Origin of the sequence: Pseudoalteromonas luteoviolacea (assembly GCF_001750165.1) — a bacterium.
In the GTDB taxonomy this organism is placed as follows: Bacteria; Pseudomonadota; Gammaproteobacteria; order Enterobacterales; family Alteromonadaceae; genus Pseudoalteromonas; species Pseudoalteromonas luteoviolacea_G.
Genome location: NZ_CP015411.1, coordinates 4,493,077 through 4,710,000, shown reverse-complemented (window position 1 = coordinate 4,710,000; position 216,924 = coordinate 4,493,077). Strand labels below are relative to the sequence as shown.

Annotated in this window: 130 protein-coding genes, 1 tRNA gene and 8 rRNA genes (2 of these 139 cut by a window edge); 89 read left to right on the top strand and 50 right to left on the bottom strand. The window is 44.7% G+C overall.

The genetic code is table 11. The features are described 5' to 3' along the window. A 23S ribosomal RNA gene (locus S4054249_RS20020) occupies nt 1-889 on the top strand (it extends 1,993 nt beyond the left edge of the window). A gap of 180 nt (nt 890-1,069) precedes the next feature. Then, nucleotides 1,070-1,184: ribosomal RNA gene (gene rrf, locus S4054249_RS20015) — 5S ribosomal RNA — on the top strand. Between the two features lie 322 nt (nt 1,185-1,506). Here rrf (S4054249_RS20015) and S4054249_RS20010 read toward each other — a convergent pair. Next, entirely contained in the window at nt 1,507-2,160 is a 654-nt protein-coding gene (locus S4054249_RS20010; RefSeq protein WP_046354558.1) for an XRE family transcriptional regulator, read from the bottom strand. Between the two features lie 246 nt (nt 2,161-2,406). Between S4054249_RS20010 and S4054249_RS20005 the strand changes: the two genes are divergently transcribed. The 3 genes from S4054249_RS20005 to S4054249_RS19995 all read left to right on the top strand — a co-directional run bounded on the left by S4054249_RS20005 (nt 2,407) and on the right by S4054249_RS19995 (nt 6,223). Then, nucleotides 2,407-3,345, top strand: a complete 939-nt coding sequence (locus S4054249_RS20005) for a class I SAM-dependent methyltransferase (protein ID WP_046354559.1) — start codon at nt 2,407-2,409, stop codon at nt 3,343-3,345. A gap of 132 nt (nt 3,346-3,477) precedes the next feature. Continuing rightward, nucleotides 3,478-4,224: a substrate-binding periplasmic protein gene (locus S4054249_RS20000; RefSeq protein ID WP_046354628.1), complete on the top strand. Its 747-nt coding sequence runs from the start codon at nt 3,478-3,480 to the stop codon at nt 4,222-4,224. 379 nt (nt 4,225-4,603) lie between these two features. Beyond that, nucleotides 4,604-6,223, top strand: a complete 1,620-nt coding sequence (locus S4054249_RS19995; RefSeq protein WP_063881494.1) for a glycosyl hydrolase family 18 protein — start codon at nt 4,604-4,606, stop codon at nt 6,221-6,223. Between the two features lie 76 nt (nt 6,224-6,299). Here S4054249_RS19995 and S4054249_RS19990 read toward each other — a convergent pair whose 3' ends face one another. Further along, nucleotides 6,300-7,616, bottom strand: coding sequence for a trypsin-like serine protease (locus S4054249_RS19990; RefSeq protein ID WP_052960848.1), 1,317 nt, complete (start codon nt 7,614-7,616; stop codon nt 6,300-6,302). Between the two features lie 398 nt (nt 7,617-8,014). On the opposite strand from S4054249_RS19990, the gene S4054249_RS19985 reads away from it, so the two are divergent. Together S4054249_RS19985 and S4054249_RS19980 are read left to right on the top strand one after the other, a co-directional pair. Then, nucleotides 8,015-8,980: a GlxA family transcriptional regulator gene (locus S4054249_RS19985; RefSeq protein WP_052960849.1), complete on the top strand. Its 966-nt coding sequence runs from the start codon at nt 8,015-8,017 to the stop codon at nt 8,978-8,980. Further along, nucleotides 8,977-9,948 carry a DJ-1/PfpI family protein gene (locus tag S4054249_RS19980; RefSeq protein ID WP_080928275.1) on the top strand — a complete coding sequence of 324 codons (972 nt, stop codon included), beginning with the start codon at nt 8,977-8,979 and terminating at the stop codon, nt 9,946-9,948. Before S4054249_RS19985 ends, S4054249_RS19980 begins: the two co-directional genes overlap by 4 nt. Here S4054249_RS19980 and S4054249_RS19975 read toward each other — a convergent pair. Both S4054249_RS19975 and S4054249_RS19970 read right to left on the bottom strand, forming a co-directional pair. Next, the gene (locus S4054249_RS19975) at nt 9,945-12,308 is read right to left on the bottom strand and encodes a family 20 glycosylhydrolase (RefSeq protein ID WP_046354560.1); all 2,364 of its coding nucleotides are present in this window, start codon (nt 12,306-12,308) and stop codon (nt 9,945-9,947) included. The genes S4054249_RS19980 and S4054249_RS19975 overlap by 4 nt on opposite strands. Before the next feature lie 96 nt (nt 12,309-12,404). Next, on the bottom strand, nt 12,405-13,211 hold the full coding sequence (locus S4054249_RS19970) for an AraC family transcriptional regulator (protein WP_046354633.1): 807 nt from the start codon (nt 13,209-13,211) through the stop codon (nt 12,405-12,407). A 74-nt stretch (nt 13,212-13,285) separates the two neighbouring features. Here S4054249_RS19970 and S4054249_RS19965 point away from each other — a divergent pair, with 74 nt between their 5' ends. Further along, a complete protein-coding gene (locus S4054249_RS19965) occupies nt 13,286-14,476 on the top strand; it encodes an MFS transporter (protein WP_046354561.1) in 1,191 nt (396 codons plus the stop codon). Nucleotides 14,477-14,544: 68 nt separating this feature from the next. Here the strand turns inward: S4054249_RS19965 and S4054249_RS19960 are convergent, their stop codons facing one another. Beyond that, the gene (locus tag S4054249_RS19960; protein ID WP_046354562.1) at nt 14,545-16,605 is read right to left on the bottom strand and encodes a glycoside hydrolase family 97 protein; all 2,061 of its coding nucleotides are present in this window, start codon (nt 16,603-16,605) and stop codon (nt 14,545-14,547) included. A 161-nt stretch (nt 16,606-16,766) separates the two neighbouring features. On the opposite strand from S4054249_RS19960, the gene S4054249_RS19955 reads away from it, so the two are divergent. Further along, nucleotides 16,767-17,459: a methylamine utilization protein gene (locus tag S4054249_RS19955; RefSeq protein WP_145925059.1), complete on the top strand. Its 693-nt coding sequence runs from the start codon at nt 16,767-16,769 to the stop codon at nt 17,457-17,459. Further along, nucleotides 17,452-18,711, top strand: a complete 1,260-nt coding sequence (locus S4054249_RS19950) for a hypothetical protein (RefSeq protein ID WP_230851888.1) — start codon at nt 17,452-17,454, stop codon at nt 18,709-18,711. The genes S4054249_RS19955 and S4054249_RS19950 overlap by 8 nt, the downstream gene beginning before the upstream one ends. Before the next feature lie 34 nt (nt 18,712-18,745). Here the strand turns inward: S4054249_RS19950 and sthA are convergent, their stop codons facing one another. After that, a complete protein-coding gene (sthA, locus tag S4054249_RS19945) occupies nt 18,746-20,083 on the bottom strand; it encodes a Si-specific NAD(P)(+) transhydrogenase (protein ID WP_230851925.1) in 1,338 nt (445 codons plus the stop codon). Nucleotides 20,084-20,227: 144 nt separating this feature from the next. Then, nucleotides 20,228-21,361 (bottom strand): acyl-CoA desaturase, encoded by a 1,134-nt coding sequence (locus S4054249_RS19940; RefSeq protein WP_046354564.1) that lies wholly within the window; start codon nt 21,359-21,361, stop codon nt 20,228-20,230. 111 nt (nt 21,362-21,472) lie between these two features. Here S4054249_RS19940 and fabR point away from each other — a divergent pair, with 111 nt between their 5' ends. Then, entirely contained in the window at nt 21,473-22,084 is a 612-nt protein-coding gene (gene fabR, locus S4054249_RS19935; RefSeq protein ID WP_046354565.1) for an HTH-type transcriptional repressor FabR, read from the top strand. A 28-nt stretch (nt 22,085-22,112) separates the two neighbouring features. Here the strand turns inward: fabR and S4054249_RS19930 are convergent, their stop codons facing one another. The 6 genes from S4054249_RS19930 to S4054249_RS19905 form a co-directional block, all read right to left on the bottom strand. Then, nucleotides 22,113-23,180: a hypothetical protein gene (locus S4054249_RS19930; protein ID WP_046354566.1), complete on the bottom strand. Its 1,068-nt coding sequence runs from the start codon at nt 23,178-23,180 to the stop codon at nt 22,113-22,115. A gap of 53 nt (nt 23,181-23,233) precedes the next feature. Then, nucleotides 23,234-24,712, bottom strand: a complete 1,479-nt coding sequence (locus tag S4054249_RS19925) for a hypothetical protein (RefSeq protein ID WP_052960852.1) — start codon at nt 24,710-24,712, stop codon at nt 23,234-23,236. Between the two features lie 11 nt (nt 24,713-24,723). Further along, complete coding sequence (locus S4054249_RS19920) at nt 24,724-25,593, bottom strand: GEVED domain-containing protein (RefSeq protein WP_046354567.1); 870 nt, start codon at nt 25,591-25,593, stop codon at nt 24,724-24,726. 10 nt (nt 25,594-25,603) lie between these two features. Next, on the bottom strand, nt 25,604-26,845 hold the full coding sequence (locus S4054249_RS19915) for a hypothetical protein (RefSeq protein WP_052960853.1): 1,242 nt from the start codon (nt 26,843-26,845) through the stop codon (nt 25,604-25,606). Between the two features lie 49 nt (nt 26,846-26,894). Next, nucleotides 26,895-28,835: a Hint domain-containing protein gene (locus S4054249_RS19910; protein WP_046354568.1), complete on the bottom strand. Its 1,941-nt coding sequence runs from the start codon at nt 28,833-28,835 to the stop codon at nt 26,895-26,897. 121 nt (nt 28,836-28,956) lie between these two features. Beyond that, the gene (locus S4054249_RS19905; protein ID WP_046354569.1) at nt 28,957-32,265 is read right to left on the bottom strand and encodes a GEVED domain-containing protein; all 3,309 of its coding nucleotides are present in this window, start codon (nt 32,263-32,265) and stop codon (nt 28,957-28,959) included. 417 nt (nt 32,266-32,682) lie between these two features. Here S4054249_RS19905 and S4054249_RS19900 point away from each other — a divergent pair, with 417 nt between their 5' ends. The 6 genes from S4054249_RS19900 to S4054249_RS19875 all read left to right on the top strand — a co-directional run bounded on the left by S4054249_RS19900 (nt 32,683) and on the right by S4054249_RS19875 (nt 39,102). Further along, nucleotides 32,683-33,360: a PKD domain-containing protein gene (locus S4054249_RS19900; RefSeq protein WP_046354570.1), complete on the top strand. Its 678-nt coding sequence runs from the start codon at nt 32,683-32,685 to the stop codon at nt 33,358-33,360. A gap of 399 nt (nt 33,361-33,759) precedes the next feature. Continuing rightward, a complete protein-coding gene (gene leuA / locus S4054249_RS19895) occupies nt 33,760-35,307 on the top strand; it encodes a 2-isopropylmalate synthase (RefSeq protein ID WP_046354571.1) in 1,548 nt (515 codons plus the stop codon). Next, complete coding sequence (gene leuB / locus S4054249_RS19890) at nt 35,304-36,380, top strand: 3-isopropylmalate dehydrogenase (protein ID WP_046354572.1); 1,077 nt, start codon at nt 35,304-35,306, stop codon at nt 36,378-36,380. Before leuA ends, leuB begins: the two co-directional genes overlap by 4 nt. A 29-nt stretch (nt 36,381-36,409) precedes the next feature. Next, nucleotides 36,410-37,813, top strand: a complete 1,404-nt coding sequence (gene leuC / locus S4054249_RS19885; RefSeq protein ID WP_046354573.1) for a 3-isopropylmalate dehydratase large subunit — start codon at nt 36,410-36,412, stop codon at nt 37,811-37,813. After that, on the top strand, nt 37,810-38,409 hold the full coding sequence (leuD, locus tag S4054249_RS19880; protein WP_046354574.1) for a 3-isopropylmalate dehydratase small subunit: 600 nt from the start codon (nt 37,810-37,812) through the stop codon (nt 38,407-38,409). The genes leuC and leuD overlap by 4 nt, the downstream gene beginning before the upstream one ends. A 90-nt stretch (nt 38,410-38,499) precedes the next feature. Beyond that, nucleotides 38,500-39,102, top strand: a complete 603-nt coding sequence (locus S4054249_RS19875; RefSeq protein ID WP_046354575.1) for a hypothetical protein — start codon at nt 38,500-38,502, stop codon at nt 39,100-39,102. 21 nt (nt 39,103-39,123) lie between these two features. On the opposite strand, the gene S4054249_RS19870 is transcribed toward S4054249_RS19875, so the two are convergent. Continuing rightward, nucleotides 39,124-39,534 (bottom strand): hypothetical protein, encoded by a 411-nt coding sequence (locus S4054249_RS19870; protein WP_046354576.1) that lies wholly within the window; start codon nt 39,532-39,534, stop codon nt 39,124-39,126. Nucleotides 39,535-39,593: 59 nt separating this feature from the next. Here S4054249_RS19870 and S4054249_RS19865 point away from each other — a divergent pair, with 59 nt between their 5' ends. Next, on the top strand, nt 39,594-40,052 hold the full coding sequence (locus tag S4054249_RS19865; protein WP_046354577.1) for a TerB family tellurite resistance protein: 459 nt from the start codon (nt 39,594-39,596) through the stop codon (nt 40,050-40,052). Here the strand turns inward: S4054249_RS19865 and S4054249_RS19860 are convergent. Next, complete coding sequence (locus S4054249_RS19860; RefSeq protein ID WP_046354578.1) at nt 40,049-40,579, bottom strand: RNA polymerase sigma factor; 531 nt, start codon at nt 40,577-40,579, stop codon at nt 40,049-40,051. The two genes, S4054249_RS19865 and S4054249_RS19860, sit on opposite strands and share 4 nt — an antisense overlap. A 277-nt stretch (nt 40,580-40,856) precedes the next feature. Here S4054249_RS19860 and S4054249_RS19855 point away from each other — a divergent pair, with 277 nt between their 5' ends. From S4054249_RS19855 to S4054249_RS19800, 12 genes are all read left to right on the top strand, one after another. After that, nucleotides 40,857-43,289, top strand: a complete 2,433-nt coding sequence (locus S4054249_RS19855) for a penicillin acylase family protein (RefSeq protein ID WP_046354579.1) — start codon at nt 40,857-40,859, stop codon at nt 43,287-43,289. 56 nt (nt 43,290-43,345) lie between these two features. Beyond that, nucleotides 43,346-43,549 (top strand): MbtH family protein, encoded by a 204-nt coding sequence (locus tag S4054249_RS19850; RefSeq protein WP_046354580.1) that lies wholly within the window; start codon nt 43,346-43,348, stop codon nt 43,547-43,549. A gap of 218 nt (nt 43,550-43,767) precedes the next feature. Further along, on the top strand, nt 43,768-49,017 hold the full coding sequence (locus tag S4054249_RS19845) for a non-ribosomal peptide synthetase (protein ID WP_046354581.1): 5,250 nt from the start codon (nt 43,768-43,770) through the stop codon (nt 49,015-49,017). A 2-nt stretch (nt 49,018-49,019) separates the two neighbouring features. Continuing rightward, nucleotides 49,020-53,387, top strand: coding sequence for a type I polyketide synthase (locus S4054249_RS19840; RefSeq protein WP_063881495.1), 4,368 nt, complete (start codon nt 49,020-49,022; stop codon nt 53,385-53,387). 336 nt (nt 53,388-53,723) lie between these two features. Beyond that, the gene (locus S4054249_RS19835; RefSeq protein ID WP_046354583.1) at nt 53,724-65,888 is read left to right on the top strand and encodes an amino acid adenylation domain-containing protein; all 12,165 of its coding nucleotides are present in this window, start codon (nt 53,724-53,726) and stop codon (nt 65,886-65,888) included. Between the two features lie 288 nt (nt 65,889-66,176). Beyond that, the gene (locus S4054249_RS19830) at nt 66,177-69,344 is read left to right on the top strand and encodes a non-ribosomal peptide synthetase (protein ID WP_052960854.1); all 3,168 of its coding nucleotides are present in this window, start codon (nt 66,177-66,179) and stop codon (nt 69,342-69,344) included. Nucleotides 69,345-69,411: 67 nt separating this feature from the next. Then, nucleotides 69,412-74,991 (top strand): non-ribosomal peptide synthetase, encoded by a 5,580-nt coding sequence (locus S4054249_RS19825; protein ID WP_046354584.1) that lies wholly within the window; start codon nt 69,412-69,414, stop codon nt 74,989-74,991. Then, nucleotides 74,988-78,800: a non-ribosomal peptide synthetase gene (locus S4054249_RS19820; RefSeq protein ID WP_046354585.1), complete on the top strand. Its 3,813-nt coding sequence runs from the start codon at nt 74,988-74,990 to the stop codon at nt 78,798-78,800. The genes S4054249_RS19825 and S4054249_RS19820 overlap by 4 nt, the downstream gene beginning before the upstream one ends. Nucleotides 78,801-78,981: 181 nt before the next feature. Next, the gene (locus S4054249_RS19815; RefSeq protein WP_046354586.1) at nt 78,982-80,514 is read left to right on the top strand and encodes a PepSY-associated TM helix domain-containing protein; all 1,533 of its coding nucleotides are present in this window, start codon (nt 78,982-78,984) and stop codon (nt 80,512-80,514) included. After that, a complete protein-coding gene (locus S4054249_RS27015; RefSeq protein WP_046354587.1) occupies nt 80,498-80,806 on the top strand; it encodes a hypothetical protein in 309 nt (102 codons plus the stop codon). Before S4054249_RS19815 ends, S4054249_RS27015 begins: the two co-directional genes overlap by 17 nt. After that, on the top strand, nt 80,806-81,078 hold the full coding sequence (locus tag S4054249_RS27010) for a hypothetical protein (protein ID WP_046354588.1): 273 nt from the start codon (nt 80,806-80,808) through the stop codon (nt 81,076-81,078). The genes S4054249_RS27015 and S4054249_RS27010 overlap by 1 nt, the downstream gene beginning before the upstream one ends. Nucleotides 81,079-81,281: 203 nt before the next feature. Beyond that, the gene (locus tag S4054249_RS19800) at nt 81,282-83,369 is read left to right on the top strand and encodes a TonB-dependent siderophore receptor (RefSeq protein ID WP_046354589.1); all 2,088 of its coding nucleotides are present in this window, start codon (nt 81,282-81,284) and stop codon (nt 83,367-83,369) included. A 179-nt stretch (nt 83,370-83,548) separates the two neighbouring features. Here the strand turns inward: S4054249_RS19800 and dhbA are convergent, their stop codons facing one another. Genes dhbA through S4054249_RS19775 form a run of 5 tightly spaced genes read right to left on the bottom strand, consistent with a single transcriptional unit; the run spans nt 83,549 to nt 89,322 of the window. Further along, entirely contained in the window at nt 83,549-84,313 is a 765-nt protein-coding gene (dhbA, locus tag S4054249_RS19795; RefSeq protein WP_046354590.1) for a 2,3-dihydro-2,3-dihydroxybenzoate dehydrogenase, read from the bottom strand. Further along, a complete protein-coding gene (locus S4054249_RS19790; RefSeq protein WP_046354591.1) occupies nt 84,314-85,636 on the bottom strand; it encodes a condensation domain-containing protein in 1,323 nt (440 codons plus the stop codon). Further along, nucleotides 85,636-86,502, bottom strand: coding sequence for an isochorismatase family protein (locus tag S4054249_RS19785; protein WP_046354592.1), 867 nt, complete (start codon nt 86,500-86,502; stop codon nt 85,636-85,638). The genes S4054249_RS19790 and S4054249_RS19785 overlap by 1 nt, the downstream gene beginning before the upstream one ends. A gap of 11 nt (nt 86,503-86,513) precedes the next feature. Then, nucleotides 86,514-88,112, bottom strand: a complete 1,599-nt coding sequence (locus S4054249_RS19780) for a (2,3-dihydroxybenzoyl)adenylate synthase (RefSeq protein ID WP_046354593.1) — start codon at nt 88,110-88,112, stop codon at nt 86,514-86,516. Nucleotides 88,113-88,116: 4 nt separating this feature from the next. Further along, nucleotides 88,117-89,322 carry an isochorismate synthase gene (locus S4054249_RS19775; protein ID WP_046354594.1) on the bottom strand — a complete coding sequence of 402 codons (1,206 nt, stop codon included), beginning with the start codon at nt 89,320-89,322 and terminating at the stop codon, nt 88,117-88,119. Between the two features lie 360 nt (nt 89,323-89,682). Between S4054249_RS19775 and S4054249_RS19770 the strand changes: the two genes are divergently transcribed. Continuing rightward, a complete protein-coding gene (locus S4054249_RS19770) occupies nt 89,683-91,269 on the top strand; it encodes a cyclic peptide export ABC transporter (RefSeq protein WP_230851887.1) in 1,587 nt (528 codons plus the stop codon). Nucleotides 91,270-91,326: 57 nt separating this feature from the next. Here the strand turns inward: S4054249_RS19770 and S4054249_RS19765 are convergent, their stop codons facing one another. The 5 genes from S4054249_RS19765 to S4054249_RS19745 form a co-directional block, all read right to left on the bottom strand. After that, nucleotides 91,327-92,016: a 4'-phosphopantetheinyl transferase family protein gene (locus S4054249_RS19765; protein ID WP_046354596.1), complete on the bottom strand. Its 690-nt coding sequence runs from the start codon at nt 92,014-92,016 to the stop codon at nt 91,327-91,329. A gap of 71 nt (nt 92,017-92,087) precedes the next feature. Then, nucleotides 92,088-92,489, bottom strand: coding sequence for a hypothetical protein (locus S4054249_RS19760; protein WP_046354597.1), 402 nt, complete (start codon nt 92,487-92,489; stop codon nt 92,088-92,090). Then, entirely contained in the window at nt 92,489-94,120 is a 1,632-nt protein-coding gene (locus S4054249_RS19755; RefSeq protein ID WP_046354598.1) for a S41 family peptidase, read from the bottom strand. The genes S4054249_RS19760 and S4054249_RS19755 overlap by 1 nt, the downstream gene beginning before the upstream one ends. Nucleotides 94,121-94,310: 190 nt before the next feature. After that, nucleotides 94,311-94,943, bottom strand: a complete 633-nt coding sequence (locus tag S4054249_RS19750) for an endonuclease (protein ID WP_046354599.1) — start codon at nt 94,941-94,943, stop codon at nt 94,311-94,313. Between the two features lie 65 nt (nt 94,944-95,008). After that, a complete protein-coding gene (locus tag S4054249_RS19745) occupies nt 95,009-95,716 on the bottom strand; it encodes a hypothetical protein (protein WP_046354600.1) in 708 nt (235 codons plus the stop codon). Nucleotides 95,717-95,896: 180 nt separating this feature from the next. Between S4054249_RS19745 and S4054249_RS19740 the strand changes: the two genes are divergently transcribed. Next, entirely contained in the window at nt 95,897-96,277 is a 381-nt protein-coding gene (locus S4054249_RS19740) for a hypothetical protein (protein WP_046354639.1), read from the top strand. A gap of 431 nt (nt 96,278-96,708) precedes the next feature. Then, nucleotides 96,709-97,887 (top strand): DUF3103 family protein, encoded by a 1,179-nt coding sequence (locus tag S4054249_RS19735; protein ID WP_046354601.1) that lies wholly within the window; start codon nt 96,709-96,711, stop codon nt 97,885-97,887. Nucleotides 97,888-98,037: 150 nt separating this feature from the next. Here the strand turns inward: S4054249_RS19735 and S4054249_RS19730 are convergent, their stop codons facing one another. Next, on the bottom strand, nt 98,038-99,669 hold the full coding sequence (locus S4054249_RS19730) for an endonuclease (protein ID WP_046354602.1): 1,632 nt from the start codon (nt 99,667-99,669) through the stop codon (nt 98,038-98,040). A 269-nt stretch (nt 99,670-99,938) separates the two neighbouring features. On the opposite strand from S4054249_RS19730, the gene S4054249_RS19725 reads away from it, so the two are divergent. The 4 genes from S4054249_RS19725 to S4054249_RS19710 all read left to right on the top strand — a co-directional run bounded on the left by S4054249_RS19725 (nt 99,939) and on the right by S4054249_RS19710 (nt 104,997). After that, on the top strand, nt 99,939-101,759 hold the full coding sequence (locus tag S4054249_RS19725) for an assimilatory sulfite reductase (NADPH) flavoprotein subunit (RefSeq protein WP_046354603.1): 1,821 nt from the start codon (nt 99,939-99,941) through the stop codon (nt 101,757-101,759). 51 nt (nt 101,760-101,810) lie between these two features. Further along, nucleotides 101,811-103,535: an assimilatory sulfite reductase (NADPH) hemoprotein subunit gene (cysI, locus tag S4054249_RS19720; RefSeq protein WP_046354604.1), complete on the top strand. Its 1,725-nt coding sequence runs from the start codon at nt 101,811-101,813 to the stop codon at nt 103,533-103,535. Nucleotides 103,536-103,573: 38 nt separating this feature from the next. Continuing rightward, on the top strand, nt 103,574-104,314 hold the full coding sequence (locus tag S4054249_RS19715; protein ID WP_046354605.1) for a phosphoadenylyl-sulfate reductase: 741 nt from the start codon (nt 103,574-103,576) through the stop codon (nt 104,312-104,314). Nucleotides 104,315-104,487: 173 nt separating this feature from the next. Beyond that, on the top strand, nt 104,488-104,997 hold the full coding sequence (locus tag S4054249_RS19710; protein ID WP_046354606.1) for a DUF4124 domain-containing protein: 510 nt from the start codon (nt 104,488-104,490) through the stop codon (nt 104,995-104,997). Between the two features lie 43 nt (nt 104,998-105,040). Here S4054249_RS19710 and S4054249_RS19705 read toward each other — a convergent pair whose 3' ends face one another. The 3 genes from S4054249_RS19705 to S4054249_RS19695 are packed head-to-tail and all read right to left on the bottom strand — an operon-like array spanning nt 105,041 to nt 107,015. Next, on the bottom strand, nt 105,041-106,141 hold the full coding sequence (locus tag S4054249_RS19705; protein ID WP_046354607.1) for an NAD(P)/FAD-dependent oxidoreductase: 1,101 nt from the start codon (nt 106,139-106,141) through the stop codon (nt 105,041-105,043). Between the two features lie 6 nt (nt 106,142-106,147). Continuing rightward, entirely contained in the window at nt 106,148-106,609 is a 462-nt protein-coding gene (locus S4054249_RS19700) for a PaaI family thioesterase (RefSeq protein ID WP_046354608.1), read from the bottom strand. A gap of 16 nt (nt 106,610-106,625) precedes the next feature. Then, complete coding sequence (locus tag S4054249_RS19695) at nt 106,626-107,015, bottom strand: RNA-binding S4 domain-containing protein (protein ID WP_046354609.1); 390 nt, start codon at nt 107,013-107,015, stop codon at nt 106,626-106,628. Nucleotides 107,016-107,178: 163 nt separating this feature from the next. Between S4054249_RS19695 and S4054249_RS19690 the strand changes: the two genes are divergently transcribed. Next, entirely contained in the window at nt 107,179-107,451 is a 273-nt protein-coding gene (locus tag S4054249_RS19690) for a hypothetical protein (RefSeq protein WP_046354610.1), read from the top strand. A gap of 84 nt (nt 107,452-107,535) precedes the next feature. Here the strand turns inward: S4054249_RS19690 and S4054249_RS19685 are convergent, their stop codons facing one another. After that, nucleotides 107,536-108,519: an extracellular solute-binding protein gene (locus S4054249_RS19685; protein ID WP_046354611.1), complete on the bottom strand. Its 984-nt coding sequence runs from the start codon at nt 108,517-108,519 to the stop codon at nt 107,536-107,538. A 144-nt stretch (nt 108,520-108,663) separates the two neighbouring features. On the opposite strand from S4054249_RS19685, the gene S4054249_RS19680 reads away from it, so the two are divergent. Together S4054249_RS19680 and S4054249_RS19675 are read left to right on the top strand one after the other, a co-directional pair. Beyond that, nucleotides 108,664-111,294, top strand: a complete 2,631-nt coding sequence (locus S4054249_RS19680; RefSeq protein ID WP_046354640.1) for a putative bifunctional diguanylate cyclase/phosphodiesterase — start codon at nt 108,664-108,666, stop codon at nt 111,292-111,294. An 86-nt stretch (nt 111,295-111,380) separates the two neighbouring features. Next, nucleotides 111,381-112,202 (top strand): arylamine N-acetyltransferase family protein, encoded by an 822-nt coding sequence (locus S4054249_RS19675; RefSeq protein ID WP_052960855.1) that lies wholly within the window; start codon nt 111,381-111,383, stop codon nt 112,200-112,202. Between the two features lie 25 nt (nt 112,203-112,227). Here S4054249_RS19675 and S4054249_RS19670 read toward each other — a convergent pair whose 3' ends face one another. Further along, the gene (locus tag S4054249_RS19670) at nt 112,228-112,890 is read right to left on the bottom strand and encodes a DUF2959 domain-containing protein (RefSeq protein WP_046354612.1); all 663 of its coding nucleotides are present in this window, start codon (nt 112,888-112,890) and stop codon (nt 112,228-112,230) included. 87 nt (nt 112,891-112,977) lie between these two features. On the opposite strand from S4054249_RS19670, the gene S4054249_RS19665 reads away from it, so the two are divergent. Genes S4054249_RS19665 through dtd form a run of 3 tightly spaced genes read left to right on the top strand, consistent with a single transcriptional unit; the run spans nt 112,978 to nt 115,249 of the window. Beyond that, nucleotides 112,978-113,850, top strand: coding sequence for a virulence factor BrkB family protein (locus tag S4054249_RS19665; RefSeq protein ID WP_046354613.1), 873 nt, complete (start codon nt 112,978-112,980; stop codon nt 113,848-113,850). Nucleotides 113,851-113,859: 9 nt separating this feature from the next. After that, nucleotides 113,860-114,810, top strand: coding sequence for an alpha/beta fold hydrolase (locus S4054249_RS19660; RefSeq protein WP_046354614.1), 951 nt, complete (start codon nt 113,860-113,862; stop codon nt 114,808-114,810). 1 nt (nt 114,811) lies between these two features. Further along, on the top strand, nt 114,812-115,249 hold the full coding sequence (gene dtd / locus S4054249_RS19655) for a D-aminoacyl-tRNA deacylase (RefSeq protein WP_046354615.1): 438 nt from the start codon (nt 114,812-114,814) through the stop codon (nt 115,247-115,249). Here the strand turns inward: dtd and S4054249_RS19650 are convergent. Further along, nucleotides 115,246-116,028, bottom strand: coding sequence for a spermidine synthase (locus S4054249_RS19650; RefSeq protein ID WP_235611260.1), 783 nt, complete (start codon nt 116,026-116,028; stop codon nt 115,246-115,248). The genes dtd and S4054249_RS19650 overlap by 4 nt on opposite strands. 76 nt (nt 116,029-116,104) lie before the next feature. On the opposite strand from S4054249_RS19650, the gene S4054249_RS19645 reads away from it, so the two are divergent. Next, a complete protein-coding gene (locus S4054249_RS19645) occupies nt 116,105-116,998 on the top strand; it encodes a bifunctional GNAT family N-acetyltransferase/hotdog fold thioesterase (RefSeq protein WP_046354617.1) in 894 nt (297 codons plus the stop codon). 46 nt (nt 116,999-117,044) lie between these two features. Here S4054249_RS19645 and S4054249_RS19640 read toward each other — a convergent pair whose 3' ends face one another. From S4054249_RS19640 to cysG, 7 genes are all read right to left on the bottom strand, one after another. Continuing rightward, complete coding sequence (locus tag S4054249_RS19640; protein ID WP_046354618.1) at nt 117,045-118,055, bottom strand: phospholipase A; 1,011 nt, start codon at nt 118,053-118,055, stop codon at nt 117,045-117,047. A 176-nt stretch (nt 118,056-118,231) separates the two neighbouring features. Next, nucleotides 118,232-119,002, bottom strand: a complete 771-nt coding sequence (gene cysQ / locus S4054249_RS19635; protein ID WP_046354619.1) for a 3'(2'),5'-bisphosphate nucleotidase CysQ — start codon at nt 119,000-119,002, stop codon at nt 118,232-118,234. 12 nt (nt 119,003-119,014) lie between these two features. Then, nucleotides 119,015-119,611: an adenylyl-sulfate kinase gene (gene cysC, locus S4054249_RS19630; RefSeq protein WP_046354620.1), complete on the bottom strand. Its 597-nt coding sequence runs from the start codon at nt 119,609-119,611 to the stop codon at nt 119,015-119,017. Nucleotides 119,612-119,622: 11 nt separating this feature from the next. Next, complete coding sequence (locus tag S4054249_RS19625; RefSeq protein ID WP_046354642.1) at nt 119,623-121,317, bottom strand: SLC13 family permease; 1,695 nt, start codon at nt 121,315-121,317, stop codon at nt 119,623-119,625. A gap of 64 nt (nt 121,318-121,381) precedes the next feature. Then, nucleotides 121,382-122,797, bottom strand: coding sequence for a sulfate adenylyltransferase subunit CysN (cysN, locus tag S4054249_RS19620; RefSeq protein ID WP_046354621.1), 1,416 nt, complete (start codon nt 122,795-122,797; stop codon nt 121,382-121,384). Further along, entirely contained in the window at nt 122,798-123,697 is a 900-nt protein-coding gene (cysD, locus tag S4054249_RS19615) for a sulfate adenylyltransferase subunit CysD (protein WP_039611464.1), read from the bottom strand. Between the two features lie 35 nt (nt 123,698-123,732). Continuing rightward, entirely contained in the window at nt 123,733-125,154 is a 1,422-nt protein-coding gene (gene cysG, locus S4054249_RS19610; protein WP_046354643.1) for a siroheme synthase CysG, read from the bottom strand. Between the two features lie 390 nt (nt 125,155-125,544). Here cysG and deoC point away from each other — a divergent pair, with 390 nt between their 5' ends. From deoC to rrf (S4054249_RS19525), 17 genes are all read left to right on the top strand, one after another. After that, entirely contained in the window at nt 125,545-126,303 is a 759-nt protein-coding gene (deoC, locus tag S4054249_RS19605; RefSeq protein WP_230851884.1) for a deoxyribose-phosphate aldolase, read from the top strand. A gap of 307 nt (nt 126,304-126,610) precedes the next feature. Next, nucleotides 126,611-126,687 (top strand) — tRNA-Trp (locus S4054249_RS19600). Nucleotides 126,688-126,814: 127 nt separating this feature from the next. After that, the gene (gene secE / locus S4054249_RS19595; protein WP_046354622.1) at nt 126,815-127,192 is read left to right on the top strand and encodes a preprotein translocase subunit SecE; all 378 of its coding nucleotides are present in this window, start codon (nt 126,815-126,817) and stop codon (nt 127,190-127,192) included. 4 nt (nt 127,193-127,196) lie between these two features. Beyond that, the gene (gene nusG, locus S4054249_RS19590) at nt 127,197-127,754 is read left to right on the top strand and encodes a transcription termination/antitermination protein NusG (RefSeq protein ID WP_023400588.1); all 558 of its coding nucleotides are present in this window, start codon (nt 127,197-127,199) and stop codon (nt 127,752-127,754) included. A gap of 185 nt (nt 127,755-127,939) precedes the next feature. Beyond that, nucleotides 127,940-128,368: a 50S ribosomal protein L11 gene (rplK, locus tag S4054249_RS19585; RefSeq protein ID WP_010387320.1), complete on the top strand. Its 429-nt coding sequence runs from the start codon at nt 127,940-127,942 to the stop codon at nt 128,366-128,368. A 6-nt stretch (nt 128,369-128,374) separates the two neighbouring features. Then, nucleotides 128,375-129,079 (top strand): 50S ribosomal protein L1, encoded by a 705-nt coding sequence (gene rplA, locus S4054249_RS19580; protein ID WP_023400587.1) that lies wholly within the window; start codon nt 128,375-128,377, stop codon nt 129,077-129,079. A gap of 337 nt (nt 129,080-129,416) precedes the next feature. Beyond that, a complete protein-coding gene (gene rplJ, locus S4054249_RS19575; protein ID WP_023400586.1) occupies nt 129,417-129,911 on the top strand; it encodes a 50S ribosomal protein L10 in 495 nt (164 codons plus the stop codon). 71 nt (nt 129,912-129,982) lie between these two features. Next, on the top strand, nt 129,983-130,345 hold the full coding sequence (gene rplL / locus S4054249_RS19570) for a 50S ribosomal protein L7/L12 (protein WP_023400585.1): 363 nt from the start codon (nt 129,983-129,985) through the stop codon (nt 130,343-130,345). A 264-nt stretch (nt 130,346-130,609) separates the two neighbouring features. Then, the gene (gene rpoB / locus S4054249_RS19565; RefSeq protein ID WP_046354623.1) at nt 130,610-134,635 is read left to right on the top strand and encodes a DNA-directed RNA polymerase subunit beta; all 4,026 of its coding nucleotides are present in this window, start codon (nt 130,610-130,612) and stop codon (nt 134,633-134,635) included. Nucleotides 134,636-134,739: 104 nt separating this feature from the next. Further along, nucleotides 134,740-138,921: a DNA-directed RNA polymerase subunit beta' gene (rpoC, locus tag S4054249_RS19560; RefSeq protein ID WP_046354624.1), complete on the top strand. Its 4,182-nt coding sequence runs from the start codon at nt 134,740-134,742 to the stop codon at nt 138,919-138,921. Between the two features lie 429 nt (nt 138,922-139,350). After that, nucleotides 139,351-139,725: a 30S ribosomal protein S12 gene (gene rpsL, locus S4054249_RS19555; RefSeq protein WP_069949149.1), complete on the top strand. Its 375-nt coding sequence runs from the start codon at nt 139,351-139,353 to the stop codon at nt 139,723-139,725. 102 nt (nt 139,726-139,827) lie between these two features. After that, on the top strand, nt 139,828-140,298 hold the full coding sequence (gene rpsG, locus S4054249_RS19550) for a 30S ribosomal protein S7 (RefSeq protein WP_046354625.1): 471 nt from the start codon (nt 139,828-139,830) through the stop codon (nt 140,296-140,298). 27 nt (nt 140,299-140,325) lie between these two features. Beyond that, complete coding sequence (gene fusA, locus S4054249_RS19545; RefSeq protein WP_046354626.1) at nt 140,326-142,440, top strand: elongation factor G; 2,115 nt, start codon at nt 140,326-140,328, stop codon at nt 142,438-142,440. 57 nt (nt 142,441-142,497) lie between these two features. Next, complete coding sequence (gene tuf / locus S4054249_RS19540) at nt 142,498-143,682, top strand: elongation factor Tu (RefSeq protein ID WP_069949079.1); 1,185 nt, start codon at nt 142,498-142,500, stop codon at nt 143,680-143,682. Nucleotides 143,683-145,378: 1,696 nt separating this feature from the next. Beyond that, nucleotides 145,379-146,911, top strand: a 16S ribosomal RNA gene (locus tag S4054249_RS19535). A 395-nt stretch (nt 146,912-147,306) separates the two neighbouring features. Beyond that, nucleotides 147,307-150,189: ribosomal RNA gene (locus S4054249_RS19530) — 23S ribosomal RNA — on the top strand. A 117-nt stretch (nt 150,190-150,306) separates the two neighbouring features. Next, nucleotides 150,307-150,421: ribosomal RNA gene (rrf, locus tag S4054249_RS19525) — 5S ribosomal RNA — on the top strand. Together the 16S, 23S and 5S rRNA genes form the textbook arrangement of a ribosomal RNA operon. 183 nt (nt 150,422-150,604) lie before the next feature. Here rrf (S4054249_RS19525) and S4054249_RS27175 read toward each other — a convergent pair. The 3 genes from S4054249_RS27175 to S4054249_RS19520 all read right to left on the bottom strand — a co-directional run bounded on the left by S4054249_RS27175 (nt 150,605) and on the right by S4054249_RS19520 (nt 151,964). Beyond that, on the bottom strand, nt 150,605-150,727 hold the full coding sequence (locus S4054249_RS27175; protein WP_256370534.1) for a hypothetical protein: 123 nt from the start codon (nt 150,725-150,727) through the stop codon (nt 150,605-150,607). Nucleotides 150,728-151,219: 492 nt separating this feature from the next. Then, nucleotides 151,220-151,483 carry a GyrI-like domain-containing protein gene (locus S4054249_RS27325; RefSeq protein ID WP_430522135.1) on the bottom strand — a complete coding sequence of 88 codons (264 nt, stop codon included), beginning with the start codon at nt 151,481-151,483 and terminating at the stop codon, nt 151,220-151,222. 79 nt (nt 151,484-151,562) lie between these two features. After that, nucleotides 151,563-151,964, bottom strand: a complete 402-nt coding sequence (locus S4054249_RS19520) for an AraC family transcriptional regulator (protein WP_145925057.1) — start codon at nt 151,962-151,964, stop codon at nt 151,563-151,565. Between the two features lie 1,225 nt (nt 151,965-153,189). On the opposite strand from S4054249_RS19520, the gene S4054249_RS19515 reads away from it, so the two are divergent. From S4054249_RS19515 to S4054249_RS19475, 10 genes are all read left to right on the top strand, one after another. Then, a 16S ribosomal RNA gene (locus S4054249_RS19515) occupies nt 153,190-154,724 on the top strand. A 395-nt stretch (nt 154,725-155,119) separates the two neighbouring features. Further along, nucleotides 155,120-158,001 (top strand): 23S ribosomal RNA (locus tag S4054249_RS19510). Between the two features lie 179 nt (nt 158,002-158,180). Then, nucleotides 158,181-158,295: ribosomal RNA gene (gene rrf, locus S4054249_RS19505) — 5S ribosomal RNA — on the top strand. Nucleotides 158,296-158,663: 368 nt separating this feature from the next. Next, on the top strand, nt 158,664-159,677 hold the full coding sequence (locus S4054249_RS19500; protein ID WP_069949078.1) for an IS110 family transposase: 1,014 nt from the start codon (nt 158,664-158,666) through the stop codon (nt 159,675-159,677). Between the two features lie 749 nt (nt 159,678-160,426). After that, the gene (locus S4054249_RS26660; RefSeq protein WP_155401391.1) at nt 160,427-160,588 is read left to right on the top strand and encodes a hypothetical protein; all 162 of its coding nucleotides are present in this window, start codon (nt 160,427-160,429) and stop codon (nt 160,586-160,588) included. Nucleotides 160,589-161,087: 499 nt separating this feature from the next. Further along, complete coding sequence (gene lexA, locus S4054249_RS19495; RefSeq protein WP_046356938.1) at nt 161,088-161,699, top strand: transcriptional repressor LexA; 612 nt, start codon at nt 161,088-161,090, stop codon at nt 161,697-161,699. A gap of 331 nt (nt 161,700-162,030) precedes the next feature. After that, the gene (locus S4054249_RS19490; RefSeq protein WP_046356952.1) at nt 162,031-162,729 is read left to right on the top strand and encodes a DUF3313 family protein; all 699 of its coding nucleotides are present in this window, start codon (nt 162,031-162,033) and stop codon (nt 162,727-162,729) included. Nucleotides 162,730-162,745: 16 nt separating this feature from the next. Next, entirely contained in the window at nt 162,746-163,819 is a 1,074-nt protein-coding gene (locus S4054249_RS19485) for an efflux RND transporter periplasmic adaptor subunit (protein WP_052961029.1), read from the top strand. Next, nucleotides 163,816-166,875 (top strand): efflux RND transporter permease subunit, encoded by a 3,060-nt coding sequence (locus tag S4054249_RS19480; RefSeq protein WP_046356939.1) that lies wholly within the window; start codon nt 163,816-163,818, stop codon nt 166,873-166,875. The genes S4054249_RS19485 and S4054249_RS19480 overlap by 4 nt, the downstream gene beginning before the upstream one ends. A gap of 127 nt (nt 166,876-167,002) precedes the next feature. After that, entirely contained in the window at nt 167,003-167,500 is a 498-nt protein-coding gene (locus tag S4054249_RS19475; RefSeq protein ID WP_052961030.1) for a DUF3016 domain-containing protein, read from the top strand. A 27-nt stretch (nt 167,501-167,527) separates the two neighbouring features. Here the strand turns inward: S4054249_RS19475 and S4054249_RS19470 are convergent, their stop codons facing one another. Further along, nucleotides 167,528-167,821: a hypothetical protein gene (locus S4054249_RS19470; RefSeq protein WP_046356941.1), complete on the bottom strand. Its 294-nt coding sequence runs from the start codon at nt 167,819-167,821 to the stop codon at nt 167,528-167,530. Nucleotides 167,822-167,893: 72 nt separating this feature from the next. On the opposite strand from S4054249_RS19470, the gene S4054249_RS19465 reads away from it, so the two are divergent. Continuing rightward, nucleotides 167,894-168,103, top strand: coding sequence for a hypothetical protein (locus tag S4054249_RS19465; RefSeq protein WP_046356942.1), 210 nt, complete (start codon nt 167,894-167,896; stop codon nt 168,101-168,103). 20 nt (nt 168,104-168,123) lie between these two features. Here the strand turns inward: S4054249_RS19465 and epmB are convergent, their stop codons facing one another. After that, entirely contained in the window at nt 168,124-169,137 is a 1,014-nt protein-coding gene (epmB, locus tag S4054249_RS19460; RefSeq protein WP_046356943.1) for an EF-P beta-lysylation protein EpmB, read from the bottom strand. 41 nt (nt 169,138-169,178) lie between these two features. Here epmB and efp point away from each other — a divergent pair, with 41 nt between their 5' ends. Continuing rightward, nucleotides 169,179-169,745 (top strand): elongation factor P, encoded by a 567-nt coding sequence (efp, locus tag S4054249_RS19455; protein WP_039608093.1) that lies wholly within the window; start codon nt 169,179-169,181, stop codon nt 169,743-169,745. Nucleotides 169,746-169,831: 86 nt separating this feature from the next. Then, on the top strand, nt 169,832-170,806 hold the full coding sequence (gene epmA / locus S4054249_RS19450; RefSeq protein WP_046356944.1) for an elongation factor P--(R)-beta-lysine ligase: 975 nt from the start codon (nt 169,832-169,834) through the stop codon (nt 170,804-170,806). A gap of 45 nt (nt 170,807-170,851) precedes the next feature. On the opposite strand, the gene S4054249_RS19445 is transcribed toward epmA, so the two are convergent. The 3 genes from S4054249_RS19445 to S4054249_RS19435 all read right to left on the bottom strand — a co-directional run bounded on the left by S4054249_RS19445 (nt 170,852) and on the right by S4054249_RS19435 (nt 173,820). Then, on the bottom strand, nt 170,852-172,057 hold the full coding sequence (locus tag S4054249_RS19445) for a methyl-accepting chemotaxis protein (protein ID WP_046356945.1): 1,206 nt from the start codon (nt 172,055-172,057) through the stop codon (nt 170,852-170,854). Between the two features lie 189 nt (nt 172,058-172,246). Then, the gene (locus tag S4054249_RS19440) at nt 172,247-172,960 is read right to left on the bottom strand and encodes a glycerophosphodiester phosphodiesterase (protein ID WP_046356946.1); all 714 of its coding nucleotides are present in this window, start codon (nt 172,958-172,960) and stop codon (nt 172,247-172,249) included. Beyond that, on the bottom strand, nt 172,960-173,820 hold the full coding sequence (locus S4054249_RS19435; RefSeq protein WP_046356947.1) for a DMT family transporter: 861 nt from the start codon (nt 173,818-173,820) through the stop codon (nt 172,960-172,962). Before S4054249_RS19435 ends, S4054249_RS19440 begins: the two co-directional genes overlap by 1 nt. A gap of 123 nt (nt 173,821-173,943) precedes the next feature. Here S4054249_RS19435 and S4054249_RS19430 point away from each other — a divergent pair, with 123 nt between their 5' ends. From S4054249_RS19430 to rlmB, 7 genes are all read left to right on the top strand, one after another. Next, complete coding sequence (locus tag S4054249_RS19430) at nt 173,944-175,053, top strand: sensor histidine kinase (protein ID WP_046356948.1); 1,110 nt, start codon at nt 173,944-173,946, stop codon at nt 175,051-175,053. A 9-nt stretch (nt 175,054-175,062) separates the two neighbouring features. Beyond that, nucleotides 175,063-175,662, top strand: coding sequence for a response regulator transcription factor (locus tag S4054249_RS19425; RefSeq protein ID WP_046356949.1), 600 nt, complete (start codon nt 175,063-175,065; stop codon nt 175,660-175,662). Between the two features lie 99 nt (nt 175,663-175,761). Beyond that, a complete protein-coding gene (locus S4054249_RS19420) occupies nt 175,762-177,921 on the top strand; it encodes an ATP-binding protein (protein WP_046356950.1) in 2,160 nt (719 codons plus the stop codon). A gap of 186 nt (nt 177,922-178,107) precedes the next feature. Next, entirely contained in the window at nt 178,108-200,706 is a 22,599-nt protein-coding gene (locus S4054249_RS26360) for an SdrD B-like domain-containing protein (protein ID WP_145925056.1), read from the top strand. After that, nucleotides 200,699-204,775, top strand: a complete 4,077-nt coding sequence (locus S4054249_RS19410) for an OmpA family protein (protein WP_046355854.1) — start codon at nt 200,699-200,701, stop codon at nt 204,773-204,775. Before S4054249_RS26360 ends, S4054249_RS19410 begins: the two co-directional genes overlap by 8 nt. A gap of 159 nt (nt 204,776-204,934) precedes the next feature. Then, nucleotides 204,935-207,427: a ribonuclease R gene (gene rnr, locus S4054249_RS19405; protein ID WP_046355853.1), complete on the top strand. Its 2,493-nt coding sequence runs from the start codon at nt 204,935-204,937 to the stop codon at nt 207,425-207,427. Nucleotides 207,428-207,429: 2 nt separating this feature from the next. Then, entirely contained in the window at nt 207,430-208,167 is a 738-nt protein-coding gene (rlmB, locus tag S4054249_RS19400; protein ID WP_046355852.1) for a 23S rRNA (guanosine(2251)-2'-O)-methyltransferase RlmB, read from the top strand. Between the two features lie 16 nt (nt 208,168-208,183). Here rlmB and yjjG read toward each other — a convergent pair whose 3' ends face one another. The 3 genes from yjjG to S4054249_RS19385 all read right to left on the bottom strand — a co-directional run bounded on the left by yjjG (nt 208,184) and on the right by S4054249_RS19385 (nt 210,350). Beyond that, nucleotides 208,184-208,858, bottom strand: a complete 675-nt coding sequence (gene yjjG, locus S4054249_RS19395) for a pyrimidine 5'-nucleotidase (protein ID WP_046355851.1) — start codon at nt 208,856-208,858, stop codon at nt 208,184-208,186. Beyond that, the gene (yjjX, locus tag S4054249_RS19390; protein WP_046355850.1) at nt 208,855-209,388 is read right to left on the bottom strand and encodes an inosine/xanthosine triphosphatase; all 534 of its coding nucleotides are present in this window, start codon (nt 209,386-209,388) and stop codon (nt 208,855-208,857) included. Before yjjX ends, yjjG begins: the two co-directional genes overlap by 4 nt. A gap of 62 nt (nt 209,389-209,450) precedes the next feature. Then, nucleotides 209,451-210,350, bottom strand: a complete 900-nt coding sequence (locus tag S4054249_RS19385) for a phosphoribulokinase (RefSeq protein WP_046355849.1) — start codon at nt 210,348-210,350, stop codon at nt 209,451-209,453. Nucleotides 210,351-210,637: 287 nt separating this feature from the next. Here S4054249_RS19385 and S4054249_RS19380 point away from each other — a divergent pair, with 287 nt between their 5' ends. The 8 genes from S4054249_RS19380 to S4054249_RS19345 form a co-directional block, all read left to right on the top strand. Beyond that, nucleotides 210,638-211,501, top strand: a complete 864-nt coding sequence (locus S4054249_RS19380; protein ID WP_046355848.1) for a hypothetical protein — start codon at nt 210,638-210,640, stop codon at nt 211,499-211,501. A 65-nt stretch (nt 211,502-211,566) separates the two neighbouring features. After that, nucleotides 211,567-212,583, top strand: a complete 1,017-nt coding sequence (galE, locus tag S4054249_RS19375; protein WP_046355847.1) for a UDP-glucose 4-epimerase GalE — start codon at nt 211,567-211,569, stop codon at nt 212,581-212,583. A gap of 381 nt (nt 212,584-212,964) precedes the next feature. Further along, nucleotides 212,965-213,105, top strand: coding sequence for a hypothetical protein (locus S4054249_RS26655; RefSeq protein WP_155401375.1), 141 nt, complete (start codon nt 212,965-212,967; stop codon nt 213,103-213,105). Nucleotides 213,106-213,986: 881 nt separating this feature from the next. After that, nucleotides 213,987-215,000 (top strand): tRNA dihydrouridine(20/20a) synthase DusA, encoded by a 1,014-nt coding sequence (gene dusA / locus S4054249_RS19365; protein ID WP_046355845.1) that lies wholly within the window; start codon nt 213,987-213,989, stop codon nt 214,998-215,000. A gap of 172 nt (nt 215,001-215,172) precedes the next feature. Then, nucleotides 215,173-215,841 (top strand): PspA/IM30 family protein, encoded by a 669-nt coding sequence (locus tag S4054249_RS19360; protein WP_046355844.1) that lies wholly within the window; start codon nt 215,173-215,175, stop codon nt 215,839-215,841. Between the two features lie 9 nt (nt 215,842-215,850). Further along, on the top strand, nt 215,851-216,057 hold the full coding sequence (locus S4054249_RS19355) for a PspC domain-containing protein (RefSeq protein ID WP_046355843.1): 207 nt from the start codon (nt 215,851-215,853) through the stop codon (nt 216,055-216,057). Between the two features lie 2 nt (nt 216,058-216,059). Further along, nucleotides 216,060-216,383, top strand: coding sequence for a hypothetical protein (locus S4054249_RS19350; RefSeq protein ID WP_046355842.1), 324 nt, complete (start codon nt 216,060-216,062; stop codon nt 216,381-216,383). A gap of 107 nt (nt 216,384-216,490) precedes the next feature. Then, nucleotides 216,491-216,924, top strand: the 5' portion of a protein-coding gene (locus S4054249_RS19345; RefSeq protein WP_046355841.1) for a copper chaperone PCu(A)C. It continues 85 nt past the right edge of the window; 434 of the gene's 519 nt are visible here — the first part of the coding sequence; its start codon is at nt 216,491-216,493; the stop codon falls past the right edge of the window.

Sequence of the window (216,924 nt, the reverse complement as noted above, 5' to 3'; positions counted from 1 at the left end):
TTGAAATCGCAGTGAAGATGCTGTGTACCCGCGGCTAGACGGAAAGACCCCGTGAACCTTTACTACAGCTTGGCACTGAACATTGACCCTACATGTGTAGGATAGGTGGGAGGCTTTGAAGCACAGTCGCTAGATTGTGTGGAGCCGACCTTGAAATACCACCCTTGTAGTGTTGATGTTCTAACTTAGGTCCCTAATCGGGATTGAGGACAGTGCCTGGTGGGTAGTTTGACTGGGGCGGTCTCCTCCCAAAGAGTAACGGAGGAGCACGAAGGTTGGCTAAGTACGGTCGGACATCGTACGGTTAGTGTAATGGTAGAAGCCAGCTTAACTGCGAGACAGACACGTCGAGCAGGTACGAAAGTAGGTCATAGTGATCCGGTGGTTCTGAATGGAAGGGCCATCGCTCAACGGATAAAAGGTACTCCGGGGATAACAGGCTGATACCGCCCAAGAGTTCATATCGACGGCGGTGTTTGGCACCTCGATGTCGGCTCATCACATCCTGGGGCTGAAGTCGGTCCCAAGGGTATGGCTGTTCGCCATTTAAAGTGGTACGCGAGCTGGGTTTAGAACGTCGTGAGACAGTTCGGTCCCTATCTGCCGTGGGCGTTTGAGAATTGAGAGGGGCTGCTCCTAGTACGAGAGGACCGGAGTGGACGAACCGCTGGTGTTCGGGTTGTTATGCCAATAGCATTGCCCGGTAGCTACGTTCGGAATCGATAACCGCTGAAAGCATCTAAGCGGGAAGCGAGCCTCGAGATGAGTTCTCACTTTAACTTAGAGTTAACTGAAGGGCCGTTGAAGACTACAACGTTGATAGGCGAGATGTGGAAGTGCTGTGAGGCATTGAGCTAACTCGTACTAATTACCCGTGAGGCTTAACCATACAACGCCAAAGTGGTTTTAAGCTTGTTAGAAGTTAAGAATAGAAAGTAGACGATAAGAATTTAATTACGCTTCCAGATTTTAGCATTGTGAATAGATAAACTCTTATGAGGCATCAATTCACCTTGCGCAAATGAAATGACAAAAAGACGTCATTAGCCATTTGCACGACAAGAATTTGCTTGGTAACCATAGCATTTTGGAACCACCTGACTCCATGCCGAACTCAGTAGTGAAACGAAATAGCGCCGATGATAGTGTGGGGTTTCCCATGTGAAAGTAGGACATTGCCAAGCGCCAAATAAAAGAAACCCGTTGCAGAAATGCGACGGGTTTTTTTGCGTTTAAGTTCCTTAGCAGCGGTTAAACTCGCTTATTTCACCTTGCGCAAAAAGAGCGTACTCACTGCGTTCGCTGTCGCTAACCTTTTGCACGATAATCACCTTGCGCAAAAAGAGCGTACTCACTGCGTTCGTTGTCGCTAACCTTTTGCAAGATAATCACCTTGCGTCTCTTTGATGTAGAGTATTTGTTTGATAAGAAATGTCGGAGAGTAGGATAGAAGAGGTGGCTGATATAATGCCACCACAATGTCCCGTTTGATGTTTTACGAAGGGGCTACAAACTACGCCCACACCAGACTATACGTCCAGCAACGCCGTGATGCTCTGCATTTTGGGAGTTTATTTGCCAGCTTGGATAATCTGGGTTATCACTGATCACTGCAATATGATCTGATTTTTGTTGAAGTCTTTTAGCCATTAATCCATCTTGAGTTTGAATAATATAAACCCCTGCTTTACTTGGTTGCTGTTGGCTTAAATCAACCAATACCATGTCACCATGTTCTAGGGTAGGTAACATACTATCACCACGCACTGAAACAAAAGCCAAGCGGTCACTGTGAACACCTAGCTGTGATTGCAGCCAGCGCTTATTTAGTGCAAATTGTTCGGTAATATCTTCTTGACCATTAATAGCACCAAATCCCGCACTGGCTTCAACGTCCAATTTAGGCACGACGAGTAAATCTTCTTGGCTGTGCTGTGTTGGCGCATCCGCTGCCTGTACACCTGTTAATAACCAGTTTAAATCAACAGAAAATAGGCTATATAGGTGCTCAAGATAGGCCATTGAAGGGCGGCCAAGGCCTTGGCAAATACGATAAATATGTGATGGTGATTTACCTGTCAATTCGGCAAACTGACGTTTATTACCGCCAGCAAATTGTTCAACTAGGGTCACAAAACGGCGAGAAAATGCGGTACTCATGAACTTACTCTCACTAGCAAAATGGTCAAAAGCTTAAGGGTACTCGCGTGGTAGAGTTGTGTACAGGGTATTTATTCTAAGTGGTTTTTTATTGTTCAATATTTAAATTGGTTAGTGATATTACCTTTGCTGTACATCACAATCATGACGTTGAAACTTTTAATTCTGCTAATGAACTAAATCATTTTGGCATTCGTATTAATTTAAGTAAAATTGCGTTCAAATTTAAATTTTAGCGATTATTGTATGCAATTTGATTTTTCACCTCTACAGCAGGTGTTTTCACAATTAACTGAGCTTCCCGATGAGGCTGCACGTCTTTTCCATGGCCGAGGCCGATGCTACCCATCGCTTGAGCAATTGACTATTGATTGGTTGTCAGGGCAAATCATGTGTACAGTTTTCAAAGAGCAAGATGATGATTGGATGGAGGCACTTCGCCAGTGTTTACGCTCCTTTATAAGTCGCGGTGTGGAACAGAACAAGCTCACATGTGTCTTTATTCAACACAGGTATCGGCAAGATAATTCAGTAGAGGTCTTGTTTGGTGCGCTTGAAGAGCAAGTTGTCATTACTGAGAATGACTTAAAGTTTGAATTGTCACTTGGTAAAAAGCAAAACACAGGTTTGTTTTTGGATATGCGTAACGGCCGTAGCTGGGTGAAAGAGCATAGCGAAGACAAAAAAGTGCTTAATCTATTCGCATATACTTGCGGCTTTTCTGTCGCAGCAGTGGCTGGCGGTGCCAAGCAAGTGGTTAATTTGGATATGGCCAAAGCGGCTCTAAAACAAGGGAAACGTAATCATCAGCTCAATGAGCATACATTAGAAAATATTTCTTTCTTAGGACATGACCTTTTTAAATCTTGGGGTAAATTGCGTAAATTTGGTCCTTATGACTTAGTGATCATTGACCCTCCTACCTTCCAAAAAGGCAGTTTTGCACTGACTAAGGATTATCAGCGTATTCTACGAAAACTACCAGAATTACTTTGTCCTGAGGCAACTGTACTTGCCTGTGTGAATGATCCCTCGGTTCAAAGTCAATTTCTGATTGATGAAATGCATAGGGAAGCGCCATCAATGCTGTTTATTGAGCGTCTTGAAAATCCGTCTGTATTTGAAGATATTGATCCACAAGGTGGATTAAAGTGCTTAGTTTTTCGTAACGAATATGGCGTTTGATAATTGGTGTATTGTTTCAGCGAGAAAGGCCTCATTTAGCAGCTACACTTATATAATGGTTGCGTAATTAGTTAGGCGTTTGTGCGAATATATTGCTTGGTAAGTCTTGTTGCACTGATAGCTAGCTGGCACGTGTCAGCAGCTCAGCACTCTACTGATCATCTCAGCCCTGTGTGTGACACTAAAGCCAAAGTTGGTGTGGTTGCTGGCTGGCCTCCATTGACTAGCGTGAGCGATGAAGGCGTTGCACTGGGGCTTGATATAGATATTGCAAAAATCGTGTTTGAGCGTGTAGGTATTTGTATTGAGTTTGTACGTTTGCCCTCAGCAGCTCGCAGTTTTGCTCAGTTGACCAAAGGGGTTGTCGATGTTGTACTGATGGTGAGTTATACCTTCAAACGCAAGCAGTGGGGACATTTTACGCTGCCGTATCGCATGGAAAGAATGCGGTTATTTTCTTTAAAGCCACCTGAATTAGTTTACTCGCTAATGGCTTTATTGAGCTCTGAAGCCACAATTGGTTTGAGTATTGGTTCCTATTATGGTGAAGAGATTAAATCTTTGGCCAATCAAGATCGGTTTGGAAATCAATTCATCGGTATTTCAACGATTCAAAGACGCATCGAGTTGCTTGCCAAACAGCGTGTTGATTTTATTATTGAAGATGAAATTACAGGTAATTACCTTAGTCACAAGTGGAGTGAAAAGCCCATTCATGTTTGGGATTATCCGGTCCACGATAACGAAGTGCATTTTTTATTACGCAAGGAAAAGTTCACACCGTCAGAGCGGTTAAAAATAGACCTGGCAATTGTTGAATTACAGCAGCAGATCACTGCTTTGGTTTCCCGCTATCGTCAACTTGGTCAGGCAAAGTAAGGGGGAAGGTATTGGTTGGATAGCTAGGTCAGCTTTGTTTTGGCCATGAAGTGTTAAGGACTTATGCTCAGACAGCAAATATCTGAGTATCGTCAGTGACATTTATACATTTCGCTTGTGCTTTAATAGACAAGTACGACGCTTCACATTTTTATAGTTATTAATTTCCGATATATAGCTTGGCGTGTTTTCACAGCGCGAAGCTTGGATCCCGGTGTGACACATTTGCAAATATTATAATCTTTCAAGTTGAGAGTCGCGATATGGTCTGGGTGATTTTTATACAGTTTGTTACTCTGGAAGCGGGCGGGTTTATTATTGGATAACAGCCAGCCAGAGCTCGCCGTCATACGCTGGCTAACAACATGGAAATAAAGGTATGAAAACACTCAATTTAGCAGTCATGGCTGCACTTGGCCTTATCAGTGTGCCAACGATGGCATTGGACTGCAGTCAATTAAGCAATTGGCAGGCAACGAAAGTGTACACAGGCGGTATGGAAGTACAACACCAAGCAGCTAAATATACGGCCAAGTGGTGGACACAAAATCAAGATCCCGCGTTGTATTCAGAGCCACAAAACGTATGGCGTAAGGAGGGGATCTGCGATCCTGTTGGAGCTCCATTGCCTATCGTGAAGCTTGACACACCATTGGATCAAAGTCGCCATATTATTGCGTCTCCAGTTGTAATAAAAGCGACAGCTAGTCACCCAAAGAATGTACCAATCAAACATGTGGATTTCAAAGTCGATGATGTGGTGATTGCGACGGATAACACAGCACCCTATGAAGTAACATGGACAGCGACAGGCTTGGGCGAGCATGTGATCCAAGCTGAAGTTGTTGATAATGAAAATGGGCGGGCCAGCTCTGGTAAGCGTAATATTACGGTTGTGGCGGACGATGTTATTGTTCCTCCAAGTGGTTTTAAGATTGTCGGTTACTTTCCTAGCTGGCAAGGTCAAGTTGCCGACATTCAATTTGATAAGCTGACGCATATAAATTACTCGTTCTTGCTCCCAAATGCCGATGGGTCATTACAGCCACTTGAAAACCTAGCAAAGATGAAGCAATTAGTGAGTGCTGCACAAGCATCAGGCGTAAAGGTTGGAATTGCTGTTGGCGGTTGGAATGGGGGCGATGACAGTGCATTTGAGACTTTTGCCGCCAGTGCAGAAGGCCGTGCTACGTTTATTCGCAATTTAATGGCCTTTGTCGAGTTGCATCAGTTAGATGGCGTTGATATGGATTGGGAATATCCAGATCCTGGCAGTTCAGCTAATAATTATGCGCTGTTAATGAAAGAGCTCAGTGTTGAGCTCAAAGCAAAAGGGAAGTTTTTAACAGCCGCAGTGGTTGCGCTAGGTTACACCGGAGGCGGTGTTTTGGAGTCGGTATTCCAAGATGTTGATTTCTTAAACTTGATGGCCTACGACGCAAATAATGCAGATCATTCGAGTTTTCAATATGCATTAGATTCTATTGCATATTGGCAAGGTCGTGGACTCAGTAAAGAGAAAACTGTGTTGGGTGTGCCTTTTTATTCTCGTCCGACATGGCAAGCTTATCACACGTTGGTCGCACAGGATGCTGCGAATGCGTGTCGAGATACTGACGGCACCGCATATTATAACGGTATTCCAACAATACGTACGAAAACTCAGTTAGCGCTTGATAGCGCTGGGGGCATTATGAACTGGGAGTTATCCCATGATACAAATGGGCCCGCGTCATTACTGACGGCTAAATGGGAAGTGGCACAGGGAATGGCGCCAAGCTATCAATGTGATGGCAGTGGTGGTCCTGATAAGCCAACACAGTGTGTGGATATTCAAGTCGATCCAAATCAGTATGTTGTACATCCCAACTTTCCAAATGGCGACCATGCGGCTGCTGGACAGCGTATTCGTCATCAAAACAGCGTTTATGAAGCGAATTGGTGGACGCGATCAGTACCGGGGAGTGATGGCAGCTGGCAGTTCATCTGTCAATTCTAGTGGTAACTTGAGAAGGTAGTACGAAAAAAGCCGTGCACCCAGACGCACGGCTTTGATTGTCATGATAAATCTGTGCTTATTTTACGCAAGTAGGATCGTTGCCGATTAACTTCCAAGCACCATAAAGGCCTGATTCACTTGGGATATCGCCGCGAGTCCAATATCTCGCTTCATACTCAGAGCCACGGTAAGTGACACGATCTGGTCTGACATACACGGTATTTGCGTCCCACGTGCCATTACACACGTTAGAACCATCTGTTGCAGTAGCAAAAACACGTGCGACGTATGTGGTTGTGCTGCCGTCCACTTTAAAAGTTAATGTTGTTTGTGCAAGGCCAGGTGTTGCAGCGCTAAACTCGACACTTACCTTACAGTTTTGGTTTTGTGTCAGTGTGCTTGCAGAGCACGTATCTACCGTAGTCACCAAGTTGCTCGTGACACCTAATGCAGCGACATTCAGTTGATTAAAGGTAAATGTTGGGCTGCCAGTATTAGTGATGGTAAAGGTATGTCTTACTGTATCGCCAACCACGAAATCAGCTAGTGTCGTTTGCTCTTGATAGCCAACCTGTACCGGAACTGTCCCATTTTTGATTGACTCGATCCATTGGTCGTATACTGAAACGTCTGCGTAAACACCATAATTGTCAGGACGAGCACATCCTACACCCCAGCTTACTATACCAAGTTGAACGGTCTGGCCACCTGATTGAATCACAATCGGGCCACCACTGTCGCCATTACATGAGTCTTTTTGGCCTTGAGGGTAACCTGCGCAGAATTCCGTGGCGCCAACATTGCTGTAGTGGCCTCCAGTTTGACGACAAACAGCGTCAGAAACCAATGGTACGTTGACTTCATATAAATTAGTTGGACGTGTACCACCTTCTTGCAAGCGGCCAAGGCCTGCTACGGTGAGTAAGTCACCTTCACGTGCGTAGTAATCAATAGAAGATTGTGCAAGTGTCACGCTAGCGCCCTGAGTTGGGACTCGAGTCAGCTTTAACACAGCAATGTCATTGTGCAGTGTCGAGTTATTATAATTAGGATGCATATGCACTTGCTCAACCGCAATTCGATCACCATCGCTGCCGCCAAGAATAAAGCCCGCGACTTTAACATTTAACTCGCTTGCCGTTCTGTTACGCACACAGTGTGCGGCAGTTAGCACATAACCGTCACCAATATAACTACCACCACAAAAAGCGGTTGTGCCATTTGAGCGTAAAATTTGAGTATAAAATGGCCACTCTGCGGTGTCTGCGGGCATACCTCCTACAATGTTGGGCTGAATATCATCAAATGCGAAAGCGGGTAAACTGGCCACAATACCTACTGCCAATAGTGTGTGTCGCATTGCATTTTTAAATGAGTGTGTTGTTCCTTTCATGTTGTACCTATGTTGTTCACTTGTTAGACGAAATTAAGATACAACTAAATGTTGCAAAATGTATAAAAAATGTGATTGAAATGATTTCAATGGGTAACGTGTTATTTTTTGCAACTGCATGTTTTTAAATGATTTAAATTTCAATTTTCGTAAAGTTTTAAAATTCCATGTAAATATTAGTTTACTTTTTGAACACGTTTTGACGTGTAAGATGACACTCAAATTGAAGGTTTTGTTAAAGAGCTTGCGGATAGTAGCTGACACTATTAGCAAGAATGAAGACCACATCGTTATGGTGTGAGACTTTGTCGCTTTCGGTAAGTATGTCCTTTTTAGATAAGTTATAGTCATTACTGACATTTCTTGCTGCGATATGCTTATTTCCTAGGAGGTGCCTTATGTCACAAACCGTGGGTTTTTTTATTTATGATGAATTTCAAACTGTTGATTTAGCGGGTCCACTAGATGCATTTGCCACCGTAAATGATCTACTGTCCAAAGAAGCATATAAGTTAGTTACGATAGCGGATGAAATGCTGCCAATTCGTGCTGAAAGTGGTTTGAAGACATTGGCCGATGACACCCTCATAAATTGCCAGGCGCTTGATGTGTTGGTGATTATTGGCGGGCGAGGGTGTCATCGTGTCATCAATAATCAAGCCGCAATGGCACAACTACGTCGGCTGGCACAAAGTGCTAAACGCGTTGTGAGTATCTGTACTGGTGCATTTATTGTCGCAGCGCTGTGGCCTGAACGCGTACTCACATTGGCAACCCATTGGGACTTTTCACAGCGGCTTGCGGCGCAATTTCCATGTGTGCAAGTGGTGTCCGATAAGCTATTTGTACAAAGCGATGAAGTATATTCTTCGGGGGGGCTTACAGCGGGTATTGATCTTGCTCTGAGTCTCATTGCAAAAGATCATGGTGCAGCAATGGCACAACGCGTTGCACAATATATGGTGATGTATGTCAGGCGCAGTGGCGATCAACGTCAGTACTCTAGTCTGCTGAGCGCCCAACAAACGTTATCACAGCGCTTTCAAAGTGCCATAGACTTTGTACAAGACAATATCGATAAACCTTTATCAGTCGAAATATTAGCTGATCAAGTTGCGTTGAGCCCTCGACATTTCCAGCGGGTTTTTACAGAGAAAATGGGTATAGCCCCCATGCGCTTTGTACAAAATTTAAGGTTGGAAAAAGCCAAGGGGTTATTGTGTACATCTGAGCACTCGATAGCCCATATAAGCGTGTTGACAGGTTTTGGTTCACCTCCGTTATTAACTCGAAAATTCACCCAAGCGTATGGCGTGACGCCAACACAATATCGCGAAAATTTTACTGCAGAGGTTAACGAATGAAAAGAACAATCCTAGCATGGTTGATGTGTTTGTATTGTATGAAAGGGTATACCCACTCTACTGATGAAGATGCCTTTCATGTCGGTGTCTTGTTATTTGAAGGTGCTCAGGCCATTGATTTTGTGGGGCCTATAGAAGTGTTCGGTCAAGCAGGGTTCCGATTGACGACAGTGAGCAAGACGGGGAATGAAATCACCACAGCAATGGGGTTGAAGGTGACGCCAGCACAAAGTTTTGCAAATAACACTGTGTTTGACGCGGTGCTTATTCCTGGCGGTAATATCAATGGCGCTTTTATCAATGATGAACAAGTGCAAAATTGGATTAAAGCGCAAAGCCGCGAGGCGCATTATGTGATGTCTGTGTGTAATGGCGCGTTTATTTTGGCCAATACTGGGCTGCTGAATGGTCTTTACGCGACAACCATTGAAAAAGCGTTCGACAGTTTTGCACAGCAGTATCCTTTGGTAAAGTTGGCAAAAGATAAAAAGCTAACTGATAACGGTAAAATACTCACAACGGCTGGTTTATCCTCGGGTATTGACGGCGCACTTTCCTTGGTTGCAAAAGTGAATGGTATGCGATCTGCGCGTACTGTGGCGGCAAAAATTGAGTATGATTGGACGCCTAATGGAGGTTACATTCGCGGAAAAATGGCTGACCGCATACTGCCTGAGTTTAATGACTTACCTGAAAGCATTAGTTTAGCGTCTCGCACTTTCCACTATGGTGATGAGCAAAACTGGTATAACGGCTACACATTTGAGTTAAAAAATACCGAGTCTTCCGCGTTATTCTCATGGCTTAACCAGCAAATGACTAATGCAGGATGGCAAGCAGCCAGTACGGAAAATACACGTGCTTGGTCAAAACAGGTAGGCGAAGCACAGTGGTTACTGCATATGAGTGTAAAACATCAAACAGGATCCTTGTACACCGCACAATTGACGCTCAATCGCCAAATTTAGTTTATCGAAGGCGTCGTGCCTTGTTGCATCAAGCAACTATCTAATATGGCTTCGGTTAAATGATTCACCGCTAAAATGAGCTCGCCGTAACGGTGAGTGTGTTGCCAAATCTCAGCACGCAGTGCATTGATATCAGCACTGCGTGATTGGTTTTGGCAGTACTTTAACACTTGCAGACCAAGTTGAATGCTTTTTTGGTGTTGTGTCAGCATAGGCTGCAGTGCTGTCAAAGTACTTGATTGCGCAAATGTGGTCTTGAGTTTGGGGATATCCGCTAACCAACTTTGATACGCATTTTGCAGTGTTAAATAACGCGCTGGCGTGTCGTTTGTTTGCAAGTGCAGGTGCCACTGACGCAAATACAGGCTCTCTGCGGGGAGAAAATCAACTAAGGCAGCTAAGGGGGCTAGCTGGTGGTAGAGGTTTTGCTGATATTTGACATGATGGCGGGTGTAATACTGAGCTTGCTCGACCAGTTGGCTAAAGCGTTTAAGTGCGTCAACATCGCCTTGAACACTCAGCGCTGCCAGTCCCTGCTGGTGTTGAGCTTGATGTTTGAGGCCAATACGTTGAGCAGCAAACTGATCCAGTGTTTTTAAGCGCTGATACATCTGTTGCTCATCTTGTAAGCTTTGCGGTGACCAGAGTCGCTCTGCGATTGCATAGAGTCTTGGCCAAATTCTGAGATCAAGATTATAGGGCATAACCAGTTCAGTCCATATGGTTGCCTCACCACCGAGTACGCGCTTAGTTGCCTCTGCTTTGGGGTGGGTTGCAAATTGCGAAGGCTCTAGTTTAGGCACGATCGCAAGTGCGCTGATGTGATGTTCGTAAGGCGTATTGCCAATTAATATTTGACTTTGTTCAGGTTGGCTTTTAACAAAGCTAAGGCGTACCGGACCCATCCAAGTGTCAATGTCAAAACGTGTGACATTGGCGAGTGTTTCCAGTTGCTCTATTGCGATTAATTTACGGCCATTGATGGCCACATAGCCAATTTGGTTGTTATTCGTCGCTAACGCAAAGTGACCTGTGACTGGCGAGCCCTTGAGCCGAGAGATAGTAAATTGCCATGCCTGCCATTGTGTATCGTGACCTAGGTCCTGTTGTGTGATGGGTTGCTGTGGCATTGGATCATTGCGGTAGTGATAGCTGGTGTACTGAGGTTGGTCGATGTAAAAACCCGCAGACAGGACGCCTTTATGTCCCGCATTGGTTAATTGAGTTAGGGAATCAAACCCGCGCCAAGATTGGATCACCACGGCATTGTTAAGTGCTGGTTGAAAGATCTCATCCCAGCCCATCAGTATTTTGTTGTGGGCGCTCAGCAGTGATTGTACTTTGAGGTTGAAATGGTTGTGTAATGCAACGGCTGAATGGAGTCTTTGTGCCTGCATATACGCCAAAACAGTTTCGCTTTCTAGCCAATGATCGGGTTTGACTTCATCACCACCGATATGCACGTAGGGATCAGGAAAGATAGCAGCAAGTTCCTCGATGATATGTTTAATGAAGATATCAGTATTGGGATCACTGGGATCAAGTAAGGGTTTGAATACGCCCCAACCGCGCTCCATTTTATAGGGACCTGGGTTGGCCATGAGTTCGGGGTAAGCCACTGCCAGTGCAGAGGCGTGGCCGGGCAGATCAATTTCAGGGATCACGCGGATCCCACGGACGCTGGCATAGGCAACTATCTCGGTCATTTCGGCTTGGGTGTAGTACTGATTATTGGAGGCAAGTTGTTGTAGTTTAGGGTAATTAACACTAGCAAAGCGCCAGCCTTGATCATCGGTGAGGTGCCAATGCAAAACATTGAGTTTGGCAGATACCATGCCATTAATCTGGCGCTTAATATCATCGAGCGGGATAAAATGTCGGGCACTGTCGATCATTAATCCTCGCCATGCAAATCGAGGTGTATCATCAATGATCATCGCGGGGATCTGGCTTGGAAACTGATAGGCTAATTGCCTGAGTGTTTGCAACGCATAGTTGATCCCCCAATATTGAGAAGCATGGATCTTGATGCCTTTGGGGGTGATGGCTAATTGGTAGCTTTCGTTTTGATTTATACTCGGGTGCAGTGCTGAAGTGCCCGTGATGTCAAAAATGATATCAGCTCGGCCCATCTTTTGCGTGAAGCGTATATTACTGAAGGTGTCTCTGAGTTGTCGTTTAAGGTACTGGCTGCGTTGTTTTGATAAGTTTGGCAGGTATACACGCAAAGGCATACTGGCGTCAAATGTCCCTTCTTCTAATGTGATACTGTGCGGGTAGGGCATCAGGTGCAAATTAGATTTGGCTGCCCAAGCGGGTAAGTGAAAAAAGCCAATGATGAGCAGTACAAAACGCAGCATATCTATTCCTTGCTTGGTTATCAGAACACCAGTGTGGTGATTTTTTATCCATGTAAGTTACCAAAATCTGATAGAAAAGCACACTGTGCTTTGTGGCTAGGCCTTTATGTATTGTTTAGGAGGCACGCCTAGCACTTTTTTAAATGCGGTATTAAATGCGCTGCTAGACTCAAACCCTAACTGCTGAGCAATGGCTTGTTGAGATTGTCCAGCGTTGAGCATTTCTACTGCGCGCAGCGCTCTGAGCTTCTGCTTCCATTGGCTAAATCCCATGTCAAAGCTTTTGTGAAATAAGCGATTTAATGTGCGACTCGATGCGCCGACGGTTTGCCCCCATTGCTCCAGTGTGAGTGGACTACCAGGATTAGCGTAGAGCTCAGATACAATTGGGTGTAAGCGGGCATCTTGGGCTCTGGGAATAAAAAAATCGCTGGTGGGTGCCTGCTCCAAGCGGTCAATGAAGACTTCCACAAAGCGCAGGGTTTTATCATCTAAAGTGTAATTATCAGACCAAGTACAGATCTCCAAGATCATGGCTTTTAATAGCGGGTCTACCACCAACGACTTAGCTTGGCTACCCAGTACACATTGATACTTTTGATCTATGTACACACTGCGGAAATGGCCACCATAGCGACAATAGGTTTCGTGTGCGACATTCGGTGGGATCCACAACGCTTGTTGGGGTGGGATCACAAAGCTGCCTTGCGGCGTGAAAATGGTCATGACGCCATCACTGATGTAGGTGAGTTGACCCCATGTATGCGTGTGCTCTTCCACATGTTCCCACTCTGGCATAGTTGTCGCTCGAGGGAATACTGGTCTGCCTAATTGCTTACGTTTGAAACGAGATTTTACTTTTAGCCAAGGCTGATTTGTCTGTTTTGATAAATTCTCTGTCATATTTTTGGATTTTGGCCAGTAATAATTGAGCATATACTAGTCAGGCGTTTCACTCAATGTGCTTAGGATAATAAATGGAAAAACAACTATTTGGGCGGTTTACCCCCTCACCAATGAGCTTTTTAGTGTTAGCCACCATCGTTATGGCGATGGCATTCGCTGGTTGGACTGCCATGTTAAATAACTTTGCGGTGGAAGCGGCAGACTTTACCGGTGCAAACATGGGCATGTTGCAATCTTTACGCGAAATTCCCGGTTTTCTTGCCTTTACCGCGGTGTTTATTTTGTTGGTGTTAAAAGAGCAAACCTTTGCGGTGGTGAGCTTGTGTGTGTTGTCTATTGGGGTCGCAATTACAGGCTTTTTTCCGACCATTTATGGCTTATATGCCACCACCGTGTTGATGTCTATTGGCTTTCATTATTTCGAGACATTAAATCAATCATTGAGCCTACAATGGTTTAAAAAAGATGAAGCTGCCGAGAAATTAGGCAAGCTTTTATCTATTAAATCAATGGCTGCACTGGGGACATTTGCGGTGATCTGGGTGGGCTTTACTTGGTTGCAAAGTGACTATGTGTGGATGTATTTGTTAATAGGTGGCGCAGGCCTTGCCGTGACGCTATTTATGGCGATGACACATCGACAGTTTGTGGCAGCGTCACCACAGAATAAAAAGCTGATATTGCGCAAAGAATACAGCTTGTATTACTTGCTGGTATTCTTCTCCGGCGCACGTCGACAAATTTTTATGGTGTTTGCAGGCTTTTTGATGGTCGAGAAGTTTGGCTATGATGTCGCAGAAATTACCGCGTTGTATATGCTTAACCACGTCATTAATATCTTTTTGGCGCCAAAAATAGGCAGTTGGATAGGACGTATTGGCGAGCAAAAAGCACTGACGGTTGAGTACATAGGGTTGATCCTTGTATTTGTCGGATATGCGCTGGTGGAATCTTCACAGTTAGCGGCAGTGTTATATGTGATAGACCATATTTTCTTCGCGATGGCGATTGCATTAAAGACGTATTTTCAGAAGATTGCGCGACCTGAAGATATTGCCGCAACGGCTGGGGTGAGCTTTACCATCAACCATATTGCCGCGGTAGTGATCCCTGCTAGTTTTGGTGTGGTGTGGTTATACGACCAATCATTGGTGTTTTATTTCGGTGCTGCACTGGCTGCATGTTCTTTGTTATTGAGTCAGTTTATTACCCCGCACTTACGCAAATTAAATGCCGCTGAAGCAGCCTCAAACAGCGCATGATTCAGGCTGGACTGTGAGTCGTGTTATGAAATAAAAAAAGAGCAGAAAAACCTGCTCCTTTTTGCGTTTTAAAGGGCTTTAAAGCGAATTGCAGCGCCGCCGCTGGTGGCCAGTTGCAGTGTCAAACTGTCTTTGGCGGTGACGATTTGTTTTTTGATGTCCAGTGCGTATGGGTTATCTTGCCAATTGGCATCTTTGCCATCTTGATAAATGTGCGCTTCGTAGCGTGTATCTGCTGTTAAAAAGTCGAGTTTCACATCAACTTTTCGCGCATGTTCATCTGTAATTGCGCCTAAGTACCAATCTTTACCTGTGTACTTACCGCGAGCACGTTCTTGACGAGCAAATACCACATAGTCTCCGACTTCACCCGCCAAAGCGATGCTCTGTTCCCAGTCCGTCGGTACATCTTTGATAAATTGAAATGCATCCGGTTTTGCGAGGTAATTTTCTGGTAAATCCGCCGCCATTTGCACAGGGCTATATAACACCACGTATTGGGCAAGTTGTTTTGCGAGTGTGGTTTGCGGGCGGTTTGTTTTATCACCTAGGCCGTTAAAGCCCATGTCAAAAATACCGGGTGTAAAGTCCATTGGGCCTGATAGCATGCGCGTAAATGCCAGCATGGGAATGTGCTCTGGTGGGTTAGGTGGCGTGCCCCATGCATTAAACTCTTGGCCGCGCGCGCCTTCGCGGGTCATCCAGTTTGGATATGTACGGCGTAGCCCCGTATCTTTAATGGGTTCATGGGTGTTAATGCTGAGCTTGTATTTTGCAGCAAGCTTGATGTTGTCTAGGTATTCATTCACCATGAACTGACCATCATGCCATTCAAAGCGAGCATGGCCGCGCTCATCAATACGTTTGATATTGCCGCCATCAGCGACGTAACCTGTTTTGATTTGGCTGACATTATTTTTCGCGTATAGCTTAAATGCCGCGTCCATTTGGTTGCGATAGTTACTGACGTTGCCAGAGGTTTCGTGATGACCAATGAGTTTTGCACCCACTTTATCGGCATGTGCCTTGATGGCCTTAAAGTCAAAATCAGGATATGGCTGTGTAAAGCTAAATACGTCACCGTTATAGAACCAATCTCCGTCCCATCCGGTGTTCCAGCCTTCAACTAACACACCATCAAAGCCATGCTCTGCGGCAAAGCTTAAATATTTTTTGGTGCGCTCTGTGGTGGCACCATGTTTGTCACCGCTGCCCCAAGTGTGCTTGCCGATATGCATGCCCCACCAAATCCCTGTATATTTTCCTGGTTCAACCCAAGACACATCACCGAGTTTGTTAGGCTCATTGAGGTTTAAGATCAGGTGCGAGTTCAATAAATCTTTGGCTTTCTCACTAACTTGAATGGTGCGCCATGGGGAATGAAAGCGACCGTTGGTTTTCACCGCGATGCCATCAGACCATGGTGTTAAATCGCTTATGAAAGTACCCGGCCTGCGCTGATTCAGTGTCATACCGGCATAATCTACCAGTGCGGCTTCATGAATACTTAAGTGGATGCCGTGTTTGTTTTTAAATGTGAAAGGCGTGTGCACATGGGCAGCATTATGCAGTGGTGTGGTATTGTAAGTGTATTCATAGCGGTTCCAGCCTCGCGCCGGGACCCACCACGCAGTACTTTCACCACTATCCGTAATGCTGAATTCAGTAAGCTCGCGAGTAATATATCTGGCTTCATCTTGATTGACTTCGTAACGAAATCCAAGGCCGTCATCAAAGACACGAATACGTATTCGATATTGCACCGCTTTGCTGTCTTTATCTGCAAAAGTAACCAACAGTTCATTGTGGTGATCGACAATGTTTCTCGCTTCACCCCAAGGTTGCTGCCAAGTTTCATGATGCGATTTACGCTCAGCACTGCTGATATACAAGTTATTTCGCATTGATGGTGCCCTGGCAAAGTCAAACCCCAATGTGGAAGGGTTGATCACTGTTTGACCCTTAAAGGCAACTTGATATCTTGGCTGAGTGTGGTCATCACTGATAGTGAAGGTAAGCTGCTGGTCAGGGGATGAGACATTAAAGTTGGCAGCATACACAGCTGGTGAGAGTGTGAATAAACTGACCGTCAGGCAAACTGCTGAGCAAAATGAACTTGAATAGTGCATGTTTTTTCCATAAGGCAACGAGTTATTGTTAGCTTACGGGCTTAGTTTCGGGCCCAAAATGGTTTGCATACGTATTCAAAATTAAAATGCGATGAATGCATAATTTACGTCGTCCGGTCTATACTCAAATGAAAAATAAAGCCGGATAAGGATTGTGCTAGATGCAACTGACGCAGCAAGTAAATAAAGTAAATACAAAGCGAGCAAGGTGGCAATATGGGCTCATGCTGAGTACTTGCTTGGTATCATCATGGGTATTGGCCAAACCGATCACCGTGCAGGTGAAAGACGCTGAAGGGAAGGTGGTTAAAGATGCGGTGGTGTGGTTTGAAAGTGCGCAACTGCCACGGTCAGCCAATAAACTTCAACAAGCCTACAAAATGGGCCAAAAAGACCGAGCTTTCACGCCACATATATTGGTGGTCCCTAAAGGGGCTGAGGTATCTTTTCCCAATTACGACTCGATCTTGCATCACGTTTATTCGTTTTCCCCAGCACAACCGTTTGAATTTAAGCTATATCGTGATAGTCCTCAATCTCTCAACTTTGGTAACACGGGTGTTGTCGAGTTAGGCTGTAATATTCATGATTGGATGTTGGGCTATATTTTGGTGGTGGACTCCACCTATTTTGCGCTCACTAATGGACAAGGTGAAGCAATCATCGAACTTCCTGAGACCCCAATAGACAATTTAACGATGCAAGTATGGCATGAAGGGTTTGCCAATCTTGATAAACCCGAGAGCCAGACCATAAAAGTTTTACCTACCTCCAATTCTTTGATCTATCAACTTGATCAGTCGTTGTTTAAGCCCAAAGAAGACTTCTCAGATGAGTTTGATGATTATGAATAAAGTCACTTTAAATATGCTTGTTGCACCGTCTATGTGTTTACTGCTAGTCGGACTGATGAGTGCCCCGATACAAGCTAATGCAGCACAGCATAAAGGGCAAATTCAAGCCAGTTGGCAATCAAGTAGCGCCTATCCATCTTGGTATGCATGGGGGGCGTCGGTTAATCGCTTTGGTCAAGGAGATGATGGCGTTAATATCAGCAGAGCTTTGTTGCAATCTCGCTTTGAGTTGGGTGATAGCTGGGCGGCGCACAGCAGTGTGCAATATGTGCCTGATCCTGATGCCAAAGTTGGGTTTACTGAGCTATTTACAGAGTATAAACCTGTGGTAGAGGGCGCTTATCAACCGCAAGTACGCATCGGTGGTTTTTACCCGAAAATGTCCTTGGAGAATCCGGATGTTGGCTGGTCTTCGCCATATAACTATGGCTACTCTGCGATTAACGCTTGGCTCGGTGAAGAGCTCAGAGTGATAGGTGTAGAGGCCAGTATTAAGCGCAATGGCAAACGGTTGGCAAAACCCAGTTTGCACAATTGGCAATGGGTCGCAGGACTGTATAAAGGCAATGATCCGCTCGGTGCTGTGTTGGCATGGCGCGGATTTGCACCGCATGATAGGCAATCAGTCTTTAATGAAGTGTTGGCGCTGCGTCCAACAGCGGGCTTTATGACACCGCAATTGAGTAAACAAGCGTGGCAAATAGAGCCATTCACTGAGATTGATGGCCGTTTTGGGTATTATATTGGCGCTCACTGGAGTTATCAAAATCGTCATGACTTGCGGGCATATTGGTATGACAATAATGGCGATCCAGAAGTGCTTAGTTATAAAACGGGCCAATATGCTTGGGACACCAAATTTTGGAGCTTGGCGTATAAGTACAAGATAACTAAGCAAACGCATGTGATTGCCCAAGCAATGGCGGGGAATACGGCGATGGGGGTTTCTCGCGGCGTAGATAATGACTTTGACAGTCAATTTATACTGCTGACACATCGTTGGCAGCAATTTAGAGTCAGCGGCCGCATTGAGCAATTCAGAGTGCAAGACATGGATCATTGGGCGTTCGACCCGAATGAAAGTGACGGCGGCGCTGTGACGGTGACGGCTAAGTGGCGTTATTCAAAGCACTGGCGTTTTGGGATTGAGTTTCAATACCTAGAGACAAAAGTGGCCAATCGAGCTGATGATAATTTACCAACGCGTCAATTAGAACAATTATGGCGGCTCAGCGGGGAGTACCGTTTTTAATCAGCGGCTGATGATTCAGCCGCTTTCTGACTGGCTAATCACATAGTCTGTTGAGGCCATTGAGTGCTGCAACGCGATAGGCCTCAGCCATGGTTGGATAGTTGAAGGTGGTATTGACGAAATACTCGACATTATTACCTTCGCCTTTTTGCTCCATGATGGCTTGGCCGATGTGCACAATTTCAGAGGCGCGCTCGCCAAAGCAATGTATCCCTAAAATTTCTTTGGTTTTGCTATGGAATAATATCTTTAAACTGCCTACTTCAGTGCTGGCAATTTGCGCGCGCGCAAGATGCTTAAACTGTGCTCTACCAACTTCATAAGGGATTTTGGCTGCGGTCAGCTCTTGCTCTGTTTTACCAACGGAGCTCATTTCTGGAATAGTATAAATTCCTGTTGGAATATCTGTGATCAAACGCTCATCACATTGACCGTTTGCAATGGCATTGGCGGCAATACGGCCTTGGTCAAACGCTGCACTGGCAAGGCTTGGGTAACCGATGACATCACCGACAGCATAAATATTTTCTACTTGGGTTTGATAGTACTCGTTAACGCGCAATTGACCTCGGCCATCGGCTTTGAGACCAACTGTTTCTAAGTTTAAGCTGTCGGTATTACCCGTTCGGCCATTGGCCCATAAGATGCAGTCTGCTTTGACTTTTTTACCAGATTGAAGGTGTAAAATGACGCCTTTGTCACTGGTTTCTACCTTGGCAAACTCTTCGTTGTGACGGATCACGATACCGCTGTTCCAAAAGTGATAACTCAGTGCATCTGAAATTTCATCATCCATGAAAGACAATAATCTATCTCGTGTATTGATGAGATCGACTTTTGCACCAAGGCCTTTAAAAATGGATGCGTATTCACAGCCAATCACCCCTGCACCGTATACGATGACGCGTTGCGGATTGTGCTCAAGGCCAAGAATGGTATCGCTGTCGTAGACGCGCGGATGATCAAAGTCGATTTCAGGTGGGCGGTAAGGCCGAGAGCCTGTGGCAATCACAATGGTTTTCGCTGTGAGTACATCTTGAGAGCCGTCAAGATGCGTTACGCGCACGGTATTCGCATCAACAAAGCTGGCTTCACCTTGATACAGGTGAATGCGATTGCGATCGTAAAAACTTGAACGCAATGAAGACTGCTTGCCAATGACGTCACTGGCGTGGTTTAAAATGTCTTGAAACGTTAAGCGTTTTGGGCGCTCTGTAAAGCGGTACAAAGGATTGGCTTTATACTCAATAAGACGGCTAACAGAATGCCTAAGCGCTTTTGAAGGAATGGTACCCCAATGGACGCAGCCACCGCCGACAGATGTTTGTTTTTCTATCACAGCTACTTTACGCTGGCTTTTCGACAAGTTCATGGCTGCACCTTCACCACCAGGGCCTGTACCAATGATAATGGCATCATATTGAAAAGATTGCGCGGGTTGTTCGCTAGGTTTGTCTTTGGATTTAGTCACGGCCTCGCCTTACTTGCTAATTGGGGAGGCCGAGAAGAGGTGCGGTTAGGTCGCTGCGCCTTTTAACAGCCTCGAGTTCAGTGCCAACCATGCCTGTTTTTGTGAATGCCACGCTTGCTCTAATTCCGAGTATTGTTTGTGTAGCGCAGATTGTTCACACTGTTCTAAAACGGCATGCTTTTTAGCTTCGAGTAATTGTTTTTGAATCGCACAAAAGTTCTGCAACTTTTTCAAAAGCAAATCATATTCTTGTTGTAACAATGTAAGCTTATCTTGTGCCAAAGGCAATTTTGCAAGGGTAACTTTTGTTTTATTCAACAAGGTTTCTGCCTTGGCCTTTTCAATGCGCTCAACTGGCGTACGCTTTAATTTGCTGGCAAGGCCAAAGAATGACAGAGCACGGATCATCCATTTCGTTGGGTCATAATGATACCAGCGGATCCCATTACGGTAGTCACTTGCAAAGATGTGGTGGAAGTTGTGATAACCTTCACCATACGTTAGTAACGCTAAAAAGCCATTGTCACGAGCGGTATTTTTCTCTGTGTATGGGCGACTTCCCCAGATATGTGCCAGAGAATTGATGAAAAAAGTAAAGTGTTGAGATAGCACTAAGCGCAGCACACCGGCTAATAGCAACATGCCAAATACATCGCCCAGTGCCAGTCCAAGTAGTAATGGGATACCAATATTAGTTAGTAGTACGAGTTTTAAATAATGTTTGTGTTGCCACATCACGATTTTATTGCGTTGCAAATCCCGTGCATTATTGTAATCACCATAACTTTCCCCTTGGTAATCACGCAGCATCCAGCCAATATGGCTGTACCAGAATCCGCGGGTAGCGGCATAAGGGTCTTTTACAGGATCATCTACTTGGCCATGGTGTACGCGGTGATCACTACTCCAATGAAGAATACTATTTTGCAAAGCAAAAGCTCCGCCCAGCGCAAAAAATACTTGAATCACAGGATGTGTTTCATAGGCTTTGTGTGCCCAAAGGCGGTGGTAACCGGCGGTGATGGACATGCCAGCGTAAAACATACAAGCAACAAATGCTAACCAGTGGGTAAGGGTATACCCATATTCAAATCCGTACCAAGGCACTAAGGTCACGGCGGCTAAAAAAGACAGACTAAAAAAGATTACATTGGTCCAAATAATAGGCGGTTTCTTCATTTTTAAAAATCTCAGCGTACACTTGTACGCTAAAATAGTATTTCATTCTTGTGCCGTCAAGTATTAGACTGCTCAATTAGCGTATTGGGGCAAATAAACTAGGGGTTATTCATGTCAGGTGTGCGTGCACAACAAAAACAAAAAACTCGACAAGCACTGATAGAAGCAGCGTTTAATCAGCTCAGTGCTGAGCATAGCTTTTCTAATTTGAGTTTACGTGAGGTGGCCCGCGAGGCAGGCATTGCACCAACTTCTTTTTATCGGCATTTCAAAGATATGAATGAACTTGGACTGACGCTGGTGGATGAGGCTGGACTTACTTTAAGGCAGCTTATGCGCCAAGCAAGGCGGCGTATCGCCAGTGGTGGTAGTGTGATTGATACGTCTGTTCAGACATTTATGGAGTTTATTGAGACGTCGAGCAACCAATTTAGGCTTTTGCTTAGAGAGCGCTCTGGTACTTCACCAGCTTTTCGTGCTGCGGTAGCGAGAGAGATTAAGCACTTTATTTTGGAACTTGCACATTATCTCGAGTCTGAAACTAAGCTAGATCCGCTTCATGCTTATATGCAAGCAGAAGCCATGGTGACGTTAGTATTTAGCTCGGGGGCAGAAGCACTCGATCAAGACCCACAACAGCGCGCTGAGCTAACAGATAGATTGATTTGGCAGCTGAGATACATTGCAAAAGGTGCTGCGGGTTATCAAAAGAAATCAGATTGAAAAATAGGGCCAGAGGCCCTATGACGTTTTACAATTGACATTGGCCTAGCCAAGGCGATGCAAAACAAGTTTCCCTCAATTGTGTAGCATCCAATAAGGCTTGTTCAGCAGCGACTTTTTGCGCTTCAAGTTGCGGCTTTTCACTTTCAGAAGCAACAGCTAAAAAGGCTTCGGCTCTTTGCAGTGTTCTGACTGCATCACCAAAATGCGCTTCTACAGCATGCCAAGTTTTTTCATATAAATAGTTTTGCTGTACTGCTTGCCAGTCCTGTGCACCATAGTGTCCTGAATCCTGAAATCCAGCGACAACAAAACTGCGTGGTACTTTCTCCAGTTCAGCTAAATCTTTTACCAATCCATTGGCATCAAAACTGTAGTCAACAAGGCTTGCTAACGTCTCCAAGCAGGGTGAAATGTTTTTGCCGCTACAATGTGTCGGCTTTGCATTTAACTTTGCTTGTAGCTCTGCAGGCAAGGGGCCATTTGAGTTTACATCAACACTGAAAACAGCATTTTCAGCATATTTCTCAATTTCACGAATTTTGGTGAAGGTCTTTTTGAAAAATAACAAACGAATTTTTATCTTGATAACAAAGCGTTTGAAATCTTCTTCTGTCCTGAAGTGAAGCCGGGTATTGATAAAAATATCTCGACCGTAGTTAACTTGATAAATAAAGTGAGTACCACATTGGCTTATGTCTTTACCATCTTTGACTGATCTTTGTTCTAATGTACTGTAGCCTTCGTCTAGTTTGAGGTGTAGTTGTGATGTCATGGTTTTATTATCTGTGGCATTTCTATGTGTCATGGATGTAGACACACTGCCAGCAATAATAAACAAATTTACACCGCCATGAACTTCACCAAACGTTCTTCTTCGTATGTTTGAGCTATTCACTCTTTGAAAGTAGTCTAGACTACCAGATAAGTCTTTATGGTAAGAGATTTGACCAACTAAACAGTGGTCACCAACTTGATGTGACTGGGTCGAAAATGCTTTTCCAAGATCTGAATCTTTGATTTGTTTACTGTAATATACCTTACTAAACGCATCAAACGACCAAATCATCGTCAGCAGAAACAATGTGAGTTTCATATCTGCTCCTGGAAGCGACCACAGCGACATTGCCGCTGTGGTCTTTTGGTGGTTTATTGTGCGAATGCGTTACCATAGGTACTTAAAGCACCCTCGCAAAGACGCCAGTTTAGGATCCCTCTTGCTGGCGCATTTACATCAATAAACGTTGGTGCCCAACGCATGTTGCGGAACTTCGCGCTTTCATCTTCAGTTACAACGCCTGAACGTACAGCTTCTTGACGTGCGAGTTCACACTTTTTCCAGTCAAGGCTATCACTGCTAGGCAATTGTAGTTGTGTGACATCATAGTTTGCCGGACAAGCGCGCCCGCGTTGCTCGCAAGCTTGCTTCATTTCGCGTACTTTGTTTTCACATGCGTAGCCAAATGGGTTGTCTCGACAGAATTGTGCCGCATTGAAGAAGAACCAAGCATTATCGTAAGCATAGTCCTTGATCTGCTCCACAGAAGTACGTTGTGCTTCAGGTAAGTATGCGTAATAACTGTTCAATAAACTCTGAGCGCGTTGCTCATCAAGAATAGACTGTTTAAAGTCATCTTCTAGCTCGCTAATTAGCCACTTTGTTGCATTTCTTACAACTTGATACTCAGGCACTAGGGCACGAAGTGCCAGTGATGAGTTGTCATATCGAGTTGTGTAGTAACGTACAACATTGTAATCGGACAATGTGTTTAGCTGTTGTCTGAAGCTGTTCTTAGAATAGTTCACAGCTTCATAAAACATGTCGAAACATGGTTTTGGATTATCCAAAGAACAGGTGATGATGTTGTTTGGAATAATGCTCAACAATTGCTTTGGGTCACCCCCTTGTTGAACCGCACGTACCGTTATTTTAATTGATGACTTAGTATCATCTTTTAGGTACTTAAGCTGACCACCAACATTAAACACACCACCATATAGATCGACATCTAAGTAACCACCGATTTCAGATTTATCACGGTTACTACCGTAATCTATCTTCAGGTTAACAAGGACACTTGCACCGTATTCAATACCTGTTACAAACTCATCACCCGCCAGAGTTTGAATTTTAGTTTGGTAGTTATTGGCAATGTTTTCACCTACCTCAGAGAGGGTATAGCCTTGATTAACATTCTTAGGTAAATATAAGTGCTTTTTAGGCGTGCTTGAGGCACTAAACGTATATGAACTTGAGTAGGTGCTTGCAGCCATTTCCTTTGCAAGCGAAGCCCCTGCAGATACACGAACAACTGGGAAGTTGACGTCAACATCCACACTACCATTGAGCGATCTCAACATGTCATCATAGTTTAGGTCGATACCCGTAGTGAATTTTAACTCGGTGTTACCGAAAGTTTCATCAACCACACCAGCGACTGGCTGTACATTTAAAAAGCGTTTTTTCTGGCTATCATAGGCTGTACCAATTGCAACATGATCATTGATAAGCCCAGAGACCACAGAGCCAGATAACGTTGAAGTACTCGGCTGTGACTCTATTTTTTCACCAGCAAATGCTGCACCAGATAGTGCTAATGACAGCATAGATAAATAGATAGATTTCATATCATCATTCCTTAACGAACTGTTACGAGGTAGTCTTCTACTTCGCCATAGTGAATACGCTCACAGGCGTTATCAAAACCGCCACCTGCATCAGTGGCCACTCGCATCAAGGTAATTCCCTCTGGAACATTATTAGGGACGTCTACATTGAAAGTAAAAGTTTGGTCAGAAGCACCGCGGTAAACGCGCTCATTGGCATCAAATTGGCCGTTGTGGTTCCAGTCAATCCATACTCTTGCCGCAACATAAGATGGGAAAGTGGGATCTTCATTACCTGGAGTAATAGTAAAGCGGGCCGTCTTATTCGCACTGAGGGTTAACACTTTTCCAGACACGATGGTGTGACTTTTACTACCTGAGGTGTGCTCAAACGTATCGACCTTGACCGACTCGATCCATTCCCATTCATTATCATAGCTGCGGTTTTCACAGTAAGAGCGAGATAAAAGAGTCGTTTTTAATGCAATAGGGCGATACTCAGGTGGCATGGTTGTACATGCCTGAGCTTCGCTTGTGCCAGCATACCAATCATAAGGGTTAGAAAAGTCAGGATTTGCAAACGTTAAATATTGTGCTTTGCCTGCGGCTATTTTCGCGTTAGATAGCCACAGCGCTTTAAGCTGATTAAGCTTTTGCTCTTTTGGCACAATAGCTCTGGAGTCATACATCTGTTCCCATAGCTCAACAAGCAAACCATCGTAGCATTTTTTCAACCAAGCAAATCGTCCTTGTGCTTGAGATACTGTTAACACATCTCCAAGCTCACTGTATTGCGCTTGTTGTATAACGGCTTGCGGATCTTCATTGGCCATCACATTAGTTGTCGCAATAGAAAGTAAGGTGAGAGCTGGTAAAGTGATCTGTAAATTTGTTTTTTTCATCTTATCGTCCTTACCTTAAGATAGCACTGATGGCGCTGTAATCTTGATAGTACCCAACGCTTTGTACTTCATAATCAATACAGTAATTACCTTCAGGGTTTCTTTCACAGTAATCTACTATGTCAGCAAATAAGTTTGCGTTTGCACGGCTAGCCCGTTCGATTTCGCCTAAGTCTCTAAGCTGGTTTGCATCAAACTGTGCAGCATAGTACCGCTGTAAATTTTTTGCTCTTCTGTAAGTTAAACGCTCTTCAATCCAACGTGAGATAAGCTCTTTAACAACAAGTTTTGTTAGATAGTTCACTGGCTGATAGCCATTTGCAGGGATCAGTGTTTGTAACTGTGCACCTGAATCAAGGTATTTTGTGATGTAAGTTTCAGTTACATTGTAATCATCTAACGTATTAAATTGATTGATGTAATCCGTTTTTAGATAATTGACCGCTGATTCAAATAAGTTGAAGCAAGGCTCTGGATTCAACAGCGTACATTGCATAATGCCATTTGGAATTATTTGCAGTAATCTGTTCGGATCACCGCCGCTTTGATAACCACTGATGGTGATTTTTACCGACTGTTTTCTTTGCTCATCAATATTTTGCAAGCGACCATCTACATCGACACTACCGACCCATTCAACGCCTAGGTAGCCGCCAATTTCACGTTTGTCCGCTTCATTGCGGTAATCAATTTTCATATTGATGACGACATTGGAGCCATAGGCAAAACCTTGTACAAAGCCATCACCTAAGTTATTTGCTTTGTTACCCGGATAGGCTTGCGCAAGCTCTGTAGCCGCAGCAGTTGGTTTGTATCCGCTTTCATTTGATGGCATCAAAATACGAGACTTTGGTTTGACTGAAGAGTAAACCGTGTAAGTACCTGTATAACGATCTGCGCTGATATCTTTGGCATAATTTGCGCCTGCATCTACACGTACGACAGGGAAATTGAATCCCGCATCGACTTGACCATCAATCAGTTTCAGTGTTTCTTGGTAGCTTAAGTCTACACCAACACGAAAGTCGATATTGGTGTTTCCTAAGTGCTCGACAGCCATACCTTCTACAGATTTAAGGCCCAACATGATATTGCCTTTACTTTTATGAGCAGTCCCAAGTGGCACTAAATCTATGGCTTCTGTTTGGAAATCCATCGCTGCTATGTTGCTAGCAGGCACTTTTTCAGGCGTTGCACTTACACACATTGGAAATGCAAAAGCCGCAATTAGATAATTTATGTTTTTCATCATTTTCACTCCGTGAAAAGGGCCCTAGAGGCCCTTTACATTGGCCATATCCTTACTGCTTTAGACTATTTAGATAATCTTTGTGCCATGCTTCAGGTAGGCGGTTTAGAATATCTTGCTCAGTTTCAACGATTTCAGTGAACTCATTTTCACTTTGCATACCTAAGTCACCCACTTGAACGCCATTCGCGAATAAGCTGAATGTTTCACCCACTTTGTATTGAGGGTCATCTTTGCTGCGCTCTAAGCGAAGGTTATAAACATTATCTACGAATTTAACTGTTTCTATCTTAGATACTGATTCTGGACCATCCTGTGTATGGATCACGTCACCAAGCTCAACTTTGCTTGCCCAGACTGATTTACCTGAACGCATCACAACTGGGTGAGACTCGGTAAGTAAGAGTTCTTTACCAGAACGCGTAGTGATTTGTGTCATTGGAATTGCTTCCACACCAACGGAAATATCAGCAATCGTCAATTGTGTATGGCTTGAAGGCGAATATTCACTTGCACCTAGTACCGTGTCACCGATCTGTAATGACTCGATAGGCACTTGCTTACCACCAGGTAAGGTGATCAGTGAGCCCTCAGCTAAGCAGCTGTATACAATTTGCATTTGTGGGTAATCAGTAAATGCCCAAGAGCCTTGCTCTGGTGTTGAGCCAACCACAAGCGTACCAGGACGTGGTCGACCCGGCCTTGTCTCAATATCAGCAGAAATGTTCAAAATCCAATTTGCATCAGCATAACGGCCATAAAGAGACGCATCGCCAAATACACCCTGTGCTCGAGGGATATTCCAAGATATCTTCGTTCTCGTACGACCACCGACAATGAAATACTCAAGTTTAATGTTATTTGCGAAGAAGTTGGCGATATCTTGATATTGGTTACCTGCAATTTCGTTTGCACCACCACCTTCTTTCGTTTGAATAAAGATATTTGAACCTAAGTTAACGACGCTTGGTTTTATAACTGGGTTGCCATTATTACCGACTTCTAACTCAACACCTTTATCCGTCTCAACAGCGTCAAGTACAGTCCAGTCTGGACGGTAGATACGCGTCACTTTACCTGTAATTGTGTATTCACCTTGGAATGGGATCTTCAATTTCAACTGATCATTTGGTGTCGATGTAGGATAAATATTTTCATAATCACAATCCCCATAGTTACGGTTCAAACAAACTGTGATTTTGTTGTCAGGTCCACCTGTTTTTGAGCGCGTGTCCTTAGGGTGATGAATAATCGGCTCTGGGCCATTCATCACTGTAAAGTCAGCGCTTTTACCACTTACTTTTGCATTTACACCGGCGATTTGGTCAAGCAATGTTGCTAATGGGTATTCAACAATGACATTTTGATCTTCAACTACTTGGCGACCACTTGCATCGGTGTGCGTAACGGTTATCCATGCATCAGCAAAAATAGCTTCAGAGTTTTGTAATTGAGTGAGGATATTTTCCAATGGCGTTGAAGAAAGGATTTCTTTACGCTTTTGCTCAGCACCATCACCAAAATATTCAATGTATTTAGGAAGAGTAAGGTACTCGCCTTTTTCATTCATAAGTACAATATCTAGCATTGTATATTCTGTGCTGTAAGTTTTTGAATTAACAGCAGTAACGACAAGGTGTGGTTTATTTGTTCTGGTATCTGTTCTGATACTCACACCGGTGTGCATGAAGAATGAACACAATGCTTTATTTGCGCTTTTACAATCTACAGGTGCCTGATTCAAAGTCGAAGGCATGACTTTACTGGTTTTAAAGTTTGCCCTTTGCTCTATCAGGTTAAATAGATGCGGCCTTGTTTTAGCATTCAGGCCATGCTGCGCTAAACGTTTAATTAGCTTGGCATTTTTATCTAACACCTGTTCTTGAGTAAACACATAATTAGCTTCGCCAATTACTGGGTTTATGTCATTTGCCAGTGCTAGCGTTGAAGTTGCACCTAACGCGAGTGCAACAGAAAGACTTAATAATTTCATAGGTATGTTATTCCCTTAAAAACAGTTAAAAAGTTTTCGAGCGCATGCTCAGGCACTCACCAAACTTGTGTCTGGTGAGTCCTTACTACTAAAAAATTAAAAGGTGCGTGCGGATTACAAGTTAGAACACGCGAACTTTAAAATTGACGTCTGCAACTTCCCCGTCATAGAAGTTTTTACACCCGTCTGATTTACGATTATAAAGTGGATATTCTTCGAGCTTAGCCCTGAGCGTAAAGCGTTTAGGGACCCAGCCGATAGATGGCAATCTCAGAGTGTGGCTTACTTTGATTCGACAGGTGTCATCGACATTACAATCAAGTAGATAGTTACTTCTTGAATTAGAGAAGTTGGCCTCTTTGCTCTTAAGCCAGCCATTTTCATCTGCGTCTAGCCAAATTGTGAAGCGTACATTATTTTCCGTGTCAGCAATCAATGTTTGGGCAGTCGATTTAGGAATGACATTAGAGAGCATATTGACCGTCAGTTCACGCTGTTGTGGGAAAGAGGCATCAATAACATGCGCACCATATCCAGAAGCGTTTGAGCCTTGTGAACCATCAATATAGGTTAGGTTATTCCAGTCCGTAGAAAGTGACAGTTCATCAATGTATAAAGCGTTTTCATATGATGGTGCTAAGCGGCTTACCGAACATAGATCGGACCCCGGTGGTTGTGCAGTAATATTGATCTGTTTACTAACCGTATCTGATTCGCCAGAACCATCCTGATAATTTACAGTGAGCGTCACATTGTAACTTTCGGTGGCATCTGGGTATTGTACGTCCGCAGGATTTTTACGGTCGCTGGTTGGCGTGTCAAATCCAAAGTCCCAATGATAGGCTGGGTTTCTTGTATCATCCAGTGTAGTGGTATTAGTGAATTTCACTTTATTACCGTCTAGGATTGTATAGTCAAATCCAGCGGAAATTGGAATAGGTGGCTGCTCTGTTTTCACTTGGAAGTCGACGACTTGCCCACTGCTTAAATAGCCACATGTTGTAAAGTGGTCATAGTTACTGCCTATTGCAAGCCTTAATATAGACTTCCCTAGTCTCACTTGGCTGTCAATGTTAAATGTAATTTGCCCATTGGACACAGTGGCATTTTGAGTGAGAGCTTCTTCTGGACTGAAAATACCATCGTGGTTACTGTCAAAGAGCACTGAGACTGATTGACCGTTCAGGTTTTGGCCTACAAACAATATGTTTTGTGTGCCACGGTTTAAAACGGCTGTGTCAGAGGTAACAGACTGGTAACTTTGCGCAGTTAATACCACAGGTGTATCGTTTAAGCTTACATTTGTCGGCAATAAGGTATTAGCGCTATTAATGTCAGGAGCACAACCATTATAGGCTTTACTAAAATAGTGGCGACCAGCATAAAGTTGCGAGCTGTTGTGTTTAGTCACAGTAAGCTCAAATAGATTGAGTGCATCGACTGCGACTGCTTGTTTTCGCGTTAAATAAGGTTGAATTGCATGTCCACTGTCGCTTGACCAAGAGTCAGAGGTACCATCTCCCCAGTTGATATCAATTTGTGCGATTTCATTGGCAGGGATTGTTGTTAAGTCGAATGCTATCTCGTCATATTGCGTGAAAATATCTAAATCGAAAGTAGATTTATTTGAGTTCTGTGCCACCAGACCAACAGACACCAATACGTTATCTACATCATTTTTAGCTTGTGCTGATGTGCGGTTGGCATTGAAGCTCGACGCTTGAGAAACTAAGCAGAATGAGGCATCAGCAAGGCTGGCATTGCTTGGTAGACAGTCGACATTGGCTTTGATAAATAGCTTAAATGCCTCTTCTACAGACCAGTTTTTTGACTTAACTAGCTCATAAAATGCTTTTCTAAATAGGCCCGCAATATTGTAATGTGACTCACCTGGTGTAAGCATAGAGAGGTGATCTAACCCCTTTCCATCAGCAGAAGGCAGAGCAAAATGTCTACCTGCAACATCTGAATAGAAAACATCCCAGCCATACCACCACTTTCTATCTTTTAAGGCATGACTATTATCTGATGTTTGATCTAAGAATGCTTTTGAGTTTGTATAGCTACCACTTACGCCTGCTTGCAGATAACTTAGCGCAGCGATACTTGCTATATCTGAAAACGCTTCATTGAATGCGCCAGCTTCGCCATTGCCAGCAAGCCCACTATTCCAATAGGTTATCGCATGTGCAGACTCGTGTGCGATCAGACTGAGAGTTGTATGAGCGTAACTGGTTGCCCCACCATCTCCGGTGCCGTAATTTGTATAGGTATCATCCCAAAATGCTTGAGCTGATCCCAAAGAATCGTTGCTTACGCGTTGCATCAATTGCTTGATACAATAACCAGAATAACTACAATCATTGTTAAGACTTGGGTAAAGATCGGCGAAGAGCTTGTGATAATACTGCATGACTAAACCACCATAAAAATGCGCGTCGTTTAATCCTGAGTAGCTAAAGTTATACCAATAAAAATCATCTATTTGAGTTTTATTAAAGTGTTCTGTGCTGGTGCTGCAATCAAATGAAAATGCAGCTTCCTGATCGACTGGGTAGTCAATCGTTTTAACATATTGATTTTCAAAGAAGCATTGATTGCCTTCTTTTTTGACAATAAAAGGGTAGCCGCCAAATTCATTGAAGATCAGAGGTGTGTCTACTGTCGTATCCTCGAAAACCAGCTCTGTACTTGCGTTGGTATATTGATCAAATTGATAGGCAAGGCAATTCGTCATACTTGATGGACTTGGTGAGTAGCAGATTGCACCGAGTTTTTCATTGCCTCCAATACCACCGGCAGCAACATACTCTGCATTTGTCGGGGTGAGTTTATCAACAGCACTCTTCTTATCTAATACCTGCAATGTTACGGCATGTAATAGCTGTTCTTCTATTTTGTTATTATGCGTTACGCGAACAGAAAATGCAGGAATAAGACTACCTTTCCACACTTTATATACTTTTGAGAAAGAAAAATCCTCAGCTGTTTTTAATACCGATGCAAGCTGTGTTTTGATGCGTTGTTCAGTGAACTGAAAAATATCATTACCAACAAACTGGCTAGATTTATTCAAGGAGAGAATTTGACCTAAACCTTGAATGATTTCGTCATCATTTTTAATGAGAACAAATTGTCCATCTACAACAGGGTAACCGTTAAAGTAGGTTTGATAATGTTCATATTTTGTTTTTTCGCCTTTTACTTTGACAAGGCGGTGCTCTAAAGCGTCGGACGTATTTTTAGTTGTTGGTACGCTTTCATTGTTCGAAGTAAAATAAGTGGGTTTGAGCACTGAGCTTGAAGGCTGTGAACCCCATAAGTGCTCCTGATTGATTATAGGCTTTAATTCAGCTGCTTGAATGCCGCTCGCACCTATAATAGATAGACTTACCATCCCCAATGCGAATGGGAAACCACTAATGCGCATTTTTATCTCCTTGTGTGAATTTAATGCGTAAAATGCCAAACAGTCATGTTCCGTTAAGCTTTAAAAACATCAAAAGCCGTTTCCTTCTGGCATTTCAAGTTGTCTAATAATTGAACTATTTAAGATGCTAAAGTAAAAGCTCTGGGAAGTAAATAAAAGTTTATAAAAAAAATGATATATGTATAAAGTGTTAAATTATATTTAAATTCGGTATTATGGAAGGAAGCATGACTTATACAGGTATTGAAGTTAATAAGCCCAGTTATCGGTTAATTTTCATTATACCTAGTGGTCATTAGATTTGTAATTAATACATATGTATTAGTCATAGGGTACTGTGTTACTGGTATTGATTTTTGTGTATTATGTATACAGTGGCATAGTGTCATATTTAAATTTTAAAGTTGGAATTGATTCATGGATGGGAAAATAAGGAATGTGTTGGCAGTTTTATGCTGTCTAAGTCCTCAGTTGATTTTAGCAAGCGAAAGTACCGGATATTTTTGGGATTTTGGAGATGGTACATATTCACACCTTGCTGAGCCTGAACACCAATATGAAACGGCTGGTATTTATACAGTTACAAGAGAAGCGTATCAAAATGGTGTCTTAATTAATGTTAGTGAGCAAGTGGTTGATTTAATCACCCCAAAGATTATTGAATTAGACATCATTGTACCTCAGCTAATCACTGAAAAAGCGCAATTTGAGCTTACTGCACAGCTAGTCACGAGTGAACCATTGGAGGCGATTAGATATCAATGGTATGTAGATGGTCAGTCACTTGGAGATGCATCAAGCGGTCCAATATTAGAACATGTATTTAGTGATGCGGGCGCTTATACAATGACTTTGAATGCGCTGTGGGAGCAGACGATTGTGCGGTCACTTGAAGTTGACGTCATTGTTGCAGAACAAAATGATAACACGGACCCTGGTGATGGTAATAAGGACCCCGGTGATGGTGGCACAGATCCAGATGACGGAAAAAGCGAGACGCCTAATAAAAACCCTGACCAAAATGATGGGGGAGGAAGCTGGGGTTTCGTGAGCTTATTTGGCTTATTTTGTTTTGCCTTGCGTAGGCGAAAATAAAAATGAAAAAACCGCCCTCTTCGGCGGTTTTTTTACGCTTAATATTTAATTTAGTCATCAGCAAAAATTGCATTAAGACATAAGGTAAATCGGTTGTTGTCTGCATTATATTTCCCTTATCTGTCTTTTTTTTGGTGTTTTTGTTTTGTTTGGTAGGTGTTAATTACTATTAATTGAAGTTTTTATGCTTGATCTGAGCTTTTTAGACGTGTTAAAACATAATTAATACATCAACAGGTACGATTGCTCACAATGAAAAACATCATGTTACTGACAACTTTGCTTAACCTCTTACTGATTAATTTAGATAAGGGCGGGGCTTAGTTGCGTTTATGAGCAACCAAATAGCAAACCCCGCCAACGAGCGGGGTTTTTTTTTGCGCGAGCGAGGAAATAGGAATGCAGGACAAGGTTTGGATTTTTGATACAACGTTAAGGGATGGCGAGCAAGCACTGAAAGCGAGCTTGACAGAAGAAGATAAGATTCAGTTGGCGCATACTATAAGTCGACTGAACGTCGATGTGATGGAAGTGGGCTTTCCAGTGTCGAGTCCTGCTGATTTTAGATCCGTTCAGCGTATCGCACATGAAGTAAAGGGGCCTGTGATATGTGGCTTGGCCCGTGCAATGCCAAAGGACATTGAAGCGTGTGGATTGGCATTGCAGGGGGCACAAAGACCCCGCATTCATACATTTATTGCAACTAGCCCGCTGCATTTAGAGCATAAATTACGTAAGTCCTTAGATGACGTAATTGAGATGGCTGAGCGTTCGATAAGACAAGCTTTAAAGTATACCGATGATGTTGAGTTTTCCTGTGAGGATGCTGGTCGCACGCCCTATGCTGATTTATGCAAAGTGGTTGAGCGCGCTATCGGAGCTGGTGCCACAACGATTAATATTCCCGACACTGTTGGCTACACCACACCTGATGAGTTTTCAGCCATTATTCATCACTTACGCAACAACGTCCCAAATATTGATAAAGCGAGACTGAGTGTGCATTGCCACAATGACCTAGGGTTAGCAGTTTCAAATTCCATTGCCGCTGTGCAAGCGGGGGCAAGACAGATTGAATGTACTATTAATGGGATTGGGGAGCGCGCAGGGAACTGTTCATTGGAAGAAGTGGCGATGATCATGAAAATGCGTGAAGACCATTTAAAAGTTCATACGGATATTCGCAGTGAAGAGATTTATCGAGCGTCTCGTCAAGTATCGACAATTTGTAATATGCCAGTACAGCCAAATAAGGCCATTGTGGGTGAAAATGCGTTTGCGCACAGTTCTGGCATTCACCAAGACGGTGTTCTAAAAGCACAAAATACCTATGAAATTATGGCGCCGGAAATGGTCGGTGTGCCAAATAATCAACTTAATATGACCTCGCGCTCTGGTCGACACGTTATTGAACATCGCCTCTCTGAGCTGGGTTATCAAGCTGAAGATTATGATATGGACCAGTTGTATAACAGCTTTTTAGAGCTCGCCGATCAGAAAGGCACAGTGTATGACTATGACCTAGAAGCCATGATTTATTTCAATAAAATCGCCGAACAAGACGAGTTTTACCAACTGCAATTTGTCAACGCGTCCTCTAACTCTCAATCCATTGCCAGTGCAACGGTGGGCATGAGCCTTGGTGGCGAACTCGTTCAGGAAGCCGCGACAGGTAATGGTCCTGTTGAGGCTGCATTTTTAGCGATAGAGCGTATCACAGGTCAGGCAGTTGAGATGATCGAATATAACCTTGAAGCCACAGGTCAAGGGGCCAACTCACTTGGCCAAGTTAATATCATTGCAAAATGTGATGGTCGTCAGTATCACGGTGCGGGTCTTGCGGCAGATGTTGTTGAAGCATCGGCTCGAGCCATGATCCGCGTTTACAACTTAATTGATAGGGCGCGCAAAGTGTCAGATCTAAAACAACAAAGGAAAGCAGGATGAATCAAAAAAGTTATCAAGTCGCAGTCTTGGCAGGCGATGGCATAGGACCAGAAGTTATGGCTGCTGCCCAACGAGTGCTTGAGCGCGTTAGCGAAGAATTTGCGTTTAAATTAAATTTGGTTCATCAAGCTATCGGTGGTGCTGCAATCGATGAATTTGGTGAAGCACTGCCAGCTCATACGCTATCAACGTGCGAGCAAGCGGATGCGATTTTATTTGGCTCAGTGGGTGGGCCAAAATGGGCCGATTTGCCACCAGAACAACAGCCTGAGCGCGCGTCACTATTACCGCTAAGAAAGCACTTCGGTTTGTTTTGTAATTTAAGGCCTGCACAGCTTTTACCCGCTCTGAGCGCTGCATCTCCCCTGCGTGAAGATATCAGTGCACAAGGGTTTGATATTTTGTGTGTACGAGAGCTGACCGGCGGTATTTATTTTGGTGAAAAGGGTCGTCAAGGCAGTGGCGAAAATGAATTTGCTTTTGATACACAAAAGTACAGCCGTAAAGAAATTGAGCGTATTGCACGATTTGCTTTTGATGCAGCGCGTTTACGTCGTAACCATGTTACATCGGTTGATAAATCTAATGTACTCGCTTCTAGTGTGCTATGGCGCGAGGTAGTTATTGAAGTGAGTCAAGATTATCCTGATGTAACGCTAGAGCATATTTATATTGATAACGCAGCCATGCAATTGGTGAAGCAACCGAGTCAATTTGATGTGCTTTTATGTGACAATTTATTTGGCGATATATTGTCTGATGAGTGCGCCATGATCACCGGCTCTATGGGGTTATTACCGTCAGCGAGTTTAAATCAGTCAGGGTTTGGTTTGTATGAGCCTGCTGGTGGCTCGGCGCCCGATATTGCAGGAAAGGGCATTGCAAATCCAATTGCACAAATCTTAAGTGCAGCTTTAATGTTACGTTATTCGCTGGGTGAAGATGAGGCAGCCAGACGCATTGAAAAAGCCGTCGCAGAGGCTGTGGCACAAGGGGTGGGCACGCCAGATATTTATCCACAGGGTGGTTATACCACGCAAGATGTTGCCCAAGCGATCGTTGATCGTATTTAAGACTCGTTTTTAAAGGAAGGATGTAGCAAGTGGCACAGACTTTATACGATAAAATTTGGCAATCTCATGCGGTTGCGCAAATTAATGAACAGACTGATTTACTGTATATCGACAGGCATTTAGTGCATGAGGTGACGTCCCCGCAAGCATTTGCAGGCCTACGAGAGAAAAACCGTCCAGTACGTTGCCCTGAAAAAACTTTTGCAACGATGGACCATAACGTATCTACCAAAAGTCGCTCAATTGATGCGGCCAGTGAAGTGAGTAAAAATCAGCTTCAAGCGCTGTCAAATAATTGTGCTGAATTTGGTGTCCAGCTGTATGATTTGGAATCTATTAATCAGGGGATTGTACATGTGATGGGCCCCGAACAAGGGATCACATTGCCTGGCACAACCATAGTATGTGGTGACAGCCATACTTCTACGCATGGTGCTTTTGGGGCATTAGCACATGGTATTGGCACTTCAGAAGTTGAGCATGTGCTGGCAACGCAGACACTGCAGCAGAAAAAAGCCAAGGCGCTTAAAATTCAGATCAATGGGTTACTTCGCCCAACGGTGACTGCAAAAGACTTAATCATGGCGGTGATCGGTGAGCTAGGTACCGCAGGTGGTACCGGCTATGTTGCAGAGTTTTGCGGCACAGCCATAGAGGCATTGTCGATGGAATCACGTATGACGTTATGTAATATGAGCATAGAAATGGGGGCAAAAGCAGGGTTGATTGCACCTGATGAAATAACCTATGCGTATCTTGAAGGGCGTCCCTTTGCGCCAAAAGGTGAAGATTTTAAGCAAGCCGTTGCTTATTGGAAAACGCTGCATTCGGATGATGGTGCGCAGTTTGATCGGGTAGTTGAAATGGAGGCAGAAGACATTCAACCTCAAGTGACGTGGGGTACCAGTCCTGAACAAGTAATAGGTATCGATGAGCCCATTCCAAACCCTGATGAAGAACAAGACCTGATTAAAGCAGACTCTATGCGTTCGGCACTGCGTTATATGGGATTAGAAGCTGGACAGCGATTATCTGATGCCACGGTTGATACTGTATTTATTGGCTCTTGTACTAATAGCCGTATTGAAGATTTACGTGCCGCGGCAAAAATTGTGGAAGGAAAGAAAGTGGCACAAGGTGTAGAAGCGTTAATAGTGCCCGGTTCTGGTTTAGTCAAACAGCAGGCTGAACAAGAAGGGCTGGCTGATATATTTATGGCGGCTGGATTTGAATGGCGTGAGCCTGGTTGCTCAATGTGTTTGGCCATGAATGACGATAGATTAGGTTCAGGCAAGCGCTGTGCATCCACTTCTAATCGTAATTTTGAAGGGCGTCAAGGTCGTGGTGGGCGCACCCATTTAGTCAGTCCCGCAATGGCAGCGGCGGCCGCAATTGCAGGTCGATTTACTGATATTAGAGGAGCGCAGAGATGAGTAAATATCATAGTGGATTAATGGCGCCATTAGATAAAAATAATGTCGATACAGACCAAATCATCCCTAAACAGTTTCTCACTTCGACAAGTCGTGATGGCTTTGATAAAGCACTTTTTTATGATTGGAGATATCTCGATAGTGGCGAGCCAGATCCGGCATTCGTTTTAAACTTTGAACGATATCAAGGCGCAACCGTGCTGTTAACCCGTGATAACTTTGGTTGTGGTTCATCTCGTGAGCATGCACCTTGGGCACTTAAGCAATATGGTTTTAGTGTTATCTTGGCTGAGAGTTTTGCGGATATCTTTTTCAATAATTGTGGCAACAATCAGATGCTTTGCATTGCATTATCGCCAGAGGTGCTGGATGATTTATTTGCAGTGTGTGACGTACATCCCCAGGTGCACATTGAGATTGATCTGGAAAATCAGTTGATATGTAGTGAGTATTTTGCGGATATTTCTTTTGACGTTCGCCCAGATATAAAGGCTAGATTGCTCAGCGGTTTGGATTTTATCGGAGAAACAGAGCAGCTAAATCATCATATTGATGCCTTTGAGCAAAAGTTACAAGCTGCTAGGCCGTGGCAATGATCATTTCGATCGCTGGCTAACCATCGCATTTTTTTGCCATTATGCCAAAGGCGTTTTAGTCTTTGGCTTTTCATATTTAGGAACATATCGATGAATAAGTTTTCAGCTTCTCTATTGGCTGCTGCAACTGTGTTTGCCAGTAGTGCCGCTTTTGCCCGTCCAGCGCCACTTGTCTCTATCCCAACTCATGATGCTTTTTTTGATAAAATTAAAGCGCATTGTGGTAAAGCATATGAAGGCAAAGTGACATTAGATAATCAGGGCCCTAGCGCATTTAGCGAAGAGCGGTTGGTGATGCATGTTCGTCGTTGTAACGAACGTGAGTTGCAAGTTCCATTTCATGTTGGTAAAGATGCGTCACGCACTTGGATCATTACAAAAACTGGTAGTGGTCTGAGCCTTAAGCACGACCACCGTCATAAGGATGGCAGTGATGATAAATCGACTATGTATGGTGGTCACACTGTCGATGCGGGTTTTGACAATGTGCAATCGTTCCCAGCTGATCAATATTCAAAAGAGCTATTCATTAAGCATGCTATTCCACAATCAATGGGTAATACATGGCAGATGTTCATCTATGATGACAAGTTCACTTACCGCTTGATCCGTCAAGGACGTGAGTTTAGAGTTGATTTTGACTTAACTAAACCAGTTAAAGCACCAAAAGCACCTTGGGGATATAAAGACTAATGAGGTTTTTAAACCAGCGCTTTATTGTTTAGTGCTGGTTTTTGACGCACTATTTACTTCTTTTATACACTTTACTTCAGCTCTCAAATCAGGTTGATAAGGGCGAGGGTAAAGCGGTAAACGGTCAAACTTTTGTACACCACCATGCAACAATATCTGTGGTTGGTCGCCACGGCATAGGGATTGACTATGGCGCAGTAAAAAAATACTTTGTTGCGAAAAATGCTCGTAAGAATCCGCTTTTATCTGTAAATAATAGTGGTCATCGTTATACTTGATTTGTTCGTAATGAATTTGATGGTCAAAATCATAGTATTTTTCAGGAACACCTATTTTATTTGGCGTGAAGCTACATGCACTGAGCAAGCTTAAGGACGTTAATATCAGCACTTTTACAGCGATTTTGTTTCTAAGTGTTGTGCGAAATTGCATGTTTACATAGCACCATTGAAAGGGTATCTGTCTGTTAATTGTATCAAAAGGGGCGACAATTGTTAGAACGTATTCGGTTATTTTTGGCTAAATTAGACGCTCAGCCTCAGCAAGAGACGCAGGTAGATTTTGCGACCGCTTTAGGTGCGTTGATGGTTGAGGTGATGAGGGCCGATAATGATATTGCGCCTGATGAATTAAAGATGATAACTCAGTTATTGCAGCAGCATTGCCAGCTATCGGCGCATAGCAGTGATCTGATTTGTAATCAGGCGCAGCAGTTAGTTGATGAAGCGATTGACTTGCATCGCTTTGTTAAAGTGGTCAATGACCATACCAGTGAAGAAGCGCGCATTGAAGTGATTGAGTTATTGTGGATGGTTGCATTTGCAGATGGCAAATTGGACCCTCAGGAAGATTACACCGTTCGCAAGTTAGCGGGGCTGATGTACGTATCTCATGGCGACTTTATTGCCGCCAAGCTCAATGTAAAAGGTATTTTAGGTTTACCTGATTAGTGCGCTACAACGGCACCTGCCTGCAATTCATTTTGGCATGATTGAATGGCTTCTTTGATCATAAAGTTCACTAACGTTGGTGAAATGTGGTACATCTTGGCGATTTCTTTTTGTTTTAAGCGGCCATCTCGATAAAAGCTCACCACATTTTGATGGCGTTTAGACAGCTTACCTATGGTGCTATTTACTTTGTCAGATAATTGCGCGTCAATGTAGCGGTCTTCAATATTTGAGCTTTCATCGTCGAACTGTTCTGTTTGGATTGATTCCAAATCAACCAAAGATTCTCGATTTTGTTTTCGGATCATATCAATAGCAATGTTTCTTGCAACTTGATAGCAATAGCTTTTGGTGTTTTTAACCTGGCAATCTTGGCACTTTGACATACCAGATAAGCGTAAAAACGTATCCTGTAAGGCGTCCTCGGCCAGATATGGGCAGCGTAGGATATTATTCAAATAAGCCAGTAATTTTGCTTCATTCTCAGCAATCACCTTAGACCACTTGTTGCACAGCTGCACTGTCATTTACTCCTATTTGTCCTAAAAGTTAATCCGTAATAGATAATGCGAATTATTATCACTATTATGTTATTTTGATCTTCTATTAACAGTCAAGTGTTTTGTGTGGTTTTGCTAATTAAACGCAAATTAACCAAGGGTTAAAAACAAGTGCTTTTTTGTAACCTTAATTGCTTATTTTGCAACAAACATTCTTGTTATTTTCTTTGGTTTTTTACGGTTTGTATCGTCTTGAGTGCACGGGTTTAAATTTTTAACAGTGTTTAAGAACTTAAGGAAAGTTATGAAGTTAAAATCTACATTAGTACCTATTTTGGCTGCTTTTGCCTTGTCTGGTGTCCACATTGGCGCACAGGCAAGCACAGCGTCCATGAATCTGAGCGAAGATGTCAAGATCACGCGTACCAAGCATGGTATTCCGCATATTCAAGCAAAGTCTCTATTCGGCTTAGGCTATGGTAATGCGTATGCGCAGGCACAAGATCATGCGTGTATTTTGGCGGATGGGTATGTGCGTGTGAAAGGCGAACGTGCGAAGTATCTTGGGCCACATAAAAACGGCCAAGATAACTTTTTTGTTAGCCTAGATTTAGGATATAAAATCATTGACTTACGTGGTCGAGTTGAGCGCGAATATGCCAACCTGTCTGCGGATACACGCGCATTGGCAGAGGGGTTTGCTGCGGGTTATAACCAGTACCTTCAAGATGTCAATCTGGGCAACGCGACTTTGGCACCAGCATGTGACGGCAAAGCATGGGTTAAGCCGATTGAAGGCGTAGATGTGGTTGCATCGGTATTAGCGTCTGCGGTTCAAAACAGCATAGGTCGTTTACTGGTACAAATTCTTCAAGCAAATCCAGGTACAGGCACAGAATGGCTCCCTGTGATTGCCAAACAAGAAAGTGAAGCGTCACAGCCGTGGTTAATGGCCAGCAATACGGATTATAAGCCAAAGCAACTTACGCAGGGTTCAAACGGTTGGGCATTGGGTCATGAAGTGACCAGCAATGGCCGTGGTTTATTACTAGCAAACCCACATTTCCCATTTAATGGTAATTTGAGATTTTGGGCTAACCACGCCAGTGTAGAAGGTGACTTTAGCACCATGGGTGCGTCAGTGGTGGGTGTACCAGGTATCGTGAATATTGGCTTTAACCAAAATATTGCTTGGACACATACTTACTCAGCAGCACGTCATGAAGTGATTTATCAGCTTGAGCTAAACCCTGCTAATCCACTGCAGTATAAGTTCGATGGTCAGTGGCAAGATATTGAGAAGAAACAGGTTAACGTTGACGTGTTGACGCCGATGGGCGTGATCACCATGAAGAAAGACTACTTCACGACGCCAATTGGTTATGTGCTTGAAGATCAGAAAAACTTCAAGTGGGATGACAAAAATGCCTATGTTGTACGCGACACCAATTTAAATAACTTGGAAGGGATTGATCATTGGTTGGCAATGAATCGCGCTAATAACCTAGATGAGTTCATCGATACCTTTAAAACGCTAGATGGTTTGGCGTTTAACAATACTCTTGTGGCAGACAATCAAGGTGAAGTGTTCTACATCGATGATTCTAACGTGCCTGATTTACCTGCGATGGGTGAAGAGCTGCTGCGTTCGCATCCGGTGATTTCACAAGTGTATAAAAACACGCGTATGGCTGTTTTACCGGGTACTAGCAGTGCATTGGTCTACCAGCAAGAAGTCCCTTACGAGCGTGCACCTAAATTACGCCGTCAAGATTATGTACAAAATGCCAATAACTCATACTGGTTGACGAACCTAAATGAAAAACTGACAGGCTACTCGCCGTTGTATGGCCATACTGATTATAAGCAAACACGTCGTACGCGTTACAACTTAAACCTACTGCGTTTTGCCCGTGGTGCAGATGGTAAATTTGACCGTAATGAATTAGAAAGCATTGTCACAGGTACCAGCGCGTCGTTTGAGCTTTACAAACCAACGGTGATGGCTGCGTGTGCACTGTATGCAGGCCAAACGCTTAAAGTAACTGACACCTTAAGTATGCCTGTCGATCCAGCATGTCGTGCATTCGCAAAATGGGATGGCAAATTTAATGCAGACTCTGTGTCTGCACCGCTTGCAAAAGAGTTCTTCAGCTTATTGGAAGATGAAAACTTACTCGTGCAATTTAATCCTGTATTCCCAGCAGTCACGCCAAGTATTGTTAAAGCTGATAAGGCGACCTTGGTTAAATTATTAGCCGCTAGTAAGCACCTTGAAAATGCAGGCTTCGCCATTGATGCGCCATTAGGTGAGTTGCAGTACTTGCAAAAGGGTGACCGTCGTATCCCTTGGCCAGGTGCTGAGCACAACAGTGGTGGCTTTAATATCTATTCGACAACCAATGCAATGGATCTGACTTCGTTTGCACCACAACTGGCGCCGCCTTTAAAAGAAGTGTTAAACGAAAATTGGACAGTGAGCACCGGCTTGAGCACGGACGGCTATCCAATCAACTATGGTTCTAGCTGGATGATGGTGGTTGGCTTCGATCAACACGGTCCGCAAGCCCGTGGTCTATTGACTTACTCGCAGAGTAATAATCCAAATTCACCACACTTTTCTGATGCTAGTGAGCACTATGCAGCAGGCAAAGGGTTGATTGATTTGCCGTACACAGATGCACAGATCAAGCAAAATAAAGTCAGTGAAATCACACTTAGCGTGAAAAAAGACTAAAAATCCTAGACTGTCGCGCGTCACAGTGGCGACAGTCTAATTTTTGGAAAAATGTGATGAGCTTTGACAACGAAAATGGCACTTTTAAAGTAATCATTAACCACGAAGAACAATACTCTTTATGGCCGAGTTACAAGACGATACCCGGTGGCTGGCAAGACACAGGTGTGAGTGGCGATAAAGCAACTTGCCTTGAACATATCAAAACGCATTGGACTGATATGCGCCCGTTAAGCTTACGCCAAGCCATGGTGCAATAGTTCAGGCCAATTAGTGAGAGTGAGTCAGGTAGTCAGTGATTTAGGCGAAGCCATATCCTGACTTTGTAGACTCTGCTATCACTTCATATTGCGATCAGGCGGACCCCGCCATACAACACTCAATTACTTAAGCGCATTAAGCATTTTCTCGACATAGTGTGAGCAGTAAAAGCACCAAACACGATGCGCATTGCTAGTTATATCTCATGGAGTAAATCATGAACGCCATTACCATCATGGATCATTTAGCGCAGCATGTTGCGCAGCAGCCAGACAAAACGGCGCTGGTATGTGTTGATAAAAAAGCACACACACCATGGAGCTATGGAGAGCTGTATGCACAGAGCTTAATGGTGGCCAGCCATTTAAAAAATCACGTTGTGGCAGGCGACAGAGCGCTGATCTTGATGGATACCGGCATTGAGTACGTGACCAGCTTTTTAGCTTGCCAGTATTTAGGTGTGACTGCCATTCCTAGCTTTCCGCCAGAATCGACCAAAGCCCAGCATATTGCGCGTACTGTGGGGATTGCAGAAGATTCAGAAGCGGCACTTGTGCTGACAACAGCACGCTATACTGCCACAGTTGAGGCATTGGTTGAGCAAGTAAATGGCAGTAAAATGCTGGTGATTGACGAGTTTTGTGAGCAAATCGAAGACGTCGAGCGCTACCCCGCCAGCAGTGATGACATTGCATTTTTACAATACACCTCAGGTTCAACGGCAAAACCCAAAGGGGTAATGGTCAGTCATGGCAACTTGATTGCCAATGAAAAAGCCATTGCTGAGGGCCTAGAGAACAGTCGCGATGATATCATAGTTAGCTGGTTGCCACTGTTCCATGACATGGGCTTGATTGGCGGGTTACTACAACCGATATATACCGGTTTTAAATTGATCTTGTGTTCACCGCGTTATTTTATGGAACGCCCAGCGCGCTGGCTACAGTTGATTTCCCAATACCGCGCCACCATCAGTGGCGGCCCTGATTTTTCTTATCGTCTGTGTATCGAGCGCATTAAAGACAAGCAAATTGCAGACATTGACTTGAGCAGTTTACGGGTGTTTTTCTCCGGTGCAGAGCCCATTCGTCACGACACCTTACTGAACTTTGCCAACAAATATGCAGCGCAAGGTTTTGATAGCAAGGCACTTTACCCCTGTTATGGTCTTGCCGAAGGCACTTTATATGTGACTGGCAGTATTCCTGCACAGGGCGCGGTCATTAAGGCATTTGATAATCAAGCCTTGGCATCGGGTAAAGCGGTGTATCAGCAAGTGGCAGATACGCGTGACACTGAAGAATATGGCCATCAGGTGGGGTGTGGCGTATCAGCCAGTGAACACCAAGTGCGCATAACCTGCTCAGCTAGTTTTGATGAAGTTGCAGAGGGCGGTATTGGTGAGATCTGGGCGAGCGGTCCAAGTATTGCACTGGGGTATTGGCGCAATGATAAAGCCACACAAGAGACATTTGTTGAACACGTAGGCAAGCGCTGGCTGCGCACAGGGGATGTTGGTTACATTCATGATGGTCAACTTTACATTTCTGGTCGCCAAAAAGATTTGATCATCATGAATGGTCACAATGTCTATCCACAAGATATTGAGCGTGCAATTGAAGGTGCCATCAGCTTTGTGCGTCAAGGTCGCGTCTCGGCATTTCCGGTACCGAGCGAAGAAAGCGGTGAAGGCATAGGTATTGCCATTGAAACCGCCAATGTGTATCGCAATGAGGTGCCAGCGCAACAAAGCGCAAAAATTATCAGAGATTTTATCATTGAGCAATTTGGTCATTGCCCTGAGTTGGTGGTGCTACTAGATCAAGGCGGATTGCCAAAAACCTCCAGCGGTAAATTACAGCGCAGCGCGTGCATGAAATTACTTAATGAGGAAAAGCTGGCGACCTACGGGGTATTTAACCTAGCTCAATTGCAGCAGCTATCCATCAGTCATGGCGGTGAAGATCAGGAAGGCTGGGATACCCTCACACATACCTTAGCTGAGTTGTGGCAAGAGGTGCTTCGCTATCCAGTGAATAGCAATGATGCCGATTTTTTTGCTTTAGGTGGCAGCTCGATTAAGGCCGCTTTGCTACTGGCAAAGGTACAAGAGACATGCGAGTGCCAAATTGATCCGACAGCGGTGTTTGCAGCGCATAAATTTACTGATTTTTGTCAACTGGTACGAGAGAGTATCAACACCAAAGCACATCAAGTGGCGATCCCTGCACTGGCCCAAACCGCTTATCCACTGAGCGCACAGCAACAAAGGCAATTGTTCTTATGGCAACTTGAGCCTACAAGTAGCGCATATCATATTGGTGCCAGCTTAACGCTGCATGGGGATGTCATCGACACGCACTTACAAACTGCGCTTAAACAGGTGTTAGAGCAGCAGGGCGCCTTGCGACATGCGTATGTGAAAGATCAAGACGGACAATGGCAGCAGCGCTTAACCGAGCAGCCGCTGAACTGGCAGTCGCTTGATGTGACTGGGCAGTCTGACACGGAGATTACAGCATGGAATGAGGCATTTTATCAGCAACCATTTGCGCTGGAAAAAGGCGAAAACTTGAGAGCTGCGCTGTTAAAACGTGCAGAAGGTCGCTTTGAATTGGTGCTGGTGATGCACCATATCGCCAGTGATGCTTGGAGTTTTGATCTCATTCTTGCGAATATCAGCCACTCTTATCAGTTGCTTGTGGAGAATAAGACGTTAGCCCGCATACCGCAGACGATTAATTATGGTGATTTTGCCGCTTGGCAGCAGCAGTGGTTATCCAGTGCCGACGCGCATAGCCAGCTCTCGTATTGGCAGCAATTGTTGCAAGGCAGTGATGATGAAGAGCTACTTACGCCACAGCATGTCAGGCAACCTAACGGTCCTGCGCCGATGCAAAGTCAAACACTACAACTGTCTTATCAAGAAGTTGAGCAGCTTCAAGCGCTTGCGCATCGCCATGGTGCAAGTTTATTCATGTTATTGCTCAGTAGCTTGCAGGTGTTTTTCTACCGCTATGCTGGCAAACACACGCCGCGCATTGGCGTGCCGGTGGCGAATCGTCGCTATTCAGAGTTGCATTCTTTGGTGGGTTTTTTCATCAATACTCTGGTTCAGCGCAATACATTGTCTGCACAGCAAAGCTTTGTTGAGGTGTTAGCGGCAACCAAAGAGCAGGTGATTGCGGCACAACAAAATCAGGATTTACCGTTTGAAAAATTAGTTGAAACACTCAACCCAGATCGTAGCCTAGGGCAAAATCCGCTATTTCAGGTGATGTTTAACCACCTTGAGCAGGATGTGCAGCAAGCGCTTGACTTGTCTGGCGTTGCGGTGGATAAAGTGGTGGCACTGCAATCGCAAGCTCAGTTTGATTTGAGCATAGACTCGCGTTTGTTAAATGATGGTGCCTTATTGTTGGAGTTCCAATATAACGCAGCCCTATTTGACGCCGAATATATGCAGTCGGTGGTGCTTGCCTTCAATACTTTACTGCGCAATGCGGTGGCTGAGCCGACGACAGCGATAGGCAATTTAGCGACCCATACGCAAAAAACACAGGTGATCGCTCAAGGTCAGGGCACAGCGGTAACATTACCGGATACATCTTGGTTAGATGCCATCAGTGAGATTGCGCACTCTGAGCCTGCGCGCACTGCGGTGATTTATAACGATCAGCACTATAGCTATGAGTGGCTTGAGCTGACCTCAAACCGCCTAGCTCATGGCTTAGTGGCAAAAGGCTTAAGCACGGAATCTGTCGTTGGTGTGATGCAAAGCAGAAAGCCACTGATGCTGGCAAGCACGTTGGCATGTCTTAAAGCGGGGGCCGCTTATTTGCCGCTCGATAAGCAATTCCCAGCGGATAAGTTGCAGCATATGCTCACTGACAGTGGCTGCCAAGCCATACTCAGTGATGACACCGAACTGACGGTCACATTTGACGGCATGTTATTGTCGCCACAAATCCTTTTGGGAGAGCACCATCTCAATACGGGGGCGCCAGAAGTAGCATGCCATTGTCAGCAAACCGCATACCTCAATTATACCTCTGGCTCGACTGGCAAAGCCAAAGGCGTTGCCATTGAGTTAGGCGCATTGTCTCGTTATATCGAGTCGGCCAAGCAGTTTATCAACTTACAAGCGGATGATGTCGTGCTGCAATTTGCCACAGCGAACTTTGATGCGTTTGTTGAGCAGCTCTTCCCAACATGGGCTGTGGGTGCTGCGGTATTACTGCGCGGCGATGCCTTGTGGGATGCTGATACCCTTTATCAGCAGGCACAAAAGCATAATGTAGCGGTGATGGATTTAAGCGCTGCGTATTGGCGCAGTATCAGCGCCAGTTGGGCGCGTAAAGCGCAGCAAGCCGCATTGGTCTTACCTAAATTAAGACAAGTTCACTCAGGCGGCGAGGCCATGTCTGTGGCGGGTATTCAAGACTGGCAAAACACAGGTTTGTCGCAGGTACGACTACTTAATACCTATGGCCCGACGGAAATCGTCGTCGAAGCGGCAATCCACCCTTGCCAAGATTTTACCGCGCATGGCCAAGAGAATCAGTCAGTCCCTCTGGGTCACGCTTTAGCCGGACGCAAACTGTATATCCTTGATGACAACTTGGAGACAGTCCCCCATGGTCAAGTGGGTCAGTTGTTTGTAGGTGGTGATATTTTAGCGCGTGGCTACTGGGCACAGCCGGAAATGACAGCGACACGCTTTATTGCGGATCCATTTAGCGACGATGGCGCGCGTATGTATGCCACTGGTGATATGGTCAGCTGGCAAGGCGAGGCCTTGATGTATCACGGACGCAACGATCATCAGGTGAAAATTCGTGGTTTTCGTGTTGAGCTAGGTGAAATTGAGCAGCACTTGAGCCAATTACCTGATGTAGAGATGGCGGTTGTGGTGACGGAGCAGCAAGCGCATGGGTTGGGTTTAATCGCTTATATTCAAAGTGGTAAATACAGCGATGCAGGATTTGCCGATAAGTTAAAAAGGGCGCTGGGTGAGCGCATGCCTGCATACATGGTGCCTAGCGATATTCTGGTGCTGGAAACACTGCCAGTAAACGCCAGCGGCAAGTTGGAGCGCAATCAGCTGCCTAAAATTGAGCGTGTGGCAAAAGCCGTGGAGCTTGCGCAAAACGACACTGAGCGCGCCATTGCCGAGATCTGGCAAAAACACCTTAAAACCCCAGATATCGATCGTCACGCCAACTTTTTTGATGTGGGCGGACATTCGCTATTACTGATGGCGGTGTATGAAGAGTTAAAGCTTCAATATCCAAATTTACAAATGACAGAGTTGTTTGCGCATCCAAGTATTGCCAGCTTGGCGACATTGCTTGGCGGTGCGCAGTCAAATACAGCCCCTGTTACCCCTAAAAAACCAAGTGGCGCGAAACAAAAACGCGGCATGGGCGCGATTGCCGCGCGTAAAAGAAAAGCAAGAGAATCTTAATCATGTCAGAGAGTAATTACAGCGAACTAGATATTGCCATCGTCGGTATGGCTGGCCGTTTTCCAGATGCCGATGATGTTGATCAACTTTGGCAAAATGTCAGAGATGGCCACTGCGCCGTCAAAACATTTGATGACAACAGCTTAAAGGCGGCGGGCGTCAGCGATGAAGACCTTGCGCATCCGGATTACATTAAACGTGGTATTCCTTTTGCGGGGATGGCGCAATTCGACGCGGCATTTTTTGGCTATACCCCTAAAGAAGCGGCGCAGCTTGACCCACAGCAACGGGTATTTTTGCAAACCTGTTGGCATGCCTTAGAACATGCTGGGATTACCACTGACACCAGTAATTTTACCGGTGTATTCGCTGGTTGCGGTGTGACTGCGTATTTATTGCAAAACTTATTGGGTGATTCACAGCAAGATATCACCAGTTTACTGGCACTGACCAATGGTAACGATAAAGACTCATTGGCAACGCGCATCAGTTATGAGTTGGATTTAACGGGTCCGGCGGTGACCGTGCAAACAGCATGTTCAACGTCTTTGGTGGCGGTGCACATGGCGTGTCGTTCACTGCAAAACTATGAGTGCGACTCGGCCCTTGCTGGTGGTGTGTGGTTAAATTTAAACAACGAGCAAGGTTATCATGCGCCGACTGGCGGCAGTTTATCACCCTCTGGCCAACTGAGCGCATTTGGTGAGCAGGCGGATGGCATTTTGATTGGTAGCGGCAGTGCCGCTGTGGTGCTGAAGCGTGTAGAAGATGCCATTGAAGCGGGCGACCATATACTGGCCGTGATCAAAGGGTCCGCAATCAACAACGATGGCAAAGAGAAGGTCGGTTACACCGCACCAAGTGTCACAGGACAAGCGAGTGCCATTGAAGCGGCACTGGAATTTGCCGATATCGAGCCAAGCTCAGTGGGCTACATTGAAACTCATGGCACGGGCACAACCTTAGGCGACCCGATCGAAATCGCTGCGCTGAGCCGCGCCTATGGAGAATGCGACAAGCAGCAAATTGCCATCGGTTCCATTAAAGCCAATATAGGTCATCTTGATTCAGCGGCGGGTGTAACCGGTTTAATTAAAGCGGTGCAAGCACTGCGTCACAAAACGCTACCACCCAGTTTGCACTGTGAGCCACTGAACAGCAAAATCGACTTTGCGAATAGCCCATTTTATGTCAATACCACATTGACTCCATGGGAAAGTGACTCAGTGCGCCGAGCGGCGGTGAGTTCACTGGGGATGGGCGGCACCAATGCCCATGTGATTTTAGAAGAATACAGAGCAAATGAGACGCAGCACAGTTATACATCACCTTGGCACATTTTACCTGTGTCTGCGAACTCGCAGTCAGCGCTGGAAGCCCAGCGCCAAGCGCTGGTTATCAAATTACAGCAAAATCCAGATGATTTAGCACTTATCGCAGCACAATCGCAGCATAACCGTACCGCTCAGGCTGTGCGTCATGCCCTAGTAGTAGATAACGCAGAGCAGGCGCAGCAACTGCTAGTTCGTGATGTCGCTGGCGATAAAGCGGGCGCTGTGCAAGTGGCGCTGATGTTTTCAGGACAAGGGTCGCAGTATGTGACCATGGCTAAGCCTTTGCTTGAACATATGCCTGAATTTAAAGCCCAGTTTGATGATGTCATCGCTTTATTTGATAGCACCTTGCAAGATGAATTACGCCGCGTATTTACCCCCAACGATGATGAGCTTTTGGCAGCCAACCAGTTGCTAGGTCAAACCCGTGTGACTCAGCCTGCTTTATTTGTCGTCGCCTATGCCATGGCCAAATGTTATCAGGCTCATGGCATACACATCGAGGCTATGCTTGGTCACAGTATTGGTGAATATGTGGCTGCGTGTCTCAGTGAGGTGATGAGCTTAGATACCGCTGTGAAATTGGTGACGGCCCGCGGCGAAGCGCTACAAAAAATGGCACCGGGTGCCATGTTATCTGTGATGAGTGATGCGCCAAGTTTACAGCCGTATTTAAATGCACAACTGGATATCGCAGCGTGTAATAGCCCGACCAACACTGTTGTGGCGGGGTCTAAAGAAGCCATTAAGGCGCTGCAAACTGAGCTCAAAGCCGCCGATATCAGCGTCACGCGTTTGCATGTGTCGCACGCTTTCCACAGCCATTTGACTGAGCCTGTGTTGGGTGAATTTGCTGAAGTATTAAATACTGTGCAATTGAATGCACCGCAAACGCCATTTGTGTCAAACGTAACAGGGACTTGGATCTCGCCAGAGCAAGCGACTTCAACACAGTATTGGCTAGACCATATTCGCCAAGCAGTGAATTTTGTTGATGGCGTGAAAACATTGGCAGCCAAGTGCAATGTACTTGTTGAGGCAGGCCCTGGTGATACGCTCCAAAAGTTGGCCAAGCAGTCGATTGCAGATGATATTACGGTGCTTAATTCCATTGCCCATGCGCGCGATTTAAAAGCGCCTATTCCACCTTGTGTGAAAACACTGGCAAAACTGTGGCAATTGGGTGTGGCGATCGATTGGTCTGTGGTGTCATCGAATCCACATGGGTTAGAGATGGCCTTTCCGGCATATCAGTTTGATAGTACTGAATATTGGATTGATGCGACACACAGCACAGCACCAGTGACGACACAAGCACACAGCACAGGCCCTGAATTATTAGCGCCAGTTTGGCAGCAGCAATTGAATACAATCTCTGTGCTCAGCCAGTTCAACGGTGAAAAGGTACTCGTGATTGCGACGGATGCGCCAATACTGTCGCAGCTGACCAATGAACTCAGAACAAAAGGCGCAGAGGTGATCGTGGCATGGCAAGGGGATGAATTTGTCTCCCTTGAGCAAGGTCAATATCGTTTGGATTGTCAAGACGCCAATCAATTAACAGCGCTTTATGAGCAGCAGAGCTTTACGCGCATTGTGGATTGTCGTTTGCTTGATGAGTCAGGGTGTGGTTATCAGCAGTTATTACCGCTGGCCAAATGGCTATTGAGTCAGGGCACATTGCAGTGGACTGTGGTGGCCAGTGAATTATTCAGCGTATTAGGAGATGAGCAAATATCGGCGGACAGGGCCACAGCGCTTGGGATCACGCGGGTGATTGGCATGGAGCAAACTGCTATTGATTGCCAGCTGCGAGAAATCACCACCGCGCAGCGCGACAGCGCTCAGTCACACATTGCGGCGCAAGTGGTTGCAGATATGGCCAATGAAGCAAAAGAAATTGCTTATCGAGGTCGTCAGCGCTTTGTGTTAACTGAGCAGGTCTTACCGCAAACAGAGATTGCGGCGAATACTGCGTCGTCGCCAGTGACCTTTATCACAGGGGGTCTTGGTGGTGTGGGCTTGGTGTTAGCTAAGTTATTGGCTGCACAAGGTCATGCCTTGATGCTGCAAACCCGCGCAGAATTCCCTGACAGCGAGCAGTGGCCTGCCTTGCTTGTCGATGAGCACACCGACAGCAAGCTGATAGGTCAGATCCACGCACTGCAAGCACTTCAAGAAGCTGGTGCGCGCGTTGCAGTGGTGACTGCTGATGTATTAGATATTGCGAGTCTGAATGTTGCCATTAGTCATGCAGAGCAATCATTGGGCCGCATTACTCAGGTGATCCACGCCGCAGGCTTACCGGGTGGTGGCATGCTGGCTCAAATGACCTCTGAGCAAGCAGCGCACAGCATGGCAGCGAAAATCCGCGGTACAGATAATTTATTAGCTGCGTTTAAGTCACATCAGCTAGAGCGGATGATTTTATGCTCATCTTTGGCGTCAGTTTTGGGCGCGCTAGGCCAGAGTGATTACTGTGCTGCCAACAGTTACCTTGATGCCGTAGCGATGCAGCCTCAGCCATTTTTGGTGCAATCGGTGAATTGGGATGCTTGGGCTAATATCGGCATGGCAGCGGGTCACAGTGTCGGTGAAGACTTTGGTATTGATGAGCTGGCGGCCAAAACCTTATTGGATGGTATTAGCCAATCGCAGGCGCCGCAAATTTATGCTGCAAGCCTGTCTTGGCAGGCCCGTGCAGATAAGGTGGCAGAGCTGACTGAAAAGTTAATGCAGGCAAAATCTGCTGCGCCAAAAGGGCACAAACGTCCAGATCTTGATACCGAGTTTGAAGCCCCAGAAAGCGAGCTTGAACTGCAATTGGCAGCGATTTGGAGTGAGTTCTTAGGTTTTGACGAAATTGGTATTTTTGATAATTTGTTTGAGCTTGGCGGCGACTCGCTGATAGCCATTCAAATGTTGGCCAAGGTCAAACAGCAGTTTGCTGTTGAGATAGAGCCCGCCACGTTCTTCGAAGATCCTAACTTAGACAATCTTACTTTCTTAATTGAAGAACAGCTGCTGAGCGAATAAAGGGCGACTTTAAAGCACAGCGACCACTTTTTGGGAGGCCAAGTTAGCCTCCCACTTTATTTTTTTCCTCTCCCAACGTCTAGCTGGCATTAAGGGCGAATTTACCGACACATCTAAGCAAAATTCGATGTAATCACCACAACCCAAACAACAGAATAAGTAACAGTAATGCAGCCGAGATGTCTCGTATGCGTTGCAATGTATGGTGGTGAGTGTCATGTGGTAGCGAGCCAAAACCAAGTGCAATGTGGTTGAGTATAGGCAAAGCAATATTTTGTTTTTTATCTCGACCGACACACAGCAGTGCATAACAATCGATAGCCAGGTGGGATCAGCATGAGCGAGCAAAAGCGCAGAAGAAGACGCGAGCGCGGTGGCGCATTAACTGAAGAACAGCAATTAAAACTCAAAGCCAAATTGGCCGACAGTCAATCTAGAGCCAAGCAAAATCAGTTAACGGTACGCGAAGATAGAAGCGCTAAAGTGCCATTAACACCGGCTCAGCAACGACTTTGGACTGCGTGGCAGTTAGACCCAGCAGACAGTGTGTATAACTTAGCGGGCACCTTGTCTTTTCAAGGCCAGTTAAATAAAGCCTGGGTACAAGCAAGCTTTGCGCACTTGGTGGCAAAGCACGGTATTTTAAATAGCCGTTTCAGTGAGGAAGCGGGCACCGCGGTTCAGCAGTTGCAAGCGGATAATGCCTTCACTTTTATTGATGTGCCCAGCCAAGCTGATACCGTGCAACAGGCATTTGAGATTGCCGACCAGCCTTTTGATTTAACCGCAGAACCTCTGCTGCGTGTGGCACTGCTTGAATCTTCGGGTGAGTGCACTTTGCTGGTAGTGATGCACCACATTGTGACTGATGGCACGTCGATGCAGCAGCTATTTAATGAATTTATTCAAGCGTATGCACTGTTGCAAAGTCATCAGAGTTTACCTGAACTGACGCCGCAAGCCGATTATTTAGATTATGCTTTGTGGCTTGCACAGCAAGATCACACTGCATTGCTAGACAAGCAATTAACAGACTGGCAAGCGGCGCTTGGCGACGATTTTGAACCCCTGCGCCTACCTGCAAACAGCTTGGCAAGACAAGGCGGCAACTACCCCATCACGACCCAATCGATGACGCTGCCCAGCGATTTATGGCAGCAAGTGCAGGCTCTGACCAAACAGCACCAAGTGACGCCGTATTTGGTGCTGCTCAGTGCGTTTCAATATTTATTGCATCGCTATAGCGACCAACATGATGTCAAAGTGGGCGTGCCCATTGCCAATCGCCATCATGCGCAAACGCACGGGTTAATTGGCTTTTTCATTAATACCCAAGTGGTGCGCTTGGAAGTGGCGCCACAAGACAGTTTTTCGGCGTTACTGGATAAAGCCAAGTCGTTCTCGCAGTTTGCACAGGCCAACCAAGATTTACCTTTTGAGCATCTGCTCGATGCCATTAAACCGCCTCGCAGCACTGGGAGTCACCCGCTGTTTCAGGTGATGTTTAATTATTTAAAGCGTGACAAAGGTGCGATGGACTCGCTGCAAGGAGTAACGCTCAAAGATACTCAAGCGCTGCGCTTTTCGATGCCTTTTGATTTGCAATTGGATGTGATTGAAGAAGTCAGCGGTGATACCTCACTGCACCTTTACTATGCCAACACCTTATACAGTGAAGCATTTGCCAAGCATTGTTTAGATGAACTCGCTGCGCTGCTCAGTGCGGTCTCTTTACATCCTGCATCACCATTACAATATTTAGATTGGTATCCAGCGCACAGACAGCAGAGCTTGGAGTCGTTTTCAAATGGCGAGTCAGCATTTGAATGGCAAGACTCTATTGCCGACATCATCAGTGCGCAAGCCCAAAAAACACCAGAGCAAAGTGCATTGATCTTTGCCGGTGTGCATATGAGTTACGCGCAGTTTGAACAGCGCACCAATCAGTTGGCACATTGGCTAATTGCCCAAGGCATTGGCGCGGAAGATCAAATTGGGGTGTATTTTGACCGCAGTTTCGAAATGGTGATTGCGCTTATCGGAGTGATGAAAAGTGGCGCGGCCTACGTACCATTGGACCCCAACTTACCTGCTGATCGCGTTGAATACATTGCGCAAAATAGCACCTTTAAATTGGTGCTGGGAAATCGCGATAATCAGCAGTTTAACGTACCGTATTTTGCTTGGTCAGCGTTGTCAGAGCAATTAGAGACGCACCGTGGTGACTATCCAAATGTCACTATTTTGCCGCAGCAAGCGGCTTATGTGATTTATACCTCAGGCTCAACGGGCAAACCAAAAGGGGTGGTGAATCACCACCATGCTTTGTACAACCGGATCAGCTGGCAGGACCATGCCTATCCGATTGGCAGTCAAGATCACGTATTACAAAAAACGCCATATGGCTTTGATGTCTCTGTGTGGGAATTCTTCTGGCCGTTGATGCGCGGCGCAACCTTGGTGGTGGCTGAGCCGGAAATTCACAAAGAGCCCCGTGAGCTTGCTGAGCTTATTCAAGCCCAGCAGGTGACCTTATTGCACTTTGTGCCCTCGATGTTACAAGCCTTTATCAGTGAGCCACTGGCACATAAATGTACCAGCATTAAGCATATTATTTGTAGCGGTGAAGCGCTGCCTGCGGCTTTGCAAGCCGATACGATTAAGCTGTTACCGCAACTGGAAATCCACAATCTGTATGGCCCAACGGAAGCGGCCATTGATGTCAGCTATTACGAATGTGATGGCCGCGCAGACAAAGCGGTGCCAATCGGTAAGCCGATCGCTGGGTGTGAGCTGTGGGTGTTGGATCAGCAACTGAACCTGAGCCCAATTGGCGCTGTGGGTGAGCTATACATTGGCGGTGTTGGTCTTGCACGTGGTTATGCAAATCGTCCTGATCTCAGTGCGGAGCGCTTTGTTGCCAATCCGTTTGCCAATGACGGTAGTCGTTTATATCGCAGTGGTGACTTAGTGCGTTGGAGTGAGCTGGGAGAACTTGAATATCTTGGTCGAACTGATCATCAGGTGAAGATCCGTGGTTTGCGTATTGAGCTGGGTGAAATAGAGACGCAATTGTTTGCCCAAGATGGCGTAAAAGAGGCTGTGGTGGTGGCAGTCAGTGGCCCTAATGGCGGCGCGAGATTAGCAGCCTATGTCAGTGGGTCGTCTTTGGATGAAAGCCGTTTACAGCAGGGCTTAAGCGATGCCTTGCCCGATTACATGGTGCCAAGCAGCATCATGGTACTGGATGCATTGCCGCTGAGCAGCAATGGTAAAGTGGATCGCAAAGCATTACCTGAACCTAAGTTGCAAACTCAGCGCGCCTATCAAGCACCGCAAGGGGAGCGAGAAACATTACTGTGCCAGACATGGCAGCAGGTACTAGGGCAAAGCCCAATTGGCCGTGATGACAACTTTTTTGCTTTGGGGGGAGATTCAATTCTGAGCTTGCAAATTGTGTCAGCGATGCGCCAGCATGGCTTTGCACTGAGCGCCAAGCAAGTATTTGAAGCACCAACCATCGCTCAGTTGGCTAAAGCGCTGAGCGAGTTGAGCGAAGCAGATAAAATCCCGCAAGTGGTGAGCGGCGACGCGCCATTACTGCCGATTCAACACACGTTTTTTACCAGACAGCCCAGTCAAATTGATCATTGGAACCAAGCTATTCGCTTGACGCCACCCGCGCCCTTAGGCTTGGCACAGTTGAACGACAGTGTACAAATGCTGATCAAGCATCACGACAGCCTGCGTTTGCAATTTCAACATCAAGGGTCATGGCAACAAGCGTATCGTGAGTACGATGAAGCGAATTACCGCGAAGTGGTTTGGTATCAGCAAACCACAGACAGCGAATTTGATACGTATTTACTCAATGCCACTGAGCAGGCACAAGCCAGTTTAAGCATTCAGCGCGCTGACTCGCTGCGGGTTTTATATGTCCACAGTGAGCGCCGACAAGCCTTGATCTTAATTGCCCATCACTTGGTGATTGATGGTGTCTCTTGGCGTGTTTTAGTGGATGACTTATTGCAAGGCATTGAATTGGCTATTGCGGGAAAGGCAATTGCACTACCCCCAAAAAGCCACAGCTATCAATATTGGGCGCAGCAGTTGCAAGCCTACCCGAGTGCTCACGTCAATGAGTTTGCCCTGTGGCAAAACCAGCAGTGTGATGCCCTTGAGTTACCTAACTATGTGGCAGAGGGCGATGCGACCATCGCCAGTGCAGAAACTTTGCAAGTTAAGTTGAGCGAGTCACATACTCAAGCCTTACTATCACAGGCATCACGCCCATATCGTACGCATATTGATGAACTGCTGTTGGCTGCTCTGTGTGTCGCATTGAAGCAGTGGACAGGCAGCACCGACGCACAGGTATTCTTAGAAGGGCATGGCCGTGAACCGTGGCAGTCGCAATTGGATTTAAGCCGCACAGTGGGTTGGTTCACGTCACTGTATCCGGTGAAGTTAAGTTACGGTGATGATTTGGCACAGACCATTATCAGCACCAAAGAGCGTTTACGTGCGCTACCCAATAAAGGCATCGGGTATGGCGCATTTAAATATTATGGCAGTGAAGCACAGCAGCAGGTGCTGCGCACAGAGCGTAAGCCGCAAATTGAATTTAATTATCTAGGTCAGCTAGATGCCAACAGCAATGCGCAGTTAGCCGATTGGCAGATGAGTACAGACGGCGTCGGCAGCAGTATTGCTGCACAAAACCCGCTCAGCGCCGATATTGCTATTAATGGCGCGATTCAAAACAGCCAGTTACAGTTAGCCATCAGCTACAGTGGTGCACGGTTATTATCATCGGACATGGCTGAATTTGCGCAGTATTTTGAGCAGGCACTCAGTGAGGTTATTAACCATTGCCTTGAGGCTGAAGTGCGATTAACACCTACGGATGTGCCATTGCTGAGTCTATCTCAAAGTGAGTTAGATGCACTGCCGATTGCCCCGTCGTCGGTGTCGAGCATTTATCCGCTGTCTGCGATGCAGCAAGGCATGATGTTCCACTCCATGATTGAGCAAAGTGCTGCGTATCTGAATCAATTAAGGCTGGATATCAGCGGCTTGGATGTCACGCGTTTTAAGGTAGCATGGCAGCAAGTGGTGGCGCGACATGATGCCTTGCGCACAGGCTTTATCTCTGGGACGCAACAGCCTTTACAGTGTGTCATCCATGACCATCAAATCGTATTTGATGAATTGGATTGGCAAGCTGAGCCTGAAAAATCAACCGATAAACTGGCCCGCACAATTTTAGATACAGGTTTTGCGGTGACCGAAGAGGTGGGCTTAATGTCGTTCACCTTGGTACAGCAATCGGCGCAACAGCATCACTTCATTTGGACTTACCATCACATGTTATTGGATGGCTGGAGCAGCACCGCGGTGCTGGCTGAAGTCATGATGGCGTACCAAGGGAAAGCATTGCCGCAGCCCGTTGGTCAGTATCAAGATTATTTGGCATATCTTGCCAAACAAGATGAAGCGGCGGGCGATGCGTATTGGCAAAGCCGACTTGCACAGTTAAATGACGCCTCTTATCTGACTGAACTGCAAAACCGCGATGCCTTGGACAGCCAGTTAGGGTATGCGCAGCACACATTGCAGCTTGATGAACCACAAGCGGCACAGTTACAAGCCTTTGCACAGCAGCAAGAGATCACGGTTAATACCGTGCTGCAAGGTGCGTGGTCATTGCTACTGAGCCGCATGTTAAATAAATCGGCGGTGTGCTTTGGTGCAACAACCTCAGGTCGACCCGCTGATTTAGTCGGTAGTGACAGCACGGTCGGCTTGTTTATCAATACATTGCCGGTGATAAGCACCCTCGACAATGAGCAAATTGTGGGACAGTGGCTCAAAACCTGTCAGCAAGACAGTATGCAAAGCCGTGAATTTGAGCATACGCCTTTGTATCAAGTTCAAAAATTGGCGGACGGACAAGTGAGCTTTGATCAGCAAGGTCTGTTTGACAGCTTACTCATTTTTGAAAACTATCCAATTTCAGAGACATTAGGTGCCAATGAGTTGGACGGAGCAAAGTTTTCTTTGGTTGAAAACCGTGAAGAAACCAACTATCCACTGACGGTATTTGTCGAAACAGCGCAGGGGCTGACCATTAACTTTGCGTACCAAGGTTGGCGTTTAAGCGCTGAATTTGTGGCGTATCTCGCGAATAACTTGGCGCGTCTACTTGACGCACTGCAATCACAAGTTGAACAGCCACTTGGGCACATTCAATTGCTCGATGATGCCACGCAAGCACAAGTGAAGCAGCTCGGTATTGGTAAATCACAAACCCTGCCGAGCAGCGATGCATTGGCAATGTTTGAAGCACAGGCAAAGCAAACGCCTCAAGCTATTGCGGTGCAAAACGAGCAAGGTGAGCAGCTCAGCTATAACGCACTGAATGGTCGTGCAAATCAATTGGCGCAGGCGCTGCTTGCAGCTGGGCTGAGCACAGAGATGCCAGTGGCAATCAGCATGACCCGCGGTATTGAGATGATTGTCGCGATACTGGCGGTGAGCAAAGCGGGTGGCGTGTATGTGCCGATCGCGGTAGAGCTACCAGAAGAGCGCCGCGATTATATTTGTCAGCACAGCGGTGCAAAGTTTGCACTTACTAACTCAAAGGTATCCTATACTGAAGATGTGACCTGTTTAAACGTCACAGATCTGCCACTGACATCATATGACGAGGGCAACCTTAATGTGCAGCGCCATCACCATCAACTGGTGTACACCCTTTATACTTCAGGCTCCACAGGTTTGCCAAAAGGCGTGGCGATCAGTCACGGCAACCTGGTTAACTTCTTACTGGGTATGCAGCAGCAACTGGGCTTGGAGCGTGCGCTTAATGCATTGGCATTAACCTCGTTGTCATTCGATATCTCTGGGCTAGAAATTTATCTACCGCTGATAAGTGGTGGTACGGTTACGGTGGCACAAAATGCATCGACGCTGAGCGCTGCGTTATTGGCCGAGCAAGACTTAATACAAGCCACCCCAGCAGGTTGGCGCAGCTTGTTAGAGCTTGATTTATTAACGCAAGTGCAAGGTAAGCGAGCCCTGTGTGGCGGTGAAGCCCTGCCTGCTGAGTTGGTGGCGGATCTGGCACAGAGCGGCGTTCAACTTTGGAATATGTATGGCCCAACCGAAACCACCATTTGGTCAAGTTGCTATCACGTGACACAGGCACCAGTACATTTAGGCGATGCCACCTTAAATACTCAACTTTATGTGCTAGATAACCAGTTAAACCTGTGTCCACAGCAGGTGGCCGGTGAGCTCTATATTGCCGGTCTCGGTCTTGCCCGTGGTTATTTATCTCGCCCTGAACTCAGCGCTGAGCGCTTTGTGGCAAACCCGTTTGCGGATGATGGCAGCCGTTTATATCGCACTGGCGATCTGGTGCGTTGGAACCAAGCTGGTCAGCTTGAATATTTAGGCCGTACGGATCATCAAGTGAAGATCCGTGGTTACCGTATTGAGTTGGGTGACATTGAGGCGCAGCTGTATCGCTGTGACGGAGTCAATGAAGCGGTGGTTGTTGATGACAACAGCACGGGCGCAACGCAGTTGGTTGGCTATGTGTCTGGTAAAGCACTCGATAGCGAAATGATTAAAACCACCATCGCCCAGTGGCTACCTGATTACATGGTGCCTGCACTGGTGATGACGTTGGATGAAATGCCACATAACAGCAATGGCAAAATCGATAGAAAAGCATTACCAGCACCACAGTGGCAAGAAACACAGGCGTACGTTGCCCCGCAGACAGAGACTGAGTCGCGCTTAGCCACTATTTGGCAATCTGTATTAGGCGCAGAGCAAGTGGGCCGAGAGGATAACTTCTTTGCCCTAGGTGGAGATTCTATTAAAGCACTGAGTGTGGCGAGCCAAGGTAACCAATCAGGGCTTAATTTTGAACTCCCTCAGCTACTGAGTACGGGCAGTCTTGCCCAATTAGCGGTGTTGATTGATGGCAATGAAGCCAGTGCCAAGCCAGTGCTACAGCGTCAGGCACAGAGGTATTCTGGGCTGTCATTTGCCGAGCAGCGTCAGTGGTTCTTGTGGAAGCTATCACCACAGAGCAGTGCGTATCACATTAAAGGCGGTTTGATGCTGCAAGGGACGCTCAATACAGAGGCACTGCAAAGTGCGTTGGACTTTGTCAGCAATCGACATGATGCACTGCGTACCGTGTATGTTGAAGATAAAGACGCGCAGGTATCGCAATATATCGCACCGATTGGCCAATGTGCCTATCACGAGTTTGATGCCTCCAATGGTACGGACAGCACGGCATGGCGGGCGGATTTTGTGGCACAGCCCTTTGTATTGACCCAAGGCAACCTGTTCAGAGTTGGTCTGATAAAGCACAGCGATACACAGCATGAACTGGTGGTTGTGATGCACCACATTATCTCAGATGCGTGGTCATTACAGATCATTATTGACGATTTTGCTAAGGCATATCGCGATGCGCGCTCTGATAATACGCCACTAGTCGATACCGCAAGCGTGCGCTATAGCGATTATGCACAGTGGCAGCGGGCTTGGTTAAACGATGAGGTGAAAGCTGAGCAGCTCAGCTATTGGCATAGCGTCATTGGTGATGACTTATCTGCGCTGCGTCTACCAAGCGACATAGCGACGCAGCAAAGTCGCTATCTAGCGATTACAGAGCAAATTCAGCTAGATGATGGACTAAAAACAGCCTTGGCTGACTATGCTAAAGCCAATAACACCAGTTTGTTTAATGTCTTAATGACGGCTCTGAAGGTGTTGTTACATCGCTACAGCGGGCAATCAACCATTCGTGTGGGCATGCCGATTGCCAACCGTCATAACGCGGGCACTGAATCTCTGGTTGGCTTCTTTGTGAATACCCAAGTGATCACCACGCATCTCTCAGGGGATGTGTTATTGAGTGATGCGCTTGATCAGGTGAAAACCCACTTATTGGGCGCACAAGCGCACCAAGATTTACCATTTGAGCAACTATTAGATAGCCTTGATTTAGATCGTGATCTTGAACAGCCGTTGTTCCAAGTGATGATCAACCATCAACGCGTCGATGGGGAAGCGCTGCTTGCACTGCCTCAGTTAGACGTGAGCCCCGTATCTATTGCAGCCAGTGAAGCTCAGTTTGAATTGGTACTGAACTGTTATGAAAACAGCGACGGGCTTACCAATATTGAATTTGAATTTGCCAAAGAACGCTTTAGTCCGGCACGCCGAGCAGAACTGGCTTGTGCACTTAATGCGGTATTGACCGCATTAGTTGATACGCAATCACAGCGCATCGCTGATCTTGTGCTGCTCCCAGAAGAACAGCAAGCGCAGTTGCATGTTTTGAGTCAGGGACAAACACACACGGCGGCGAATTTGCTGACGTCGCAATTAAGTGCGATGGCAAAACAATACCCGCATAATAGCGCACTGAAATTTGCCGACACGGCATTGAGTTATCAGCAGCTCGCAGCGCAAAGTGATCGTTTGGCACATTACCTGTGCGCACAATCTTCCCCAGTTGTGGCGGTGCGTTTTGCTCGTGGCATTGACATGGTGGTTGCAGCCTTAGCTGTGTTGAAGTCTGGTGCGACATATGTGCCAATTGACCCAAGTTTGCCTCTTGAACGCCAGCAATACATTGCACAGCAAAGTGGCGCTGGATTATTGCTAAGTGATGATATTGCCAGTGAACTATCGGGTGTGCCTATCCATACACTGGATGAGTCCAAGCTCAGTGTGTATCCGGCAACGGCACTTGGCGACACCATTTTACCGCAGCAAACGGCCTATATGATTTTCACTTCGGGCTCGACAGGGTTACCAAAAGGCGTGGCTGTCTCGCATCAGGCGCTGGCAGATCATTGCTATGCCATGCAGCAGTATTATCACTATCAAGTCGGCGATCACGCTTTGCTCTTTGCCTCAATGGGCTTTGATGCAGCGCTGGAACAGCTGTTAATGCCACTGCTAAGTGGTGCACAATTAAGTGTGGTTGACCCGAAATCTATGGGCCCAGATGCACTCGTTGAGTACGTAGAGGCTCGGCAAGTCACCGTGGTGGATTTACCGCCAGCGTACTTGCGTCATGTGCCAAAGCTGGACTCAGTGCGCCTGTGTATTGTCGGTGGTGAAGGTTGGCATCAAGGTGACTTTAAATTGGCTCAGCAAAGCTTGCCACAAGCGCAGTTTGTTAATGCCTATGGCCCAACCGAAGCCGTGGTCACACCCACGTTGTGGATAGGCGATGCCAAGTCTTCTGTTGATGGTCGTTACGTCCCCATTGGTAAGCCGGTCGGCAATCGAAACGTGTATGTGCTAGATAGTGACCTGAACTTGTTGCCACAGGGTGCTGTGGGGGAGCTGTATATCGGCGGCAGCTGTTTAGCTGAAGGTTATGTGCAGCAAGCGGATTTAACCGCCGAGCGTTTTGTGGCGAACCCGTTTAGCGACAATGGCATGCGACTATATCGCACGGGCGACTTAGTGCGCTGGAATGCGCAGGCACAGCTGGAATACTTAGGCCGTGTTGACGATCAGATTAAAATTCGTGGTCACCGTATTGAGTTAGGTGAGATTGAGGCGCAGCTTAGTGCACTCGATGGCGTGGCACAGGCGGTTGTTTTGGTGCAAACTCAGCAGGAGCAACCTGTATTAGTCGCATTTGCGGTCAGTGATAAGTTGACTGGCAGTGCGCTGCAAGTTGCGTTGCGCGAGCGACTACCTGAATATATGATCCCGCAAGCTATTGAAATTGTGACGCAGTTGCCGCTCAATCAAAATGGCAAGGTGGATCGTAAACGCTTACCAACACTCACACTTGTATCGGAACAAGGTGCATTTGTGCCGCCACAGGCGGGTCTTGAACAGCAGATAGCGCAGATTTGGCAATCACTGTTAAATACCCCGCAAGTGAGTCGACACGATAACTTCTTCGCATTGGGCGGGGACTCCATCAGTGCGCTGCGTTTGGTGCCTAGAATTAACCAATTAGGTGATTATGGCATTGCAGTAAAAGACATTTTCAATGCACCAGATTTGGCGGTTTTAGCCCAGCTGACTGCGCAGTCTGAGCAGGGGCCAGCACGTTTAGCACTGGTGCCTGTCAAGCGCACACAGCGAATGCCAGTGTCTGCGGCGCAGCAAAGTCTGTGGCTGACTGATAGAATGAGTGATGCTGCGGATAAAGCTGCGTATAACATCGCGGGGGGCGTAACTCTCAGTGGTGAACTAGACACTCAGGCTCTTGAGCTGGCATTTAATCAGTTACTTGCTCGCCATGAAGTGCTACGTACTCGCTTTGTGAATGTTGAAGGCGAGCCGCGCAGTGAAGTGCTTGAAAATGTAAACTTTACCATTGCTGTTGAGCAGGTTGAGTGTGCGCAAACGGCGATGCAAATTCGCCGTGACTTTGAGCAGCAAGGCTTTGATTTAAGCACCGCACCATTGATGCGCGCCAAAGTGCTGCAACTGGGGGCCGATAGCTATCAATTATTAGTGAGTATGCATCATATCGTCAGTGATGGGTGGTCAATTGCCAACTTGGTGCAAGAGCTTGGCGTGTTTTATGCCGAGCAGCTTGGAGACAGCAGTTTAGTAGAAGCGATGGCGCCGCTAGAGGTGCAATATGCAGATTATGCGCACTGGCAAAATGCCCGTTTAGCATCCGAAGAGGGGGCTCAAAACCACGCATTCTGGCAGCAACAGCTTGAGGCAGCACCACAGGTTTCCACGTTACCGCTGCATTTCCCGCGTCCTGACAAACCGAGCAGCCAAGGCGAGCAGGTACGTTTTGATATTAAGGCTGATACAGCCGCGCAATTACAAGCCTTGAGCGAAGCGCATCAGGTATCCTTATTTGCTTTGTTAAAAGCCAGTTATATGGCGTTTTTGAGCCAGCAAACGGGACAGCAAGACTTAGTGGTAGGCACACCCATGGCTGGTCGAGAAACACTCTCGCTGGAGCCATTAATTGGCTATTTCATTAAGGTGATGCCACTGCGCGTAAAAGTCAGTGCAGATGAGAGTCTTATCAGTTTGGCAAAGCAGGTTCAGCAGCAATTTTTAGCGGTGCAAGATCACCAGCTGCTGACGCTTGAGCGGATCATGCAATTGGTGGATACGCCGCGTCAAGCGGGCACCTCGCCAATCTTCCAGCAGTTGTTTGTGATGCAAAATACGCCACAGCCACGCTGGCCTGTTGACGGCATGGAGATCACTGAGCTGCCAAGTGGTGAAGTGAGCAGTAAGTTTGACTCAGGCATTTTCATTGAGCCGAGTGAAACTGGGTTCAGTGGTAATCTGGTATTTAAAACAGACCTTTACCTGAAAGATAAAATGGCGACCTTGGTCACTCAGTGGTTGAGTCTGTTGGATACCTTGGCAGCTCACCCTGAGCAAGCCTTGCCTAAGCCTAAACGCAGTAGCGGTGCTAAAAAACGCAAGTCTGCCAAATTTGGTAAATTGAAAAAGTAAGCTGATTTTTAATATTAACCCAGAGCCAAGGTCGCCAAGTGATCTTGGCTTTTTCATCTTCTTGCCAGCGCATAGGCAAGTAAAGCCACATTCTTACGTGTTTTCCTTAAAAAAAATCCTACTTTGCTCGTCATTAAAAGACATCCCTAGATTGTGGGTAAACAATGCCCAATGCAAGGTGCCGTGAAACGTACTGCTTATGCCAATGAGATTGGCTGAGAATAACTAGGGTAAGCACATTATTGGTTAATTCATAATGGGCTGTTTGGATGCAACCCAGTGTGCCAAATGGCTCCAACTTTACTGCAAGAGACATTTGGCATGATGCAAAAGTATATTGATGCATATCCGCAGGGCCTTGGCCTGAGTGTTCAACAAAAACAACATCTTTCAACACATGAAAACAGTACACCTGCAGTGCACAGTGTATTGGTGCCGATCGCGTCAGATTTAAGCGTGTCAGTGATAAACCAGCGAGCGTCAGCGATTGCGCAGCAGCAGCTGATTTTGCAGTTTGCATTTGTGCAAATCGAGGGGCAAGGCGAGATCCATCAGATGCCTGCTGAACCTGCTACATCCGTTTGTGAAGCACTAGATGTTGCTGCGGACTTAACGGCGGTAGAACGTGCAAAGCTGATCCCAGTGTCTTTAAATGCAGCGCAGGGACACAATATACAATTAAGTCATTTTGAGGCCCGGCAGCAAACCTATTTATTGGTCCATGCCAATGCGCTGGCCTTAGATATTGCCAGTGTTTATGAATATATTGATGGATTAGTGCATGGCACTGAGTGTGATGATGAGGTGATCCAATACCCGGACTTTTTAGCCTGGGTGACAGAGACAAATTCTGCGCCAGAAGCGGCTCAAGGGGCGGCTTACTGGCAACAAGTGGGCAATCAATTACAGCAGCTTGATAAGCATTTTCACTTACCTTATCGCAATGCGCCGGAGGTCAGTGACAGGCAAACTCAGCAAAGTCTGGCGATCACTTTGGACTCATCGTTATTGCAGCGCATCGATAACTTGGCCGAGCAACTTGAATTAGAAAGTGATGTCATTTTGCAGGCGACGTGGTGGTTATTGCTCGCTAGGATCAGTCAAAATAAGGGCTTTGTCGGTGGTCTTGGCTATGATGCCAGACAGATCAGCGAAGAGCTTGAGGGGGCACTGGGTGTATATCAATTGCATTTACCGCTGGCCATTGAAGTGAATCCCACACAAACCCTCAGTGCGTGGTTGAATCACTTTGACTTCCAAAATGAGCAGCATGTTGAATGGGCTGAGTCCTTTGCTGGCAATGCCCAATATGGCATAAACACCGCGCCGAGCTGTCTGATGCAGGTATGGCACGGTGAGGCGCAGGGTCAGCTGCTACGTCTAGATGATGGCAGTGAGCTACATTTGATGTGTGTGCTACAAGAGGATGATGCGCAACTAACACTGCATCATGATAGCCAAGCCTACAGTGCGGATGCCGTACAGGCACTGCTAGCGCAGTATCAACACCTGTTGATGCACTTGGGTAACCAGCTTCACACGCCAATTGGTGCATTGTCCATTGCGACTGAGCAAGAGCAACAGCGCCACTTGGGGCTAAATCGCCCAGCCACTGATGTGCCTTTGCTATTTGATAAAATCACGCAGTTTGCGCAGCAAACTAATGTATTGGCACTGACCGACGGGCAGCAAAACCTTGATTACGTAGCATTAGATAACCGTTTGTTGCACATTGCCCAGGTCCTGAAAAATAATGGCGTAGTCAGTAATGACATCGTCACTGTGGCTTTGCCACGCAGCTTCGAGCAAGTTTTGGTGATTTTAGCCATTCAACGTTTGGGCGCGGCTTATTGTCCTGTTGATCCGGTGTGGCCCGAAGCACGCCAAGCGCAAATCATATCTGCGGCGGGCGCCTCGTGCCATATTAGCGAGCAAAGCAGTGACCAGGCTTTAGGTCTAGCGGCGCTACTCAGTGAGGCTGAACAACTGACTGCCGTGGACAACATTGCTTTACCTAATGCGCAGCAAGCTGCCTATGTGTTGTTTACTTCAGGCTCCACAGGTACCCCCAAAGGCGTGGTGATTGAGCATGGCCAATTGGCCCATTACTGCTTTGGTTCCAGTGAGGCACTTAACTTGGGGGCTGAGCGTTATGGCTTGACCTCAACCGTGGCGGCGGACATTGGTAACACCTGTTTGTTTAACGCTTTTTATAATGGGGGCAGCCTCATTGTTGCGCCTGAACAGGCAGTCAGAGAAGGACAGGCCTTTGCACAATTTGTCACAGCGCATCAGGTTGAGGTGGTGAAAATTGTGCCTTCCCATCTGCAAGCGTTATTGGAAGCTGAGCCCAAAGCACTGCCGCACAAATTAATTTTGGGTGGAGAGGCGAGTGCACCGACTTTACTACAAAAAATTCATCAACTTAGCCCAAGCACAGAAATCTATAATCACTATGGCCCTACTGAGGCGACCGTTGGCGTGTTGTCTCACCAATATCATGACTTAACCAGTTTTTCGGGCACTGTTGCCAAGTTGAGCAAGGCGTTTTCAGGTACCTCAATTTACATTCTGAACGAGCAAGGGGCGCTTTGTGCCATGGGTGAGCAAGGTGAGTTACATATTGCGGGCACACAGCTGGCCCGTGGTTATCTTAGTAAAAGTGAAAATGACGGCTTCATCATTGACAGTCCGTGGGCGCCGCGCTTATATCCTACTGGCGACGTTGCCAGATATATGCCTGATGGCAGCATCAGCTTATCTGGCCGTAAGGATGATCAGGTGCAAATTCGCGGTTTCCGTGTTGAGCCCAATGATGTTGCCGCTGCTGTGAGCCGCTGTCTTACTTCGGTAGGTTGTTATGTCACCGCCCATAAGGTGGCTGGTCAAACCGCGTTAGTGGCTTATCTGACAGGATTTAGCTATCAAGGCGAGGTAACCTTGGGCTTATTGACTGGTGATGTGAACCAATACCTTCAAACCAGTTTGCGTGAACAGCTACCTGAAGCCATGGTGCCACAGTTTTTTGTGGCACTTGAACAGTTGCCACTGCTGGCGAATGGCAAGGTTGATCGCAGCCAGCTGCCAGATGTTGCAAAGTTACAAACCCACCACTATGTCGCGCCCAACTCGCAATTAGAAACATGGTTAGCGGATGCGCTGGCAAACATTCTTGAAGTGGACAAAGTCAGTTGTGATGCAAGCTTCTTTGATCTTGGCGGTCATTCACTGGCGGCCATTAAACTGGTGACGCGCATCAAGCAGCAACTGCTGATGGATGTTGAGCCGACCTTGGTGTTTGATAATGCCACCATAGTGAAATTCGCAGCAGCGTTAAGCGCGCAGCATAGCAATCCGCAAAAATTAGAAAAAATCGCCATGACGCAATTAAAACTGGCAACACTATCGCCCGAGCAGCGCAAAGCGCTGCAGCAAAAACTCGGCTTGGGTAGCTAGTACACGTAATCCATTCAACTTTGTATATGGGAGTCGATGACTCCCTTTTCCTTTTTTCGAGATACACATGAACAACGACGATATTCTTGATGTGCTTGCAGATGAACTGGACCTTGAATTACTTGGTGAGCTGCTTGCTGAGCAACCAGAGGCTGATAACCAGATCCCGAAACACCCAGACACTTTTGGCAACCTGTCTTTTCAACAGCAAAGGTTGTGGCTACAACAGCAATTAACCCCAGAGTCGATTTCGTACAATGTCCCCCGTGCCTTTTACATTGAGACGGCTTTGGACATCGACAAACTACAAGCAGCGCTGAACGCTTTGGTAAACACCCACCAGGCGTTGGCAACGCGCTTTAGTCATGACAATACACCAAGGCAGTACTTGGTTGAAGATGTACAGGTGCCCTTGTCTATATTGACGTTAGATACATCATTGCAGGCGTGCGCAGCGGTTGATGTGTTGGGCTCGAATATCGTCACAGATTGGTTTGCTCAGCCGTTTGATTTGCGCCGTGCGCCGTTAATGCGCGCCGCTTGGATGGCGTATGGCAAAGGCGGGATTTTACTGTTAGACAACCATCATATTGCCAGTGATGGGTGGTCATTGAATTTGATTTTACGAGATTTAGTACGGGCCTATTTTGGTGAGCCACTATTACCCGCTGAGTTGCGATATTTAGATTATGCCCAGTGGCAGCGCGATGCCCTTGAGTCTGAAATGGGGCAGCAAGCGTGTTCGTATTGGCAAGACTATGTGAACTTTGAGCCGCAACATCTTGCACTCCCCAAAGCGGAGCAAGCGAGCGATGAGCGCTATGCCGTGGTGGCAAAAGCGCCCTTATCTGCCGAGCAAACCCGTGCACTGAGACAGCTTTCTCAGCAACATAACCTGACAGTTTCGTCGTTAACCATGGCGCTGTATCAGATAGTGTTGTCTCGCTTTAGCGACGCACAGCAGTTTTTATTGGGCGTGCCGACAGCTGCCAGAAATCATCCGGATATTAGCGAGATTGTTGGCTTTTTTGTCAATACGCAGCTGTATAAAAATGAATCATTGCCAGAGCGCACCTTAGTGGAGGTTGCCCGCGCAGTACAACAACATACCCTGACGGTTATTGAGCATCAGCTTATCCCATATGAATGGTTGGCTAGAGAACTTGGTTGGCAGCAAATGGGTGAGCAAAGTCATTTCCAAGCCATGTATAACTTTTCAGAGTACAAGCCCAGCAGTGATGGACCGATGCCACTACCACTGACGCCCATTGTGGTCGATAAGTTTGAAGCTAAGTTTCCGCTTTCATTAGAAGTGATTGAGCAAGCAGATACCTTATTGATCCAATTTGAAGGCGATCCAAAATACTATGACATGCCTGTGTTGGAGCGCTTATTGGCATCCTTTAGCGCATTTGTCTCCAAGCTGATCAGTGCACCAGATGTTGCGCTTGGGAACGTGGTAGTAGAAGCGGTGCCAGCAAAGGCAGAGCAAGTTGCGCCAGCCGCGGATTACTTGTCTGTGTTGACACAGAATTTTGCCATGCATCAGAATCACATTGCAGCATCAGATTTGCAAGGTACTTCACTGACGTATGCACAGCTTGATACATGCAGCGCGCAATTAGCCAATTACCTGTTAGCTGAGGGCTTGCAGAGCGAGCAAAAAGTCGCGCTGATGTATGAACGGGGTGTGGAGATGCTAGTGGCCATGTTGGCAGTACTGCGTGCTGGTGGCGTTTATGTGCCTGTAGACCCCAAGTTACCGCAATCACGCATTGACTATATCCTTGCGCACAGTGGTGCTCAGTTGGTGCTGCATAACCTCTCAGAATCAGTGAAGACAGAGGTTGAACAGTGCAATACAGCGACGTTAACTTTACAAGGTTATGCTGAAAAAGCCCCGACTATCATGATTCACCCTGCGCAATTGGCGTATGTGATTTATACCTCGGGTTCAACCGGTAAGCCAAAAGGGGTGGCCATTAGCCATCAAAACCTCAGTAACTTTTTAGCGGCTATGCAGGAAAAATTTGCTTTGCAGCGAGAAGATACGGTGTTGGCACTGACGTCCTTGTCGTTTGATATTTCAGGCCTTGAGTTACATTTGCCGCTGTATGCGGGAGCGAAGGTAAGCATTGCTCAGCTGCAAAGTCAGCTCAGTACCGCCAACTTGGCGGAGGTCTCTGTGATCCAAGCTACACCAGCTGGATGGCGTGCCTTGCTGGCGCAGAACTTAATTGAAAAACCTGTATTAGGTCTGTGTGGGGGTGAAGCACTCCCTGCGGAGTTGGCAGCCGAGTTACTCGAAAAGCAAGTGACTCTTTGGAACATGTATGGACCGACCGAAACCACCATTTGGTCTTCTTGTCAGCAGGTTGTGTCTCCCGATATTCACCTTGGGGAAACTGTGCGTGCGAATCAATTTTATGTTTTAGACGGCGCTTTAAATCCAGTGCCAGGTGGCGTCGCCGGTGAGTTATATATTGCGGGCGATGGTCTCGCCCGTGGCTATTTAAATCGTCCTGAGCTCAGTGCGGAGCGTTTCATTGCTAACCCATTTTGCCACATGGGCAGTCGCTTATATCGCACTGGAGATTTAGTGAAGTTCAACTACCTAGGCCAGTTGGAATACTTGGGACGCACTGATCATCAGGTGAAAATCCGTGGTTTTAGAATTGAGCTAGGTGAAATTGAAGCGCACTTATACCAGCAGCCAAATGTAGTTGAAGCCGTGGTAATAGCAGAAGCGTTACCAACTGGCACGCGCTTGGTGGCTTATGTGGCAGGGAGTGGACTTGAAAGCAGTACCCTACAAGCACAATTAGCAGCGCAATTGCCACCGTACATGGTGCCAAGTGTGATCATGGTATTGGATAAATTGCCCCTGAATAATTCAGGTAAAATTGACAGACATGCTTTGCCAAAAGCACAGGATGGCCAAAGTGAAGGCTATGTTGAGCCTGCGAACGAGCAAGAACAGCAATTGGCCGATATTTGGCAAACCGTCCTTAAGACTTCACCGATTGGCCGTGAAGATGACTTCTTTACCTTGGGCGGTGACTCCATTAGCGCCCTGCAATTGGCAAGTCGTATCAGTGAGACACTCGAGTGCAACTGCACAGTAAAAGATGTGTTCGATGCACCCAATGTCGCTGCTTTAGCTACGCTATTAAGCAAAGCAGACAGTACTCAGCGACCTCAGCTGGTCAAAGTCGCAGCTCAGCCGAGTTATGAATTAGCTCCAGCGCAGCTGAGCTTGTGGTTATCGGATCAACTGGTAAAAGCGCAAGACAAGCACGCGTTTAATATCTCAGGTGCAGTCACCTTGCGTGGCGCGCTGAATGTTGACTTGCTACAGCAAGCTTTTGACTTAGTGATTGCACGCCATGCCTCGTTGCGCATGCGCTTTGTTGAACACTTGGGTGAAGCCAGTATGCAAATCAGCGAGCAGTTTGATTTTAAACTGGCTGTGAAGGTACTGATGCATTTAAATGAAGCCGAGCGCACAGCGCAAAGCCAGCAATTGCAGCGTGATTTTGAAAATCAGCCATTTGATTTGACTCAAGCGCCGTTGCTGCGCGCCATGCTTATTCGGCTTGAAGAAAACGAGTACCAATTGTCGGTCAGCACACATCATATAATTTCCGATGGTTGGTCGATGAGCATATTAATTGGTGACTTGGCAACCGCATATCAGGCGCTTGCCAGTCAGCAACCACCGAGCTGGTCGCCATTACAGTTCGATTATGTGGATTATGCCAGCTGGCAGCAAACGCTACTCAGTGGTGAATCAGGGAAAGCGCTGAGAGCTTATTGGCGTGACCATCTGGCAGCGGCACCGGCAAACAGTGCATTACCAAACCATTACCCGCGCCCTGTGCAATTGAGTAATGAAGGTGGTTTGGTGGTGGGCGCATTTGATGCAGATCAAACCAAGCGCTTAAAAGCGTTTGCCAGTGAGCAACAAATATCACTCAATGCCTTGCTCTTATCAGGTTATTTCTTGTTCTTACATGCCATCAACGATAAACCTGATGTGGTGGTTGGCAGTGACTTTGCAGGACGTGATAATCCAGCGCTTGAAGCCCTGATTGGCTTTTTTGTGCGGGTATTACCACAGCGTAGCAAGCTTGATGAAAGTGATTTAGTAATTGATTTTATTAAAAAAATACAAGTTTTATCGCTGCAAGTGATGGCCCATCAAGCACTGGGTCTGGAGTCATTGACTGAGTTATTGGACTCCCCAAGGGTAAACAATATTCAACCATTAGTGCAGCAGCTATTTGTCATGCAAAACACCCCGCAGCAGCAATGGATGATGGATGACATTAGCCTTGAACCTGCCGACAGTCTCAGTGCGATTAGCAGTAAATTTGACAGTGCGCTTTTCGTCATTGAGGCGGATGAGTTGCAATGCCAGTGGGTGTTTAGAAAACAACTTTACAACCCTGAGAGTATGCAGCAATGGTTGGGGCGTTGGCAGCAATGCGTATTGCAACTCATGGAGATGAGCGAACAGCCTGTTCGTAATGTAATTTCGCCAATGATTCAGGAATTTAAAACTATGCAAAAAGCCGCCCGCGGAAATTCATTTTCAGGATTAAAGAAAGGTCTAAAAAAACGTGCGAAGGCACCTGCTGCGCCGATAAAAACGTATTTTTTACCAGACACTGAGCAGTTTCCCATTCTCGTAGAGCCGACGTCCCCTGATCTTGACCCAATTAACTGGGCAAGCAATAACCGTGATGTGATCGACGGTTATTTAAAGCAGTACGGAGGCATTATTTTTAGAAATTTTGCGCTGCAATCACCTCAAGAATTTGAGTCATTTGCTGATGCGATCCAGCCGGGATTATACGGCCAGTATGGCGACTTGCCGAAAAAAGAAGGCGGTAAAAAAACCTATAAGTCGACGCCTTACCCTGAGCGCCAAATGATTTTGTATCACAATGAGAGCTCTCACTTAGATAAGTGGCCGCGCAAGCAATGGTTCTTCTGTGAGTTGCCATCTGTGGTTGGCGGTGCGACGCCAATTGTGGATTGTCGCCGCATGCTCAAAGAATTACCACAGGAGCTAGTGGAAAAAATCAAAGCAAAAGAACTGCTTTATGTGCGCAACTTTATTCCAAATCTGGATGTTGCTTGGCAGGACTTTTATAAAACTGACGATAAAGCCGAGGTGGAAGCGCGACTGGCCGCCAGCAATACCGAGTTTCGTTGGCTAGAAAATGGCGGCTTGCAAACACGTACTAAAACCCATGGAGTGATCAAGCACCATCTAACGGGTGAAGCGTCTTTCTTTAATCAGGTGCAGCTGCATCACGAGTCTTGTTTAGAAGAGAGCGTGCGCAAGGATCTGATTGAAATGGTTGGCCATGAGTATTTACCACGCAATGTGTTTTTTGGTGATGGGACGCCGATCAGTTATGAAGAAATGGCCCTGATCGGTGACGCTTATGAGCGCTGCGCGGTCCGATTTGCTTGGCAAAAGGGCGACGTGGTAATGCTTGATAACATGTTGGCAGCCCATGCCCGTGACCCTTACGAAGAACCAAGAAAAATTGTCGTTGCGATGGGGGATATGGTATCTCAACAACAATTGGCTGACGCCAACACAGCGCAAGCAGAGCAGGAGTGCCTAGCATGATCACAGAGTATATCGAAGAATATCAACAAGGTGTTGTACTGACTGCAAACCAGCAGCGCTTTGTGACTGAGGGCAAAAACACTTTAACACTTGTTCAGTTATTGGTGCCTTGCTCAACCAGTTTGCAAGAGATCCAGCGCTATGCAGATGAGCTGGTGCAATCTCATTTAAGTTTGGCTTCAAATTATCAGCAAGTTGAAGGCTTTAAAGGACTGCGCGCTGTACCAAGTATTGATGCCAAAATAAAAGTGGATAGCATTGAGTGGACACAGGTTGGTGTGCCAAGTTTGGCACAGCTGGCGGTGACTTCTCCTGTTGAGATTGCACCTACTGTGGGCTGCAATCTTCATCTGACTCGCATTAATACTCCAGAGCAAAGCTATTTAGCGCTGCGCGGTTTTGCCGGCGCGTTGGACTTATCATCACTGGAAATCATCGCCGCTATCATCACTGGCCAACCGGATGATGAAGAAGCGCTACAGTTTCCGGATTTTGTTGCTTGGCAGCAAGAAATGTTACATGACGAAGATGGCCTAGCAGGGCAAGTCTACTGGCAAAACTATTTAACAGGGGATATCCCTGCGCCATTGCAGTTACCATACAATATGGGCACGGTCAGTGAAGGTGAGCGCAGCTATACGCAAGTACAAAATGAGATTGATGCTGCGCTGTGGCAAAGTGTTGCACAGTTTGCAGAGACATTGGAAATATCGCCGCAGAACATAGTGCAATATGCATGGTGGTGGTTGATGGCGCGTTTGGCAACGACGCCGCGCTTTTTGACCGCACTACATTATGATCCCCGCCTTGAAGACGAAGCGTTTGAAGGCGCATTGGGCCGATATGCGAAAAGCTTACCGCTGATCGTTGAATATCAGCCAGAGCAGAGCCTGCACAGCTGGCTAGGTGCGCTAAACGAGCAGTGTGAAAATCATCGTCAAGTAGCGCAAAGTATTTCTTTGGCGCAGCTCAATACTGCACTTAATGCGACAGATGCAGTAGTGCCGCTGCACAGCGCGCAGCCTGATTGGCAGGTGGGCCAACATCAAGCACTGAACTTAGCGGTGTCTGAGCAGGGCACTTTGACATTAAATTACTGCCAAAACAGTTTTTCTGCAGCAGCAGTAAGTAGCTTACTGGCGCAATTGGCTCAGGTACTGCGTGTTATTCAATCTGCACAGGTACATACCCAATCTTCAGATATCAGTCTATTAAGTGATGGTCATAAATCACAGCTTTTGGCCATCAATGGTGCCCAGTTGGCAACCCCTGCTGAAACGGTGATTTCACGAGTAGCGGGCTTTGCCAGCACAGACACTGATACTGTGGCACTCACTGATGCAAACAGCACGCTTACTTATGGCCAATTATGGCAGCAAGTTGAGCATGCAGCTAAGGGGCTAAAGGCCAGACAGCTTGACTCAACGCAGCCAGTATTACTCTTGTTGCCAAGAAGTACGGACTTAATTGTGGCGATGCTTGCCAGTATGCGGGCGGGCTTTGGTTTTGTGCCATTAGACCCAAGTTGGCCGCAGGCGCGTGTCGACAAGGTTGTCGCTCAGTTTGACAATGCCACCATGATAACGCCATCAGGGCAAGTAGGTGTGACATTAATGACATTGCAGGCTGAGTGTAATGTTGAGCTGCCATCACTTGCTTCACTTGAAACCAGTTTGGCCTACAGTATTTTTACTTCGGGTTCGACGGGCACACCAAAGGGCGTACGTATTGGCCAGCAGCAGTTGAGTGCGTATTGTGCGGCATCCTGTGAAGCGCTTAGTTTGTCAGAGCAAAATAATTTTGCGTTAACAGCAACTGTGGCAGCAGACTTGGGGTATACCTGTTTATTTAATGCGTTATATCTTGGTAAGCGACTGTGTATTGCCAATGAAAAGCAAAGTATGGACAGCACAGAGTTTGGTGCATTTTTATCTGAGCATCAGATTGACTGTATTAAAATTGTGCCTTCTCACCTACAAGCGCTGTGTGACTTAAAAGCATTGCCTTATTTCCCGCAAAAAATTGTGCTGGGTGGTGAGGCGTGTCCAAACACCTTCTTGCGCTCACTACAGCAGTGGGCGCCGCACAGTGAAATTTATAATCACTATGGGCCAAGTGAAGCCACCATCGGGGTGATGTGCCATCGTTATGTGGCAGGCGACGGTGGCGTGGCTAAGCTCAGTAAAGTCTTTGCCGGCACGCATACATATGTGCTTAACCAAGCAGGAGAACTGTGTAGTTATGGTGAAGTGGGCGAGTTATTTATCGCTGGTGCACAGCTGAGTGAAGGGTATTTGGGCCAGCCAGAACACCCTGCATTTACCGAGCACGGTGAATTTAATCAACGTGTTTATGCAACAGGCGATCTCGCCCGTTACATGCCGGACAACTCGGTGATGATCTTAGGACGTAAAGATGACCAAGTGAAAGTGCGTGGTTTTCGGATTGAGTTAGGGGAAGTGGCTGCTTGCATTGAGCAAGTAGAGGGCATTGAACATGCGCTTGTAGTTGCTGATAAAGTGGATGGACAAGTGCGTATAAATGCCTACCTTATTGCCAACCTTTATGAAGATGGAGCACTGGATAGTGAAGCGGCGCAAGCGCTAAAAAATACCTTGTTGCAGAGTCTACCTGAGGCGATGATCCCTTCTGCCTTTATGGTGGTTGCACAGTGGCCACGGTTGGGTAACGGGAAAGTTGATCGTAAAGCGCTGCCTTCATTTGCCAGTCAGACACTGGTCTATGAAGCACCGCAAGGGGAGTTAGAAGAAAAACTCGCAGCGGTATTTGCACAAGTGCTGGAGCTAGATAAAGTCAGCCGCAACGCGTCGTTTTTCCAATTAGGCGGGCATTCCATCGCGGCCATCAAGCTGGTTAAGCGCTGGGCCGATAGAGAAGCGTCGGACCTACACTTTGATTTAGGTGTTTTGTTCCAAGCGCCGAGTGTCGCTAAATTGGCTGAGTTACTTAGCAGTGAGCGTGGCGGACAGATCACACCATTGAACAGCCATAAAGCGGGTAATCGTCAAGTTATTTGTTTCCATGATGGCTTAGGGTTGACCCTGAGTTATCGTGCACTGGCAGAGCACTTAAATGAGCACGTCAACTTATTTGCCCTTGAGCCAAATGATATCGACCTTGCTGTGGATGACTTTGATGCGTTGGCCCAAAGCTACGCGGACAAAATTATCACGCAATTTGATGGGCAGCATATTGAATTGTTGGGCTGGTCTATGGGCGGCTTATTAGCAGCAAAAGTGGCTGCCTTGTTGGAGGCAGCAGGGCAACATGTCACGCGATTGTTCTTGGCTGATTCGTGGATCCCAACCGCACAAATGCGCAGCGTGACACAGTTAGAAGCCGTCAGCGAATTTTTAACGCTGGTGGTGGATAACGGCGGCGAAGCGTGGACACAACGCGTAGACAGTTATTTTGCGCCACTGCTTGGTAACAGTGAGCTTGATAGCGGCACATTAAGCGCACATTTGCAGGCATTTTGGCAATCGGTTGCGGATACGTTACCGCCGCCTTACAGTGCGATCAATGCACAGCAATTGGCGGATACCTTTAACAAGAGTGAGCGCTTGAAAGCACTGCGCGCGGTGAAATGCACTTTACCAAGCCTGCCTGAAACATTGCCAACACATGTCTTGTGGTCAGCAGAGCGTTTGGCGAGAGATATTGATGCGTATAGCACGGAGTTAGCAAATAATGGCGTATCAATGGTGGTTGAACAGCTCGATGTTGGACACCATGAGGTGGTGCGTCACCCGCAGTTATTGAATGCGGTTGCGACACAAACTAGCTAATGCTATCTGTTCACAACTAGGCTGATATATCGGGGAGTTTGGGTAACAAACGCCCCTTTTCATGTTTTTTATCTTATTTTTCTAAATTTCTATAAACGCTTCTCGTCCTGCCTGATGGTGTGGTTTTGGCTGTCTAAAACTGACTTTAAATGCACAGCCTGAAATAAACAGGAGGGAGTTTATGGATAAAAAAATGCTAACTCGGCTAACCAAGCAGCATTCCGTTTTAGGGGCTATCAGCGCCTGTATTCTCACTATCGTTTTTGTCTGTGGCAGTTTACTTTTTTTCCGAGGGCAGCTATTAAACTGGCAGTTTGCATGGCATCAAGATCAGCAAATTGAGCGCGATATGTCTTGGCAAAGTGCAGTCACTGATATGATGGTAAAAATCCCCGATTTTGCGCAGCAACGTATTACCTTAACAACTGACCCTCAGCACTATCACTTATTTCAAATTTACGTCGGTCATGATGATCGACTGCTTTATAACAATCAAACGCAACAGCTTTTTGGTCAAGACAGCGCGCAGCAGCAAGCTGCGGCAGATTTTCTGTATTTTTGGCATATTAATTTTATGACGCATATTGGCACAGATATCATTGCATTAGCCTGTATTTTCTTGATTATGGTGACTATAAGCGGCATTTGGATCCGCTGGCGAGACTTAGTGAAAAAGTTTCATCAGTATCGCGCTAATGGCAAATCTCGCGATGTGTTTAAAGATAGCCATGTGTTATTGGGCTTAGGTGTACTGTTGTTTATGTTGATGTATGGTTGGAGCAGCGCCTATTTTAATGTCGGTTATGAGATAAATGCCCCGATGTATCATAAATATGCCGAAAAAAGTGGCGAAAGCTACTGGGATGAATTGGGATTTCCACGTAAACCGGACAATTATGACATGGACGCAAAGCTGAGCGCAGCGCGCCTCAATGAAGTGATCTCTGACTATCAAAAGGCATATCCCGATATGCGGATCGCGCGCTTTGATATTTATCCGGGCCCATGGATCCGTCTGCGTGTCAGTGGTGAGTCTGATCGCAGCTTTGAGTTTGTCACCGCCTTTTATGATGTACATGGCAATTTACTTTATGAACCACAGAGAAGGCCTGTGAATGATGTATACAACATTATGATCCAGTTACATGAAGGGCATTTACTTGGTAAGTTTTCAAATTTACTTTATTTCATCCTAGCCCTGATGGCGATTGCAGCGATGTTAATTGGTAATTTGTATTGGTTGGCGATTCGAGAACCCAAACGTGCTGGGCAAGTCTTATTTCGATTGCAGCGTGCATGCTTGGAAGCGGGCACCTGCGGCGCATTATTCGCTATTGCATTGCTGTTGGTTTGCACTCGACTATTTAGCCAAGGCGAGCCATTAACTGTGCTGACAAATCAGTTGATTGTGATTGTCAGCTTACTCGGCTGTGGTTTGTTGACGTGTTATTTCAAGCAGGCAAAAGAGTCTGCTCATGCGGTTTTACAAGTGTCTGGTGCGCTGTTTTTAATCTTGCCTTGTATTGATGTCATACGCCTACTTCTGGGGCATGAAATCTACAGTTTTGTCAGTAAAGACCTGCTGACCATCAATATTGCTTTCATTGCGCTGTCAGGTTTGAGTTTTGGCTTGGCAACCATTGTGGTGCGAGTCACTGATAAAGCAAAGAAACGCGCACTTGATTTGGAGCCTGCCAATGATCGCCTTGCTTAGTTTTTTGTTGATAGGTTTGGTGTTGTTTGCAAGCTCTAAGTATTGGCCCTATGGCAAAGTGACCATAATGCAACAGACTTTTAAGCATGTGAAGCCATCATGGATGTTAACGGTGAGTGTCATCGCATTGAGCGCTTTTTATTACTTTCAACTTGGTCTCATCGCGGCGCTATTTTTGGTGTTATTTGCCTTGAGTATCGGTCTGCCTTTGGTGGTGATGATGGGTCACCACCGTGGGACAACACCGATTTTGATGCTGCTCGTATTAGCGGCAATTGGCGGGGTATTGTAATGCGCGTTTTAAATATAGGGGTCATACTCGGGTTGTTTGTTGGTTGGCTATTGGTGCGTGGTGGGATATGGCTGAGTTTAGATTTATTTGGTTTAGACTTTCATACTGTGATCACGTTCACGGAACTGATGAGTATTGTCGTTATCGCTGGTGTCGCTTTTCATTTTTCTATGCAGGCCAATTATCGAGCGCATTGTGTACTTGCTGCAAAGTATTTAATGCCAATGGGTGGGCTGTTTATTTTGTTATTTGGTATAAATGAATTTGGTTAAATTCTGATATATATCAATAATATAAAAATAATCATAAATATTTTCACTTTATAAGCAGTTGATATTTATGCACTTATTTTTGCATCCGCTCTTTTGTCACAACAAATGATATAAAGTCGCTAAATTTTTAATGTACCGCTTCGTCTGCCCTTCAGTAAATCAGCATTTTTTATCTCGACTAGGATAAGGGAGTCAAACGGCGTATGAAGCAATATTCTATGATTGCAAAAGCGGTGTGTATTGGACTACTAGCAGGTAGTTCTTCAGTAGTATTAGCAGACGATGCTAAATTAGATATGGAACGAATTGAGGTGGTTGGCAAACACCACCGCGATGTAGGGGCAACAGGACTGCCACTTGCAATCGGCGATACGCCGCAATCAATCTCTGTGATTGACCGAGAGTTCATGGATTTTCATGATATTAACTCTATTGGTGACGCTCTTACGCATAGTGCCGGTGTATACTCAGAAACATCATTAGACAGTCGTGAACGCTTTGTTTTCGCGCGTGGTTTCGAAATGAACCGCTTCTTGATTGATGGTATGGGTACGGCTGCGCGTCCTCTGCAAGCGACTCTATTAGATACAAGTATATTCGAAACGGTAGAAGTGATCCGTGGTTCAACGGGTATGCTTCAAGAAGTTGGCCAGCCTTCTGGTACGGTTAACCTAGTCCAAAAGCGTGCATACAATGGCACTGGTGGCTATGTCACAGCAGAGTATGGCTCGTGGAACAAGATGCGCGGCGAAGCCGATTTCAATACGACTTTAACCGATAGCGGTTCAGTGCGTGCGCGTGCTGTTGTTGCATTAGAAGATACGGATTCATTTGTTGATCGCTACAATGCCGATCGTAAGACATTTTATACAACGCTCAGTGCTGATATTACGGATGCACTGCAAGTATCTGTTTTTGCAAGTTATCAAGATGATGGTCAAAGTGCTAAATCAGATGGTTTACCACTGCAATTTGCCAATGGCGACCCTATCCAAATCGGTATCGAAGCCAATATTTACCCTGATTGGAGCACCCAAGATTCAACGCAAGAAAACCTAACTGGTGAACTGCGATATGAAATCAATGACGATTGGTCTGTAGTTGCAAAACTACACCATTCAACGCTTGATGAAGAAAAAGTGTTCGCAGGTCTTGATTGGCACCCATCTCCGACGGGTGATTACGCACTATTTACTTACGAAACAGATTCTGATTTTGAAACTGATCGTGCAGAACTTGGTGTGAATGGTCAGTTTGATTTGTTTGGTCAAACGCATACAGTGAACGTCACACTAGCGGATACCAATTTTGAAGAATTGGGTTATACGTTTAGACCGCTTTCAAGGGTGACGGGTAATTTAGGTGCTGAACACAGCAATGAGTCGCCAGAGCCAAAACCAGCAAAGCCTGATTATAATTATGCACAGCCGCAAGTACGTAGCGCTGAAATAGGATCTCAAAGTGCACGCGTTGCGCTTAACCTTCAACTGTTAGATAACTTTAACGTGCTATTGGGTGCAAATCGCAAAGATATTGATTCTTATAGTTTAAACAACGGTACCGTTACAGACAAAACCTTCTCTGATACAAGTTTATACTATGGCGGTGTATACAAGATAAACGAGCAAGCGGTTGTTTACGCAAGCTATACTGATATTTTTGATCAACCTCAGCAATATAATAAAGCTGGTGCCTTGCTAGAACCGCTCAGAGGTGAAAACCAAGAAATCGGATTTAGATACTCTAATACTGATAACACGTTGAGTTTAGATTTAGCTTACTTCAATATTACACAAGAAAACTATGGTGTCGTTGCTGGAAAGCACTCTGATGGCAATGTGTACTATATTGGCCAAAGTGGTATTGAGTCTGAAGGTTATGAAGTTGAAGTATCGGGATACTTCACTGAACAGTGGTTTGCATCCTTATCATTCTCTGATACGGATGTAACGAATCCGAATGAATTAGCAGGTCGTGTATCACGAGTTGTACCTGACAGAATTGCAAGTTTTAGTACTTTTTATGAGTTTGATAAACTGAGAGTCGGTGGCTACGTCAATTACGCTGGTGAGCGAGAGGGCTTTATTGGTTTAGGTCCATATGAATACGTACCAGTAGATTCGCACGTTCTGGCTGGTTTCTCAGCTTATTATGAGTTCAATGAATCATTGAGTGCTAAATTCAATATTCATAACCTATTTGATAAAGAATATAATGCGAAAATAGCCTTTATTTCAGTTCGTCCTGGCGACCCTCGCAGCTTCTCTGCGCAAGTGACTTATACGTTCTAATACGTGATATGAAGTGCCCTCGGGCGCTCCGATGTGTATATTCGCAGCACCAAGCCTCACTGATGTGGGGCTTTTTTGTGGGTAATTAAGGCCTGCAGTGATTAGAATTTAAATAGAAAGCGGCTGATAAATACAGAAAAAAGCCACCCGCTAAGGATAGGTGGCTTTGGTGTGTGTGGTCAAAAAGTAGCGCCACCATCAATGGTAAGCACTTGCATTGTGGTGTGCGAAGATAAGTTCGACGCGATGAAAACAGCCGTGTTGGCAATTTCTTCAGGCGTTGCGATTTTTTGCAGTGGAATACCCAGTTTATATTGCTCGGCAAAGCCTTCGATGACGCGTTGTGCACCTTGCTCATCTTGCCACATACCGGTTTGCATCGGTGTCAGTGTGGAGCCCGGCGCGATAACATTACAGCGGACGCCAAAGTTTGCCAGCTCAATGCCTGCGGTAAGCGTCAGTTGTGTCGCTGCAGCTTTAGATGCGCAGTAAGCGCCCATGTATTGCCTAGGTGTCTTTGCTGCATTGGATCCTATGGTAACAATGCTACCCTGGCGGGTTTGTTTAAAGTGTTTGGTACACTGCTGGATAAACACAAATAAGCTTGCTGCATTAACGTTTTGGCAATGCTGCCACTGTGCCAGATTGAGCTCGTCAAGCCCGCCCATTTCAAGCACACCTGCGACATATACAAGATTATAAGGCGCTAATCCGTGCTGGATTAGCTCCTCTAGCGTATGAGAGAGTTGCTCAGGTGCTGACAGGTCACACAGCACATGCTTGAACAGCATGCTGGTGTCGCTAAATTGACGATCAAAGCCAATGACCTTGGCCCCCAAAGCAGCAAATTGCTTTGCAACCGCAAGACCAATACCCTGCCCAGTGCCGGTGATCCATACAACCTGCTGGTTGTATTCTGAAGTGAGTGCATGTTGAAAATCCATCTATGGGGCCTCTAAGTTACATTGACTAAGTTGCTTGCATAGGGATTTGAGAGACAGTTTTGGCTGAGTTGCCCACAAATGTGCTGCCGCAAATATGCGGGTTTGAATGGTTTTGACCGCGGCTGTGTCGTAGCGTGCGATATTGCTGTCAAAATCAACGGTTGCAGGCGCGTCACCCAGCAGGTGGATCTGTAACATAATATCGTCTGTGGTACCTGCACTTAGAATGTGGCTGCTCGTTTCTACACCGGCATATTTAGGGGTACTGGCAAACGGCAGTAAATTAATTGTAGGACCAATAATATTGAGAGACTTTCCTTGTTTTTGACGATCCCGTTTGAGTGATTCAACACGATAGCTTTGCACTTTTTTCAACGCCTTGATCTGCTGATTGACTTGATGTGCCACAGCGCTTAAATCGTCATGGTCATGCAATTCTAGTGGAAGAGGTAGGACATTACTTTGCACACACGGGCTACTCAACTCCACAATGGCCTGACGGTTCATCATCACTAGTCCTAGCGTAACTTGATTCTGCTGATGTTGCTCCACCAAGGTTGCAGCGATGGCCGCAAGCAGTATTTCACTGCTGGTCGTTTTGGTCACTTGTGCTGCAGATTGGATAGTATGCCAAACGGATTGTGAGAACGTACTTGTCAGGCGATGATTTGGTTCAGAAACATCTGCTTTTTCAGTACTAAACGAGTAGACATTTTCCACGTTATCGAGCCACTGATTGAGGGTATCTCTCGCTTGATTTTGCTGGGTTTGATAGCCTTCACTGTGTTGTAATTCGAGCAGCTCTTGTTGCTCTGTGAAGCGCAATTTGGGCAGTGGTTTACCTTTACTCAGCGCATTGTAGCAGCGATTAAGTGATTGTGAGAATAAACCAAAGCCATAGCCATCTAACAGCAGGTGATGTGCTACGATCAGCAGGTAATCTTGCTGCGGGCCGCGCAGCAAAAATAATTTCATCAAGGTGTCTTGTGCAAGGTTAAACGGCTCTGCTAAATGCGGTTGGGCAAACTGCTGCGCAAAAGAGAGCACATTATCCGGGTCTTGCGTGATATCTTGACAGGTGATGTGGGGTACCGTGTTGTCATGGTGAAGCTGAGGCGTATAACTGTCATCGCTCACAAAACGACAAGCAAGCATATCGCTTGCTTGCCAAACATGTTGCAATGCTTGTTGTAGCCAACTTGCCGAGATCTTCCCTTTAAACTCTAAACACTCGGCAACATTAAAAAGCTCACCCCGACCACTGATGGTATGCAACAACCACATGGCGTGCTGCGAGTCAGTAAGTGGAAGAGGATAAATCATTAGTCTTCCTTACGCTCTTCAAGCAGCTCTACCCAAGCCGCGAGAGTTGGGATCTGAGCCAGTTCAATAAAGTTGGTTTCAATGCCCTGTTGTTGCCACAACGAGATGAGGTTCATTACCTGCACGGAATCTAAGCCATAGTCGATCAGACTTTCATGTTCGTCAAACTCATCTTCTTCGCAGTCGATCAGGGTTAAAATATGGGCTTTCAATCCCTCTAACGAAGTCAGATCTTGAGTCTGGGTGCCTAGGATCTCTGACATGGAGACCACTTTACCGCAGCGCTGTGCCACAAAGTTCAGTGCCATCATGTGCTCTTCTTTCGTAAAATCAGCGATAGCATCGGCGACTACGAATGGCTCTATATCGCGCATAAACGCATCTACAGCGGTAGTCATAACGCCAATATGGCCGTAGATCCCGACAATTAACAGCTGATCGCGCTGTTTGTCACGTAATTGCTGTTCAAAGTCGCACTTTTGAAATGCACTGTAACGCCACTTGGTGAGCACGACATCTTTATCTGTTGGTGCCAGTGCATCGACGATTGGTTGCTGTGCTGGATCCTGTAAACCTGGTCCCCACATATCCGATAATAAGCCGCGTTCATGTTTACCTTGTTTGATTGGCTGAGCGGTATAATACACTGGAATATCGTGCTCGTAGCAGTGTGCTTTGAGCGCTTGAATATTTTGGATCATGGTGTCGATCAGCGGATTGTCATCTCCATAAAAACCCACAAAATAATGTTGTACATCATGGATCAACAAAGCAGCGCGGTTGGGATCTATGTCCCAATTCACTCGGTTTTCAGGTAACTCCGCATCGCGTGGTAACGGATAGTGATTTAACTTTGGAATGCTCATGGTTTTCTCTGTTATTCGAACGTGGCACGCAAGGCTTTTTTATCGACTTTGCCTACGGCTGTTAACGGTAGTTGGGTTACGAACTTAAATTTATCTGGCACTTTATAGTCAGCAATGCCGAGTTGGCGCAGGTACTTGCGCAGAATAAGGGTGGTCAATTTGATGTCTTGATCAGCAACCACAAAGGCACAGCTTTTCTCACCCAGCGTATCATCAGGCATAGACACAATGGCCACTTGTTGAATGTTTTGGTGACTAAGTAGATGGTTTTCGACTTCTTCTGCAGCGATTTTTTCGCCGCCTCGGTTGATTTGATCTTTATCTCGACCTTCGACCACTAAGTGACCTGAGGGCAGTTGTTTGACAATATCGCCTGAGCTATAAAATCCATCGTCATCAAAGGCGGAGGCATTGTGCGTAGGTGATTTGTAATAGCCCCTAAATGTGTATGGGCCGCGCGTCATGAGTCGTCCTGATTCACCTTGGGATACGCTGTTACCATGCTCGTCGACAATTTTAATTTCATCGTGTTCGCTGATCGGACGCCCTTGTGTGGTGAGGATCAGTTCTGGATCATCATCATAGCGGGTGTAATTTACGAGACCCTCTGCCATGCCAAAGACTTGTTGTAGCTGACACCCTAAAATTGGTGTGACTTGCTCTGCAACATTGCGGCTGAGTTTCGCGCCACCGACTTGGATCACGTTTAGACTACTGAGATCGTGCTGACTGGCTGGTGCATGTTGTAACCACAGCTGTAGTGCCGGTGGTACTAAGGCTGTGTGCGTGACAGCATAGTGCGCTATCAGCTCAAAACAAATTGCAGGACTGGGATCGCTGGCTAAGATCACGGTGCCACCGGCAATAAACACACCTAAAGCACCCGGTGAGCTAAGCGGAAAGTTATGTGGTGCAGGCAGTGCACATAAATAACGGGTTTCTCCATCGAGTTTGCAGATTTCTTTACTCGCAACGACAGAATACAGGTAGTCATTATGGGTACGAGGGATCAACTTTGGGGTGCCTGTGCTGCCACCTGAAAGCTGAAAAAATGCCACGTCTTCTGGATTAAGTTCAGGCGCTGCAAAGGGGTGCTTGTTTAAATAACCTTGTTTAAGTTCGCTATTACCTTTGCTGTGATCTGTGATGATCTTGTTTAAACAAGCGAAACGATTAAATAATTCATGAGTGAATTGCTCATCACCAAATAAGGTATGGGCAGAAGACACAATCATGGCTTTTGGCTGCAAAATCTCACAATAACTTTGTAACTCTGTGCGCTGGTGATTGAACAGAGCGCAGACAGGTGCAACGCCAAGTTTTATCAACGCAAAGTAAGTGATATAAAACTCAAGACAATTAGGGAGTTGTACTACAGCGGTATCTCCTGCCACTAAGCCTTGGTTGGCAAGGTAGCCTGCTAGGTTATCACTATAACTATCTAATTGGGCATAGCTAAGTTGGCGTTGTCCGTCTGCAACGGCAATACCCTGGCTATTGTTTGGGAGCTGATCGGATAAGATACTCGTCAGCGGCTTATCTTGCCAATAACCCTTGGCGCGGTATTGTTGAGCCAGCTCTGCTGGCCAAGGTGTATATTCGATACGCATAATGTTACTTGTTAAACTGAGTATAGGCTTGCTGGACAGACAGTGCGTTCAGCATGGTTTTGAGTTTAGCTTCGGTTTCTAGCCATTCAGAGCTAGGATCTGAGGCGGCGACAATGCCGGCACCTGCAAATAATTTAGCAACGTGATCTTTAAGTTCTCCACAGCGGATCACCACGACCCATTCACCATTGCCCTGCTGATCACACCAACCAATGATCCCTGAAAATAGGTTTCGGCCATGACCTTCCAGCTCTAAAATATGCTGATAAGCAGGTTTAGTTGGTTTACCACAGAGCGCGGGGGTAGGGTGTAGTTGATTGGCTAAATCTAAAATATGGGTGTCAGGATCTTTTAAATGTCCCGAGATCACGGTGGATAGATGCCACATGGTGGCAGTGTGCAATAAAGAAGGTTCGGCTGGGATCGATAGGTTGTCGCATACAGGTGCTAACAATTGGCGCATATCGTCGATGACGACAGCATGCTCATGCCTATCCTTTTTAGAATTGAACAAGGCAGCTCTTCGTTGTGCCTCCACTTTACTGCACGGATCTCTTGGGATCGACCCTGCCAGTGGGTTACTACTCACCGTTTCGTCCTGCTTTCTCAGCAGTAGTTCAGGACTGACACCCATCAGAACAGAACTTTGCTCTGTGGGGAATGCAAAGTGATAACCTGACTGGCTTTGTGTGAGAAGCTGATTTAATACATGCTTGCGGTCTAGAGGGTGCTCAAATTCTAATTCAACCTGCTTACTGAGTACGATTTTTTCTAGTAGTGCCGATTCAAATAAGTACTTTGCTTGTGTTACCGTTTGCTCGAAATGATTTCGATCTTGAAGGTAGTTAACATTTCTTAGTTTATTTTCGTGTTGATTGGCGTCTGTAGTTTGTGTATTTAACCACTGACTAAAAACACTTTTATCCCATCTAGCAACGTGCTTTGGAATAATAAACTGTGCAGTTTGATATTTGCAAAAAGGCAGGACACCAAAAGCGATGGCATTGTCATTATCGCCCTTATGCTGTTGTAGCTGTGCTTGCAATTCATTCACCAAATAGTCGGTGTTCGCTATGGGCAAATTAAATCGATGTTTTATACCTTGTCCAAGTAAACAGCTATCACCTGACACAAAGAGACAATCCTGATCGAGCAGAAACTCGCCTAGAGACTGAGCCTGCGCTAAGTTAGATATTTCGCCTGCATGCATAATTTAACCTTTTTGCGTTGTCATTTAACTGCTGCTGACGTGAGGGTCAGCCGCGAATGTGTGTTAAAGACGTGTCAATGGCAAAAAGATTTAGTGTTCTTATCCATTGTAATTTTTTACCTATTGTTTGAGCTGGGATTTTTAAATGGTGTGCGCAGGCATGAGATAGAAATAAAACGAGATAATAACGGCATGATAAATTGGGTGTCGTCTTTAAATCTTTCTCAATTAGGAATATAAATCTGGCTTTACAGTGAATTTTTTGGCTGACTTCTCGTCCTGTATCTAGTCCTAATATTGAATTAAAAAAAGAGAAGTAACGTGCTTGCTAATCTAATTCGAGCCACATGGTGGCGATTTATGGCAACAGCCATCACCAGTACTTTATTCGGCTTGGCCAGTGTCGCCCTTGTTGCGTTGATCAATGAAATAATCAATGCCTCACCTGAAGCCCGCACTGAGCAGTTTACCTACTTTGCTATTTTGGCTGTCGCTGGCGTTGCGTTGCAGTTATGCTCCAAAATATTTGCAGAACAATTGACTGAGCAAAGCCAAGCTACGGTGCGCAGTCAAGTGGCTAAGCATGTCGTCAATGCCGTGTTTAATGATGTTGAAGCGCAAGGTGCAGGAAAAATAAAGTCTTGTTTAACTGAGCATAGCTTACGTGTTTCGGAGTTCTTTCAACGCCTACCAGGTATTTTGACTAATGCCATGATTGTGCTTGGGAGTTTTGCCTATATGGCTTGGTTGGACTGGCGCGTATTTATTTTTGCGGTATTAACTTTATTAGTGGGGTCAATCGGTTATAGCTTGGCCAATGCGACGGCATTTAAGAGGGTTACCGAGGCTGCAAAAATTCAGGACTCACTCTACGACCAATTTGACTCAATTTATGATGGTGCCAAAGAGCTTAAATTACATAAGTCTAAACGCCGTATATTCGTCGAGCAGGTGATTGGGGATACCATTTCGCTGCTACGTAAACGTCGAGTACAAGGCGCAACTATATATCACTATGCCGCTTCATGGGGGGGGTTCAGTATTTTTGCTTTTATTGGCGGTACGCTTTACTTCTTGACCGGTCAAGGCACAGATGAAACCAAGGTGATGTCCGGTTTTGCGCTGTTGTTTTTGTATATGCTTACCCCACTTGAGGTAATGTTAGCGGCGATTCCAAAAGCGGCAGCAGCAAAAGCTTCTGCAAACACCATTACTGAGATGACCGCTAAGTTACGTCTTATCGAGCAGCAATCGAACCCTGATTTGGCAGGTTTCAACCAGATTGAACTTAAAGCCTTAAGTCATGGTTACTACCATGAACAGAGCGATGAAGTGTTTGCATTAACACCAATTAATTTGACGTTGAATAAAGGCGAAATTATTTACCTTGTTGGTGGCAACGGCAGTGGAAAGACGACATTTGCAAAGCTAATGTGCGGCTTATATCCTGCGAAAGAAGGCGACTTATTCGTGGATGGTCAGCACATTACCCCTGTACAACTAGATGGTTATCGCCAATTATTCAGTGCTGTATTTAGTGATTTCCACCTGTTTGATAGGTTATTGGATTGCCAAGATACGGTGTTACAAGATAAGGGCAATAAACTGATTAAAAAGTTGAACTTACACCATAAAGTGGCAATTAAAGACGGCGCATTCACGACGCAAAAGTTATCTCAGGGGCAGCGTAAGCGTCTAGCTTTGGTTGTTGCCTATTTGGAAGATAGGCCGTTTTACATCTTTGATGAATGGGCAGCCGATCAAGATCCTGTATTCAAAGATGTTTTTTATACAGAGTTGCTACCTGAGCTCAGTGCAAAGGGAAAAACCGTGTTTGTTATTACTCATGATGACAAGTACTTCCATTTGGCGGACAGATTATTACGCATGGAAAATGGATGCCTTACTGAAGCAAAGGGTGGCATTGCGGATCAGTGGGCAGTGTAGGTACTCCTTTACTGCAGATAAAAAAAACGATGCGCAAGCATCGTTTTTTACTTTAAATTAATCAGTGTTTAGATTAACACACTCAGTCAGCACCATGTCATTGGTACTTTGGTGATATACGGTGATTTTCGTTCCTGTTGGTAAGCTGGAATGCAGATCTGTGGTGAGGACAAACTGCAAACGATATGTGTCATGAGCGATGAGTTTCGCTGCCTCAAAACCAAAGAATGATTGCACCACGCTATATAACGCCTTATAAATACTTTCTTTTGCGGAAAATACTAAGGTGAGTGGCTTCTGATGATCTTGGCCAAGTGCAGCAAATGCCGATGCTTCATCATCTATTAAAATTTGACCGCGAAGTTCTGATTCTTGTTTATCCGTCATCATGTGTTCTATGTCGATCCCGATGCCGAGAACGTTAGGCTGATCAGTCGCAACGGCCATTGCGAAGCCTTTGCTGTGAGTAATTGAGCCACAGACCCCCACAGGCCAGATTGGCGAACGGTCGTCGGCGCTTTGGACTATAAAGTGTGTGTGCCCTATCTGTTCGAGTGCATTGGCAGCACAAACGCGACCCGCGAGATATTCGGCTTTTCTTTTTGCCACTGCGCGATGTAATTTATCAGGAAGAGGTTGATTGAAATACGCGTAGTCAGCATCTTGATAAATATCAGGACTGAATTTCATACAGCGAGAAACATACGGTAATTGTGGTTTGAATGGCGACACAGGGACGATGTGCATATATAACTCCTTGGCTTAACCGCCATAGTGTCCCTGATCCCTATTGTGGATGCAAGTCAGGTAATCTGCGTTTAAGCAGGGTCTTTTTTGTCATAGACAATACATTTGGCGTACTGTAGCGGCACGAATTGATCGGCTTTAGGGTAGTAAAGCACACAGTGGTTGTCGCGCAATTGTAATTCAAAAGCACTGATCGGTAATGATGATAGAGATGTGTGTGTGAGACCAGCAGCATGTTTCTCCAAAGACTGGCCATGTGTTATTAACAGCTGTGGTGATTGCGTAAATACATCAACTGCCAAAGTCGGTACGGTACCGCCTTTTAAAGATACGATAGCGTGTCCCAACTCAGTGAGTATTGAGGGCGTGGCCTCAGTGAGCAGAGCGGGTTGAACCCGCTTTGTACTTTGGCCATTGCTACAGGCACTGATGCACAGTGCCGAGAGCGAACTTATCAACAGTTTAGCTTTCATTATTTATCCGCATTGATACGTGTATATACGGCACCATGTTTCAGTGGATTGAATGGCATGTTAAATGGGGTCACGCCATAGTATGTAGATGAAACGGGTTGTGCCTCTGAATAAAGCGTTCTGCCTTGGCGTTCTGAAGCTGGGCAATTGCCTGTGCTAATATGATGCAGTGCCGCGGCAAATAGTCCTTCACTTTTGTCACCGAGATCTTTACTGAAATCGTCGCTGATGCTGCATCCAGGCACTTTTGCATCCAATCCGATTTCACCGACAAGGCTTGCTTGAGGAGTCACCATAAAGCCATCCTCATAATCCCCAAACCCCTTGGCATTCGCTGATTTAGTCTGGATGGTGTAATACACGGTGCCGCAATTTTGTTCTGGTGCAAAGCCAAACGGTTTGCCTCGGGTATTATCACCAATTAATACCACATCAACATCAATACCTCTCAGGGCATTGATGACGCTTTCGCTTGCAGATGCAGTATCATTAGTCGTTAGTATGTAAACACGGCGCATCTGCGGTGAGGGGAGTTGATCGTTATTGTATTGCAGTGTCGTCCAATTAATTGACTGCTCAACAAACTCAAGTGGTTCATTTTTACTGCTTAGTTTGTCATTGTGTGTTTTGATAGAGAATGGACGGCCATTCGACTGACTGCCTGCAATCATGTAACTAACTTGAGAGGCTTGAAATACCAAGCCGCCACCGTTATAGCGCATATCCAAGATCAGCTCATCAATGTTTTGGTCACTAAATTGTTGAAATGCGGAAATGAGATCGCTCTGAGCACTGGCAATAAACTGATTGAACTGTAAATAGCCAACGTTCTTACCTTCATGAACAAAGGTTTGTGCGTTTTTCACTGGCGCAAGTTGAAGGTCCTGTGCCGTTACAGTTACAGTCTTTTCTTGCCCATTTCGATCGAGTAAAGTCAGTGTCACCGCTTGATTTACACTGGGTGTAAATGCAGTAAGTATTTGATTATATTGCGCACTATCTTGGCTGTCGAATGTCGCAAAATCAAGGTCTCCGACTTTCAATAACCTATCGCCACGTTGAATACCGGCATTGGCTGCTGGGGTATTGTCATTGACATAGGCTACATAGGCGGCGCGGAACTGTGGAATGGTCCATGTAAATCCAAAACTTGCAGACACACCATCCTGTGACTCTTTTTTAAAGTCTTCGTAGCTTTGGCTAAAATGAAACTCATCTTTGTCTTTGCCACTGGCGGTCTTTTGAAATGTCTTTAATTGAGAAAAGTAAGCCGCTACAGTGGAAAAGCCGTTTGGATCATTGTCGATAATTTCGTCATACCATAGGTAGGTTTCATGACTGAATGAACGTAGCCACATTTTTTCATGCATCATGGTCCCTGCCACATCTGGATAAGCAGTATTTTCATAGGGGTCAATACCACTGCGTGGTGCAGCGCAGCGATTTGCAAAACGTGTCGAAGGATCAAATTGACCAGCCTGCCATGTGGGTGGTGTGGTATCGGGTACTGCTGGCGTTGTCGCCGGCGTGTTCGTTACGCCTCCTCCTCCTGAACCACCGCAACCAGCGATAAGAGTGGATGTAAATGCGATACCGAGTGCGAGGTATAATTTGCTACTGTTCAATTTCATATCCCGTTCCTAATCGTTTACTACATAACCCCGATTTAGAAGACCTGCTTTTGTGGGGAATGCTTTCAATAGTACGTTTAATACCAATATTTAAACCAAATTATCAATTGCTGAATTAGATTACAATCTAATTAGCGCTTGTTACTAATTTAAATACAGCGATATGAAAATTTTAATCCGAGCTGGCAAGTTAATGCTCTGTTTTGGCCCATACTTCGAATAACTTTTGTTGTTTTTCGCTGATTTTAAGGCCGTAAGTTTGTTGCATATAAAAATAGGCTTTCGCAATTTGCTGCCGTGCGTAAATTGGTGGCTCAATCACCCGTTGTTTAAAGTCAATTTTGACTTTACATGCACCATGTTTATACGGGGTATCAGGTAACATACCAAATCGGTAATTGCTGCGATCTCCATTTATCTCACCAATCGCGGGTGCGAGGTTACGCGGATCAGCTTCCATGCGGCGAAATTGAGCACTGACTTTTCGGCAATTAGCGCGTCCACCTGATTGCCAACATTGAAGTTGATGTCCAAATTCCCATGCCGATACAATGTGTTCCCACTCAATACGAGTCGCTCGACTGTTAGGTTTACCGCTGCGTGTGATAGGGTTTCTGGGCTGATATCCGCATGTTTGGGGATCTGGTACTGGCTTTTTCCCAACGCGATTAATATCGCAGCCACAATACAGTGTTTTGGACTGTTCAGTAAGTTGCTGGTTAAGGTGTTTTTTTGCTTGATAAAAGCTAGTAAATGTATGGGCGGCCAGCGGCTGAGTACAGCATAATAGAATAAATAAACAAAATAATGGGATAGGGAACATGTCTCTCACCTAAGGTGAACGTCGAAACTGCCCTCACATTATCCCATTTTATTGTTTAATAGTAGTTATTTCAGTGCACGACGACGACGTCTCCACGGTGGAGATTGTAATAATAGTATGAATCCTGAAATACAAAATAGTACGCTGGTTGCCGAGAAAGAAATTAACAGCGGGTTATTAAAATCATCTCTTTCGTCGTAATCCATAATATGCAACATCCAGAAAAAATCGAAAATACGCCATATCGTACTGCGCACCGTGATCACTTGACCGCTTTGGCTATCTAAGTAAATAGTTGTGCTGACTCTGTCGTTAAAAGTGACTTGCCAAATATCTTTACGATATTGCACTTCTCTTGGGCCTATTGTCATCAACATGGCCTGAACGATATCCGCATTACCTATATAGTGTGATTTAGCTTGCTGTTCTATATCCGCTTGACTGGGTGGGTGCAGTAAAGCCCCCGTTTTACCATGAAAGTAAACCGCATGCTCAGCGTTTAACTTTATGATGGGAATATCAAGGAAGTGTTTGTATTCTATACTTTTAAGTCCTGGTACTTGCTGCTTAAGGTGATCGAGACTAGCGAGGTAATCGGCGGCGTTAAATGGATTCTCAAGTTGTCTATTTGCCAAATGTTTGCCATGCACCATTTCTAGTGGAATTGCACTCATCACCAGTCCACCTAGCAACCAGGCGAAGATCTGTAGTGCCAGTAAATAACCAAGGTATTTATGTACTTTTCTGGCCGGTTTTAATGCAGTTTTAATCATTGCTCTGTTTTTTAGTCAAAATTGCTGATAGCTTATTGAAATTGGCGTAAAATCCAAAGTGACAAATTGTCGCACCCAAAAGTATGACTTATGCCGTGATATGTTGGTCGGTTATTGGTGGTGGCAGTGTATAACAACTGGGCGAGAGGCCCATCCATAAAGCAAGGTACCGCATTCGCAATGTCAGAAATCCAATTTTTAAATGTCGACTTAGAATTAGAATCCAAACATGACATCTCCGCTTTGGTTGAAGACCTAAAGCGCAATGCTGTTGTGTTGCATTATGATAAAGATGAATATCGCGAACTTGCGCGTATTGAAGCGAGCACTGAAGTGAACAGCCCTAACAAAGCGATTAACCACCTTTGTGAACTGATTGAGTCATGTTCAAAAGCGGCGCTTAAGCAATGGTTGGGATGTAAAAAACGCACATTTGATATTGGTTTTGTATCGGGTGAAGCGCCGAAATGCTATTCACAAGCTATTGATGTAGATACTTTATTAAGAATATCAGCCATCGGTGCAGGAATTGAAATTACATTGTACCCGATCGAAAAGTAATGCTTATGGGGGCCAGCATTGCGCCCCTACCATTCTCTGAAGATAGGTTTTTCACATCAAGTAAAGCCTGTATCTTATATAAATCTTATATTATTCAATAACTCACCTCCGAAAAAAAGCAGCAGGCTTTGTTCGTATGTCAAATTTTCGGGCATACTTATATCACCTCAGTACAGTTTAAATTGGCGACCTCTTGCTGTGTAATTATCAATCAAACTCAATTATTGCAAAATAATATATTATTTCCGGGGTGAATAATGTAACAATATTATCTATATTTTTCATTGTGATAGCTTAACATTGAAAATTAACATGTTAATTCATTATTAATATCTTGATAAATTTAGTGAGCTGTTTTATCGTTGCTAGGCGATCAAATACTGCAATGCAGATGTTTTGAGCAAACACACGGATTATTTCAAGGAAATGTTATGCACACGTTACTTAAGTTTGCGGCATGGGCCGTAGTTCTTACTTTGCACAGTGGTCAGGTTGACGCTCAGCCTACTGAGGCCGCAGATGACCTAAGTGCCTCGCTACAGTCGATAGATCTTTACAATACAGCGAGTTTTCAAGTCGTTGATATCAAGCGCGTGGTCGCTAAAGCGGTAGCACGTGAGATAAAGCACAAGCAACAGTCTTGGCAACAACAGCTTAATAGCTTTAACAAGCTCAATTTAGCGCAGCTTTCTTTATCTCGTGACACTATGTCGCTTGGGATACAAGCAAATCGATTAACGCGCCAATTAAAAGGTTTGTCATCTTACGGCCAACAAGTATTTCAGTTACGTTTAGCCGACAGTGCAATGCTTGATGCGTGGCAAGGCGGGCAGTTACCATTGATTGCATTTTCACCGCGAGGGGAAGATACGACATGGCTTCATGTCGAAGCATTTGACGCAGATGGTCAACTACATCTGCTGGATGCCACGCAAATGCCACAGCGCCCAGTCTTAATTGTTGAGTTAGACAAACAAGTTGTGCACAAAGAGGGTATTGCTGTGATGCGTAAAGTGTTTAATCAACATTTTAGCAAGGCGCAGTCCATTTTAGAAACTGATGCCTTGGATACTATCGACATTCAGTCTGCTATTTCTACGTCCGTGATTAATCATATTCGCTTGAATGATGACAAAGAGCCTTGGGTATCCGGCGCAGCTGAAATCTACGCCATTGTGAATGGCGTTAGTCCAAGCAGAGATGAACCTGTGTTAGATATTGTTGATTTGCCATACTTAGACAATGATGGACAAGATTATTCACCGAATCAAATTTTAATTCATTGGGAACGCTACCGTTGGCAAGCTGCTGATGTCTTGTTGATGGAACATGATGACAATACGAACTATCAAGAGTTAGCGGTGGCTTTTTTAGATGTGGTCACTCAAGCAATGAAATTGATCCCCAATCCCAAAGTGCAGGGCTATGCCATTATTCCTCAGTTAACCAATGAACTGATCAAAGCGATGCCGAGTCATTGGTTTAGCAATGATGATGACTATGTTGATGTGTTTTACACCTTATTTGAAAACCGCAGGTACTCCAATTTAATGGGGGCCAGCAACAATGCCAAAATGACTTTATCTCCCTTAACGATAGAGCCTAGGTAAGTGCGCTTTTAAATCGCAGCGGTGGTGGAAGATCGATTCGATTTATTAGTTAGGAACACGGTTACCTTACCTACTTTAACACTCACGTAGACTCTGCGCTGAGTATGTTATGCGGCCTAATGGAATAGGCCGCTTTTTTCTTTTCTACGTTTACCAAATTAGGTCGACAAATTCAGGGTGATCCACATAAGGGTTGCGATTACCTTGATATTCATAGGCTGCTTGGTTGCGTGCGCGCTCTATATCATCGACGGGATCTTGCTGATGCCAGCGTTTAAGCATATTAATCACCCAAGTTTCATAGACAAGCCCTGACGTACCATTGAGCACATCACTGCCGTAACTTGATTTATTGTGCCAGCTAGCAATGACATGCTCATAGCGCGTGGCCATATAAAAATAAATTCGCGCAAAGTCACCTTTGAAAGCATCAATCGGCTCAAATACCGTACCACTGTAGCCAATGCCAGATGCACTCCCGACTTTACTGCCATTGGAAGAAGTGTAACTGGCACTGCCCACTTCACCAAATGGGAAGCTATTGCGTTTTGCATTCACATAGCCATCAGAAGCAACAATATGGTGTACATCTGAGTTCATTGGCTCCACTTTGCCACCAAACCAGCTTTTAGGGAAAGAGTGTTCACGGTTATAACAGTCTCCTTCACCACGATAACTACCACATTGATCACCCACTGCAACAAAGTTAATCGCATCAGTATTTGTTGGTTGCTCAGAGTAACGATCCAGTACAGAGTTATCTTTTTCAAAATAGCGGTCGCGTTCATGCAGGTCGATGAAGGACCATAACGCACCATAGCCTTGGTTGTTGTGGTTTTTAATGATGGTATGTAGTTCTGATTTTAGGGCAAGGCCAGTTAAGCCTGCGGCAGTCGCGTAATAGCCTGTAGGATCTTGGCCGTTACCGCCGTCATTACCTAGGGTAAATTGCTTTTGATCTTGATTGGTAAATTGCCCGCCAGATATCAGGATTTGACCATTGTGAGAAAATTCGTAACGGCCATTGCCCTGTGAGCAGCAAATGCCATCGCCATAGCTATCTAAAATTGTGAAGGTATAGGTATCATCGGTTAAACACAGGGTCTCTGTGATGGTTTGATTATTACTATAACCACTGCCATTTTTTATGACTTGCCCAGCTTTGTTTGCCAGTTGCCAGCTGGTTTCGCTCGCGTAGTTATCTGTTTTGAGCGTAAAGTTCACTGTATTGTGTTGGCAGTTTGCGGGCGGCGGGGGAGGTGGCGGTGTCGTTGCAGTGCCTGTGCTGTAGTTGTCAACATATACGACTTCGCTACCGTCAAATCCGGTGACATCATAAAACCGTAAGCCAACTTCAATGTTCTTCGAAGTGCTTGCCTTGTATTGATAGTTTAATTGCTGCCACTGTGCTGTTAGCTGTGAGTTTGAATACCCCCGATAACCATCAACATACAGACGGGCTTTCACCCCGCCTTCGGTGTGATAAACCCAGGTGCTGAAGTCATATGTTTGCCCTGCAACAACGGCAATGCTTTGACGGAAATCTGTATTGCCTTGTGTTGCAGTATTGACGGTAATGGCAGCCGCCGTTTGACCAGCTTGCACAGGCGTTGTGACAGGGGATGTTGTGATCCCGGAGTCAATGATAGACCAATTACTCGGTCTGTCGTATTGCCACTGTTCAAAGCTACCGTTATTGATTTGCGCTTGGCTTCCTGTACTAAAAATCGCTGCTAAAACAGCTGGTTGATAATGTTTTTTTATTGTCTTATATAATTTCATTATGTTCTCTTATTGTGTTGGACTGATAAAACACGGAAGAAGAACTGCACCCCCGTTATTAAAATGTTAATTAAAAACAGATCAAAAAATAAACACTTCTTTTAATCTGTTTTCGTTGGTGTTTTTTTCTTTTCATAACTAAAAGGAATAACAAAGCAGATACTGTTCTTTTTGTTGAGGGATAGGAACAGTATCCTGCATGCTATTAAATGACCTGCACACTAAAGTGCCAGAGCAAGTAAATCGAAATGGGTTACGGGGAATAAACAATGTTGTTAAGTCAACTGAGTGCTGCGGCAAGTCCGCTTTCACAAGAACAACTGCAAAAGTTACAGGGGTTAGTGGCTGAACTAAACCCTATTCAACAAGCTTGGGTGAGTGGTTACTTGGCTGCAAATGCCAATACTGCGGCGCTTGGTGGCGTGCTTGGTCAAGCTGCTGCACCTGCGCAAGATGCTGCGCCATTAACCATCTTATATGGTTCTCAGACAGGTAATGCAAAAGGCGTTGCTGCTCAGCTAGAAGCACAGGCTAAATCACGTGGCCTAGATGCTAAGTTAGTGAACATGGCGGATTATAAGCCTGGTAACTTAAAGAAAGAAAAATTCATCGCCGTTGCTGTCTCAACATACGGTGAAGGTGAGCCGCCAGAAGATGCTGAAAATCTTCATGAGTTTTTAGTTGGTAAAAAAGCGCCTAAATTAGACGGCGTTAAAATTGCGGTTTTAGGTTTAGGAGATTCAAGTTATGAATTCTTCTGCCAAACGGCCATTGACTTTGAAGAGCGCCTACAAAAGCTGGGTGCTGAAAGTGTTGTTGCGCGTGCTGATTTAGACGTCGATTATGAAGAACAAGCTGAGGCGTGGATTGCGTCTGCACTGGATGCATTTGAGCCAGAACTTAAAGCACAGCAAGCCGCGGGCGGCGCAACGAATGTTGTGAATGCTCCGTTTGGCGCACCACAAGCTGCGCATAGTCAGTATACTAAGCAAAATCCATTTACTGCTGAAATTTCATCGGCTGTGAAAATCACCGGTCGTGATTCAACTAAAGATGTACGCCATATCGAAATTGATCTTGACGGCTCTGACATTAGCTATCAGCCGGGCGATGCATTAGGTGTGTATTTCTTAAATGATGAAGCACTGGTTGATGAGGTGCTCAGTGCACTAAATATCGACCCTCAGAGCGAAGTAAAACTAGGTGATGAGACCTTCAGTGTGCGCGATGCTCTGATTGAAAAACTTGAATTGACTCAGTCATATCCTGGATTTGTTGAAAAGTATGCGACGGCCACTGGGAATGAGGAATTGGCTAAGCTAGTAACAGATAAGGCAGCGCTACGTGAATATTTAGAAGCGCGTCAGATCTTTGATGTTATCAAACAAAACCCAAGTGAGATTGCAGCGCAAACACTGGTTGAGTGTTGCCGCAAACAACAAGCGCGCTTGTATTCTATTGCATCGAGCCAAGCCGAGGTGGAAGAAGAAGTTCACTTAACGGTTGGTTTAGTCGAATTTGAAGCATTTGGCGAGCAGCATTTTGGTGGCTGTTCTGGTTTCTTAGCGCATCGCGTTGAAGAGGGCACCAAAGTCAAAGTGTTCAGTGAGCACAATGATAACTTCCGTTTGCCAAGTGATGATAACACACCTGTGATCATGGTTGGTCCAGGTACAGGTATCGCGCCATTTAGAGCATTTTTACAAGAGCGTGATGCGCGAGAAGCTGAAGGAGACAATTGGTTGTTCTTCGGTAACCCGCACTTTACACAAGATTTCTTATACCAAGTAGAAATTCAGGGGTATGTGAAGTCAGGATTGCTAAATCGCGTTGAATTAGCATTTAGCCGGGATCAGGCAGAAAAAATTTACGTTCAAGACCGCTTACGTGAAAAGGGCGAAGAAGTTTTTGCTTGGTTAGAAAAAGGAGCACATTTCTATGTGTGTGGCGATGCTACACGTATGGCCAAAGATGTGCATCAGGCGCTGTTAGACATCGTGAAAACCTATGGTGGCAAAGATGATGAGCAGGCCGAGCAGTATTTGAAAGAGTTGCGTAGTGCTAACCGTTATCAAAAAGACGTCTATTAATAGGCGTCATCACGCACTTTTACCGTCACTGTATAGAATTTAGGAAAAACCATGAGCAATCAAGATTACAAGCCCAATAGTAAGCACGATCCTGAGGCGAAATTTGCTGACAACGAACGTTTAAAAACAGAGAGTCAGCACCTGCGCGGTACCATTGAAACCGATTTAGGCGACCAACTAACTGGTGGCTTTACCAAAGATAACTTCCAGCTGATCCGTTTCCACGGTATGTATCAGCAGGATGACCGCGATATTCGTGCTGAGCGTACTAAGCAGAAGCTAGAGCCGTTGCACAACGTGATGTTACGTGCACGTATGCCTGGCGGTATCATTAAGCCGGATCAGTGGCTTGCCATTGATAAGTTTGCAGAAGAGAAAACGTCTTACGGCAGTATTCGTCTGACAACACGTCAAACATTCCAGTTCCATGGTGTATTAAAGCCGCATATCAAAGAAATGCACTTAACATTGCATGATGTGGGTGTCGATTCAATTGCAACTGCGGGTGACGTGAACCGAAATGTATTGTGTACAACGAACCCAGTAGAGTCAGAACTTCACCAAGAAGCGTATGAGTGGGCTGCGAAGATCTCGGAGCACTTACTGCCAAAAACACGTGCTTATTTAGAGATCTGGTTAAATGGCGAGCGCAAAGATTCAACAGAACTAGAGCCAATTTTAGGTTCTACTTACTTGCCACGTAAGTTTAAAACCACGGTCACTATCCCACCGAATAACGAAGTGGATGTGCACGCGAATGACTTGAACTTTGTTGCGATTGCTGAAGAAGGCAAGTTAGTTGGCTTCAACGTACTGGTTGGTGGCGGTCTGGCGATGACGCACGGTGATGTGAACACCTATCCGCGTCGCGCTGATGACTTTGGTTTTATTCCACTTGAGCATACGCTTGCAGTGGCAGAGCATGTTGTCGGTGTGCAGCGTGACTGGGGTAACCGCGTAAACCGTAAAAACGCAAAAACTAAATATACACTAGATGCATTTGGTATTGATGCGTTTAAAGAGGAAGTGGAAAAACGTGCAGGCGTTAAGTTTGCAGAGAGCCGTCCATATGAATTTACTCACCGTGGTGATCGCTTCGGTTGGGTTGAAGGCATCGATGGCAAACATCACCTGACGTTATTCTTGCAAAGCGGTCGTATTTTAGATTACTCAGGCCAGCCTCTGAAAACAGGTTGTCGCAAGATTGCAGAGATCCACAAAGGGGATTTCCGCATGACAGCAAACCAAAACTTAATTATCGCGGGTGTGGCTGAAGAAGACAAAGCTGAAATTGAAAAAATTGCGCGTGAGCACGGCTTAATCGATGACACGCATACAGAGCAGCGTAAGAGCTCAATGGCGTGTGTGGCACTCCCTACTTGTCCACTTGCGATGGCAGAAGCGGAGCGTTACTTACCTGAGTTGGTAGAGAAAACAGAAGCACTATTAGCAAAACACAGCATTCCAAACGATGACATCATCATGCGTGTAGTAGGTTGTCCAAATGGCTGTGGCCGTGCAATGTTGGCAGAAGTGGGCTTTGTTGGTAAAGGCCCTGGTAAATACAATGTTTATCTTGGCGGTAACCGAGAAGGTACGCGTGTTCCTAAGCTTTATCTAGAAAACGTCAGTGAAGATGTTTATCTTCCTGCACTAGATGAGCTGATAGGTCAGTGGGCGGCTGAGCGTCAAGAGCAAGAGTGCTTCGGTGATTTTGTGATCCGCAAAGGTATTGTTGCGGAAGTTAAAGTTTCAAAAACGGATTTCCACGCTTAATAATAAGGGCCCGATAGGGCCCCATAATAGGACAAGCTATGAGCGAATTTAAGCAAATATTAACCCTAGATAAAGCAACACAGCAGGCACTGCTTGCTGATGCGAATGGCATGCTGGCACAAAAAAGTGTTGAAGAGCGTGTTGCTTGGGCGCTTGAGAATCTGCCTGACACCCATATGCTGTCGTCAAGTTTTGGCATTCAAGCTGCGGTGATGCTGCACCTCGTATCACAACAAAAAAATGATATTCCTGTGGTCTTAACTGACACCGGTTACCTATTCCCAGAAACCTATCAGTTTGTGGATGAATTGACCGAAAGGCTGAAGTTAAACCTTAAAGTTTATCGCAGCGAATACAGTCCAGCTTGGCAAGAAGCTAAATTCGGTAAACTGTGGGAGCAAGGTGAAGAAGGCATTAAACACTACAATACCTTAAATAAGGTTGAGCCAATGACGCGCGCACTGCAAGAGTTGCAAGTCGGTACATGGTTTAGTGGCCTGCGTCGTCAGCAATCTTCGTCACGCTCTGATAAGCAGATCCTAGAAATTAGCCGAGGTAGTGTCAAGGTGTACCCTATTATTGACTGGCACAACCGAGATGTTTATCAGTATTTAACGAAACATGATCTACCTTATCATCCACTTTGGGAACAAGGGTATGTGTCTATGGGTGATGTGCACACGACACGTAAATTAGAGCCAGGCATGACAGAAGAAGAAACGCGCTTCTTTGGTCTGAACCGAGAATGTGGTTTGCACATTGACGGAGATGGGATCTAAGTAATTTGATGAGCCGCGACATAGTTCGCGGTTTTTTTATGCCAACATAATGCCATCCTTTCGGTCATTTCAAGCGTCTTTTCTATTGATAATTTTTTGCCCAATTGTCAAACTGTGCGCAATACCAAGCTATACTTTATTAGTGTGGCCTCAAGTGAAAAAGGAGTGCCGAAATGAAATCCGCAAGTTATATGTTCATTATGATGATGTTAGTTGGACTCGCGTCATTATTTATCATCAAACGTCCGGACGGTAAGCCCTATCTCAGTATTGATATGATTTTTGGTAAAGCACAGCAAGAAGCAAATGCGTTGCTCGATAAATCAAAGCGTGAGCTTAATGATGCGGTCAATAGTGCGAAAGGAATGATGGATGGTGAAGCGTCTAAAGCGTCACCAGCGACCATTTATAAATGGCAAGATGCAAAGGGAAACTGGCACTATTCAGATAGACCAAATACACGCGTTAATAGCCAAGTACATACTTTAGACCCGACTAAAATAACCATTATGGCGGCCGAGAACACAGATATTTTGAAGGAAAAAGCACAAAATACAGACGGCTTAGAGGGTAAAAATGGGATTAATAGCATGAACCCCAGTGAGGTGAAGAAGCTGGTGCAAGATGCCCAAAATGTACAAAAGCTCATGGATCAAAGAGCGAAACAGCTTGATGATACATAAAATCAAAATGATGGTATAAAAGGCGACGTAGATGTCGCCTTTTTTATTCGGCAATCAGCTGCTCTGTGACAGACTGGGCAAGGGAGAGACTGGCCGTCAACCCTGGCGACTCAATGCCAAATAAATTAATAAGGCCAGGAATACCGTGAATACGCCTATCTTCAATGGTGAAATCTTGTGATCCAGTTGTTTGTAATTTAGGTCTTATTCCTGCGTAATCAATTTGCAATTTACTTTTCTCAACCTGTGGCCAGTAGCGTTGTATGGCTTGATAAAACTTATCCAAAGCACTGCTATCTGTTGCGTAATCAATGGCGTCGACAAATTGAGTATCTGGTCCAAATCGCAATTGCCCTGCAAGGTCGACAGTCGCATGTATACCGAGTCCATGCTGCTCTGGTACAGGGTAAATCAGGTGCTTAAACGGATGCGCCCCTTGGTAGCTAAAATATTGTCCACGACAATAGTGAATTGGCGGTATCTTTGCGCTGTTTAGCCCTTCAATTTTTGCCGCATTGTGCTGTGCATATAGTCCACCTGCGTTTATCAAGTGGGTGCAGCTGAGCGAGAAGGTTTCTCCTTCACAATTGAGTGTTACTAAAAATCCCTGTTGCATGGGGGTTGCGCTGATAAATTGTGTATTTGCGACAAAGTGCCCTTGGTTTTGCTCCAGTTGACCTACCAAAGAGAGCATAAACTGATGGCTGTCGATAATGCCAGTGGAGGGTGAAAAGAGCCCTTCTTTGGCTTTTACCTGCGGAGCTTTTTGCTGCAGTTCTGCTTGGCTTAGCCTGTATAGGTCGTCTACGCCATTTTGCTCTGCTTGCAATATGAGCTTTTCCAGTGTCTGTATTTCAGCATCATTTTGCGCTGTGATGACCTTACCTAGCTGTTTTACGGGCACGCTAAAGTCTTTACAGTGTTGATAAAGTAGAGCTTTACCTGCGACACAATGGCGCGCTTTTTCACTGTCAGTTGGGTAATAAATACCAGCGTGGATCACTTCACTGTTGCGACTGCTGGTGTGTTCCCCAAAATGTTTTGCTTGTTCAACGACAAAGACTTCTCTATGTTGGCTGAGTCGCGCTGCAATGGACAGACCAACGACGCCGGCACCAATGATTAGTGTATTAATATGTTCCATATATTTTTATTGCTCCGTGGTCCTATTTTTCTGACGTTCAACGATCGCAGCGGTCATGCGCGAAACACAACATAACTCCCCTTTAGCATTGGTGATTTTAATTTCCCATACTGATGTGCGTTTGCCTAAATGCAGGGGTCTGGCAATGGCACTTAATATACCATTTCGAGAGGCTTTTAAATGATTGGCGTTGATCTCTTGCCCAACACAATAAAAGTGTTCAAAGTCAACGGCAAAATTTGCCGCATAACTGGCGACTGTTTCTGCTAAAGCAACATTGGCACCGCCATGCACCATACCGATTGGATTGTGGTGATGGACGGTCGCTGGCATGGTGGCAACCAAATAGTCATCGCCAATTTCACTGATTTCGATGCCAAGAGTGGCCATTAAAGAGCCTTTACCATGTAGGCCTTTATCAAGAGATTGGCATAGTTCCTTGGTAATGGGTTTAAACCAAATGCTCATCGCTTGTAACTCCTTGTTATCCAAAGGAAATAGGTTTTCGGCCAGTCTTACTGTCGACCTGTCCCTGTTTTTTACGCTTTTTATTGCCGCTTTTACTTTTATTCGCTGTGCTGTTTGTGGCAGCTTTGGGTGCTTTGGACCGTGTAACAGGCTCGGGAGGACGTGGGTTAGGGATTGCGTCTTCGGCGAGCGTCAGCATAAAGATCTCACCGTCAAAGTGCAGCGTGTCACCAGAATAAATTTTTCTGCGCTTTTGCGTGCACAACTCATTATTCACAGCAATATAGCCGAGGGTGATTAGCTGTTTAGCTTGCCCGCCAGTTTCTGCGAAATCGAGTACTTTGAGTAAATTACAAAGCTCGATGGGTTCTTCTTCAAGTTCAATTTCAACGTATTCTTGATTCATATCACAACTCATAATGCGACTTTGCGACAGTATACCGCGCAGTTAAGATGAATGACGAAACTTTTTCGTTATTGTTGTGGTCTTTAATGTAATTGCAGCATTTGGTGTGTATTTTGCTTGCAACTTTGATTGATTCCATTTTGACAACACAGGGAGATCAACCATGGGTATTCGCTCTAAACTAAAAAAAGAGCTGATGAATTTGGACGCACTGGGTTTAATGACCGCAGATGATGTGCGTGCTTACCTTAATGTTCACCTTAAGATTGCGCGTGATAAATTCTCGCTGATCTCACGTTTTAACACGCATCACAGCCAAGTTCAAGCTGGTTTGCCGAGCACGGAAAAGGCGTTGAAATTTGAACGACATAGATTATTTAAAGACGTGCTTTATCCAAAAACGGCTGTGCAAAAATGGCTCGCACAGGCAAGTTAATATTACCCCACCTTGCTCTAACTAGTGCGCTATGTCAGGGCAAATAGCGCACCCTTTTGTTGCGAATTTAACAATTTAACTGTGTTATAGCGTGGTTATTTTATTGGCTTGTTGTGTGTATTTTAAGCTCAGATTGATGTTTTGCAACGCAGGCTTAAAAGGTAATAGATAGCCTTCAATAGTCACCACAGGGAATTCGTTAAGTAGTTGAGCATACATTTTTTGTGTTTGTGGCAGTAGCAGAAAATCGATAAAAGCGAGTGCGTTTTCTTTGTTTGGGGCATGTTTCGCGATGGCCGCCGTAGTGGTAGATACGGGAGTTTGTCCATTTTCCATTTGCAAAAAGTGCATGGCAAGTTGCGAAGCGAGCTTCATTTCTTGCTTATTATTCGACTGTTTCATCATGTGCCAGTAGTAGTGATTTGCCAGTGCATACTGGCATTGTCCTTTAGCGAGTCCACGTAGCTGATCTCTATCGCCACCAGTTGGTCGTTTTGCGAGGAGTTTATTCGCATTGGTTATCCATTGGGTATCTCGAGCACTATTGCTCGACAGTAAGCTGGCAAATAACGTTTTATTATAGCTATGGTGCCAGTCTCTAACACAAAACTTCCCCTGCATATGCGGTTCAGTAAATTGTGAAAAGTACGTTGGAATGAACGTCGTTGCTTTGTCATTTTTTCGAGTAAATAACGCACGGGTGCGCATTGATAGGCTCACCCAATGCTGATCCGGATCTTTGAAAACATCTGGCAGGCGCGACCAGCCTTTAAGCTCCGTCATGGGTTGTAATAACGCGCGATGGGCACTGAGTTGTTCCAAATCAGAACTGAGAATAACGTCAGCTCGAGATTGGGCTCCATCTGCTTTTAAGCGCGAGAGTAAAAAATGAGATTTTCCATTAACGAGATTAACTTTGACGCCGCTGTGATGCTCGAATGCTTGCAGCATCGGTTTGATAAGTTCATATTTGCGAAATGAATAGACATTAAGTTCGTCATCACTGGCTAATATTTGGGTACTTAGTAGCAAAAGCGGGTAAAAACAACAAAGTTTACTTTTAATCATCGCAAATAAGAATTATTATCAAGTAGTGCAATGGTACAGTGTTGTGAGCGGATGTCTAGAGTAAAAAAGTGGGAAAAATTTTTTCAGTCGCCGATAAAATTTGGTGGTTGGATTTACAGCATATACTTATTTTTGATCTGCTATATGGCGGTGGTTTTTCACGATCATTATACCCAACGCAGCCATCATCAATTGGAACAACAAGTAGCGCAGTATCAATCTAGAATGAGTGAACAGTTGCAGCGATTTGCGCACTTATTGTATTCGATAGAAGCGTATTTACGGGCGACGCCAGAGATCACGCCAGAGCAGTTTTATCATTTAGCACAATCTCAGCTGGCGGGTTTAGAGCTTGAGCTTAGCTTGGAATCTTATGCCATCATCGAGCGAAAACAAGTTGCACAGTTGGAGCGTCAATATCGTGAATTGGGTTTTTTTGATTTTACTGTGCATTTGCCAGCTTCGCAAAGTACCCATTACTTAACTACGGTTAAAACTGCGCCTGTATCTGAATTTGGCCATTTACTTGGCAGTGCTGTATCCATATCTGATGCTTTATCTGGACGTCTTAAAAACAGTGAGTTACAAGCAGTCAATTGGCCAATGTCTGATCGTTGGAGCGTTGTCATTGAGCAGTTTCAAAGCGCCGATGTTGCGAAAGCACTAGGTATAGGCTTTGAACTACAACACTTATTGGAAGGGCTATTCAGTCAAGTTTATCAAGACAATGGTCATCAGGTGAGAGTGCTATCTGGTGAGCAACTGTTGTTCACATCGGATTGGCAAAGCCATCACCAATTGGCGAATAAGCAACCGGGTATTATTGAAAGCATGGATTTTTTCGGTAATCAGATTGAAATTCATCTGTATACTCAAGAGCAGTTGATCCCATCTATTTTTAATAATTATTCACTGATCATTGCCATGGTAGTGGTGATTGCAGCTGCGTTAGGTTTGATGATGTTGCTACAAGTACGTTACTTGTCTAGACAGCATCAGACTGTTAATACGTTAGTTGACGAGCGCACTGCGAGTTTGGCTCAAGCAAACCAGCAGTTAAAACATGCCTCAGATAAACGTTTATCTGCATTGCAGCAACAGATCGTCGCGGAACGCAAGTATAAAAGTCTGTTTGTAAATAGTAGCGAAGGCCTGTTTGTATTGGATAAGCATGGGATTTTGGTGGATGCTAATCCTGCATTTAGGGCGCTATTATTAGGTGAGCAGCAATCTTTAAAAAGTCTTCAACTTAGCGACTTAATGCTCGATAGTGAGTTTGCTGTTAAGTGGCGCACCATGGTGTCTAGGTTTGAACAGCATGAAGAGCTAGAGTGGCTAGCGGGATCAAATCACACCAATGGTGTATGGCTGCGCCAAACCGGTTCGTGGATCTGCCATAGCCATGACACGATTTACGAAGGTCGTGTAACAGATATTACGCAAATTAAGTTGTTCAATGAGCAGCTCAAATATAAAGCTCAGCATGATAGTTTGACTGACTTACTAAATCGGCAGACTTTTTTGCAATTAGTTGAGTCCTGTCGATCGCGTAGCTCCGGACAGTTTGTTTTGCTCTATATCGATCTTGATAGGTTTAAATTGATAAACGACACCCTGGGCCATCTTGCTGGGGATAAGTTGCTGGTAGAGTTTGCGATGAGAATGCGAGAGCTTGTTGGCAGTTATGCTGACATTGCGCGTTTAGGGGGGGACGAATTTGCCGTATTGCTTGATACTGAATATTTTCAAGCCCCTTTGGAATTATTGCTGGAAGATATTCTCACAGCAATTAGAGAGCCATTTGATTATCAGGGGAGCAAGCACTCGGTGAGTGGCAGTGTCGGAGTGCGGCGCTTTACAGCGCCATGTCACAACTATGAAGCGGAAAAACTCCTCCATGATGCAGATGTGGCGATGTACGAAGCAAAAAAACGTGGTAAAAATGACTTTCATATTTTCACTTCAGCCATTGCCGATGAGGCATCTCGACGTTTATTAATTGAGCGTGAATTGCAAACATTGAACATGGACTCGGAGCTGTCGCTGCGTTTTCAGCCCATTTATTGTCAATTGGGGAAATCTGTGATTGGATTCGAAGCACTGCTGCGCTGGCAGAGTCCCAAGTTAGGTGTAGTGAGTCCAGCCGAATTTATTCCCATTGCGGAAGAGTGCGCACAAATTGTGAAGCTCGGGCACTGGGTTTTTTCTCGTGCCATGCAATGTGTAAAACGTTTTCCCAACCGACGTATTTTTATGAGCGTCAACGTATCACCTTTACAGTTGCAGCATAAAGGGTTTATGAGCTGGTTATTGAGTCAATTTGAGGACACAGAATTGGACCCGACGCAGTTTAAAATTGAGCTGACAGAGTCAGCTATGATGGCACAAGAGAATAGCCTCATTGCGCCATTGCAAAAGCTGCATGATGTGGGGTTTGGTATTTATATTGATGATTTTGGAACAGGTTACAGCAGCTTATCTCGTTTAAATATTTTGCCAGTAGATGGATTAAAAATTGATCGTGCATTTATCAACGGCATTGAAAAAGTGGGCAACCCACGTCAGTTAATTGAAGCTATTTGTGCAATAGCCAACAGCTTTAATCTGACGGTAACAGCAGAAGGGATTGAGCAGCCTGCACAATTGTCAGTGTTGTCATCTCTTTACTGTCAGCAAATGCAAGGTTATTTGATGAGTAAACCTTTATTAGAGGAAGAGGCTTTGCATTTACTGTATCTTGATCAGGATAGAAAAATTACAGGGGTTGCAAGTTAAAAGCTTGACCTCAACCCTGCTTCAGGTTTTACCTTACAAAGCCCTAAATACAATTTGTATAAGTAAGCAGATGAGTAGGAGGTGCTATGACATCATCGCAATTGGCCTTGTATTTAGCCAAATTAGGACTGGACAATCCAAAAGGTTGTAATTTAGCGTTTGTTGAGCAACTAATAAAAGCGCACCTCGCGCGATTCAGTTTTAGCAGTATCAATGCATTGCAAAATAAACGCTTAAGCTTAGAGCTTGATACGGTGTTTACTCGAGTCATTGAAGACGAGCAAGGGGGCTACTGTTTTGAGCACAATAAAATCGTGATGATAGCATTGCAGGCGTTGGGTTTTGATGCTTCTCCGGTGCTTGCTCGAGTTTTACTTAATGGTAAATGGGATAATCCTCGCACACACCGGGTAACGTTGCTCAAATACAATCGCAGTGAATATTTAATAGATGTGGGTTTTGGGAGTAAAACACCACGTATTTTAATACCTATTGATAACAATGCCGACGTATGTGATGAAAATTATGCTTATCATATTGAGCGCAGTGCTGGGCGCGTAGTGCTTACGCTCACATCACCCAAGTTGACACCCTTGTATGATGTTGAACTCTCAGAGGCCTTTGAAAGTGATTGCGATGTTGCTCACTTTTATTGTCATCAACATCCTGACTCACTGTTTGTAAATCACTTAGTATCATCACGGATGACGCAAACAGAGCGTCATACTCTAAATAACTTGTTATATGTGTATCGCAATGAAGAAACTGCGGAGGTCAGTGAGACTTTGATTAAGGATGCTGCGCAGTTGAAGGTGATTATCAAAGACGCATTTTTATTAACTATTTCTGATTATGAAATCAACGGGTTGTATGAGAAGGCGGCTTTAAATATGTCAGAGACGCACTAAGCAGCTGCTTAGTGCGTATTGGGTCTTAATTTTTGTTCATTTGCTCTATAAAGGCAGTTGAATCTGCAATTGAGCGATTCATATCTGTGATCAAGCCCTGAATATCACGCTTTAAATTAGTAAATTCGCCTCTGATCGCAGCAATGGCTTGCGCATTGAGGTTGTGTTTTAGGTATAAAACATTGTCTTTCATTGAATCCAGAACAGGCTGCATTTTTGACTCGCTCTTACGCATTGAGCGCAGGAGTTTGTCATATTGCTTTTGAGTTTGTTGCAGTTTTTGCTCACTACTGCGTTTTAACTTTGGATTGCTAAACTCCTCAAGCTCCGTTTGCCATTCTTCGAATAAGGCGTCGGCAACCGACTCGACTTTATCAATATTGTCAGTGACAGATTGCGCCGCTTTTTGACTCGCTTCAAAGTCACTATTCAACTGCTCGTAGACACTTTGTAATTCTCCACCATCAAAATCGATGAGGGCAGATAAGCGTTCCAGTGCATTTTGAAATTCTTGTTGAGAGGTTTGTTGAGATTGTTGAGTATCTTCGACGCGATCAACAAGAATATCACGTTTATGTACACCAACCTGCTCCCACGCAGAATAATAGGCATTTTGCGCACTCTTACAGCCACTAAACAAGGCGCAAGCGGCAATCAAAGCATAAATTTTTAGGTATTTTAGGGGCATACTTTATCCTTTTACTTAATAGGGCTACTTTAAATTATGAAGTGGATTGGTAATATGTGCAAAGCAATCATCAATGTATAAACAATTATGAAACAACATTGGCCACAAATAAAAGCACAAGCCCGCGCAGTGTTAGATGCCCAACCGAGTTGGTGGCGGCGGTTTTTTGAACGTTGCAGAGAAGATCAACTCACCATTAATGCTGGGTACTTGGCATATGTTACCTTACTTTCACTGGTACCACTGATCGCCGTGGGGGTCGCTATTTTTACGGCATTCCCTGGTTTTGAAAATACCCGCTTGGCGATAGAAAATTTTATTTTCACAAATTTCGTACCTACCTCTACCGACACGATAAAAGCCCATATCAGTGCATTTGCAGGTAATGCCAATCAAATGACCGCTGTGGGCATCAGCTTTTTGGCTGCGGTAGCGTTATTACTTATTCGCAATGTGGATAGCGCCTTAAATCGCATTTGGCGTGTAGAGAGTAAACGTCCATTGATGATCTCATTTGCGATTTATTGGATGGTACTCACACTTGGGCCTGTGTTATTAGGCGCTAGTATTGGTGTCACCTCTTATATTGTTTCTTTGGTATCGTTTGCCGATCAAGGTATCCCAGGTTTTAGTGGCTTGCTTTTAAAGTTGCTGCCTTACGTAATTTCAATGGCAGGCTTCATTATGCTCTATACTTTAGTTCCAAATACACGTGTGTCGTTTAAAGCCGCGATACCGGGCGCTTTGTTTGCCGCCTTTTTATTTGAGCTGACGAAAAGAGGGTTTGCAATGTATATCAGCCACTTTCCGTCATATGAGGTCATATACGGTGCGTTGGCGACAATTCCTATTTTATTTGTTTGGGTGTATTTATCATGGATGGTGGTGTTATTAGGCGCAGAGTTTACCGCTTGTTTGGCCGAACATCATGAACAGGAGAATGACACACCTCAATCATGAGGTTAATCCATGACGCTACTGTATCAGCCAACGGAGCCGCTGCGCAGTTTTCATCTACCGCTCACTCATGGCCATCAAATGCATGTTGAGGAGTATGGGAATGCTGCAGGCGTTCCGCTACTGGTATTGCATGGTGGCCCCGGGTCGGGGCTGCAAAGAGCTGTACAAAGTTACTTCAACCCAAAGCGTTACCGTATTATTTTGTACAGTCAAAGGGGATGTGGAAACTCTTCCCCTCAATCACTTGAGCACAACCACACCGCATTACTGATTGAAGATATTGTGACGCTATTGGATTATCTCGATATTCCACGTTGCGTTTTGGCTGGGGGATCATGGGGCGCGACATTAGCCTTGTGGTTTGCGATGCAGCATGTTGATCGTGTGTCAGGAGTGATCACGTGGGCGAGTTTTTTCTCGACCTCATCAGATATGGCTTGGCTATATAGTGACAAAGGTGCGGGAGCACAGTTTTATCCAGAGCGTTTTACTCAGTTTTCACAGGGGCTCGCCTCACATCAGCAGATATTATCTCATTATCAACAGCAGCTATTTGGCGATGATGAATTATCACAGCACAAAGCGGCGCAGTTGTGGCATGATTGGGATGTACAGCTAAGCGTTGAAACCCAATTACAGCGATATCAACTTCCTTCACCTGCACATTTAGTTGCTCAAGCTAGATTAATGGTGCATTACATGTCTAACTTGTGCTTTTTAGAAGATGAGGCATTGTTTAAGCACACCCTCACCCTAAAATCTCTGCCTATTTGGATGGTTCATAGCCGCCATGATTTGGTTTGTCGGTTTGCAATGGCCCAAAAATTTGCCGCATCATTAAATGCTCGGCTACTTATTTTAGAAGGCGTTGGGCACTGTACGTCAAATCAAGTATATTCGGAGGCTATTCGCCGAGCAGCAGATTTACTGTTGTGCAAAATAGATAAAAATAGAGGTTAAAGTGCAAGGGTTAATTCAAAGGGTCAAGTTTGCGAAAGTTGAAGTGAGTGGAGAAGTCGTTGGAGCAATTCAGCAGGGTATTTTACTTTTACTCGGTGTTGAAAAAATAGATGATGAGCAAAGTGCCGATAAGCTACTGCATAAAGTCAGTAATTATCGAATTTTTACAGATGATGCAGGCAAAATGAATTTAAGCCTTAAAGACATTGGTGGTGAATTACTCGTGGTTTCACAATTTACTTTGGCCGCTGATACAAAAAAAGGCATGCGACCGAGCTTTTCTTCTGCCGGTACTCCCGATCAAGCAAAGCGATTATACGAATACTTTGTTGAACAGGCAAAAGCGCTTGGTATTACGGTCGCGACGGGGCAGTTTGCTGCGGATATGCAGGTTAGCCTGTGTAATGATGGGCCGGTAACATTTAATTTGTCTGTCTAACGCTCAACCACGATAATATGGTTTGCATAGCCAGGCACCTGATGTATATGTGGCTTTTTTCCGAAATTAATAATAAGCAGGTGTTCTAGCTGTTTTAATTGTGATTCGTGCTCTGCAATAAAGTTGATAAATAGCACACCCTGCTCTGAAATTTTATTGCGTAGTAGGGTGTAAAACTTGTGCTGATATAAAAAACGCGGCGCATCTAATTCACTAAATAGATCCAAAATAATCCAGTCAAATGGACGGTTATGCTCAATTTCTAAGACTTTGTAGGCGTCACTGCAATTTACTTCACTGATATGGTCTCCGCCAAAATAACGTTTATAGCAGTGGATGATGTCAGGATTGTTCTCAACAGAAATCACCTGGCAATCATCATGTACGCTGTGCAGATAATCTCGTATGGCACCCGCGCCTAAACCCAATTCAAGCACGCGATTTGGGGTGGGGTATTTTTGCCATAGCTGGTCCAACACTTGCAAATGAGGGAAAAGCAAATGCTCTGGGTGATTCAGTTCAACGATTGACTGTAACGTATTGTTTATTAATAGCCAACGAAGCGTTTTTTCTTGTCTAACTTGTATGCTCGTTTTCCCGTGCTTATGCCAATATAACAAGTGGCCAAGCTCATGGCTTTGGGCTACAAAATCGTTGCTGACGGTTCCTGATTCAGTCAAAAAATCTTGCATAGTTCCATCAGCATAGACAAGGATTGAGGTAATTCCACTGTGTTTAGATGATTTTACACAATTAGTCGGTGATTTTACGTTGAACATTTCCTGTTCAGGATTTTTCTTGTAAGGTAGAACACAAAAATGGCACGCACATGGGTGTGCATCAAAAGGAGTAAATATGTTTCCAGTCATTTCGCCGCAAAGTAGCCAAGATTGGCAAGACTATTATCAATTGCGTTGGCAGGTACTCAGAGCACCTTGGGATCAACCAAGAGGCTCAGAGCAAGACGATTTAGAGCAAGATGCTGAGCACAGGTACATTAAAAATAATGAAGGCGAAGTGCTGGCAGTTGCGCGTTTACACTTTAATAATCACCTTCAGGCACAGGTGCGTTATATGGCAGTGGGCGAAGGGCACCGAGGTCAGCATTTGGGCAGCCGATTGCTACATGAGCTGGAAAAGATAGCTTGGACGCAAGATGCGCAGGAGCTGGTGCTGTTTGCCAGAGAGCGCGCTTTGGCATTTTATGAGCGTCATGGCTATAAGGTGGTTGAAAAAGCGCATCTAGCCTATGGAGATGTACAGCACTGGAAAATGGTCAAGCAAAAGCCATCAGAGCCAGGCTGGTTTAGACACCCAGATTGGACACAAGTTTTGCAAGACACGTGGCGTGAATCCATTCCAATCAGTGATGCCATGGGCATTAAAGTTGAAAGTTATACCGATTGGCAGTTTTCGACCAAAGCCGATTTAAAAGCCAATCTGAATTTGCACAATTCTATGTTTGCCGGCTCAGTATATAGTATGGCAACTTTGACTGGGTGGGGCGCAACATATTTGGCATTAAAGGAGCTTAATCTTGAAGGCGATATTGTCCTTGCTGATGCTGAAATTAAGTATCTCAAACCGCTCACGACAGCCCCAGGCGCAACGGTGACCTTATCTGAGTGTAGTGGCGAATTGACAGAACTTGAGACTGAAGGCAAGGCCAAGTATACGGTGCCGGTGAACGTGTATGATGGTGATGTATTAGTTGCGAAGTTCTGTGGTGTATTCTTTGTGAAGCGCTAGGAAAAGTCTATCCGGTCAAGCATGCCTTGACCGGAGTAAGTTTGCTTTATAGCAAGTCGGTGATGGCGATACCTAGGCCCAATCTTTGGATATGTGCGTTGTAATCGATGAGGCTTTCGCCATATCCATTGAAGTATTGCGCATAGCCACGTACGCGCCCTGTAATAGGGAAGGACCAATCTAGCTGTACAGCACCTCTATTATCACCGCCAGCATTATTGCGTAGCATCATGCCGACTTCATGGTCATTGTTAAAGCGGTAGGCACCGCTGAGTTCAAAGTAGCCCATATATTTATGAATATCCGGGTTATCATCGCCTTTTGCTAGGTTATCTTCAGGTTTCTCATCTTCTGGCAGTCGATACCAAGGTTTGAAACTAAAGACAAACCCATCATACTCCCAAATGAAGTTGGCATAGATGCGATTCCAAGAGCGTGAGTTTGGTTGGCTTCTGCCATTTGATTGATGTGAAATACCCAATACAAAAGCCATCTCATCACCCCACAAGACATTCTCGTCATCTAAAAAGTTGACCCAAAATATTTCTGGTTCATAGTTGGTTTCTCTAAAGGGAGAGGAAATATCTTTATTATACACTTGCCAATACGACTGCAGCGTAACTCCCATATAAATGGCTTGATCTTTATCTTCAAAGTCATGATAAATTGGTAGCTTTAATGAAATTTGATATTTTGCCTCTACATTATCTAGAGGTTCGCCATCTTTATTGGCTTTGTCAGAAAAACCGTCAAATGGGCGGTTATTGGGGTTTTTAATATAAGATACTGGCAAAATGTAATTTCTGTGATGAGGAGTCAGCACGTTGCGATTCTCTTCAGTGACTCGCTCTCTGGCCATACGTTTGTCAAGCTGGCTCAGTGCACTCACTTGCTGCTCACAATACTCTCGAACTTCTTTTATTGTGCGCGTATCATCTCCAGATATCGTTTGATTCAATATACATTGATTAAGTACTGAGACCTCATCTGTTGAGGCGCTTGCAGTCTGTGCACAGAAAGTCAGAAGTAAGGTTGCAGTGAGCTTATTAAAGTCCATATTTAATTCCAAAGAGAAAAGAGAGTTTCCAAACAAAATATACTGGCTACGAAAAGAGTGATAACCAAGGTTTACAGGGCGTTATATTATAAGTAAGTTGTTTAAAAGCCCAGCAGAATCCACTGAACGGTATTAAAGTAAAGAGGAGAGTGCTTAAGAAAAGCACTCAAAATGGATTAAGCATCGAGTCTCGATACAATAAAGTAAGGATTAAGGTAAGACTCTTTTTGATTATAAGTGAGCGGCGAGCCGTCCACTTGGCTGACGGTAGCTCCAGCTATTTGTGCGACTGCATGTCCAGCGCCAGTATCCCATTCGCTGGTCGGGCCAAGTCTCGGGTAAATATCGGCCTCACCTTCAGCGACTAAGCACAGCTTCAATGAACTGCCTTTAGGCACCATTTCAACATCATCAAATTGGGCAAGATAGTCTGCCAGTTCAGGGGATGGGTGCGAACGAGAACCAACGACTTTAATGGTGCCTTGATTTGGCTTTTTGGTCACCTTGAGTTCGATACGGGCTTCTCCACACTCTCTAAATGCGCCAATGCTTTGTGCTGCCAAATAACAAACGTTCAGTGCTGGTGCGAATACTACACCCATGATTGGCTTACCGTTTTCAATCAGTGCAATGTTCACCGTGAATTCGCCGTTTTTCTTGATGAACTCTTTGGTGCCATCGATTGGGTCAACCAGCCAGTATTGCTGCCAAGTTTGCCGCTCTTGCCAGCTAATGTCAGCACTTTCTTCACTTAAAACTGGAATTTTAGGCGTCAAGCGGGCAAGACCTGCGGTGATCACGCGATTGGCGGCCAAGTCAGCCTCGGTGACTGGGCTGTCATCATTTTTATAATCTACGGCAAAATCTTTGGCATAGATCTGCATGATTTCTTCGCCTGCGAGGCGAGATAGCTCGACGAGTTCTTCGAGCAGGTCAGTATCATTCATTGGTTATCCTTGCTACTGGATGATATTTTTATCTTTCAAGTAATCTATCAGTTGCTGGACGGACTGCTCAAGTGAATTCTCACCTGTGTTCAATCTTATTTCAGGGGCAACTGGTGGTTGATAGTCAGAATCGATACCAGTGAAGTTCTTGATTTCTCCAGCGCGCGCTTTTTTGTATAACCCTTTGGGATCGCGTTGCTCACAGATTTCAAGCGGCGTATCTAAAAAGACTTCGACGAACTCTCCGTCTTCTACAAGGTTTCTTACCATATCTCGTTCAGCTTGAAACGGTGAAATAAATGCTGTTAAGACGATAAGACCTGCATCAACCATCAGTTTACTGAGTTCACCCACTCGGCGAATATTTTCGACACGATCTGCGTCACTGAACCCTAGGTCCTTACATAAACCATGCCTTACATTATCGCCATCGAGTAAATAGGTATGCACACCATTTTGATGAAGTGCGCTTTCTAAGGCATTGGCCACAGTACTTTTCCCTGAGCCAGAAAAGCCAGTGAACCAAAGGATCACAGGTTTATGGCCTTTGAGCTCACTGCGATGTGTTTTTTCAACGGCATAATTATGCCAAACAATATTTTTATCCATGAAGCTATCCATTAAAAGGGAAAGACCAATGGGATCAAGGTCAGGACGGTAATAGAATAGATAATTGATAGCGGAACGCCCACCGTGACGTAGTCTTTTATACGGTAGTTTCCGGCACTATATACCATCAAGTTTGTTTGATAACCAAAGGGGGAAATAAAGCTGGCTGATGCACCAAATGCAACAGCCATAATAAAGGGGAGTGGATCGACACCAAATCCAACCGCTAACGCATAGGCAACTGGAAAAGACAGTGCAGCAGCGGCATTGTTGGTGATCAGCTCTGTAAAGACGACGGTCATCACAAAAATGGCGATGAAAGCGCCATACGGGCCAAAGTCTCCGAGTAATAAAAAGAGGGCATCAGAAAGCTGGGCAGCTAACCCCGTTTCTATCATTAATTTGGCAAGGCCAATTGCACTGCCTACAATCGCCAGTAATTCAATAGGAAAACGGCGTTTCATTTCGTTCACCTTGATGGTGCCAAGCGCAACCAGTGCAAGTAACAAAACCATCAGCCCTTTTACCAAAGGTACAATGTCAAATATCCCCAAACCAATTACAGCGGCAAAGCCTAACAGCACATTACCAGATTGCTTTTTGGTTAGGTGTGTTTGTAAATCTAAGCCCGAGATATAAACAAACTCGCGCTTTAAATCTGGTAAGTTATAAAAATCACTGCCCGGCGCTAAAATGAGTGAGTCGCCTGCTTGCAGTTTCACTTTACCAAGGCCACCTTGTAGGCGGTCATGACCGCGACGAATAGCGATAACAGCGGCATGAAACTGTTCGCGAAAGCGGATTTCTTTAATGGTTTTGCCAATGTATTTTGATGATTGACTGACCACGACTTCGACCAAGTGCTCCACGTCTTTTTCATGTTTGTCATGGACCACCTGAAGGCCATCAAAGCGACGCAATAAAGGCACAGATTTGATGTCACCGACAAACAGTAAAACGTCTCCTTGGCAGATTTCTTGTTGGGGGGTAACTGCGCATATGCGTCGTTCACCGCGGATAATTTCTGCTAGGAATAAGTCTTTTAAATCGCGAAGGCCATTCTCTTCTACAGTACGCCCAATCAATTTTGAATCGGCTGAGACCTTACCTTCTAAATAAAAGGGGACCACTTCTTGGTCTTCGGTACCGTGGTCCGGAAGAAATTTAAGCAGTAATAATATTGTCAGTAGACCTACGGTCAATGCGCCGAAGCCGACTAATGTGAAGTCAAAAAAGCCCAGTGGGGCCATACCTGCGTCAACGGCAAAGCCATTGACGATTAAATTAGTTGATGTGCCAATTAAAGTTAATGTACCGCCTAAGATTGCTGTATATGACAATGGTAATAGTAACTTAGAGGGCGAGTGTGTTTGGCTCTCTTTGATGGTGCTAATAAGCGAAGCAACGACGGCAGTGTTGTTCGTAAAAGACGACAAAAAGGCGGTAGAGAGGCCTAGTTTCATCACTGACTTGGACAAGCTGCCACTGGCAAGTGTACTGGCAAGCTTTTGTACCAAAGTGGTCTTTTCAATGGCAATAGAGACTAAGATCAACAAAATAAGCGTGATCAAAGAAGGGTTGGCGTAGTTCACCAACATAGATTCCAGCTCGATTAAACCAGTTAAATAGCTCACGCCAATAGCGCTGACAAATAACCAAGCTGGATTGAGTCGTGTGCCAAATAAGCACACGACTAAAGCGATCATAATGCCTGTTAAGATGATTTGATCAACTAGCACGTTTGTCTCCCAATAACAGGCATAACTTCACTTACTTCAACTTGCTAATATCAAGCGCTTGCCAATGTGGGAAGTGCTTGCGTACTAACGCGTTGAATTCAAGTTCAAAAGCACTGAACTCAGAAGTCGTTGCAGACTCTTCAGCCAATAGCGCTTCAATCATACCTGCACCGATGGTAAGGTTGCTGATGCGGTCAATCAGGATGAATGAACCCGTTTCGTGGTTGCTGCGATAGATATCTGCCACGATGCTTTCAGTCAGTTCAAGTGTAACGATTGCAATTTCATTTAACTGTAATTGCTCCGCTTGGCCTTGCTCCAGCGTGTTCACATCAATCGTGTGGTCAATTTTGCGTACAATGGCAGAAGTGTTTTTGCTACCCAGCTTGAAGTTGTAGTTTTTGCCCAGTACAAGTGGCTCTTCATGCATCCACACAAGCTTTGCTTGAATAAGGTTAGTCACGGCAGCGGTAGAATCCGCAGGCACAATGACATCACCACGACTCACATCAATCTCATCTGCTAATGTAATGGTAAATGCTTGGCCTGTTTGCGCTTGCTCAAGGTGGCCATCAAAAGTAACCAACTCTTTGATGGTTGAAGACTTGCCAGAAGGCAATACTTTAACCGATTGACCAGCACTGAGTGAACCTGATGTGAGCGTGCCTTGGAAACCACGGAAGTCTAGGTTTGGACGCACTACATACTGTACAGGGAAGCGAGCTTCAAAGGCATGATTTGCTTCAGCAGCAGGTGAGTCTTCAAGTAGTTCAAGTAGTGGCTTGTCAGTGTAGTAAGGCGTCTTTTCAGAGCGTGTTACTACGTTGTCGCCTTTGAGTGCAGACATCGGAATAAACTTGATGTCCGAAACATTGAGCTGCTCAGCGAACTTTAGATAGTCAGCTTTGATCTTCTCAAAAACGGCTTCGTCAAAATCAACGATGTCCATTTTGTTGATAGCAACAACAAATTGCTTAATACCTAAAGAATCACAAATAAAGCTATGACGTTTAGTCTGTACCTGCACACCGTAACGAGCATCAACCAAGATAATAGCCAGATCACTCGTTGAAGCACCTGTTACCATGTTGCGGGTATACTGTTCGTGCCCTGGTGTATCAGCAATGATGAACTTACGCTTTGCCGTTGAGAAATAACGGTATGCAACGTCAATGGTGATTCCTTGCTCACGCTCAGCTTGCAGGCCATCTACTAATAAAGCTAAGTCTAGTTCTTCACCAGCGTTACCCACTTTTTCGTTATCTTTGTGAAGTGCAGCAAGCTGATCTTCATAAATCTGGTGGCTATCATGTAGCAAGCGGCCGATGAGTGTCGACTTACCGTCATCAACGCTACCGCAAGTCATCATGCGTAATAAACTTTTGTCTTGTTGGCGAGACAGATAGGCCTCAATGCCCAGTTCTCTTACTTCATTAGCTGTAGACATTTAGAAATACCCCTCGCGTTTTTTCTTCTCCATGGAGCCTGCTGAGTCGTGGTCAATAACACGGCCTTCGCGCTCCGATGATGTGGATAGCAGCATTTCTTCGATGATGCCGGTTAATGTATTGGCTTCAGACTCAACAGCACCTGTCAGTGGGTAACAACCCAGTGTACGGAAACGTACAGACTTCATCTCAGGCACTTCACCTTCTTCAAGTGGCATACGCTCGTCATCAACCATGATCAATGTACCGTTACGTTCAACCACGGGGCGTTTGTCTGACAAATACAGAGGAACAATTTCGATGTTTTCTTGGTAGATATATTGCCAAATATCAAGTTCAGTCCAGTTAGATAACGGGAATACACGGATACTTTCGCCCGGGTTAACTTGGCTGTTATACGTATTCCAAAGTTCTGGACGTTGATTTTTCGGATCCCAGCGATGGTGCTTATCACGGAATGAATAAACACGCTCTTTTGCACGTGACTTTTCTTCGTCACGACGTGCACCACCGAATGCTGCGTCAAAGCCATACTTATCAAGTGCTTGTTTCAAGCCTTGCGTTTTCATCACGTCAGTGTGTTTCGCTGAGCCGTGTGTAAACGGGCCGACGCCCATGGCAATACCTTCAGGGTTCTTATGAACAATCAGGTCAAAGTTATATTCTTTTGCCAAGCGGTCGCGAAACTCAATCATTTCACGAAATTTCCAATCCGTATCTACGTGCAGTAGAGGGAAAGGAATCTTTGCTGGGTAAAATGCTTTACGAGCCAAATGCAGTAACACTGAAGAGTCTTTACCAATAGAGTAAAGCATCACTGGGTTATCAAATTCTGCAGCGACTTCGCGAATAATCTTTATACTTTCAGCTTCAAGTTGCTGAAGGTGGGTTAAAGCCATTGTTCGTCGTCCTACTGTTAATTAAATTAAGTCTATTAAGCTACTTGGGTAATGGGTTGTGCAAAGCTACTGATCTGCTCCGTTTGCCCAAACCATGCTAATTCTTCGTGTAGTGCAGCGACCTCACCAATGATTAATAGTGCGGGTGATTGAATATTATGCTGCTCTATTTTTGCTGCCAATTCACCGAGTGTGCCGCGGACGACACGCTGTGACTGACGTGTGCCATTTTCTACAATGGCTATGGGTGTTTCAGGTGATCTACCGTGTTCTAGCAGCTTGGCCTGAATATGTGGCGATTTAATCACGCCCATGTAAACAGCCAAGGTTTGATTTGATTGCGCAAGTCCGCGCCAATCCAATTCTTGACCATCCTTTTTACAGTGCCCAGTAACAAACTGAATGGCTTGTGCATGGTCTCTGTGTGTTAAAGGAATACCTGAGTATGCACTACAACCAGCGGCAGCAGTTATCCCCGGTACAATTTGATATTTAACGCCGTGTTTGGCCAGCACTTGGACTTCTTCGCCGCCTCGGCCATAGATAAACGGGTCACCACCTTTGATACGGCACACCTTTTTACCTTGCTTGGCGAAGTTCACCAGCATTTGGTTAGTATCTTCTTGCTTAACACTATGGTGGCCAGCTTTTTTACCAACGCAGACTAAATCGGCATCGCGTCTCACTAGCTCCATAATTTCATCAGACACTAAGTAATCATAAACGACAACATCAGCTTGCTGCATAAGTTGTAGGGCTTTAATGGTTAGTAACTCTGGGTCGCCAGGACCTGCACCGACCACATACACCTCGCCTTCTGGCGCACTAGGCTGCGTCAGCATATCGTTAAGTTGCTGCTGAGCGCCTTGCTCATCACCGACCTGTACTTTACTGACGATACTTGAATCAAACACACGCTCCCAAAATTGACGTCGGTCTGAAAAGGTATTGAAGCGTGCTTTGACTTGATCTCTGAAATCACCTGCTAATTTGGCCAATCTGCCTGTGTGATGTGGGATCAAGGTTTCTAATTTTTCTCTGATCCTACGCGCTAATACAGGTGCAGTACCGGCGCTTGAAATAGCGATGGTAATAGGGTCTCTATCAACGATAGATGGGAAGATAAAACCACATTTAGGTTGGTCGTCTACCACATTAACGAATATGTTTTGCGCGTTAGCAGCATTGAACACGGCCTTATTAACTGCTTCATTGTCAGTCGCGGCAATGATCAACATCATGCCCAGTACGTGGTGCGTATCAAAATACTCTTTAACGAGATTTAATTGACCCTGTTCTGCTAACTCGACCAGTTCGGTACAAAACTCAGGAGCGACGACAGTGACTTGTGCACGTGCTTTTAGAAATGCTTGGCATTTTCGTAAAGCGACATCGCCGCCACCGACTACCAATACTGGTTTGTCGTCTAACTTAGTAAATATCGGTAAATATTGCACAACATTCGCCCCTAAATGCATAACCTTGATGTAAGCCAACTAAAATGACTTAGTAGGAGGGCAGAATATATCGGCCTTTAAAGACAAAAAAATAATATTAACCCAAATTATATAACTAAAAGTTATATACCGACTTCGATTTGGGTTTAAGGCTTATATTTCAAGGCCTAGAGGCTAAAATGTATCCATATTAGCAACTTATAGCGATTGGTTATGAGATATAATCGAACGCACAGAGTGGAACAGATTTCATTTTGGTTATCAAAGAGTACGATTGAGGACAAATGTCCTGTAGGGGGCGCGTGTAATTTATTCTACTGGGTGTATAACAAGAGAAATTGTTTGATAGCTATTGAACCATGAGGTGGTTTAAAGTTTTAAGGAGACGTAATGAGTATAGAGCAGCAAGTTACGATGAGCGATGCAACACGCGTGCTTGAGCTAATGGATTTAACCTCGCTCAATGATGATGATACACAGCAAAGTATTATTGCTATGTTAGACAATATTGATGCACACATTGCGCTGCCTGCAGCAGTCTGTGTGTATCCCCAATTTGTTCGTTTATGCAAAATGGAGCTAGCAGCTCGTGGGTGGCAAAAGGTTAAAGTTGCGACCGTAACCAACTTCCCATGTGGTGAGCAGCCACTTGAGCAAGTGTTAGCACAAACACAGCAAGCAATTGACGATGGTGCCGATGAAATCGATTTAGTGATGCCGTATAACCAAGTGGTGGCCGGCGATCCGGATACGCCATGGCAATATGTACACTCAAGCAAAAAAGTCTGTGGTACGTTGGTGAAACTTAAAGTGATCATTGAAACCGGTGTACTTGAAAAACCAGAATTAATCGCACAAGCTAGTGATATCGCGATTCTGGCTGGCGCTGATTTCATTAAAACCAGTACTGGCAAGGTATCGGTCAATGCGACCTTGGCCGCTGCACAAGTGATGATAGAGCGTATAAAAATTAACGGCAAGTCTGTTGGGTTTAAAGCGGCTGGCGGTGTTAAAACGGTCGCTCAAGGAGTCCCTTATTTAACGCTCGCGGCTGATATAATGGGCGATGACTGGGTTAACCCAAGCATGTTTAGATTTGGTGCGTCGAGCTTATTGGTGGATGTAAAACAAGTTGTCGCACAGGGGTAATCGGCTTTTTGAGCGGAATTGATGATGTCCGCTCAATTGACGTTTTCTGTGTGTAGCCTTTTCGCTGGTATTGTACTAACTCATCAGTTTTTATAAGTAGAGACTTGATATTTTGCTCAGCCCCACCAATATCCTTCATACAATCGCAATATAACAGCGCTTATTTATGCAACTTAAGTACTTAAAAAGCGGTTTTAAATGGGTGTTTAATAACTGATAAAAAAACAAAAGTTGTGAAAATCATACGATGTATAACTTTTACACTTGTTTTCAGTTTGTTCGTCAGTATAATGGGCATCCACTTTGCAGGGGCGTAGTTCCAATTGGTAGAACAGCGGTCTCCAAAACCGATGGTTGCGGGTTCGAGTCCTGCCGCCCCTGCCACTCTATACTTTTAGTCCAAATTTAAAATAATGTGTGTTGTACTCGTCGCTTATTTATAAATTTGGATTTAATGGATTAACCCTGTCTAAGACAGGGTTGTTGTGTCTGTATTTAAGGTAAAACAATTATGAGCACTAATGTTGAAAACCCGTCTAGCTCGATGGACACGGTAAAATGGCTAGTTGCAGTTGTACTACTCACTGGCGCAGTAGTTGGTAACTACATGTATGCAGATATGTCTGCACTAGTACGCGCCGTCGGTGTTGTGGTTGCTGTGGGTGCCGCTCTAGGTATCGCTGCGACGACTGAAAAAGGTCGTACTTTTATTGCATTTGCAAAAGAATCTCGTATTGAGGTTCGTAAAGTTGTATGGCCGACGCGTCAAGAAGCAACGCATACCACTTTCATCGTAATGATCGCGACTGTAATTATGGCGTTAGTCCTTTGGGGCTTAGACGGCATTTTATTCCGCATCGTAGGCTTTTTAACAGGTTTGGAGATCTGATCCCATGTCGGATGAGAACAAAGAAAAGAAATTACGTTGGTACGTAATTCAGGCGTTTTCTGGTTTTGAAAAGCGCGTTGCTCAAACAATTATTGAGCACATTAAAATTGAAGGCTTAGAAGAAGACTTCGGTGAAGTACTCGTACCTACAGAAGAAGTTGTAGAGATGCGTGCTGGTCAAAAGCGCAAGTCTGAGCGTAAATTCTTCCCAGGTTACGTCCTTGTTCAGATGGTGATGAACGACGCGACTTGGCACTTGGTGAATAGCACACCACGTGTAATGGGCTTTGTTGGCGGTACATCTGATCGTCCTGCACCAATTAGTCAGCGTGAAGCTGATCGCATTCTTAACCGTCTACAAGAGAACGCTGAAGCACCTAAGCCAGCGACGCTGTTTGAGCCGGGTGAAGTGGTTCGTGTTATCGATGGTCCATTCGCAGACTTCAACGGTGTTGTCGAAGAAGTGGATTACGAAAAGAGCCGCTTGAAAGTATCTGTACTTATTTTCGGTCGCTCAACGCCAGTTGACCTTGAGTTCGGTCAGGTAGAGCAAGATACTTAATTTGCAGTATTTTTGTACTATTGCAAAAAATAATTGAAAAAGGCCGCTGATTAAACTATAATCAGCGGCCTTTTTGTAGGTAGACTCAGTCTGCCGCGAAAAGAAAGAATTTTTTAATCGGGAAGCCGTTTGAGTACGCGTCCTCGCGCGCACAAGGCTAAGACCCATTTAACGAGGTTATTAACATGGCTAAAAAAGTTGAAGCTTTAATCAAGCTACAAGTTGCTGCTGGTATGGCTAACCCTAGTCCTCCAGTAGGTCCTGCACTAGGTCAACACGGTGTAAACATCATGGAATTCTGTAAAGCGTTCAACGCACGTACAGAGTCTATCGAGAAAGGCGCACCAGTTCCTGTAATCATTTCTGTTTACAACGACCGTTCATTCACTTTTGATATGAAAACGCCACCTGCATCTTACCTTCTTAAGAAGGCTGCAGGTATCAAGTCTGGTTCTGGCCGTCCAAACACTGAGAAAGTTGGTACTGTAACACGTGCACAACTAGAAGAGATTGTTGAGACTAAACGTCCTGACCTTACTGCTGCTGATATGGACGCAGCTGTACGCACGATTGCAGGTTCTGCACGTGCAATGGGCTTGAATGTAGAAGGGTAATTGAGAATGGCTAAATTAACTAAGCGTATGCGCGTAATCCGCGAAAAAGTTGACGTAACTAAAGAGTACGAAATCAACGAAGCTGTTGCTCTTCTTAAAGAACTAGCTACTGCTAAATTCACTGAAAGTGTTGACGTTGCTGTAAACCTTGGCATCGACGCTCGTAAATCAGACCAAAACGTACGTGGTGCAACTGTACTACCACACGGTACTGGTCGTGAAGTACGCGTTGCTGTATTCACTCAAGGTGCTAACGCAGACGCTGCTAAAGAAGCTGGTGCTGATTTAGTTGGTATGGAAGACCTTGCTGAGCAGGTTAAGAAAGGCGAAATGAACTTTGACGTTGTTGTTGCTTCTCCAGATGCAATGCGCGTTGTTGGTCAACTAGGTCAAATCCTAGGTCCACGTGGCCTTATGCCTAACCCTAAAACTGGTACTGTAACACCTAACGTTGCAGAAGCAGTTAAAAATGCTAAAGCTGGTCAGGTTCGTTACCGTAACGACAAGAACGGTATCATCCATACTACAATCGGTAAGGTTGACTTTGACGCGAACCAGCTTCAAGAAAACCTTGAAGCACTTATCGTTGCTCTTAAGAAGGCTAAGCCTTCTCAAGCGAAAGGTACTTACTTGAAGAAAGTAAGCATCTCAACGACTATGGGCGCGGGTGTTGCTGTAGACCAAGCTACTCTAAACACGCAACTAGCGTAATTTAGATTTTAGCGTTTACATGGCGTAAAAATTAGACTATAATTTTGCGCCATTTCGTTGAGAAGTGACTTCCAACGAAGCAAAGAATTCGGGTTGAAGCGCATAATTTCGAACTGTTGTTTATCAAATTTGGTCTACAATAAAATCGATAAATTGCGTTTCCGTCCAAGACCGTAGGTGTAACCTAGTTACTTAATCTTCCTACGTAGACGGTGTGAATCCCAGCTAGATTTTTCCTAATCTTCTGGTTCTCGCCGTAAAAAGCAGCTCAGAGTCATTTGACTGTGAGTAAAGTAGAACTGGGGACTTGTTCCCATATTAACCAGGAGTAACACCCATGGCTTTAAATCTTCAAGACAAAAAAGCAATTGTTGCTGAAGTCAACGAAGCTGCCAAAGGTGCTCTATCTGCAGTAGTTGCAGATTCTCGTGGTGTAACAGTAGATGCTATCACTGCGCTTCGTAAAGAAGCTCGTGAAGCAGGCGTATGGATGAAAGTTGTCCGTAACACGCTTGCAAAACGCGCTGTTGAAGGTACTGATTATGAGTGCCTTAACGAATCGCTAGTAGGCCCAAGCCTAATCGCTTTCTCTTCAGAGCACCCAGGTGCTGCTGCTCGTATCTTTGCTGATTTCGCAAAGAAAAACGAGTTGTTCGAACTGAAAGCGGCTGCATTTGAAGGCAATGTTGTTGACGTAGATATGCTTGCTAAGCTACCTACTTACGACGAAGCTGTTGCACGCTTAATGAGCGCTATGAAAGAAGCGTCAGCTGGTAAATTGGTTAAAACAATTGAAGCTGTACGTGTTCAGAAAGCTGAAGAAGCTGCTTAATCGCACCTTTTACTCTTTCATCAATAAATTTTTTGAACCTCATGGGTTCGTGATTAATTAGGAAACTTAAAATGTCTGTAACTAAAGACCAAATCCTTGACGCGATTGCTGAAATGTCAGTAATGGAAGTTGTTGAACTAGTTGAAGCAATGGAAGAAAAATTCGGCGTAACTGCAGCTGCTGCTGTTGTTGCTGCTGGTCCAGCTGAAGCTGCTGAAGAGAAGACTGAGTTCGACGTAATCCTAGCTGGCGCTGGCGGTAACAAAGTTGCTGCTATCAAAGCTGTACGTGGTGCAACTGGTCTTGGCCTTAAAGAAGCAAAAGCTCTTGTTGAGTCTGCTCCTGCGCCAATCAAAGAAGCTGTTTCTAAAGAAGAAGCTGAAGCACTTAAGAAAGATCTTGAAGAAGCTGGTGCTGAAGTTGAGATCAAGTAATCTAGCATACGCTAGGTTCGCTGCCTGAGAAATCAGGCAAGGGCTGGTGATTTTTTAATCACCGGCCCTTTTGCGCTCTAGAGCGAAAGTATTACTATTGCGCAATAAAAACCTAAATTCTTCAAGTTTTTCAATAATTTAAACCTTTTGGGAAACTGTTGGGTTTAGGTAGACAATTTAGATGTTGTTATCATGGCTTAGATGCCAATGAATGCTGTTCTGCATGAACAGGTTGGGTCAAAGATCAGCAAGCTGAGGAACCCCATGGCTTACTCTTATTCTGAAAAGAAACGTATCCGTAAGGATTTTGGTAAACGTCCACAAGTTTTGGATATACCTTTCCTTTTGCAAACGCAGTTGGAATCGTTTAAAAAATTCATTACGCCGGACGCGGATGGCGATACTGGATTGGAAGCTGCATTCCGTTCTGTATTCCCTATCAAAAGCTACTCGGGCAATTCTGAACTTCAATACGTGAGTTACCGTATCGGAGAACCAGTATTCGATGTAAAAGAATGTCAAATTCGCGGCGTGACTTATTCTGCTCCACTTCGCGTTAAATTACGTCTTGTGTTAATGGACAAAGAAGCTCCAGGCACAGTCAAAGACATTAAAGAGCAAGAAGTTTACATGGGCGAGATCCCGCTCATGACAGACACAGGTACTTTCGTTATTAACGGTACCGAGCGTGTTATCGTTTCTCAGCTACACCGTTCACCTGGTGTATTCTTTGATAACGACCGCGGTAAATCACATTCATCGGGTAAAGTGCTTTATAACGCACGTGTTATCCCTTACCGTGGTTCATGGTTAGACTTTGAATTTGATGTTAAAGATAACCTTTTCGTTCGTATTGACCGTCGTCGTAAGCTACCGGCTTCAATCATTTTACGTGCACTAGAGTACACAACAGAGCAAATTCTTGATCTGTTCTTCGAAACGACAAGCTTCGAAGTAGTAAACGGTAAAGTGATGATGGAACTAGTACCATCTCGCCTACGTGGTGAAACTGCTGCATTTGATATTAAAGATGCAGACGGTGAGGTATTGGTTGAACAGAGCCGTCGTATCACAGCTCGTCACATCAAAAACATCGAGAAAAAAGGCATCACGCAACTTGAAGTGCCACATGAGTATATCATTGGTCGCGTAGTTGCTAAAAACTACATCGATGAGTCAACAGGTGAGATCATTGCTGAAGCGAACGCTGAATTATCGCTAGAGCTAATGGCTGAGCTTGTGAAAGCGGGTCACACTAAGATCGATACGCTTTACATCAATGAAGTAGACAGCGGTGCGTACATGTCTGAGACTGTTCGTATTGATTCTTCTTCAAACCGCCTAGAAGCATTGGTAGAAATTTACCGCATGATGCGCCCAGGCGAGCCACCAACGAAAGATGCTGCTGAAGCACTATTCGATAACCTATTCTTCTCTGAAGAGCGTTACGATCTATCAACGGTAGGTCGCATGAAGTTCAATAGCCGTGTTGGTTATGATTCAGATACAGGCCCAGGCACACTGTGTAAAGAAGACATCGTTTCTGTTATGAAAGTCCTTATCGACATTCGTAACGGTAAAGGTGAAGTGGATGATATCGACCACTTAGGTAACCGTCGTATTCGTTCTGTAGGTGAAATGGCTGAAAACCAATTCCGTGTTGGTCTAGTACGTGTAGAGCGTGCTGTACGTGAGCGTCTAAGTCTAGGTGATCTAGATAACGTGATGCCACAAGATCTGATCAATGCTAAGCCGATTTCTGCAGCTGTTAAAGAATTCTTTGGTTCTTCTCAGTTGTCACAGTTCATGGACCAAAACAACCCGCTTTCAGAAGTAACGCACAAGCGTCGTATTTCTGCATTAGGTCCGGGTGGTTTGACACGTGAGCGTGCAGGCTTCGAAGTTCGAGACGTACACGTAACGCACTACGGTCGTGTTTGTCCAATCGAAACGCCTGAAGGTCCAAACATCGGTCTAATCAACTCATTGTCAACATATGCTCGTACAAACGACTATGGTTTCCTAGAGACTCCATACCGTAAAGTTGTTGACGGTATCGTTACTGACGAGGTTGATTACCTATCTGCAATTGAAGAAGGTCAGTTCGTAATCGCACAGGCGAATACAAACTTGACTGAAGAAAATCAGTTTGCAGAAGAGCTAATTCCGTGTCGTCACAAAGGTGAATCAACCTTTATGCCGAGCGACAGCATCCAGTATATGGATGTATCTCCACAGCAGGTTATCTCTGTGGCAGCGGCACTTATCCCATTCCTTGAACACGATGATGCAAACCGTGCATTGATGGGATCGAACATGCAACGTCAAGCAGTACCAACACTACGCGCTGATAAGCCGTTAGTAGGTACAGGTATCGAGCGTACACTTGCAAAAGATTCAGGTGTAACAATCGTTGCTAAGCGTGGCGGTGTAGTTAAGTACGCTGATGCGAGCCGTATCGTTGTTAACGTTAATGAAGATGAGCGCGTTCCAGGTGAAGCGGGTATCGACATTTACAACTTAACTAAGTACACGCGCTCGAACCAAAACACATGTATCAACCAAAAACCAACTTGTATGGTTGGTGAGCCAGTAGTACGTGGTGACGTACTTGCTGATGGTCCTTCAACGGACTTAGGTGACTTGGCACTTGGTCAGAACTTACGTGTTGCGTTCATGCCTTGGAATGGTTACAACTTTGAGGATTCAATCCTACTTTCTGAGCGAGTTGTACAAGAAGATCGTCTAACTACGATCCACATCCAAGAGCTACAGTGTATCGCTCGTGATACGAAGCTTGGTCCAGAAGAGATCACAGCTGATATTCCTAACGTAGGTGAGTCTGCACTTGGCAAACTAGATGAGTCTGGTGTTGTTTACATCGGTGCTGAAGTGAAAGGCGGCGATATCCTAGTAGGTAAAGTAACACCGAAAGGCGAAACGCAGCTGACACCTGAAGAAAAGCTTCTACGTGCAATCTTCGGTGAAAAAGCGTCTGACGTTAAAGATAGTTCTTTACGTGTACCTAACTCTGTATCTGGTACTGTTATCGACGTTCAAGTATTCACACGTGATGGTGTTGAAAAAGACAAGCGTGCACTAGAAGTTGAAGAAATGCAGCTTCGTGAAGCGAAGAAAGACTTCAACGAAGAGTTCAAGATCCTTGAAGGCGGTATTTTAAACCGTGCGCGTAAGTTACTTGTTGAATCTGGTCAAAACGAAGATGCAATTGCACTTCTAGGTGCTGAAAAGCTACTAACTCAGAGCCTTGCAGATGAAGCACAACAAGCAGAACTTGAGCAACTTGCTGCACAGTACGATGAGCTTAAAGCTGAATACGACAAGAAGTTTGAGAACAAGCGTCGCAAGATCACACAAGGTGATGACTTAGCGCCGGGCGTACTTAAGATTGTTAAAGTTTACCTAGCTGTTAAACGTCGTATCCAACCAGGTGATAAGATGGCTGGTCGTCACGGTAACAAAGGTGTTATCTCGACAATCGTACCAGTAGAAGATATGCCTTACGATGAAAGAGGTCGTACGGTAGACATCGTTCTTAACCCACTAGGTGTACCATCTCGTATGAACATCGGTCAGATCCTTGAAACGCATATGGGTCTGGCGGCACGTGGTATCGGTGAGCGCATCGAAGACATGATGAAAGAGCAAGCGGAGCTTCATGAGCTACGTGATTTCATCAAGAAAGCGTATGAGCTTGGTGACTGCCGTCAAGAAGTAGACATTGCTAGCTTCTCTGATGACGAAGTTCGTCGTCTAGCTAACAACCTTAAAGGTGGTCTACCAATCGCGACGCCAGCATTCGATGGTGCTAAAGAGAGCGAAATCAAAGAGCTACTAGAGCTGGGTGGTTACCCGTCAAGTGGTCAGGTTACGCTTTATGATGGTCGTACTGGTGATGCGTTTGAGCGTCAAGTAACTGTTGGTTACATGTACATGCTGAAACTAAACCACTTAGTAGACGACAAGATGCACGCGCGTTCAACGGGTTCTTACAGCCTAGTTACTCAGCAGCCGCTGGGTGGTAAAGCACAGTTCGGTGGACAGCGTTTCGGTGAGATGGAGGTATGGGCATTAGAAGCATACGGTGCTGCCTATACACTACAGGAAATGTTGACAGTTAAGTCGGATGACGTAAACGGTCGTACTAAGATGTATAAGAACATCGTAGACGGTAACCACAAGATGGAACCGGGTATGCCTGAGTCATTCAACGTATTGTTGAAAGAAATCCGCTCGCTAGGTATCAACATCGAGTTGGAAGAAAGTTAATCCGACCGGCAGCTCTACAGAGCTGCCAATCCGGACTGTAACTGTAAAGAATGAAGGGGTGAGCAATGCTTGCCCTCAAGATTAACTCCGACAGGAGAGCTAAGGTGAAAGACTTACTTAAGTTTCTGAAGCAACAAAATAAGACCGAAGAATTCGATGCAATTCGCATTGGTCTTTCTTCGCCAGACATGGTTCGCTCATGGTCATACGGTGAAGTAAAGAAACCTGAGACAATCAACTACCGTACTTTCAAGCCTGAGCGTGACGGCTTATTCTGTGCCCGTATCTTCGGCCCAGTAAAAGATTACGAATGTTTGTGTGGTAAATACAAGCGATTAAAACACCGTGGTGTTATCTGTGAGAAGTGTGGCGTTGAAGTTACACTAACTAAAGTGCGTCGTGACCGCATGGGTCACATTGAGCTTGCAAGTCCAGTTGCGCATATTTGGTTCCTTAAATCACTACCGTCTCGTATCGGCTTAATGCTTGATATGACACTTCGTGACATCGAACGTGTACTTTACTTCGAATCTTTCGTAGTAACAGAGCCTGGTATGACAACGCTTGAGCGCGGTCAGCTATTAGGTGAAGAAGAGTACCTAGATGCACTTGAAGAGCACGGTGATGAGTTCGAAGCTAAGATGGGTGCAGAAGCTGTACTTGATCTACTTCGCGAACTAGACCTTGGTCAGCTAATCGCAGAAATGCGTGAAGAGTTACCTACAATTAACTCTGAGACTAAGCGTAAGAAAATTACTAAGCGTCTTAAGCTTATGGAATCGTTCCACCAATCAGGTAACAACCCTGAGTGGATGATCATGAGCGTGCTACCAGTACTTCCACCAGATCTACGTCCACTAGTACCACTAGATGGCGGTCGTTTTGCGACTTCAGATCTGAACGACCTATACCGTCGTGTTATCAACCGTAACAACCGTCTGAAGCGTCTACTAGACTTAGCTGCACCAGACATCATCGTACGTAACGAAAAGCGTATGTTACAAGAAGCGGTTGATGCATTACTTGATAACGGTCGTCGTGGTCGTGCGATCACGGGTTCTAACAAGCGTCCACTTAAGTCGCTTGCAGACATGATCAAAGGTAAGCAAGGTCGTTTCCGTCAAAACCTTCTTGGTAAGCGTGTTGACTACTCAGGCCGTTCTGTAATCACAGTTGGCCCAACGCTTAAACTTCACCAGTGTGGTCTTCCGAAGAAGATGGCACTAGAGCTATTTAAGCCATTCATCTACGGTAAGCTAGAGCGCCGTGGTATGGCGACTACCATCAAAGCTGCGAAGAAGATGGTAGAGCGTGAAGTACCAGAGGTTTGGGACGTACTTGATGAAGTGATCCGTGAACACCCAGTTCTATTGAACCGTGCTCCTACACTTCACAGACTTGGTATCCAAGCATTTGAACCGGTACTAATCGAAGGTAAAGCAATCCACCTACACCCATTGGTGTGTGCGGCGTATAACGCTGACTTCGATGGTGACCAAATGGCGGTACACGTACCGTTGACGTTAGAAGCACAGCTTGAAGCACGTGCACTAATGATGTCTACAAACAACATCCTTTCACCTGCAAGTGGTGAGCCTATCATCGTACCTTCACAGGACGTTGTATTAGGTCTTTACTACATGACGCGTGATCGCATCAATGCGAAAGGCGAAGGTATTGCGTTTAAAGACCCGAAAGAAGCTGAAAAAGCATACCGTACAGGTAGCGCAGAGCTTCACGCACGCGTTAAAGTTCGTCTAACAGAGACTATCGTTGACGAAGAGACTGGCGAGCGTTCGGAAAAAACTCATGTTGTTGATACAACAGTAGGTCGTGCGATCCTCTCATTGATCATGCCAAAAGGTCTACCGTTTGAGCTTATCAACAGAGCACTTGGTAAGAAGCAGATCTCTGGTCTTCTTAATGAGTGTTACCGTCGCCTAGGTCTGAAAGACACCGTTGTGTTTGCTGACCAAGTGATGTACACAGGTTTCCACTATGCGATGAAGTCAGGTGTATCTATCGGTATTAACGATATGGTAATTCCACCTACGAAGACTGAAATCATCGAGCGCGCTGAAGCTGAGGTTGCTGAAATCAACCAACAGTTCCAGTCTGGTCTTGTAACTGCTGGTGAGAAATACAACAAAGTTATCGATATCTGGTCACGTGTTAACGAAAACCTTTCACGTGAAATGATGGCGAACTTATCGAAAGACACGGTAGTGAATGCACAGGGTGAAGAAGAGCAACAAGACTCTTTCAACTCAGTATTCATGATGGCAGACTCGGGCGCACGTGGTAGTGCAGCTCAGATACGTCAGCTAGCAGGTATGCGTGGTCTAATGGCACGTCCAGATGGTTCAATCATCGAGACGCCAATCACAGCTAACTTCCGTGAAGGTCTAAACGTACTTCAGTACTTCATCTCGACGCACGGTGCACGTAAAGGTCTTGCCGATACCGCACTTAAGACAGCGAACTCGGGTTACCTAACTCGTCGTCTAGTAGATGTTGCACAAGATTTGGTTATCAACGAATCAGATTGTGGTACGTTAGAAGGTCTAGTAATGAAGCCGCTAATCGAAGGTGGTGACGTTGTAGAACCACTTCGCGAGCGTGTTCTAGGTCGTGTTGTTGCTGAAGACGTATGTAAGCCAGGTACTGACATCGTACTTGTTGAGCGTAACGTAATGCTTGATGAAAAACTGTGTGACCTTTTAGAAGAGCACTCAGTAGATGAAGTTAAAGTACGCTCTGTAATCACTTGTGAAAATGACTTTGGTGTTTGTGCATTCTGTTACGGTCGTGACCTTGCACGTGGCCACATCATCAACCCAGGTGAGGCAGTCGGTGTAATCGCTGCTCAGTCAATCGGTGAGCCAGGTACACAGCTTACGATGCGTACGTTCCACATTGGTGGTGCGGCATCAAGAGCATCTGCTGAAAACAGCGTACAAGTTAAAAACAACGGTAGCATGAAGTTACACAATGCAAAATATGTATTGAATACTGATGGCAAGATCGTTGTAACTTCACGTTCGACTGAAATCACAGTTATCGATGAGCAAGGTCGTGAGAAAGAGCGTTATAAAGTACCTTACGGTGCGGTTCTTTCTATACAAGATGGCGCTGAAGTTAAAGGTAATGATATTGTTGCTACGTGGGACCCGCATAGTCACCCAATCGTTATCGAGCACCAGTCAAAAGTATCGTTCAGCGATATCGATGACTCAAACACAGAAGCACAGACTGATGAGCTTACTGGTCTAACGCGTGTTGTTGTTAAAGACTTAGCTAAGGTGAATGCAAAAGAGCCTAAGTTAATCATTGAAAACGAAGAGCGTGGCCTACAAGAGATTCGTCTACCTTCATTCACCACGATTGAAATCACAGACGGCGCAACTGTTCAGCCGGGTGACGTATTAGCACGTATCCCGCAAGAAGGTTCGAAGACTCGTGATATCACCGGTGGTCTACCTCGAGTTGCTGACTTATTCGAAGCGCGTAAGCCAAAAGATCCTGCAATCCTTGCAGAGATCACAGGTACTGTGAGCTTCGGTAAAGAGACGAAAGGTAAGAAGCGTCTAGTGATCACGCCTGAGCAAGGTGATGCTTACGAAGAGATGATCCCGAAATGGCGTCAGCTTAACGTGTTCGAAGGTGAACAGGTTGCTAAAGGTGAAGTTATTGCCGATGGTCCTGAGTCTCCACATGACATCCTACGTCTACGTGGCGTGACTGATGTATCAAACTACATCACGAACGAAGTTCAGGAAGTATACCGTCTACAGGGTGTAAAGATTAACGATAAGCACATTGAGACGATCGTTCGTCAGATGCTGCGTAAGTGTATCATCATCGACGGTGGTGACACTGAGTTCCTAGCAGGCGAGCAAGCTGAAGTTGCACGCGTAAACATTGCTAACCGTGAACTTGAGAAGCAAGGTAAGATCCCAGCGAAGTTTGAAATTCAGCTAATGGGTATTACTAAAGCGTCACTAGCGACTGAGTCATTCATCTCAGCAGCATCGTTCCAGGAAACAACACGTGTCCTAACTGAAGCAGCTGTAAATGGTAAGAGCGACGAACTACGTGGTCTTAAAGAAAACGTAATCGTTGGTCGTTTGATCCCAGCAGGTACAGGTTTTGCGTATCACCAAGAGCGTATCAACCGTCGTAAAGAAAGCGAACTACCAGCTGAAGAGCAAACAGTAAGTGCAGAAGAAGCGTCACAAGCGCTAACAGACGCACTTAATGCTGACCTACTAGGTGGCAATAAGTAAGCTCTAAAGGCGACATAGCCGATATTTAAAAGGCCGCCCAATAGGGCGGCCTTTTTGATCTTGCGCACGAATAAGTGTGAAGCAAAGAATATAGGTGTCATCTTGATGTCTTATAAAACTGTCAATATCTAGCGTTTTGCACTGTTTCTGATTGAGGGATAGCTAACGAGATAATGGTCTGACACGGTTGAATCGTGGTTGTGCTATTTCATGTTATCGGTTTTTTGAGATTAGACACATTGTCAGTGAGTGGGCGTAAAAATCCACAAAATCGACGAAAAGTAGTGCTGTAAAATGGATTTTTATTGACAGGTTAATCTTTGCTCATTAAAATTCGGCCACCCATTTATTCGTTCCATTAAAATGGAAGGAAAATTTGGGTCGATTTTATTTTTTCAGTAGTAATTTTAACTAATCAGGAGCTATTTAATGGCAACTATTAACCAGCTAGTACGTAAGCCACGTCGCAGCAAGGTTACAAAGAGCAACTCTGCTGCTCTTAAAGCTTGTCCTCAAAAGCGTGGTGTATGTACTCGTGTATATACAACTACACCAAAGAAACCAAACTCTGCATTACGTAAAGTAGCGCGTGTTCGTCTTACGAACGGTTTCGAAGTAACTTCTTACATTGGCGGTGAAGGCCACAACCTTCAAGAGCACAGTGTAATCCTTATCCGTGGTGGTCGTGTTAAAGACTTATCAGGTGTGCGTTTCCACACTGTACGTGGTGCGCTTGACTGTGCGGGTGTTAACGATCGTAAACAAGGTCGTTCTAAGTACGGTGCAAAACGTCCTAAGGGCTAATGGTTCTCCGTTAGTAAGGCCAAGCACTTAAGTTTTAATATTGAATAATTTGTTTTGGGTATTCGTTGAAAAAAACGAACCTGAAGATATCGGAGAGATAAAATGCCTAGAAGACGCGTAATAGGTCAACGTAAAATTCTTCCAGATCCGAAGTTCGGATCAGAACTTCTTGCTAAATTCGTTAACGTAGTAATGTTAGACGGCAAGAAATCTACTGCTGAAAAAATCGTATACGGTGCGCTAGACGTGGCTGCTGAAAAATCAGGCAAGTCGCACCTAGAAATCTTTGAATCTGCACTTGAAAATGTACGCCCTGCGGTTGAGGTTAAGTCTCGTCGTGTTGGTGGTTCTACATACCAAGTACCAGTTGAAGTACGTCCAGTTCGTCGCAACGCATTAGGTATGCGTTGGTTAGTAGACTCTGCACGTAAGCGTGGCGAGAAATCAATGGGTCTTCGTCTTGCACAAGAGATCCTTGACGCTGCGGAAAACAAAGGCACTGCGGTTAAGAAACGTGAAGACGTTCACCGTATGGCTGAAGCGAACAAAGCATTCGCTCACTACCGTTGGTAATCTGCCCAAGACCTTTAAGAGGATATTATGGCACGTACTACTCCAATTGAGCGCTACCGTAACATCGGTATCTGTGCTCACGTAGATGCAGGTAAAACCACCACAACAGAACGTGTACTTTATTACACGGGCTTATCTCACAAAATTGGTGAGGTGCATGATGGTGCTGCAACTATGGACTGGATGGAGCAGGAGCAGGAGCGTGGTATTACCATCACTTCTGCTGCGACAACGTGTTTCTGGAAAGGTATGGATGCTCAGTTCCCTGAGCATCGCATCAATATCATTGATACTCCAGGACACGTAGACTTTACTATCGAAGTAGAACGCTCTTTGCGTGTACTTGATGGTGCAGTTGTTGTTCTTTGTGCTTCATCAGGCGTACAACCACAAACAGAAACTGTTTGGCGTCAAGCCAATAAATACGAAGTTCCTCGTATGATCTTCGTTAACAAGATGGACCGTACTGGTGCAGATTTCTTGGCAGTTGTGGATCAGGTGAAAGACCGCCTTGGTGCGACACCTGTGCCTATTCAGTTACCTATTGGTGCTGAAGATGAATTTAAAGGTGTTATTGATCTCATTAAAATGAAAGCCATTAACTGGAACGAAAGTGACCAGGGCATGACTTTCACTTATGAAGAGATCCCGGCAGAACTTCAGGATTTAGCTGAAGAGTGGCACTCTCACTTAGTTGAAAGTGCAGCTGAAGCGACTGAAGAACTAATGGACAAATATTTAGAAGAAGGTGAGTTGAGCGAAGAAGAGATTAAATCTGCGATTCGTCAACTAACATTGAGCAACGAAATTGTGCCAATGTCATGTGGTAGTGCATTCAAAAACAAAGGCGTTCAAGCTGTGCTTGATGCTGTGATTGAATTCATGCCTTCACCAACAGAGGTTAAAGAGATTCAGGGTATCCTTGAGGACGACTCTGAAGCTACTCGTCCAGCAAGTGACGACGCGCCGTTTGCGGCGTTGGCGTTCAAGATTGCGACAGACCCGTTTGTTGGTACATTGACTTTCTTCCGAGTTTATTCTGGTACAGTTGGTCAAGGTGACTCTGTCTATAACCCTGTTAAGGGCAAGAAAGAGCGTTTTGGTCGTATTGTTCAGATGCACTCAAATTCGCGCGAAGAAATTAAAGAAGTTCGCGCCGGTGATATTGCTGCTGCGATTGGACTTAAAGACGTTACCACTGGTGACACGCTTTGTTCTCAAGATTCAGTGATCACATTAGAGCGTATGGAATTTCCAGAGCCAGTGATCTCAGTAGCGGTAGAGCCGAAAACAGTCGCTGATCAGGAAAAAATGGGCATTGCGCTAGGTAAACTAGCAGCAGAAGACCCGTCTTTCCGTGTTGAAACTGACGAAGAGTCAGGTCAAACGATCATCTCTGGTATGGGTGAACTTCACCTAGATATCATTGTTGACCGTATGAAACGTGAATTCAACGTTGTATGTAACGTTGGTAAGCCACAAGTGGCATACAGAGAAACCATCCGTGGTTCTGTAGAAGCTGAAGGTAAGTTCGTACGTCAATCTGGTGGTCGTGGTCAATATGGTCACGTATGGCTGAAATTGGAACCAATGGACTTTTCTGATGAAGACGCACCAACTTACGAATTCGTTAATGAAATTGTAGGTGGTACGGTCCCTAAGGAATATATCCCAGCGGTTGATAAAGGTATTCAAGAGCAAATGAAACAAGGTGTGCTTGCGGGCTATCCTCTGTTAGGTGTGAAAGCGACGTTATTTGACGGTTCTTTCCACGACGTTGACTCAAATGAAATGGCCTTTAAGATCGCCGGTTCAATTGGCTTCAGAAATGGTGCTTTAGAAGCGCAACCAGTGCTTTTAGAACCTGTTATGAAAGTTGAAGTCACTACCCCTGAAGAAAACATGGGTGACGTAGTAGGCGACTTAAACCGTCGTCGCGGCATGATCGAAGGCATGGAAGATGCTTTTGGTGGTCTTAAGCTTGTCAATGCACAAGTACCACTGTCTGAAATGTTCGGTTATGCAACTGATTTACGTTCTGCAACGCAAGGTCGTGCTTCGTACTCAATGGAATTTTCCAAGTACGCAGAAGCGGCGAAAAACGTTGCCGACGCAATAATTGCAGCTCGCGCTGTTAAGTAATTTTAGTTCGGTCCGGTCTTAGGGCTGGACTTTAATTTCTTTATAGGAAATTTTAAAATGGCAAAAGAAAAGTTTGAACGCGTAAAACCGCACGTTAACGTTGGTACAATCGGCCACGTTGACCACGGTAAAACAACTCTAACAGCAGCAATCACTAACGTACTTGCAAAAGTATACGGTGGTGAAGCACGTGACTTCGCTCAAATCGATAACGCTCCAGAAGAGCGTGAGCGTGGTATCACAATCGCAACTTCACACGTAGAGTACGATACTCCAACTCGTCACTACGCACACGTTGACTGTCCTGGACACGCTGACTATGTTAAAAACATGATCACTGGTGCTGCTCAGATGGACGGCGCGATCCTAGTAGTTGCTGCAACTGATGGTCCTATGCCTCAGACTCGTGAGCACATCCTACTTTCACGTCAGGTTGGTGTACCTTACATCATCGTATTCATGAACAAATGTGACATGGTTGATGACGAAGAGCTAATCGAACTAGTAGAGATGGAAGTTCGTGAACTTCTTTCTGAGTACGATTTCCCAGGTGATGACCTACCACTAATCCAAGGTTCAGCGCTTAAAGCACTAGAAGGTGAGAAAGAGTGGGAAGACAAGATCGTTGAGCTTGCAGAAGCACTAGATTCTTACATCCCAGAGCCAGAGCGTGACATCGATAAGCCATTCATCATGCCTATCGAAGACGTATTCTCAATCCAGGGTCGTGGTACTGTTGTAACTGGCCGTGTTGAAGCTGGTATCATCAACGTGAACGACGAAGTTGAAATCGTAGGTGTTAAAGAAACTACGAAGACAACTTGTACGGGTGTTGAAATGTTCCGTAAGCTTCTAGACGAAGGTCGTGCTGGTGAGAACATCGGTGCACTTCTACGTGGTACTAAGCGTGATGAAGTTGAGCGTGGTCAAGTACTATCAGCTCCTGGTTCAATCCAGCCGCACACGAAGTTCACTTCAGAAGTATACGTACTTTCTAAAGATGAAGGTGGTCGTCATACTCCTTTCTTCAAAGGTTACCGTCCACAGTTCTACTTCCGTACAACTGACGTAACTGGTGACATCCAGCTACCAGATGGTGTAGAAATGGTAATGCCTGGTGACAACATCAAGATGACTGTAGAGCTAATCTGCCCAATCGCGATGGACGAAGGTCTACGTTTCGCTATCCGTGAAGGTGGCCGTACAGTTGGTGCTGGTGTTGTAGCATCAATCATCGAGTAATAGTTACACGTTAACTAATTCGATATACGAATATTAAAAAGCCGCTCAATAAGCGGCTTTTTTTATGTTTTTTAGAATATTCTACAGTCTTAGATCTGGTTAAAACGGCTCACTTCACCTTGCGCAAATTGAACGTACTTGCTTCGCTCGTTGTCGTTACATTTTACACGACGTCATCCTGAACTCGTTTCAGGATCCATGGCTTGCTTGTTTTATCTCAGTTATTTCGTTTATAAAGGAGTATTGGTTATTTTCAGTTAAAATGGCTTGTTTCACCTTGCGTAAAAAGAGCGGATTCACTTCGTTCACTATCGCTAGCCTTTAACACGACGTCATCCTGAACTCGTTTCAGGATCCATGCCTTGCTTGTTTTATCTCAGTTGTTTCGTTTATAGAGGTGTATTGTTTATCTTCGGTTAAAACGGCTCACTTCACCTTGCGCAAATTGAACGTACTTGCTTCGCTCGTTGTCGTTACATTTTACACGACGTCATCCTGAACTCGTTTCAGGATCTATGGCTTGCTTGTTTTATCTCAGTTATTTCGTTTATAAAGGAGTATTGGTTATTTTCAGTTAAAATGGCTTGTTTCGCCTTGCGCAAATTGAACGTACTTGCTTCGCTCGTTGTCGTTACATTTTACACGACGTCATCCTGAACTCGTTTCAGGATCTATGGCTTGCTTGTTTTATCTCAGTTATTTCGTTTATAAAGGAGTATTGGTTATTTTCAGTTAAAATGGCTTGTTTCGCCTTGCGTAAAAAGAGCGGATTCACTTCGTTCACTATCGCTAGCCTTTTACACGACGTCATCCTGAACTCGTTTCAGGATCTATGGCTTGCTTGTTTTATCTCAGTTGCTGCGTTTATGGAGGTGTATTGATTTTGTTCGGTTAAAACGGCTCATTTCACCTTGCGTAAAAAGTGCGGCTTCACTTCGCACACTTTCGCTAGCCTTTTACACCTCTCTTGCGCGAAAAGAATGTCAGCGCTTCTCGCTGTGTCATAAACCTTTCGCACTATACTCGCTTCGCACGCTGTCGTTAACAATTTTACTAAGTGATGTGAGTGAGAGTAATGTCATCCTGCAAACATATAACAAACATATAAAGGTCATTAATTACATAATAAGTAAACTATCTCTAAATAAAGTATTAATTGAGGATCTAATTTGATCTCAGATAAATTCTCTATATGATCTTTTCTTAATTATAGTATGTTAAATATACAAAAAAGGGTGGTTTTGTCTGTTTATTGTTCGAAGTGCGTGTTTTTATAAGTTTTTAATAAAAAACACTTGATCCAAATTTAGATCTCCCTATAATGCGCACCCACTGACACGGCGGGATGCGAGAGAAAACGCAAACCAAAGTAAAGGTTAAAGTTAAATTGAAAGATTAATTAAAAAATTAAATTTTCTAGTTGACTTTAAAAGTGAAGCGGTTAATATGGCGCTCCACTTCGCAGCAACGCTGCGGTAACTAACCAAGGGTTAGTTACACTGTTCTTTAAAAATATGAAGCAATCATCTGTGTGGGCACTCGTACAGATTGAGTTCTAACAGCTCTTGATTCAGGAGCAAAAGAATTAGAATCTCAATTTTACTGAGTGACTATAACAGTCAATTCGATTTATTTCTTTTATAAGAAATTATCAATCAGTATTCATTGAGTCAGGTACTTGGTACCAAAAAACTTTTAATTGAAGAGTTTGATCATGGCTCAGATTGAACGCTGGCGGCAGGCCTAACACATGCAAGTCGAGCGGTAACATTTCTAGCTTGCTAGAAGATGACGAGCGGCGGACGGGTGAGTAATGCTTGGGAACGTGCCGTAAGGTGGGGGACAACCATTGGAAACGATGGCTAATACCGCATAATGTCTACGGACCAAAGGGGGCTTCGGCTCTCGCCTTATGATCGGCCCAAGTGGGATTAGCTAGTTGGTAAGGTAATGGCTTACCAAGGCGACGATCCCTAGCTGGTTTGAGAGGATGATCAGCCACACTGGAACTGAGACACGGTCCAGACTCCTACGGGAGGCAGCAGTGGGGAATATTGCACAATGGGCGCAAGCCTGATGCAGCCATGCCGCGTGTGTGAAGAAGGCCTTCGGGTTGTAAAGCACTTTCAGTAAGGAGGAAAGGTTAGTAGTTAATACCTGCTAGCTGTGACGTTACTTACAGAAGAAGCACCGGCTAACTCCGTGCCAGCAGCCGCGGTAATACGGAGGGTGCGAGCGTTAATCGGAATTACTGGGCGTAAAGCGTACGCAGGCGGTTTGTTAAGCGAGATGTGAAAGCCCCGGGCTCAACCTGGGAACTGCATTTCGAACTGGCAAACTAGAGTGTGATAGAGGGTGGTAGAATTTCAGGTGTAGCGGTGAAATGCGTAGAGATCTGAAGGAATACCGATGGCGAAGGCAGCCACCTGGGTCAACACTGACGCTCATGTACGAAAGCGTGGGGAGCAAACAGGATTAGATACCCTGGTAGTCCACGCCGTAAACGATGTCTACTAGGAGCTGGGGTCTTCGGACAACTTTTCCAAAGCTAACGCATTAAGTAGACCGCCTGGGGAGTACGGCCGCAAGGTTAAAACTCAAATGAATTGACGGGGGCCCGCACAAGCGGTGGAGCATGTGGTTTAATTCGATGCAACGCGAAGAACCTTACCTACACTTGACATACAGAGAACTTACCAGAGATGGTTTGGTGCCTTCGGGAACTCTGATACAGGTGCTGCATGGCTGTCGTCAGCTCGTGTTGTGAGATGTTGGGTTAAGTCCCGCAACGAGCGCAACCCCTATCCTTAGTTGCCAGCGATTCGGTCGGGAACTCTAAGGAGACTGCCGGTGATAAACCGGAGGAAGGTGGGGACGACGTCAAGTCATCATGGCCCTTACGTGTAGGGCTACACACGTGCTACAATGGCAGATACAGAGTGCTGCGAACTTGCGAAAGTAAGCGAATCACTTAAAGTCTGTCGTAGTCCGGATTGGAGTCTGCAACTCGACTCCATGAAGTCGGAATCGCTAGTAATCGCGGATCAGAATGCCGCGGTGAATACGTTCCCGGGCCTTGTACACACCGCCCGTCACACCATGGGAGTGGGTTGCTCCAGAAGTAGGTAGCTTAACCTTCGGGGGGGCGCTTACCACGGAGTGATTCATGACTGGGGTGAAGTCGTAACAAGGTAGCCCTAGGGGAACCTGGGGCTGGATCACCTCCTTAACGATTTAGAACAGATTTGTTCGAAGTGTCCACACAGATGATTGTTAGTTAGCTTTTAAAGCTAATTAATATTGCTCTTTAAAAATTTGGAAAGCTGATAATTAAATTCTCGAATAACAAGTAATTGTTATTCAGAGTTTTCGAAAGAAAATGCCGATTAATCATTTAGTTGATTAATTAGCGTCTACTTTAGTATTACTTAACTTCTGGCGAAGTTAAAACTGTCTTTGACTTACAACTGGCTGAAATATGCCGTAGGTTCAAAGTTATTTATTCTGAGGCGAAGCCGCCGAAGATGTTGTCGCCGGGAGCATAGCTCGTCTATGTGACCAAGCAATATCTGATGGCAATGAAGCATTCAGGATAAAGAACGACGAAACTACTTTGGGTTGTATGGTTAAGTGACTAAGCGTACACGGTGGATGCCTTGGCAGTTGGAGGCGATGAAGGACGTACTAACTTGCGATAAGCTAAGTCAAGCCAGTAAGAGGCACTTGAGACTTAGATTTCCGAATGGGGAAACCCACCGCACAGCGGTATCTTACAGTGAATACATAGCTGTAAGAGGCAAACCGGGAGAACTGAAACATCTAAGTACCCCGAGGAAAAGAAATCAACCGAGATTCCGAAAGTAGCGGCGAGCGAAATCGGATTAGCCCTTAAGCTTCAGTGTAATTAGTGGAACCTTCTGGAAAGTTGGACGACACAGGGTGACAGTCCCGTACACGAAAATTTATCTGAAGTGAAATCGAGTAGGTCGGAGCACGTGAAACTTTGACTGAATATGGGGGGACCATCCTCCAAGGCTAAATACTCCCAACTGACCGATAGTGAACCAGTACCGTGAGGGAAAGGCGAAAAGAACCCCTGTGAGGGGAGTGAAATAGAACCTGAAACCGTGTACGTACAAGCAGTAGGAGCCCCTCGAGGGTGACTGCGTACCTTTTGTATAATGGGTCAGCGACTTATATTCTGTAGCGAGGTTAACCATTTAGGGGAGCCGTAGCGAAAGCGAGTCTTAACTGGGCGCTTAAGTTGCAGGGTATAGACCCGAAACCCGGTGATCTAGCCATGGGCAGGTTGAAGGTCAGGTAACACTGACTGGAGGACCGAACCCACTAACGTTGAAAAGTTAGGGGATGACCTGTGGCTAGGAGTGAAAGGCTAATCAAACCGGGAGATAGCTGGTTCTCCCCGAAATCTATTTAGGTAGAGCCTCGGACGAATACTTACGGGGGTAGAGCACTGTTAAGGCTAGGGGGTCATCCCGACTTACCAACCCTTTGCAAACTCCGAATACCGTAAAGTAATATCCGGGAGACACACGGTGGGTGCTAACGTCCATCGTGGAGAGGGAAACAACCCAGACCGTCAGCTAAGGTCCCAAAGTGTATGTTAAGTGGGAAACGATGTGGGAAGGCTAAAACAGCTAGGAGGTTGGCTTAGAAGCAGCCATCCTTTAAAGAAAGCGTAATAGCTCACTAGTCGAGTCGGCCTGCGCGGAAGATGTAACGGGGCTAAACATACCACCGAAGCTACGGCTGCATACATTAGTATGCGGGGTAGGGGAGCGTTCTGTAAGCGGCTGAAGGTGAACTGTAAGGTTTGCTGGACGTATCAGAAGTGCGAATGCTGACATGAGTAACGATAATGCGGGTGAAAAACCCGCACGCCGGAAGACCAAGGGTTCCTATCCCATGTTAATCAGGGTAGGGTGAGTCGACCCCTAAGGCGAGGCTGAAGAGCGTAGTCGATGGGAAACGGGTTAATATTCCCGTACTTGGTATAAATGCGATGGGGGGACGGAGCAGGCTAGGCAAGCATGGCGTTGGTTGTCCATGTGAAAGGCTGTAGGCTGGTGACTTAGGAAAATCCGGGTCGCTAAGGCTGAGAGTCGAGACGAGCCACTACGGTGGTGAAGTTGTTGATGCCCTACTTCCAGGAAAAGCCTCTAAGCTTCAGTTTATATCGAATCGTACCCTAAACCGACACAGGTGGTCAGGTAGAGAATACTAAGGCGCTTGAGAGAACTCGGGTGAAGGAACTAGGCAAAATTGTACCGTAACTTCGGGAGAAGGTACGCTCTTGTTTGTGAAGGATTTACTCCGTAAGCAAACGAGAGCCGCAGTGACCAGGTGGCTGGGACTGTTTATTAAAAACACAGCACTGTGCAAAATCGTAAGATGACGTATACGGTGTGACACCTGCCCGGTGCCGGAAGGTTAATTGATGGGGTTAGACTTATGTCGAAGCTCTTGATCGAAGCCCCGGTAAACGGCGGCCGTAACTATAACGGTCCTAAGGTAGCGAAATTCCTTGTCGGGTAAGTTCCGACCTGCACGAATGGTGTAACCATGGCCACGCTGTCTCCACCCGAGACTCAGTGAAATTGAAATCGCAGTGAAGATGCTGTGTACCCGCGGCTAGACGGAAAGACCCCGTGAACCTTTACTACAGCTTGGCACTGAACATTGACCCTACATGTGTAGGATAGGTGGGAGGCTTTGAAGCACAGTCGCTAGATTGTGTGGAGCCGACCTTGAAATACCACCCTTGTAGTGTTGATGTTCTAACTTAGGTCCCTAATCGGGATTGAGGACAGTGCCTGGTGGGTAGTTTGACTGGGGCGGTCTCCTCCCAAAGAGTAACGGAGGAGCACGAAGGTTGGCTAAGTACGGTCGGACATCGTACGGTTAGTGTAATGGTAGAAGCCAGCTTAACTGCGAGACAGACACGTCGAGCAGGTACGAAAGTAGGTCATAGTGATCCGGTGGTTCTGAATGGAAGGGCCATCGCTCAACGGATAAAAGGTACTCCGGGGATAACAGGCTGATACCGCCCAAGAGTTCATATCGACGGCGGTGTTTGGCACCTCGATGTCGGCTCATCACATCCTGGGGCTGAAGTCGGTCCCAAGGGTATGGCTGTTCGCCATTTAAAGTGGTACGCGAGCTGGGTTTAGAACGTCGTGAGACAGTTCGGTCCCTATCTGCCGTGGGCGTTTGAGAATTGAGAGGGGCTGCTCCTAGTACGAGAGGACCGGAGTGGACGAACCGCTGGTGTTCGGGTTGTTATGCCAATAGCATTGCCCGGTAGCTACGTTCGGAATCGATAACCGCTGAAAGCATCTAAGCGGGAAGCGAGCCTCGAGATGAGTTCTCACTTTAACTTAGAGTTAACTGAAGGGCCGTTGAAGACTACAACGTTGATAGGCGAGATGTGGAAGTGCTGTGAGGCATTGAGCTAACTCGTACTAATTACCCGTGAGGCTTAACCATACAACGCCAAAGTGGTTTTAAGCTTGTTAGAAGTTAAGAATAAAAAGTAGACGATAAGAATTTAATTACGCTTCCAGATTTTAGTAAGGTGTTTTAAACATCTTGCACACAGAATTTCCTGGTAAACATAGCATTTTGGAACCACCTGACCCCATGCCGAACTCAGTAGTGAAACGAAATAGCGCCGATGATAGTGTGGGGTTTCCCATGTGAAAGTAGGACATTGCCAGGGCCCAATTAAAGAAACCCGTTGCAGAAATGCAGCGGGTTTTTTGCGTTTAAGTCCCTCGTCAACAGCTAAAACGGCTTATTTCACCTTGCGCAAAAAGAGCGCTCTCACTGCGTTCGCTGTCGCTAACCTTTTGCACGATAATCACCTTGCGCAAAAAGAGCGCTCTCACTGCGTTCGCTGTCGCTAACCTTTTGCACGATAATCACCTTGCGCAAAAAGAGCGCTCTCACTGCGTTCGTTGTCGCTAGCCTTTTGCACGATAATCACCTTACGCAAAAAGAGCGTACTCACTGCGTTCGTTGCCATTAACCTTTTTCACCATGTCGTCCTGAACTGGTTTCAGGATCCATGGTTTGCTTGTTTTGACTCAGTTGTTACGCTTATAGGGGGGATTGATTATCTCTTGTTAAAATGGGTCATTTCACCTTGCGCGAAAAGAATGGCAGCGCTGTGCGCTGTGTCATAAACCTTTCGCACGATATTCACCTTGCGCAAATTGAACGCACTCGCTCTGCTCGCTGTCGTTATATTTTGCACGTTAATCACTTTGCGCAAAAGGAATGTACTCACTGCGTTCGTTGTCATTAATCTTTTTCACTATGTCGTCCTGAACTGGTTTCAGGATCCATGCTTTGCTTGTTTTGAATTGGTTGCTACGTATAAAGAGAGGTGTTGATTATGTTTAGTCAAAATGGGTCACTTACCTTGCGCAAATTGAACGCACTCGCTGCACGTTAATCACCTTGCGCGAAAAGACTATTCGCGCTTTGTATAGTGTCATTTATCTTTTGCTCGTTACTAGCTAATCACGGGTATCCACCATCGAACAAACATTTCATTTATTGGTCGAAATGGTACAGGGAAATATGCGACTATGTTAGGCTTGTGATCATCTCTTTCAAAACCGGTTGATGAAAACCATGAGCCATATATATATCGATTGGTTTTCATTGAAGTTTTATACGTACAATTGAATTCCGCGTAAGTAGAGGGAGGGACTGTATAAGTTTCAAACCCTTTTATTCTGTCTCGACTTGATGTCTCAATACCTAAAACATCCAAAAATTCATTCTGTCCTTTACTTTCTTTTCGAAAATAAGCAGTAAGTAAAGAGGTGTTTGTGATCGGGCATGGCCTACCGTTATTTAGTTGAATAAGCTTTTAATAGGCTTTTGAACTCAAAGTTTTTGCTTTTACCTATTAAATTGAATTCTGGCACCTTAATTATTTTGTAATTCATACATTCACCTGCTTTATTGTCTTCGGGGGGGCAAACTCTCTTATATGAAGAAAGCGAATTACCTTCTATACGAGCATTACTCGGGTTTATTCCATGTATATCTCTATACGCACGAGTAAAAGCATTTGGGGATTTGTAACCGAACTTGTCGGTGCAAGTAACCTTAAAAGTAGCAAAGAACATGCGATGAAAGTGGTATTTCGAACAACATGCAACCTTGGCTATCTCTTCAATAGTGAGATCGCTATCTAAGTTGCTTTCGATATATTCAATTGCCCAATTCATTCGCTGTGACCAAGTCATTAAACAGGCCTTCTCTTGAGCTGTCATAGTATTTAATTACTAAAGTATCTGTCTCACCTTTTCTTGCTATTTTAAGTTGTCAAAATAAAACACCGGTATAGGACTGAGCTCGACTAATCTGTTAAGTAAGTTGATGTAAAGTTTTTGCATATTCATAGATTAAGGTTCGTCATCATAAGAACCCAAAATAATATATCTGCAGCCATTAGGGTCACCGAGCCCAATCAACTCAACTTTGTTGGTTCACCTTACAAAGCTGATTAATCTTCCTAGTTAATTACTACGAAATGTAGCGTCAACTAATGATTTTATTTAATTCGGAACCGATTTCTGAGTGTTGGATATCTTTACTTTTCATGGTAGGGCCTTGAGTGTAGTTGTACTAGATTATGAAGGTTGTGGAGAGAGTTAGCTAATATAAGAGGCTGCGATTAGGGGGCTCTAAATTGTCTGGCTTTTAAAGGGAAGACTTGACTGAATTAAGGGGGAGTAAACTATCTTTGATAGTCAGATAGTCAGATAGTCAGATAGTCAGATAGTCAGATAGTCAGATAGTCAGATAGTCAGATAGTCAGATAGTCAGATAGTCAGATAGTCAGATAGTCAGATAGTCAGATAGTCAGATAGTCAGATAGTCAAGCGTTTAGCTATTTTACACTACATTCAACACTTTTGTTTCTATCTAACCTTTTTAAGGCTTATTCAAATATTGTTTTAATAAGCATGTTATCCACAGTCTAATGTGTGTAACGTGTGAATGTGTCGTGCATATTTTGAGGTTAACTAACTAAATAAATTTATTCAAAAAAAAGCGGAAAAAACGCTTGCGCCAATCTCAAATCTCCCTATAATGCGCACCCACTGACACGGCGGGATGCGAGAGAAAACGCAAACCAAAGTAAAGGTTAAAGTTAAATTGAAAGATTAATTAAAAAATTAAATTTTCTAGTTGACTTTAAAAGTGAAGCGGTTAATATGGCGCTCCACTTCGCAGCAACGCTGCGGTAACTAACCAAGAGTTAGTTACACTGTTCTTTAAAAATATGAAGCAATCATCTGTGTGGGCACTCGTACAGATTGAGTTCTAACAGCTCTTGATTCAGGAGCAAAAGAATTAGAATCTCAATTTTACTGAGTGACTATAACAGTCAATTCGATTTATTTCTTTTATAAGAAATTATCAATCAGTATTCATTGAGTCAGGTACTTGGTACCAAAAAACTTTTAATTGAAGAGTTTGATCATGGCTCAGATTGAACGCTGGCGGCAGGCCTAACACATGCAAGTCGAGCGGTAACATTTCTAGCTTGCTAGAAGATGACGAGCGGCGGACGGGTGAGTAATGCTTGGGAACGTGCCGTAAGGTGGGGGACAACCATTGGAAACGATGGCTAATACCGCATAATGTCTACGGACCAAAGGGGGCTTCGGCTCTCGCCTTATGATCGGCCCAAGTGGGATTAGCTAGTTGGTAAGGTAATGGCTTACCAAGGCGACGATCCCTAGCTGGTTTGAGAGGATGATCAGCCACACTGGAACTGAGACACGGTCCAGACTCCTACGGGAGGCAGCAGTGGGGAATATTGCACAATGGGCGCAAGCCTGATGCAGCCATGCCGCGTGTGTGAAGAAGGCCTTCGGGTTGTAAAGCACTTTCAGTAAGGAGGAAAGGTTAGTAGTTAATACCTGCTAGCTGTGACGTTACTTACAGAAGAAGCACCGGCTAACTCCGTGCCAGCAGCCGCGGTAATACGGAGGGTGCGAGCGTTAATCGGAATTACTGGGCGTAAAGCGTACGCAGGCGGTTTGTTAAGCGAGATGTGAAAGCCCCGGGCTCAACCTGGGAACTGCATTTCGAACTGGCAAACTAGAGTGTGATAGAGGGTGGTAGAATTTCAGGTGTAGCGGTGAAATGCGTAGAGATCTGAAGGAATACCGATGGCGAAGGCAGCCACCTGGGTCAACACTGACGCTCATGTACGAAAGCGTGGGGAGCAAACAGGATTAGATACCCTGGTAGTCCACGCCGTAAACGATGTCTACTAGGAGCTGGGGTCTTCGGACAACTTTTCCAAAGCTAACGCATTAAGTAGACCGCCTGGGGAGTACGGCCGCAAGGTTAAAACTCAAATGAATTGACGGGGGCCCGCACAAGCGGTGGAGCATGTGGTTTAATTCGATGCAACGCGAAGAACCTTACCTACACTTGACATACAGAGAACTTACCAGAGATGGTTTGGTGCCTTCGGGAGCTCTGATACAGGTGCTGCATGGCTGTCGTCAGCTCGTGTTGTGAGATGTTGGGTTAAGTCCCGCAACGAGCGCAACCCCTATCCTTAGTTGCCAGCGATTCGGTCGGGAACTCTAAGGAGACTGCCGGTGATAAACCGGAGGAAGGTGGGGACGACGTCAAGTCATCATGGCCCTTACGTGTAGGGCTACACACGTGCTACAATGGCAGATACAGAGTGCTGCGAACTTGCGAAAGTAAGCGAATCACTTAAAGTCTGTCGTAGTCCGGATTGGAGTCTGCAACTCGACTCCATGAAGTCGGAATCGCTAGTAATCGCGGATCAGAATGCCGCGGTGAATACGTTCCCGGGCCTTGTACACACCGCCCGTCACACCATGGGAGTGGGTTGCTCCAGAAGTAGGTAGCTTAACCTTCGCGGGGGGGCGCTTACCACGGAGTGATTCATGACTGGGGTGAAGTCGTAACAAGGTAGCCCTAGGGGAACCTGGGGCTGGATCACCTCCTTAACGATTTAGAACAGATTTGTTCGAAGTGTCCACACAGATGATTGTTAGTTAGCTTTTAAAGCTAATTAATATTGCTCTTTAAAAATTTGGAAAGCTGATAATTAAATTCTCGAATAACAAGTAATTGTTATTCAGAGTTTTCGAAAGAAAATGCCGATTAATCATTTAGTTGATTAATTAGCGTCTACTTTAGTATTACTTAACTTCTGGCGAAGTTAAAACTGTCTTTGACTTACAACTGGCTGAAATATGCCGTAGGTTCAAAGTTATTTATTCTGAGGCGAAGCCGCCGAAGATGTTGTCGCCGGGAGCATAGCTCGTCTATGTGACCAAGCAATATCTGATGGCAATGAAGCATTCAGGATAAAGAACGACGAAACTACTTTGGGTTGTATGGTTAAGTGACTAAGCGTACACGGTGGATGCCTTGGCAGTTGGAGGCGATGAAGGACGTACTAACTTGCGATAAGCTAAGTCAAGCCAGTAAGAGGCACTTGAGACTTAGATTTCCGAATGGGGAAACCCACCGCACAGCGGTATCTTACAGTGAATACATAGCTGTAAGAGGCAAACCGGGAGAACTGAAACATCTAAGTACCCCGAGGAAAAGAAATCAACCGAGATTCCGAAAGTAGCGGCGAGCGAAATCGGATTAGCCCTTAAGCTTCAGTGTAATTAGTGGAACCTTCTGGAAAGTTGGACGACACAGGGTGACAGTCCCGTACACGAAAATTTATCTGAAGTGAAATCGAGTAGGTCGGAGCACGTGAAACTTTGACTGAATATGGGGGGACCATCCTCCAAGGCTAAATACTCCCAACTGACCGATAGTGAACCAGTACCGTGAGGGAAAGGCGAAAAGAACCCCTGTGAGGGGAGTGAAATAGAACCTGAAACCGTGTACGTACAAGCAGTAGGAGCCCCTCGAGGGTGACTGCGTACCTTTTGTATAATGGGTCAGCGACTTATATTCTGTAGCGAGGTTAACCATTTAGGGGAGCCGTAGCGAAAGCGAGTCTTAACTGGGCGCTTAAGTTGCAGGGTATAGACCCGAAACCCGGTGATCTAGCCATGGGCAGGTTGAAGGTCAGGTAACACTGACTGGAGGACCGAACCCACTAACGTTGAAAAGTTAGGGGATGACCTGTGGCTAGGAGTGAAAGGCTAATCAAACCGGGAGATAGCTGGTTCTCCCCGAAATCTATTTAGGTAGAGCCTCGGACGAATACTTACGGGGGTAGAGCACTGTTAAGGCTAGGGGGTCATCCCGACTTACCAACCCTTTGCAAACTCCGAATACCGTAAAGTAATATCCGGGAGACACACGGTGGGTGCTAACGTCCATCGTGGAGAGGGAAACAACCCAGACCGTCAGCTAAGGTCCCAAAGTGTATGTTAAGTGGGAAACGATGTGGGAAGGCTAAAACAGCTAGGAGGTTGGCTTAGAAGCAGCCATCCTTTAAAGAAAGCGTAATAGCTCACTAGTCGAGTCGGCCTGCGCGGAAGATGTAACGGGGCTAAACATACCACCGAAGCTACGGCTGCATACTTTGTATGCGGGGTAGGGGAGCGTTCTGTAAGCGGCTGAAGGTGAACTGTAAGGTTTGCTGGACGTATCAGAAGTGCGAATGCTGACATGAGTAACGATAATGCGGGTGAAAAACCCGCACGCCGGAAGACCAAGGGTTCCTATCCCATGTTAATCAGGGTAGGGTGAGTCGACCCCTAAGGCGAGGCTGAAGAGCGTAGTCGATGGGAAACGGGTTAATATTCCCGTACTTGGTATAAATGCGATGGGGGGACGGAGCAGGCTAGGCAAGCATGGCGTTGGTTGTCCATGTGAAAGGCTGTAGGCTGGTGACTTAGGAAAATCCGGGTCGCTAAGGCTGAGAGTCGAGACGAGCCACTACGGTGGTGAAGTTGTTGATGCCCTACTTCCAGGAAAAGCCTCTAAGCTTCAGTTTATATCGAATCGTACCCTAAACCGACACAGGTGGTCAGGTAGAGAATACTAAGGCGCTTGAGAGAACTCGGGTGAAGGAACTAGGCAAAATTGTACCGTAACTTCGGGAGAAGGTACGCTCTTGTTTGTGAAGGATTTACTCCGTAAGCAAACGAGAGCCGCAGTGACCAGGTGGCTGGGACTGTTTATTAAAAACACAGCACTGTGCAAAATCGTAAGATGACGTATACGGTGTGACACCTGCCCGGTGCCGGAAGGTTAATTGATGGGGTTAGACTTATGTCGAAGCTCTTGATCGAAGCCCCGGTAAACGGCGGCCGTAACTATAACGGTCCTAAGGTAGCGAAATTCCTTGTCGGGTAAGTTCCGACCTGCACGAATGGTGTAACCATGGCCACGCTGTCTCCACCCGAGACTCAGTGAAATTGAAATCGCAGTGAAGATGCTGTGTACCCGCGGCTAGACGGAAAGACCCCGTGAACCTTTACTACAGCTTGGCACTGAACATTGACCCTACATGTGTAGGATAGGTGGGAGGCTTTGAAGCACAGTCGCTAGATTGTGTGGAGCCGACCTTGAAATACCACCCTTGTAGTGTTGATGTTCTAACTTAGGTCCCTAATCGGGATTGAGGACAGTGCCTGGTGGGTAGTTTGACTGGGGCGGTCTCCTCCCAAAGAGTAACGGAGGAGCACGAAGGTTGGCTAAGTACGGTCGGACATCGTACGGTTAGTGTAATGGTAGAAGCCAGCTTAACTGCGAGACAGACACGTCGAGCAGGTACGAAAGTAGGTCATAGTGATCCGGTGGTTCTGAATGGAAGGGCCATCGCTCAACGGATAAAAGGTACTCCGGGGATAACAGGCTGATACCGCCCAAGAGTTCATATCGACGGCGGTGTTTGGCACCTCGATGTCGGCTCATCACATCCTGGGGCTGAAGTCGGTCCCAAGGGTATGGCTGTTCGCCATTTAAAGTGGTACGCGAGCTGGGTTTAGAACGTCGTGAGACAGTTCGGTCCCTATCTGCCGTGGGCGTTTGAGAATTGAGAGGGGCTGCTCCTAGTACGAGAGGACCGGAGTGGACGAACCGCTGGTGTTCGGGTTGTTATGCCAATAGCATTGCCCGGTAGCTACGTTCGGAATCGATAACCGCTGAAAGCATCTAAGCGGGAAGCGAGCCTCGAGATGAGTTCTCACTTTAACTTAGAGTTAACTGAAGGGCCGTTGAAGACTACAACGTTGATAGGCGAGATGTGGAAGTGCTGTGAGGCATTGAGCTAACTCGTACTAATTACCCGTGAGGCTTAACCATACAACGCCAAAGTGGTTTTAAGCTTGTTAGAAGTTAAGAATAGAAAGTAGACGATAAGAATTTAATTACGCTTCCAGATTTAAGCATTGTGAATAGATAAACTCTTATGAGACATCAATTCACCTTGCGCAAATGAAATGACAAAAAGACATCATTAACCATTTGCACGACAAGAATTTCCTGGTAACCATAGCATTTTGGAACCACCTGACCCCATGCCGAACTCAGTAGTGAAACGAAATAGCGCCGATGATAGTGTGGGGTTTCCCATGTGAAAGTAGGACATTGCCAGGGCCCAATTAAAGAAACCCGTTGCAGAAATGCAGCGGGTTTTTTGCGTTTAAGTCCCTTAGCAGCGGTTAAACTCGCTTATTTCACCTTGCGCAAAAAGAGCGCTCTCACTGCGTTCGCTGTCGCTAACCTTTTTCACCATGTCGTCCTGAACTCGTTTCAGGATCCATGCTTTGCTTGTTTTGACTCAGTTGTTACGTGTAAAGAGAGGTGTTGATTATGTTTAGTCACAACGGCTCACTTCACCTTGCGTATTCAACGCGTTCATTGTCGCTAACCTTTTGCACTCTAGACCCTGAAGCGATATATGGACTCCACCACATCTCACATACAGTGTAATGTGGTGTCGACCAAAACAAAGGAGTCCATATATGAATAATCGTAACGTGATTGCACTCGATCTGGCAAAAAATATTATCCAAGTCGCAAAAGTCTCTAAACATGGCGAAATTGTTTTTAATAAAGCACAGTCTCCATCTAAAGTTCGCCAAATACTCGCTAACTCTTCCCCTAGCATTGTGGCAATGGAGGGATGTGGCAGCTTTCATTATTGGGGACGGGTTGCGCAATCCTATGGTCATGAAGTGAGAGGGATGTCTCCGAAACATGTTAAGCCTTATATAAGCAAACAAAAAACAGATGCCAATGATGCTATCGGGATTGCGATTGCTGCTATACAACCAAATATGTCCTTTTCTCCAGTAAAAAATATAGAACAGCAAATTCTCCAAACGCTCACTGTGAGTCGTAAATTTTTAGATAAACAGCTGACACAACTCGGTAATCATATTAGGGCCCTATTTTATGAATATGGCATCACTATTCCTCGCTCCAAGAAAGCATTGAAAAGGGTTTTAACTGAGCGTAATGATTTACCAGAGGTATTATTGCCATTACTTAGTGTCTTAAAAGCTCAGTACCAGCACATAGAGCAATCCCTAAATGATGTCACTAAAAACCTAGAGCTGCTTGTTTCTCAAAATGAGCAATGCCAACGTGTTATTGCGCTTGAAGGTGTAGGTGTTTTAGGCGCAGCGGGGCTAATCGCCAGTTTGAGTCAAACGAAGCATTTTAAAAATGGACGATGTGCTTCAGTATATTTAGGCGTCACCCCAAAACAATTTAGCAGTGGCGGTAAAACTGTGATGCTGGGGATTGATAAATGTGCTGGAGATAAACAGCTAAAGTCCTGTTTATTTTTGGGGGCATTGTCATACATTTCTAATCTGCCGGAAAAGCCCAAGACATTGAAGCAGCAATGGCTGTTAAAGTTAGTTGCTCGTTCAGGTGTAAAGCGAGCTTGTATTGCGCTGGTGAATAAAAATATCAGAACTGCTTGGGCAATGCTGAAACAAGGTACGAATTACCAACCCGCAATGATTTAAAAAACATTTTAAAAAGAGTTCGACAACAATGTAATTAAAAGGTAAGACCAACCTTCTGAAAACCTGTCTGAACTTGAAGTGAGAATACACTAACGAAGCGTTTAGGACAGAAGGTGCGAATAAATCAAAGGTTAGAGAGTAGCGCTCTCAAAAGAAACCGTATATACGCAAGCATCTTTAATTTTAAAAAACATGTTGTCAAACAAGTGGAGTCCATATACGAGTTCAGGGTGACGGATAGGTTGAGTGCAGTGTTTGGTTAAAACGGCTCCCTTCACCTTGCGTAAAAGAAATGTACTCACTGCGTTCGTTGTCATTAACCTTTTTCACCATGTCGTCCTGAACTGGTTTCAGGATCCAGGCTTTACTTTTTTGATTCGGTTGCTGCGCTTGTAGGGGGGGGGATTGATTATCTCTTGTTAAAATGGGTCACTTCTCCTTGCGCGAAAAAGAGTGGTGCGCTTCGCGTGCTGTCATTAACTTTTGATTTTACTTGCATAAAATTTCTGTTAATTGCACTTTGTACTCTACTTCATGTCTAAATTTGCTATCAAATGTTTAAATTTATAGTTATTTTTTTTAAGTTAACCATTGTTTTTAATGGTTTTATTTTTGTTTTTAGAGGGGTTTAATCTCTCGTTTATATTGTTTTTATAGCAATTATTTAAATTTATTTATTTTCTTAAATTTAATTGAAAGTAATATTAAATGCTGCTAGTTTAACTGTAATCAACAAGGAGAAAATAAAAATGTTATTAAAACTAAAGAAAAAAAATATCAAAGTAATCAGTCATGATAAGGCAAATGTACCAGCACAGATGACTCCGCAGATTGCCGGTGGCTTTTTTAAAACATGGGAATGTACAGGTACAAGAACATGTCCAGGTACTTATACTACAAGTGCTTGTTAAAATATTGAGTAGATGAGCTATATAAAGTAGCTCATCTAGAAAATTAGGTTGAAACATTATCTTCCACGTAGTAGTTAATTCTCCTAATAGTGTCTTCCCCCACCTGTCCTAAACTACACTTACTATGATGTGTTTTATTGATATGCTATATAAGGCTCTAGTTTGAAGTGATATTAAATGCAGAGCAATTATAAAACCTTAATCTATTATTGGCATAAATATACTGATAATTTGGTTTTATAAAAGGAGAGTTATATATTCTATAAATTTTTAGTATCGTTTTTGGTCGCTGTACTGTGTTTTTTATCTTTAAGAGTAAGCTTGAAGCGGTGTGCAGTAAGAGTGACTTGACTAATCCCTTTCATAATGTTGCTTGGCTAAGCAATTAACCATATCTTCAGCAATCTCTCATTTAGCTCAAGTATTCGGCGTTAAGGATTGCGATTTAATTTTAACTGTATATACTCACAGTAAATGCACTGTATGGAAAACCAGTTATATGCGACCTTTAACTAAACGACAAGAACAAGTATTCGAACTTATCAAAGTTTTTATTAAAGACACAGGCATGCCGCCGACTCGAGCAGAAATTGCGGAATCTTTGGGTTTTCGTAGTGCAAATGCGGCTGAAGAACACTTAAAAGCACTTGCCAAGAAAGGTGTGATAGAAATGGTACCTGGCGCAAGTCGAGGTATTCGCTTAGTTGAAGCTGATGAGCCAGAGCAGCTGGGTTTGCCATTAGTTGGTCGTGTTGCAGCTGGTGAGCCTATTTTAGCCCAAGAGCATATTGAGAATCATTGCAAAGTTGATCCTAGTATGTTTCAACCATCAGCTGATTACTTACTTCGTGTAAATGGCATGAGTATGAAAAATATTGGCATAATGGATGGTGATTTACTCGCGGTACATCGCACGCAAGTTGCTAATAATGGACAGGTTGTTGTTGCACGTGTTGAAGAAGATGTGACGGTGAAACGTTTTGAAAAAGTTGGTAGAAAAGTTTTCTTACATGCAGAAAATGAAGACTTTTCACCTATTGAGGTCGATTTAGAGCAAGAAGTTTTTAATATTGAAGGCCTTGCTGTAGGTGTGATCCGCGGTAACCTTTAAAGCAGCCTATTTTTCTAAGCTGGGGTTTCAAGCTCCAGCTTCACTATCCAATGCTGTCTTTTTTAATCTTTAGAACCCTTTTAAGCTATACTTCCATATCATACACTTACGTTACATAAATATAACATTGGCTTTGTGGCTACGTGCTTGTTAAGCAAAAATAAAAAATTATTTTGCACTAAATCCATGATTCGCAGTCTGAGCTAGTCGTCTTAATTTAAAGAACAACATTAATTTGTATTCATGAGTTACATTTGATTTCAAAAGAGATCAAAGGCTTTCTTGTGATTGTGATAAAAACACTGGAAATGAATAGAATATGGAGCAGCCTATGACTTGGTTTAAAGTAGCATTAATTGCGGCTTTGGTTTGTATTGTGTCCGCTTGTGCATCAAGTTCAAATAATACACGTTCAGGTTTTTTACCTAACTATGATGTATTACTTCCCTCTGATGATTATGAAGACACTAACTTATTTGTAGATAGCACTTTTAACCGTGAAGCTTTAAGTAAAATTAAGGTGCTTTATATACCTCAGTTTGAAGTGTGGATTAACGCTTCTGAATCCGAGTTTTTAAATATTAACCCCCGGCATGTTGCTAAGTTAAGTCATTACATGCAGTCTCAAATGCAAGATAAATTGAGTCCTTACTATCAAGTGGTGACCACAAAACCTGCAAGTGCAGATGACACTGTGCTGACAATTGAAGGTGCTTTCACAGACGTACAATTTGAACCCATTTCATTACAGGTAAGAGATTTTGTGCCTATCCGGCTAGTGTATAACGCGGGTAAAACTGCCTACTTAGCCGCAACAGAGCAAACAGAGGCTCTAACCCATGTTTCTCTTGAGTCCGCATTTTATTTGGGAAGTAGTCAAAATCCAGTTGTGATGATGACAGCACACAAAGAATTAGATGCTGTACTAAAGGCCGATGGTACTGAGAACGTTGAAACGGTTAAGGCTGTGCTTGACGTATGGATAAATAATTTTGTTACTGCGATGACTAAACATCGTAATGTTCAGTAAATCTAAAGGAGCTTTTATGAAGATAATAAAAGGCAAGCAGCTAGGTGTTATGGCAATATTTTGCTTGGCGTTAATTGGTTGTTCAGAGCAAAAGTCAGAGCAAGAACAATCAGAGCAGCTTCGTCCAGTGCGGACATTATTACTTTCTTCACAAGTTGATGGCCCTTTGGTGGAGTTCCCTGCGGTAGTTGATGCTGCGTCTTCGGCGGACCTATCATTTAAAGTGCCAGGTGAAGTTATAGAGTTGCTGGTAAAGCAGGGGCAAGAAATTCAGCTTGGTGATGTTATTGCTAAGTTAGATGCAACAGAATACAAACTTTCTTTAGATGAAGCGCAGGCTAATTATAATAAAGCGCAGGCTGATTTTAGTCGTGCTAAGCAACTTATTAAATCTGGTACGATCTCGCAATCTGACTATGACCAACTACAGTCTCACTTTACGAGTGCAAAAAGTAAATTGGCGAATGCAAAAAATAACTTATCCTACACCAGCTTAAAAGCATCATTTTCAGGGGTTGTTGCACGCACGTATATAGAGCGTTTTGAAGAGGTGCAAGCTAAGCAAGTTGTTGCGACATTACAAGATATCAAGCATGTCACTCTTAAGGTCAATGTACCTGAGAGCTTAATGATTAAAGTCTCAAAAGATGCGCCGAAGCACATTATCGCCGAGTTTTCAGGGATCCCTGATAAAACATTTCCATTAGATTTTGTCGAAGTGAGCACACAGGCTGATGAGGTAACTAAAGCTTATGAAGTCACTCTCAGCATGACGCGTCCCGAGGGGTATAATATCTTGCCAGGTATGACAGCAAAGGTGCTTGCTAAGGGTGCTGATGTGAATAAAAGTGGCCTATATCTACCAATAAAAACGGTGCTTAAAGATGCATCCGGTAATTTTGTTTGGTCTGTTGAGTCTGTAGGTGCTGGCAAAGGAAAGATTAAGAAAAATCCTGTCGTGATTGGTGAGGTTTCCACGCTAGGTTTCCCTGTTATTAGTGGTGTCTCTGAAGGTACTTACATTGTTACTGCTGGCATGAGTAAAGTGAGCGAAGGCCAACTTGTAAAGTTTAACAAGGGGGCGCAGTGAATATAACCAGACTGGCATTAGAAAATAACCGGACAACATGGGTACTGATAGCGGCACTGTTGTTTTTTGGGATCATCTCCTTTAATAAAATGCCAAAGGATTACGATCCTGGCTTTATTATTAGAACAGCACAAGTGGTTACATACTTCCCTGGAGCAAGTCCACAGCGAGTGGAAGAGCTTGTCACTGATCAAATCGAAAAGGTCGTACAGCAGATCCCTGAACTGGATTTTGTCAGTAGTACCTCAAAAACAGGCGTATCTATCGTTAGCGTTAATATCAAAGAAAGCTATAAGAATATGCGGCCTATTTGGGATAATTTACGGCGCAAGATCCAAAGTATTGAGAAGGATTTACCCAGTGATGCACATACTCCTATTGTAAACGATGAATTTGGTGATGTATTTGGAATTGTCATTGGGCTTACTGCTGAAGGCTATACTTATCGTGAACTAGAAGATGTCGCTGAACAGGTAAGAGACACCTTGCTGCGCTTACCTGAGGCTGCAAAGGTTGAAATTTTTGGTAACCAAGAGCAGCGTGTATTTATTGAATTTGAAAATGCGAGGCTTGGTGCTCTCGGTATTTCGCCTAACCAGCTGAAAGAACAACTTGCATCACGTAATATAGTGAACCCAGGTGGTTCGATTTATATTAATGATGAGACCCTCGCGCTTGAGCCGAGTGGTAATTTTGAGTCAGTAGAGGACATTGCCAATACCATCATCAATGTACCTGGTAGTGAACAGGTATTGCTACTTTCAGATATTGCTGTTGTCTATCGTGATTATGTTGACCCTGCCAAGTCTAAAGTACGAGTTGGTTTGGATGAAGGCTTAACGATTGCTATCTCAATGCGTCAAGGCGGTAATAATATTGCATTGGGCGAGCAAGTGTTAGAATCCCTGAACTATTTAGAGAGTGTCTATCCCATTGGGGTTGAGTTTAAGTTGCTCTCTTTCTTACCTAAAGAAGTTGAACAGAAAGTCAGTGACTTTGTCTCAAACCTTTTGCAAGCGGTATTGGTGGTCACCTTAGTGATGTTATTCACTTTGGGTTTTAGAACGGGCCTGATTGTTGCCAGTCTGATTCCAATGAGTATGGTTTTTGGTATTTTGGTGATGTCATTTTTCCATATCAGCATAGACCAAATCTCATTAGCGGCATTAATCATCGCGCTCGGCATGTTAGTTGATAATGGCATTGTGATGTCTGAAAACATTATGGTGCAAATGGAGCGTGGTAAGGCTGCGATAGACGCCGCGGTGGATTCTGCCGATGAATTAAAAGTGCCTTTGTTAGTATCCTCATTGACAACAGGTGCCGCCTTTTTACCTATCTTTTTAGCTGAATCATCGACAGGTGAATACACGGCTTCATTGTTCAAGGTTGTGACCATTACTTTGCTATGTTCATGGTTGCTGGCGATGACGATGATCCCTATGTTATGTGTGTATTTTACACGCGTGAAATCACAAGCTGCTGATTACAACTCTGGCGTTTACTTAACTTATAAAAACCTTTTAACCATGATGATACGCCATCGTTGGATCACGTTAATGACATGTGTGGCTGCATTTTTTATTGCACTGCAAGGCATGCAGCTAATTCCTAAATTATTTTTCCCACCTTCAGATCGGGACTATTTTAAAGTTGAGTTAGAGCTGCCTATCGGTACTCGGTTAGAAACTACCGAAGCGCTTGTAAAAGACATGGAAGCTTATATTCAAAGCGAGTTATTGGTATCAAATGAGCGCCCCGAGGGGGTTACGCAGTGGGTTAGTTATGTTGGTAATGGTGGCCCGAGATTCTTATTAACTCATACGCCAGAGCCAACAAGTTCAAACTATGCGTTGATGATTGTCAGTACCACTTCTTATCAATTGATTGATGCTTTAATGCTGGACATTGAACAGTATGCGTTAAGTCGACACCCTGACTTATTGATTAAGCAGCGAAAGATTGAAAATGGTGCACCGATAGCTAACCCAGTTGAAATCCGGCTCTCTGGTGACGATCAAGATACCTTGATGGCGATTGTCGATCAGTTAAAAGGACAAATGGCGGCGACTCCGGGGCTTAAAGCAATTAGTGATGATTGGGGCCTACCAAGTAAAAAGGTGCAGATTAAAATTAATCAAACACGTGCACGGCGTGTGGGTGTATCGAGCAAAGATATCGCAAGTTCATTACAAACTGGCTTTAGTGGCTTGGAGCTCACACAATACCGCGAAGGCAATGAGTTAATACCTGTTACCTTGCGCTCTGTAGCCGCGGATAGAGATGACATTGGCAAATTGGAAGCCATGATGGTTTACTCACAGGCGACTGGTGCATCGGTTCCTTTAAAGCAGGTAGCAGATATTGAGGTGGTTTGGGAAAGTGCTCAGATCTTGCGACGCGACCGTTTAAAAACCGTTGCAGTGGGTGCACAGCTCGATGGCATTACAGCGAACGAAGGGTTTGCAGCATTAGTGCCTTGGTTGGAAGCGCAAAAGCAAAGCTGGCCATTTGGATATTCATATGAATTGGGTGGGGAGGCTGAGTCTTCAGGTAAAGCCAATCAGTCTATTGCAGATAAAATGCCGATAGCGGTATTTATTATCGTTATCTTGCTGATAGGTCAATTTAATTCTATTCGTAAATCCATTATCGTACTGACGACGATCCCATTGGGATTTATTGGCGTGATCTTAGGTCTACTAGTAGGGCAATCATTTTTTGGCTTTATGACTTTACTCGGTATTATTTCATTGGCGGGCATAGTGATAAATAATGCGATTGTATTGTTGGAGCGGATCAAAATTGAGCTTGAGAATACACCAAATAACCCTGTTGAGGGGATTATCTCAGCTGCACAGCAACGTATGCGACCGATTTTGTTGACGACTGCGACGACCGTGTTTGGTCTTATTCCATTGTATTTGGGTGGGGGAGAAATGTGGGAGCCGATGGCACTTGGGATCATGGGCGGTTTGCTGTTTTCTACCTTACTAACGCTGGGTATTGTTCCAGTACTCTATGCGTTATTTTATAGAATAAAGGTCCAAAACTAGTGGTGATATGGCGTTTTCACCGTTTTAATGGTGAACGCCAGTAAAAGCCTGTTAATGAATGTAACCCTTAAGTTTTCGTTCAGCATAGTGAGCAGAATATGAACACACAGGCTAACCAGAGGAGTAAATGATGAAACTTTTCAAATATGCAATTGTGGCACTTTTCATGCCGATGATGGCCAGTGCCGGAGAGGCTAAGGTAACATGGCTAGACTTTAAAGAGTATAGAGATGTCTTTCCTGCAAAAGAAACTCGTGGCGGATATCACAAGCGTATTGCAAAGCAATTTGACGCCCACCTGAGTAAGTTGGCGTCAGACATGCCTGAAGGTTATATGTTATCGGTGACTTTTGAAGATATTGATTTAGCTGGTGATGTTAGGTTTAACATGAATGATATTCGGATCATTAAACCTATTTATTTTCCACGTCTAAAAATTGCCTATAACGTGACTGACAAAGCAGGTAATGTGATTGTAGAAGCACAATCTAAAGTATTAAAAGATATGGGCTTTATGGATCGAATAAAATTTGGGAGAGATACTGAGTTTTATTATGACAAGCGGCTATTAAGCGACTGGTTTGAGGACGATGTGGTTCCTGCGATTACATCAAGCAGCAAATAAATAAGAAGAGCGCTGAGGCGCTCTTTTTTATTTGAATGTCGCCAGCAGTTGCAGTAACTGTTGGAGTTTAAATACGGCTTTCTTCAGTTGCTCTTCATCTAATTGTTCTGATTTACTTAAGGCATCTACATCTGCCGCAACATCAAGTACATAAGGCTTAAAACGCTTTGCTTCAAAGCTGAACCCAGCGTCTTTGGTGAACAGTGATGCGAATTTACCATGCCCTTGCTGCTGTAGTTCATCTAATTTTTTATCTGCATCAAGTGCTTGACGATAAACAACTTTTAAATTTTCGTTGAGTTTTTCGATGATTGCTTGCATGTTTTTCCTAAAGTCTTAAGTAAATCGGCCGATATTTTACTCGGATCCATCAAACTTGTCAGGTGAATACCTATGAATATTTCCGGAAGTAACCTTCCTGCTATGTCTGGCGCTGGTCCAGGTGGTGAAGTATACAGTGCTTCTCTGGCGAAAAAGCAACAGCAGGCAGATGGACGAGCGGCCCTCGCGTTAATTGAATCGGCAGGGAGTAGCGCGGCAGCGCAAACTCCAGCTAAATCAGTAACGGCAACCTTGGGTAACAACATCAACGTATATGCTTAATATACGTTGATGTTCGCATTTTAATTTAAATGCAAATCAATCGGCGTCTTACTTTGTTTGCCGCCGATTTCTCTTACTAGTTTAGGTACTAAAAAACCAGGTAACATTTCTAGCATCTGTGCAACTAATTTAATCGCCTCTGACTCGCTCATATCAAAGTGGCTGGCACCCTCAACTTTATCGAGCAGATGCAAGTAGTAAGGCAATATGTTGCTGTCAAACAAGGCTTCGCTTAACTCTGATAATATATGAGCACAATCATTAATGCCTTTGAGTAGCACCGATTGATTTAATAGGGTGACGCCAGCTTGCTTAAGCTTATACATCGCCGCTTTAAACTCATCATCTATCTCATTCGGGTGATTGATGTGATTAACCAAAATGGCTTGGAGGCGACTATTTGCCAGCCGGTTACAGAGTGCATCGGTCACCCTTGTAGGAATAACCACGGGTAAACGACTATGGATCCTGATACGTTTAATTTGGGGTAATGCTTCTAATTCATCTAATAGCCAACTGATCATGTCATCTTTGGCCATCAGCGGATCGCCACCGCTTAATATCACTTCATTTATTTCAGGGTGCTCAACTAAGTACTCAAATATAGGTGCAAGCGCACGCTTATTAACTTGGTTATCCTGATAGGGAAAGTGGCGCCTAAAGCAATAGCGACAGTTAACGGCACACCCTGTTTTGAGCATTAATAGCACTCGAGATTGGTATTTATGCAAAAGGCCAGGTACAGGTGCATCTTGCTCTTCTAATGGGTCTTTGTTAAACCCTGAGGCTGCAATAAACTCTTGATGTAGAGGCATCACTTGTAATAACAGAGGGTCGTTGGGGTCACCGTAGCGCATTTTAGCAATAAAGGGTCTTGGCACACGAACTGGGAAAAGCCGCTTTGCAGCAAGGTCTTTTGCACTGAAATGGGTCTCCAAACCCAACATTTTGAGTAGTGTATCTGGGCAAGTAACGACATTCGCCAATTCTTTTTGCCAGTTACTATGCAAATTTACTTCATTTATTTGTATCATTAGCAGGTTTATTACTCGAAATACGATGATTAGAGGATACGATGGCGAATTATAGCACCAACGAGTTCAAGGGCGGCCTAAAAATTATGATTGATGGCGAGCCTTGTACGATCCTAGAAAACGAAATGGTTAAACCTGGTAAAGGCCAAGCTTTTAACCGCGTTAAGATCCGTAAGTTGATCTCAGGAAAAGTATTAGAAAAAACGTTTAAATCTGGCGACTCTGTTGAAGGTGCAGATGTCATGGAAACAGACTTAGCTTATCTATACACAGATGGCGAGTTCTGGCACTTCATGAACAACGACACATTTGAGCAGATCGCAGCTGACGAAAAAGCTTTGGGCGACAATGTAAAGTGGTTAGTTGAAAACGACGTTTGTACAATTACATTATGGAACGGCAATCCAATTGCGGTAACACCACCAAACTTTGTAGAACTTGAGATCACAGATACAGATCCTGGCCTAAAAGGTGACACAGCGGGTACTGGTGGTAAGCCAGCGACACTAACAACCGGTGCGGTTGTACGTGTACCACTGTTTGTACAAATTGGTGAAGTGATCAAAGTTGATACGCGTACTGGCGAATACGTGAGCCGCGTTAAGTAAATATTTACTTAATCACTTTGACGTAAGAAAATCTCGGCTTCGGTCGAGATTTTTTTTGTCATTATAAATATTTTCTGAGGTAACCCATGAATGAGGTGAAGTGGGCGCCGAGTGCGCAAATTGAAACCCTTAAACAGCGTGCTGCAGTGCTGGCAAGTATCCGTTCATTTTTTGCTGAGCGTGATGTTTATGAAGTGGAGACGCCGAGCTTAAGTCAGGCGTCAGTGACGGACGTCCATTTGGCGACATTCTCGACACAGTTTGTTGGGCCCAGTTATGCTCAAGGTTTGCCTCTGTATTTACAGACCTCTCCTGAGTTTGCGATGAAACGGTTACTTGCCGCGGGCAGTGGTGCGATTTATCAAATTAGTAAAGCGTTTCGAAACGAAGAATCAGGCCGCCATCATAACCCAGAATTTACCATGCTTGAGTGGTATCGTCCGGGGTTTGACGAATATCTATTAATGGATGAAATTGACGCTTTGATGCAGCGAGTACTAGGTTGTGAAAGTGCACAAAGAATAAGCTACCAAGCAGCATTCCAGCAATATTTATCTATTGATCCATTGACGATAGAGTTAGAGCCATTGAAAGCAGTCTGTGCTGACTACGGCTATGAAGACATTGCTGATCAAGAAACCAGTATTGATCCTTTGTTACAGCTACTATTTTGCATGGAAATTGAGCCGAAGATTGGTCAAGATGTTCCATGTTTTGTTTATCATTTTCCGGCATCACAAGCAGCCTTGGCTCAGTTAAATGAACAAGACCTTAGAGTAGCAGGTCGTTTTGAGCTCTATTTTAAAGGGATGGAATTGGCTAATGGGTTTAATGAATTAACCAATGCAGTAGAGCAAAGCCAGCGTTTTGATAAAGATAACTTGCAGCGTCAGCAAATGAATTTGCCTACAGTAGATAAAGATATACGCTTTTTAGCTGCATTAGAGCACGGTTTGCCTAAGTGCGCTGGCGTTGCATTAGGCATAGATCGCTTGGTGATGTTGGCGACGGGTAAACGTTCGATACAGGAAGTCATTGCTTTTGATATTGAGCGCGCTTAATACAATGAAGATACAAAAAAGCTCAGCGTATGCTGAGCTTTTTTGCTAAACAAATCGCTGTAACTCTTTCTGTGTCGTGGCCGTTAGCTGGTGGGCATGCTGACAATCGCTCAGCGCCGTATCTAATTGCTCTTTTGCGGATTGGCCTAATTCGACAATTTGTTGGACAGCTTGGTGGGTGTGATTTTGTGTTTTTTCTAGCTGATGTACAGCGCTGACAATTTCTTCTAGCTGAGATTGGTTGCGCTCAAAGTCTGCACTCATGTCAGAAAACCCTTGAGATGTCTCGCTAATGGCTTTTTCAGCGCCGCTTGAATGAGAGATCAGTTGTTCAGACTCCTGATGTGTTTCACTGACAAGGTGATCCATTTGATTGATAAAGTCGCTGATCTGTCGAGTAGCATCATTTACTTTAACAGATAAGTTTCTCACCTCATCTGCGACGACGGCAAATCCCCGACCGGCTTCACCTGCACGAGCTGCTTCAATCGCGGCATTCAACGCAAGTAAGTTTGTCTGGTCAGAGAACTCTTCAACCATTTTGAGAATATTACGGATATTATCGCTATTTTCTTTAAGGCCTGCGACAGTGGTTGAAAAGTTACCGAGCAAGGTCGTTATCTGCTGTACCTCACTGACGAGCGTTAACAAAGATTGCGAAGAGCCTCTGACGAAGTGCAAGCTTTCTGTGTTGGCTTGATAGACTTGATCGGTGTTACTGACGATACTTTGCAGGCTATGAGTAACTTGGTCGCTGGCTGCGATAATGGTGTCACCTTGGTTAATTTGTTGTGCACCGACTGACACGGTATTGGTCATGGAGTAGGTAACTTGCTGATTACTCGCCGTTGCTGCTTCCGCGCTTTTATAGGTGTTGCCTAATAGTTCACCTAAGTGGGCGGTAAAGGTATTGTATTGTGAACTGAGATCTCTAAATTCATCGTAGGTAAACTGGGGGAGCTGTGCAGATAAATCCCCATCTTGGCGGTTAATTTGCTCTAACCTATCTCTCATCGCCTGAACGGGACGTACGATTAAGAAACGCATGTAGAAAAAGGTGAATACAAAAGCTGCGACCGACACCAGAGCCAATAACCAAAAACCACCAAACCTACTGCCGGATTCACTCAAGTATGAATAGAGCCAGCCCAGAGTGAGCAATTGAAAGACAAATAAAAACCCAAGGTTACCGAAAATTTTTCGGGTTAACGTATAAAACAAAGACTCTTCAATTAAATTATATATCCGCATGTACAAACTCGTCATAGGCTATCACTCGCCAATTGGGTAAATACTGACTCAGCTTATGTCCTGCGTCAGAGAATTACGGTCAGTCTTATTAAAGTATACCATTTAGTGGAATTATTTAAGCTTGTAAGCCTTGGTTTCCTGACTAAATGTTATTTTTTATCAACCAGTGTTGTTGATTCAAAGTCCGTATTAAGTTGACCTGTTAAGCCATTTGTTGACGACCATCTTGGCGTGGCAAGGGTAATTGCTGAATATGCCATCAACCCCCATCTCCAATACTTGCTCTATATCTTGTTGTTTATCCACGGTGTAAGTATAAACCTTTAGACCTCTTTGCTTTGCATCATTAACAAATTCATAGTTAATGAAGTTTTTGTCTACATGAATACTATAGGCGTGAAGACGTTGTGCAAATTCAGCATAATTGAGTGGTATTGATGAGGTTAATGCCCCGATTTTTACCCACGGAAGCTTTTGTTTTAGCCAGACTAATTGGTGGTGATCAAATGAAGAAAGGATGAGCTGTGAGCGTTCAATGATATTTTCTTGTATATTTTTTTCAATGTAGTGCACAAACTTATCTAAGCCGTATGTGTGCTTTAACTCAAGGTTAATATCCGCTTGTTTACCTATTAAATTAAAGACTTCTTGCAGGGTCGGGATCCCCTCTCCATTCCCTGCATCAAGATTGTTTAATTCGGCTCTAGACGCATATTTTACCATGCCTTTACCATTTGTAGTGCGGTCTAACCAAGTATCGTGAATGATGGCGTAATCGTCACGACAGCTTTGTACATCAAGCTCTATACCATTTATATCCACTTCTAAAGCTGCGCTAATTGCACTTAGCGAGTTTTCGGGATACATACCGCTGGCACCGCGGTGTGCAAATACTTGGATCATCATTTTTTCCTTGTTATTGACCAAGTTTCAAAAAAGGCGGCACTCACCACTAATGCTCCGCCAATCAGTGTTGTCATACTGGTCGTCTCAGATAACAGCATATAAGCCAATAGAATGCCATACAAGGGTTGCAGGCATGAAATTAGTCCGACTGTTGTAGCACTTAAGAAGCGTAAGCTATGAGCAAAGAGCGAGTGGGGAATTGCTGTGAAAACTACGCCTGCTAGAAGCAGGTAATAAATATCTTGTATTGGCAAAGTACTCGGAGGGTTGTCTACAAACATGGATAAAATAACAGCCGCAGTCAAGGTTTGATAGAGCATAGTGTGTGGACCACCATACTGGGAAAAGTATTTTTTTTGTAGTAGGTTACGTATGGCAAAAAACGCACCTGATATCACCCCAGTCACAATTCCGAGTGTGACCTGATCACCTAAGTCTGTATTCGGCATCATTAAATAAATGCCAAAAATAACCACAATAGCAATGAATAAATCGGCTATTTTTAGACGTGCTTTACTAAATAAAGGTTCTAACAGCACCGTGATCACGGGGTAGGTGAAGAACGCAATAATTCCAATTGCAATTCCCGCCATTTGCATAGCGGCAAAATAGGTAACCCAGTGGATCCCGATAATAGTCCCTAGCCCTATAACAATAAAGTAATCTCGTATCTGGTTGAGCTTGAGCTGCTTATTTTGCACCTTGAGGATCACCACTAACGCGATAAAAGCGATAGCAGTGCGATAGACTGTAATGTCTAATGCTGGAAGGGCGATTAATTTTGAGAAAAGCGCAGTGCCGCCGAAAAGAAAAACAGCAAGGTGTAGGTTGATTAGAGCCGATTGATGTTGTTGCATAGTTATTTTTATAGAGTTGGTTGCTACATTTATATGAATTTAGTGACAGTTGTCACTGATTGATTTCTCTTGAGCATGTTAAATTAAAAATAACATTCTATATACCTTAGAAAAGTAACAGTAATGAATTTAAGCGTCGGTCACTTTACACACTCAATGCATATAGCGAGACCAAATAGGCACTTTTTCGGCAATTATGGTCATTTATTTTTTTCAGTGTTTTATTTTTTTCCATTGTATCGAAGCTGGAATATACATACACATGTTGAAATTGCATGTGAGTTACTTGCTTATATTGTATTTGTATTTATTTACTGCAAAGCACTGAAATACCCGTCGAATAAAGTACTCCCTTTGATATCGGTAATGGTTTTCATCTGTATATTGACAACTCAGATCACACCAGGAACGAGCACACTATTTGGCTACATTGCTTATTTTATCGGGTTTTGTTTTATTGGTTTTGTGCGTTGGTTAATGTTGACGCTGCTTTTGCTATCCATCGCCGGTGTGACTCTGTTGTTTATACCAGTGAATGATTGGGCATATTTTATCGGGCCTGCATTGGTAGTCTCTTTAGGGTTATTCAGTTTTGGTTATGTAGAGTATAAAGATAGGGTCCATAGCGACGTGACACGAAAAAGCAAAGAGCAAATTCAGCAATTAGCAAAAATTGCTGAACGAGAGCGTATCGCAAGGGATCTGCATGACTTACTGGGGCATTCGCTTAGTTCTATTTCGTTAAAGTCAGAGCTTGCAAGTAAATTCATTGCTGCAGGTTTATTGGAGAAGGCAGATACGGAGGCGCAAGAAGTGGCCAAGCTTGCTCGGGTTGCTTTATCAGAGGTAAGAGAAGCCGTATCCGGTATGCAGCTGCTAGGACTAACAGCACAATTGGATGTGATGGCATCTCGCCTACAGGACAAAGGTGTCAAAGTTCACAAAGAGGTTAAATATGGCGCTATTTCTGCACAAAAAGAAAGTTGTTTTTGTTTTGTAGCTAAAGAGGCGGTAACGAATGTGCTTAAACACAGTAATGCTTCCCAGATAAAAATTTCTCTCAATGAGCAAAGCAATTATCATCAACTTACCGTTGAGGATGATGGTCAAGTAGGTTCTGTTATCTGGGGAAATGGGTTGCGTGGGATAAAATCTCGTATTGAAGAGCTTGGTGGCCATATACATATCAATACAACATATGGTTATAAGCTGGTGGCGCAACTTCCAAAATAAGGAGTAGAGATGAATATTTTAGTGGTTGAGGATCAAGCGTTGGTGAGAAATGCCATTGCCGCATTACTGAGTTTGGAACCCGGTTTGGAGGTAGTCGGTCAAGTTGAAGATGGCCAGCAAGCGCTTGAGTTTCTCGCACGTAATACGCCTGATATCGTGCTTAGCGATATTGAAATGCCAAATGTAACAGGATTAGAGTTGGCTCAGGAAATACAAAAACAATACCCTAAAGTAAAAGTCGTGATCATGACGACATTTTCTCGAAGTGGCTATATTCGCCGTGCTATGGAGTCTAATGTAAAGGGATTTATTCTAAAAGAAGCGCCGAGTGATTACTTGATTAATGCATTAAAGAAAGTCTCTGTAGGGCAGAAGGTAATAGATCCAGAGCTGGCGATGAATGCGCTTGATGATAATGATCCCCTTTCTGATAAAGAAAGAAAAGCGCTAAAGCTTGCAGGTGAAGGTTTGAAAACGAAGCAAATTGCAGAGGCGCTATATTTAAGCGAAGGCACCGTGAGAAATTATTTATCAGATGCAATTGCTAAATTAAATGCGACAAACCGAATTGATGCGGCTCGTATTGCTAGACAAAAGGGTTGGCTATAAATTAATTTTGCCCCTATAAATGGTAGTTTTCTCTTTATTAGTGGTTTTTATTAGTAATATAATACTAGTAATAAATTAAAATATTGTAACTTTTCATTCATGGGCGATCCTAAACTACTATTACAAATTTTGGCGTTAACCACCTGCGTATGTGCTGTGTTTATGATGGTCAATTGGTTGATCCATAAACAAACACCGGGTACGCGCTTGTGGTTTGGTTTTGTATGTTGCGCCGCGATTGCATGTATGTTTCAAGCCTCACTAGCCCTGTCGCCTATTTGGTCAATAATGGTGCCTAACACGCTTATCCTTGGTGGGTTGTTTATGCTCACTCGTGGAGTTGAAAGGTTTTTCTCCGTACAGTCTTATCATCTTCCTTGGTATATTTTAGTAGGTATATTTTTACCAAGTTTTGTGTATTTTACTTTTGTCGAGCCGAGCTTTTTAGTCAGAGTCGTCGTTAATTACTTAGTCTGGCTACTTGCTATGGTGCTCAGCCTGCGCGCATTATATTTGGGGCAGAATAAGAGCCTAGCGTCTTTTTCTCCAGCCCATTGGACGTTTGCGATTGCTTGCATATGCTTGCTGAGTGTTTTTACTCTGCGGCTGGGTATGTTGGGGAACTTTGAACATACAGACACATTGGGAACCAATAATTGGGTGAATCAGTTTTTCTCTTTGTCTGTTATTGTAATGCCTTTAATTTTGTGTTTTTCGTTGTGTTTATTATGTAGTTGTCGAAAAGAGCAACAATTGGTTGAGCTTACTTCAAAAGCAAAAAGAGAATCACAAAAAAAAGAGCGTTTTTTAACACTGCTCAGTCATGAATTAAGAACGCCTTTAAATGCGATTGTTGGCCATGCTGAGTTAATTAAGCAAGCTCCGAGAGAACCACTGAAATACAGTCAGTACTGTGATGTGATCATTTCTACAGCCATGTCATTGGCAGATCTGGCTAATCAGGTATTGCTTAACGCCAGAGGAAAGTCTTCTAAGCAAGTACCATTAAATTTAGCGCAATTTGCTGAGTTGCTCACTGTACAATTTCAGCCTTTAGTTCAGGATAGGGAGATCTCTCTATGCACTCATTTAACAGGCTTCTCTAGCGATAAACTGTTTTTGGTTGATCAAGACAGCATTGGGTTAGTGGTTAAGAATTTGCTGTCTAATGCCATTAAATATACTGAAGATGGCGACATTACGCTTGCCATCAAACAGCAGAGTAGCCGTGAAAAAAGTAGTGTCATACGCTTTGAAGTGACAGATACGGGAGAAGGCATGACGCAAGGGCAGGTAGAACAGTTATTCCAACCGTTTTCTTCTTTTGACCCTGCTCGCTCAATTGCGCAAAGTGCCGGAGTTGGCTTGATGCTATGTCAGCAAATATTGGAAGCGTTAGGTACCCAGCTGCATGTTTCTAGTAAGGTGGGGCAAGGCAGTTCCTTTTATTTTGATATTGAGTTGTCTCAATCAAACTCCGAACAGGTCGCAATAAAAGGAAATTTATCTGAAGACGATACCGCAGTTCAGTTGTGTGGTGATATTTTGGTTGTTGAAGATAACCAACTAAACCAAGAAATTTTAAAGCACTTTTTGAGCTCACTTGGACTAAATTATGAAATGGCAGCGACCTTGTCTGCTGCAGAATCGGCTCTGAGGAACAGTCAATTTGATGTTATTTTTCTCGACATGCATTTAACCGATGGCCACGGGCTTGATTGGTACCAAACAGTTTTCAAGCACTTTCAGTTTCAACAAGCACCAGTTGTTGTGGCCATTACAGGGGATGTAGATGAGCAATATCAGTTGGCTTACAGAGAAGCCGGCATTGAATTTTTCATGGCAAAACCAATTCAACAAGCACATTTAGAGAGATTGCTTTGCCAATTACTGATGCCAACAAAGCACTTTTTAGATGAACAAAATATTTTGGATTATTCCGTAATAGATGCACTTGCAGAGACCATGAGCTCACAAGTACTTAACGCAAAGTTGATGTACTTAAATGACCGTCTAGATTATGAATTTGCCCAGCTTCGTGGGTTGGCAGATATTCAGGCATTTGAAGCTTTGGAGGAGAAGTTAATCCAATTGGAAGAAGAGGCGAGTGTGCTTGGTATGAGTATGCTTCATGTCGCACTCCAGGATGTGCGTTTGACGATGTTTGATTCATTAGGTGCTGATTGGCAATCTCTGCACAGCCTTGCTAAGCAAAGTGCACATAAGTTATCTGAATATCATTCAAAGGTATTGCAATAAAATATTCTTATAGTTCTAAGGTGGTGTATTTACCCTTTAAGGGTCCATTTTCTGTTTACAAATGTTGTTATTTAAGGGAAATTACACTGGATTACAGTAACCAGATTCAATAAAATTCTCATCCGTTTTCATTAGTGACGCAGTGAAAGCGGACTAAGTGTTGGCATATTGTTCGGGTTATTGAAATTGAAGAAGTTTTTATTTTCGTTTTTCTCATGGTTTTTTCTGTTTTTTGCGAGCTTCGTATTTGCAGTTGATCTACAAATCTCTACGTTCGAAGATCTAGATACCACGGTACCTAGAGGTGGAGAGGTGCGTTATAACCTTGAGTTTACTAACTCTGAAGAAGATACAGCCAATAACGTTTCTGTTGAATTCTTTTTACCGCCAACGACGAGTTTCGTATCAAGCTCTAAGTCCTGTACTCAATCCAACTATCAAGATGGCGGTATAACTAAAAGCAAGTTAACTTGTCCAATTGGCCAACTATCTGGGCGAGTGAGTGATTCACTGCAAGTAACCATTAAAACATCCGCTCAGACAGGCGATACTATAGAGCCGAGTGTACGCATCAGTGCAGACAATGAGTCGAGTAATAAGCTACTGAATAACACTGAAACCCAGAATACCTCAATTGTAGCGGGGGTAGATTTAGCTATTATCTCGTTGTTAGCGAACCCTGCATCAGTGAATTTAGACACTACTTTTACCTATCAAATCAGTGTGAAGAATAATGGACCTGATGCTGCTGCAAACGCAGTCGTTAAGCTCAATCTACCAAGTTTTACATCTTGGGAGAACTCGAGCACTGTAGATTTTGACGGCTGGCGCTGTTCGGGCAGTCAAACACTCACCTGTACAATCGCTACATTTGCTTCAGGTGCATCATCTACATTAAATATTCAAGCTCGTGTTAGTCAGGTCAGCAGCGGAACTGTTACAGCCAGCAGCAGTATCAGTAGTGATACTGCGGAAATAGATGACTCAAATGACCAAGCATCAGTGAATACGCCCATTAACCCAAATGCTGATTTAGGTGTTGCGATAAAGCAATATAAAGCAGATGGCACACCTTCTTGGTATGGTCCTTTAAATTTACAAGTCAATGAACGTCATTATTACGATGTGACTGTTACCCATTTAGGCCCAAGCTCAGTAACAACGGCTTACTTGAGCACGACTTTGGCAAGTGGTATGAGTAATATCACAGCCCAAGCTCCTTCCGGTTGGTCATGTAATGTCACTTCGCTTGTGGTTACTTGCCAATCTACAAGTGCTATGGTGAAAAATGACAGCGCTGTAGTCAGAATTTATGCCAATGCACCCGCATCTGAGGCAACATTTTCAACCGCAGCGCAAGTAAGCTCTGATTTGTTAGATTTAAATACGGCAAACGATAAAGCCAGTGCGAGTGTTAAAACAAGTGTTGCACAGACTTCATTTGTCTCAGTGAGTAAAACGCTGCTAAATGGCACTACTTATTACGTTGACGATGAGATCGATTTCCAAATTACAGTGACCAATACATCAGAGGCGACCACCATTGAGTCTCTGATTGATACATTACCAGACTCACTGAGCTTTGTGAGTTACAGTTCTAGTCACTTTAACTGTGCTTTGAACTCAGGTGATGCACAAAGACTTGATTGTACACCTATCTCAAATAGCTTCGCTAAATCGCAAATATGGCAAGTTACGATTAAAACAAAAGCAAAAGCCGTGAGCCAAAGTGCTGTTAATTGGGCAACTGTCGCCCATGGTGGACGCGAGTCTACCAGTAATAGCGCCAGTTTTTCTATTCTGGATAGAGCGCCGGATCTTAGTATCACTAAATCTTCTGATTTGAACTGGGGTTCCAATATTAACTATATGAATAAAGAGTTTTATTACTCTATTAAAATAGTGAATTCAGGCGGTGGGGCTGCGAATGGCGTTAAAGTGGTAGATGACTTTGCCAATACATCAGGTTATATCCCCCTTTCTACTGCAACACGCAAATATAGCAATGGATCTTGGCAGACTATTACTGATTGGTGCGAGATTTCCGTTTTAAAGGTTACTTGTACTGGCGCTGAAATTGGTGCAAATGAAACCATTGAGATACTAATTAAAGCGCGTTCACCGATATATACAGGCACAGAGAGCCAATACAGACCTAAAAACACAGCGACTATGACAGTGGGTGGCGTTGATTATGTTGCCAATTTTGAAGGCTGGGGTTTGCATCCGCGTAACCCTGTGCAGCTTGGCATTACAAAAGCTAAATCAGCATCAACGACTGCTAGCACCAGTTTAGTTGAGCAAGCTGGTGAGATCATCAATCGTATTGTGGTTTCAAACACAGGCAATGGCACAACACTCGGTAAGGTGACAGTGGTTGATTCCCTGCCAAGTGGAGAAACATTTATTGCCAATGGCAGTTATGGTACTAACTGGTCTTGTAGTGCGTTAGAGCAATTAGCAGATGGCAGTGGTGGTAAGGTGACTTGTCTGTATCAAAATGCAGATACAAGTCGTATTGCTTTGTCTGGGACAGCGCCAACCTTGACTATTACGACCCGAGCTACGTCTGTGGGTGATTTAAAAAATACTGCGACGGTGACCGACGCCGGTGGTGCACCAGGGGAAGCATCCGCATCTGCGACAATTAAAAGTGCCTTGAGTGCAGATTTAAGTATTCAAAAAGTGGCGAATACGAGCAGTATTACGACCTCTCAAAATGAGATAAATTATCAGATCACAGCTAGAAACTTATCGGGTTCAAACATCGTTGGAGTAGATGCAGGTTCACTCACTATTGTTGATTCATTCACGGCGACATTTAAATCACGAGAAGGCAATAAAGAGACAGGGATCACCTTCCCATCATCTGCAAATAGTACGCTTGGTGCACGTTTTTCGTGTGTTAGAGCTGATACTGGTGAATACGAAAACACACAAACTACCATCACTTGCCGTTTGGAGACCGGTCAAACATTTGCCCTTAATGATAGCGTGACGATTCCATTGACGGTTACTAGACCTTTTGTCACGACCAATGGTGAAGTTGTCAACTCCGTAGAAGTGTCATCCAATACACATATCGACCCGAATACAGCAAATAACTCGGCTAGTGCGACGACAACTGCACAGTCATTATTTGATTTAGCAGTGACGAATGTTGTGTATGCGAAGCCAACGGTTTTAAGCGGTGATATCGCCTTACAGACGATCCATATTGCCAATATTGGCGCTGTTGCAGCAACCAATGTGGTGCTAGAGCATACTTTTAATATACCAACGGGCAAAGAATATCAATATGTAAGCAATAGCTTTTCTCGGGCTGGGCAAAGTAATATCTGCGCATACCTTGAAGCGACGAAGACTTTACGTTGTAGTATTGGGTCGCTAGAAAGCAATGAAGTGCAAAGTGTTACCATTCAAATCCGCCCTAAAAGTGCCGCTGATCGTCAAGATTGGGTATTAGAAAGTACAAGTCAAATATCCGCCTCAAATATGTCATTGGATAGTGACACTACAAATAATAGCTTCAATAAAGCTTTAACTGTTCAAATTCGTGAAGCTAACCTAAAAATTGAAAATAATGATATTAGCGATCCGTTAGCTTGGTATCCGACACCTGGCTCATTTCCAGCAACGCTCGATAATGTGGTGGTTTATAAAGTCGATTTAGAATATTTGACGGATAATAACGGTGAGACTTCGGTGGCAAGTGGTGTTGGTTACAACTTCACGATTTCACCAGCTAATAGTGCGAAACAACTGCAATTTTTATGTGACAGTAGCTCTAATGCAACCTGTAGTGCAGTGACTGCGCGTTGTGATAATCAAAACCTGACTTTTAATACTCAAACCACCTTTAACTGTTTAGGGCCAGAAAATAGCAGCTCTTCTTTGGCAGAAAATGAATTGCTTGAAAATACTGGCGGTCAGTCAGCAATTTATACCCGTTATATGTTCTTCAAAATTTTGTCGCGTCCATCAACAACAGGTGAAGTTGCCACAACCAGTGCCTCTATTTTTTCTAATGAAAAAGATCTTATTACGGCAAACAACGATGAGAGTGAAAAAACATCTATTCGTATCGCTGTAGACTTAGCGCTGACCAAAACAGCTTCTTTGAATAAAGTGGCCTTAGGTAGCCAGTTTAATTATCAATTCACGCTCAGTAATGCCGGTCCTGGTGACAGCGCTGACAACGTACTTTACGATTATCTTCCAAGCTATTTGAGCGTCGCAGGCAGTGCGGTAACATCATCAGGTAGCTGTACTAATTCTCGAGCAAACTCGCCAAGTACGGGGACTTTGACTGATTTTATTCGCTGTAATATTCCGTTGATTGAGATGAATGAAACAGTGCAGATCAGTATTCCAGTTACGCTTAATGCGCTACCGAGCAATAATATTGTGGTGAATGAAGCTTGGGTAGAAACACAAGGCTTTGATACAAATAAGCTAAACAACAAAGCCACTTCTTCGACGGAAGTGATCCAAGGCTTAATATCTGGCTATGTGTTTGTCGATAAAGTAAATAACGGTCTTTTTGACAGCGGTGTTGATTCCGGTTTGTCTGGTATTGAGGTGCTACTGGATGGCGTAACTGCTGGTGGACTAGCGATTGCTCAGCAGCGAATCTCGACAGATGCAAATGGCCAATTTGTATTTTATGACTTAGTACCTGGTACTTATAAATTGACTCAACCGGATCAAGCTGCTTTGAATAGTTACCGAGATGGTAAAGAGGCGAGATCTGGAAGTGTACTGGCTAATAGCCAAGGCACAGATGAAATTACCAATATCGTACTTACATCTGGCTCAGCATCACAGGGACACTCATTCGCAGAGCTTCTGATAGGTGACAAATCAGTTTCAGGTAAAGTGTTCTTGGATATCAACCAAGATGGTGTTGTTGATGCCAATGATCAACTTTTGAAAGACATTATGGTCACGATCACGGGTACTGATAAATATGGCCAAACGGTAAATCAAAGTGTAGTGACGAATGCGAGCGGTGAATTCAGCTTCACAGGTCTGATTGAATCCAATGCTGATGGTTACACGATCACGCAAACAGTCAGTGGCACTTACCAAACGGGTAACCGTTATATCGGTTCAGGTGCTGGCGTGGTGAGCAATATCGCTAAAGTGGTTGTCGGCACAGATCCAACCCCAGCGATCCGCTTTACAGAAAAACCAAAAGCGGGTGATAAGTCAGTATCAGGTAAGGTGTTCTTCGATGTGGATCAGGATGGTGTTGTTGATGCGAATGATGCACTGCTAAAAGACATCACTGTGACTATCACAGGCACGGATAAGTATGGTCAGGTGGTGAATCAAAGTGTAGTGACGAATGCGAGCGGTGCATTTAGCTTTACTGGCCTGATCGAATCCAATGCTGATGGTTACACCATCACGCAAACAGTCAGTGGGACTTACCAAGCGGGTAATCGTTACATCGGCTCAGGTGCTGGTGTGATCAGTAATGTCGCAAAAGTCGTTGTGGGCACAGATCCAACCCCAGCGATCCGCTTTACTGAAAAACCAAAAGCGGGTGATAAGTCAGTATCAGGTAAGGTGTTCTTCGATGTAGATCAGGATGGCGTGGTTGACGCCAATGATGCGCTGCTAAAAGACATCACAGTGACTATCACGGGCACGGATAAGTTTGGTCAGGTGGTAAATCAAAGTGTAGTGACGAATGCAAGCGGTGAATTCAGCTTTACTGGCCTGATTGAATCCAATGCGGATGGTTACACGATTACGCAAACAGTGAGTGGTACGCATCAAACGGGCAACCGTTATATTGGCAGTGACGCAGGCGTGGTCAGCAATGTCGCACAAGTGGTTGTGGGCACAGATCCAACCCCAGCGATCCGCTTTACTGAAAAACCAAAAGCCGGTGATAAATCTGTCTCAGGTACTGTGTTCTTCGATGTAGATCAGGATGGCGTTGTTGATGCGAATGATGCGCTGCTAAAAGACATCACGGTCACGATCACGGGCATAGATAAGTTTGGTCAGGCGGTAAATATCACAACAACGACCAATACAAATGGTGAATTCAGCTTTACAGGTCTGATTGAATCAAATGCTGATGGTTACACGATTACGCAGACAGTCAGTGGCACGTATCAAACTGGTAATCGCTACATTGGCTCAGGCGCTGGCGTGGTCAGCAATGTCGCTAAAGTGGTTGTGGGCACAGATCCAACCCCTGCGATCCGCTTTACTGAAAAACCAAAAGCGGGTGATAAATCTGTCTCAGGTACCGTGTTCTTCGATGTGGATCAGGATGGTGTGGTTGACGCCAATGATGCACTCTTAAAAGACATCACAGTGACTATCACGGGCACGGATAAGTTTGGTCAGGCGGTGAATCAAAGTGTAGTGACGAATGCCAATGGTGAATTTAGCTTTACTGGCCTGATTGAATCAAATGCGGATGGTTACACCATCACGCAAACACCGAGCACAACGTATCAAACAGGTAACCGTTACATCGGCTCAGGCACTGGCGTAGTGAGCAATGTCGCCAAAGTGGTTGTTGGCACAGATACAACGCCAGAAATCAAATTTACAGAAAAACCAAAAGCGGGTGATAAATCTGTCTCAGGTACCGTGTTCTTCGATGTGGATCAGGATGGTGTGGTTGACGCCAATGATGCACTCTTAAAAGACATCACAGTGACTATCACGGGCACGGATAAGTTTGGTCAAACGGTGAATGTGACAACGACGACCAATGCAAATGGTGAATTCAGCTTCACAGGTCTGATTGAATCAAATGCGGATGGCTACACGATTACGCAAACAGTCAGTGGCACGTATCAAACTGGTAATCGCTACATTGGCTCAGGCACTGGCGTAGTGAGCAATGTTGCTAAAGTGGTTGTCGGCACAGATCCAACCCCAGCGATCCGCTTTACAGAAAAACCAAAAGCGGGTGATAAATCTGTCTCAGGTACCGTGTTCTTCGATGTGGATCAGGATGGTGTGGTTGACGCCAATGATGCACTCTTAAAAGACATCACAGTGACTATCACGGGCACGGATAAGTTTGGTCAAACGGTGAATGTGACAACGACGACCAATGCAAATGGTGAATTCAGCTTCACAGGTCTGATTGAATCAAATGCGGATGGCTACACGATTACGCAAACAGTCAGTGGCACGTATCAAACTGGTAATCGCTACATTGGCTCAGGCACTGGCGTAGTGAGCAATGTTGCTAAAGTGGTTGTCGGCACAGATTCAACCCCAGCGATCCGCTTTACTGAAAAACCAAACGCGGGTGATAAGTCGGTTGTAGGTAAGGTGTTCTTGGATGTGAACCAAGATGGCACGGTTGATCAAAATGATGCGCTGCTAAAAGACATCACGGTCACGATCACGGGCACGGATAAGTTTGGTCAGGCGGTAAATCAAAGTGTAGTGACAAATGCGAGCGGTGAATTCAGCTTTATAGACTTGATTGAATCAAATGCTGATGGCTACACCATCACGCAAACAATCAGTGGCACGTATCAAACCGGTAATCGCTACATTGGTTCAGGCACAGGCGTTGTTAGCAATGTTTCTAAAGTAGTTGTCGGCACAGAACCAACCCCTGCGATCCGCTTTACAGAAAAACCAAACGCGGGTGATAAGTCAGTATCAGGTAAGGTGTTCTTGGATATCAACCAAGATGGCACGGTTGATCAAAATGATGCGCTGCTAAAAGACATCACGGTCACGATCACGGGCATAGATAAGTTTGGTCAGGCGGTAAATATCACAACAACGACCAATACAAATGGTGAATTCAGCTTTACAGGTCTGATTGAATCAAATGCTGATGGTTACACGATTACGCAGACAGTCAGTGGCACGTATCAAACTGGTAATCGCTACATTGGCTCAGGCGCTGGCGTGGTCAGCAATGTCGCTAAAGTGGTTGTGGGCACAGATCCAACCCCTGCGATCCGCTTTACTGAAAAACCAAAAGCGGGTGATAAATCTGTCTCAGGTACCGTGTTCTTCGATGTGGATCAGGATGGTGTGGTTGACGCCAATGATGCACTCTTAAAAGACATCACAGTGACTATCATGGGCACGGATAAGTTTGGTCAAACGGTGAATGTGACAACGACGACCAATGCAAATGGTGAATTCAGCTTCACAGGTCTGATTGAATCAAATGCGGATGGCTACACGATTACGCAAACAGCGAGTGGTACGCATCAAACGGGTAATCGCTATATCGGCAGTGACGCAGGCGTGGTCAGCAATGTCGCCAAAGTGGTTGTGGGTACAGAGCCAACGCCAGCGATCCGCTTTACAGAAAAACCAAAAGCCGGTGATAAATCTGTCTCTGGTACCGTGTTCTTCGATGTGGATCAGGATGGTGTTGTTGATGCGAATGATGCACTGCTAAAAGACATTACGGTTACTATCACGGGCATAGATAAGTTTGGTCAGGCGGTAAATATCACAACAACGACCAATACAAATGGTGAATTCAGCTTTACAGGTCTGATTGAATCAAATGCTGATGGTTACACGATTACGCAGACAGTCAGTGGCACGTATCAAACCGGTAATCGCTACATTGGCTCAGGCGCTGGCGTGGTCAGCAATGTCGCAAAAGTGGTTGTCGGCACAGATCCAACCCCCGCGATCCGCTTTACAGAAAAACCAAACGCGGGTGATAAATCTGTCTCAGGTACCGTGTTCTTAGATGTAAACCAAGATGGCGCGGTTGACGCCAATGATGCGCTGCTAAAAGACATCACAGTGACTATCTCGGGCACGGATAAGTTTGGTCAGGTGGTAAATCAAAGTGTAGTGACGAATGCAAGCGGTGAATTCAGCTTTACTGGCCTGATTGAATCAAATGCGGATGGTTACACGATTACGCAAACAGTGAGTGGTACGCATCAAACGGGCAACCGTTATATTGGCAGTGACGCAGGCGTTGTTAGCAATGTCGCACAAGTGGTTGTGGGCACAGATCCAACCCCAGCGATCCGCTTTACTGAAAAACCAAAAGCCGGTGATAAATCTGTCTCAGGTACTGTGTTCTTCGATGTGGATCAGGATGGTGTTGTTGATGCGAATGATGCACTGCTAAAAGACATCACTGTGACTATCACAGGCACGGATAAGTATGGTCAGGTGGTGAATCAAAGTGTAGTGACGAATGCGAGCGGTGCATTTAGCTTTACTGATCTAACCGAATCCAATGCAGATGGTTACACGATTACGCAAACAGCGAGTGGTACGCATCAAACGGGTAATCGCTATATCGGCAGTGACGCAGGCGTGGTCAGCAATGTCGCCAAAGTGGTTGTGGGTACAGAGCCAACGCCAGCGATCCGCTTTACAGAAAAACCAAAAGCCGGTGATAAATCTGTCTCTGGTACCGTGTTCTTCGATGTGGATCAGGATGGTGTTGTTGATGCGAATGATGCACTGCTAAAAGACATTACGGTTACTATCACGGGCATAGATAAGTTTGGTCAGGCGGTAAATATCACAACAACGACCAATACAAATGGTGAATTCAGCTTTACAGGTCTGATTGAATCAAATGCAGATGGTTACACGATTACGCAGACAGTCAGTGGCACGTATCAAACTGGTAATCGCTACATTGGCTCAGGCGCTGGCGTGGTCAGCAATGTCGCCAAAGTGGTTGTGGGTACAGAGCCAACGCCAGCGATCCGCTTTACAGAAAAACCAAAAGCCGGTGATAAATCTGTCTCAGGTACTGTGTTCTTCGATGTAGATCAGGATGGCGTTGTTGATGCGAATGATGCGCTGCTAAAAGACATCACGGTCACGATCACGGGCATAGATAAGTTTGGTCAGGCGGTAAATATCACAACAACGACCAATACAAATGGTGAATTCAGCTTTACAGGTCTGATTGAATCAAATGCTGATGGTTACACGATTACGCAGACAGTCAGTGGCACGTATCAAACTGGTAATCGCTACATTGGCTCAGGCGCTGGCGTGGTCAGCAATGTCGCTAAAGTGGTTGTGGGCACAGATCCAACCCCTGCGATCCGCTTTACTGAAAAACCAAAAGCGGGTGATAAATCTGTCTCAGGTACCGTGTTCTTCGATGTGGATCAGGATGGTGTGGTTGACGCCAATGATGCACTCTTAAAAGACATCACAGTGACTATCATGGGCACGGATAAGTTTGGTCAAACGGTGAATGTGACAACGACGACCAATGCAAATGGTGAATTCAGCTTCACAGGTCTGATTGAATCAAATGCGGATGGCTACACGATTACGCAAACAGTCAGTGGCACGTATCAAACTGGTAATCGCTACATTGGCTCAGGCACTGGCGTAGTGAGCAATGTTGCTAAAGTGGTTGTCGGCACAGATTCAACCCCAGCGATCCGCTTTACTGAAAAACCAAACGCGGGTGATAAGTCAGTATCAGGTAAGGTGTTCTTGGATATCAACCAAGATGGCGCGGTTGATCAAAATGATGCGCTTCTGAAAGACATCACGGTCACGATCACAGGCACGGATAAGTATGGTCAGGCGGTGAATACCACCACAACGACCGATGCAAGTGGTGCGTTTAGCTTCACAGGCCTGATTGAATCAAATGCTGATGGTTACACCATCACGCAAACACCGAGCACAACGTATCAAATGGGTAACCGTTATATAGGCTCAGGCACAGGCGTTGTTAGCAATGTCGCCAAAGTGGTTGTCGGCACAGATCCAACCCCCGCGATCCGCTTTACAGAAAAACCAAACGCGGGTGATAAATCTGTCTCAGGTACCGTGTTCTTAGATGTAAACCAAGATGGCGCGGTTGACGCCAATGATGCGCTGCTAAAAGACATCACGGTCACGATCACGGGCATAGATAAGTTTGGTCAGGCGGTAAATATCACAACAACGACCAATACAAATGGTGAATTCAGCTTTACAGGTCTGATTGAATCAAATGCTGATGGTTACACGATTACGCAGACAGTCAGTGGCACGTATCAAACTGGTAATCGCTACATTGGCTCAGGCGCTGGCGTGGTCAGCAATGTCGCTAAAGTGGTTGTGGGCACAGATCCAACCCCTGCGATCCGCTTTACTGAAAAACCAAAAGCGGGTGATAAATCTGTCTCAGGTACCGTGTTCTTCGATGTGGATCAGGATGGTGTGGTTGACGCCAATGATGCACTCTTAAAAGACATCACAGTGACTATCATGGGCACGGATAAGTTTGGTCAAACGGTGAATGTGACAACGACGACCAATGCAAATGGTGAATTCAGCTTCACAGGTCTGATTGAATCAAATGCGGATGGCTACACGATTACGCAAACAGCGAGTGGTACGCATCAAACGGGTAATCGCTATATCGGCAGTGACGCAGGCGTGGTCAGCAATGTCGCCAAAGTGGTTGTGGGTACAGAGCCAACGCCAGCGATCCGCTTTACAGAAAAACCAAAAGCCGGTGATAAATCTGTCTCTGGTACCGTGTTCTTCGATGTGGATCAGGATGGTGTTGTTGATGCGAATGATGCACTGCTAAAAGACATTACGGTTACTATCACGGGCATAGATAAGTTTGGTCAGGCGGTAAATATCACAACAACGACCAATACAAATGGTGAATTCAGCTTTACAGGTCTGATTGAATCAAATGCTGATGGTTACACGATTACGCAGACAGTCAGTGGCACGTATCAAACCGGTAATCGCTACATTGGCTCAGGCGCTGGCGTGGTCAGCAATGTCGCAAAAGTGGTTGTCGGCACAGATCCAACCCCCGCGATCCGCTTTACAGAAAAACCAAACGCGGGTGATAAATCTGTCTCAGGTACCGTGTTCTTAGATGTAAACCAAGATGGCGCGGTTGACGCCAATGATGCGCTGCTAAAAGACATCACAGTGACTATCACGGGCACGGATAAGTTTGGTCAGGTGGTAAATCAAAGTGTAGTGACGAATGCAAGCGGTGAATTCAGCTTTACTGGCCTGATTGAATCAAATGCGGATGGTTACACGATTACGCAAACAGTGAGTGGTACGCATCAAACGGGCAACCGTTATATTGGCAGTGACGCAGGCGTGGTCAGCAATGTCGCACAAGTGGTTGTGGGCACAGATCCAACCCCAGCGATCCGCTTTACTGAAAAACCAAAAGCCGGTGATAAATCTGTCTCAGGTACTGTGTTCTTCGATGTAGATCAGGATGGCGTTGTTGATGCGAATGATGCACTGCTAAAAGACATCACTGTGACTATCACAGGCACGGATAAGTATGGTCAGGTGGTGAATCAAAGTGTAGTGACGAATGCGAGCGGTGCATTTAGCTTTACTGGCCTGATCGAATCCAATGCGGATGGTTACACGATTACGCAAACAGTCAGTGGGACTTACCAAGCGGGTAATCGTTACATCGGCTCAGGTGCTGGTGTGATCAGTAATGTCGCAAAAGTGGTTGTCGGCACAGATCCAACCCCAGCGATCCGCTTTACAGAAAAACCAAAAGCGGGTGATAAATCTGTCTCAGGTACCGTGTTCTTCGATGTGGATCAGGGTGGTGTGGTTGACGCCAATGATGCACTCTTAAAAGACATCACAGTGACTATCACGGGCACGGATAAGTTTGGTCAAACGGTGAATGTGACAACGACGACCAATGCAAATGGTGAATTCAGCTTCACAGGTCTGATTGAATCAAATGCTGATGGTTACACGATTACGCAGACAGTCAGTGGCACGTATCAAACTGGTAATCGCTACATTGGCTCAGGCGCTGGCGTGGTCAGCAATGTCGCTAAAGTGGTTGTGGGCACAGATCCAACCCCAGCGATCCGCTTTACTGAAAAACCAAAAGCCGGTGATCAGTCAATCTCTGGTACCGTGTTCTTCGATGTAGATCAGGATGGTGTGGTTGACGCCAATGATGCATTCTTAAAAGACATCACAGTGACTATCACGGGCACGGATAAATATGGTCAGGCGGTGAATCAAAGTGTAGTGACGAATGCCAATGGTGAATTTAGCTTTACTGGCCTGATTGAATCAAATGCGGATGGTTACACGATTACGCAGACAGTCAGTGGCACGTATCAAACTGGTAATCGCTACATTGGCTCAGGCGCTGGCGTGGTCAGCAATGTCGCTAAAGTGGTTGTCGGCACAGATCCAACCCCTGCGATCCGCTTTACTGAAAAACCAAACGCGGGTGATAAATCTGTCTCTGGTACCGTGTTCTTCGATGTAGATCAGGATGGCGTGGTTGATGCCAATGATCAACTTTTGAAAGACATCACAGTGACTATCACGGGCACGGACAAGTTTGGTCAGGTGGTAAATATCACAACAACGACCAATACAAATGGTGAATTCAGCTTTACAGGTCTGATTGAATCAAATGCGGATGGCTACACAATTACGCAAACAGCGAGTGGTACTTATCAAACCGGTAATCGTTATATTGGCTCAGGCGCTGGCGAAGTTAGCAATGTCGCCAAAGTCTTAGTCGGCACAGACGTAACGCAAGAGCTTAAATTCACAGAAAAGCCAAAAGCGGGTGATAAATCTGTCTCAGGTACTGTGTTCTTCGATGTGGATCAGGATGGTGTGGTTGACGCCAATGATGCACTCTTAAAAGACATCACAGTGACTATCACGGGCATGGATAAGTTTGGTCAGGCGGTAAATCGAAGTGTAGTGACGAATGCCAATGGTGAATTCAGCTTTACTGGCATGATTGAATCAAATGCTGATGGTTACACCATCACGCAAACACCGAGCACAACATATCAAATGGGTAACCGTTATATAGGCTCAGGCACAGGCGTTGTTAGCAATGTCGCAAAAGTGATGGTCGGCACAGACGCAACACCAGAGCTTAAATTTACAGAAAAGCCAAAATCGGGTGATAAGTCAGTATCAGGTAAGGTGTTCTTGGATATCAACCAAGATGGCGCGGTTGATCAAAATGATGCGCTTCTGAAAGACATCACGGTGACTATCACGGGCACAGATAAATTTGGTCAGGTGGTGAATACCACAACGATGACAGATGCGAATGGTGCGTTCAGCTTCACAGGTTTAATTGAATCAAATGCTGATGGCTACACGATTACGCAAACAGTCAGTGGCACGTATCAAACCGGTAATCGCTACATTGGTTCAGGCGCTGGCGTAGTGAGCAATGTCGCAAAAGTGGTTGTTGGCACAGATACAACGCCAGAAATCAAATTTTCAGAAAAACCAAAAGCGGGTGATAAGTCAGTATCAGGTAAGGTGTTCTTCGATGTAGATCAGGATGGCGTGGTTGACGCCAATGATGCGCTGCTAAAAGACATCACAGTGACTATCACGGGCACGGATAAGTTTGGTCAGGTGGTAAATCAAAGTGTAGTGACGAATGCAAGCGGTGAATTCAGCTTTACTGGCCTGATTGAATCCAATGCGGATGGTTACACGATTACGCAAACAGCGAGTGGTACGTATCAAACAGGTAACCGTTACATCGGCTCAGGCACAGGCGTTGTTAGCAATGTCGCCAAAGTGGTTGTCGGCACAGATCCAACCCCCGCGATCCGCTTTACAGAAAAACCAAACGCGGGTGATAAATCTGTCTCAGGTACCGTGTTCTTAGATGTAAACCAAGATGGCGCGGTTGATCAAAATGATGTGCGATTAAAAGACATCACAGTGACTATCACGGGCACGGATAAGTTTGGTCAGGTGGTAAATCAAAGTGTAGTGACGAATGCCAATGGTGAATTTAGCTTTACTGGCCTGATTGAATCAAATGCGGATGGTTACACCATCACGCAAACACCGAGCACAACGTATCAAACAGGTAACCGTTACATCGGCTCAGGCACTGGCGTAGTGAGCAATGTCGCCAAAGTGGTTGTCGGCACAGATCCAACTCCCGCGATCCGCTTTACTGAAAAACCAAACGCGGGTGATAAGTCGGTTGTAGGTAAGGTGTTCTTGGATGTGAACCAAGATGGCACGGTTGATCAAAATGATGCGCTGCTAAAAGACATCACGGTCACGATCACGGGCATAGATAAGTTTGGTCAGGCGGTAAATATCACAACAACGACCAATACAAATGGTGAATTCAGCTTTACAGGTCTGATTGAATCAAATGCTGATGGTTACACGATTACGCAGACAGTCAGTGGCACGTATCAAACTGGTAATCGCTACATTGGCTCAGGCGCTGGCGTGGTCAGCAATGTCGCTAAAGTGGTTGTGGGCACAGATCCAACCCCTGCGATCCGCTTTACTGAAAAACCAAAAGCGGGTGATAAATCTGTCTCAGGTACCGTGTTCTTCGATGTAGATCAGGATGGCGTGGTTGATGCCAATGATCAACTTTTGAAAGACATCACAGTGACTATCACGGGCACGGATAAGTTTGGTCAGGCGGTGAATCAAAGTGTAGTGACGAATGCCAATGGTGAATTTAGCTTTACTGGCCTGATTGAATCAAATGCGGATGGTTACACCATCACGCAAACACCGAGCACAACGTATCAAACAGGTAACCGTTACATTGGCTCAGGCACTGGCGTAGTGAGCAATGTCGCCAAAGTGGTGGTCGGCACAGATCCAACTCCCGCGATCCGCTTTACTGAAAAACCAAAAGCGGGTGATAAATCTGTCTCAGGTACTGTGTTCTTCGATGTGGATCAGGATGGTGTTGTTGATGCGAATGATGCACTGCTAAAAGACATCACTGTGACTATCACAGGCACGGATAAGTATGGTCAGGTGGTGAATCAAAGTGTAGTGACGAATGCGAGCGGTGCATTTAGCTTTACTGGCCTGATCGAATCCAATGCTGATGGTTACACCATCACGCAAACAGTCAGTGGGACTTACCAAGCGGGTAATCGTTACATCGGCTCAGGTGCTGGTGTGATCAGTAATGTCGCAAAAGTGGTTGTCGGCACAGATCCAACCCCAGCGTTTCGCTTTACAGAAAAACCAAAAGCCGGAGATAAGTCTATCTCAGGTCGCGTGTTTGTGGACATCAATCAAGATGGCGCAAGCAACGGCAATGATTTTGCACTTGCTGGTATTGCGATCACGCTAACCGGTCAGGATCTTTACGGCGAAGCGGTGAGTTTAAGCACCACAACCGACGCAAACGGTGCGTTCAACTTTGCGGGTCTTCGCAAGTCTAATGCGGCAGGTTACACCATCACGCAAGACATAACGGACTACCTCGAAGGTCAAGATTATCAAGGTGCAAACCCAGATCAATTTGGTTCCAACAGTGAGATCAAACTGGTGCTTACAGACAATGCAGCATTAGAGCTTATCTTCACAGAGCAGCTGAATGCAGGTGATAAATCTATCTCAGGTCACGTGTTTGTGGACATCAACCAAGATGGCACAAACAACGGCAATGACTTTGCGCTGGCAGGTATTGAGATCACATTAACGGGTCAGGATCTTTACGGTGAAGCAGTAAGCTTAACCACGACGACGGACGCAAATGGTGCGTTCAACTTTGCAGGCCTTCGAAAGTCAGATGCATCGGGTTACACCATCTCGCAAGGCGTAACGAACTACCTCGAAGGTCAAGATTACCAAGGTGCAAACCCTGATCAATTTGGTTCAAACAGTGAGATCAAACTGGTACTCGCAGACAATGCAGCACCAGAGCTTATCTTCACAGAGCAGCTTAATGCAGGTGATAAATCTATCTCAGGCCGTGTGTTTGTGGACATCAACCAAGACGGCACAAACAACGGCAATGACTTTGTGCTTGCAGGTATTGAGATCACGCTAACCGGTCAGGATCTTTACGGCGAAGCGGTGAGCTTAAGCACGACGACGGATGCAAACGGTGCGTTCAACTTTGCTGGTCTGCGTAAGTCTGATGCGGCGGGCTACACCATCACACAAGGCGTAACGGACTACCTCGAAGGTCAAGATTACCAAGGTGCAAACCCAGATCAATTTGGCTCAAACAGTGAGATCAAACTGGTATTAGCTGAGCAAGCAGTGGCAGATCTTATCTTCACAGAGCAGCTTAATGCGGGCGATAAATCTATCTCAGGTCGTGTATTTGTGGATATCAACCAAGATGGTACAAACAATGGTAACGACTTTGCATTAGCTGGTATTGAGATCACATTAACGGGTCAGGATCTTTACGGTGAAGCGGTGAGCCTAAACACCACGACGGATGCAAACGGTGCGTTCAACTTTGCTGGTCTGCGTAAGTCTGATGCGGCGGGTTATACCATCACGCAAAGCACAACGGACTACCTTGAAGGTCAAGATTACCAAGGTGCAAATCCAGATCAATTTGGTTCAAACAGTGAGATCAAACTGGTATTAGCTGAGCAAGCAGCACCAGATCTTATCTTCACTGAGCAATTAAATGCCGGTGATAAATCTATCTCAGGTCGCGTGTTTGTGGACATCAATCAAGATGGCGCAAGCAACGGCAATGATTTTGCACTTGCTGGTATTGCGATCACGCTAACCGGTCAGGATCTTTACGGCGAAGCGGTGAGTTTAAGCACCACAACCGACGCAAACGGTGCGTTCAACTTTGCGGGTCTTCGCAAGTCTAATGCGGCAGGTTACACCATCACGCAAGGCACAACGGATTACCTTGAAGGCCAAGATTACCAAGGTGCAAACCCAGATCAATTTGCTTCAAACAGTGAGATCAAATTGGTACTAGCTGACAGTGTAGCTCCTGAACTTATCTTCACAGAGCAGCTTAATGCGGGCGATAAATCTATCTCAGGTCGTGTGTTTGTGGACATCAATCAAGATGGCACAAATAACGGCAATGACTTTGTGCTTGCAGGTATTGCGATCACGCTAACCGGTCAGGATCTTTACGGCGAAGCGGTGAGTTTAAGCACCACTACCGACGCAAATGGAGCCTTTAATTTTGCTGGCCTGCGCAAGTCTAATGCGGCGGGGTATACCATCACGCAAGGCACAACGGACTACCTTGAAGGGCAAGATTACCAAGGTGCAAACCCAGATCAATTTGGTTCAAACAGTGAGATCAAACTGGTATTAGCTGAGCAAGCAGTGGCAGATCTTATCTTCACAGAGCAGCTTAATGCGGGTGATAAATCTATCTCAGGTCGTGTGTTTGTGGACATCAATCAAGATGGCGCAAGCAACGGCAATGACTTTGTGCTTGCAGGTATTGAGATCACGCTAACCGGTCAGGATCTTTACGGCGAAGCGGTGAGCTTAAGCACGACGACGGATGCAAACGGTGCGTTCAACTTTGCTGGTCTGCGTAAGTCTGATGCGGCGGGCTACACCATCACACAAGGCGTAACGGACTACCTTGAAGGCCAAGATTACCAAGGTGCAAACCCAGATCAATTTGGTTCAAACAGTGAGATCAAACTGGTATTAGCTGAGCAAGCAGTGGCAGATCTTATCTTCACAGAGCAGCTTAATGCGGGAGATAAATCTATCTCAGGTCGCGTGTTTGTGGACATCAATCAAGATGGTACAAATAACGGCAATGACTTTGTGCTTGCAGGTATTGCGATCACGCTAACCGGTCAGGATCTTTACGGCGAAGCGGTGAGCCTAAACACCACGACGGATGCAAACGGTGCGTTTAAATTTGCTGGTCTGCGTAAGTCTGATGCGGCAGGTTACACCATCACGCAAGGCACAACGGATTACCTTGAAGGCCAAGATTACCAAGGTGCAAACCCAGATCAATTTGCTTCAAACAGTGAGATCAAATTGGTACTAGCTGACAGTGTAGCTCCTGAACTTATCTTCACAGAGCAGCTTAATGCGGGCGATAAATCTATCTCAGGTCGTGTGTTTGTGGACATCAATCAAGATGGCACAAATAACGGCAATGACTTTGTGCTTGCAGGTATTGCGATCACGCTAACCGGTCAGGATCTTTACGGCGAAGCGGTGAGTTTAAGCACCACTACCGACGCAAATGGAGCCTTTAATTTTGCTGGCCTGCGCAAGTCTAATGCGGCGGGGTATACCATCACGCAAGGCACAACGGACTACCTTGAAGGGCAAGATTACCAAGGTGCAAACCCAGATCAATTTGGTTCAAACAGTGAGATCAAACTGGTATTAGGTGAGCAATCGGTAGCAGAGCTTATTTTTACTGAGCAACTTTACGCAAATGCAAAAATATCGGGAAGCGTATTTATTGATTCAAACAACAGTGGTTTGTTTGATTTACAAGAAGCTGGATTAGCGGATGTGACAGTTAAGTTGGCAGGTATGTCTGCTGCGGGTGATGCTGTATCTATCGAAGTACTGACAAATACAGAAGGTGAGTTTTCATTTACCAATTTAGTAGCGAGTGATGATAGTGGATATGTGGTAACACAAGTTCAGCCTGCTCAGTTTAAGGATGGCCTTGAGTCGCGTGATGGCGTGATCGTGTCTTCAAATACGAATGATGTGTTTTCAGTTGTTTTACCTACCAGTGAGCAGGTTGAAAACTTGCACTTTGCTGAGCTGTATATGGGGCGTATTGGCGGTGCTGTTTTTGTTGATAGAAATGCTGATGGTCTATTGGATCAGAGCGATGACGCCATTGCGAACGTAGAAATTCAATTAACAGGTAGCACTAGTTCGGGTGAGGAGATCTCCTATAAAACATTGACTGAACAAGATGGTCGATTTGAGTTTACGCAATTACCGCAAAGTAGTGAGCAAGGTTACCAGCTAACTCAAGTACAGCCTGTAAATTATGCCGACAGCTTCGACTATCAAAATGGTGAGAAAGTAGAGGGTTCAGAGCAATTAGACGTGCTTAATAAGTTGGTGCTCACACAAGGTGCTGAGCTGGACAATCTAAATTTCACAGAAGGCTTTGGGATTGCAATCAGTGGTCGAGTTTTTGTCGACAAAATAGACTCAGGTTTATTCCCACAAACAATTGAACCTAGCGCATCTGACATGGTGATTGTCGGGAGTGAAATTCAATTAACTGGTATCGATTATCGAGGCCATAGTGTTGAACTGACTACGTTTACCAATGAGCAAGGAATTTACTCTTTTACTGAACTACCACCAAGTAATGAGCATGGTTATACCCTAACACAGGTAACTCAACCATCAGCTTATTTAGATGGTCAAGAGTCAGCTAATGGGACCGTGATAGAAAATACCAAAGGGACGGATAGTATTTTTGTTGGTGCTGTTTTGGACATTCAGCTGTATGCGAACTATGACTTTGCAGAATTACCAACCGCGTCTATTTCTGGTGAAGTTTGGGTCGATGCAGATGAAAATGGTTTGCTGGAAGAAGGTGAGACGCTGAGGATCGGTGGCGTTCAAGTTAATTTAACGGGCACCACGCTAAATGGACTTAATGTTGAACGTACTGCGGTGTCTGACGAACAAGGTACATATATCTTTGACTATTTATATCCAGGAACCTATCAAGTTACTCAACTGCAGCCAAGTGCTTGGTTAGATGGTAAAGAGCAACTGGGTAGTGCGGGCGGTGAAGTTGGTGAAGATCAGTTCTCGAGCATTACAATCGCTCTAGATCAACATGCAGTTGGATATAACTTTGCAGAGCGCGGTAGTGATCTAGCTGGCCGTGTATATGTCGATTTAAATGATGATGGTGTTCAAGATACTTTTGAGATGGGCCTAAGTAACGTTAGATTAACGATTACGGGTGCCGATCTTGATGGGCAGCCAGTCAATCGTGATATTTTAACAGATGCTTATGGACGTTATGAATTTGAAGATCTGCCACTGAGCGGCGTAGATGGATTTACGGTCACTGAATACCAGCCTGAAAATACTCAAGATGGGTTAGATAGTGTAGGTAATATTGGTGGTGTGCTTGGCGATGACCAGATCTCCGGGATCCTCATCGAGCGCCATGTTACAAAAGCACATTCATACAACTTCGGTGAACAATTAATGGATCCGGCGAGTATTTCTGGCTTGGTCTGGTTAGATAAAAACCACAACCGTGAAAAAGACGACAGTAATGGACAAAGTGGCTGGATCGTTGAGTTGCTACCGGATCCAATGACAGGAGAGGGCAATCCATTAGATGCTGAGCCATTGGCAACAATTGAATCAGATGCTAACGGTCAATATACTTTCTCTGGCTTGCCTGTCGGCACTTATGAAGTGCGATTTAGACACCCTCAAGGTGGCGTGATTTACGGTCTGCCAGTATCTGAAGATCCTGAGGCCAGTACTGAAAAAGGCACTATTTTAAACCTACGTGTCAGTGCCGGTGAGCAAGTTGAGAATCAATCATTGCCTGTAGACCCATCGGGCGTGATTTACGATTCAGAGCTGAGACAGCCGATAAAAGGCGCAAAAATTAAGATCACAGGTCCAAGTGGCTTTGAACCTGATCTGCATTTGGTGGGAGGCTCGGCGAATGTAGAACAAACCACCAGCGATGATGGGTACTATCAATTCTTACTATTTGCCCAAGCGCCTGCTGGGGTATACGAACTTCATGTAACTGAGCCAAATGGTTATCAAAGTGGTGGCTCTAAACGACTACCTGTGTGCACGAACACGCTCAGAGTCGGTGCACGTGAGTTACCAATTACCATTTTTGCAGAAGAAACAGCACCAACACTTGATGCGCCTGAGCATATTCCAACCCAGTGTGCGAGCCACTCAGACCAAGTGCTACAAAATATGCATACAACGCAGTACTATCAGCGTTTTTATATTGAGCCTAAGTTGCCATCGGGCAACGTGGTGAATAACCACATTCCGTTGGATGCTTTTGGCGATGATCTTGTGCATGTGAGCAAACAAGCACTCAAGCAAGATGTTGTAGTTGGAGAGTTGGTGCCTTACCGCATTAAGGTGACTAATCAGTCAGATATGATGCTTGATCCTCTCGACTTGATTGACCAGCTTCCTGCAGGTTTGAAATATGTCGCAGGCAGCGCAAAAGTGGACGGTCAAGCGATTGAGCCACAGCAGCAAGGCAGGCAATTGCGTTGGCATGTGAACGCTCTACAGCCTGAACAATCGATGATGATCGAATTGATCGTGGTTGTTGGTGCGGGTGTGAGCGAAGGTAAATACATTAACCAAGCCTGGGTAGAATTTGTCGGGGGCCTATATCAAAATGGGGCGGGTAACCGCATCTCAAATATTGGCGAAGCTGCCGTAAGAATTGTGCCGGATCCTATTTTTGACTGTAGTGATCTAATGGGTAAAGTATTTGATGATCACAACCGCAACGGTATGCAAGATAAGGGAGAGTCTGGACTACCTGCCATTCGTCTTGCGACGGCGCAAGGTCTGTGGATCACCACGGATCAACACGGTCGCTACCATCTCGCATGTGCGGATATTCCACATGCAGTTCGCGGTGGTAACTTTATCGTAAAATTGGATGAGCGCAGTTTACCTTCAGGCTATCGTGTCGTGAGTGAAAACCCGCGAGTGGTGCGCTTAACACGTGGTAAATCACAACAACTTGACTTTGCTGCCAGTATCCATAAAGTAGCGCGCATTGAAATCACCGCTGAATTATTTAACGGTGAATTAATCATGCCTGAGTACCTGTCTCGTTTAACCCAGCTAATGGATGCACTAGATAACACTCCGACAGTGATTCGTATTGCATATCAACAATCTGAATTAGAACAAACCACAGAAGCGGAGCGTAAATCTCAATTGCTACTTGATTGGCTTCAAACACAAGTGGCAGAGCGTGAGCTCCCAATCACTATTGAAACGGAAATGATCCCATTTTTTATTCCAGCTTTACCAGCCCACCAGCAGCTAGGAGGAAGCGATGACTAATCGATTCTTGCTAAGCAAAATTTCGTTATTGTGTGCAGCGGCCTATGCTTCTTTGCCCGCAATGAGTTATGCCTTTGTCGACGCTGTTAATGACAGCAAAGTGACGTCTGCGGCTGGTAATACTGAGCGGGTAATAGTGCAAAAGCATTTTGTATTTAGTGGATTGGATGAGCCCAAAGCAAAAACGGTCGAAATAGAACGAACGGTTAAAGCAGATAAGTCAGCTCAATTCGTGAAAGACTCTGCGATCCGTTTTGTTTCTGGTAAGCACTTTTTAACGGGTACCACTAAGCTTGAGATGGACCGCATCATTGGCTTTTTGCAAGGCAAGCAAGATACTAAGTTGCACTTTATTGGCCATGCAGATTCACAAGGTTTGAGCGCCAATGCGCGCAGGATTTATAAAACTAACCAGGGTTTATCTGAGCATAGAGCTAACATTGTGGCGGATTATTTCCGTCAGCAGCTTAATCTTGCGCCTTCTGCGACAACAACCGAAGGTCGTTCCAATCGCGAACCGATAGCAAGTAATGCGACATTAGCGGGTATGGCGAGAAATCGTCGTGTTGAAGTTATTGCGGTTTATACAGAAACGCGCACGGTAAAAGACACACAAGTTATTGCTCCGCCACAGCGTCATAAATTATGTGGTAGTAGCACATCTCATAGCGGGCCGCTGAATATCACCATAGATGGTCAAGCCTTTATGGATGAAGATGCAACTAATAATGCCGACGGTCAACGCTGTGCTGATATCAACTTAGAACGTTTTGAACTGCAACTAAAATATGACCCTCTAAATGTATTACCTAAATTGAACGTGCAACATGCGCTGACTAAATCTGGTAATACCTTGATGCTACACCTAAAAGGTTACAGTAATTACCAAAGCTTTTTTGATTACGCAGAAGTGCAGATCCTCGTGCCACACAGTGACAAAGTGCTGGCAAAGGTTGCTTTAGATGCTGAATTAACCGGCCGCTGGCGATTACCGGGCAATATGCTGGGTATGAGCTTGAAATACCGATTAAGAGTTTACAATAAGCAAGGCCGATTTGACGAAACTAGCCTTGCGCAGGCTGATTTCAAACCTCGCTATGCAGTGGATAGCAGTAAGCTCGATGGATATTTAATGGCGGGCTACGGTAAATCAATGCTTGCTAAGCAAAATATCAAAATTTCAGGTGGTGCTTTGACCTTGTATGGTGAACAAGTGCCGAGCAGTCACCGCGTGTATTTCTTGGGCCGCGTTGTGGCGGTGAATCGCGAGCGTAAATTTGTACATCAAGAAATTGTTCATAGCGGTTTTCATCGCGCAGAAGTCGCCCTATTAAATGAGCAAGGAGAGGGGCGCTTGATCCATCGGGATTTAGAGCTGCCAAAGAGTGACTGGTTTTATGTGGCAATGGGTGATTTAACCATAGGCCAGAATAGTCATAACGGTCCGGTTGAGTTACTGAGCGCTGACCACAATAAAGATGGCAATGTGTTCGCCGAAGGTCGATTAAGTGGTTATATCACGGGTAAATGGCAAGATGAATACAAGGTGACTGCACGGATAGACACGCAGGAGCAGGGACTCAATAAGTTACTCTCTGGTCTACATGAAAAAGATCCAAAAAGCTTATTCAGGCGTCTTGAAGAGGAGCAGCACCCAACGGAATATGGGGATGATTCAACCGTTATTGATGATGCACCAACCAACGGCAAAGTGTATCTAAAAGTCGAGAGGTCTCGCTCTCATGTGTTGTGGGGTAACTTTAACACGTCGTTTAATGATACTGAGTTAGCCCGTGTTGAGCGCGGTTTGTATGGTTTGCAATTGCAATACATCACGGATGAGCTGACTGCTGCCGGTGATAATCAATCTCAAGCCCATTTATATGCAGCAGAAGCTGAAACGCTGGGTGCTTATGAGTCTCATCGCTCTACAGGTGGCTCTCTTTATTACCTTAAAAATCAAGATATTGTTCAAGGATCTGAACAGATAGCTGTTGAGGTACGTGATAAAATTACTGGTTTAGTGTTAGTTAGGCGTGGCCTTGTTGCTGGTCAAGACTATGACATTGATGCGCTACAAGGGAGAGTATTACTTAATAGACCGCTGTCCTCATTCCAGCAAGATGATTTATTGGTTCGTACCGCGAGCCTAGATAGTAATCCCGTATATTTAGTGGCGCAATATGAGTACACACCGGGGATAAACGGGTTAGACAATTTGACTTATGGTGCGCGCTTGAGTCATTGGGTAAGTGATACCATTCAAGTGGGTTCTACCTTGAATCATCAAGAGCAAGATCTATTTGATGACCAATTGATTGCGTTAGATGCCATGTATCGTAAGAGTGATAGCGCGTACGTAAAAATTGAGATAGCGCAAACAGAAGGTGTTGGTAAAGCACTCAACTCGTTCAGTGGCGGCATTAACTTTGAACAGCAGGACTCGGGTGAAATAGGCCAATCAGCTTTGGGACACCGTGTTGAAGCTGCGTTTGAATTTTCGGATATCGGGATAGATGAGCAAGGGCATGGTCAGTTTTATTGGCAGCAACTTGAGGCTGGGTTTAATTCGACAGGTCAAATTAGCCAAGTTAATAGTCATTCAATGGGGACATTTTGGCAATGGCAAATCGAAGATGATCATGCCATTCAGCTCAAAGTGGATGAACAAAAAGCAGATGGTCAACAACGCAGGCAGGCTGCTGAATTAGGGTATGCTTATCAATTAAATGACGATTGGAAACTGAGTAGTGCTGTACGCCAAGATAATAAAGAAAATCTGACGGAGCAAAGTGAGTCGCCCCAAGTACGCCAACTTGATGATGGCGATCGTATTGATGCCATCGTACAGCTTGGTTACGACGGTAGTGACAAATGGCAGCCTTATGTTTATCTGCAAGGCACGCTTACAAGAGAACAAAACCGACTAGCAAACAACCGTGTTGGCATGGGAGCAGAGGCAAAACTGACTGACACACTGACAGTCAATTCTGAGGTATCCCATGGCAATCTTGGAGAAGCGGGCAAGTTGGGTGTCGATTGGCAATACAAAGAAGGTAGCAATGCTTACGTTGAGTACAGGGTTGACCCTGATGGGGGGGAGCTATTTTCAACGGGTAAACAAAAAAACTGGGTAACGGGCTCAAGGCATAGATTTAACTCCTCTACCAGCGTGTATGCAGAGCAGATCTGGCAACAAGATAACAGGCAAACTGGTTTAACCCATGCTTATGGCATTGAACATGACTTTTTAGTTGGCTGGCAAGCGGGCATTGGTTTTGAGCAGGGCGAGCTTGAAAGTGACACTGATTTGATTGACCGTGATGTCACCACCTTGTCGCTTGGCTATCAAACGGATACATGGCAATGGCGCAGCGCGCTGGAGTACCGAGAAGATAGTAATAGCACTGAAACCAGAACATCTTGGTTGGCAAGGCAAAATATTCATGCCAAATTCAACACTGATTGGCGAGCACAGTTGCGTATCGATTGGGCGCAAAGTGACAGCTCCTTATCTGACAGCGAGCCTGCTGGAACGCTCAATAGTGATTTCACTGAAGCGCAATTTGGTGTGGCATATAGACCGGTTGAGGCCAGCCCTTGGTCTGGTATGGCAAGCTTTACGTACCTTGAAGATTTAGCGCCTGCCTCACAATTGAGTGGTATTGGCCTTGATAATACGCCACAACAACGAAGCCGAGTGTGGGCATTGGATGTGAATTATCAATTGACACCGCGCTGGCGGATCGGTACTAAGCTGGCGCAGCGGCATGGTGAGCTGAGAATGGGCCGTGACACAGGTCAATGGATCGATTCAGCGGCAACACTTGGCGTATTGCGAGCTGATTATCATTTGATGCATCAATGGGATGCCACACTTGAGTGGCGATCTTTGAGTGTTGATCTGGCACAGGATCGTCGCTCGGGCGCCTTATTTGCGCTGCATCGCCATGTTGGAGAGCACATGAAAATTGGTATTGGTTATAACTTTACTAATTTCACTGATGATTTAACGGACCTAGACTACGACTCAAAAGGGTGGTTTATCAACCTTGTTGGCAAATTTTAAATAGTGAACCTCACTCTCCCTGAGTTCCAACCTGACACTATATTGGCTTGTTGGAACTCATCTTTGATTATTAAATTATGGTGTCCTTAAATTGTTTGGTTAGGCCATTAGTATGTTTTGCGTTAGAATATAGCTATAACTCCTTTACACAGTTTATGCATGTCAAAGCAGGACCCTTATCTCTCTCGAGAACAAGAAAAATACGATAACCCAGTTCCAAGCCGTGAATTTATACTGGATAAAATTAAAGCCAGTAGTAAAAAGACCAGCTTTAGTCAATTGTGCCAAGCACTTAACGTGTTTGAGGAAGAACGTCAAATTGCGTTCAAGCGCCGTCTTCGTGCTATGGAGCGCGATGGGCAGCTGCACTTCAATAAGTTTAAATGCTACGTGATCCCCTGTGATGATGGCCTAGTGAAGGGTAAAGTCATCGGTCATCGCGATGGGTTTGGCTTTTTGGAAGTCGAAGGCGAGAAGAAAGATTGGTTCATCACCAAGCATCAAATGGATCGTGTATTACATGGAGATTGGGTACTGGCCAAGGCGGCAAGTCGCGGCTCTGGTGGTAAAGTTGAGGCACGTATCGTACGTGTATTGGAGTCTGAACGTGCCCCAGTGATAGGACGTTACTTTGTTGAGCATGGCGTGGCGGTGGTTGTGCCAGAAGATCCGCGCCTAACCCAAGACATTATTATTCTACCGGGGAGTGAAAAAGGGGCCCGCCATAATCAAATGGTACAGGTCGAAATTACTCAGCGCCCCAGTAAGCAAATGAATGCAGTAGGCAAGGTTACGGATGTCATCGGCGATCATATGGCGCCAGGTATGGAAATAGAAGTGGCACTGCGAAACCATGATATTCCACATGTATGGCCTCAAGCAGTTGAAGAGCAAGTTAGCAAACATGGAGAGTTTGTTGCTGAACAAGACAAGCAGGGGCGTATTGACCTACGTAATCTACCATTATTGACCATTGATGGTGAGGATGCTCGAGACTTTGATGATGCCGTGCATTGTGAACGTAAGCGTTCAGGTGGCTGGCGTCTGTGGGTCGCCATCGCGGATGTCTCTCACTATGTTGAAAAAAATAGTCCTTTAGATAAAGAAGCGATAGAGCGCGGTAACTCAGTGTATTTCCCTGAGCAAGTAGTGCCTATGTTACCTAAAGTATTGTCTAACGGTTTATGTTCACTGAATCCAAAAGTGGACCGGTTATGTATGGTCGCTGAGATGACTGTTTCAGAGGCTGGGAGATTGTCTGGATATCGTTTTTACGAAGCGGTGATGAACTCTCATGCACGACTAACCTATACAAAGGTACACGCCATTTTACAAGGTGATGATAAGCTGCGTGAAGAATATGCAGATGTTACCCCACACCTCACTGAACTGCATAATATGTATATGGCGCTTAAATCAGCGCGCCAAACACGTGGTGCGATTGAGTTTGAAACGCTGGAAACGCGCTTTGTATTTAATGCATATCGTAAAATTGAATCAATTGTACCTGTTGTTCGAAACGATGCTCATAAGCTGATTGAAGAGTGTATGATCTTGGCCAACGTCTCTGCGGCGAGGCTACTTGAAAAACACGACGCGAGTAGTTTGTACCGTGTTCACGATGAGCCAGACCCTGAAAAATTGAGTCACTTTAGGCAGTTTTTAAATGATTTAGGTATTGAGAGCCCAATTGGTCATGAGCCGACCCCACTTGAGCTGACAGAAGCGCTCGCGTCATTGGGTCAGCGTCCCGAAACTGAGTTGATCCAAACCATGTTACTGCGCTCTATGAAGCAAGCGGTATATCAACCAGACAACATTGGTCACTACGGACTGGCATTGAAAGCGTATGCGCATTTTACTTCACCGATCAGGCGTTATCCTGACTTGGTCGTGCATCGTGCGATCAAAGGTATCCTAGCGGCGCAGGGGCAAACCGTATCTGGTGCTTATGTATATGATACTGATGAAGCCGATCAGTTGGGTGAGCAGTGCTCAATGACAGAGCGTCGCGCAGATGATGCAACACGCGAAGTGGCAGACTGGCTTAAATGTGAGTTTATGCAAGATCATGTCGGCAGTGAATTTTCAGGCGTGATTTCGTCAGTCACAAACTTTGGCTTATTTGTGCGCCTAGATGAGTTGCAAATTGACGGCATGATCCACGTGAGCAATTTAGGTCATGAGTATTTCCATTTTGATGGTGCAAAGCACTGCTTAGTTGGGGAGCACAGTAAAACGGTTTATCGCTTAGGTGACAAGCTAAGCGTTGTTGTGGCATCGGTGAGCTTGGATGAGCGACGTATTAATTTGGTGCTAGCAGATGAAGCTGAACCAGATCGTTACGCGCGACGTCGTAAAAAGTCAAAGCCGAGTTCAGATGCTGCGAAAAGTAGCGTTCGTGCCCAGCTGAAGGCAGGCAAGATCCCAAATGGTAAGTCAGACAAGCAAGATGAGCCGTCAGATAAAAGTGATAAAAAAGCTAAAAAGCGCAAAAAAACAACTCCGAAGGGAGTGTTGAAAAAAGGTAAAAAAGCGGGCGCATCAGGAAGTCAAAAAACCGCTAAAAAGAGTGCAGGAAAAAAAGCCACTAAGGCAAAAAGACCGGGTAAGAATGCCCGCAAAAGACAAAAGAATAGTGCTGGAGCATAGTTTTGAGTAATGAATTAATTTTTGGCTTTCACTCTATCGAAGCCATTTTAGCCAAAGAGCCAGAGCGTTTTTTGGAGATTTACGCACTAAAAGGGCGTGAGGATAAGCGTTTGAGTGCGGTGGTCAATGAAGCGCGTAAATTTGGTATCTCGGTGCAGTTTATGCAGCGTAAAGCCTTAGATAACAAAGCGAAAGGTGAGCAGCACCAAGGCATTATTGCCAATGTAAAAGCGCCGCGTACATTGAATGAAAATGACCTTCAGGGGATTATCGATGCTAATACCGCGCCATTTTTCTTAGTGCTAGATGGCGTGACAGACCCTCATAATTTAGGTGCTTGCTTACGTAGTGCAGATGCCGCAGGTGTGCACGCGGTGATCGTGCCAAAAGATAAGTCTGCGAAACTCAATGGCACGGCCCGTAAAGTGGCGTGTGGGGCTGCAGAAACAGTACCGCTTATTCAGGTCACTAACTTGGCAAGAACACTGCGTGATATTAAAGAAGCGGGAGTTTGGGTTGTGGGTACTGCCGGTGAAACTGACAGTGAAGTTTTCACTTCAGATTTAAAAGGCCCAATCGCCATTGTGATGGGTGCAGAAGGCGATGGTATGCGCCGTTTGACCCGAGAGCATTGTGATTTATTAGTAAAAATCCCAATGGTTGGCACTGTGTCGAGCTTGAATGTGTCAGTGGCGACAGGCGTTTGCTTGTTTGAAGTACTGCGTCAACGTAGCTTGTAAGTAATACTCGGAGGGGCTACTTTATCAGTAGCGCCTTTAATTCTGACAAACGATTGACTTGGTAAGTGGGGGTTATATCTGCTGGACAGGTTTGTCCATCATGCTGTAACCAGCAACTATCAATACCAAACCGGTTTGCACCCAATATGTCACTCTTTGGTGTATCCCCTACCATCAAAACCCGCTCTTTGCTGGGATTACCTAATAGCGCTAATGTGTGTTCAAAGACTTGTGGGTCTGGTTTAGCGACGCCTACTTGTTCTGAAATGACCACATGATCAAAAAACGGTTTAAATCCGGTCTTGTGCAAGCGCTTTTCTTGTAGTGCAGTAAATCCATTAGTGATGATATTCAACGAGGTTGTTGGATTGAGTGCTGTTAGAAGTGACTGTGCTCCTGGTAAAGGTTTGCATATATCAGCCATGGCGTTTAAAAAGCCTAAATTCAAAGACTCTGGTGAAACAGATAACTTGGAAGCCCATGCATTGAAGCGCGTCACTTGCAGTGTTTGTGCATCAATTTTGCCATCTTGATATTGCACCCACAGCGGCGCATTGAGCGTTTGATATTCGTTGTAGTCTTGTCGGTCAAATGTGACACCATGTTGTTTGAAGAGAGTTTGCAGACCAAGGTAGGCATCAAAATGAAATAGCGTTTCATCGGCGTCAAAAATGATGTGGGAGTACTTCATGAACTATACAACTCTGAATGCATAAATGGGGCCATAGCTAATGTGAGTGCTTGGGTGTATGAGCTTTCTCTTGTTGCGAGGTTATTGGTGAGTAAACCTATCGCGCCACCTTTTTGCTTGATGTTGGTTGTGTTGAACACGCGGTCCATAACATGTCCAAGTTCTTCTCCTTGCTCTAAAGCAGAGTATATTTTATCAGGCAGTGGTAGATTACAGCTTCTACTCACACTTGAATACTGTTTGTCAGCGATCACTACAAATGCAAATGTGGCTGCGCCATAGTCGAATCTAGCTGCACCGCCTTCCATTGCACAGTAATAATCTGCATCATAATGTACTTTGAGGTAATCAACTCTATTTTGAGCACCAAGGCGCGTATCCAGCTCGCCAAGGGGCTGATCTGGGACACCACTGGGTGCGTGATGGCCTTCACAGATAATGTCTGCTTCTGGAAAGTATTGTTGAAAAATCGTTTTTGCGGCGTTTATTTTTACTGGGTTCTTAGAACCAACAAGTATTTTAAGCATCATTAATTTCACATCCCTCAATTTTGAATAGCTAGTTTACTGAGAGACAGTGAAATAAGGCAAATTTAAATATTTAACTCTGTTGGTGCTAAATTTTCATAGGCGCGCTTTTTAATAAGTAAATCTTTAATAAGTGGTGTTAGCACTAACTCCATCGCCAACCCCATTTTACCGCCAGGCACAACTAAGGTGTTAACCCGTGACATAAAGCTCCCCTCGATCATTTGTAAATAATAGGGAAAGTTCACATCATCAATACCACGAAAACGGATCACCACGAAACTCTCATCCAAAGAAGGGATATCTTTTGCGCTGAAAGGATTAGATGTATCCACAGTGGGTACTCGCTGGAAGTTAATGTGTGTGCGAGAGAACTGGGGGGTGATGTGGTTAATATAATCATCCATACTACGCACGATGGAAGTCATTACTGCCTCTCTTGAGTGGCCGCGATCATGTGTGTCTCTAATGAGTTTTTGGATCCACTCTAGATTTATGATGGGCACCATTCCTATGAGCAGGTCAACATGCTTGGCAACGTTGTGTTCTTCAGTGACCACACCACCATGTAAGCCTTCATAAAATAGCATGTCGGTATTATTTTCTAGATCTTGATATGGTGTAAATGTGCCTGGAAGTTGGTTGTAAGGAACAGCATCATCGAATGTATGTAAGTACTTACGTATTCTTCCATTCCCTTTTTTCCCATAACTGGCGAATAATTCTTCTAGGGCTTCAAAGTCATTCGCTTGCTGGCCGAAGTAACTTAAGTGTTTACCTTCTTGCAAAGCTTCCCGTTTGAGTTTATCCATTTCAGGTCGGGTGTATCGATGAAAACTATCTCCTTCAACCAGCGCTGCCTTAGCATCTAGGCTGCGGAAAATATGCTTTATCGCATTAGTCGTAGTGGTGGTTCCAGCGCCCGAACTTCCTGTAATCGCAATGATTGGGTGTTGTTGTGACATGATAACCTCAGTAAAAACGGAATCTAATAGTGGCCTAACTATATAAAGCTTGTTATGCCGAATATCGAGGCGCACCGATCGCGCTCCTGCTTTAAGTCATGTGAAGCACAACAAATTCGCTGTCGTCATCACTGGAGCTTTAATTTGATGTTACTGAAAGACGAAAATTTCGCAAGCGCTTTGCGAGGATAGGTTATTTTTCATATACGGCTTGCACACTTAATTGTGAAATTTTATTGGTTTTTGGGGGTTGTACTGGGTAAGATCAAAAATAAAAAGGAATCATGATGTATAGAGCCATAATTAGTGTGCTGGTGGTGTGTTGCTTTGCCCTAGTCAAGTACGCACAGGCTGAAATGCCAAAAAGTCAAATATGGTTGGCGCAGGAGACTGCGGCGGGGTTTTCCGTGAAGCCTCTCACTGGACAAAGTGCCTATCACAATCAACCCTTGGTCACACAGGAGGGCGTTTACTACACCAAAGAAGTAAGGTCCGAAGGGCAATCTCAAACTGATTTATTTTTGTACCGTTTTGATGATAAGTCACATACTAATTTAACCAATACGCCAGAGTCAGAGTATTCACCGACAATTTTCCCACATAAAAAAGGTATATCAACCATAGTAGTAGAGCAATCTGGAGAGCAAAGGTTGTGGTATTACCCCGAAGATAAGTCGCAACCTCCTTCCCGTATATTTGAGCATATAAAACCGGTGGGTTATCACGCTTGGGGAAGGGATGAGGATGTGCTTTTGTTTATTCTTGGTGAGCCTCATTCGTTACAATTTACAAACTTATCAGGACATTTACCTAAGGTAGTAGCAAAAGATATAGGACGTAGTCTTGCTTACAATTCGATAAGGGACATATATAGCTTCACATATTTTGTAGATGGCCAGCAGTGGTTTGCGACCTATTCCAGCTCAACTGGAGGGGTAAGCAAGCATTTTAGGTTGCCAAGTAGTGTGCGTGATTATACTTGGATTAATGGTGATAAAATAATTTATGCCATTGATAATAAGATCTTTTTAAGACATTTGGATACGCCAAAGTCCGTAATTTTATGGCGTAATTTGCAAGATTATTGTGGTACTGAAATCACCAGACTAAGCTATTACAAAGGGGCTTTGGCTTTTGTCTGTGAGCGATAAACGCTACATAATGCAAACTTCGCAATACAGCAAGCGTAAATACTATTTATTTAGGTAGGACAAACATGGTGGTTTTAGTTACAGGTGGTACAGGTTATATCGGTTCTCACACTGTCGTTGAGTTACTTCATCAAAGTAATGAAGTCATTGTTATAGATAATCTAGTGAATTCATCTTTAGTGGCATTGAGTCGTGTTAAGGAGATTACGGGTAAAGATGTGACGTTTTATGAAGGAGATATCCTAGATCGTGACTTTTTAGATTCTGTGTTTTCGAAGCATGATATTGATCAAGTTATTCACTTTGCAGGTCTTAAAGCTGTTGGCGAGTCGGTTCAAAAACCGATTGAGTATTATCAAACTAACGTACAAGGGACTCTAACTTTGTTAGATGCTATGAGACACGCAGGGGTATTTAAGCTGGTCTTTAGTTCATCGGCAACTGTTTATGGTGATCCACAGAGTCTACCTATTCGTGAAGACTTCCCTGTAGGGGGGACTACCAATCCTTATGGCACGTCTAAGCTGATGGCGGAAATGGTTTTACAAGATGTTGCCAAATCAGATGATCGGTGGGCGTTTGCGATATTACGCTATTTCAACCCAGTTGGTGCACATGAATCAGGCCTAATTGGTGAAGACCCTAACGGGATCCCTAATAATTTACTGCCTTATATTACACAAGTTGCGGTCGGTAAATTAAAGGAGTTGGGTGTTTTTGGCGACGATTACGATACCCATGATGGCACTGGGGTAAGGGATTATATCCATGTTGTTGATCTTGCTGTTGGACATTTAAAGTCGCTTCAGAAGTTAGAGCAAAATAATGGTGTTCATATTTATAACTTAGGTACAGGTAATGGTTATTCTGTATTGGATATGGTGAATGCGTTTGAGTCGGCATCGAACAAGTCGATTCCTTATAATATTAAACCACGCCGTGCAGGAGATGTCTCTGCTTGCTATGCTGCGCCTGAAAAAGCACATAAGGAACTGGGTTGGGAAGCGCAACGAGATATTAATTGTATGATGCGAGATTCATGGAATTGGCAAAAAAATAACCCAGAAGGGTATATTGCGTAAAAATCGCTAGGAATAACCACTTAGGTATACATCCATTTTAAGCCATAAAAAGAGAAAGCATGAAAAATCTCATAAGTTACTTGTGCTTGTTTGCAATATTACAAGTAACTTTTCTGAGGGTTAAATTCATGGGTTATTAAACTCTGTGCCCACTTAGCGCTAGAGACAATGCGGCTTTGGGGAGGCAATATGGTTGAATATTCAAAAAGCTTAGACTAGACATATTTTCATAATGATATGTGAAAAGATTCGTTTAAATCAGTGCAATAATTAGCTAATGTATAGATAAATATTAATAATTACATAAAATAGTGTTTGGGCTAGTATGCCATTCTCTATTTATGTAGTTCAGTATAAAGTGGTTATTAAGGATTTTGCATTATGAAAGTAAAAAAGAAAAACTTAAAAGTATTGTCTAATTTTGCAGCTGAGTACGTAAAGGGAGGGACTGGTTTTTCTGAAGGTCGCAACCCACCTCAAGCCATGGAGATGCAACCTTTATGGTTTGTGAGAAAAATATAGGCTATACGTTGTCTTACGGAAGGAATCATTAAAAGTATGGTATGGTATGAGTTTTTGGCTAGCTTAGGGCCTGTTTTTAGAAGCTTTGAGCTAGTGATAATCGTCTTTTTGGTAACAAAATTTTGGGAGCATCGGTTTAGTTTATTTTTTGGTGGAAAAAATACTCTAAAAACACAAGATGATCATGAATTGCATTCGTGTTTTCTTACCGCATTTTGTACGCTGATATTCTATTTTATTGGTGCAAGGGTTGCAGATGCTGTACTGAATATATCCATGGATAAAATAGAGCTTAGAAGGCTATATTACTTTTCATTTATAGTCCACGGCGCAATATTCATTATTTCCCTTTATCTTTTTCATAAAATCAGAGACTGTAACTTCTCTAACTGTGCAAAGCTATGTGCAGGTATGGTGATCTTTTCTGCCACCTTTAATATTATACAATTCATCGCCAGAGGGTACTTTGATTTTAACTACTTCAATACCATTTATTCTATCGGTATTCCACTTTGCAATTTAGCGACATTTATCATTTTGACTATATACTCGATTAAGCTTGCACTCAACTCTAGAAAACATCGCGTAAAATCGTAGTTTAAAACTCATAAGTTGCGCTTAGGGCCCATAGAGCGCCATTGTTATATGTCTTTTTACTGAAAGTTTTCGATTCTCGGTGTATAATTTTGCCTTTGTTTTTGACAAAAACGACAGCGCGATGCGATATGTCTCCGTTCGCTTTTGGTCGTTTTTCTATTGAATATGACGCCATGTTTAGTCCCTAAGTTATTGATTTGTCCGACCCAGAGATGGGGGACTATTGGGGAACTTTATATCGAAATTTGGGGTAATTAAAGGCGATTTGGGGTAATTAAAGAAGTATGCAAAACACAGATAAATCAGGCGTTAGCCCACTAAATACAAGCGATTCGGCGTTTCGCCGCTTCTCCGTTGCACCTATGCTGGATTGGACTGATAGACATTGTCGAACATTTCATCGCAAACTGAGCAAACATGCTGTGTTATACACTGAAATGATCACCACTGGTGCAATCATTTATGGTAAAGGTGACTATCTCGCATTTGGTGGCCACGAAATGCCAGTTGCATTACAGCTTGGAGGCTCGGATCCCAAAGCCCTTGCTGAATGCGCTAAACGTGCTCAAGAGTATGGTTATAATGAAGTTAATTTAAACGTAGGATGTCCTTCAGACCGAGTACAGAATGGGCGTTTTGGTGCGTGTTTAATGGCTGAGCCAAACCTTGTGGCAGACTGTGTGGCGGCGATGAAAGCTGAAGTATCTATTCCAGTTACGGTTAAGACACGCATTGGTATCGATGAGCACGATTCTTATGAATTTTTAACTGCTTTGATTGAGGCTTCCAATAAAGTTGGGTGTGACGATTTTATTATTCATGCCCGTAAAGCTTGGCTACAGGGCTTGAGCCCAAAAGAAAATAGAGAAATTCCACCTCTTGATTACCCTAGAGTGTACAAGTTAAAGCAAGACTATGCCGGTTTGCATATCAGTATCAATGGTGGTGTTAAAACACTAGAAGAGTGCCAGCATCATTTAGCACATCTAGATGGTGTAATGGTAGGGCGAGAAGCGTACAGTAATCCGTTTTTGTTATCGCAAGTTGATGAAAAACTGTATGGAGATGCTCCATTTACAAAATCTCGTCATGAAGTAGTAAGAAGTATGTATGACTACTTTGAGCAAGAAATGTCGCGCGGTGCTAACTTTTGGCATATTGCGCGCCATATGCTAGGCATATTTCAAAATCAGCCAGGGGCGCGTGGTTATAGACGTCACTTATCTGAAAATGGACATAAAAAAGATGCTGATATCAGTGTGATGGAAAAAGCACTGACATTTGTACCTGAAATTTAAGAAAACAGATATGGCCAAAACGACGACTTTTTGGCCATATTTACTATAATTTAACCCCTTTATACTTTTTAGTGATAATGTTTTTCCACTAAGTCAATGATAAATATGCACTTTATTAATTGGCATAAAGATTGGAACTCGTAAGTCATCATATGTTATCAAGGAACATGTTATGGCTTTAATTGATCGCATCGAAGATTTAATCAAATCAGAGTTTAATACCTTACTCGCTCAATCATCGAATTCAGATGTCTACAATGGCTCGCCATCAGGTATTGATACCACCACATCAGCCATCCAAGCACTTATTGTTCACTTAAAAGCGGAAATTACGTCGACACGTAGGCAAGCATCTGATTGTGAACAAGCTATCGTCCAATGGTATGAAAAAGCACAATATGCTTTGGAAAGGGGGCGTGAAGACTTGGCGAGGTTAGCGCTTCAGGAAAAATATCGCTGCCAAAATCGACTTACTTTGCTGCAGTCACATATCGATGAATTGTCGCATTCACTGGGTAAGCTAGAAAGAGATAATGTGCGCTTACAATCTCGTAAACATAGTGGACACCATACGCTGAAAGAAGAGTGTTTAAATGCAAGGCTTAAATTAAAACAAGCGTTGAATACACCTGCGGCGCAAAATTTGGCAACCCATCTCGATGAGTGGGAGAGAAGGCTTGTTAAAACAGAATTGCGTGCAAATACTGTTTTTGATAGCAAAGCAGACAAAGCTATGAGTGAGCTGAATAGGCTACTAAAAAATGAAAAAACTGTGGCTATGTTGCAGTCACTAAAAAGCAAATTGTCGTCAGAACTTTCAAGTAATCGTCCATCAATTTAGGAGAGTAATATGTATTCAAATAGATATAAAAATACTCAGCGATATTTAGGGAAGAAAAAAATTGCAGGGGTTTGTATTGAAGTGGCTGATAAAGTCGATTTACCCGTATGGTTAGTCCGGTTATTGATGGTGCTATTGGCGCTTAAATTTACTTTGCCATGTATTATCGGCTATTTCATTGGATGGTTGTGTTTAACTAATAAAGATAGGGTATAGCTATGAAAGCAGTGTCTCTATTATTATTTTCAGTTTTGATTGTACTGCTATTTTCTTGGCTATCGATGCCATTCATTTCACTGAGTTTATCTGGGTTTATTGAAGGGTTAGGTTGGGTTGGTTTAGAGCTTTTCGGCTTTTTACTTGTGATGATTTTCGGATTTGCGGTTGTGGCTCTGCTCAGTGTTGGGATACTGGGAGTCGGGTTGGTGGTGCTCATTGGGCTAGTATTGGCACTGTTATTTAACTCGGTCATGATCGCAATTCCGTTATTTATGCTTCTCATACTTGCCTGGTTGGTTTTTGAAAAAACGCCTGAATGCTGAATGTATTTTGAGCTGTTGTTTACATAATTTACTGTGAATTCAGTGCTCAAGCGCTGTATAATCAACGTATCTAATACTGTTGAAATCAGAATTAAAGGAATCCAGCTATGCGTAAAGCTTTTGCATTTGTTTCACTTTTGTCAGTGTCTTGGTTTGGAGCGGCACATAATCATCAACATGACGGACATGATCATCACCAGCATCATCATACTGTACAAGATTCAGTAGGCCTTCAGGTGAGTAATGCGAAGATTCGGGCTTTTTTGCCTGCGGCGAAATCTACAGCGGGTTATATGACGATATTTAACAGCACAGATGCGCCAATCTCAATTGTAAGCGCTAAAGTGGAGGGCTTGGGCCGTGTTGAAATTCATGAACATATTCACAGTAATGGCATGATGAAAATGAGGCCAGTTAAAGCGCTTGTAGTACCTGCTAAACAGCGAGTTGAATTTAAGCCAGGTGGTCATCATTTAATGGGGTTTGATCCAAAAGTTAAGTTAAAAGTAGGCGAAACCCGCAAACTCACACTATATTTCTC

What these genes read in the sequence shown, in the direction of transcription:
- S4054249_RS20010 (WP_046354558.1), bottom strand. Translation starts at nt 2,160, where the DNA reads ATGAGTACCGCATTTTCTCGCCGTTTTGTGACCCTAGTTGAACAATTT.
- S4054249_RS20005 (WP_046354559.1), top strand. Translation starts at nt 2,407, where the DNA reads ATGCAATTTGATTTTTCACCTCTACAGCAGGTGTTTTCACAATTAACT.
- S4054249_RS19995 (WP_063881494.1), top strand. Translation starts at nt 4,604, where the DNA reads ATGAAAACACTCAATTTAGCAGTCATGGCTGCACTTGGCCTTATCAGT.
- S4054249_RS19990 (WP_052960848.1), bottom strand. Translation starts at nt 7,616, where the DNA reads ATGAAAGGAACAACACACTCATTTAAAAATGCAATGCGACACACACTA.
- S4054249_RS19985 (WP_052960849.1), top strand. Translation starts at nt 8,015, where the DNA reads ATGTCACAAACCGTGGGTTTTTTTATTTATGATGAATTTCAAACTGTT.
- S4054249_RS19980 (WP_080928275.1), top strand. Translation starts at nt 8,977, where the DNA reads ATGAAAAGAACAATCCTAGCATGGTTGATGTGTTTGTATTGTATGAAA.
- S4054249_RS19975 (WP_046354560.1), bottom strand. Translation starts at nt 12,308, where the DNA reads ATGCTGCGTTTTGTACTGCTCATCATTGGCTTTTTTCACTTACCCGCT.
- S4054249_RS19970 (WP_046354633.1), bottom strand. Translation starts at nt 13,211, where the DNA reads ATGACAGAGAATTTATCAAAACAGACAAATCAGCCTTGGCTAAAAGTA.
- S4054249_RS19965 (WP_046354561.1), top strand. Translation starts at nt 13,286, where the DNA reads ATGGAAAAACAACTATTTGGGCGGTTTACCCCCTCACCAATGAGCTTT.
- S4054249_RS19960 (WP_046354562.1), bottom strand. Translation starts at nt 16,605, where the DNA reads ATGCACTATTCAAGTTCATTTTGCTCAGCAGTTTGCCTGACGGTCAGT.
- S4054249_RS19955 (WP_145925059.1), top strand. Translation starts at nt 16,767, where the DNA reads ATGCAACTGACGCAGCAAGTAAATAAAGTAAATACAAAGCGAGCAAGG.
- S4054249_RS19950 (WP_230851888.1), top strand. Translation starts at nt 17,452, where the DNA reads ATGAATAAAGTCACTTTAAATATGCTTGTTGCACCGTCTATGTGTTTA.
- sthA (WP_230851925.1), bottom strand. Translation starts at nt 20,083, where the DNA reads ATGAACTTGTCGAAAAGCCAGCGTAAAGTAGCTGTGATAGAAAAACAA.
- S4054249_RS19940 (WP_046354564.1), bottom strand. Translation starts at nt 21,361, where the DNA reads ATGAAGAAACCGCCTATTATTTGGACCAATGTAATCTTTTTTAGTCTG.
- fabR (WP_046354565.1), top strand. Translation starts at nt 21,473, where the DNA reads ATGTCAGGTGTGCGTGCACAACAAAAACAAAAAACTCGACAAGCACTG.
- S4054249_RS19930 (WP_046354566.1), bottom strand. Translation starts at nt 23,180, where the DNA reads ATGAAACTCACATTGTTTCTGCTGACGATGATTTGGTCGTTTGATGCG.
- S4054249_RS19925 (WP_052960852.1), bottom strand. Translation starts at nt 24,712, where the DNA reads ATGAAATCTATCTATTTATCTATGCTGTCATTAGCACTATCTGGTGCA.
- S4054249_RS19920 (WP_046354567.1), bottom strand. Translation starts at nt 25,593, where the DNA reads ATGAAAAAAACAAATTTACAGATCACTTTACCAGCTCTCACCTTACTT.
- S4054249_RS19915 (WP_052960853.1), bottom strand. Translation starts at nt 26,845, where the DNA reads ATGATGAAAAACATAAATTATCTAATTGCGGCTTTTGCATTTCCAATG.
- S4054249_RS19910 (WP_046354568.1), bottom strand. Translation starts at nt 28,835, where the DNA reads ATGAAATTATTAAGTCTTTCTGTTGCACTCGCGTTAGGTGCAACTTCA.
- S4054249_RS19905 (WP_046354569.1), bottom strand. Translation starts at nt 32,265, where the DNA reads ATGCGCATTAGTGGTTTCCCATTCGCATTGGGGATGGTAAGTCTATCT.
- S4054249_RS19900 (WP_046354570.1), top strand. Translation starts at nt 32,683, where the DNA reads ATGGATGGGAAAATAAGGAATGTGTTGGCAGTTTTATGCTGTCTAAGT.
- leuA (WP_046354571.1), top strand. Translation starts at nt 33,760, where the DNA reads ATGCAGGACAAGGTTTGGATTTTTGATACAACGTTAAGGGATGGCGAG.
- leuB (WP_046354572.1), top strand. Translation starts at nt 35,304, where the DNA reads ATGAATCAAAAAAGTTATCAAGTCGCAGTCTTGGCAGGCGATGGCATA.
- leuD (WP_046354574.1), top strand. Translation starts at nt 37,810, where the DNA reads ATGAGTAAATATCATAGTGGATTAATGGCGCCATTAGATAAAAATAAT.
- S4054249_RS19875 (WP_046354575.1), top strand. Translation starts at nt 38,500, where the DNA reads ATGAATAAGTTTTCAGCTTCTCTATTGGCTGCTGCAACTGTGTTTGCC.
- S4054249_RS19870 (WP_046354576.1), bottom strand. Translation starts at nt 39,534, where the DNA reads ATGCAATTTCGCACAACACTTAGAAACAAAATCGCTGTAAAAGTGCTG.
- S4054249_RS19860 (WP_046354578.1), bottom strand. Translation starts at nt 40,579, where the DNA reads ATGACAGTGCAGCTGTGCAACAAGTGGTCTAAGGTGATTGCTGAGAAT.
- S4054249_RS19855 (WP_046354579.1), top strand. Translation starts at nt 40,857, where the DNA reads ATGAAGTTAAAATCTACATTAGTACCTATTTTGGCTGCTTTTGCCTTG.
- S4054249_RS19850 (WP_046354580.1), top strand. Translation starts at nt 43,346, where the DNA reads ATGAGCTTTGACAACGAAAATGGCACTTTTAAAGTAATCATTAACCAC.
- S4054249_RS19845 (WP_046354581.1), top strand. Translation starts at nt 43,768, where the DNA reads ATGAACGCCATTACCATCATGGATCATTTAGCGCAGCATGTTGCGCAG.
- S4054249_RS19840 (WP_063881495.1), top strand. Translation starts at nt 49,020, where the DNA reads ATGTCAGAGAGTAATTACAGCGAACTAGATATTGCCATCGTCGGTATG.
- S4054249_RS19835 (WP_046354583.1), top strand. Translation starts at nt 53,724, where the DNA reads ATGAGCGAGCAAAAGCGCAGAAGAAGACGCGAGCGCGGTGGCGCATTA.
- S4054249_RS19830 (WP_052960854.1), top strand. Translation starts at nt 66,177, where the DNA reads ATGGCTCCAACTTTACTGCAAGAGACATTTGGCATGATGCAAAAGTAT.
- S4054249_RS19825 (WP_046354584.1), top strand. Translation starts at nt 69,412, where the DNA reads ATGAACAACGACGATATTCTTGATGTGCTTGCAGATGAACTGGACCTT.
- S4054249_RS19820 (WP_046354585.1), top strand. Translation starts at nt 74,988, where the DNA reads ATGATCACAGAGTATATCGAAGAATATCAACAAGGTGTTGTACTGACT.
- S4054249_RS19815 (WP_046354586.1), top strand. Translation starts at nt 78,982, where the DNA reads ATGGATAAAAAAATGCTAACTCGGCTAACCAAGCAGCATTCCGTTTTA.
- S4054249_RS27015 (WP_046354587.1), top strand. Translation starts at nt 80,498, where the DNA reads ATGATCGCCTTGCTTAGTTTTTTGTTGATAGGTTTGGTGTTGTTTGCA.
- S4054249_RS27010 (WP_046354588.1), top strand. Translation starts at nt 80,806, where the DNA reads ATGCGCGTTTTAAATATAGGGGTCATACTCGGGTTGTTTGTTGGTTGG.
- S4054249_RS19800 (WP_046354589.1), top strand. Translation starts at nt 81,282, where the DNA reads ATGAAGCAATATTCTATGATTGCAAAAGCGGTGTGTATTGGACTACTA.
- dhbA (WP_046354590.1), bottom strand. Translation starts at nt 84,313, where the DNA reads ATGGATTTTCAACATGCACTCACTTCAGAATACAACCAGCAGGTTGTA.
- S4054249_RS19790 (WP_046354591.1), bottom strand. Translation starts at nt 85,636, where the DNA reads ATGATTTATCCTCTTCCACTTACTGACTCGCAGCACGCCATGTGGTTG.
- S4054249_RS19785 (WP_046354592.1), bottom strand. Translation starts at nt 86,502, where the DNA reads ATGAGCATTCCAAAGTTAAATCACTATCCGTTACCACGCGATGCGGAG.
- S4054249_RS19780 (WP_046354593.1), bottom strand. Translation starts at nt 88,112, where the DNA reads ATGCGTATCGAATATACACCTTGGCCAGCAGAGCTGGCTCAACAATAC.
- S4054249_RS19775 (WP_046354594.1), bottom strand. Translation starts at nt 89,322, where the DNA reads ATGCATGCAGGCGAAATATCTAACTTAGCGCAGGCTCAGTCTCTAGGC.
- S4054249_RS19770 (WP_230851887.1), top strand. Translation starts at nt 89,683, where the DNA reads ATGGCAACAGCCATCACCAGTACTTTATTCGGCTTGGCCAGTGTCGCC.
- S4054249_RS19765 (WP_046354596.1), bottom strand. Translation starts at nt 92,016, where the DNA reads ATGCACATCGTCCCTGTGTCGCCATTCAAACCACAATTACCGTATGTT.
- S4054249_RS19760 (WP_046354597.1), bottom strand. Translation starts at nt 92,489, where the DNA reads ATGAAAGCTAAACTGTTGATAAGTTCGCTCTCGGCACTGTGCATCAGT.
- S4054249_RS19755 (WP_046354598.1), bottom strand. Translation starts at nt 94,120, where the DNA reads ATGAAATTGAACAGTAGCAAATTATACCTCGCACTCGGTATCGCATTT.
- S4054249_RS19750 (WP_046354599.1), bottom strand. Translation starts at nt 94,943, where the DNA reads ATGTTCCCTATCCCATTATTTTGTTTATTTATTCTATTATGCTGTACT.
- S4054249_RS19745 (WP_046354600.1), bottom strand. Translation starts at nt 95,716, where the DNA reads ATGATTAAAACTGCATTAAAACCGGCCAGAAAAGTACATAAATACCTT.
- S4054249_RS19740 (WP_046354639.1), top strand. Translation starts at nt 95,897, where the DNA reads ATGTCAGAAATCCAATTTTTAAATGTCGACTTAGAATTAGAATCCAAA.
- S4054249_RS19735 (WP_046354601.1), top strand. Translation starts at nt 96,709, where the DNA reads ATGCACACGTTACTTAAGTTTGCGGCATGGGCCGTAGTTCTTACTTTG.
- S4054249_RS19730 (WP_046354602.1), bottom strand. Translation starts at nt 99,669, where the DNA reads ATGAAATTATATAAGACAATAAAAAAACATTATCAACCAGCTGTTTTA.
- S4054249_RS19725 (WP_046354603.1), top strand. Translation starts at nt 99,939, where the DNA reads ATGTTGTTAAGTCAACTGAGTGCTGCGGCAAGTCCGCTTTCACAAGAA.
- cysI (WP_046354604.1), top strand. Translation starts at nt 101,811, where the DNA reads ATGAGCAATCAAGATTACAAGCCCAATAGTAAGCACGATCCTGAGGCG.
- S4054249_RS19715 (WP_046354605.1), top strand. Translation starts at nt 103,574, where the DNA reads ATGAGCGAATTTAAGCAAATATTAACCCTAGATAAAGCAACACAGCAG.
- S4054249_RS19710 (WP_046354606.1), top strand. Translation starts at nt 104,488, where the DNA reads ATGAAATCCGCAAGTTATATGTTCATTATGATGATGTTAGTTGGACTC.
- S4054249_RS19705 (WP_046354607.1), bottom strand. Translation starts at nt 106,141, where the DNA reads ATGGAACATATTAATACACTAATCATTGGTGCCGGCGTCGTTGGTCTG.
- S4054249_RS19700 (WP_046354608.1), bottom strand. Translation starts at nt 106,609, where the DNA reads ATGAGCATTTGGTTTAAACCCATTACCAAGGAACTATGCCAATCTCTT.
- S4054249_RS19695 (WP_046354609.1), bottom strand. Translation starts at nt 107,015, where the DNA reads ATGAATCAAGAATACGTTGAAATTGAACTTGAAGAAGAACCCATCGAG.
- S4054249_RS19690 (WP_046354610.1), top strand. Translation starts at nt 107,179, where the DNA reads ATGGGTATTCGCTCTAAACTAAAAAAAGAGCTGATGAATTTGGACGCA.
- S4054249_RS19685 (WP_046354611.1), bottom strand. Translation starts at nt 108,519, where the DNA reads ATGATTAAAAGTAAACTTTGTTGTTTTTACCCGCTTTTGCTACTAAGT.
- S4054249_RS19680 (WP_046354640.1), top strand. Translation starts at nt 108,664, where the DNA reads ATGGCGGTGGTTTTTCACGATCATTATACCCAACGCAGCCATCATCAA.
- S4054249_RS19675 (WP_052960855.1), top strand. Translation starts at nt 111,381, where the DNA reads ATGACATCATCGCAATTGGCCTTGTATTTAGCCAAATTAGGACTGGAC.
- S4054249_RS19670 (WP_046354612.1), bottom strand. Translation starts at nt 112,890, where the DNA reads ATGCCCCTAAAATACCTAAAAATTTATGCTTTGATTGCCGCTTGCGCC.
- S4054249_RS19665 (WP_046354613.1), top strand. Translation starts at nt 112,978, where the DNA reads ATGAAACAACATTGGCCACAAATAAAAGCACAAGCCCGCGCAGTGTTA.
- S4054249_RS19660 (WP_046354614.1), top strand. Translation starts at nt 113,860, where the DNA reads ATGACGCTACTGTATCAGCCAACGGAGCCGCTGCGCAGTTTTCATCTA.
- S4054249_RS19650 (WP_235611260.1), bottom strand. Translation starts at nt 116,028, where the DNA reads ATGTTCAACGTAAAATCACCGACTAATTGTGTAAAATCATCTAAACAC.
- S4054249_RS19645 (WP_046354617.1), top strand. Translation starts at nt 116,105, where the DNA reads ATGTTTCCAGTCATTTCGCCGCAAAGTAGCCAAGATTGGCAAGACTAT.
- S4054249_RS19640 (WP_046354618.1), bottom strand. Translation starts at nt 118,055, where the DNA reads ATGGACTTTAATAAGCTCACTGCAACCTTACTTCTGACTTTCTGTGCA.
- cysQ (WP_046354619.1), bottom strand. Translation starts at nt 119,002, where the DNA reads ATGAATGATACTGACCTGCTCGAAGAACTCGTCGAGCTATCTCGCCTC.
- cysC (WP_046354620.1), bottom strand. Translation starts at nt 119,611, where the DNA reads ATGGATAAAAATATTGTTTGGCATAATTATGCCGTTGAAAAAACACAT.
- S4054249_RS19625 (WP_046354642.1), bottom strand. Translation starts at nt 121,317, where the DNA reads ATGATCGCTTTAGTCGTGTGCTTATTTGGCACACGACTCAATCCAGCT.
- cysN (WP_046354621.1), bottom strand. Translation starts at nt 122,797, where the DNA reads ATGTCTACAGCTAATGAAGTAAGAGAACTGGGCATTGAGGCCTATCTG.
- cysD (WP_039611464.1), bottom strand. Translation starts at nt 123,697, where the DNA reads ATGGCTTTAACCCACCTTCAGCAACTTGAAGCTGAAAGTATAAAGATT.
- deoC (WP_230851884.1), top strand. Translation starts at nt 125,545, where the DNA reads ATGAGTATAGAGCAGCAAGTTACGATGAGCGATGCAACACGCGTGCTT.
- secE (WP_046354622.1), top strand. Translation starts at nt 126,815, where the DNA reads ATGAGCACTAATGTTGAAAACCCGTCTAGCTCGATGGACACGGTAAAA.
- nusG (WP_023400588.1), top strand. Translation starts at nt 127,197, where the DNA reads ATGTCGGATGAGAACAAAGAAAAGAAATTACGTTGGTACGTAATTCAG.
- rplK (WP_010387320.1), top strand. Translation starts at nt 127,940, where the DNA reads ATGGCTAAAAAAGTTGAAGCTTTAATCAAGCTACAAGTTGCTGCTGGT.
- rplA (WP_023400587.1), top strand. Translation starts at nt 128,375, where the DNA reads ATGGCTAAATTAACTAAGCGTATGCGCGTAATCCGCGAAAAAGTTGAC.
- rplJ (WP_023400586.1), top strand. Translation starts at nt 129,417, where the DNA reads ATGGCTTTAAATCTTCAAGACAAAAAAGCAATTGTTGCTGAAGTCAAC.
- rplL (WP_023400585.1), top strand. Translation starts at nt 129,983, where the DNA reads ATGTCTGTAACTAAAGACCAAATCCTTGACGCGATTGCTGAAATGTCA.
- rpoB (WP_046354623.1), top strand. Translation starts at nt 130,610, where the DNA reads ATGGCTTACTCTTATTCTGAAAAGAAACGTATCCGTAAGGATTTTGGT.
- rpsL (WP_069949149.1), top strand. Translation starts at nt 139,351, where the DNA reads ATGGCAACTATTAACCAGCTAGTACGTAAGCCACGTCGCAGCAAGGTT.
- rpsG (WP_046354625.1), top strand. Translation starts at nt 139,828, where the DNA reads ATGCCTAGAAGACGCGTAATAGGTCAACGTAAAATTCTTCCAGATCCG.
- fusA (WP_046354626.1), top strand. Translation starts at nt 140,326, where the DNA reads ATGGCACGTACTACTCCAATTGAGCGCTACCGTAACATCGGTATCTGT.
- tuf (WP_069949079.1), top strand. Translation starts at nt 142,498, where the DNA reads ATGGCAAAAGAAAAGTTTGAACGCGTAAAACCGCACGTTAACGTTGGT.
- S4054249_RS27175 (WP_256370534.1), bottom strand. Translation starts at nt 150,727, where the DNA reads ATGGCAACGAACGCAGTGAGTACGCTCTTTTTGCGTAAGGTGATTATC.
- S4054249_RS19520 (WP_145925057.1), bottom strand. Translation starts at nt 151,964, where the DNA reads ATGACTTGGTCACAGCGAATGAATTGGGCAATTGAATATATCGAAAGC.
- S4054249_RS19500 (WP_069949078.1), top strand. Translation starts at nt 158,664, where the DNA reads ATGAATAATCGTAACGTGATTGCACTCGATCTGGCAAAAAATATTATC.
- S4054249_RS26660 (WP_155401391.1), top strand. Translation starts at nt 160,427, where the DNA reads ATGTTATTAAAACTAAAGAAAAAAAATATCAAAGTAATCAGTCATGAT.
- lexA (WP_046356938.1), top strand. Translation starts at nt 161,088, where the DNA reads ATGCGACCTTTAACTAAACGACAAGAACAAGTATTCGAACTTATCAAA.
- S4054249_RS19490 (WP_046356952.1), top strand. Translation starts at nt 162,031, where the DNA reads ATGACTTGGTTTAAAGTAGCATTAATTGCGGCTTTGGTTTGTATTGTG.
- S4054249_RS19485 (WP_052961029.1), top strand. Translation starts at nt 162,746, where the DNA reads ATGAAGATAATAAAAGGCAAGCAGCTAGGTGTTATGGCAATATTTTGC.
- S4054249_RS19475 (WP_052961030.1), top strand. Translation starts at nt 167,003, where the DNA reads ATGATGAAACTTTTCAAATATGCAATTGTGGCACTTTTCATGCCGATG.
- S4054249_RS19470 (WP_046356941.1), bottom strand. Translation starts at nt 167,821, where the DNA reads ATGCAAGCAATCATCGAAAAACTCAACGAAAATTTAAAAGTTGTTTAT.
- S4054249_RS19465 (WP_046356942.1), top strand. Translation starts at nt 167,894, where the DNA reads ATGAATATTTCCGGAAGTAACCTTCCTGCTATGTCTGGCGCTGGTCCA.
- epmB (WP_046356943.1), bottom strand. Translation starts at nt 169,137, where the DNA reads ATGATACAAATAAATGAAGTAAATTTGCATAGTAACTGGCAAAAAGAA.
- efp (WP_039608093.1), top strand. Translation starts at nt 169,179, where the DNA reads ATGGCGAATTATAGCACCAACGAGTTCAAGGGCGGCCTAAAAATTATG.
- epmA (WP_046356944.1), top strand. Translation starts at nt 169,832, where the DNA reads ATGAATGAGGTGAAGTGGGCGCCGAGTGCGCAAATTGAAACCCTTAAA.
- S4054249_RS19445 (WP_046356945.1), bottom strand. Translation starts at nt 172,057, where the DNA reads ATGCGGATATATAATTTAATTGAAGAGTCTTTGTTTTATACGTTAACC.
- S4054249_RS19440 (WP_046356946.1), bottom strand. Translation starts at nt 172,960, where the DNA reads ATGATCCAAGTATTTGCACACCGCGGTGCCAGCGGTATGTATCCCGAA.
- S4054249_RS19435 (WP_046356947.1), bottom strand. Translation starts at nt 173,820, where the DNA reads ATGCAACAACATCAATCGGCTCTAATCAACCTACACCTTGCTGTTTTT.
- S4054249_RS19430 (WP_046356948.1), top strand. Translation starts at nt 173,944, where the DNA reads ATGAATTTAAGCGTCGGTCACTTTACACACTCAATGCATATAGCGAGA.
- S4054249_RS19425 (WP_046356949.1), top strand. Translation starts at nt 175,063, where the DNA reads ATGAATATTTTAGTGGTTGAGGATCAAGCGTTGGTGAGAAATGCCATT.
- S4054249_RS19420 (WP_046356950.1), top strand. Translation starts at nt 175,762, where the DNA reads ATGGGCGATCCTAAACTACTATTACAAATTTTGGCGTTAACCACCTGC.
- S4054249_RS19410 (WP_046355854.1), top strand. Translation starts at nt 200,699, where the DNA reads ATGACTAATCGATTCTTGCTAAGCAAAATTTCGTTATTGTGTGCAGCG.
- rnr (WP_046355853.1), top strand. Translation starts at nt 204,935, where the DNA reads ATGTCAAAGCAGGACCCTTATCTCTCTCGAGAACAAGAAAAATACGAT.
- yjjG (WP_046355851.1), bottom strand. Translation starts at nt 208,858, where the DNA reads ATGAAGTACTCCCACATCATTTTTGACGCCGATGAAACGCTATTTCAT.
- yjjX (WP_046355850.1), bottom strand. Translation starts at nt 209,388, where the DNA reads ATGATGCTTAAAATACTTGTTGGTTCTAAGAACCCAGTAAAAATAAAC.
- S4054249_RS19385 (WP_046355849.1), bottom strand. Translation starts at nt 210,350, where the DNA reads ATGTCACAACAACACCCAATCATTGCGATTACAGGAAGTTCGGGCGCT.
- S4054249_RS19380 (WP_046355848.1), top strand. Translation starts at nt 210,638, where the DNA reads ATGTATAGAGCCATAATTAGTGTGCTGGTGGTGTGTTGCTTTGCCCTA.
- galE (WP_046355847.1), top strand. Translation starts at nt 211,567, where the DNA reads ATGGTGGTTTTAGTTACAGGTGGTACAGGTTATATCGGTTCTCACACT.
- S4054249_RS26655 (WP_155401375.1), top strand. Translation starts at nt 212,965, where the DNA reads ATGAAAGTAAAAAAGAAAAACTTAAAAGTATTGTCTAATTTTGCAGCT.
- dusA (WP_046355845.1), top strand. Translation starts at nt 213,987, where the DNA reads ATGCAAAACACAGATAAATCAGGCGTTAGCCCACTAAATACAAGCGAT.
- S4054249_RS19360 (WP_046355844.1), top strand. Translation starts at nt 215,173, where the DNA reads ATGGCTTTAATTGATCGCATCGAAGATTTAATCAAATCAGAGTTTAAT.
- S4054249_RS19355 (WP_046355843.1), top strand. Translation starts at nt 215,851, where the DNA reads ATGTATTCAAATAGATATAAAAATACTCAGCGATATTTAGGGAAGAAA.
- S4054249_RS19350 (WP_046355842.1), top strand. Translation starts at nt 216,060, where the DNA reads ATGAAAGCAGTGTCTCTATTATTATTTTCAGTTTTGATTGTACTGCTA.